The sequence below is a fragment of the Phaeobacter sp. B1627 genome, from assembly GCF_006265095.1.
In the GTDB taxonomy this organism is placed as follows: domain Bacteria; phylum Pseudomonadota; class Alphaproteobacteria; order Rhodobacterales; family Rhodobacteraceae; genus Epibacterium.
In genome coordinates this window covers 1-183,582 of sequence record NZ_VCNK01000021.1, presented here as the reverse complement: position 1 = coordinate 183,582, position 183,582 = coordinate 1, and the positions used below count along the sequence as shown (strand labels likewise).

General features: G+C 61.9%; 153 protein-coding genes, 1 tRNA gene, 2 pseudogenes and 1 riboswitch. Of the genes and pseudogenes, 81 read left to right on the top strand and 75 right to left on the bottom strand.

Annotated features, from left to right (window positions below; all coding sequences use genetic code 11):
- Positions 1-343: 343 nt before the first annotated feature.
- Entirely contained in the window at positions 344-1,189 is an 846-nt protein-coding gene (locus tag FGE21_RS12620) for an SDR family oxidoreductase (RefSeq protein WP_139663652.1), read from the bottom strand.
- Between the two features lie 90 nt (positions 1,190-1,279).
- Here FGE21_RS12620 and FGE21_RS12615 point away from each other — a divergent pair, with 90 nt between their 5' ends.
- A complete protein-coding gene (locus FGE21_RS12615; RefSeq protein WP_139663651.1) occupies positions 1,280-1,678 on the top strand; it encodes a helix-turn-helix domain-containing protein in 399 nt (132 codons plus the stop codon).
- Between the two features lie 44 nt (positions 1,679-1,722).
- Here FGE21_RS12615 and FGE21_RS12610 read toward each other — a convergent pair whose 3' ends face one another.
- Positions 1,723-2,637, bottom strand: a complete 915-nt coding sequence (locus FGE21_RS12610) for a LysR family transcriptional regulator (protein ID WP_139663650.1) — start codon at positions 2,635-2,637, stop codon at positions 1,723-1,725.
- Positions 2,638-2,732: 95 nt separating this feature from the next.
- Between FGE21_RS12610 and FGE21_RS12605 the strand changes: the two genes are divergently transcribed.
- A complete protein-coding gene (locus tag FGE21_RS12605) occupies positions 2,733-3,374 on the top strand; it encodes a DsbA family protein (RefSeq protein ID WP_139663649.1) in 642 nt (213 codons plus the stop codon).
- A gap of 66 nt (positions 3,375-3,440) precedes the next feature.
- Positions 3,441-4,331 carry an MBL fold metallo-hydrolase gene (locus FGE21_RS12600; RefSeq protein WP_139663648.1) on the top strand — a complete coding sequence of 297 codons (891 nt, stop codon included), beginning with the start codon at positions 3,441-3,443 and terminating at the stop codon, positions 4,329-4,331.
- A 120-nt stretch (positions 4,332-4,451) separates the two neighbouring features.
- Here the strand turns inward: FGE21_RS12600 and FGE21_RS12595 are convergent, their stop codons facing one another.
- From FGE21_RS12595 to FGE21_RS12580, 3 genes are all read right to left on the bottom strand, one after another.
- Entirely contained in the window at positions 4,452-7,517 is a 3,066-nt protein-coding gene (locus FGE21_RS12595) for a Hint domain-containing protein (protein WP_139663647.1), read from the bottom strand.
- Between the two features lie 339 nt (positions 7,518-7,856).
- Positions 7,857-8,861: a cytochrome d ubiquinol oxidase subunit II gene (cydB, locus tag FGE21_RS12585; RefSeq protein WP_139663645.1), complete on the bottom strand. Its 1,005-nt coding sequence runs from the start codon at positions 8,859-8,861 to the stop codon at positions 7,857-7,859.
- 11 nt (positions 8,862-8,872) lie between these two features.
- Positions 8,873-10,285 carry a cytochrome ubiquinol oxidase subunit I gene (locus tag FGE21_RS12580; RefSeq protein WP_139663644.1) on the bottom strand — a complete coding sequence of 471 codons (1,413 nt, stop codon included), beginning with the start codon at positions 10,283-10,285 and terminating at the stop codon, positions 8,873-8,875.
- Between the two features lie 357 nt (positions 10,286-10,642).
- On the opposite strand from FGE21_RS12580, the gene FGE21_RS12575 reads away from it, so the two are divergent.
- The gene (locus FGE21_RS12575) at positions 10,643-11,569 is read left to right on the top strand and encodes a carbohydrate kinase (RefSeq protein ID WP_139663643.1); all 927 of its coding nucleotides are present in this window, start codon (positions 10,643-10,645) and stop codon (positions 11,567-11,569) included.
- 24 nt (positions 11,570-11,593) lie between these two features.
- On the opposite strand, the gene FGE21_RS12570 is transcribed toward FGE21_RS12575, so the two are convergent.
- The 9 genes from FGE21_RS12570 to FGE21_RS12530 form a co-directional block, all read right to left on the bottom strand.
- Positions 11,594-12,274, bottom strand: a complete 681-nt coding sequence (locus tag FGE21_RS12570; protein WP_139663642.1) for a GntR family transcriptional regulator — start codon at positions 12,272-12,274, stop codon at positions 11,594-11,596.
- A 108-nt stretch (positions 12,275-12,382) separates the two neighbouring features.
- Positions 12,383-13,522 (bottom strand): M56 family metallopeptidase, encoded by a 1,140-nt coding sequence (locus FGE21_RS12565; protein WP_139663641.1) that lies wholly within the window; start codon positions 13,520-13,522, stop codon positions 12,383-12,385.
- A complete protein-coding gene (locus FGE21_RS12560; protein WP_139663640.1) occupies positions 13,512-13,907 on the bottom strand; it encodes a BlaI/MecI/CopY family transcriptional regulator in 396 nt (131 codons plus the stop codon). The genes FGE21_RS12565 and FGE21_RS12560 overlap by 11 nt, the downstream gene beginning before the upstream one ends.
- A gap of 235 nt (positions 13,908-14,142) precedes the next feature.
- Complete coding sequence (locus tag FGE21_RS12555) at positions 14,143-14,421, bottom strand: DUF2160 domain-containing protein (RefSeq protein WP_139663639.1); 279 nt, start codon at positions 14,419-14,421, stop codon at positions 14,143-14,145.
- An 18-nt stretch (positions 14,422-14,439) separates the two neighbouring features.
- Positions 14,440-15,237: a carbohydrate ABC transporter permease gene (locus FGE21_RS12550; RefSeq protein WP_139663638.1), complete on the bottom strand. Its 798-nt coding sequence runs from the start codon at positions 15,235-15,237 to the stop codon at positions 14,440-14,442.
- 12 nt (positions 15,238-15,249) lie between these two features.
- Positions 15,250-16,113 carry a carbohydrate ABC transporter permease gene (locus tag FGE21_RS12545; RefSeq protein WP_139663637.1) on the bottom strand — a complete coding sequence of 288 codons (864 nt, stop codon included), beginning with the start codon at positions 16,111-16,113 and terminating at the stop codon, positions 15,250-15,252.
- Positions 16,110-17,207 carry an ABC transporter ATP-binding protein gene (locus FGE21_RS12540; protein WP_139663636.1) on the bottom strand — a complete coding sequence of 366 codons (1,098 nt, stop codon included), beginning with the start codon at positions 17,205-17,207 and terminating at the stop codon, positions 16,110-16,112. Before FGE21_RS12540 ends, FGE21_RS12545 begins: the two co-directional genes overlap by 4 nt.
- 9 nt (positions 17,208-17,216) lie before the next feature.
- The gene (locus FGE21_RS12535) at positions 17,217-18,305 is read right to left on the bottom strand and encodes an ABC transporter ATP-binding protein (protein WP_139663635.1); all 1,089 of its coding nucleotides are present in this window, start codon (positions 18,303-18,305) and stop codon (positions 17,217-17,219) included.
- A 181-nt stretch (positions 18,306-18,486) separates the two neighbouring features.
- A complete protein-coding gene (locus tag FGE21_RS12530) occupies positions 18,487-20,220 on the bottom strand; it encodes an ABC transporter substrate-binding protein (protein WP_139663634.1) in 1,734 nt (577 codons plus the stop codon).
- A gap of 272 nt (positions 20,221-20,492) precedes the next feature.
- Here FGE21_RS12530 and FGE21_RS12525 point away from each other — a divergent pair, with 272 nt between their 5' ends.
- Positions 20,493-21,614, top strand: coding sequence for a class I SAM-dependent RNA methyltransferase (locus FGE21_RS12525; RefSeq protein WP_139663633.1), 1,122 nt, complete (start codon positions 20,493-20,495; stop codon positions 21,612-21,614).
- Between the two features lie 98 nt (positions 21,615-21,712).
- On the opposite strand, the gene FGE21_RS12520 is transcribed toward FGE21_RS12525, so the two are convergent.
- Positions 21,713-22,825: a hypothetical protein gene (locus tag FGE21_RS12520; RefSeq protein WP_139663632.1), complete on the bottom strand. Its 1,113-nt coding sequence runs from the start codon at positions 22,823-22,825 to the stop codon at positions 21,713-21,715.
- A gap of 310 nt (positions 22,826-23,135) precedes the next feature.
- Between FGE21_RS12520 and FGE21_RS12515 the strand changes: the two genes are divergently transcribed.
- On the top strand, positions 23,136-23,951 hold the full coding sequence (locus tag FGE21_RS12515; protein ID WP_139663631.1) for a TIGR03084 family metal-binding protein: 816 nt from the start codon (positions 23,136-23,138) through the stop codon (positions 23,949-23,951).
- On the opposite strand, the gene FGE21_RS12510 is transcribed toward FGE21_RS12515, so the two are convergent.
- Positions 23,948-24,775, bottom strand: coding sequence for a 2-dehydro-3-deoxygalactonokinase (locus FGE21_RS12510; protein WP_255731556.1), 828 nt, complete (start codon positions 24,773-24,775; stop codon positions 23,948-23,950). The genes FGE21_RS12515 and FGE21_RS12510 overlap by 4 nt on opposite strands.
- Positions 24,776-25,231: 456 nt before the next feature.
- On the opposite strand from FGE21_RS12510, the gene FGE21_RS12505 reads away from it, so the two are divergent.
- The 4 genes from FGE21_RS12505 (at position 25,232) to FGE21_RS12490 (ending at position 29,910) form a co-directional block, all read left to right on the top strand.
- Positions 25,232-26,257, top strand: a complete 1,026-nt coding sequence (locus FGE21_RS12505; RefSeq protein ID WP_139663630.1) for an AraC family transcriptional regulator — start codon at positions 25,232-25,234, stop codon at positions 26,255-26,257.
- 481 nt (positions 26,258-26,738) lie between these two features.
- Positions 26,739-27,338 (top strand): sugar transferase, encoded by a 600-nt coding sequence (locus tag FGE21_RS12500; RefSeq protein ID WP_255731555.1) that lies wholly within the window; start codon positions 26,739-26,741, stop codon positions 27,336-27,338.
- A 556-nt stretch (positions 27,339-27,894) separates the two neighbouring features.
- Entirely contained in the window at positions 27,895-28,605 is a 711-nt protein-coding gene (locus tag FGE21_RS20420) for an exopolysaccharide biosynthesis protein (protein ID WP_255731554.1), read from the top strand.
- 30 nt (positions 28,606-28,635) lie between these two features.
- Positions 28,636-29,910, top strand: coding sequence for a Wzz/FepE/Etk N-terminal domain-containing protein (locus tag FGE21_RS12490; RefSeq protein WP_139663627.1), 1,275 nt, complete (start codon positions 28,636-28,638; stop codon positions 29,908-29,910).
- 30 nt (positions 29,911-29,940) lie between these two features.
- Here the strand turns inward: FGE21_RS12490 and FGE21_RS12485 are convergent, their stop codons facing one another.
- Positions 29,941-31,293: an oligosaccharide flippase family protein gene (locus FGE21_RS12485; RefSeq protein WP_139663626.1), complete on the bottom strand. Its 1,353-nt coding sequence runs from the start codon at positions 31,291-31,293 to the stop codon at positions 29,941-29,943.
- Positions 31,294-31,497: 204 nt separating this feature from the next.
- Between FGE21_RS12485 and FGE21_RS12480 the strand changes: the two genes are divergently transcribed.
- On the top strand, positions 31,498-32,712 hold the full coding sequence (locus FGE21_RS12480) for a glycosyltransferase family 4 protein (RefSeq protein WP_139663625.1): 1,215 nt from the start codon (positions 31,498-31,500) through the stop codon (positions 32,710-32,712).
- Between the two features lie 9 nt (positions 32,713-32,721).
- Here FGE21_RS12480 and FGE21_RS12475 read toward each other — a convergent pair whose 3' ends face one another.
- The 8 genes from FGE21_RS12475 to FGE21_RS12440 all read right to left on the bottom strand — a co-directional run bounded on the left by FGE21_RS12475 (position 32,722) and on the right by FGE21_RS12440 (position 51,699).
- Positions 32,722-33,558, bottom strand: a complete 837-nt coding sequence (locus FGE21_RS12475) for a glycosyltransferase family 2 protein (RefSeq protein ID WP_139663624.1) — start codon at positions 33,556-33,558, stop codon at positions 32,722-32,724.
- Positions 33,555-36,110, bottom strand: a complete 2,556-nt coding sequence (locus FGE21_RS12470; protein WP_139663623.1) for a hypothetical protein — start codon at positions 36,108-36,110, stop codon at positions 33,555-33,557. The genes FGE21_RS12475 and FGE21_RS12470 overlap by 4 nt, the downstream gene beginning before the upstream one ends.
- Positions 36,107-36,943: a hypothetical protein gene (locus tag FGE21_RS12465; protein ID WP_370285671.1), complete on the bottom strand. Its 837-nt coding sequence runs from the start codon at positions 36,941-36,943 to the stop codon at positions 36,107-36,109. Before FGE21_RS12465 ends, FGE21_RS12470 begins: the two co-directional genes overlap by 4 nt.
- Positions 36,944-37,095: 152 nt before the next feature.
- On the bottom strand, positions 37,096-37,812 hold the full coding sequence (locus tag FGE21_RS12460) for a 4'-phosphopantetheinyl transferase (RefSeq protein ID WP_139663621.1): 717 nt from the start codon (positions 37,810-37,812) through the stop codon (positions 37,096-37,098).
- Positions 37,809-42,446, bottom strand: coding sequence for a MupA/Atu3671 family FMN-dependent luciferase-like monooxygenase (locus FGE21_RS12455; protein WP_139663620.1), 4,638 nt, complete (start codon positions 42,444-42,446; stop codon positions 37,809-37,811). Before FGE21_RS12455 ends, FGE21_RS12460 begins: the two co-directional genes overlap by 4 nt.
- Positions 42,443-43,477, bottom strand: a complete 1,035-nt coding sequence (locus FGE21_RS12450) for a glycosyltransferase family 2 protein (protein ID WP_139663619.1) — start codon at positions 43,475-43,477, stop codon at positions 42,443-42,445. The genes FGE21_RS12455 and FGE21_RS12450 overlap by 4 nt, the downstream gene beginning before the upstream one ends.
- A gap of 3 nt (positions 43,478-43,480) precedes the next feature.
- A complete protein-coding gene (locus FGE21_RS12445) occupies positions 43,481-49,960 on the bottom strand; it encodes a type I polyketide synthase (protein WP_139663618.1) in 6,480 nt (2,159 codons plus the stop codon).
- Between the two features lie 272 nt (positions 49,961-50,232).
- Positions 50,233-51,699: a hypothetical protein gene (locus tag FGE21_RS12440; RefSeq protein ID WP_139663617.1), complete on the bottom strand. Its 1,467-nt coding sequence runs from the start codon at positions 51,697-51,699 to the stop codon at positions 50,233-50,235.
- 118 nt (positions 51,700-51,817) lie between these two features.
- Here FGE21_RS12440 and FGE21_RS12435 point away from each other — a divergent pair, with 118 nt between their 5' ends.
- Positions 51,818-52,606 (top strand): WecB/TagA/CpsF family glycosyltransferase, encoded by a 789-nt coding sequence (locus FGE21_RS12435; protein ID WP_139663616.1) that lies wholly within the window; start codon positions 51,818-51,820, stop codon positions 52,604-52,606.
- 1 nt (position 52,607) lies between these two features.
- Here the strand turns inward: FGE21_RS12435 and FGE21_RS12430 are convergent, their stop codons facing one another.
- The 4 genes from FGE21_RS12430 to FGE21_RS12415 form a co-directional block, all read right to left on the bottom strand.
- On the bottom strand, positions 52,608-53,597 hold the full coding sequence (locus tag FGE21_RS12430; protein ID WP_139663615.1) for a glycosyltransferase family 2 protein: 990 nt from the start codon (positions 53,595-53,597) through the stop codon (positions 52,608-52,610).
- A 68-nt stretch (positions 53,598-53,665) separates the two neighbouring features.
- The gene (locus FGE21_RS12425; protein WP_255731550.1) at positions 53,666-57,703 is read right to left on the bottom strand and encodes a translocation/assembly module TamB domain-containing protein; all 4,038 of its coding nucleotides are present in this window, start codon (positions 57,701-57,703) and stop codon (positions 53,666-53,668) included.
- Positions 57,700-59,550 (bottom strand): autotransporter assembly complex family protein, encoded by a 1,851-nt coding sequence (locus FGE21_RS12420; RefSeq protein WP_139663614.1) that lies wholly within the window; start codon positions 59,548-59,550, stop codon positions 57,700-57,702. The genes FGE21_RS12425 and FGE21_RS12420 overlap by 4 nt, the downstream gene beginning before the upstream one ends.
- Positions 59,551-59,714: 164 nt before the next feature.
- Positions 59,715-60,704, bottom strand: coding sequence for a type I glyceraldehyde-3-phosphate dehydrogenase (locus FGE21_RS12415; protein WP_139663613.1), 990 nt, complete (start codon positions 60,702-60,704; stop codon positions 59,715-59,717).
- Positions 60,705-60,862: 158 nt separating this feature from the next.
- Positions 60,863-60,966: riboswitch (glycine riboswitch) on the top strand.
- Positions 60,967-61,153: 187 nt separating this feature from the next.
- Here FGE21_RS12415 and gcvT point away from each other — a divergent pair.
- From gcvT to yghX, 4 genes are all read left to right on the top strand, one after another.
- Entirely contained in the window at positions 61,154-62,278 is a 1,125-nt protein-coding gene (gene gcvT, locus FGE21_RS12410; protein ID WP_139663612.1) for a glycine cleavage system aminomethyltransferase GcvT, read from the top strand.
- 39 nt (positions 62,279-62,317) lie between these two features.
- On the top strand, positions 62,318-62,677 hold the full coding sequence (gene gcvH / locus FGE21_RS12405) for a glycine cleavage system protein GcvH (protein ID WP_139663611.1): 360 nt from the start codon (positions 62,318-62,320) through the stop codon (positions 62,675-62,677).
- Positions 62,678-62,802: 125 nt separating this feature from the next.
- Entirely contained in the window at positions 62,803-65,652 is a 2,850-nt protein-coding gene (gcvP, locus tag FGE21_RS12400; protein WP_139663610.1) for an aminomethyl-transferring glycine dehydrogenase, read from the top strand.
- Between the two features lie 157 nt (positions 65,653-65,809).
- Positions 65,810-66,715: a YghX family hydrolase gene (gene yghX, locus FGE21_RS12395; protein WP_139663609.1), complete on the top strand. Its 906-nt coding sequence runs from the start codon at positions 65,810-65,812 to the stop codon at positions 66,713-66,715.
- Between the two features lie 46 nt (positions 66,716-66,761).
- Here yghX and FGE21_RS12390 read toward each other — a convergent pair whose 3' ends face one another.
- Entirely contained in the window at positions 66,762-67,697 is a 936-nt protein-coding gene (locus FGE21_RS12390; RefSeq protein ID WP_139663608.1) for an NAD(P)-dependent oxidoreductase, read from the bottom strand.
- Between the two features lie 97 nt (positions 67,698-67,794).
- Here FGE21_RS12390 and FGE21_RS12385 point away from each other — a divergent pair, with 97 nt between their 5' ends.
- Together FGE21_RS12385 and FGE21_RS12380 are read left to right on the top strand one after the other, a co-directional pair.
- Positions 67,795-69,030, top strand: a complete 1,236-nt coding sequence (locus FGE21_RS12385; protein WP_139663607.1) for an acyl-CoA dehydrogenase family protein — start codon at positions 67,795-67,797, stop codon at positions 69,028-69,030.
- Positions 69,027-69,821, top strand: coding sequence for a thioesterase family protein (locus FGE21_RS12380; RefSeq protein ID WP_139663606.1), 795 nt, complete (start codon positions 69,027-69,029; stop codon positions 69,819-69,821). Before FGE21_RS12385 ends, FGE21_RS12380 begins: the two co-directional genes overlap by 4 nt.
- A 3-nt stretch (positions 69,822-69,824) precedes the next feature.
- Here the strand turns inward: FGE21_RS12380 and truA are convergent, their stop codons facing one another.
- The gene (truA, locus tag FGE21_RS12375; protein WP_139663605.1) at positions 69,825-70,604 is read right to left on the bottom strand and encodes a tRNA pseudouridine(38-40) synthase TruA; all 780 of its coding nucleotides are present in this window, start codon (positions 70,602-70,604) and stop codon (positions 69,825-69,827) included.
- A gap of 182 nt (positions 70,605-70,786) precedes the next feature.
- On the opposite strand from truA, the gene FGE21_RS12370 reads away from it, so the two are divergent.
- The 4 genes from FGE21_RS12370 to ileS all read left to right on the top strand — a co-directional run bounded on the left by FGE21_RS12370 (position 70,787) and on the right by ileS (position 76,869).
- Positions 70,787-72,205, top strand: a complete 1,419-nt coding sequence (locus FGE21_RS12370) for a YcjX family protein (protein WP_255731548.1) — start codon at positions 70,787-70,789, stop codon at positions 72,203-72,205.
- Positions 72,202-72,678 carry a GNAT family N-acetyltransferase gene (locus FGE21_RS12365; RefSeq protein ID WP_139663603.1) on the top strand — a complete coding sequence of 159 codons (477 nt, stop codon included), beginning with the start codon at positions 72,202-72,204 and terminating at the stop codon, positions 72,676-72,678. The genes FGE21_RS12370 and FGE21_RS12365 overlap by 4 nt, the downstream gene beginning before the upstream one ends.
- Positions 72,675-73,676 (top strand): YcjF family protein, encoded by a 1,002-nt coding sequence (locus FGE21_RS12360; protein ID WP_139663602.1) that lies wholly within the window; start codon positions 72,675-72,677, stop codon positions 73,674-73,676. The genes FGE21_RS12365 and FGE21_RS12360 overlap by 4 nt, the downstream gene beginning before the upstream one ends.
- Positions 73,677-73,935: 259 nt before the next feature.
- Positions 73,936-76,869, top strand: a complete 2,934-nt coding sequence (gene ileS / locus FGE21_RS12355) for an isoleucine--tRNA ligase (protein WP_139663660.1) — start codon at positions 73,936-73,938, stop codon at positions 76,867-76,869.
- 126 nt (positions 76,870-76,995) lie between these two features.
- On the opposite strand, the gene FGE21_RS12350 is transcribed toward ileS, so the two are convergent.
- The 3 genes from FGE21_RS12350 to FGE21_RS12340 all read right to left on the bottom strand — a co-directional run bounded on the left by FGE21_RS12350 (position 76,996) and on the right by FGE21_RS12340 (position 79,158).
- Positions 76,996-77,454: a hypothetical protein gene (locus FGE21_RS12350; protein ID WP_139663601.1), complete on the bottom strand. Its 459-nt coding sequence runs from the start codon at positions 77,452-77,454 to the stop codon at positions 76,996-76,998.
- A gap of 509 nt (positions 77,455-77,963) precedes the next feature.
- Positions 77,964-78,278: a hypothetical protein gene (locus FGE21_RS12345; RefSeq protein ID WP_139663600.1), complete on the bottom strand. Its 315-nt coding sequence runs from the start codon at positions 78,276-78,278 to the stop codon at positions 77,964-77,966.
- A 187-nt stretch (positions 78,279-78,465) separates the two neighbouring features.
- Complete coding sequence (locus tag FGE21_RS12340) at positions 78,466-79,158, bottom strand: phosphatidylcholine/phosphatidylserine synthase (RefSeq protein WP_139663599.1); 693 nt, start codon at positions 79,156-79,158, stop codon at positions 78,466-78,468.
- A gap of 173 nt (positions 79,159-79,331) precedes the next feature.
- Here FGE21_RS12340 and lptF point away from each other — a divergent pair, with 173 nt between their 5' ends.
- Complete coding sequence (gene lptF, locus FGE21_RS12335) at positions 79,332-80,453, top strand: LPS export ABC transporter permease LptF (protein WP_255731547.1); 1,122 nt, start codon at positions 79,332-79,334, stop codon at positions 80,451-80,453.
- Between the two features lie 125 nt (positions 80,454-80,578).
- Here the strand turns inward: lptF and FGE21_RS12330 are convergent, their stop codons facing one another.
- The 3 genes from FGE21_RS12330 to fsa all read right to left on the bottom strand — a co-directional run bounded on the left by FGE21_RS12330 (position 80,579) and on the right by fsa (position 83,097).
- The gene (locus FGE21_RS12330; RefSeq protein WP_139663658.1) at positions 80,579-81,514 is read right to left on the bottom strand and encodes a tyrosine recombinase XerC; all 936 of its coding nucleotides are present in this window, start codon (positions 81,512-81,514) and stop codon (positions 80,579-80,581) included.
- The gene (locus tag FGE21_RS12325; RefSeq protein WP_139663598.1) at positions 81,511-82,224 is read right to left on the bottom strand and encodes a DUF484 family protein; all 714 of its coding nucleotides are present in this window, start codon (positions 82,222-82,224) and stop codon (positions 81,511-81,513) included. Before FGE21_RS12325 ends, FGE21_RS12330 begins: the two co-directional genes overlap by 4 nt.
- 219 nt (positions 82,225-82,443) lie before the next feature.
- Positions 82,444-83,097 (bottom strand): fructose-6-phosphate aldolase, encoded by a 654-nt coding sequence (gene fsa / locus FGE21_RS12320; protein WP_139663597.1) that lies wholly within the window; start codon positions 83,095-83,097, stop codon positions 82,444-82,446.
- A 175-nt stretch (positions 83,098-83,272) separates the two neighbouring features.
- Here fsa and FGE21_RS12315 point away from each other — a divergent pair, with 175 nt between their 5' ends.
- The 4 genes from FGE21_RS12315 to FGE21_RS12300 all read left to right on the top strand — a co-directional run bounded on the left by FGE21_RS12315 (position 83,273) and on the right by FGE21_RS12300 (position 88,286).
- Positions 83,273-85,480 (top strand): primosomal protein N', encoded by a 2,208-nt coding sequence (locus FGE21_RS12315; protein ID WP_139663596.1) that lies wholly within the window; start codon positions 83,273-83,275, stop codon positions 85,478-85,480.
- A gap of 134 nt (positions 85,481-85,614) precedes the next feature.
- Entirely contained in the window at positions 85,615-86,850 is a 1,236-nt protein-coding gene (locus FGE21_RS12310; RefSeq protein ID WP_139663595.1) for an MFS transporter, read from the top strand.
- A 108-nt stretch (positions 86,851-86,958) separates the two neighbouring features.
- The gene (locus tag FGE21_RS12305) at positions 86,959-87,834 is read left to right on the top strand and encodes a 50S ribosomal protein L11 methyltransferase (protein WP_139663594.1); all 876 of its coding nucleotides are present in this window, start codon (positions 86,959-86,961) and stop codon (positions 87,832-87,834) included.
- A gap of 161 nt (positions 87,835-87,995) precedes the next feature.
- Positions 87,996-88,286, top strand: a complete 291-nt coding sequence (locus FGE21_RS12300; protein ID WP_255731546.1) for a hypothetical protein — start codon at positions 87,996-87,998, stop codon at positions 88,284-88,286.
- Between the two features lie 176 nt (positions 88,287-88,462).
- On the opposite strand, the gene FGE21_RS12295 is transcribed toward FGE21_RS12300, so the two are convergent.
- Positions 88,463-88,681: a DUF1127 domain-containing protein gene (locus tag FGE21_RS12295; protein ID WP_139663592.1), complete on the bottom strand. Its 219-nt coding sequence runs from the start codon at positions 88,679-88,681 to the stop codon at positions 88,463-88,465.
- Positions 88,682-89,050: 369 nt separating this feature from the next.
- On the opposite strand from FGE21_RS12295, the gene ruvC reads away from it, so the two are divergent.
- The 16 genes from ruvC to folD all read left to right on the top strand — a co-directional run bounded on the left by ruvC (position 89,051) and on the right by folD (position 105,161).
- Positions 89,051-89,548, top strand: coding sequence for a crossover junction endodeoxyribonuclease RuvC (gene ruvC / locus FGE21_RS12290; RefSeq protein WP_139663591.1), 498 nt, complete (start codon positions 89,051-89,053; stop codon positions 89,546-89,548).
- Positions 89,545-90,237 (top strand): Holliday junction branch migration protein RuvA, encoded by a 693-nt coding sequence (gene ruvA / locus FGE21_RS12285; protein WP_139663590.1) that lies wholly within the window; start codon positions 89,545-89,547, stop codon positions 90,235-90,237. Before ruvC ends, ruvA begins: the two co-directional genes overlap by 4 nt.
- 106 nt (positions 90,238-90,343) lie before the next feature.
- A complete protein-coding gene (gene ruvB / locus FGE21_RS12280) occupies positions 90,344-91,363 on the top strand; it encodes a Holliday junction branch migration DNA helicase RuvB (RefSeq protein WP_139663589.1) in 1,020 nt (339 codons plus the stop codon).
- Positions 91,364-91,693: 330 nt separating this feature from the next.
- Positions 91,694-92,353, top strand: coding sequence for a hypothetical protein (locus tag FGE21_RS12275; RefSeq protein WP_139663588.1), 660 nt, complete (start codon positions 91,694-91,696; stop codon positions 92,351-92,353).
- Positions 92,350-92,739, top strand: a complete 390-nt coding sequence (gene ybgC, locus FGE21_RS12270) for a tol-pal system-associated acyl-CoA thioesterase (RefSeq protein ID WP_139663587.1) — start codon at positions 92,350-92,352, stop codon at positions 92,737-92,739. The genes FGE21_RS12275 and ybgC overlap by 4 nt, the downstream gene beginning before the upstream one ends.
- Before the next feature lie 112 nt (positions 92,740-92,851).
- Positions 92,852-93,547, top strand: coding sequence for a protein TolQ (gene tolQ, locus FGE21_RS12265; protein ID WP_139663586.1), 696 nt, complete (start codon positions 92,852-92,854; stop codon positions 93,545-93,547).
- A gap of 3 nt (positions 93,548-93,550) precedes the next feature.
- Positions 93,551-94,036, top strand: a complete 486-nt coding sequence (gene tolR, locus FGE21_RS12260) for a protein TolR (RefSeq protein ID WP_139663585.1) — start codon at positions 93,551-93,553, stop codon at positions 94,034-94,036.
- Positions 94,037-94,049: 13 nt separating this feature from the next.
- The gene (locus tag FGE21_RS12255; protein ID WP_139663584.1) at positions 94,050-95,225 is read left to right on the top strand and encodes an energy transducer TonB; all 1,176 of its coding nucleotides are present in this window, start codon (positions 94,050-94,052) and stop codon (positions 95,223-95,225) included.
- The gene (tolB, locus tag FGE21_RS12250) at positions 95,222-96,559 is read left to right on the top strand and encodes a Tol-Pal system beta propeller repeat protein TolB (RefSeq protein WP_139663583.1); all 1,338 of its coding nucleotides are present in this window, start codon (positions 95,222-95,224) and stop codon (positions 96,557-96,559) included. The genes FGE21_RS12255 and tolB overlap by 4 nt, the downstream gene beginning before the upstream one ends.
- Before the next feature lie 101 nt (positions 96,560-96,660).
- On the top strand, positions 96,661-97,167 hold the full coding sequence (gene pal, locus FGE21_RS12245; RefSeq protein ID WP_139663582.1) for a peptidoglycan-associated lipoprotein Pal: 507 nt from the start codon (positions 96,661-96,663) through the stop codon (positions 97,165-97,167).
- A gap of 5 nt (positions 97,168-97,172) precedes the next feature.
- Positions 97,173-98,036, top strand: coding sequence for a tetratricopeptide repeat protein (locus FGE21_RS12240; protein ID WP_139663581.1), 864 nt, complete (start codon positions 97,173-97,175; stop codon positions 98,034-98,036).
- Complete coding sequence (gene tilS / locus FGE21_RS12235) at positions 98,027-99,319, top strand: tRNA lysidine(34) synthetase TilS (RefSeq protein WP_139663580.1); 1,293 nt, start codon at positions 98,027-98,029, stop codon at positions 99,317-99,319. The genes FGE21_RS12240 and tilS overlap by 10 nt, the downstream gene beginning before the upstream one ends.
- Positions 99,320-99,408: 89 nt before the next feature.
- The gene (ftsH, locus tag FGE21_RS12230) at positions 99,409-101,328 is read left to right on the top strand and encodes an ATP-dependent zinc metalloprotease FtsH (protein ID WP_139663579.1); all 1,920 of its coding nucleotides are present in this window, start codon (positions 99,409-99,411) and stop codon (positions 101,326-101,328) included.
- A gap of 267 nt (positions 101,329-101,595) precedes the next feature.
- Complete coding sequence (locus tag FGE21_RS12225; protein ID WP_139663578.1) at positions 101,596-102,177, top strand: sulfurase; 582 nt, start codon at positions 101,596-101,598, stop codon at positions 102,175-102,177.
- Between the two features lie 185 nt (positions 102,178-102,362).
- A complete protein-coding gene (locus tag FGE21_RS12220) occupies positions 102,363-104,039 on the top strand; it encodes a formate--tetrahydrofolate ligase (RefSeq protein WP_139663577.1) in 1,677 nt (558 codons plus the stop codon).
- A gap of 219 nt (positions 104,040-104,258) precedes the next feature.
- Positions 104,259-105,161, top strand: coding sequence for a bifunctional methylenetetrahydrofolate dehydrogenase/methenyltetrahydrofolate cyclohydrolase FolD (gene folD / locus FGE21_RS12215; protein WP_139663576.1), 903 nt, complete (start codon positions 104,259-104,261; stop codon positions 105,159-105,161).
- 86 nt (positions 105,162-105,247) lie between these two features.
- Here folD and pdeM read toward each other — a convergent pair whose 3' ends face one another.
- The 16 genes from pdeM to FGE21_RS20070 all read right to left on the bottom strand — a co-directional run bounded on the left by pdeM (position 105,248) and on the right by FGE21_RS20070 (position 121,087).
- On the bottom strand, positions 105,248-105,916 hold the full coding sequence (pdeM, locus tag FGE21_RS12210; RefSeq protein ID WP_139663575.1) for a ligase-associated DNA damage response endonuclease PdeM: 669 nt from the start codon (positions 105,914-105,916) through the stop codon (positions 105,248-105,250).
- A gap of 17 nt (positions 105,917-105,933) precedes the next feature.
- A complete protein-coding gene (locus FGE21_RS12205) occupies positions 105,934-108,351 on the bottom strand; it encodes a ligase-associated DNA damage response DEXH box helicase (protein WP_139663657.1) in 2,418 nt (805 codons plus the stop codon).
- Between the two features lie 75 nt (positions 108,352-108,426).
- Entirely contained in the window at positions 108,427-109,734 is a 1,308-nt protein-coding gene (locus tag FGE21_RS12200; protein ID WP_139663574.1) for an ATPase, read from the bottom strand.
- 212 nt (positions 109,735-109,946) lie between these two features.
- Entirely contained in the window at positions 109,947-110,444 is a 498-nt protein-coding gene (locus tag FGE21_RS12195) for a prepilin peptidase (protein WP_139663573.1), read from the bottom strand.
- Positions 110,445-110,459: 15 nt separating this feature from the next.
- On the bottom strand, positions 110,460-111,311 hold the full coding sequence (locus FGE21_RS12190) for a lipopolysaccharide assembly protein LapB (protein WP_139663572.1): 852 nt from the start codon (positions 111,309-111,311) through the stop codon (positions 110,460-110,462).
- A gap of 33 nt (positions 111,312-111,344) precedes the next feature.
- A complete protein-coding gene (locus FGE21_RS12185; protein WP_139663571.1) occupies positions 111,345-111,950 on the bottom strand; it encodes a tetratricopeptide repeat protein in 606 nt (201 codons plus the stop codon).
- Positions 111,951-111,961: 11 nt separating this feature from the next.
- Positions 111,962-112,933 carry a type II secretion system F family protein gene (locus FGE21_RS12180; protein ID WP_139663570.1) on the bottom strand — a complete coding sequence of 324 codons (972 nt, stop codon included), beginning with the start codon at positions 112,931-112,933 and terminating at the stop codon, positions 111,962-111,964.
- 10 nt (positions 112,934-112,943) lie between these two features.
- Entirely contained in the window at positions 112,944-113,912 is a 969-nt protein-coding gene (locus FGE21_RS12175) for a type II secretion system F family protein (RefSeq protein WP_139663569.1), read from the bottom strand.
- Entirely contained in the window at positions 113,912-115,357 is a 1,446-nt protein-coding gene (locus FGE21_RS12170; RefSeq protein WP_139663568.1) for a CpaF family protein, read from the bottom strand. Before FGE21_RS12170 ends, FGE21_RS12175 begins: the two co-directional genes overlap by 1 nt.
- Positions 115,358-115,387: 30 nt before the next feature.
- Complete coding sequence (locus FGE21_RS12165) at positions 115,388-116,632, bottom strand: AAA family ATPase (RefSeq protein WP_139663567.1); 1,245 nt, start codon at positions 116,630-116,632, stop codon at positions 115,388-115,390.
- Between the two features lie 238 nt (positions 116,633-116,870).
- The gene (locus tag FGE21_RS12160) at positions 116,871-117,491 is read right to left on the bottom strand and encodes an OmpA family protein (protein WP_139663566.1); all 621 of its coding nucleotides are present in this window, start codon (positions 117,489-117,491) and stop codon (positions 116,871-116,873) included.
- 22 nt (positions 117,492-117,513) lie between these two features.
- Positions 117,514-118,902, bottom strand: coding sequence for a type II and III secretion system protein family protein (locus FGE21_RS12155; protein WP_139663565.1), 1,389 nt, complete (start codon positions 118,900-118,902; stop codon positions 117,514-117,516).
- Between the two features lie 217 nt (positions 118,903-119,119).
- Positions 119,120-119,983, bottom strand: coding sequence for a Flp pilus assembly protein CpaB (cpaB, locus tag FGE21_RS12150; protein ID WP_139663564.1), 864 nt, complete (start codon positions 119,981-119,983; stop codon positions 119,120-119,122).
- 208 nt (positions 119,984-120,191) lie between these two features.
- Positions 120,192-120,365: a hypothetical protein gene (locus FGE21_RS20075; RefSeq protein ID WP_176695434.1), complete on the bottom strand. Its 174-nt coding sequence runs from the start codon at positions 120,363-120,365 to the stop codon at positions 120,192-120,194.
- A 113-nt stretch (positions 120,366-120,478) separates the two neighbouring features.
- Positions 120,479-120,688 carry a Flp family type IVb pilin gene (locus tag FGE21_RS12145; protein ID WP_139663563.1) on the bottom strand — a complete coding sequence of 70 codons (210 nt, stop codon included), beginning with the start codon at positions 120,686-120,688 and terminating at the stop codon, positions 120,479-120,481.
- Positions 120,689-120,850: 162 nt separating this feature from the next.
- Positions 120,851-121,087 (bottom strand): hypothetical protein, encoded by a 237-nt coding sequence (locus FGE21_RS20070; RefSeq protein ID WP_176695432.1) that lies wholly within the window; start codon positions 121,085-121,087, stop codon positions 120,851-120,853.
- On the opposite strand from FGE21_RS20070, the gene FGE21_RS12140 reads away from it, so the two are divergent.
- Positions 121,086-121,859, top strand: coding sequence for a lytic transglycosylase domain-containing protein (locus FGE21_RS12140; protein WP_255731540.1), 774 nt, complete (start codon positions 121,086-121,088; stop codon positions 121,857-121,859). The two genes, FGE21_RS20070 and FGE21_RS12140, sit on opposite strands and share 2 nt — an antisense overlap.
- 91 nt (positions 121,860-121,950) lie before the next feature.
- On the opposite strand, the gene FGE21_RS12135 is transcribed toward FGE21_RS12140, so the two are convergent.
- The 5 genes from FGE21_RS12135 to tldD form a co-directional block, all read right to left on the bottom strand.
- Positions 121,951-122,580 carry a 3-oxoacid CoA-transferase subunit B gene (locus tag FGE21_RS12135; protein WP_139663562.1) on the bottom strand — a complete coding sequence of 210 codons (630 nt, stop codon included), beginning with the start codon at positions 122,578-122,580 and terminating at the stop codon, positions 121,951-121,953.
- 3 nt (positions 122,581-122,583) lie between these two features.
- On the bottom strand, positions 122,584-123,288 hold the full coding sequence (locus tag FGE21_RS12130; RefSeq protein WP_139663561.1) for a CoA transferase subunit A: 705 nt from the start codon (positions 123,286-123,288) through the stop codon (positions 122,584-122,586).
- Between the two features lie 240 nt (positions 123,289-123,528).
- Complete coding sequence (gene topA / locus FGE21_RS12125) at positions 123,529-126,219, bottom strand: type I DNA topoisomerase (protein ID WP_139663560.1); 2,691 nt, start codon at positions 126,217-126,219, stop codon at positions 123,529-123,531.
- Positions 126,220-126,369: 150 nt separating this feature from the next.
- Positions 126,370-127,521 carry a DNA-processing protein DprA gene (gene dprA, locus FGE21_RS12120; RefSeq protein ID WP_139663559.1) on the bottom strand — a complete coding sequence of 384 codons (1,152 nt, stop codon included), beginning with the start codon at positions 127,519-127,521 and terminating at the stop codon, positions 126,370-126,372.
- Positions 127,522-127,897: 376 nt separating this feature from the next.
- Entirely contained in the window at positions 127,898-129,319 is a 1,422-nt protein-coding gene (gene tldD, locus FGE21_RS12115; protein ID WP_139663558.1) for a metalloprotease TldD, read from the bottom strand.
- 181 nt (positions 129,320-129,500) lie between these two features.
- On the opposite strand from tldD, the gene coxB reads away from it, so the two are divergent.
- The 11 genes from coxB to FGE21_RS12060 all read left to right on the top strand — a co-directional run bounded on the left by coxB (position 129,501) and on the right by FGE21_RS12060 (position 139,675).
- On the top strand, positions 129,501-130,409 hold the full coding sequence (gene coxB, locus FGE21_RS12110; protein ID WP_139663557.1) for a cytochrome c oxidase subunit II: 909 nt from the start codon (positions 129,501-129,503) through the stop codon (positions 130,407-130,409).
- Positions 130,410-130,533: 124 nt separating this feature from the next.
- Positions 130,534-131,475 carry a heme o synthase gene (gene cyoE / locus FGE21_RS12105; RefSeq protein ID WP_139663556.1) on the top strand — a complete coding sequence of 314 codons (942 nt, stop codon included), beginning with the start codon at positions 130,534-130,536 and terminating at the stop codon, positions 131,473-131,475.
- Positions 131,476-131,478: 3 nt separating this feature from the next.
- Entirely contained in the window at positions 131,479-131,646 is a 168-nt protein-coding gene (locus tag FGE21_RS12100; protein WP_139663555.1) for a cytochrome C oxidase assembly protein, read from the top strand.
- The gene (locus FGE21_RS12095) at positions 131,646-132,233 is read left to right on the top strand and encodes a cytochrome c oxidase assembly protein (RefSeq protein ID WP_139663554.1); all 588 of its coding nucleotides are present in this window, start codon (positions 131,646-131,648) and stop codon (positions 132,231-132,233) included. Before FGE21_RS12100 ends, FGE21_RS12095 begins: the two co-directional genes overlap by 1 nt.
- A 25-nt stretch (positions 132,234-132,258) precedes the next feature.
- Positions 132,259-133,071: a cytochrome c oxidase subunit 3 gene (locus FGE21_RS12090; protein WP_139663553.1), complete on the top strand. Its 813-nt coding sequence runs from the start codon at positions 132,259-132,261 to the stop codon at positions 133,069-133,071.
- A 226-nt stretch (positions 133,072-133,297) separates the two neighbouring features.
- Positions 133,298-133,969 carry an SURF1 family protein gene (locus FGE21_RS12085; protein WP_139663552.1) on the top strand — a complete coding sequence of 224 codons (672 nt, stop codon included), beginning with the start codon at positions 133,298-133,300 and terminating at the stop codon, positions 133,967-133,969.
- Between the two features lie 14 nt (positions 133,970-133,983).
- Positions 133,984-135,375 (top strand): threonine synthase, encoded by a 1,392-nt coding sequence (gene thrC / locus FGE21_RS12080; RefSeq protein WP_139663551.1) that lies wholly within the window; start codon positions 133,984-133,986, stop codon positions 135,373-135,375.
- The gene (locus FGE21_RS12075) at positions 135,372-136,634 is read left to right on the top strand and encodes a pitrilysin family protein (protein ID WP_139663550.1); all 1,263 of its coding nucleotides are present in this window, start codon (positions 135,372-135,374) and stop codon (positions 136,632-136,634) included. Before thrC ends, FGE21_RS12075 begins: the two co-directional genes overlap by 4 nt.
- A complete protein-coding gene (locus FGE21_RS12070; RefSeq protein ID WP_139663549.1) occupies positions 136,634-137,224 on the top strand; it encodes a GNAT family N-acetyltransferase in 591 nt (196 codons plus the stop codon). Before FGE21_RS12075 ends, FGE21_RS12070 begins: the two co-directional genes overlap by 1 nt.
- A gap of 140 nt (positions 137,225-137,364) precedes the next feature.
- Positions 137,365-138,156: an MBL fold metallo-hydrolase gene (locus FGE21_RS12065; RefSeq protein ID WP_370285675.1), complete on the top strand. Its 792-nt coding sequence runs from the start codon at positions 137,365-137,367 to the stop codon at positions 138,154-138,156.
- Between the two features lie 79 nt (positions 138,157-138,235).
- A complete protein-coding gene (locus tag FGE21_RS12060; protein ID WP_139663548.1) occupies positions 138,236-139,675 on the top strand; it encodes an FAD-binding oxidoreductase in 1,440 nt (479 codons plus the stop codon).
- 91 nt (positions 139,676-139,766) lie between these two features.
- Here FGE21_RS12060 and FGE21_RS12055 read toward each other — a convergent pair whose 3' ends face one another.
- Together FGE21_RS12055 and FGE21_RS12050 are read right to left on the bottom strand one after the other, a co-directional pair.
- The gene (locus FGE21_RS12055; RefSeq protein WP_139663547.1) at positions 139,767-140,306 is read right to left on the bottom strand and encodes an adenine phosphoribosyltransferase; all 540 of its coding nucleotides are present in this window, start codon (positions 140,304-140,306) and stop codon (positions 139,767-139,769) included.
- A gap of 226 nt (positions 140,307-140,532) precedes the next feature.
- A complete protein-coding gene (locus FGE21_RS12050) occupies positions 140,533-141,411 on the bottom strand; it encodes an S-methyl-5'-thioadenosine phosphorylase (protein ID WP_139663546.1) in 879 nt (292 codons plus the stop codon).
- A 462-nt stretch (positions 141,412-141,873) separates the two neighbouring features.
- Between FGE21_RS12050 and FGE21_RS12045 the strand changes: the two genes are divergently transcribed.
- Positions 141,874-143,508 (top strand): SulP family inorganic anion transporter, encoded by a 1,635-nt coding sequence (locus FGE21_RS12045; protein WP_139663545.1) that lies wholly within the window; start codon positions 141,874-141,876, stop codon positions 143,506-143,508.
- A gap of 110 nt (positions 143,509-143,618) precedes the next feature.
- Here FGE21_RS12045 and FGE21_RS12040 read toward each other — a convergent pair whose 3' ends face one another.
- Both FGE21_RS12040 and FGE21_RS12035 read right to left on the bottom strand, forming a co-directional pair.
- The gene (locus FGE21_RS12040) at positions 143,619-144,260 is read right to left on the bottom strand and encodes a CatB-related O-acetyltransferase (RefSeq protein ID WP_139663544.1); all 642 of its coding nucleotides are present in this window, start codon (positions 144,258-144,260) and stop codon (positions 143,619-143,621) included.
- A 10-nt stretch (positions 144,261-144,270) separates the two neighbouring features.
- Positions 144,271-144,876 (bottom strand): flavin reductase family protein, encoded by a 606-nt coding sequence (locus FGE21_RS12035; protein WP_139663543.1) that lies wholly within the window; start codon positions 144,874-144,876, stop codon positions 144,271-144,273.
- 123 nt (positions 144,877-144,999) lie between these two features.
- Here FGE21_RS12035 and FGE21_RS12030 point away from each other — a divergent pair, with 123 nt between their 5' ends.
- From FGE21_RS12030 to FGE21_RS12005, 6 genes and pseudogenes are all read left to right on the top strand, one after another.
- On the top strand, positions 145,000-145,518 hold the full coding sequence (locus FGE21_RS12030; RefSeq protein ID WP_139663542.1) for a GNAT family N-acetyltransferase: 519 nt from the start codon (positions 145,000-145,002) through the stop codon (positions 145,516-145,518).
- A gap of 77 nt (positions 145,519-145,595) precedes the next feature.
- Complete coding sequence (locus tag FGE21_RS12025) at positions 145,596-146,360, top strand: EcsC family protein (protein WP_139663541.1); 765 nt, start codon at positions 145,596-145,598, stop codon at positions 146,358-146,360.
- Between the two features lie 237 nt (positions 146,361-146,597).
- Positions 146,598-147,349: pseudogene (locus FGE21_RS12020) on the top strand (IS110 family transposase).
- A 517-nt stretch (positions 147,350-147,866) separates the two neighbouring features.
- Positions 147,867-148,319: an NUDIX hydrolase gene (locus FGE21_RS12015; protein WP_255731560.1), complete on the top strand. Its 453-nt coding sequence runs from the start codon at positions 147,867-147,869 to the stop codon at positions 148,317-148,319.
- Between the two features lie 133 nt (positions 148,320-148,452).
- Positions 148,453-148,980 (top strand): DUF1178 family protein, encoded by a 528-nt coding sequence (locus tag FGE21_RS12010; RefSeq protein ID WP_139663539.1) that lies wholly within the window; start codon positions 148,453-148,455, stop codon positions 148,978-148,980.
- Between the two features lie 48 nt (positions 148,981-149,028).
- Positions 149,029-149,670, top strand: coding sequence for an SDR family oxidoreductase (locus FGE21_RS12005; RefSeq protein ID WP_139663538.1), 642 nt, complete (start codon positions 149,029-149,031; stop codon positions 149,668-149,670).
- A 133-nt stretch (positions 149,671-149,803) separates the two neighbouring features.
- Here FGE21_RS12005 and FGE21_RS12000 read toward each other — a convergent pair whose 3' ends face one another.
- A complete protein-coding gene (locus FGE21_RS12000; RefSeq protein ID WP_139663537.1) occupies positions 149,804-151,603 on the bottom strand; it encodes a trypsin-like peptidase domain-containing protein in 1,800 nt (599 codons plus the stop codon).
- 279 nt (positions 151,604-151,882) lie between these two features.
- Between FGE21_RS12000 and FGE21_RS11995 the strand changes: the two genes are divergently transcribed.
- The 9 genes from FGE21_RS11995 to glmM all read left to right on the top strand — a co-directional run bounded on the left by FGE21_RS11995 (position 151,883) and on the right by glmM (position 163,427).
- Complete coding sequence (locus FGE21_RS11995; RefSeq protein WP_139663536.1) at positions 151,883-152,818, top strand: glycine--tRNA ligase subunit alpha; 936 nt, start codon at positions 151,883-151,885, stop codon at positions 152,816-152,818.
- Between the two features lie 37 nt (positions 152,819-152,855).
- On the top strand, positions 152,856-153,554 hold the full coding sequence (locus FGE21_RS11990; protein ID WP_139663535.1) for an FkbM family methyltransferase: 699 nt from the start codon (positions 152,856-152,858) through the stop codon (positions 153,552-153,554).
- Between the two features lie 2 nt (positions 153,555-153,556).
- Positions 153,557-154,087: a DUF6446 family protein gene (locus FGE21_RS11985; RefSeq protein ID WP_139663534.1), complete on the top strand. Its 531-nt coding sequence runs from the start codon at positions 153,557-153,559 to the stop codon at positions 154,085-154,087.
- A gap of 55 nt (positions 154,088-154,142) precedes the next feature.
- Positions 154,143-156,407, top strand: a complete 2,265-nt coding sequence (gene glyS, locus FGE21_RS11980) for a glycine--tRNA ligase subunit beta (RefSeq protein ID WP_139663533.1) — start codon at positions 154,143-154,145, stop codon at positions 156,405-156,407.
- A gap of 162 nt (positions 156,408-156,569) precedes the next feature.
- Positions 156,570-159,125, top strand: coding sequence for a putative PEP-binding protein (locus FGE21_RS11975; RefSeq protein ID WP_139663532.1), 2,556 nt, complete (start codon positions 156,570-156,572; stop codon positions 159,123-159,125).
- A gap of 178 nt (positions 159,126-159,303) precedes the next feature.
- On the top strand, positions 159,304-159,948 hold the full coding sequence (locus FGE21_RS11970; protein WP_139663531.1) for a cell wall hydrolase: 645 nt from the start codon (positions 159,304-159,306) through the stop codon (positions 159,946-159,948).
- 153 nt (positions 159,949-160,101) lie between these two features.
- The gene (locus FGE21_RS11965; RefSeq protein ID WP_139663530.1) at positions 160,102-161,022 is read left to right on the top strand and encodes a dihydroneopterin aldolase; all 921 of its coding nucleotides are present in this window, start codon (positions 160,102-160,104) and stop codon (positions 161,020-161,022) included.
- Entirely contained in the window at positions 161,019-162,014 is a 996-nt protein-coding gene (folP, locus tag FGE21_RS11960; protein WP_139663529.1) for a dihydropteroate synthase, read from the top strand. Before FGE21_RS11965 ends, folP begins: the two co-directional genes overlap by 4 nt.
- A 69-nt stretch (positions 162,015-162,083) precedes the next feature.
- On the top strand, positions 162,084-163,427 hold the full coding sequence (glmM, locus tag FGE21_RS11955) for a phosphoglucosamine mutase (protein WP_139663528.1): 1,344 nt from the start codon (positions 162,084-162,086) through the stop codon (positions 163,425-163,427).
- Between the two features lie 233 nt (positions 163,428-163,660).
- Here glmM and FGE21_RS11950 read toward each other — a convergent pair whose 3' ends face one another.
- Both FGE21_RS11950 and ilvC read right to left on the bottom strand, forming a co-directional pair.
- Positions 163,661-164,560, bottom strand: coding sequence for a DMT family transporter (locus FGE21_RS11950; RefSeq protein WP_139663527.1), 900 nt, complete (start codon positions 164,558-164,560; stop codon positions 163,661-163,663).
- A gap of 187 nt (positions 164,561-164,747) precedes the next feature.
- Entirely contained in the window at positions 164,748-165,770 is a 1,023-nt protein-coding gene (ilvC, locus tag FGE21_RS11945) for a ketol-acid reductoisomerase (protein ID WP_139663526.1), read from the bottom strand.
- A 133-nt stretch (positions 165,771-165,903) separates the two neighbouring features.
- Here ilvC and FGE21_RS11940 point away from each other — a divergent pair, with 133 nt between their 5' ends.
- The 3 genes from FGE21_RS11940 (at position 165,904) to FGE21_RS11930 (ending at position 168,139) form a co-directional block, all read left to right on the top strand.
- Positions 165,904-166,359, top strand: a complete 456-nt coding sequence (locus tag FGE21_RS11940) for an Lrp/AsnC family transcriptional regulator (protein WP_139663525.1) — start codon at positions 165,904-165,906, stop codon at positions 166,357-166,359.
- Complete coding sequence (locus FGE21_RS11935) at positions 166,356-166,814, top strand: Lrp/AsnC family transcriptional regulator (protein ID WP_139663524.1); 459 nt, start codon at positions 166,356-166,358, stop codon at positions 166,812-166,814. Before FGE21_RS11940 ends, FGE21_RS11935 begins: the two co-directional genes overlap by 4 nt.
- Before the next feature lie 200 nt (positions 166,815-167,014).
- On the top strand, positions 167,015-168,139 hold the full coding sequence (locus FGE21_RS11930) for an aminotransferase class V-fold PLP-dependent enzyme (RefSeq protein ID WP_139663523.1): 1,125 nt from the start codon (positions 167,015-167,017) through the stop codon (positions 168,137-168,139).
- 63 nt (positions 168,140-168,202) lie between these two features.
- On the opposite strand, the gene FGE21_RS11925 is transcribed toward FGE21_RS11930, so the two are convergent.
- On the bottom strand, positions 168,203-169,399 hold the full coding sequence (locus FGE21_RS11925) for a UbiH/UbiF family hydroxylase (protein WP_139663522.1): 1,197 nt from the start codon (positions 169,397-169,399) through the stop codon (positions 168,203-168,205).
- Positions 169,400-169,517: 118 nt separating this feature from the next.
- Complete coding sequence (locus FGE21_RS11920; protein WP_139663521.1) at positions 169,518-170,162, bottom strand: pyrimidine 5'-nucleotidase; 645 nt, start codon at positions 170,160-170,162, stop codon at positions 169,518-169,520.
- 124 nt (positions 170,163-170,286) lie between these two features.
- On the opposite strand from FGE21_RS11920, the gene FGE21_RS11915 reads away from it, so the two are divergent.
- Positions 170,287-170,937 carry a GntR family transcriptional regulator gene (locus tag FGE21_RS11915; RefSeq protein WP_139663520.1) on the top strand — a complete coding sequence of 217 codons (651 nt, stop codon included), beginning with the start codon at positions 170,287-170,289 and terminating at the stop codon, positions 170,935-170,937.
- A gap of 34 nt (positions 170,938-170,971) precedes the next feature.
- On the opposite strand, the gene FGE21_RS11910 is transcribed toward FGE21_RS11915, so the two are convergent.
- Positions 170,972-172,666 carry a glycosyltransferase gene (locus FGE21_RS11910; protein ID WP_370285660.1) on the bottom strand — a complete coding sequence of 565 codons (1,695 nt, stop codon included), beginning with the start codon at positions 172,664-172,666 and terminating at the stop codon, positions 170,972-170,974.
- A gap of 242 nt (positions 172,667-172,908) precedes the next feature.
- The gene (gene carA / locus FGE21_RS11905) at positions 172,909-174,069 is read right to left on the bottom strand and encodes a glutamine-hydrolyzing carbamoyl-phosphate synthase small subunit (RefSeq protein WP_139663518.1); all 1,161 of its coding nucleotides are present in this window, start codon (positions 174,067-174,069) and stop codon (positions 172,909-172,911) included.
- Between the two features lie 223 nt (positions 174,070-174,292).
- Between carA and FGE21_RS11900 the strand changes: the two genes are divergently transcribed.
- Complete coding sequence (locus FGE21_RS11900) at positions 174,293-174,766, top strand: GatB/YqeY domain-containing protein (RefSeq protein ID WP_139663517.1); 474 nt, start codon at positions 174,293-174,295, stop codon at positions 174,764-174,766.
- A 133-nt stretch (positions 174,767-174,899) separates the two neighbouring features.
- On the opposite strand, the gene FGE21_RS11895 is transcribed toward FGE21_RS11900, so the two are convergent.
- Together FGE21_RS11895 and FGE21_RS11890 are read right to left on the bottom strand one after the other, a co-directional pair.
- A complete protein-coding gene (locus FGE21_RS11895; protein ID WP_139663516.1) occupies positions 174,900-175,388 on the bottom strand; it encodes a DUF2244 domain-containing protein in 489 nt (162 codons plus the stop codon).
- A 140-nt stretch (positions 175,389-175,528) separates the two neighbouring features.
- Positions 175,529-177,187: a cytochrome c oxidase subunit 1 gene (locus tag FGE21_RS11890; protein ID WP_139663515.1), complete on the bottom strand. Its 1,659-nt coding sequence runs from the start codon at positions 177,185-177,187 to the stop codon at positions 175,529-175,531.
- Positions 177,188-177,462: 275 nt separating this feature from the next.
- On the opposite strand from FGE21_RS11890, the gene FGE21_RS11885 reads away from it, so the two are divergent.
- Entirely contained in the window at positions 177,463-177,879 is a 417-nt protein-coding gene (locus tag FGE21_RS11885) for an HIT family protein (RefSeq protein WP_139663514.1), read from the top strand.
- A gap of 107 nt (positions 177,880-177,986) precedes the next feature.
- Here FGE21_RS11885 and lipB read toward each other — a convergent pair whose 3' ends face one another.
- Complete coding sequence (gene lipB / locus FGE21_RS11880) at positions 177,987-178,664, bottom strand: lipoyl(octanoyl) transferase LipB (protein ID WP_139663654.1); 678 nt, start codon at positions 178,662-178,664, stop codon at positions 177,987-177,989.
- Positions 178,665-178,789: 125 nt separating this feature from the next.
- Here lipB and FGE21_RS11875 point away from each other — a divergent pair, with 125 nt between their 5' ends.
- From FGE21_RS11875 to FGE21_RS20630, 4 genes are all read left to right on the top strand, one after another.
- On the top strand, positions 178,790-180,421 hold the full coding sequence (locus FGE21_RS11875) for a caspase family protein (RefSeq protein ID WP_139663513.1): 1,632 nt from the start codon (positions 178,790-178,792) through the stop codon (positions 180,419-180,421).
- 171 nt (positions 180,422-180,592) lie between these two features.
- Positions 180,593-180,679 (top strand) — tRNA-Leu (locus FGE21_RS11870).
- A 126-nt stretch (positions 180,680-180,805) separates the two neighbouring features.
- Positions 180,806-181,966, top strand: coding sequence for a DUF6538 domain-containing protein (locus FGE21_RS11865; protein WP_139663512.1), 1,161 nt, complete (start codon positions 180,806-180,808; stop codon positions 181,964-181,966).
- Between the two features lie 44 nt (positions 181,967-182,010).
- Positions 182,011-182,232, top strand: coding sequence for a helix-turn-helix domain-containing protein (locus FGE21_RS20630; RefSeq protein ID WP_139663653.1), 222 nt, complete (start codon positions 182,011-182,013; stop codon positions 182,230-182,232).
- Between the two features lie 454 nt (positions 182,233-182,686).
- Here the strand turns inward: FGE21_RS20630 and FGE21_RS11850 are convergent, their stop codons facing one another.
- Both FGE21_RS11850 and FGE21_RS11845 read right to left on the bottom strand, forming a co-directional pair.
- Complete coding sequence (locus FGE21_RS11850; protein ID WP_139663511.1) at positions 182,687-182,920, bottom strand: hypothetical protein; 234 nt, start codon at positions 182,918-182,920, stop codon at positions 182,687-182,689.
- Positions 182,917-183,411: pseudogene (locus FGE21_RS11845) on the bottom strand (hypothetical protein); the annotation flags it as partial. The pseudogene FGE21_RS11845 and the gene FGE21_RS11850, both read right to left, overlap by 4 nt.
- Between the last annotated feature and the right edge of the window lie 171 nt (positions 183,412-183,582).

The following is a 183,582-nucleotide window of genomic DNA, read 5'->3' as shown; positions in this document are numbered from 1 at the left end:
GGGGCGGTTACATCATCAGAGCCTTCTCACGTACAAACCGGGCAAGATCCTTGCGCCCTTCCCCCTCGCCAAAAGCACCGCGCAAGAGCGGCATTTGCCTGTGGCTTGCGGTATGGTGCCATGGCGTAAGGCACGGCGAGACATTGCAATCAATTGCGACGTGGTTCCGTGCTCACAAAGCAGAGGCCTGCAGTGCCCCAAAGACCTCTGCAGACTTGGATGAAACCATGCGGCTGGCACACGAGATATTCCCCGCCGAGCGCCCGAAAGGGGCATCGGCAGGGGATGTGCGCGGCAGCCGCGGCAGGTTCTCGGGACAGTCCCGAAAACCTGCAGGCGCGGCCTATTTCAAGGCTGCTGCGACGCTGTCTCTTAGAGGCGTAGTGGGGCGGCCGATGAGATCGGACAATTCGGTTCCCTCGTGAAACAAAACACCCTTGCTGACCTCAACATCGGCCTCTGCAAGCATGGTCGCCAGCGCATCAGGCAGACCAATCGAGGTGAGAACCTTGGCAAATTCACCGGACGGGAGATTGCTGTAGGGAATGGTTTTCCCCGTCTGGCGGCTGGCTTCTGCGGCAAGGTCCGCAAGCGTGAACGCCACGTCTCCGGCAAGCTCAATCGTCGTGTTCTCAAAACCGGAGCCAGTCAGAACCGCCGCCGCGGCCGCAGCATAGTCGGCGCGGGTCGCCGAGGAAATACGCCCGTTCCCGGCCGCGCCCAGAACGGCGCCGGCCTGCACCGCGCCGGGCAGGGACCCGGTGTAATTTTCGGTGTACCACCCATTGCGCAAAATTGTGTAGGGGATGCCGCACTGCTTGAGCAACGCCTCGGTTTCGCGGTGTTCGCCCGCCAGCCCGAGTGTCGATGTGTCCGCGTGCAGCAGGCTTGTGTAGACGATATGTTTCACGCCATTGGCCTGAGCAGCCTTGATCACCGCCGCGTGCTGAGGGGTCCGCTTGCCGATCTCACTGCCTGAAATCAGCAGGAGCGTCGCGATCCCCGCAAGCGCTGCATCAAGGGTTTCGGGCGCGTCATAATCGGCGGCGCGAACCGCGACCCCCAGATCGGCGGCTTTTTCGGGCGATCGTGCCAGCGCGATAATCTTCTCCGCGCCCACCAAGGGGATGAGATCATGGATGACGAGGCGACCGAGCTGTCCAGTGGCACCGGTGATTGCGATAGTCATGGCGTGTTTCCCTAAGATTGATGTTGTGTGATGACACCTAGGTGATTTACTAACTAAAAGTTAGTACGCACAAAAAGGTTAGTTTTGAAAATGTCTGATCCCCTGACCGCACAGTCTCTGTCCGACCATCTGCGTCGAGGGGATCTGATGGCACAGGCCTGTCCCTCGCGGGAGGTTCTGAAACATGTGACCAGCAAGTGGGGGGTACTGGTTCTTATGGCGCTCCGGCTTGAGACCATGCGCTATAGCGCCCTGCGCCGTCGCGTGGGCGGCGTCAGTGAGCGGATGCTGGCACAGACCCTGCAGAACCTGGAAGAAGACGGGTTCGTCCATCGCGTTGCGTTCGACGTGGTGCCTCCACATGTCGAATACAGTCTCACAGAGCTGGGCCAGGAGGCCGCAGAGAAAGTCGCCGGCCTCGCGGATTGGATTGAGGTGAGCATGCCGCGCATCGCCAAGGTCTGGAGCGACCGGGGCAAGGCGAAGTAACTATTTGGGAATACGCAGGGGCCAACGCGGGAGGCGCCACGGCGTCAGCCACCGGCGCTGACCCGCGTTTTTTCTGCCTCACGGAGCATGTCGATAAAGGCAGACACTTTTGCGGCGCGAAACTTTGACGCGGGCAGAACCACATGGATGCCCCCATTCGGAAGGTGCCAGTCAGGCAGCACCTGGGTCAGCGCACCTGAGGCCAGATGATCGCGCACGAGGTAGTCGGGCAAAATCGCCAGACCTGCGCCCTCTCGCACCGCAGCCATGATGGCGGGGGCACTATCAACAGATAAATCGCTGTGCAGTTTCACGGAAACGATTTGGCCTGCCTGATTTTCAAACGGCCAGTTCAGCGGATCAGACAGGGCCTTGTTCGCAATGAAGGGCTCCGCAGACAGATCATGTGGATGTCGGATATGGTCGAACGGCGCGGAATTTGTGCCGCTGCCGACGAGAAGCTGCCGGAACCCGCCAATTTTGCGCGCCAACAGCGTCGAGTCGCGCAGCCACCCGACACGAATGGCCAGGTCGAGATCACCCGCCATAAGATCGCTATGGGTATCGCCCAGATACAGCTCCACCCGGCAATCCGGATATTGCCGTCTAAACGCCGCGACCACAGGGGCGACGATTGCCGCGCCGTAGTCATTCGGCGCCGTCATGCGCAAGGTTCCGACCGGGTGCTCCGAGAGCTGAGACATTTCCCGGAATGCTTCTTCCGCCTCACTCAGGATCGATGCGCAACGGGCATAAAACAGCGCTCCGGCCTCCGTGGGGCTGACTTTTCGCGTGTTGCGTACCAAAAGCGTTGCTTTGAGCTCCTGCTCCAACTGCGTCACCTGGCTGCTGACGACGGCTTTGGTCACACCAAGGCGTTCAGCCGCATTGGTGAAAGACCCCGTTTCAACCACGGCTGTGAAATAGGCCAGCCTGTTCAGGTTATGTGATTTCGACATCTCATCACTGTAAAGGAAATGCATACAGTCTGTCAAAATTGTTTGTCTTATAAAGAGCAATGGAAGCGCCTAGATTTGTGTCAAGGAGACAGAAGATGAAACCGACAGCGACACTACACTACCTATTCGACCCTCTCTGTGGCTGGTGCTACGGGGCCTCGTCAGGCATTGCCGCGCTTGCGCGACACCCCGACATCGATGTGCATCCCTGGGCCACTGGGCTGTTTGCCGGTCATGGAGCGCGTTCGATGAAAAGCTTCGCGGCACAGGCGTGGGCACATGATCAGCGCATCGCCGCGCTGAGTGGCCAGCCGTTCACAGAGACCTACCGCCGCGAGGTGCTGGGGGCGGCAGATGCGACCCTGGATTCGACCGTGGCGACGCTCGCCATCACGGCGGTGGCGGAGACCGCTCCGGATCGCGTGATCGAGGCGCTCGCGGCCATTCAGGCGGCGCGCTATGTCGATGGCAAGGATGTGACCTCACCCGAGGTTGTCGCAAATGTGCTGGCCGACCTCGGCCTGCGTGATGCAGCAGCGCGTATTCCTGAACCCGGTGCCGCGCTCTTGGATCTGGTTCGTACACGAACAGCAGAGGCCCGCAGTCTGATGGCCGCCTTCGATATGCAAGGCGTTCCCGCGCTGATTGCGGAGGTCAACGGCGCGCGCCGCGGTCTGGACGCAAGCACGCTCTATTCCGGGCCGGACGCAGTATTGGCCAGCCTTGAGCTGGCCTGACATCCCCTACATCGACCCCCTACACCGCCCCCGAACACCGACCCCGAACACCGAAAGGACAACACAATGAACCGCAGAGATATCCTGAAACTTACCGCCGCCGGGGCCAGCGCCCTGATGGTCCCCGGCATGTCCATTGCAGACGCGAACGGCCTGACCTGGACACATTTCCCTGCCGGGGAGAATGGTTTCTTCCGTGCGCCCGTCCTGATCCAGGGCCAAACCGAGGCCGTGCTGATCGATGGCGGGTTCACCCTGCCTGATGGCCGTGCATTGGCCGAGGAGATCAAGGCATCGGGCAAGACGCTGACCACGATCTACATCAGCCAAAGCGACCCTGATTTCTATTTCAGCCTGCGCCCGATCGTCGAGGCATTCCCCGAGGCCCGTGTCATCGCAGCCAGCGAGACAGTTGCGGCAATCAACGCCAATGTCGCGAAAAAAGTCGAGACCTGGGGGCCGCAGCTGGGCGAAAACGGTCCCGCATCGGTGGACGATGTGATCCTGCCCACGGCGGACGACAGCGAGACACTGACGGTGGACGGACATGTCATCGCGATCGTCCCCGCTGCGGGGTTGGCCAACCGCCGTTATCTTTGGGTCGAAGATCTGCAAGCCGTGTTTGGCGGCGTTATGGTCTTTTCCGGCACCCATGTCTGGACTGCAGACACTCCGACCAAAGCGGAGCGCGACGCCTGGGTCGCCAATCTTGACGCCATCCTCGCCCGCAATCCAGAGGTCGTGGTTCCCGGCCACCTGACCGTTGATGCGCCCATGGGGATCGAAGCGGTGGAATTCACCAAGGGCTATCTTCTGGCGATTGACGAGGAGCTGGGCAAGGCCAATGGCTCTGAAGAGCTGATTGCGGCGATGAATGCCCGCTACCCCGATCTCGGCATGAATGTCGCGTTGAACATCGGTGCCAAGGTGCTGACCGGGGAGATGAAATGGGGCTGACCGGCGGCCACTCCTAGGTGGCGACCCGCACAGCTGGCAAATGTTGGCGACGCGGATGGCCCATTTAATTTGGGCCGTTCGCTTTTTCCCGACGAGAGGGTGCCTCCCGGTGGCCAGCCATCAGTGCAGGTGGGCAACCGGGCGCTCGCGGCGCAGAGATGACTGCAGATCCCGTCGTCGCAGGTCGGGGCGGGCGAGGGTTCCGTAGGATCCCGACACCAGTTTCCGCCCGGCGGCACCATAGAAATCAACAGCGTTCTGCAACTCCGGGAACAGGCGGAAAAGCTCTTGTCTGTCGTCGGTGCTGAGGCCCCGCAGGGCATCGGGCCCGGGCCAAAAGGTCTCTGTCGCGCAGCCCTCGGCGAAGACAACCTGATGGTTTTCGGTCAGAATATGTATGTAGCAGGCAGGCGCGAGGCTGGTGTCGATCTGAACGTGCTGCGGGTCCATCTCCGTCAAGAGGCGCGCCCGTATGAAGGGATCGCGATCCGGCACAGGGTGCCTGCTTTGCCCCGGTGGTGCGATGAAGCGATGCTGCGGAGAGACCCGCAGGGGGCGGGTGTTGCCGATCACTCCGCCTGGCCGCAGGATCACCGGGCGCAGCTGCGGGTATTGTGCCAGATTGGCCGAGGACAGCAGCCGCCTGCCGATCCACACGACAGGTTGCAGCCCGTTGTCGGCGGTCTGGATCAGGTCGCCCACCCGGATCCGTTCCACAGGACGCTCCCCCGCCCCGGTGTGGATCATTGCGCCGGGGGTGAAACAGGGAATGCCTGCGGAAAAGAGCTGCGCATGGGTTGTCATCTGGCTTGGGTCAACCCCGTCCAGCACCAGCTGCTCGCCCCCGGGGAAGGTCAACACCGCATTGCCAAAACCATCGTCGCTGGTGGTCACGTCAAGGGTCCGGACCATGCCATCGGGGCCGGATCCGCCGGTCAGCTCGGAGACGTCGAGCTGATCGTTGAAATAGCCGTTGGAATCGTCGTCACTCAGGTCGAAGTCCATGATCCGGTCGCTGCCACCGGCCTCTGTCAGAACGAATTCGTCGTCGCCGTCGCCGCCGGTAAAGCGATCGTCACCGGCGCCCCCCGCCAGCGTATCGTTGCCGGCGCCAGCATCGATATCGACCCCGGCTGCGTCCGCCCGCGCGTCGATGACGTCATCCTCGTCGGTGAGGACCATTTCCTCGATCTCGGAAAAATGGATCGTGTCGGTGCCATCGGTGATGAAGCCGCTTTCGTTGCCGGTGTAGGTCACAGTGACCGGGCCGGTCATCGCGGACAGATCCACGATGTCGTGATCGTCCCCGGCCTCGCCGCCGACAATGGTGTCATTGCCAAAGTTGTCTTCCATGCGGAACGTATCGGCGTCGGCTTCGCCAAACATCAGGTCGTCGCCGGTGCCCCCCACCAGCAGATCGCCGTCGTTGCCGCCTCGCATGGTGTCATCGCCATCGCCACCTTCGAGCGTGTCATAGCCGTCGGTCGCTGTAATACTGTCGTTTCCACTGCCGCCGACCAAACTGTCGTCGCCGCTGGAGTTGTGCAGAGTATCGTTGCCCTCTCCGCCATATAGGGTGTCGTTCCCGATGCCCGTGGTCAGGACATCATTGCCGGCGCCCCCGTAGATCAGGTCGTCGCCATCGCCGCCGGAAATGGTATCGTCGTCGTCGCCGCCGAGGAGGGTGTCATTCCCCGACCCGCCCTCCATGGCGTCGGCCCCGGCACCGCCCGACATATAGTCATGGCCTGCTTCGCCGAACATGCTGTCGTCACCGCTGCCTCCGTCGAGACTGTCGTTGTCGACGCCGGCGTACAGGGTGTCGTTGCCTTCCCCGCCTTCAAGCGTGTCATTGCCTTCGGTGGCGACAATGCTGTCGTTGCCGGTGCCGCCGACCAGGCTGTCGTCGCCTGCGGAATTGTGCAGAGTGTCATTGCCCGCGCCGCCCAAGAGAGTGTCATTGCCGAGCCCTGTACTGAGGCTGTCGTCGCCGTCACCGCCGTCGATCAGGTCATTGCCGTCGCCGCCGGAGATCGTGTCGCCGCCCGTGCCGCCGGTCAGAACGTCATTTCCGGTCCCGCCATCGATGACATCGTCGCCCTCACCGCCCTCAATGGTGTCGTCCCCTTCGCCGCCATCAAGGAGGTCATTGCCGCCCTGTCCAAGGATCACGTCCGAACCCTGGCCCCCGATCAGCGTGTCGGCGCCGCCTGTGATCGGGACATATACGGCATCTTCGATCAGGTCGCCCGAGAGGGTGAAGCCGGAGTGGGTATTCCGCGCCTCCAGTGTGAACTCGATCGAGGTCCGCCCTTCGAACTGCGCGGAAAACCATGCGTCCTCGTCGGTGTCGTGGTTTAGCTCGGTCCCGGTCGCGCGCACAGTCGAGCCGTCATTGGTAACGTTCAGCGAGGTATCACTGGAGGTGCCGAAGGCGCTGTACTGGTCGCTCTCGAGGGAGACTGATTCTGCGTTGTCGTGGTGGTAACTTTGATCGAGATCGTTGAACGTTGCAGTAGAGTTGATCGCAATGGGATCGCCGGTTTGAGGATCAAAGAATTCCAGACGAAACTCGGCCGTATCGCCGTAACCGTGACCATTGAGGAGAATTTCGTGACCGCGCCCGCCGGACAGATCAACGGTCATCTGCGGGTCTGAGGTGCCGACCAACACGAGCCGCCCCCACACTGAGGTGCCATCCTCCAGAAAGGCAACATCGCGGTAAACGGCGGTATCCCCGTCGTCGGCATCCCCGCCGCAATAGCTCTGGCTGACCAGATTGTCGCTATTGAGTACAAGGGGGGTGGCATCGCTTCCGTCCGTGCCGGCTGAATCACCGATCAGCGTATCGTCGCCGTCGCCGCCAGAGACGTAATCGTCGCCGCCGCCGCCGACCAGGACGTCCGCCTTTGCAGAGCCGATGAGGTCATCGTCCGAGTTTCCACCGATGAGCAGCTTGAAGAGCCCATTGGCATTGCCGTTCCCGTTGGCAATGCCGTTCGCCAGACCGTTCAGGATGTTTGAGATGAGGCCTTCGTCTTCGTCCTCTTCGTCCTCCTCTTCTTCCTCTTCTTCGGGAATGGAGTTCGGGTCCCAGGGGTCATCAAAGCCGATTTCCCTCCAGCTCGGGGCCTGTGTCGCTCCGGGCTCTCGCAGAGGGAGGGATTGATTTTCTGTATCGGACATTCGAGTGCACTTCCGCGAAAAAAACCATCCGAGCCGTGTCACCGCGTCTCAGGGGTAAAAGGAGATTTTGTTCGCAAGCATAGGATAGCCCGGGAAATTTTCCGTTAAGTTGTCGGTCGGACATGGGGCAAAGCGGATGAGCCAGGAGAACCGCTGAAATTTGCGCGCGGTTCACGGTATCCGACCGATGATTTCTGCCACCGAAGAGATTTTCGGCTGCCCGCTGGGGGGGCATTATGGGCGCTCAGGGCATCAACACCCAGCGCAACGACATCGCAACAAGGCCAAGCAGGGCTACGCTGGCACACCATATGCCGATGAACCACAGCAAGCGGCGCATCAGTGGTAGCCCTCGGCCGGGTCCATTTTGCCGCGGAACACCCAATAGGCATAGGCGGTATAGGCAAGGATGAGCGGTATCAGACCGAGGGCTCCGACCAGGGCGAAGCTGAGGCTTTTGTCCGGTGCGGCAACATCCCAGATGCTGAGGCTGGGCGGCACCATCATCGGGTAGAAGCTGATGCCGAGGCCCGCAAAACTGGCGACAAAAATACCAAGTGACGCAAAGAAAGGCCGACGGTCGGACCCGCCGCTCAGTCCGGAGAAGAGGGCCCAGACGAGCCCGGCCATCACTGCAGGTACGCAAAACGTCCAGAGGCTTCCGGGCAGGTTGAACCAGCGCGAAAAGTAGATCGGATCAAGAAACGGCGTCCACAGGCTGACCAGTGCGATGAGGGCAAGTGTCGCGATCGCGAGCGGTCTGGCCAGCCGCCGCATATGGTCGTGAATGTCGCCTTCTGTCTTCATGATCAGCCAACAGGCCCCGAGAAGAGCGTAGCCGATCACCACGGCCAGCCCTGTCAGGATCGAGAACGGAGTGAGCCAGTCAAACCACCCTCCCGCATAGGCGCGCCCGTCGACTTTGATCCCCTGAACCAGCGCTCCGAGGGCGATGCCCTGACAGAGGGCTGCGACCAGCGATCCTGCAAAGAAGGTAAAATCCCAGACCCATTTGTGTTTTTGCGTCCGCCAGCGATATTCGAAGGAAACCCCGCGAAAGACCAGCGCCAGCAGCATCAGCATGATCGGCATATAAAGAGCGGGCATGATCACCGCATAAGCCAGCGGAAATACGGCAAACAGCCCACCTCCGCCGAGTACGAGCCACGTCTCATTGCCATCCCAGACCGGGGCGACCGAGTTCATCATCAGGTCGCGTTCGCCATGCGTTTTGGCCAGCGGAAAGAGGATCCCGAGCCCGAGATCGAACCCGTCCAGGATGACATAGGTCAGGACCGCAAAGGCGATGAGGCCGGCCCAGATGAATGCAAGATCGAATTCCATGGCTGCGGTCCTCAGTTCGGTGTTGACGTTTCGGAGGCGGTGAATTTCTTGCGCGGGACCACTCCGGCAGCCCGGACCGGCGCATCGCGCAGCCCAAGTCGCGGTGTGGACGGGCGCTTGTTCATCATCGCCAGAATATAGGCGGTTCCTGCGCCGAACACGAAGAAATAGACCACCACAAAGGCAATCAGGGAGGTCGCGACGGCGGGAGCTTCGACCGGGGCCAGACTGTCGGACGTGCGCAGGAGACCATAGACCGTGTAGGGCTGACGCCCGACTTCGGTGGTGATCCAACCGGCCAATACCGCCACAAATCCTGCAGGCCCCATGATCAGACAGGTCCGGTGCAGCCATGGGCTGTCAAACAAGCGCCCCCGGATCCGCGCCAGACCGCTCCATGCTCCGACGGCCAGCATGGCGAACCCGATGCCTATCATTATGCGAAAGCTGAAGAAGACGATGGCGACCGGCGGCTCTTCGTCATCGGGAATGGTGTCGAGCCCGGCGAGGGGGGCATTCAGGTCGTGCTTCAGGATCAGGGAAGAAAGCTTGGGCACCTCGATGGCATAATCGATGCGTTTTTCATCTGGGTTTGGGATACCAAACAGGATCAATGGGGCGCCGTCGGGGTGGCTGTCGTAGTGTCCTTCCATCGCCATGACTTTTGCAGGCTGATGTTCCAGCGTGTTCAGCCCGTGCGAATCTCCGGCAACGATCTGGATCGGGGTCACGATCAGCGCCATCCACATTGCCATGGAAAACATGCGCCGTGCCTCTTTGTCCGACTGGTTGCGCAACAGGTGCAGTGCGCCCACGGCACCGACGACAAACGCGGTGGTGAGATAGGCGGCCAGCACCATATGCACCAATCGATAGGGGAACGAGGGGTTGAAGACGATTTGCCACCAGTCTTCCGGCACGAACTGGCCGTTGGCGGCAATGGAATATCCGGCCGGTGTCTGCATCCAGCTGTTGACGCTGAGAATCCAGGTCGCGGACATCAGGGTGCCAAAGGCCACCATGGCGGTGGCAAACATATGCAGACGTTCGCCGACACGCTCGCGCCCGAACAGCATGATGCCGAGGAAACCGGCCTCCAGGAAAAAGGCAGAAAGCACCTCATAGGCCATCAGCGGCCCGATCACCGGTCCTGCCTTGTCGGAAAACACCGACCAGTTGGTGCCGAACTGGTAGGACATCACAATTCCCGAGACGACGCCCATGCCAAAGGCGACGGCAAAGATCTTTTTCCAGTAGTTGAAGAGCGCCAGGTAGGTGTGGTCTCGGGAACGGAGCCAGAGCGCGTTCAGAACAGCGAGAAAGCTTGCCAACCCGATCGAAAACGCCGGAAAGATAATGTGGAATGACACTGTAAAGGCAAATTGAATGCGGGCGAGTGTTTCAGCCGTGGTTCCATCCAGCATCTGGCGTCTCCTGGGGTTGTCTTCGCTCAAGAGCTATCCCAAGTGGTGCCAAAAGCAATGCATCGATTGCATATTGCGCGCCCGTGCCGCGCGACAAGCTGTCGCCTGTGCCAAAGCGTCGCCAGACGCGCGGTGTCGTCGCGTCAGGAGTGTCGGCGCGCTGATAAGGGCCGACGCGCTGACCGGGGCCGATCGGGCTGATTGGCCCCCGGCTACAGTCTGCGGGCCTCTGTGCAGGAATGATTTGTCAGAGAAGTTGAAAAATGTTAGCGCCCGCAGCGGCGAAGCGATAAACTAGGTTTTGCCAGCTTGGCTCGGGATATGGGCCTCATGACAGAATAAGGGCAGGACAACGCTATGATCCTATGTTGCGGCGAAGCGCTGATTGACATGATTCCCACTGAGACGAAGGGAGGTCACGAGGCTTTCGTGCCGCATTCGGGGGGGGCTGTCTTCAACACAGCCATCGCGCTCGGCCGGCTTGGTCGGGATGTCTCGCTGCTGAGTGGTGTCTCGACCGATCTGTTTGGTGTTCAGCTGCAGGCCGCGCTCGCAGACAGCAACGTCGGGCAAGGCTACCTCCTGCGATCTGGTCGTCCGACAACGCTGGCCTTTGTCAAACTTGAGAACGGCCACGCCAAATACGCCTTCTATGATGAGAACACGGCCGGCCGGATGCTGGAGGCGGAGGCGCTTCCGACCTTGGGGGATGAGGTGTCGGCCTTGTTCTTCGGCGGTATCAGTCTGGCCTGCGAGCCCTGCGCTGATACCTATGCCGCTCTGCTGGCGCGGGCGGATGGTGACAGGGCAGTGATGATGGATCCGAACATCCGTCCCGGTTTTGCCCCGGATGAGGCGCGCTATCGCGCCAGGCTGATGGCGATGCTGGCACAGGCCGATATCGTGAAGGTCTCGGACGAGGATCTGGATTGGATCATTCCGGATGGCGATGGCTTCGAAGGCAAGGCTGCAGCGTTGCAGTCGCATGGCCCCTCCGTGGTGCTGGTGACGCGCGGGGCCGAAGGGGCGACGGGCATATTGCCGGACGGCGCACAGGTCACGGTCCCCGCAGAGACCGCGACGGTCGTGGACACCGTGGGCGCGGGCGATACCTTCAACGCAGGTGTTCTTGCGCGGTTGGACGAGTTGGGGTTGTTGAGCAAATCCGCCTTGAAAACGCTGCAGGCCGCGCCGCTGGAAAAGGCTCTGGCCTATGGTGCCAAGGTCGCAGCGATCACTGTGGCGCGCGCCGGAGCCAACCCGCCCTGGGCCCGCGAACTGTAGCGCGACCGCAGCGCTGGGCCCGGATCAGCGTTTGCCGCCCTGGCTGCGGTGGTGTGCCATGTTCTCTATCAGCGCGTTGCACGACAGGGTGATATGGTCCCGTGTCAACTGGGCTGCCAGATCGGCATTTCCGTCGGCGCAGGCCTGCCATATGGCCAGATGTTCTGCATTTGACTTTTCGACATTGCCGGACCGCACAAGGGTGGCACGCAAATATCGGTCGACACGGTCCATGGCCTTGTCGATCGCGGCCTGGTGGTAGGGCAGGCCGGACGCCTGATAGAGGCGTTCGTGAAAGGCCCGGTTCAGATCCCCCCATGCGACAGGATCGCGGGTGAGGGTCTGGGCCTGGAGGATATCCCTGGCGTCCTGCAGTATCTCATTGGTCATCTCGGGCACGGCACGGCGGATCACTTCGGGTTCGATCAGAGAGCGGTAATCGAAAATCTCCCGCAGCTCATCAAGATCCAGACTGGCCACCACAGCCCCCTTGAACCGTTGCGATGTCACCAGACCTTTCTCTTCGAGACGGGAGATCGCTTCTCGAACGGGGATGCGACTGGTGTTGAACAGGCGGGCGATTTCATCCTGCCGCAGGGGGACACCCTCTGCCAGCTCGCCTTCGACAATGGCTTTGCGCAGAGCATCGAACACAACTGATGCGGCCGAGGCGTTTTTGGGAATTTCCATGGGCTGCAGGTTCATGACTTGGCTCTCCTCGCCGGGGTCATAACGGGGAAGCCGCACGGGATCAAAGCGTTTGGCGAGGGCGGGGCAGGAATTCCCGGAGACCGTTGTGCAGTCAGTCTCGGTTCAGCGCAAAGAGGTGACAAACCCGCTATTGAGGACCGACACGGTCGGCTGAGCGGTATTGCGATGGGCCATACGCTCCAGATTGACAATGGTCGCAAGCATGATGCGGTCATGACTCCAGTCTCCGGGGCGCTGGATCAGGAAGGCGGTCATGACCACGGCGCCGCCGATGGTGGCGGCAATGGCAGCCCAGAGAGAGGCCTGACGGCCCTCAGGCGCCTTTTCGGTGACCGCAATGATGCGGCGGGCCAGGATCGGAGCATTGTGGATCTCACGGCGTTCCAGCAGCGCGACAGAGGGGCTGCGCGGGCTGAGAAAAACAGGGATGCGACGTGCCCGTTCCGACGCCCGGATCAGGCATTCGCAATAGGCCCGAAGATCAAATTGGGACCGGGCGCCCAAAGCCTGATCACAGGCAAATTCCCGCATCGCGCGCATGTCACGGCGCCACAGGTAGTAGGCCGGGTTCCAGAACAGAAGGGGCCGCAGGCACTCCAGCAGAAAGGCGGTTTCCACGTCCTTCTGGCGGAAATGCTGCAGTTCATGCGCCAGGGTCAGGCGCAGATCGCGCGGGTCATCAAGCAGCGAGGTCGGCAGCACCACATAGAGCCGCCACAGACCGCGTGTCGAATAGGCCACGGCGGTGGTATCACTGAGCAACAGATCGACGCGGCCGATGCGCTTCCAGAAATAGCAGGAGGATAACGCACGGCGGAGCCGCATAATGGCATGCCCCAGCAGGACCGCAGACATCGCGGCGCCGGTGATCAGCAGGATGGTGACCGTGCGGCTCCAGATGGCATGGCCTGCGCTGAGATCGCGCACCAGATCCTCACGCAGCCCAATCATCGCCTCGAAGCGGCTTGCGGACATGTTCACATTGCCCTGCAGATACTGCGAGACCAGCATATCCGAAAGCGTCGGAGGGTTTCCCATGCCGCTGAGGTTCAAAACGACCACAAGCACCGGCGAAAAGGCCAGAAGAACGGTCATGCCATTCAGCAGTTTCAGCTGCGGGCCATAGGCGGTCGCCAGCGAGGTCCTGCGCAACCCCAAACGCGCCAGCATCCACAGAAGTGCCCCGGCAAGAACCAACAGGTTCAGATCGATATATGCATTTAGAAGTGCATCAGCTTTCATTGTCCCCCAGCCTTTCGTTGAGCAAGGCCCGCATTTCCTCGAGCATGTCATCGGTGATGTCCTCGTCATCGACCAGCCGGGCCACAAGAGCCGCAGGCGCGCCGTTGAAGAGTTTGCTCGACAGGTTCTTGAGCGACGTTTTTTGATAGTCGGACTTTGGTATTGCAGGGTGATAGACAAACGACCGGTCAACCCGTTCGCTGGTCAAAAAACCCTTCTGCTCCATAATCTTGAGCACCGTGGCAACCGACGTATAGGCGCGCTCTTGTACCTTGTTCAGCTCGGCAAGGATATCACGGACAGACCCCTGGCCCATTTCCCAGACGACGGTCATGAACTCCAGTTCGACCTCGGTGAGTAGTGAGTGGTTCTGTTTCTTGCGCATATGTCCAGGCTTTGCTGTCTAGTGCCGCGACCGGGGGAGAAGTCGCGGTGATCTTCACGTGATCTTCGGCGATGCTACGGGATTTTCAATGGTGCGAAAACTACTTTCTTGGCAGAGCCCTCAGGGCGCAGATGGTCATGCCGGGATATCCGCCTGAGGGGGGACTGCCTGCGGGCCATGAGACCAGTTTCGGCCCTATGGCCCGCAGTATGGCCCGCAGAAGGGGGAGCGGCTGTCAGACCTTCCAGAAGCAGAAGCTGGCCCAGACAAGGGCGAGGCCGAGCGGAGTCCACAGCGGCATGCCCATGAACCCCAGCCATGCGAGAAAAATATAGGCCGAGCCAAGCAAACTGATAAACAGCCGGTCGCCCCGGGTGGTGGTGAGGCCCAGCACCCCTTTGCGGGCGTCTCCGCCAGGGCTGCGCACTTCGAGCAGGATCAGCACGCCAATGGCGGAAAAGATCCCGATGAACAACAGGGCAGTGGGCCAGGTCCAGGCCATCCAGCTCAACATGTCTTGTCTCCTTTCTTTCTATACGCGGCCCATCGCGAAACCCTTCGCGATGTAGTTGCGGACAAAATAGATCACGATGGCGCCGGGAATGATGGTCAGCGTCCCTGCGGCGGCAAGCAGACCAAGCTCATAGCCCGCCGAGGACGCCGTTTTGGTCATCGTCGCGGCGATGGGTTTTGCCGCGACGGCGGTCAGTGTCTTGGCCAGCAGCAGCTCCACCCAGGAGAACATGAAGCAGAAGAAGGCCGCGACCCCCACACCTGCCTTGATTGACGGGATGAAGATCGACGCGAAGAAGCGCGGAAAGGAATAGCCATCGACATAGGCCGTCTCATCGAGTTCCTTTGGCACGCTGCCCATGAAACCTTCGAGAATCCAGACCGCCAGCGGGATGTTGAACAGGCAATGCGCCAGGGCCACGGCAAGGTGGGTATCAAACAGGCCGACGGCAGAATAGAGCTGGAAGAACGGCAGCGCAAAGACTGCGGCAGGCGCCATCCGGTTTGTCAGCAACCAGAAAAACAGCTGCTTGTCTCCGAGAAACCGGTAGCGCGAAAACGCATAGGCGGCGGGCAGGGCAACGGCGACCGAGATCACCGTATTGATCGACACGTAGAGGATCGAGTTGATATAGCCCCAATACCAGCTCGGATCGGTGAAAATCACCCGGTAGTTCTCTGTCGTGAAGCTCTGCGGAAACAGCGAGAAGCCGGACAGGATCTCGTTCGTGGTCTTGAAACTCATTGCCACCAGCCAATAGATCGGCAGCAGGAGAAAGAGGATATAGACGATGGGGACGATGGAACGTTTCTGCATCTGATCCCTCCCTTAATTCTGATCGTCTTTGGTCATCAGCGTGTAGAACAGCCAGCTGACCAGAAGCGTGATTGCGAAGTAGATGAGCGACATTGCCGCGGCGGGTCCGAGATCAAACTGACCCAGTGCGATCTTGACGAGGTCGATGGACAGAAGCGTGGTGGAGTTGCCAGGCCCCCCGCCGGTCAGCACGAAGGGCTCTGTGTAGATGTTGAAACTGTCCATGAAGCGCAGCAGGATCGCGATGGTCAGGACGGTTTTCATCTTCGGCAGCTGGATGTAGCGAAACACCGACCAGCTGGAGGCTCCGTCGATCTTGGCCGCCTGATAGTAGGCGTCGGGGATCGACACCAGGCCCGCATAGCTCAGCAGCACCACCAGCGAGGTCCAGTGCCAGACGTCCATGGTGACAATCGTCACCCATGCCGCGACCGGGTCCTGCGTCATGTCGTAGTCGATGCCGAGCGTGTGGTTCAGAAAGTAGCCCAACAGGCCGATGTCCGGCAGGGTGAAGATGTTCCACATCGCGCCGACCACGTTCCACGGGATCAGCATCGGCAGGGCCATCAGCACCAGGCAGACCGGAACCCAAAACCCCTGCCGGGGCATCGACAGGGCGATGGCTATGCCCAGCGGGACTTCGATGATCAGGATCAGAAAAGTGAACATGAACTGCCGCCCCAATGCCGCATGAAAGCGGTCCGAGCGCAGAATTTGCTGGAACCAGTCCAGGCCCTGCCAGAAGAAAACGTTGTCGCCAAATGTCTCCTGCACGGAGTAGTTGACCACGGTCATCATCGGAATGAGGGCGTTGAAAGCCACCAGCAGCAGCACGGGCAGCACAAAGAACCATGCTTTTTGGTTTTCGGTTTTCATGTCAGGTGCTCCGGTTGCGTGGCGAGCCAACCATCCACGTAGAGGCGGGTTTGATCTCTTTGGAATTCAAGGTGAACAGGCGTGCCTTTCCCGCCGGGGACTCCGCCGTCGATCACGGCATTGACCTTGTGACCGAGACAGTTGCATTCGACCACTGTATGGCGCCCCACATCCGAGACTTTGGTGATGGTTGCGGGCAGACCGCTGTCGGGGGTGTCTGTGGTCAGAGTGACAAACTCGGGCCGAATGCCGACCTCGGTCTTGCCCGCGGCGGTGCCGCTGACCGGACCCTCCAGCGCGACAGGCTGACCTTCGATTTCGGCAACGCCCCCGGTCAGGGTGCAGGGCAGGATGTTCATGCCGGGTGAGCCGATGAAATGTCCGACAAACGTATGCGCCGGGCGCTCGAACAATTCGACCGGCGTGCCGATTTGCACGACCTCGCCCAGCTGCATGACCACGACCTGATCGGCAAATGTCAGCGCCTCTGTCTGGTCGTGGGTGACATAGATCATCGTCGCCTTCACGCGTTGATGCAGCTCTTTCAGCTTCGAGCGCAGCTTCCACTTCAGGTGGGGGTCGATCACGGTGAGAGGCTCATCGAACATCACCACATTCACGTCCTCGCGCACGAGGCCGCGCCCCATGGAGATCTTCTGCTTGTTGTCCGGGCTGAGGTTCGACGCGCGCGTGGTCAGCATATCGGTGACCTCGAGCATTTCGGCGATCGCCATCACGCGCCGCTTCACGGTTTCCTCGTCGCGGCCTCGGTTGCGCAGCGGGAAGGCGAGGTTGTCGTAGACGGTCATGGTGTCGTAGATCACCGGAAACTGGAACACCTGTGCGATGTTGCGCTGGTCCGGTGGCAGCTCGGTGACATCCTGGCCATCAAAAAGGATCTGACCTTCGGACGGGACCAACAGGCCCGAAATGATGTTCAGCAGGGTGGATTTCCCACAGCCCGACGGACCCAGCAGCGCATAGGCACCGCCGTCATTCCAGTCGAGGTCGATTTCTTTCAGCGCATAGTCGCTGTCGGATTTCGGGTTTGGCATGTAGCTGTGCCGCAGCTTGGACAGGGTAATCTTGGCCATTCTTTCGCCTCACGCCACACGGGAACCGTCGGGGGCAAAGACATATGCCGCCCGGGGATCCATATAAAAATCATGCAATTCACCGACCTCATAGGGGTGCACACCATGGCTGAGGGAGACCCAAGACGTTTGCGTCCCGCCCGCTGCGGCATCGGTGCTGAGATCGAAATGCGCCGAACTTTCCGATCCGGAAAGCTCGGTCACCTGCACCCGGCCATTGAGCTTCACCAGACCTGCCGCTTTCGCCACCGGCTGCACATGGTGGGGGCGAATTGCGATGGTGTATTCACCGTCGGCCAGGTCGGCCGCCGCGCCGTGCAGAGTCCAGAAGATATCGGCACCGAGCCGGGCATCCTTGCCGCGTTTCACAATCGTGGCCGTATTGATCGGCGGGTCCGAGAACACCCGGGCGGCCTGGATGTTTTCGGGATTGCGGTAGATCTCCGCGGTGGGGCCAAACTGGGTCACATGCCCGTCGCGCATCAATGCCGTCTTGCCACCGAGCAGCAGGGCCTCTTCGGGCTCTGAGGTCGCATAGACCACCACCGCGCCCCGGCCGGCGAACAGCTCCGGCAGCTGGTCGCGCAACTCTTCGCGCAGCTTGTAATCGAGGTTCGCCAGAGGTTCGTCGAGGAATACCGCGCGGCTTTCCTTGGCGATGGCGCGCGCGAGTGCGGTCCGTTGCTGCTGGCCACCGGACAGCTCATGCGGGCGGCGCTGCAGCATCGGGGTCAGCTGCATGATCCTGGCCGCATCCTGAACGCGGTCGTCCAGTTCCGACTTCGCCATGCCTGCGACTTTGAGGGGCGAGGCGATATTGTCGTAGACCGTCATATGCGGATAGTTGATGAAAAACTGGTGCACGAGGCTGATGTTGCGCTTTTGCGTGCTGAGGCGGCTGACATCCTGGCCGTCCATGAGGACCGTGCCGGACGCAATCGGGTCGAGGCCTGCCATCATCTTTATCAGAGAGGTCTTGCCTGAGCCGGTGGCGCCCAGAAGGACGTTGAAGTGACCGGTTTCGAGGGTGAGCGAGGTTTCCTTGATATGAAGAACGCCGCCCACGCGTTTGGTCACGGATCTGAGTTCGAGTGCCATGGTGCTGTGGAACTTTCCGGCCCTGCACGCACGGGGAGCATGTGCGTCGGGCTATCGTGGTGTCTGAGGAAAAACCCCGGCCAAATGCCAGCCGCCAGGCGCTGTCATCACCTGACCGGGGAAGGTGGAGCCGGGCCCGAAATTCAGGCCCGGCACGTCAGGGAAAGAAACCCATCTGGGATCAGTTGGCGGCCCAGCGGGCAACCAGCTCGTCATAGTTCACGGTCTGGCCCTGCGGCTTCTCGTTGTCGAGCTTGGGCTTGGCGCCGCCATTGGCATACCACCATTCCGCGTCTTTCTCTTCGTTCAGCCGCGGTCCACAGCCGCCGTAGACACCCGCCTGCTCGTCTGCGCGTTGCATCCGGGCCATGGTGATATCCATTTCCTGAGCGAGCCGGTCCATGGCTTCCTGCGGAGTGAAAGCGCCCGAATTGACGTCGCCGATTTGCTGCCACCAGATCTGGGCCAGCTTCGGATAGTCAGGCACGTTCACACCGGTCGGAGACCAGGCCGTGCGGTCGGGAGAGCGATAGAACTCCACCAGTCCGCCGAGTTTCTCAGACCGTTCCGAGAAGCTCTCGTGATTGACGGAACTGTCACGAATGAAGGTCAGGCCAACATGCGATTTTTTCACGTCAACGGTCTTGGAGACGACGAACTGGGCGTAGAGCCATGCGGCCTGCGCGCGGTCCAGTGGGGTGGAGTTGAGGAACGTCCAGGAGCCCACGTCCTGATAGCCGACCTTCTGGCCTTCTTCCCAGTAGGGGCCATGCGGGGAGGGCGCCATCCGCCACAGCGGCGTGCCGCTGTCGTCAACCGTGTTGTTGCCTTCGGACTTCGGCTTCACCATGTCGGCGGTGAAGGCGGTGTACCAGAAGATCTGCTGCGCGACGTTGCCCTGCGCCAGTGCCGGCAGAGATTGATAGAAGTCGTAGGATGCAGCCCCCGGAGGCGCGTATTTGCGCAGCCATTCGTCCCATTTGCGGATTGCGTAGACCGCTGCGGGGCCGTTTGCAGCACCGCCACGGGTGACGCTTGCGCCGGCCGGGTTACAGGAGCCGGCTTCCATGCGGATGCCCCATTCATCAATCGGCACACCGTTTGGCTCGCCTTTGGACCCTGCACCCGCCATCGACAGCCAGGCATCGGTCATGCGCCAGCCCAAATCGGGCGCCCGCTTGCCATAGTCCATATGGCCGTAGATCGTGGTGCCGTCGACTTCCTTCACATCCTCCGAGAAGAACTCGGCGATGTCTTCATAGGCGGACCAGTTGACCGGAACGCCCAGATCATAGCCGTATTTTTCCTTGAAGGCGGCTTTCAGATCCTCGCGGTCGAACCAATCCTTGCGGAACCAGTAGAGGTTGGCAAACTGCTGATCGGGCAGCTGATACAAATCGCCGTCCGGACCGGTGGTGAACTGCGTGCCCATGAAGTCGGCAAGGTCGAGACCGGGGTTGGTCACATCCTTGAAATCGCCTTCCATCATGTCGCTGAGGTTATAGGCAAGCTGCAGGCGCGAGTGGGTGCCGATCAGGTCGGAATCGTTGACATAGGCGTCATAGAGATTCCGCTTGGTCTGCATCTGGGTCTGCACGGCCTGTACGACCTCGCCTTCGCCCAGGATCTGATGGTTCACCTTGATACCGGTGATTTCCTCGAACGCCTTGGTCAAAACCTCGGATTCATAGGAATGGGTCGGAATGCCTTCGGAGAGCACATTGATCTCCATACCCGCATAGGGTTCGGCCGCCTTGATGAACCATTGCATCTCGGCCAGCTGTTCGCTCTTGCTCAGAACCGAGGGCTGGAACTCCTCGTCAATCCATTTTTGGGCCGCTGCCTCATCGGCATACGAACCCGTTGCCGCAATCACAGCACCAGCTGCAACTGCGGACAAAAGATACTTACGCATCTTTCTCCTCCCTAAAGTCTGTAAGGTCGGATGGTTTGTTCATCCAACTCACCCCGAGGTTTCACTGCGGGCCTCGAATTGTCAAACTAGTTTTTTAGTATTTTGATAAGTATCTGAATTTTAGTAATAAAAAAATTTCACATAACGGCGCTGTCTGACGTTGGGTTAGGTGGAATTCATGCTGCACTGCGTCAAATGTGTCTGCATTGCTGACATAAGTACCGCGCATTTGGGGATACCGACGGCGGCTGATTCCGGCTATGAGAGCCGCTATGAACACTGAAACTCCCTTTGAAATCTTTCTCGTAGCCACGCCCGGGCTGGAGCAGGTCCTGTGTCAGGAAGCCCGAACGCTTGGTTTCCTCCAGGCGCGCCAGGTCCCCGGCGGTGTCAGCTTTGACGGAACCTGGCCCGATGTCTGGCGTGCCAATTTGCTGCTTCGGGGGGCGACCCGGGTCCTGGCCAGGATTGGATCGTTTCGTGCGTTCCACCTGGCTCAGCTGGACAAGCGGGCCCGCAAATTTCCATGGGGCGAAACATTGCTCTCTGATGTGCCGGTGAAGGTCGAAGTCGTCACCAACAAGAAGTCAAAGATCTATCACGCCGGCGCCGCAACAGAGCGGATCGAGCGGGCCATCACCGAAGAGCTCGGGGCGCCGATTTCGCCGGACGCCGAAGTGACAGTCAAGGTCCGGATCGATGACAATACCTGCATATTCAGCGTCGATACCTCGGGGGAGGGGCTGCACAAGCGCGGTCACAAGGTCGCGGTGGGAAAGGCGCCGATGCGTGAAACGCTTGCGGCATTGATGCTGGGGGCCTGCGGGTATCAGGGGCAGGAACCGGTGCTGGACCCGATGTGCGGGTCGGGGACATTTGTCATCGAGGCTGCGGAAATGGCGCGGGGTCTGGCGGCGGGCCGCAGCCGGACCTTTGCGTTTCAGTCACTGGCGACCTTTGATGCAGGCGGCTGGGAGGCCGTGCGCAGCGCCGTCGCTCCGCCGCGGGATGTGCCTTTGGTGTTTTACGGCTCGGATCGCAATGCCGGCGTGATCGAGATGGGGCGGCAAAACGCAGACCGGGCCGGCGTGTCGGAGATCTGTCAGTTTACCCACGCAGCCGTCAGTGACCTGCAGCGCCCCGACGGCCCTGTCGGCCTGGTCATCGTAAACCCGCCCTATGGCGCCAGGATTGGGAACAAGAAACAATTGTTCGCCGTCTACGGAGCGTTGGGCGAAACCCTGCGCAGCCGCTTTTCCGGGTGGCGCGTTGGGATCGTTACCAGTGATACCCAACTGGCACGGGCCACTGCCTTGCCGTTTCTACCCTTGGGTGCGCCGATTGCGCATGGCGGTTTGAAGGTCCGGCTGTTCCAGACCGGGCCACTGCCCTGAGATATCTGCGGCACGGCTCCGGCCGCAAAATGCCAGCAACGGGGAGCTATTCGTTCCCCGTTACTGGCTGCTGCGTTTCAAATCCCGAGGTGTCAGTATCAGATGATATCTTCCAGCTCGCCTTCTTCCTCCGCAGCCTCCTCGGCGTCCTCGTCGGGCACATCCTGCGACATAAGGCCGAGGATATCGTCCAGAGTTGCCGCAGCCGGATCCTCCGCGTCATCGCTCAGCCCGCCTACAATGACCTCTGGGTCATCGTCATCAAGCCCGGTGACCAGGGCGATCCGGCTCAGGTCGATATCATCAAGCGTGAGCGGCCCATTGTCGGACCAGAGCGTAAAGTTCAACGTCTGCACAAACCCGTCTGAGCTGTTCTCCACCTGACCGAATTGCAGGCCGATGTCGAAATTCTCGGACAGGGTGGTGCCATCGGACAACGAGTTGGCCCCATTGGGATTGATTTCCTGTGCGGTCAGGGGAATGGCGTTCGCATCAGGGTGGATATGAAGCCCCTCAGCGGTGCTGTCGTCGGTCAGGTTCATGAAAATCCCGTCCAGGTCGGTCTCTTCACTGTCCCAGGACGTGGGGGCGAGTTTGAAAAACAGCGTTCCTTCGGCGGTCTGGCTGACTTCCATAGTCAGCTGCTGACTGTCGCCGAGTGTGAAGTCGACTGTAATCTTGCCGTCTTCGTCTCCGCCGGGATCATCCGGGGTCTCATCGTCACAGCGGTCCGGATCCTCTACGGGCGGAGTGACGGGTTTATCGCAGTCATCGTCGCCCCGGCTGTCTCCCCTGTGATCATCGTCCTTGCGCCCGTGGCCATGGCCGTGGTCACCGCAGTCATCATCATCTCTATCCGACCAATGTTTATCGCGCCCACCACGATCGTCGTCATGGCGATCCCGGCCGCCGCGCCCGGCGTGCCCTTTATCATCACGATCATCGCAGTCTTTGCCGCGGCTGTCGTCATTTTCATCATCTGACGGGTGCTTGCCACGGCCCCATTCTGCGCCCCAGCCGCTTTTGTCATCATCCTTGTCGTCATGATCATGGGATCTGGCCTCGGATTTCTCCTCACAGCCCGACCACGGGCTGTAGGTCCAGCCGTCGTTGTTCCAGCTACTCGAATGGCCGCCAAACTGCGATTTTCCGCCAAAGCTGTAGGATTTGCCCCAGGATGATCCGCCCCAGTTAAAAGATGCCCATGTCATTGTCACTTTCCCCTCAAAATGATTGTCTCAATGGTCAGCACGCGGATCTGTGGCGCAGTTTCGTTCGGCTCCGCCGGAAAAGGACTCAGGCCACCCGCACGCGGCAAGCATAGAAATGCGAAGCCGGAGATCTCAATTATTCTCAAATTTAGCTAAAAATGGGCGGGAGTTCAGCGAATTATGTCTACAGTTTGCCCTCGGACGCCCGATTGTTTCCGATACGTCATCCTGCCGCGCATCTGTTGCAGGGATTCGCAAATATCGCGAAGCTGCAGGAGGCAGTGGTTTCTGACCCCAGGAGGATGACAGCATGAAGCAGGCGCAGGATTTTCACGAGGAACAGGAGGTTCTGGCAGCGGTACTGAACGGGCAGCCGGACACAATCTTTGACGCCCGAACGCAGTTCAAAGGCTGGACGGTGAATGACGTCCTGGGACATCTCCATTTCTTCAATGCGGTGGCAGAAGCCGCCCTGTCTGGAGCGGAGGCTTTCGATGCAATGGTGGGGCCAAAAATCATGGATCTCGCGGCGGGCGGGCAAATTCTCGAGATGCAGTACGCCTGGCTGGATGGCCTCAGTGGTCGGGCCTTGTTTGCGGAGTGGCGCGAGGGAGCCGGGCGGCTGGCTGCGGCCTGCACGACCGCCAATCCGAAGGCGCGTATAAAATGGTTCGGACCGGGGATGAGCGTATTGAGCGCAATCACCGCGAGGCAGATGGAAACCTGGGCCCATGGGCAGGAGATCTTTGACCTCCTTGGAGTGCAGCGCAAGGAAACAGACCGGATACGCAATATTGCGCATCTCGGCGTGGCGACTTTTGGCTGGAGTTATCAGGTTCGCGGTCTGGCTGTTCCCACGTCGCCGCCCTATGTGGTTCTGACGGCCCCCTCGGGCGACATCTGGCGCTGGAATGAGCCGCAAGACACCAACAGGGTTGAAGGGAGCGCGGTCGAATTCGCTCAGGTCGTGACGCAGGTGCGCAATCTTGCGGATACACAGGTGCGGACGACCCATGGCACTGCTCACGCGTGGATGCTGCAGGCGCAGTGTTTTGCAGGTCCCCCTGCGACGCCACCGGCTCCGGGCAGCCGGTTTCGCAACCCCGATGCGCTGTCACCGAGCTAGCGACATCGCGACCGGGCCTGTAGAAAACCGGCCAGCGTCATTCGGGCTTCATCCGTTTCTGTGACAGGCATGTGCTGGCTCAGCAGGGCGGCTCGATAGGGCGCAGCGAGGGCTGCAGGGGCGATCAGCGCGAGGTTCTGGCCCAGCCAATAGGGCCGGGAGGCGGCCAGTTCGGCACCGAGGGCGGCGCCCCAGATTTGCCCCCGCGCGGCGGCGTCGGACGTCGCACCGGCCTGCGTCATCGATCGGGCTTCAGCAAGGCGCAGGGCAAGGGTTTCGGGCCTGGACAACACATCCTGCAGCGCGGCAACCAGGGCCGCCTCGTCCACAGAGCTCGGGGAGCCGCCAGTCGGGCAGTCAGTCGGGCAGAACGTGCTGACCAGCGGCAGCGTCGCGAAGCTGATGAAACTCACGACTTCTTCGGCGCTGATCTGTACCCAGTGGGTATAGTGTCGGCCGGGCAGACAGATCACACCGTCCCAATCTTTGTTCAGGCTGAGAAACCCGCTGATCCGGCCAGCCGCTCCCTGCAGCCGACCGAAGGGGCGGGATTGCTGCATTGCGCCGAGGCGATAGATGCGGTGAGCCTGATCCTCTGACATGGTGACGGGAAGGTCGGTCGGTTTCGCCGGGACCGGGAGCGCGGCAGTCGCGTCCTCAGCAAAAGTCAGCAGATCGTCTTCTGGTGCCAGCGCGACAGCTGCAGCCAAATCGCGAACTTCGAGAGCGGCGCTCTGCGGCGTTGCGCCGACCATGCGCCATGCCCGCGGTGGAAAATGGTCGGCGTCGAAGGCGATCCAGGCCTCTGTTTGGTGATCCATCATCGAAGCAACCTCATCCCGATTGGTACCCGCCGATCTGATGCAGGCATTTTCACCCGAACTCAACTGCCATTCCCCTCCATTTGATCAGGGAGGCCTATCCTTTTGCGTCATTAGTTTAACCGGAAGCAAGGCTGAAACCTTTGTTGAATTGGATAGTAATACCCGCACCTCATCTCTCGGGATGTGGTCCGCTGCGTGGTTTCGGCCTTTCTGGAAGGGGTGAAAGCCGCGCATTTGCTTCAAAAGCCATTTACTTTGTCATGGGGTGGGGATGCGGCTTTTATGCTAATTTTTGAAATCTGTTAACACAGGTTAATCTGTGCTAGGTGCGGCCGCAAAAGGGCTCGGAATGCTTGAACCGAATACTGCAATCAAAGGTCCGGGGGGCTGGAGCGCCGTTTGTCGCTGTGCATTGGGCGCACCGGTCAGAGCCGGACGAAACCGGAGTGTGGCGCCATGAAGGATGTGTTCGCCCCGAACGGTGGCGCCTTCCTGTCCGGTGTCCTGGAGTATGCTTCGGCTCAGGGCCTCGATCTGCCTACAGCGCTGAAGGCTTGCACCAGTCTGGACGGCACAGCGGAAACACTCTCGGCGAGCTTGCCTGTGCACGAACATGCTGCGGTGCTGCATACGGCTGAAACCCTATGTGACGATCCTCATATCGGGATCCGTCTGGCCGAACAGACCACGCTTCGCAGGGGAGGGCTGATCGGCTACGCGATCGGGGCATCAGGGACCGTGGCAGAGGCGCTCAGGACATTGGCGCGGCTCAGTGATGTTTTCAGGATATCCTCTCCTGGCGCCCTGTCTGCGGTGACAAGCGGACCGATTGAAGTGTGCTGGGACTACGGGACACAGGGGCAATTGGATTTGCGCCACTGGAGTGAATTCACAGCCGCGATGCTGGTAAAGAGCCTGCGGGAATTGGGCGCTGAGGCCATTGTTCCGGCAGCGGTGGACTTTACCCATGGCGCTGCCCCCCCTTCTCAGGTCGCGCTCGCAGCACTTGGCGTGGTGCCGCGTTATAACGCCAGGGTCAACCGGATCAGATTCAAGGGCGCGGATGCGCTCCAGCCCTTGCGGAGCGCGGATGCCGGGTTGCTGCAGCTATTGCTGGAGCATGCCGAACTGTTGCAGCGGGTTGAAACACATGGGCAGACCCCGACTGCGGTTGCTGTTGAACGGTTGATCATGGAGCGTATGTCAGAGGGCGAGGCCAGTCTGGCAAACGTGGCCGGGTCTCTGGGGGTCAGCCAGCGCACGCTGTCGCGTAAACTCGCGTCTGAAGGGACCAGTTTCTTTTCGATCCTGGAGGGTTTGCGAAAATCTCTGGCCCTGCGCTATCTCAGGCAGAACGAGAAATCGCTTTCGGAGATTTCGTATCTTCTTGGGTATTCAAGCCTGAGCAGCTTCAACGATGCGTTTCGCCGCTGGACAGGGCAAAGTCCGGGCAGCTATCGCAGCCGTAAAATACCAACCTGACTGCACGCATTTGCCTGTTCAGATCCGGCCCCGCGTCTTCGTGGGGGCTGATTCTCCGCGCGTGACGGAACTTGCCCTGAGCGCGATGTCTCAACAATCGCATGCCCAGGGGGGCTTTTGTTGCCGTTTGGGGGCGCAGAAGGTGCGTGTGAATTGCCTTTGGTAACCAATTGGTCAGATTTACATCTATTTTTCCATAAATTCATTATCGTTATAGAAAGAAGTCGAACGCACGGTCGACGCTTTGCTATGTCGCCACGACCAGAAGCGATTTTGCGCAGGACGGCAGGGGCCGCCGATCTGCAACACGGCAGATGCGCGTAAGCGAGGCGATTGGCGAGTTGGAGTTGCCTGTTGGGGGGCTGATTTGAAGATGAAATCTGTTGATCAAATTGCCGTTTCTGGTCCGGGACCACTGGCCGGCGCAGACCTGAGAGGGAGCTTCAGATATCCCTCGTCCCGGAGGCGGTCCGGATTCTACATGCGGTACGGCAAGCGGGCGCTGGATGTGATATTGGTGCTTTTGAGTGTACCGGTTGTTGTTCCGGTTGTTGCCATCTGCGCGATCGCCCTGTTGCTCGAAGGCGGCCAGCCCTTTTTTCGCCAGGGGCGGTTGGGCCGGGGTGGGCGCGTGTTTCAGATGTGGAAGCTGCGCACGATGGTTCACAATTCGGATGAGATGCTCGACCGGCATCTGACGGCCAATCCGTGCCTGCGGGCGGAGTGGGCGCAGAAGCAAAAACTTAAAGATGATCCCCGGATTACGCCCCTCGGTGGCCTGTTGCGTGCGACGTCCCTCGATGAATTGCCGCAACTGTGGAACGTTCTGGTCGGCCAGATGAGCCTTGTGGGGGCCCGCCCGATGATGGTGAACCAACTGGAGCTCTACGGAGAGGCCGATTGGTATTTTATGCAACGTCCCGGGCTGACGGGGCCATGGCAAGTCGGGGATCGAAACGATATCGGTTTTCGTGGTCGCGCAGATATTGATGAAGCCTACTGTCGTGACATCACATTGGGCCGTGACTTGCAGATTCTGTTTGAAACAATAGCGGTTGTCCTGCGCGGCACCGGATATTGACCATGTCGGCAATGTTCCCACCCGCTGCGCCCCGGACCGGGATGCAGAGTGTTTGCGGGCGAAAAACCGGAGGTTTGGCGTGAGAGATTACATTGAATACGATAGTCAACGCATCGCCTCCACACTATGTTCAGGCCATGGTAGTACGGAACGAATGACGGATCAGGGGTTCAAGAAATTCCGGCGGCGGCGCGTGAAGGGGGGGACGCCTGATCAAAGCGTCGCGGGTCAAAGCGTCTCTGAGCAAAGCGTTGCCGGAAAAAGCATTGGCGGGGGAGAAGCCTCCCCGCAGGCGCCACATGCCGCACCGGCCCCACTCGCCCCAGAGGCCGCACCGGCGCGCTCTGTCCCTGAGAACCATCTTGTCGCGCAGTCTCCGCGTGCCGCGACAGAGCAAAACCAGCCGCGGGCGGACCAGACCGATGTATCTTCACGACCAAAGCCGACCGTGATGCCTCCCTCATCCGACCCGGGTCAGGACAGGGACCCAACACTACTCTCGTGGCCGGCCGAACCTGCGTCCGGGCTTCCGGTTCGCCTGCAGGATCCTTGGGATATGATGCGCCGTGTCGAAGTGACCGGTCTTGCGCAGAGTCGCAAGCGGCTGCCGTTGGTCGATCTGTTCCGCACCTCGCCCACGGCACGCGCCTTTGACCTGCTGCGCACGCGTTTGCTTCATACCCTGCGGGAGCGCGGCTGGAAACGCGTGGGGATCTGTGCACCGACATCAGGATGCGGTGCCAGTTTCACCGCCGCTAATCTCGCGCTGAGCCTGTCCCGGGTCGCCGGAAGCCGGACCCTTCTGATGGATCTCAATCTGCGCAATCCCGGCATTGCCCGGGCTATGGGGCTGGAGAGGACAGCTCTGTACACGGGGGATATGCAGGGTTTTCTGCGCGGCGATATACGTCTCGAAGACCACCTGCTTGCGGCCTCGGACAGTCTTGCGCTGGGCCTGAGCAGTTCGATCTGCGCGAATGCCTCTGAGATTTTGCATGAGATGCGCAGCTCTGCGACATTGGATGACATGATGCAGCGGACGCGGGCGGATGTTGCTTTGTTTGATCTCCCTGCGGTACTGGAACATGACGATGTGTCAGCCTTCCTGCCGCAAGTTGACGGTGTATTATTGGTGTCGGATGGCAGCAAGACCACGGCCAGCCATCTGAACGCCTGTGAAAACCTGCTTGCGGGACAGACGCAGCTTCTTGGGGTGGTTCTGAACCGGTCACGCCCAGGCGACGGGTTTGCTGCAGTCGGCAGCTGAGCGCATCTTTTGAGGAATGGAAGCCGCCTGATGGGGTCGATTTATTCGTTTGCAGACTTTGTTGACATGATACGTCGCCGTATCAGGTGCATCCTCATTGTTGCAGTGCTCGGCAGTCTGCTGTCGCTTTGGTATGCGTTTTACCAGCCCCGGATCTATTCGAGTTCTGAAGTGATCCAGATCACCCGGCCAAAGATCACCGGGGAATTGGCTAAATCCACCGTGGACGGATCCTCGGCCCGCCGCATGCAACTGATCCAGCAGCGCATGATGGCGCGTGGCACCATCCTGGAGGTTGTTGAAGAGCTCGGGCTTTTTCGGGATCAGCCCGGGCTGCGGGACTCTGAAATCGTGCCGATCATGCGCAATTCCGTTTCGATCACCGGCACGGCTGCCGCGCGCGAGGGCTATGCGGATGACGGATCCATTTCCGTCCTGACCATCACGGCCCGGATGCCATCTGCCGAAGAGGCGCAGGCGGTTGCCCGCGAATTTTCGCGCAGAACGATCGAGCTGAGTGTTGCAACCCGCATAGAGCAGGCGCGTGAGACACTGGTATTTTTCACCGAAAAAGAAGCCGCACTGACCAGGGATATTTCGGAGCTGGCGAAAGAGATTGCAGACTTTCGGCATGAAAACGCGGTTACATTGCCCGGCGCGGTTGAGATGAGGGGGGCGGAAATCACGGCCATCAACGAAAGCCTGCTGGCTCTGTCGGGCGAAGAAATTGAGTTGCGCACGCTGGCGGACGATGCCGCCGCCACCCAGCGTGAAGCCTATGCGCTGCGCGTGCAGCAGGAGTATGAGGTCCGGCGCGAGACCCTGTTGGCGCAACGGCAGCTTCTGGAGGACCGTCGCAGCGCGCTGGAGGCCTCGTTGGAATTGACGCCGGAGGTTGATCGCCGGTTGACCAGCTATGATCTCAAGATGGAACAGATGCAATCCGAGCTGCAGTTGATCACGGAACGGCGCGCGGATGCAGAGGTGGGGTTTCGCCTGGAAACCGCCCGTCAAGGTGAACGCCTGACTGTGTTGGAGCCGGCGCCCCTGCCGGATTTCGCAGTCGGCAGCGGACGAAAATCAACGGTGATGAAGGGCGCGCTGCTCAGCATCGCTTTGGGGATCGTGGCGGCGTTTCTGCTGGACCTGAAGACCCCGGCCCTTCGCTCTTCTGCACAGATGAAGCGGGAGACCGGCTTGACCCCGGTTGTGGCTATTCCCGTTCTGGACACCCGTCCCCCGGCAGGCAGGCGCCGGTTCTTTGCGCGGCAGGCTCGGGCAACAAAAGCCCCGGCAAAAAGCTGAGACGGACAGGTGCAACCTGTCGTCCCGTTTTCAAAACTGGGCGAGGGCGGTCAGGATCGCGTCTTTGTGGTAAAGGATCGCCCCACCGCACATCAGCAGGCTGGCACCACAGAAGAGAAAATCGTGAAGTGGGTCCTGCGCAAGATGCGGACGGGTTTGCCGCATCAATGTCGGGTAGGACAGGATGACGGCGCCTCCCATCGCGGCGATGCCACCGACAAGGCCGAACTGCGACATCCCCCACAAGAACAGCGCCGTCTGGATTGTCGCCCGCGTCGCGGTGTAGAAAAAGAACCCCTTCGTGTCACCGGCAGCAAGCGATGCCCTGTCGTATGTCAAGACGATGATGGATGGGGCAAGGCTGGACGCAAGCAATACGATAATGGGGCCTGCGTGGTTATAGCGGTGATCATACATCATATTCACCAGCCACGGACCGACCCAGGCCATCAGCCACGACATCGACAAAATGCCAAGAGTCAGCGCATACCGAAGCTGTCTCTGCCGTTTGCGGTTTCCCGGTTCGCGATGTGCGGGTTTGTCCCTGTAGACCGGGATCATCAGCCTCTGGTTCAGGGCCTGTCCGAGTTGAATGGGAAAGCTCGCCAGAAAAAAGGCGATATTGTATACGCCCATGGCTTCGAGCGTGAGGTATTTCCCGAGAATTGCGCGATCCCCCTGAGTGGTCAGGAAAAAACAGGCCGTTGACAGAAATATCCATTTGCCCATGCTGATCAGTTCGCGGGTCGCTGCGGGTTCCCAACGAAACCGATTGCTGCGGCCGGGCAGCATCTTGTGGGAGAGTATGAGTTTGACGCCCTCCTGCAGGGCGCTTCCGGCGGCGAGTGCGATTACGGACTGTGTCCAGATCGCAAGGGCGACCATGACAATTATGCCGAAACCCTGCGCGATGAGATTGACTGCGGTCACGCGTCCGACCAACAGGTGACGGTAGGCCGTTTCCACCTTGGTGGGGGTCAGACCCTGCAGCGCCAGGCCAATGCCCGCGACCGGCAGGCAATAGGCAAGTTCCGGGGCCCCGTAAAACAAGGCGGCCGGAAGCGCCAGGGCCCCGGTCAGGGCCCAGAGCAGACCACCGCGCAGGATCTGGACAGTCCAGGCTGTATCGAGAAAATCCGGGTCATCTCCGCGTGCGCTTTGTGCAATCGCGTTGGAAATGCCCATATCTGAAAACAGGGACAGCCCGATTGTGATGACGGCGACCAGCGCCATCAAACCGAAGGCCTCGGGAAAGAGAATGCGCGTCAGCACCAGATTTGAGGCAAGCCTCAGCACCTGAGCCGCTCCGAAGCCAAGTATGATCCAGGACGTCGATCTTATGACACGCGCCATCAGGCTCTGGCCGTTCAGGGCAGGTTTCATTGACATCCCGAGGTAAGGTTTGTGGTCAGCCGAACGCTAGGACCAGGCGGGACGGAGGTCAATTGCTGCGCAGCGGCGATCAGTAGCTATAGTGCTCATCGAACGCATTTTTTTCACGGCTGTCCTGGTGGCGATGCAAGTGCTGGGCAAACGTCTGATCCGGAGCTACGGTGCGCGGGAGCTGCAGTTACCGGATCCCCGCCCGTGAAAATCGCTTATGTGCTGAATACCTATCCGCAACCGTCGCAGAGTTTCATCCGGCGGGAAATCCAGGCTCTGGAACGGCGTGGGATTGAGGTTGTGCGCCTGCCGATGCGGGCTCCGGATCAGGTGTTGCGCGACCCCGGTGACCTGGCCGAAGCGTCGCACTGTCACTATGTGCTGCGAGCGGGAGCGGCGCGTCTGCTGTGGTCCTTTTTGGCAACAGCAGTGCGCGCGCCGGGCCGCACATGGGGCGCTTTCAGGCTGGCGGTGCATTTGGCCCGCGTGGGTGGGAGCTGGCTTCGTCCGGTGATCTACCTGGCTGAAGCAGCCTATGTCCTGCGCGTCGTCAGGCAGGAAGGGTGTTCCCATTTGCATGCGCATTTCGGCACCAACGCGACCGCCGTGGCAATGCTGACCGAAGCGCTTGGCGGGCCGGGCTATAGTTTCACCACCCACGGCCCGGAGGAGTTTGACGCGCCAAAGAGCCTGTCTCTGGGGCTGAAAGTGGATCGGTCTTGTTTCGCCGTCGCGGTCTCAAGTTTCGGTCGCAGTCAGTTGAGCCGCTGGGCCTCCTTCGGGGCCTGGTCGCGGATCAAGGTGGTGCATTGTGCGATTGAACCCAACCGGTTTCCCGCTCCACACGCCTTGCCGGAGGGGGCGCTGGAGGTGGTGGCAATCGGTCGTTTTGTGGAACAAAAGGGCCAGATGGTTCTGCTTCTTGCCCTTGCAGAGGCAGTCAGGACTGCCCCCGATCTGCATCTGACCCTAGTCGGAGATGGAGCGATGCGCGCCGATCTGGAGGCTGCTGTTGCCGCGCATGATTTGGCGCGCAATGTCACGTTTACCGGCTGGTTGCCGGAGGCCGGTGTTCTCGACGTCTTGGCCAGGGCGCATGCGTTGGTCATGCCCTCTTTTGCCGAAGGTCTGCCCATGGTGATCATGGAGGCGATGGCGGCGGGGCGTCCTGTCCTGGCGACATATGTGGCGGGCACGCCGGAGCTGGTGGTGCCGGAGGAGACCGGTTGGTTGGTGCCTGCAGGCGACGTCCAGTCACTTGCCGACGCTTTGGTGCGAATGTCCAAGGAGCCACGATCACGTCTGCAGGAGATGGGAGCCGCTGCGCGCAGGCGGGTTTTGCTCGGCCATGACGTAGATATCGAGGCGGAAAAACTGGCAGGCCACTTCGCCACGGCGATCAAGGGCCGCGCCGGATGAGGCCGCAGGTCAGCGGCCTCTTGCCCAATTCTCGCGCGTGCGGAAGAGGGGCGTTTTCACAGCCAAGGCAACCGCCAGATATACCAGCATCCCTGCAGGGAAGCGGAGGGCCAGCGCCAGCACCCGTGACAAGGTCAGGCGGTGGCCGTCATCATTTTCGAGCAGCGCCGGAAAGAGGTCGGCGACTTCCCTGACGCCCCGGTTCTGCCGCCTGCGCACGCGCACGAGGTTTTGAAATCCCTCGACCATGGGCCAGTGGTAGCGGGCCGGAAGCCGCAGGCGTTCCGCGGGCGTAAAATGCAGGCGTGCGAAAGTATCGTCCGAGATGATATCCGGCCACGGCCCCCAGCGCTCGCGTCCGGGGCGTGACATTGCGAACAGACCGAAACCGGGGGCGCCGCTGCGCACAAAGGGCAATTGGGACCAGACGCTGGCGTAGGACCGGGTGATTGCGCTTTGGGCTCTGGCCACGACGGGCGTCCCTGTGGCGTAACACGCCGTGGCCCGATCCAGTGCAGCAAAAAGTTGCGGCAACAGGTCAGGTTCCACCACGACGTCCGCATCGAGATAGACCAGAATGCGGCCCGTGGCCGCCGCATCCCCCTGATTGAGTGCGCCGGGTTTGCTGCCTTGGTCGCGCTCCAGCACCCGCAGATTCCAGTGTTTCGGGCATTTGGCCATCCGGGCGGTGGCGGCGGTGCTGTCGCTACAGCCATTGGCCAGAACCAGTACCTCAACCCGAACATCGGCCATGTGTGGCGCAGAGGCAAACAGCGCATGCAGGCAGCGGGTGATATAGTCCGCTTCATTGTGAGCGGGGATCAAAACAGAGAGGGCGGCGCTCATCGGGCCGCCTTCAGCACGTCCCAGCGTGGTGAGCTGTCGGACAGAAACCGGAGATGCCCCCAGCTGCCCCAGCGCCCCGGCGTTGCAACGTCGGAGTAGGCTCCGAAGAGTTGCCCCCCCAATTGCGGCCAGGCATTCAGCAGCTGTTGATACAGTTTCGCCATTTCGGGCGTGTAGTTCAGATGCGTGAAAAACGCCGTCAAAGCCTCGTCTTCGATGAGAGGACCGTGGCCCACAACATGCGTCCCGCCTTCGTACATGATCAGATCCAGACCGTGGCGGCGCGCGATTTCGGCATGATAGGGCAAAACGCGGTTGAGCAGATCATCGAGGGTTCCCTCGGCATCGCCGCCATTCAACCCGTCGCGCAGCTCGGCTGCGGCCTGTGCGACGGCCACATCATAGCGATTCTGGTCAATGTAGCTTTGCGCCGCGGCGCCCCTCAGGCCTTTGTCGGCGGCGCTTTGGCGCGCGCGGTCCAGACTGTCAGCGATCCAGGCGCGCACTATGGGTGCCCGTTCCTCCATGCCGAGGGAGGCCCCGAAATAGCCGGTCACGGCATAGGCGTCGAAACTGCGGAATGGTGGCTGACGGGTCGCATCTTCGGCAGTCCACAGCGGCGCGGTCAGGACCTGCTCCTCCAGGCCCAGCCACCCTGTCTGGGTCGACAGAACCCGGACAAGCCGGCCGGACAGGTCCGCATCGGGATTGCCCGCCGAGAACACGTCTGTCCAGATCCCGGCAATTTCAGTGGCGCGCCCGGCATAATACTGAAGCCATAGCCCGTCACTGCCCCAATCGGCCCGGGCCTGTTCATCGGACCAATGCGCCTGTTGAAACTGCCAGTTCCAAACCTCGTTGGAATATTCCACATAGGCCGTGAGATCGGGGTCCAGGCTTTCGCTGACCAGCGACGCCAAATTCCGGGCATAGGTGTCGTCCGCCATATGAGGCAGGGTGAACCAGGGATCAGCCCCGATGCGATTGGCCAGAGCCACGAGAATTTCTGCCGGTACGCCGTTGCGGGTCCAAACGTAATCGTCGCGCTGCGGCCGGTCTTCCCACCCGACTTGTGTCGAATTATTGGTGGCCATCCAATCCATGAACCGCAGCGCCGCAAAGCCCTCGATACGGTCCAGCCAGGTCGGGTTGAAGATTGCACCCTGTTCAACCGCCTGCAGGTCAGCCTCACGGAAGACAGATATGTTGCGGACGTAATTCCCGACACTCTCCGGGTCGCTGCGCTGGATACGAATATCCACGGCGCCTTCACCGGGAGTGAAATCAAAGGTCACCTCGCCTTTCCCGTAGCGTACATTGCGAGCGCGACCGCCGACTTCGACGATGCCGTCACCGTCAAACCTCAGCACATAGCGGCCCGAGAGGCTGGTGGCTGTTTCCGGCAGATCCGTCAGCAATACGGTGCCGATAGATCCGAGCTCGGGCGGGATGCTGAAGGGCCATCCGTTCTGGTCCAGGTAGCCCGCAGTGCGCAGATCGTCCTCGGTGACGCCGCCCCACTGACCGGGCAAATGCCCGATCCATCCACGGGCCGTTTTGAACTGATCCAGAAACGGGGCTTGTGGGCTCCAGTCCCGAACCGCCGCAAGGTTCATCAGGATCGGCTGTTTTGTCACCTCCAGACCAGCATGGCCTTCATGCGCCAGCGACTGTGCATCTGTGGCATTGAGCGTGGAGTTGAACAGGGGCGGGGGCGGGTCCATGGGCAGGCCGACCGGATCCTTCGGCAGAGCAGTCCGGATCACAGAGCCATTGGCGGCGTCGGCGGCGATCTCCTGTAGCCTGCCTGCCAGTTCCCGTGAGGGTGTCGCATAGGATTGCCCCCATTCGGTTTTCAGCACGCGTGGCAGCCCAACAGGAGAGCTGCCGCTCAACATCCCGAATTGCACCAGGCTGATATAGTAAAACCCAATGTCGTTGGGATGAATATCGTCCGAAAACAGATCGTTGATACTGTGGAGGCCGGGTACGGTCCCGGCGTCAATGGCATCCGCCAACCGGCCCAGAGCCTGACCGACCGGCAGGAGACGAATATCGCCGCCGGTGATCGCCTGTGCCTGATCGACAATGCCCTGCCAGCGCGGCAGGTCGTCATCCAGCCGCTTGCGCCAGGGCACGTGACCGCCTTCATCAAAGGGAATGTCCGCGTCGCCGCCGCTGAGAAGGCTGTGCCATCCTTCCTGCACGTAGACTGTGACGTTCGGGTTCGTTTCGGCCGCCAACTGGTAGAAATCCGCGACGGCGTCTTCGGTGTTGCTCCAGCGCAGATGGTTGGTCAGCGGCACGGCTTCGGTGACGACCAACACATCAACCGGCCCCCGTGCCAGCCGCGTGCGGGCATTGATGCCCTGGGCCTTGTCGGCGTGCTCCCAGTTGTAGCGCAGCGGCGCGCCGTTGATGATCTGCGCCTGGACCGTGGGCGGGGTTTCGGATCGCGTCGCAAGAAGCTGTTCCAGCATGCGCGGATTCTCGGGGCCGATCAGCGAGTGACCGACCATGACGATGGCATTCAGAACGTCGCTCAGGCTCATGTGGCCTCCTTGGTTGGCAGGTCCATCGTGCGATCCGGGCGTACCCCTGTGTACGCCAGCCCTGTGACGACCTGCCAGATAATCTCCTGCAAGGCCTGTGCCCCGGCCTCTGACAAGGTGCTGAGATCGGTTCCATCCGCAAGCGTGACACTGTGCGGCAGCCCAACCGGAGAGCGATGATAGAGAACCGAAAAATGAGTGGCAGCAATGATATAGCTGCCCAAATCGCTCAGATGAATTGGGTCCCGCTCACCGGTTGAGGTCCGTGCGAACAGATCTTCGCGCTGCGTCAGTCCGGGAATTTTTCCGGCTTCGGCCGCGCGCGTCACGGCGGCAAGCACCTGACCGCCGGGGATCAGATAGAGGGGCTGGTCCCTGGCGGCCCGAATTTCACGGCCCATCAGCGCGCCGAGCCAGAGGTCGTCCAGATCGCTGTCGATGCGGGACAGCCAGCCATCGGGATCGTCGAGCTGGTGCCAGGTCTCATAGAGATACAGGCGCGTGTTCCGGTTTCCGCTGCGGGCCAGTTCGGCCCAGCGGTGCAAATAGTCACTGGCGGCAAAATATTTGAGTGCGTCGCGCAGCTCGACCATCTCGGTCAGAATGACCGCGTCATAGGCGCCGGATCCTATGGCATCGCGCGGCGCCCGCCAGAGCGGCGGCGCGTTGACGAGATCGAAATCGACAATTGTCTCCTCCGGCTCCCAATGGGCGCGCAGCGAGGTGCCTGAGCCCAGCTGCAGATGATAGCTGTGACCGGCTCCGGCAAACTGGGCCAGCAGATGCGGAATATCAGCGCCCACCAGAGAATGGCCCAGGTGATAGACATGCATCGGCTTCTTCGGGCGGGGCAGGGCAGGCGGCGCCGGCAAGACTGCGCTGGGCCGGGGCCCAAAAGCCCGGCGGCCCCAAAGAGCGAGGCCTCCGATCAATCCGAGCGCCGTTGTGGCCAGAAGAGTGCGGCGGGAGAGGCGGGAGCGGTGGATCATGGCTCCGGCGCGTCCTTTGGGATGGTGACGGCTGTGATGATGACCCCGGCGCCGATCGCAAACCGACCATGGAGCTGGTCGCCCCCGCGATATGGGAACTGGTCGCTGGTGAATGTCGCCCGAAACGTTCCGGTCCCGGTGTCCATGCTCAGTTCCATCCCGTCGAACCCAAAATACTTCTGAGATCGGGCATATTGCGCCTTGTAGGCGGCTTCCTTGGCCGAGAACAGCAGCTTGCCCGCTCGTCCCGGATCGGCCTGGCTGGTCATCCAATCCTGTTCCCGGGCGCTCGCGATCGAGGGCCAGAGATCGGACGCCAGGGGCGTATCCTCTTCAACGTCCAGCCCCAGTCCCAGAAAGCGGTGATCCGGGGCAATTGCAGCCAGCGCGCAGCTGCGGCAATGGGTGATGCTGCCGACCACACCGCGCGGCCAAACGGGCGCGCGTTTCGGGCCGATGAGGATCGGGGCGGGCGTCAGGTTCAACGCGCGCATCGCCTGATGTGCTGCGGCGCGACCGGCGGCAAATTCCCGTCGCCGTTTCTCGACCGCTTGGGGTGAGAGGCAGGCGGCCTCTTCGGCAAAGGGTGCGGGCGGCGTGCCCTGCGGATCTTCGGCGGCACTGGCAACCGTCTCCGGCAGGAGTGGCCGCAGCAGCCCCAGCCGGACTGTGGTCTGGGTGAACTCCGGGGCGGAAGAGGGGGGCGGCATCATCCGTTGCGGACCTTTCGGTTCGCCCGCATCGCGCGCCTTTTGGACATGGTGTCGGACCTGTCGGGGCCGGAGCCGACGGATACCGAAGGAGGGCGCGCGACAGGCGCGGGCTGCCCGGACAGCTGCTCGATATGACCGGCGAGCCCTGCGAGGGTAGGGAAACGGAAGATATCGGTGATCGACAGGCGCGCTGCGGGCAGGGCCGCCCTGATGTCGCGATGCGCCTGAACGGCCAGCAACGAATGGCCACCGAGGGCGAAGAAATTATCCTGCCGCCGGACATTGGACATGCCAAGAAGGTTCTTCCAGATCATCGCGATACGCTGCTCGGCATCTGATGTCAGGGAGTTTGCGGGCGTCTCGGGTACGGTCTCGGGCATATCTGGCGCGTGACCATGACCGGGATGCGGGGCGGGCAGTGCCTTGCGGTCAATCTTTTTATTCGGCGTCAGCGGAAACTCATCCAGCGTCACAATGTGAGATGGCACCATAGCCCCCGTCAGGCTTTGCGCCAGCAGCGCTTTTACACTGGCCTCCGGTTGGGGCGTTGCAGAGATGACATATGCAACAAGACGTTCGTCGGCGCCGATCCTGCGCGGGACCACAACAGCAGCCGATATGCCGTCAAGCGCGGTCAGGGCAGCCTCGATCTCGCCCAGTTCGATCCGCTGTCCCCGGATTTTGACCTGATGATCGGTGCGCCCGAGAAACTCCAGCCGCCCGTCTGTGGTCCAGCGGACCAGATCGCCGGTGCGATACATCCGGCTCCCTGCTCGAAAGGGATCAGCCGGGAAACGCTCACCGGTCAACGCGCTGCGGTGCCAATAGCCGGCCGTGACACCGGCGCCACCAATGCAAAGCTCTCCGGCTGCGCCGATGGGGACCGGATGATCCTGCGGGTCGAGCACATAGACCGAGGTATTGGCAATCGGCCGCCCGATGGGGGCAACGCCGGTCGGACAGTTGGTGAGGGTTTCGGTTGTGGACCAGATCGTGGTTTCGGTCGGACCATACATATTGTGAATGACAGCATCGGTCCGATCCTGGAGCAGTGTCACCAGATCTCCGGGCAAGGCCTCGCCCCCGACCAGAAGATGTTGAAGCTGGCGGAGAACCGGCGCCGCGTCCGGATCTGTTGCAATCATCCGGGCCATGGAGGGTGTGCATTGCATATGGGTGACGCCGTGGCGCAGGATCTGAGCCGCGAGCGAGAAGTCATCCTCTGCCGGGGCCGTCACGCGGTTGGACGCGCGAAGCACCTCCGCCAGAGGCGCCAATCCTTCCAGCACCATCTGAGGCTCAATACCGTAGTCGATGAGGCAGGCGATTTCATCCACGCCGATGCGTTTCAACTCCTCCACGCGGGTGACGGCGTCGTCAACCGTGCCAAACAGGCCGGAGTCCGCGAAGTAGCGCTCAAAGGCGAAATCAAGGATCGCCTCAAGCTCATCAGAGGCGAGGCTGCCAAGGTCCATTTCAAAAGGCGTGTTGACGCCCTTGGGTTTTTTGAAGGCGGGAAAGGCCCAGGCGTATTGCTTGATCAGGCCGGCAGCCGATCGCAGGTAGTCCTTCATCGGGGCCCGTGCAACCTCGCGCGCGGCGGCGCGGGTCTTGGCCAGATAGGTATGCAGCATCAGCGTGACCGTGAAATCAGCGGGATTATGGCCGGCCTCTCGCAGGGCGCCATGGTAGAGTGCGATCTTCTCGCCGACCTCCGGGATGCTCTGGCCAAGCAGATGGGTCAGCACATTGGCCCCGGCAAGGCCCGCCTCGCGCCAGGTGTCGGGGTTGCCTGCAGTGGTGACCCAGACGCTCAGCTCCGGCGAGATCGGGCGCGGTTGGGTCACGACGGAATGCAGGCTGCCATCCTGACGGGGAAACGCGACGTCCTCGCCGCGCCAGAGGGCGCGGACGGTCTTGATGGCGTCGAACAGGGCCGGTTTATTGGCCGGTGGCGTGTTCTCCGGACGCAGAATGAAATCATCGGGTTGCCAGCCGGAGGCAAAGCCGATCCCGCTGCGTCCGCCGGTCAGGTTGTCGATGACGGCCCATTCCTCGGCAATTCGGGCGGGATGATGCAGAGGTGCAACGCAGGACCCGGCTCTGACGGCGATGTTTTGTGTGACGGCGGCGACAGCAGCCCCGGTGACCGATGGGTTCGGGTAGGGGCCGCCAAAGGCGTGAAAGTGGCGCTCGGGGGTCCAGACGGCGTTGAAGCCATGGGTGTCGGCAAATTTCGCCCCTTCCAGCAGCAATTCGTATTTCTTCTCGCCGGCCCCGTCGTCGTTGCCCCAGTAGTAGAGGTTGAAGTCCATCCTGCGGTCGCTGAGTGCCACCGGCCCGTTGGCCAATTGCAGGCGACTGTCATCACTGGACAGCACCAGTTTGAAGCCACGCGCCAACGTCCAGAACAGTTCCAGCACGGAGATATCAAAGGAGAGACTGGTCACCGCCAGCCAGCTGTCACCGGCCTTGTGCGGAATGCAGGCATCCATGCCGGAGAAGAAATTGACGACATTTCCGTGGCGCACCATGACACCTTTTGGCAGGCCGGTGGAACCCGAGGTGTAGATCAGATAGGCCAGATCCTGCGAAGTGGCGCCGCCATTGAGGTCCCTGTCGGGGTGCGGGCTGAGGTCGAGATCTGCCAGATTGAGCACCGTCGCGGTGCTGTCCGGCAGCTCTGTCCGCACTCCGGCGTCCGTCACGATCACCTCGGCCTGACTGTCGCGTATAAAATGCGCGATCCGGTCGGCGGGATAGGCAGGGTCGAGCGGCACATAGGCGCCGCCGGCTTTCAGAATTGCCAGGGTCGCCACCACAAGATCCATGGATCGGCGCAGATACACGCCCACATGCCGACCGGGGCCGACGCCGTTGTCTTGCAGATGCAGCGCAAGCGCATGAGCCCGGGCATCCAGCTGCGCGTAGGTCAGGCTTTGATCTTCGAACACCAGCGCCGTCGCAGCAGGAGTGCGGGCGACCTGTGCCTCGAACGCCTGGTGGATCGTCGGGGGGGCAGATACATCCACCTGGGTGGCGTTCCAGTCCTCCAGCATCAGCTGCAGTTCTGCGTCGGGCAGCACCGGAAGCGCATGGAGTGGCGTGTCGTCATGGGCCTCCGCTGCGGCCAAGAGGGTCGTCAGCCGTGCGGCAAGATATGACAGCGCCATCGCAGAGATTTCGCTCGCCCGCGCCGACAGACGCAGGCTGTTGCCCTGTTTCATCAGCGCAAGTTTGGCCGCCTGCGGGGCTGTCTCCGTATCGAGGCAGAGCGCAACCGTGGGCGGTGCGTGCGGTGGAATTTCGGGCGCGCGGGCAATCAGATCCTCGGCAAAGCCGCCATCCGTATTCGCACGATCCAGCAGCAGTGCCATTTCTGCGCTGACGTGTCCGAGGGTCTGGTTCTGCTCGGCATTGAGCGGCACCCAATCAGCTATGAACCCGTGCCGCGCTGCACTTTGGATGGACGGCAGATGCAAAGCGATCGAACCTGAGGTTTCGCCGGTACTGCGGAGCATACACGCCAGCACAACCGCCATGAGCCGGGCAGATGACAGATTGTCCGGCAGGGGGATTTCGGTTTCGCTCTGGCCACTGGCCTCGGGGCGCGGCTGCGTCGCGGGCAGCGCCATTGGAACGGGCAGGGGCTGCATCTGCGCAAGATGGCGGCGCCAGAATGGCTCTGGCTTTTGCGTGCTGCGGAGCGCCGCCTCCAGGGCGCGCATCGCCGGAGCCTCCCACCGAGGCAAAACCGTACCGGCCCGGATCTGGTCAGGAAGCGACAGGGGGGCTCCCGAAGGTGTTTTCAGATCTGACAGGGAAATCGCACCGTCCGCACAGGCCACCGTCAGGGAACGATCATCAACGGAGAGAACCTGACCAGACACCGCGTGAGGGATCTGCGCCGAAACATCCGCTTTTGCCGCGCCGACCAGCGCCACGTCTCCGCCCAGATCAAGTTTGGCCGCATAGAGAGGGGTCCAGTAGCCGCCCATGTCGAGCCCCCGCACCATCCTGACCAACTCGGCCACCGGCTGGCCAAAATTCAGCAGGCCGCCACCGGCGGGACGGTCGGCGCGGGCGTGGTAGCGGCGTTGGCTCAGGTCCTGGGGCTGGCGCCGCAGGCTGCCGCTTTCCAGCTGCTCCAGCACCTCGGTGAAGCTGTCGAGGGCTGCCCCATAACATTTCGAGTTCAGACTGAAGGCGGTATCATCCGGCGCAATGGCGAACCGGCGCTGTGCGAGAATGTCGCCTTCGTCGACACCGCCTTCGATCAGATGCCAGGCGATGCCATGCTCTTTGGCCCCGTCGAGGATGGCCCAGTTCGGCGTGTTGAGACCGGCACGTTCGGGCAGGGGACCGTCGTGAAAGTTGATCGCCCCCTTGCCTGCGCGGGCGATCACCGCATCCGGCAGCACCGCCAGGTTGGCGATGGAAAACAGCCAGTCGACGTCGGCGGGCATATCATCCGGCGCGCCACAGGTCGCAAGTCCCGCATCCTGCGCCCAGCTCAGGATGTCAGAATTGTCGCTGACGACGCCGCGAATGTGATGCCCACGGGCCATCAGCGCCTCGCAACAGCCGATCAACAGGGATTGGTTGCCGATCACAACAGTCGAGAATTCAGTCACTTGGACTCCTCCGAAAGAGAACCCGGGCCGCTGTCCGGGGGCTGGGGCGCGCCGGGGGAGGGCTGCGCCCGCCTCCGTCCCAGTAGCCGTTTCACGTGGTGACGTAGTAGATCGCCGTAGAAATGCGCATTCTCCGCCCTGGGTTTGGCCGACACGGCGCGCCGGACGCCGTAGACCGCACCACCGGCCAACCGCGCAAGCGTGGCCCCTGCGGCATAGGCCCTGCCGTGGACAGAAGTGAAGTAATGCAATCGGGACTCGAACCAGAATTCCGGTGTGCGGGGCCAGGTTTTCATCCCGGTCGAGGCCGACCCGACGTGAATGACGGAACTGTCGGGCACGTAAAATGTGTGCCATCCGGCTTGTGCGGCGCGATGGCAAAGCTCGGTTTCTTCGAAATAGAGAAAGAAGGTTTCGTCAAAGCCTCCGACACTCTCGATCACCTCGCGCCGGATCATCAGGCTTGCCCCGGCGGTCCAGTCAACGCGTTGGGCGTGGTCCGGGATCGGCAGGGGGACGATGGCGTGGGACAACACTCGGGAAATCACGCCGGTCCGCGCGGCGCCTTCGAATTCGCTGGCGATTGTCGGAAACCGGAACAATGTGCAATGCGCCACGCCGTCCTCGCCCTGAACGAAAGAGCCGGCAAGCCCTGCATCGGGGCGGTCGCGCAGAAAGTCCCGCAATGCGCGGATACAGCCCTTCTGCGGGAAGGCATCCGAGTTCAGCAGATAGTAGAAATCGGGCGCTGCTCCGGTTGCCAGTGTCGCGCCGAAGCCGATGTTCATACCCGCGCCGAAGCCACAATTGTGCGGTGCCGCTTCGATCCTGAGCCGCCCATCGGCGAGCCAGCCCCGCGTCCGTGCCCCCTCCAGGAGCTGTTCATAGGACCCATCGCCAGAACCATTGTCGATGATCAGAACCTCGCCGGGCAGTCCTGTCATATCCTCGAGCGCGGCGGCGGCCGCACGCAGCGTCATCGCGGGCGTGCGGAAATTCAGGATAATGGTGAGAACGGTTTCGCGGGTCATGACCTACTCCGCCGCCCGCGTCACAGGGAGCGGGGTGTGCCCCATTCGGGTGCTTCGGGCGAGCTGCTCGCGTATCGCTTTGCCCAGAACACTGACGTTCGGATCAAGGACCATACCATCGTGATCGCCGGGAACCTCGATCACCTCCAGTGCCGGAGCGAACCGGGTCCAGTCGTTGTCAGGATAGACATATTCGCGCTCCTGGCTGACCCACCTGCCGCCGGTGACCTTCCAGTGCCGGTCCAGCGCCGGCCGGTAGAGCGTGACGGGGCCCTCCCATTTATGCAGATCATAGGTCTGGATGGCGTCGCGAAAGGCCTGTTCGATCTTGTGGTTGTTGAACCCGGCATTGCCGCCCGTGTTACCCGTGTCGCGTGTGGTGGACCGCAGCTTGCTGATTTCCCATTTGATCCGGTTCTGACCCCATTCGGCAAGGAAGCCTGGACCTTTCTGTCGGATTTCTGCCAGCTTGATCAGCGCTTTATCCGCTGCGGTCAGGGAGGGGCGAACCGGAAGGGGGGTGTCCAGCAGGATCAACGCCTCGACTGTGTCGCCGGATGCGGTCAACTGCTGGGCCATGTCCCACGCGGAGATGCCTCCGCCTGAAAAGCCACCGATCAGATAGGGGCCTTCCGGCTGAATGCTCCGGATCTCGGCTATGTAATCACGCGCGGCGTCATCAATCCGGTTGTGGGGGGCCTCAGTACCGATCAGGCCGCGCGCCTGTATGCCGAAGACGGGCCGGTCTTCGCCCAGGATCTGCGCCAGATGACGCAGATTGAGCACATTGCCGAACATTCCGGCGACGATAAAGACGGGGCGCGCCTGCGGTGTCTTTCCCGGGTGAAGTTTAACCAGATGGGTCAATACCTGCGCTGTGGCCGGGGGCCGCGCGGGCGCTTCCCCGTCGCCGGGGGCCTCGCTCAGATTGGGGGCTTCCAGCTCGATCCGCTTGGCAAGGGCCGCGATGGTCGGGGCGTCAAACAGGACCGACATGGGCCATTCCACACCAAAGCTGCGCTTGATCTGAGCAAAGAGGCGCACGGCCACAAGCGAATGCCCGCCGAGATCGAAAAAGCTGTCTTCCACGCCCACCTGCGACAATCCCAACAGCGTGGCAAAACACTCCGCCAGGGTTTTCTCGGTAGCAGAGTGCGGGGCGATATAGTCGGTGTCGAGGTCCGGCCGATCAAAGCTCTGGGTCCCGGTGGCGGGCTGGGGCTGATCCTCCGCGGCGGCTTGAGCGATCAGGGTGGGCAGATCAAGAGAGGAGACGACGATCTGCGACAGTCCACTGCCAAGAGCACGCTCAAGAGCGGCGCCCCCTTCCTCCGGTCGGATGCCGTTGTCGATATTGGCGGCAAGGCGCTGCTCGGCGCGCGACAGGGGATGCTGCATCTCCGCTTCCGAGGTCAGTCCGAGCGCGGCGGCTGTGGTGTCGGTGCGGGCGGGCAGAAGGTCGAAGCCGCCGCCTAGCCTTTGCATGCGGAAATGGGTGATCTCCACAAGAAGCCGCCCCGAAGGATCGCTCAGGGTGATATCAAACAATGCGGTTTCGCCTGTTGCATCCGGATCGGCCAACCGCACATAGCTGACGATCTCGCGTGGCAATGGCGACAGGACCCGGATTGCCCCATAGGACACCGGCACCCAGAGTGCGGTGCCGCCATAGCCCGGGACCAGGGAAAGCGCCCAACCGGTCGCAAGATCCATCAATCCGGGATGCAGCAGGGTCGCGTCCTGATTGGCGGCCTCCGGCAGGCACAGGCGCGCCAAGCCTTCGCCCTCACCGAATGCGGTTGATTTCAACACCTGCCAGCGGGGACCAAATCGCAGGTTGGCGTCTTGTGGTGACCTCAGAGCCGCGCCGGCTTCTGCGCTTTCGCGCAGCGGGCAGCGTGCTTCGATAGCGGCGAGATCCAAAGGCGCAGCGGCGGGGGCAGGGGACAGTGCAGTGACCTGAGCTTCTGCAATGCGGGCAAACCCATCCGCCGTCGCGCCGAGGAGATCTGCGTCATAGCCCCGTTCGGTCGGGATCAACCGCATCACCGCTTCTCGCGGGTTGCCTTCATCGACGACAAAGGGCTGTAGAAAATACAGATCCTGAATTTCGAACGGCGCAGATGTGCCAAGGCAGCCGAGCCCCTCTGCGATCAATTCCAATGTGCCGGTGCCGGGCATCAGGGCTGTACCCTGCGCGGTGCGATGTTCGTTCAGCACCCAATCCCCACAGGCATCGAAGTGGCTCCGAAACACAGGGGCTCCTGATCTGTCAAAGCTCTGACTGTCCCACAGGGCCGCATCGCAGGGCGCCGGGGGCGTGGGGTTTGCGCCGCCCCGCCTTTGGGCCATCGCCTCGGCGGCCATCCCGGTCTCGGCCCATACCCCCCAGTCGATGGCAATGACGCGGGTTTTGCCGCCCCGCCGCGATTTGGCCCAGGCATTGAGGTACTCATTCGCCGCCACATAATCGACCTGACCTGCGGGTCGCGTGACGGTGGAGGAGGAGGAAAACAGGACCATCACCTCCAAGGCACCATCGGGGAACACCTGATCGAGCACACGTAGACCGCTGACTTTCGGAGCGAGCACAGCTGCGATTTCGCGCTCGGTTTTGGCCAGAAGGGGCGCATCGTCAATCCGGCCCGCAGCGTGGAACACGCCGGTCACGGGGCCAAAGGCCGCTTCGGCGGCGTCCAGGGCCGCGCGCATGTCCTGCAGATTGCAGACATCGCCGCTGAGGGTCAGGACCTCGCCGCGCCCGCTGGCTTGCAGCTGCTGCACCGCCCTGATGCGGGTGGATGTCCGGTCGTTTGGCCCGTGCTGGCGCAGGTAGCGATCCCAGTCTTCGGGCGCGGGCAGGGCCTGTCGCGACAGCAGGGTGATACGGGCATCAAAGTTCTGCATCAGGTGCTGGGCCACTGTGATGCCGATGCCGCCATAGCCGCCGGTCAGAAAATAGTGGCCACCAAGACGCAGCGGCAGATCTCCCGGCTCCGGGGACGAGAGCTTCGCGGGCCGATAGGCGAGTTCGAACCGCGCCTCACCCCGCCATGCGGCAGCGAGATCCGCGGGATCTGCCAAAAGCTCCTCCAGCAGTCGGGAGGTGATATCAGCGGCCTTGGCCCCCTGCAGGAATGCTGAAACACGGCGCGGGGCACTGGCGGGCAGCTGGATGTCGCATGTTGCAACCGTGACGCCCGGCACTTCGCGGGGCAGGATGCCTGCGGGGCCCGCGATCATCGCTTTTTCCGGATACGGCAGCGCCTCGCTCCGGATCTGCGCCGCGCCGGTGGTGAAGACGCTGATATGGACCGGCTCTGCCATCTCGGCCGCAGCCAGCGCCTGGCCGAGACCCGTGAGCGACAGCATGCCCATCTCGATGTTTCGGACAAAAAACGACGAGCCCGGACGGAAGCTCTCTTCTGCGGTGACGAGCCAGAAATGCGCGATCCGCTGCGGCAGCAGGTCGGCGCCTGCAAGGTCTGACAACAAAGCCTCATATCCCAAACGCCCCTCTTCCGGCGCGATCTGGTAGAGGTCGGGGGCGAGCTGTGCATAGGTGTCGCCGGGCCGGACCCGGACAACCTGATGTCCGGCGGCCAGAAGGCGATCCGCACAGGCGGCCGCCTGTCCCGTTGGATCTTCAAACACCAGCCAGCGAAACGAAGTCTGTGCCAGCTCCGCGTCAAGCTCGGCGCCGCAGGCCGCGCTACGCGGCAACCAAACGGGACGATAGCCCCAATCATCCATATCATCATGGCGGGCCGGTGGTTCGGGCTGGGTGTCCCTTGCCGGTCTGCCGGGTTCGATGAAATAGCGTTTGCGTTGAAAGGCATAGGTCGGCAGGGACAGGCGCTGTCGGCGGGCATCTCCCCAGATTTGTGACCAGTCGGCCTCTCGTCCGCAGGCCCAGAGCCGACCTATGATGCCGAAGAAATAGGCATCATCCGCAACATCCTGATCGGGATGGCGCAGCGAGCTGAGAACCTGTCCGGGTGACACGGCAGGCGCCATTTGCGCCAAGGCGCTGAGCGCTTTGCCGGGGCCAACCTCAAGATAGATCCGGTCGGCCGTGGCCGAGAGCGTGTCGAGACAATCGGCGAAGTTCACCGTGTTGCGCAGCTGGGCAACCCAGTAGTCGGCACTCGTGGCCTGTTCAGGGGTCAGCGGTTTGCCTGTGCGATTGGACATTACCGGCAGGCGCGGTGCCTTGAGGTGCAGGCGGCTCAGGAACTCCCGATAGGGCGCAAGGATCGGTTCCAGCATGCGGCTGTGGGCGGCGATATCGATCGGGATAGGCTGAAAATCCACCGAACGTGCGCGCAGCGTGTTTGCCAGCGCCTCCAGCCGGTCAGCGGGGCCGGATACGGCGGTCAGGTCGGGGGCGTTGACGCTTGCGATATCCAGATCATCGCCGATCAGCTGTTCGACTTCGGCGCGGGAGAGCGAAATCGACAGCATGCCGCCCGGTTCGATTGTGTCAAACAGCTGCCCGCGCAAATGGACCAGATCGATACAATCCTCGAAGGTCATGACCCCCGCAAGACAAGCGGCTGTGTTCTCACCCATGGAATGGCCGACCATGGCCACGGGCTTCACCCCCCAGCTGATCCACAGTTGCGCCAGCGCGTATTCCACGATCATGATCAGAGGCAGTTGCACCGAAGGCTGAAGCAGCGCCGCCTCGGCGGTGTCCTTCGCACTTGGTTCCGGCAGCCACAGGGACCGGATGTCAAAATCCACCTTGTTCGCAAGATGGTCCAGCCCCCGGTCCATCCAATCGGCGAAAACCGGCTCCGTTTCGTAGAGATCGCGGGCCATTCCGGTATATTGGGCGCCGCCACCGGGGAACATGAACACGACCTCCGGATCGGCCCCGAGGTGATCATGAGTGAAAACCTGCCGGGGATTGCCGGCCTCCAACAGGTCAGCCGCCTCGGTCGCGGAATGCGCCACCACGGTCCGGCGTTTGGCAAAACCGCGGCGCCCTTCCTTCAGGGTGAAGGCAACATCGGCCAGATCCGCATCGGGATTTGCGCGCAGATAGGACACGAGGTTGCCTGTGTTTTCCTCCAGCGCCGCCTTGGTCTGCCCGGACAGGCATATGATCTGAAAGGGGAAATCACTTTCTTCCGAGGGGCGGGGTTCGGGTGCCTCTTCCAGAATGGCATGGGCATTGGTGCCGCCTACGCCGAGCGCATTGATCGCGGCGCGCCGGGGCCCCTTGTAGGAGACCCAGGGAACCAGCCGGTCATTGACCCGAAAGGGGGAGGTTTCAAAATCTATGGTCGGGTTGGGGCGCTCAAAACTCAACGAAGGTGGCAGCGACGTGTTGGCGAGCGCCAGAGCGGTCTTGACGAAACCGGCCACTCCGGCGGCCGTGTCCAGATGCCCGATATTGGTTTTCACCGATCCCAGCCGGCAATAGCCCTGCGCGTCGGTGTGATCGCGGTAGGCCTCGGTCAAGGCGGCGACCTCGATCGGGTCACCGATATAGGTGCCGGTGCCGTGGCATTCGACATAATCGATGGTATCAGCGGGGATGCCAGCCGCCGTCATGGCCTTGCGCACGGCGCCGGACTGACCGTCAACAGAGGGGGCGAGATAGCCGGCCTTGGCGGCGCCATCGTTGTTGATCGCCGACCCCTTTAGTACGGCCCAAATGTGGTCCCCGTCGGCAATTGCATCGCTGAGCCTGCGCAGCGCGACCGCCCCCGCACCTGATCCAAACACAGTGCCTTGCGCCCTATGGTCAAAAGCGTGGCAATGACCGTCCGGCGACAGGATCTCGTTTTCCTTGTAGAGATAGCCACGGCCCTGCGGCAGCTCGATGGTCACGCCCCCGGCCAGGGCCATCTCACATTCGCCATTGCGAAGCGCTTCTGCTGCGTAGTGGATGGCAACAAGCGACGTGGAACACGCGGTCTGCACGTTGACCGAGGGGCCCTTCAGGTCGAAAACATGGCTGACCCGGGTGGTGAGGAAATCCTTGTCATTGCCGGTATGGCGCAGCAGGAACATGCCGACATCGTCGACCAGATCCGGGTTCGAACAAATGTTGAAATAGAAATAGCTGCCCATGCCACAGCCGGCATAGACCCCCACCTGACCCTTCAGGCTCTCCGGTGTATGTCCGGCATCCTCCATCGCAGTCCAGGCGACTTCGAGGAACTTGCGATGTTGCGGGTCAAGAATGGCCGCTTCCTTCGGTGAGAAGCCAAAAAACTCCGCATCAAACGTGTCATAGCCGGGGAGCAGGGCAGCCGCCGGAACGTAGTTGGGCGCATTGATCAGCTCCGCAGGTTCGCCCGCCTGCAACAGGCCGTCGTGGTCCAGCACGTCGATGGATTCAATGCCATCGCGCAGGTTGGTCCAGAACTCCTGAACCGACGCCGCGCCGGGCAGGGCAACGGCCATGCCGACAACCGCGATATCCTCCGGGTTGATTGCGGGGTGGCGCGTCAACGCTGGATGTCCCATGTGCGTATTGTCCTTTGGGGTGAAAACACCGCAGCCTCTTCTACCTAGTTGAGTTCCGGCCCAAAAACAGCGAGCATCTGAATACCCTCAATACAGGGACGTCAGCCCCAGATACAGGGACCATGATGCGCGTTCACCTGTACACTGAAGTTACACGGAACAGCGCGATTATATGCAGCTTTTACGAAACATCTTGGGCAGCCAAGAGGAGCTATTGTGGCCATATTGCGGTCTGAGACCCGCATCGGCGGGCGGGTTCTGGGGGCATCTGTTCACTCCGTCGGGGCCGTCAGGCGCGCACCGGCAGAGCGGGCGTCCATTTCCTGACGCCCGTTGAACAGCGATGGCCGTTGGCAAAACAGATCCGGATACAACAATCGTTCAGCATAGCCGAGGATGGCGCCGGCGCACATCCAGGTGACAGGGACCAGAGTATCATTCAGCAGCATGTCGATCATGGTCGCCCCAAGCATCAGGGCAATACAGGAGATATAGGGCGAGATATCACGTTTGGGGGCTTTGCGGGTCGCGCCGAACAGCAGCGCCAGCGATCCGGCCAGAATGCTCATCTCGGCCAGATACCCAAGCCAGCCAAAGGTTCCGAAGGCAATGATCCAATGGCCATCCGGGATTGACAGGATGCGGCCGGTTTCAGCGTCATGTATCAGGTTTCGCCCCCATCCTCCCCATCCGAACACTGGCTTTTCAGCCGCGCGCTCCAGCAGAACTTTTTCGTTGTCAAAGCGATATCCCAGTGATTGGGCGCGCTCGGGGCTGAAGTGCTCGACCTGAGCGACGATCGCCTCCACCGGGATCACACCTGTGTTGCGCAGCATCGGATAGATGCAGCCAATGATGGCGATAATCAGGGCAAGCTTTATCTGCGATCTGAATGAGGCCAGTGCCACCACAGGCGTAAAGATCAACCCATAGGAGAGGGACGCCAGACTTTTGCAGAGGAACAGCACGCAAAATAGGAAGAAGGCGGCAATGATGTATCGCATCTTGTTCCGGTCGTCTGCGGCGCGGGCAAGTGCGGTTGCGGCCAGCACGGCGCACAGCATGAACAGGGCCAACCACAATGCATGCGGCAAAAACACGATTGGACGAAAGCCGCCGCTGCGCATCATCTGCGCAAAGTCATGCTGAAAGAAGCCATAGATCCAGACGTTCGTCTGCGGGCTGAACCGGATTTCGATCAGGGACGGGACGGCGTAGATGACCCCTGCAATGCAGAAGGCCAGCAGCAGATCGCGGTGAGCGGTCGGCGACGAAAGATATCTGCGTGCGATGAAGAACGGGATGAGAACAATCACCTGGCCGATCACCACGGACCCCAGATCCCGCCAGCGCAATCCGGGTAGCTGATCGTTGAAAAAGATGATCGGGCTGGAATGCGGTATCGATTGGAACACGATGGCGTCCGTATTGGTCAACACCGTCGGCAAAGCGCAGAGCACGAACAGCACCACAACCACGCGCATGAAGCCGTGCCGAGGCAAAAAGGGAACCGGTGCTTTGGCCACAAAGAGGCAGCCGGCAAGGGCAGTGAGCGAGCTGATCGAAAACTTGTCGAGGTCGGGCACGAGCGGCAGGTCGAAGGAGGCAATCGGAGGCAGCAAAAGATAGCCGCCGATCAGACACAGCAGGATCGCCCGCTGTAGCGGCAACCTTTGAAAAAAGACCAAAGCCGCAACAGGCCATGCCAGCAGCATCATATACGCAATCGCGTTTGGCACGTATTCCCGCCCTATTTCGACCCAAATCCCGTTCTACTGCTATACGTAAGAACTGCCACGACGTTCTCTGAGCTTAGTAAGAGACTTGCAGCCCTGCATCAAAGAGATTCGAATCGATATGTATTTTTTGTTCAACACTCAACGTCTTGTCGTGAACGTGACGGATCTGTGCATGTTGAAGACAAAAATTGCCCATAGGTTCCGCGAGGGTGAGGGCTTTGCTTTGGCGACCTTGAATCTGGACCATCTTGTCAAATTATCGAAAGACGAGGCCTTTCTGTCCGCCTATCTGGATCAGGATATGGTGGTGGCCGACGGTCGCCCGATTGTCTGGTTGTCGCGACTTGCCAAACGTCCGGTGGCACTGATGCCCGGTTCTGATCTGGTGACGCCACTCAGCAAAATGGCCGCGCAGGCAGAGGTGAATGTGGCCTTGGTGGGCTCGGTCGAACCGGTTCTCAATCGCGCGGGCGCGGCGCTGATGCATTGGGTGCCGGGGCTGAATATCACTTATATCAAAGCACCGAGCCAGAACTTTGACCCCACTGGCGAGGAGGCTCAAAAAATCCTGTGCGAGATGGCGGATCAGGATATCGGTTTGTGTTTTGTGGCGCTGGGTGCCCCCAAACAAGAGCGTTTCGCGCAATTGGGACGACAATTGGCCCCACATGTCGGGTTCGCCTCGATCGGGGCAGGACTGGATTTCGTGGCCGGCCACCAGAACCGGGCGCCGCTCTGGGTGAGACATCTGGCCATGGAGTGGCTTTGGCGCATGTTGGGAAGCCCGATGCGCTTGGCGCCGCGATATGCGCGGTGTTTCGCGGTCCTGCCCGGTCAGGTTCTAAGAGCGTTTCGACTTCGGGCAACGCCGCGCCTGCCTCTTGATCCTGTTCAGGACAAGACCTGAACTATCGGTACTCCATCACCCCCCGGCTCCGGCGCAACAGGCGGTTGATGTGAAATTCGACGATGCCCTGCGTCTCGGCAAACTTCCCGACGATTGAAAACCAGGCCTGTATCGCCCCGTCGCGCCGCGCGAGGCGCAGGAACTGTATTGGGTAGGCCAGAGCCGCCACTCCCATGGACATCGGGCTGAAAAACGCCAGCCCAATGATCACCACAGGCAGCACCAGTCCCCAAAGAAGGGCCCGGCGCGTCTGCGCGACCCAATGCCGTTCTGGGGGGGCGCCGTGGAGGAATGCGCCTTCGGCAAAAGCGTGGCCGGCCCGGCGCGTGCGTTTCCACCACTGCAAAAATCGCGTCATCTGCGCGTCGTGCAGGGTCATATCCGCATCGAGCCGCCAGATGATCCAGCCGGCCTGACGCAGGCGCAGGCAGAGTTCTGGTTCTTCCCCCGCGATCAACGTGTCGCGATAGCCGCCGACGGCCTCCACCGCATTGCGCCGCATCAGCGCATCGCCGCCGCAGGCCAGCGCCTCGCCCACCGGCGTGTTCCATTCCCTGTCGCAGAGCTGATTATACACACTGGCGTCGGGGTATTGCTCTGACCGTCGTCCGCATACCACGGCGACCTTCGGGCGGGCCGCGAGAAAGGCCGCCGCGCGCGGCACCCAACCCGCATCGAGAATGCAGTCTCCATCGATGAACTGTATCAGCGGATCCTGGTCCGGCGGCGCTGTGTCGCGGATATAGGCAAGACCTGCATTGCGCGCCCGTGCGGCGGTGAAGGGCTGCGACATGTCCAGCGCGACGACCTCGGCCCCGCGGTTTTGTGCCGCCTCAACCGACCCATCTGTAGAGCCGCTGTCGACATAGATGATCCGTCTCACCTGACTGGCGAGATTGTCGAGGCAGGCCATCAGTCGGGTCCCCTCATTCCGGCCGATCACGACCGCATCGACGGGAGAGGGCACCGGAGGGGCAGGGGCATCTGTCATGGTTCACGCGATCTTTGGGATATTCGCAATCTTGTAGAGTGGTGGCGAGAAGTAAACGGGCCCGCCTGTCAGTAGTCCCGTTTATAGAAGATCCCCACCCCGGTGGTGCCCACACTGTCGGCAGAGCCGGTCACCGTCAGCGATTTCGACAAGTCTAGGTTGATGGTCACCTCGCTGTCGCCCTCGGGGGTGATGTTGAGGTCTGTGTAGATGTTGTCGGCGAGATAGCCGCCAAGGCCAAGGTTTCCGTTCCCCAGGTCGATGTTGTTCGCGCCCGTCGCCTCGCGCAGCGCTTTTTGTGCGCCGCCGCCGCGACCGCTGAGGGTGAGGGCAGATCCTGCCAGACGCGCCAGCGCCAGGGGGGAAAGATCCTGAATGTTGTCTCCAAAGAGAAGCAGCGCAAGCGCCTCCTCGCTGGGTCGTGCCGGGTCTGAGGTGACTTCGATCGTCGGGCTGTCCACCCGGCCCGAGATCTCCAGCGTGGCTGTGCCCTGTTCGGTGTTGGCGGTGGAGCTGAACTGGAGATTGGGCCGCAGATCGCCAAGCAATGTGACACGCCCTTCGTCCAGAGTGAGGCGTCGGCCCAGGATGTCGAATGTCCCGCGCACGAGGCCGATTTGTCCCGAGGGGGCCGGGTTTGATGCGGTGCCGCGCACCGTGATGGCCCCGCCGAGTTCCGCGTTCAATCCGCGGCCCCGTGCGAAAATGCGGTTGGGCGCGCTGATCAGCACATCCAGCGCGATATCGCTATTGCTGCTGTTGCCACCCGTGCTGGTCTCGACGAGGCCTGCGCGGATGCGCGTGGCGGTCTGGGCCGCGTTTTGTCCGGAATGGTGGATCGGGGGAATAGGCGCAGCCGAGACGGCGCCGCCGGCCGTATTGAGGTTGAAATTGGTCTCTCCCACATCAATGCGCCCGCTGAGCCTGCTGTTCCCGGCCAGTGGACCGGCAAGGCGCAGTTCGCCGCTCAGCGATGTGTCATATGACAGGTTGTCCGTCAGGACGACATCGACCAGCCCGATCTGTATGGTGCCATTATATGGCGCCTCCAGTGCCACCGGGCCGCTGACCTCAATACGGCCACCGTCGCGGGGGCGGGCGCTGAGGTCCAGGAGCGCAGAGCCATTGCTGAGCGCGATATGGGTCACGATATCGTCGATCGACTGTGCCGCCTGCGGCAGGACCAGCTGCGCATCCGACGTGGTGATGGTGCCGCTGACCGACTGCAACGCCGCCGGGCCGCGCAGCGCAAGGTCAAAACTGGCCAGCCCTTTCAAAAGGTTCGGTTTCAGGAACGCGTTTGCCCCTTCGAGCCGCAGGGCCCCTCTGGCGGTGATATCGGCAAGGGATGTGCCTTCATCCCAGGTGCCGGAAATCCGCGAGTCTATGCCGAGCGGGCCGTCTGCGGTCGTGTCCAGCGTCCAGAGGCCATTGGCGCGGCTGGCTTGACCCTTGGCGCTCAGGACACCATCGAGCCCCGGGACGATCTGCTGCAGCTGCTGCACGAGCGCATCAAACGTCACCTTGGCGGCCCCGTCTGCCTCGTTGAAGCTGCCGGTGATGTTCGCCGAGGTCCCGGCCGGGCCGGTCACGCTGCCGCCTGCGGTCCATGCGCCGCTGCGCCGGGTGGCGGCGATGTCCGCCGATGCCGTACCGCCGAGCGTTTGGGTGAAGGCGCGCACATCGCCGACATTCGCCGTCAGATCCAGATCCACATCGCCTGATGCTTCGGCGAAAGAGCCGTCGAACCGCGCGCTGCTGTCGCCCGGGCCGGTCAGCCTGCCCTCACCCTGCCAGGATCCGTCTGTGCGTGTCGCGGAGAGGGTTGTGGTGGCCTGACCCGACAGGTCGGGAACAAAGTGATCAAGGTGCGCAATGAGCGCGGAGAGGGAGAGTTCAACGTTGCTCGTGGCCTCGCTGTAGCCGCCGGTGACGCGCGCCGTCGCCCCGCCGGCGGCCGTCACGTCAGCCTGGCCGGACCAGTCGCCACCCCGCCGGGTGGCTATGCCCTTGGCGGTCAAAGGGGCCCCTTCCAGCTGCGCCACCAGAGCTTCGGGACTGCCGACAAAGGCCTCAAAGCCGAACTCGGCCTCGCCTGCGAGGGTCAGACCGCCATCGAGATCCATCGCAATCTCGCTTGGCCCCCGCAATTTGACGGTGCCGTCCAACCGGTCGCCGCTGCGGTCAAATTCTGCCGTCAGCCGCGCAGGTCCGGAGAGGTTTGGAAGGAAACGATCCACCCGGTCCAGTTGCGCATCCAGCCGCAGGATCCCCTCGCCACTGTTCAGCGTGCCATGGCCGGTCGCGCTGACTTCGGCCGCGTCCAGGTCGAATTTGTCTATCCGCAGGCCAGAGGTGTCCCGGGCGGCCACCAGCGCCAGGCGGCTTTCTCCGGCCAGCAGGGGGGTGAGCTGTTCAATCCCGGCCCCAAGATCCTGGCCCGTCAGCGACAGATCGACACCAAAGGCACCGCTCAGCGGTTGGATATGTCCTGTCACCTCGGCCTGGGCCGCACCGGACAGTGTTTGCCCCGCGAGGTCAGAGAACCGGTCAAGCTGTTCGGCAACCAGGGTCAGATCAGCGGCGATTTTCAGATCGTTTTCGACACCGGCAAAGCGGATTTCGCCCCGCGCCCCATAGCCGGCACCCTGAACATCGAGGTCCCTGAGCCTGAAATCTGCGCCCTCGTCGGTGGTGAGGCGCGTGCTCAGGGTGAGTTCCGTCCCCAGCGCTGTGGACAGCGCAGGATCGGACAGCACCAGCCCGCCGAGCTGCGCGTCAAGCGCACCGTCAACCGCGAAGCCCACACTCTGGTCGAGGCGACCGGCTGCGTTTATCACCGCACGGTCGAGCGTAACGTCAGGGGTGCGTAGCTGGTCTATCGCGCCGTTGATATTCCATTCGGTCCCCTCGGTCTTTTGCAATGTCAATGTGATGGCCGCGACCGTGGTATCCGCGCCCGGAACGGGCAGGATGACGGCGCTCTGGCCCTCTGGCGGAGCGATTTCTGCCGTCAGGTTGGCGGTGTCCAGAACGTTTCCATTCAGCGTCAGCGCCCCGTCAAGACGCAGAGCCCGGGTGTCGACTGCCAGTGTCTCCACCTCCAGCCCACCGCCGGCCAGGGTGCGCCCGTTCAATGTCGCCCGAATGCCCGGGCCGAAAAAGGGGCGGAAATCCGGGCGGAGCAGCGGGTCAATATTGCCGCCAAGATCAGCGGCGAAAGCGATCCCCGCCGGGGCGCCATCCGCGATATCACCGACCCCCTCAAGCGCGACGGTGCCGCTGATCCGGTCGCTGCCATCGGTCGCAAAGCCGATCTTGGCGACAAAATCGGAAAGCGGGCCATCACCCGTGATTGCAAGGCTGAGATCCGGGCGGCCGGGCAGATCCAGTGCCGAGGACACAAGCCCGCCCGCGGCTTCATTCAGCACGACATCCAGCCCCAGATGTTGCGATGCGTTGGCAAAGGAAATCTCAAGTGTCAGCACATCGCCCGCACGGTCCAGCCGGACCACACGCAGGTCGGTCTCCAGCGCGCCATCGGCCAGCGACATGGCCCCCGCGACCGAGAGCGTTGCCTGCTGACCGGTCAATCGCTCGCCGAGGATGATCTCGCCGACAGAGAGGTCAGCGATTTCCAGTGACACGGGCAATTCAGGCAGCGCGAAGGGGGTCGCTTCCGGGGTTGGCAGGTCGGGATCGGTCGGCACCGGTTTGGGGCTGCGCTCTATGGTGATCCGTTCGGCCGCCAGCCGGTTCACCGAGAAACGCCCGCGGACCAGCGCCAGGCGGTTCCAGTCCAGTTCGGCCCCCTCCACCGTCAGCCAGACTCCATCCTCATCGGAGACGGTCAGGCGGGCAATTCTGGCCTGCGAGGAAAACGCGCCTTCCAGACCCTGAACGCTGATCTGGCGGCTCTCGTCCGACAGGGTGTCCTCAAGGAAGGACACCAGCAAGCCCCCCGTTTCGGATGCATCTGGCTGTGCGAGAGCGGACTGAGCCATATCGGACTGGGCGAGGGTGGCGCGCGGGAGCAGGATGGCCGCTGCTGCGAGGCAGAGAAACAAGCGGAGGAGACGTCCGAGGGTGCGGGGTGAATAGGTCAAAATGCCTGTCCTATACCGATGTAAAACTGCAGCCCATCTTCGTCATCGCCGGAAACGGGCAGGGCAACGTCAAACCGGATCGGGCCTATTCCGGTCACGTCATAGCGAAGGCCGATCCCGGCCCCCGCATGATAGTCGCTGTCACCGCTGACAAAACTGCTCTCATCGACAAAGCCCACATCGTAGAAGCCGACCAGCGAAATGGCATCGGTAATCCGACCGCGAATTTCCCCTGACAGCGCAAGGTATCCGCGTCCGCCCGCAGATTGTCCCCCCACATCGATGCCGAGGGACTGAAATTCCTGACCGCGCACGGACCCGGCGCCACCGGAGAAATACAGCAATGTAGGCGAGACGTCGCGGCTATTCGGGCCAATCACAGAGCCGAGCTGCAGGCGTCCGGCCAGGACGATGCGCCCGGTGTCGCCGAGCGACTTGTACCCTCTGGCATCGATATTCACCTGCAGGCCGGCGTCGCGGCCATCGAGGCCGACGAATGGTACGATTTCCCCGTCCAGATAGTAGCCCCCGGTCGGGTCGGTCTTGTTGTCGCGCTTGTCCTTTTCGGCGCGCAGCCGCCCGGACAGATATTTGAACTCGCGATCGGCACCATAGGCGTCATCGGCCTTGATCAGACGCAGGCCAAGGGCGCCTTCGACAAAAGTGGTCTCGGACACGGTGCGCCGCACGCCGATTTCACCGGTCAGGCTGGTGGCGGTGTAATGTTCCTCTTTCAGCTGCTCAAGGGCGCCAAGGTAAAACAGGGTTTCGCCCGTGCCCAGGGCCGCAGGCTGGTCGAGCCGCGCCGAAACGCTGCCGTCCAGATCACTGCTGCCCAATCCACTCAGAGAGAGGTCGATTTTCAACCGTTCGGCCGCACCAAAGAGATTTCGGTGCATCCAGCTGGAGCTGATTTCCACGGCCTCAGAGGTGGAGAACTCGATGCCAAACGTGAAACGGCGCTTGGGCAAGTCCTCGACCTCGGCGACAAAATCCAGCGTGCCATCGGGGTTGGGCGTTTCCGCCTGCCGCAGGGTGACGCTGGAAAAAGCGCCGGTGCGGCGCAGGCGGGTGGCCGATTTCGATACCAGATCCGGATGATAGACCTTGCCGCTTTCAAATCCGGCGATCCGTCTGATGGCGTCCTGACGGACATCGGAGTCGCCTTTGATCTGCATCTTGCCAAGCCGCAGACGAGGGCCGGGGGCGATGTGCAATGCCGCATCGAGCCGCTGTTTCACAGCATTGGCCGTGATGTCCTGTGCGGCCAGCTCCACCTTGGGATGTCCGGCCCTGTCCCAGGCGGTCAGTGCAGCCGTTGCCGCAGCCTGTATCGTGCCCGTGCTGGCGGGTTGCCCCGGCTTGAAGTCCGCCGGGAGGGCCGCAGGCTCGCTTTGGGGCAGCGGGCTGACTTCGGCCTGACCAAAGGTGAACGCAGGCCCGGGATCGACCGTGATCGCAACGGCGTTGATCTGACGTGGCGGTGTCAGCAGGTCTATCTCGGCGGCTTCCCTTCCATCGATGCGGATATTGACCACGGGCGCAAAATACCCGCCATCGTAGAGGACCTGAACCAGCGTGCGGTAGTCCGACAGGGCTGCGGCGAGGACTTCCTGCACCTCGGCGGTTTGCCCCATCCCCAGCGCCGCACTGGCCCCTTCAAGGTTTGTGGTCAGCTCCGGAGAAGCCTTTGGCGCGGTCAGGGTCGTCTCAAGAGCCTGCGCGGCGGGAAACCCACAGAGCAAACCTGTCGCCAGCGCCGCCACGACGGCAAAGGAACGAACCCGATGCAGGGATGTGCATGTGATCGGGCGCGCGATCGGTCGCAGGGGGGGAAGGCTGGTCATTGTTGCTCCGGCAGCGAGTAATCGTATTGAGCGTTGAAAAAGGCAAACACATCCCCGAAACGCAAGCATGACGCTACACATTTGGCTGGGGGGAGAAAACCGTCTTGGGCCTTTGCTGTGCATTCCGGTTGAATTGCGTCGCCAAGGCGGCGAGATGTCGCCGACTAGCGCGGCCGCGACATCTCCCTCGCGACATCCAGCATACGGGCGGAAAATCCCCATTCATTGTCGTACCAGCCGAAAATGCGCAATTGCTGGCCTTCGATCATGCGGGTCTCCGGAGCGGCAATCACCAGCGATTCCGGTCGTCCCCGCAAATCTGAGGACACGAGCGGCTGTTCGGTCCAGCCGAGCACGGGGGAGGCCAGAGCGGCGGACCGGAGGGCGTTCATCACTTCCGTTTCGTCCCGGACGCCGCCGAGCCGAACCACCAGATCCACCGCCGAGACACTGGCCGTGGGCACCCGCACGGCTGCGCCGGAGATGCGTCCCGCCAGATGCGGCAAGACCACATCGATGAGATGCATGGCGGAGGTTGTTGTTGGCACCATCGACTGGGCGCCGCCGCGAGACCGGGCGAAATCGCCCCTTGGCGCATCCACCATCGGCTGCGAATTGGTATAGCAATGGATCGTGGTCATATGGCCGGTCTCTATCCCCGCCACCTGATCGACCAGCTGCACGAGCGCGGCAACCGCGTTGGTGGTGCAAGAGCCGTTTGAGACGATTTTCGCGCCTGCAATATCGCCGGTGTTGACGCCATAGACCACCGTGGCCTCTGCCGCTGGTGAGGGGCCGGAAATCAGCACCTTTGCCGCGCCGGCGCTCAACCCCCGCTCCGCCAGATCGGTGGAGCGCGCGATGCCTGTGCACTCCAGCAGCACATCGACACCCGACAGATCCAGTGCGGTCACATTGGCCTGTTGATGCAGGGGGATACGGTGCGTGCCCACGCAGAGCGCGCCTGCGTCCAAAGCGACCGTACCGGGGTAGGGGCCAAAGGTGCTGTCATACTGGAAAAGATAGGCGCACATCTGTGGATCTGCGATGTCATTGATGCAGGCGACGTCAATCCCCGAGCCACCGGGGGCGCTCAGGATCTGCCGCAAAATCGTACGGCCGATGCGGCCGAATCCGTTGATCGCTATCTTCATGTGCAAAGCTATGGCAGGGCGGCTGCGCGCCGGCAATCCACCCGCACAATTCTTGGGCGGCCTTGATACAATTGCCGCCAACGCAGCTTTTGCACCATTTGCGACTCTTTTGGCGCGAATTCCGTCTTGCACCGTTTCGGGGGCGCTGGTAGCTTCCGGCTCAGCACATGGGAGAACCGAGAGTGGCGCAGTGCAGCCGCCGCCGGTGCCGAAGGAGCAACCGCCCCGGAAACTCTCAGGCCACAGGGACCGTGTGCTGGTAACGACTCTGGAGAGAGCCCGGTTCCGCCGGGACGCCGAAGGGATAACGATCTCAGGCGCAAGGGACAGAGGGGGCATCAAAGCGTGCAGGCTTGGTCTGCGCAAAATCTTGGATGCCGGATGCCGATCGCTGTGTTGACATGTTGTGACTTGACCGCACCGGCTGCAAACGCAGAAAGCAGGCCGATATGTCGGATCTGAAGATCACCCCCCTGACTGAATTGCACCGGGGGCTTGGGGCAAAGATGGTGCCCTTTGCCGGTTACTTGATGCCCGTCCAATATCCGATGGGGATCATGAAAGAGCACCTCCACACCCGTCAAAAAGCAGGGCTGTTCGACGTCAGCCACATGGGACAGGTGATCCTGCGGGGCGACAGTTACAGCGCGGTGGCAGAGGCCTTTGAGCGTCTGATCCCGATGGATGTCCTGGGCTTGCCGGAGGGGCGACAGCGCTATGGGGTGTTCACCAATGATGCGGGTGGCATTGAGGATGACCTGATGTTCGCGAACCGGGGCGATCATCTTTTTGTTGTTGTGAACGCCGCCTGCAAGGACGCTGACATTGCCCGGATCAAGGCGGCACTGGAACCGGCGATCACGGTTGAACAGGTGGTCGATCGCGCCCTGATCGCGCTGCAGGGGCCGCGGGCAGAAGCCGCCCTGGAGGCCCTGGTGCCCGGCGTCGCGGCCATGCGTTTCATGGATGTCGCGACGTTTTCATACAATGGCGCAGAACTCTGGATCTCGCGGTCGGGCTACACGGGGGAAGACGGATATGAGATTTCCATTCCCGAGGCGGTGACCGCATCCTTTGCCTCCGCGCTATTGGAGCATCCCGAGGTGGAACCGATTGGCCTCGGGGCCAGGGATTCGCTGCGGCTGGAGGGCGGTCTCTGCCTTTATGGGCACGATATCGACGCGGACACCCGCCCGCTGGAAGCGGCGCTGGGCTGGGCCATCCAGAAGGTGCGTCGACCGGGCGGCGCGCGCGAAGGTGGTTTTCCGGGGGCGGCCAAGGTCTTTGCTGATCTGAATGGCGCGGCGCCCCGCAAACGTGTCGGCCTGCGCCCCGATGGCCGGGCACCGATGCGCGAAGGTGTTGAATTATTCGCCTCCGCCGAGGGCGGCGCGCCAATCGGGCGGATCACCTCTGGCGGTTTCGGTCCCACGGTCGGTGGCCCGGTCGCCATGGGCTACGTCAACCGCGACTATGCCACCCCCTACACCCAAATTTTCGGCGAGCTGCGCGGCAAGCGCATGCCCGTCACGATTGCAACGCTGCCTTTTGTGGCGGCCAACTTCAAACGCTGACCGTCGTCACCGATTTGGTCCAACACAGGAAAATACCCCATGAAATATACCGAAGAACACGAATGGCTGCTGGTTGACGGCGATATTGTGACCGTTGGCATCACGGCCCATGCCGCCGAACAACTCGGCGATGTGGTCTTTGTCGAGCTGCCTGAGGTGGGCGGCGAGGTCACCAAAGACGACGAGATTGTCGTGATCGAATCCGTGAAGGCGGCTTCCGACATTCTGGCGCCGCTCGATGGCGAGGTGGTCGAGGTCAACGACGCCATTGTCGATGAACCCTCCAAGGTCAACGACGATCCGGAGGGCGAGGCGTGGTTCTTCAAGCTCAAGGTCGCCGACATGTCCCCGATGGACGACTACATGGATGAAGCGGGTTACAAGAGCTTTATCGGTTGACGTATCGGGCCCGTCAGCTGTTGAGGGCGGGCCTCGCGTTTGCGAGCGAGACCGGACCGGGCGCGCCCGGACCCATTGTTGTGTCTCGATTATCCCAAGTCCGACAGACCTGAAGGAGGCAAAAGATGCCCTTCGAACCAACAGATTACCTGCCCTACGACTTTGCCAATCGTCGCCACATAGGACCCTCGCCGCAAGAAATGGCCGATATGCTGCAGGTTGTGGGGGCTGCGGATCTTGATGCGTTGATTGACGACACCGTGCCGCAATCGATCCGCCAGGCAGAGCCGCTCGATTTCGGTCGCCCCATGTCCGAGCGCGAGCTGCTCTTCCACATGCGCGAAGTCGCCCAAAAGAACAAGGTCATGACCTCGCTGATCGGGCAGGGATACCATGGTACGGTGACGCCGCCGGCAATCCAGCGCAACATCCTCGAAAACCCGGCGTGGTACACCGCCTATACGCCCTACCAGCCAGAGATATCTCAGGGGCGGCTGGAAGCCCTGCTGAACTTTCAGACCATGATTTCTGATCTGACCGGGCTGGAGGTTGCAAATGCGTCGTTGCTGGACGAGGCCACAGCCTGCGCCGAGGCGATGACGATGGCGCAGCGCGTGTCCAAATCAAAGGCGAAGGCGTTTTTTGTCGACCGGGATTGTCATCCGCAAAACATTGCGGTGGTGAAGACCCGCGCCGCGCCGCTGGGGATCGAGGTGATCGTCGGCAACCCGGACAAGTTGGATCCCGAGAGCGTTTTTGGCGCGCTCTTCCAATATCCGGGCACCTATGGTCACGTGCGGGACTTTACGCCGGAAATCGAAGCGTTGCATGCGCACAAAGCCATTGCCGTGGTGGCCGCGGACCCGTTGGCGCTGACTTTGCTGAAAGAGCCGGGGGAGATGGGCGCGGATATCGCTGTCGGCTCGACCCAGCGCTTTGGGGTTCCGGTCGGGGCAGGCGGGCCACATGCAGCCTATATGGCGACGCGCGATGCCTACAAACGCGCGATGCCCGGGCGGATCGTCGGCGTATCCATCGACAGCCACGGCAACAAGGCCTACCGGTTGTCGCTGCAGACCCGCGAACAGCATATTCGCCGCGAAAAAGCGACATCGAATGTGTGTACGGCGCAGGCGTTGCTGGCGGTCATGGCCTCCATGTATGCGGTTTTCCACGGACCAAAAGGGCTGCAGGCGATTGCGCAGCGCATCCACCGCAAGGCCGTGCGTCTGGCGACCGGTCTGGAGGAGGCCGGTTTCAAAGTCGACCCACAGGCGTTTTTCGACACGATCACCGTCGATGTCGGCCCGCTGCAGGCGGCGGTGATGAAATCTGCCGTCGATGAGGGAATCAACCTCCGCCGCGTGGGCGAAACGCGCGTCGGGATTTCGGTTGATGAGACCACCCGCCCCGAGACCATCGAAGCGGTCTGGCGCGCCTTTGGCATTCGCCGTCTCGACGATGATTTCTCTCCGCATTACCGGGTGCCGGACCGGATGCAGCGAACGACTGACTACCTGCGGCACCCGATTTTCCACATGAACCGCGCCGAAACCGAGATGATGCGCTACATGCGGCGTCTTGCGGACCGCGATCTGGCTCTGGATCGTGCGATGATCCCGCTCGGGTCCTGTACGATGAAACTGAATGCCGCCGCTGAAATGATGCCGCTCAGCTGGCCTGAGTTCTCAACGATCCATCCATTTGCGCCGGCGGATCAACAGGCGGGCTATGCCGAGATGGTCTCGGATCTGTCTGCAAAGCTCTGCACCATCACCGGCTATGACGCGATTTCCATGCAGCCGAATTCAGGCGCCCAGGGCGAATATGCGGGGCTGCTGACCATCGCTGCCTATCACCGCGCGCAGGGGGAGGGGCATCGGAACATCTGTCTCATACCGATGTCGGCGCATGGTACCAACCCGGCGTCTGCTCAGATGGTCGGGTGGAAAGTGGTGCCGGTGAAATCCGACGACAAGGGCGATATCGACCTTGCGGATTTCCGCGAGAAGGCCGCCAAACATGGCCCGCAGCTTGCCGGATGCATGATCACCTACCCTTCGACCCATGGGGTGTTTGAGGAAACCGTTCATGAAGTCTGCCGGATTACCCATGAGTTCGGTGGCCAGGTCTACATTGACGGGGCCAATATGAACGCGATGGTCGGCTTGAGCCGTCCCGGGGATCTGGGCGGGGATGTGAGCCATCTCAACCTTCACAAGACCTTTGCCATTCCCCATGGCGGCGGCGGCCCGGGCATGGGGCCGATCGGTGTCAAAGCCCATCTTGTTGCGCATCTGCCGGGGCACCCGGAAACGGGTGGTGCCGAGGGCCCCGTGTCGGCCGCGCCGCTGGGTTCGGCGTCGATCCTGACGATTTCCTGGGCCTATTGCCTGATGATGGGCGGGGCGGGGCTGACGCAGGCCACCAAGGTGGCAATCCTGAATGCCAATTACATCGCCAAGCGGCTCGAGGGGGCGTTCGATGTTCTGTACAAGGGGCCGACGGGGCGGGTGGCGCATGAGTGTATTCTGGATACGCGCCCCTTTGCCGACAGCGCCGATGTGAGTGTCGATGACGTTGCCAAGCGGTTGATGGATAGTGGTTTTCATGCGCCGACAATGTCTTGGCCGGTCGCCGGGACGTTGATGGTTGAGCCGACGGAGTCAGAAACCAAAGCGGAGCTGGACCGGTTCATCGAGGCGATGTTGTCGATCCGGTCCGAGATCAAATCCATTGAGACAGGTGCGATGGAGCGCGCGAATAATCCCCTGAAGAACGCGCCGCACACGATGGAGGATCTGGTGAAAGACTGGGACCGCCCCTACACGCGGGAGCAGGGGTGTTTCCCACCGGGCGCGTTTCGGGTCGATAAATACTGGCCACCGGTTAATCGCGTCGACAACGTCTATGGCGACCGTCATCTGATCTGTACCTGTCCGCCGATGGAAGACTACGCGGAAGCGGCAGAATAAGCGGTCCGACACGGCCGCGCCCCATGCGGGGCGCGACAGATATGGCAGGGGTCTCCCTTGGTGGAGACCCCTGCCGCTGTGGTGCAAGCGTGATGGCCGTTGCCTGCGGGTGGGCCCGGGCTATGTCGTGACATGTCCACAGCAGGGAGGGAGTGCCATGAGCAAGAAACCAGAGCCGCAGCGGAGAACGGCCAAGGATTTCGATCCGCGTATCCTCGAGATCTTTGACGGCTATGTGCATGGCAAAATTTCCAAGCGCGAGTTCATGACCCAGGCGGGCCGCTATGCGGCGGCGGGGGTGACCGGGGCGATGTTGCTCGATCAGTTGAAGCCGGATTATGCGCTGGCCCAGCAGGTCGCACCGGATGATGCGAGCATAGAAACCGCGATTGTCCAATATGATAGCCCGGACGGGCACGGGAGCATCACGGGGCTGATGGCACGGCCTGCGGGGGCCACCGGCCCATTGCCGGCGGTTCTGGTGGTTCATGAAAACCGAGGCCTCAACCCCTATATCGAGGATGTGGTCCGGCGTGCTGCAAAGGCAGGTTACCTGGCCTTGGGTCCCGACGGGTTGACGCCGCTTGGCGGGTACCCCGGCACCGATGAGGAGGGGCGCGAGATGCAGCGGAGGCTTGATCCGGTCAAGTTGATGAACGATTTCTTCGCCGCCTTTGAATACCTGCGCGACCATCCGGACTCTAGCGGCAAGGTCGGGGCGGTCGGTTTCTGTTATGGCGGTGGCGTCTGCAATGCTTTGGCGGTGGCTTACCCGGAGCTTGGTGCCGCGGTGCCATTTTATGGCCGCCAACCAGAGGCCGACGATGTTACGGCGATCCGCGCCCCCTTGATGATCCACTACGCTGGTCTGGACGAGCGGATCAATGCGGGGTGGCCTGCGTATTCAGAGGCGCTGCGGGCCAATCAAAAGGCGTTCTCGGTTCACTTCTACCCCGAGGTGAACCACGGCTTCCACAATGACACAACTCCCCGCTATGACGAAACCGCAGCTGCGCTCGCCTGGTCGCGCACATTGGATTTCTTCGGCCGTCATCTCGGCTAAGGCCATGGGCGCGACCGTCGGGCACGCCCCGTGGATCCGGCGCGTTTCAGTACCCGCGCGCGCGGTCGACCTCGTGCAGGAGGGCCGTGCCTTCGCTGAGACGGCGCAAATTCTCGACCACATCTCCGAGCGCATCGCCAAGGTGCCAGCCCGACACATGGGGCGTTATGGTCACGCAGGGGTGTTTCCACAGCGGGTTGGTCTGGGGCAGGGGTTCCTTGCGCAGCACGTCAAGAACCGCATGGCCCGGGCGGCGCTGATACAGGGCGGAAACCAGGGCATCTTCGTCAATCAGATCGCCGCGCCCGGCGTTGATGAGGGTCGCGCCCTCTTTCATCGCGGCCAGCCGTTCGCCATTCAGCAAATCGCGGGTGTCTGCCGTCGATGGCAGGATGGCGCAGACATAGTCGCAGGAGGACAGCAGACCGGTGAGGCCATGCTCTCCGGTCAGGCAGGTCACGCCGTCGAGGGCCTTTTGTGAGCGGCTCCAGCCGAAGGTGTCGAACCCCATGTCGCGCATGAGCTTGGCGGTGAGGCCACCGATATGGCCAAGCCCGAGGATCCCGACGGCAATATCTTCGGGGCGGCGTGGCGCAACGGGATCCCAGATCGCACGCGCCTGGGCGGCATCATGATATTTCATGTTGCGGGTCCCGCGCAAAACATAGGCAAGACAATACTGTGCAATCTCGCGCGCGGGCTCCTGCGGTTTCAGCCGGGCGACCCGCACATGCGGTGCAAGCGCGGCGTGGCCGACAATGGTTTCCACCCCGGCCCCGAGTTTTTGCACCAGTTGCAGATTGGGCAGTCGCGACGGCAGGTCAGATTTCAGCGTGGATACCGCCATCATCGTGACGTCGGTCAGATCACCGGGGTCTTTGGCCGTGCGGATGTCCGCCGCCGGGTCCAGCTTTTGCAGCTCTGCGGCCAATTCTTCTTCGCTGTACCAGCCGCCATGTCCGATCTCGATCAGCAATGCCATCTTCTGCTCCGTTTTCTTCGGGTGTTACGTGTCGTCACTGTGCTGGACATCGCGCGCGTTGCCAAGCCATGCTGCGCCGCGAAAGAGGAGGACGGGCATGGATATGAATTTGGGGCTGAGGCCGGAGGTGCGCAGGCTGCTTGACAGGGTGGCCGCGATGGTTCGGGACGAAATTATGCCAGTGGAGGAGGAGTATCATGGCGAAATCGGCAAGGGTGACCGATGGGCCTATACGCCCCGGCAGGCCGAAATTCTCGAGGGTTTGAAGGCGCGGGCCCGCTCGGAGGGGCTGTGGAACTTCTGGTTGACGGACTCGGAACGCGGGATTGGTCTGAGCACCGTTGAATACGCCTGCTTCGCCGAAGAAATGGGCAAAACGCCGCTGGGGGCAGAGGTTTTCAACTGTTCGGCGCCGGATACGGGCAACATGGAGGTCTTTGAACGCTACGGGACCGAGGCCATGAAAGAGCGGTGGCTGAAGCCGCTTCTGGCGGGAGAGATCCGCTCGGCCTATCTGATGACAGAGCCGGATGTGGCCAGTTCGGATGCAACCAATGTCGCCATGTCCTGTGTCCGTGACGGCGAGGACTATGTGCTGAACGGCGAAAAATGGTGGATCTCGGGGGCAGGGGATCCGCGGTGCCGGGTATATATCACCATGGTCCGCACCGGAGGCGACGACATGCCCAAGCATCAGCGCCACTCGATGATCGTGGTTCCCGCTGAGAGCATGGGCATCGAAATTCTACGCCCGATGCAGGTCTACGGGCATGATGATGCGCCACATGGCCATATGCATCTGCGATTTTCCGATGTGAGGGTGCCCGCCGAGAACCTGCTGCTGGGCGAAGGCCGGGGATTTGAAATCGCGCAGGGGCGGCTCGGTCCGGGACGCATTCATCACTGCATGCGTGCCATCGGGCAGGCCGAAGCGGCGCTGGAGCTGATGTGTCGCCGGTCGCTGGACCGGGAGGCCTTTGGCAAACCATTGGCGCAGCTCGGAGCGAACTACGACATTATCGCGGAATGTCGCATGGAGATCGAAATGGCCCGGCTTCTGTGCCTGAAGGCCGCCTGGTATATGGATCAGGGCGATGCCCGGGCTGCTGCGCCCTGGATCAGCCAGATCAAGGTGGTCGCCCCGCGTGTCGCCCTCAAGGTCATCGACGAGGCGGTGCAGATGCATGGTGGCGCGGGGATCAGTCAGGAGACGCCTTTGGCGCGGGCCTGGACCCATGTGCGGACACTGAGGTTGGCGGACGGACCCGATGCGGTCCACCGGCGCCAGGTCGCGCGGGCGGAACTCAGACGCTACACACAGGAGAAGGTATGAGCCCCTCGCCCCGGCCGTTTTTCCGCCAGCGGGCTGATGGCGTCTTTGTCGGCAATGATCCGGCCAGAGGCCCATGGTCTCCGGATCACTGCCACGCGGGGCCTGTCGCGGGCCTTATGGCGCGTGCCGCCGAAGTTGAGGTCGGTGCCGAAAAGATGCTGACCCGGCTGACCATGGACATCCTGCGTCCGGTCCCGATGGAGGGCATCCGTGTCGCCGCGGAAACCACCCGTCATACCCGCTCTCTCGCGGCCACGCGGGTGACCCTGCATGATCTGGCGGATGTGCTGCTGGCACAGGCGACCACGATGCACCTGGCTCAGCGTGATATCGGCCCGGTGCCAAGTCCCGAGGTGGCTGCACCAAAGCTCGAAGAGGCAACGCCCGGGCCCTTTGCGATCGGCGGCGGCCGTCATGATCTGCCGAATTTTGCCCGCTTGCTGGAAACACGCTACGCTCCGGGCTACGGCTATGGACCGGGCCCAAAGACAATATGGCTGCGGACGCCGGATCTGGTCGAGGGAGAAAAGACGTCACCGGTACAGAGCATTTGCGCGCTTGCGGATTGTGGCAACGGCATCTCCTGGAACCTGCTCTCGACCGAAATGGGGTTCATGAATACCGATCTCACCCTGCAGATCCACCGCGCGCCGGTGCCGGGATGGCATGCCTCCGAGGCAATCTCGCACTGGCATTCCACCGGCATCGGCATGTCGCAGGCGGTCTTGTTCGACACGGTTGGCACGGTGGGGACCGCGCTCCAGACGTTGTCGTTGTTTCCCGCGCGCTAGGCCTCAGGTCAGGTCGCTTGCAAAAACCGGATCCGGGTATCCCACACGGGCCAGATAGAGGCCGTGCCCGGGGCAGACCGGACCACAGGCGGCCCGATCTCTGGCGGCCAGCGCGTCCCGGACATCCTCCGGCGTCCAGGCCCCGGAGCCGACCCGCTCCAGTGTGCCGACAAAGCTGCGCACCTGATTGTGCAGAAAACTGCGGGCGCGCACATGAAAGTGGATCTCGGGGCCCGAAAGCCCTTCGACGCGCTCGATCCGCAGTTCATCCAGCGTTTTGACCGGGCTTGCGGCCTGGCAGATGGAGGAGCGGAAGGTGGTGAAGTCATGATTGCCCAGCAGGTGATTGGCGCCCTCCTGCATGGCGGCGACGTCAAGTTCGTGATTGATCTGCCAGACCTGGCCTGCGTCATGTGTCGCAGGGGCGCGGCGCATCAGGATGCGAAACAGGTATTGGCGTTCGATCGCGCTGAACCGGGCGTGCCAGTCCCCCGCGACACGCGCCGCATCGACAATGGCCACAGGCGCGGGTTTCAGATGGTAGTTCAGCGCGCCGCTCAGGCGCTGTGGGTCCCAATCCTTGACCAGGTCGCAGTGGGCCACTTGACCCAGCCCATGAACACCGGTGTCTGTGCGTCCGGCGGCGGCAATGGTATGGGGACCCGGTTCCAGCCGCGCCAGCGCGGCCTCGATCGCACCCTGAACAGAGGGTTGATCTTTTTGCCTCTGCCATCCGGCAAAGGGCTTTCCATGGTATTCGACTTTAAGAGCAATACGCGGCATGACGCGCGGGGTAGCCTGCGAAACCCGGCCTGACAAGCCCCCGCCGCAGATCTGCACCGCAGCGGCACTGGCAACGGGTCGGCAGGATGCCTATGTTGAACCGGGCAGGCCTCGGCCAATGCACTCAGACAAAAGGTACGACACAACAAGCGGCGGGGCATCGGGTGGCGCGAGGATCAGGGGTGACAGGACTGGCTGCGGATGTGGCCGAAGGTGTTTTGCGCGGCGCGGAAACGCTGGGTGGCGTGGTCGTCAGCCCCTTTGCGGAACCCACCATTCGGCTTGGGGTCACCGGGCTGGCGCGGGCGGGAAAGACGGTCTTCATTACCTCTCTTGTCGCCAACCTCATGCAACGGGGCCGCATGGCGCAACTCTCTGCCGAGCGCGATGGCCGGATTGAAGCGGCCTATCTGCAGCCGCAGCCAGATGACACCGTGCCGCGGTTCGATTTTGAAAACCACCTCGGGGCGGTGACGGGGCCGGAGCCGCACTGGCCGGAGAGCACGCGCTCGATATCGGAACTTCGGCTGAGCCTGCGCATCCGTCCTTCGGGTCTGTTTGGCGGGCTGACGGGGCCTCGGGTGCTGCATCTCGATATTATCGACTATCCCGGTGAATGGCTGCTGGATCTCGCGCTTTTGGACAGGGATTATACCAGCTGGTCCCGCGATGTTCTGGCCCGCATTGAGCCGCGGGAAGAGGCAAAAGCCTTTCGCGCCGCTCTGCAGACCGCCGAACCCGAGGCCCGCCACGATGAACCCCGGGCACAGGCTCTTGCCGCGGCCTTTGCGGCATATCTGCAGGCGGCGCGCGCGGCCGGATATTCCGATTGCACGCCCGGGCGCTTCCTCCTGCCCGGTGATTTGGCGGGGTCGCCGGTGCTGACCTTTGCGCCGTTGCCGGAAACCAGCGCACCCAGAGGCAGTCTCGCCCGTGAAATGGCACGCCGTTTCGACGCCTACAAAGCGCAGGTGGTCCGCCCCTTTTTTCGCGATCATTTCGCGCGGATTGATCGCCAGGTGGTGTTGGTGGACGCGCTCGGCGCGTTGCATGCAGGCCCCCGCGCGATGGAGGACCTGCGCCGCTCCATGGCTGATATCCTCGCAGCATTCCGCCCCGGCACAAACGGCGTCCTGAGCCAGATCCTCCGGGGGAAGCGGGTGGAAAAGATCCTGTTCGCCGCCACCAAAGCCGACCATCTGCATCATCTGCAGCACCCCCGGCTGACCGCGCTGATCGAGGCGTTGACGCAGGAGGCCCGGGACCGCGCGCGGTTCGCCGGGGCTGAAACGGCGGCCCTGTCACTGGCGTCTTTGCGGGCGACGACCGAAGAGCTGCGGATGCATGACGGGGCGGAGCTGCCCTGCGTGCGCGGCATATTGGAGGAGACGGGCCGCGCTGCCGCATTGTTCCCGGGACGTTTGCCGGAGGATCCCAGCCATGTATTGACGCCCGCCCGTCAGGGTGCAGAGCGGTGGCTCGACGGCAGCTATGCCGCCATGCGTTTTGCGCCGCAGCCGCTGACATTGAAATCCGGGGATGGGCCACCTCATATCCGGCTGGATCGGGCTGCTGAATTCTTGTTCGGAGATCGCCTTTGACCCATCGTCTGCGCCCGGCGACCCTGTTGGATGCAGGCCAGCTCGGATCGATCCTGCACCGGTTCGAGCAGGAGACACCCTGGATGCCGAAAACCCATTCCGCCGCAGAGGCCATTGCCTTTTGCGACAGGATGATCGCGCGCGGCTGGGTGACGGTCGCGGAGCGGCTGGACAGCAACCTGCGTCAGGGATTTCTCGCCCGCGATGGCGACGAGGTTTGTGCGCTATATGTCGATCCAGATGTCTGCGGTCGGGGCCTCGGCAAAGCGCTGTTGGATCAGGCCAAGGCAGAGACGGCGCACCTGCGGCTGTGGACGTTTCAGGCCAATACAGGCGCGATGCGGTTCTACCTTCGCGAGGGGTTTGTCGAGGCCGGGCGCAGTGATGGCCTGACAACCGACGAAGGCCTGCCGGACGTGGAATATCATTGGCATCGTGCAGGGATGAATGAACAGACGGAGCCCCACAGATGAGCGAGAAACCGGTTGTTTTCGAACTTGAGCCCGAGGAGCAGGCGGGGCCGAACGTCAGTGATGCGCCACCCGTACCAGAGGTCGGGGAGCAGACGGGCCTGCAGACCAGGGTCGAGGCCATGGCCGGGCGACAGAGGTCCGGATGGTCGCGCTGGGTCTGGAGCCTTTTGGCGGGTTTGGTCACCACGATTGTCTCTGTTGCGGCCTGGGATTACGCAACGAGCCTGCTTGACCGAGTGCCGGTTTTGGGGCTGATCGTCTCGATCGCCATGGTCGCGCTGGCACTGGCGGCGCTGGTCTTCTGCCTGAAGGAACTGGCAGCTCTTGGGCGGTTGCGCCGGGTGGACGGGCTGCGGCAGGCCTGTGCCGAGGCCCGCAGCGCAGAGTTGAAGCAGGCGCAAAGGCAGCTTTCGGCCCTGCACCGGTTTTATGCCGGACGCTCCGATCTGGAGTGGGCGCGCCGCACCCTGAGCGAGCGACAAGCAGATATCTTCGATGCCGACGCGCTGATCGACCTTGCGGAGGCGGAGCTGATGAAACCCCTTGATGCGCGTGCCGTGGCCGAGATCGAGGCCGCCGCACGCCAGGTGGCAGGCGTCACCGCGCTGGTGCCTCTGGCCCTGGCCGATGTGATCACCGCGCTGGTTGCAAGCCTCCGGATGATCCGCCGTATCGCCGAGATCTATGGCGGTCGCTCCGGGGTGTTCAGCTCATGGCGGCTGACACGGGCGGTGCTGTCGCATTTGGTGGCAACCGGCGCCGTTGCCGTGGGGGATGATCTGCTGGAACCCCTGCTCGGCGGGTCGATCCTGTCGAAACTGTCGCGGCGCTTTGGCGAAGGTCTGGTCAATGGGGCGCTGACCGCACGGGTGGGGCTTGCCGCGATGGAGGTCTGCCGGCCGATGGAGTTTCAGGCGCTGCAGAAACCATCGACGCGCCGGGTCGTGCAACGGGCCTTGACCGGCGTTTTCGGTCAGAAGACGGCAAGCGGAGCCTAGAACTGCGCCCGCGCCGCGCCGGGCGTTTCATCGTTCCCTGCGCGCCGCATCGGTGCTTTGTGGTGCTTTACCCTCGCAGAACATCGTTCTATAAGCGGCGGCATGACCCCGACTGCAACACGACGCGTGGCCATCATAATTCGAATTACGACCCCGGCGCTCTGACATAGAACGAGACGCCGGGCAAAGGTGCTTGAGTGATCGCACCGAACCGAATATCCCCTCTCTCGACCCGTTGATGGAAAAGGACGCCACTGATATGTGCGCCGAAACGACCCAAGACACGCCCGAATACCCCGAATACAAAGACACATTGAACCTGCCCAAAACCGATTTCCCTATGCGCGCAGGTCTTCCCAAACGCGAACCCGCATGGCTGGAACGTTGGGAGCAAATCGGTGTCTACGACCGGCTTCGCGCCAAGGAAGGACGCACGCCGTTCACCCTGCATGACGGACCGCCCTATGCCAACGGTCACCTGCACATCGGGCATGCGCTGAACAAGACGATCAAGGATATGATCGTGCGGTCGCATCAGATGATGGGCCATGATGCGCGCTATGTTCCGGGCTGGGATTGCCACGGTCTGCCGATCGAGTGGAAGATCGAAGAGCAGTACCGCAAGAAGGGCAAGAACAAGGATGATGTCCCGGTCATCGAATTCCGTCAGGAGTGTCGCAAATTCGCCGAAGGCTGGATCGACATTCAGCGCGAGGAGTTCAAACGTCTCGGGATCACAGGAAACTGGCCCGATCCCTATATCACCATGGACTATCACGCCGAGGCGGTGATCGCGGATGAGTTCATGAAGTTCCTGATGAACGGAACACTCTATCAGGGCTCCAAGCCGGTGATGTGGTCCCCGGTTGAAAAGACCGCCCTGGCTGAGGCAGAAGTTGAATACCACGACAAGGAGAGCTTCACGATCTGGGTGAAGTTCAAGGTGGTTGAACCCGCAGATGACAAGCTGGCGGGCGCATATGTTGTGATCTGGACGACCACGCCGTGGACGATTCCGTCCAACAAGGCAGTGGTTTATGGCGAGGCGATCTCTTACGGCCTCTATGAGGTCACCGGCACACCAGATGAATGCTGGGTCAGCGTTGGCGATAAATATCTGTTGGCGGATAATCTCGCGGCGGATGTGTTCAAACGTGCGCGCCTGTCCGAAGACCAGTACAGCCGCATTGCGGATGTCACGGCTGATGAGCTGGCCGGTCTCGGCCTTGCCCATCCGTTGGCCGGTGCCGAAGGTGGCAATGGCGAATGGGACGACATCCGCGACTTCCGCGCCGCTGATTTCGTGACGGACACCGAAGGCACCGGTTTCGTCCACTGTGCGCCGAGCCACGGGATGGAGGAATTCGAACTCTACCGCGACCTCGGTATGCTCGAACAGGTCATCACCTACAACGTGATGGACGATGGCGGCTTCCGCGCCGATCTGCCGTTCTTTGGTGGGAAATACATCCTCAACCGCAAGGGCGGTGAGGGCGATGCCAACGCGGCCGTTATCAACAAGCTGGTCGCGGTCGGCGGTCTTCTGGCGCGTGGCAAGATCAAACACAGCTACCCGCATTCCTGGCGCTCCAAGGCGCCGATCATCTATCGCAATACGCCGCAGTGGTTTGCGGGTGTCGACCGCAAGCTGGACGACGGGATGGGCGCATATGGCGACACCATCCGCGAACGCGCCTTGCGGTCAATCGACGAACTGGTGACATGGACGCCACAGACCGGCCGCAACCGTCTCTACTCGATGATTGAATCCCGCCCGGACTGGGTGCTGTCCCGGCAGCGGGCCTGGGGCGTGCCGCTGACCTGCTTTACCAAAAAAGGTGCGCTGCCGACGGATGCCGATTACCTGTTGCGCGACAGCGACCTCAACGCGCGTATCAAGGCCGCGTTTGAGGAAAAAGGCGCCGATGTCTGGTACGAGGATGGGTTCAAGAGCCAGATCCTTGCGGGCATCGCGGATCCTGACGACTATGAGCAGGTGTTCGATGTGCTGGACGTCTGGTTCGATTCCGGCTCCACCCATGCGTTTGTGCTGCGGGACCGGGCGGATGGCACAGAGGACGGCATCGCCGATGTCTATATGGAAGGCACCGACCAGCACCGTGGCTGGTTCCATTCCTCCCTGCTGCAGGCCTGCGGCACCAAGGGCCGCGCTCCCTATCGGAATGTGGTGACCCACGGGTTCACGCTGGACGAAAAGGGCATGAAGATGTCCAAATCGCTCGGCAATACCATCGTTCCAGACGCGGTGATCAAACAATATGGCGCCGATATTCTGCGTCTCTGGGTGGCCCAGGCCGACTACACCGCGGACCAGCGCATCGGTGCGGAAATCCTGAAGGGGACGGCCGACAGCTACCGCCGGTTGCGCAACACAATGCGGTTCATGCTGGGGTCCTTGGGGGAATTCAGCGAGGATCAGCGCGTTGCTCCGGCCGATATGCCTGAGCTGGAACAATGGGTCCTTCACCGTCTCGCCGAACTCGATCACACAGTGAGGGCAGGATATAAATCGTTCGATTTCAACGGTGTGTGGCAGGCGATCTTTAACTTCGCCACGGTGGACCTGTCGGCCTTCTATTTCGATATCCGCAAGGACGCGCTGTATTGTGATGGCGATACGCTGGAGGCCCGCGCCGCGCGGACGGTGCTGGACGTGCTGTTTCACCGCCTGACGACATGGCTGGCTCCTATCCTCGTCTTTACGATGGAAGAGGTCTGGCTGGAGCGTTTCCCGGGGGAGGACAGCTCGGTGCATTTGATTGATATGCCCGATACGCCCCGCGACTGGATCAACGAGCCGCTCGCGGCGAAATGGGCCAAAGTGCGTCAGGCGCGCCGTGTTGTTACGGCCGCATTGGAGGTTCAGCGGACCGACAAGGTCATCGGCGCCTCTCTCGAAGCCGCCCCTGTGGTCCATGTCCGCGAGGCGGAAGTCCTGAGCGCATTGAAGTCAGTGCCCTTTGCGGATGTCTGCATCACCTCTGATATACAGCTCACCGGGGACCCAAGCCCGTCCGAAGCCTATCGTCTGCCGGAAGTGGAAGGCGTGTCCGTGGTGTTTGAAAAGGCGGAGGGGGAGAAGTGCCAGCGCTGCTGGAAGATCCTGCCGGACGTCGGAACGCATGCCCATCCGGGCACCTGCGGACGGTGCAGCAGCGCATTGGATGGCTAACCCGCCGAAGCGGTGAATCGTGAAACAGCCCGGAGTTTGATCTCCGGGCTGTTTTCGCTAAATCTCTGCTCATTGCGCTTGCCTCAGGGAACGGGGCAGGGAGCGGGGGCCGCGGCCTGGTGGAGATCAGGCTGCGATACGTGACAGGACATCCTGAGTGTTGGTGTACATCTGCTGCGCATAGCTGCCTGAGGTCGCGCCTTTGAATACGATCTCCTGTCGTGCAGCCTCAGCTTGTTGCATCTGGCTGTTCAGCAGGCTTTCGGTTGGCGGCAAACTGATCGGTTCCACGTTTTCGGGCGCGGGTGCGACCGGCACATCGGAGCGCGACGCCGGTTCTCTGGTCGGGGCGTCCGGGCCTTTGTCATAAAGTCCAAGCGTGTCACCGCTCATCAGCGTGTCAAGGTCACGGTCTTTGGGCGCCGGATCGTCGCTCAGGAAATTTCCAAGTCGGCTATTGGCAAATTCCGCGCCAGTGGCGCCACTGGCCGCAGCAGATGACACAACGGTGTCGGACTGCGTGAGAACCGCCACATTCGCTATGCTGGACGGCGCATTGGCGTATGCGCGCATGGCTACAATCATATCAAACCCCTTTTCACATCTGTGTCGGGCACTGGATCGGCTTGTGATCTGCTGATCACTTGGCTGATCACTCGGCTGACACCTGAAGGATCGCTGAACGCGTGTTCAGGTAAATATAGCGTTTAGGATAGCAGAGATTGCAGTTGAAAACTGGTCTTCGATAAAATTTGAAGTTCTATGGCGGCAGTGCTCGGCGCTCAGCCTGCGGTGCACCGACGCGCGCCTCCGGTGCCGCGCGAGATCGCGGCCTGAGTGGCGATATTGATCTGGGAGGCAGACGGTATTTGCAGAGTGCCAGCAGACACTTCGGGTGAAATCAGCCGGTGCTTCAGGGTCGGAACGCCTGATGAAAAAAACTGTCGGACGATCCGGGCAGCTTCGTTCGGTCGGTCAACCGGCAGGCAGAAGCAGCGAGGCCCGTCGATTCCAAAGTCGGTCGTCTTTTCAAAAATTTTTAACGACCGCACAGAGCTTTAACGGCTGCACAGAGCAACGCCCGGTGGGCCGAATTAGATGATAGCCTTTGCACCGGCATAGCGGCGACTGGCTTCGCGCTCGGATGCGCCAAAGTGCCCGCGCCGTGTCATGACCGCAAGTTCGGCACTCTCGCGGGTCTTTGCAGCTTTGGGCAGGGACGGCTTCGGGGCCGGTTGGTCATTGGGCCTGACCTCGCGCGGAAACACAGCACCGGCAGCAGATTTTTGCAGCTGCGCCATGGCACGCGCCAGTTGCTGGGAGGAAGCTGTATTGCTGGCAGCCTTGTAGCGGGCTGCCACCGAGGGCAGATTGGCGATCTCTTCCGGGTCATTGCGTGGCGTCGACATCGATGTCACTCCTCAACATGAATACGGTATACGTATCCAGAGATATTCCGATGATTTGTTTAACGTTTTACTTAATTCGGCGAATTTTGACCGTCTCAAGCACCAAAAAACAATAAAACTGCGCGTTTTTACGGAAAATGTTAGGGAACCAGACCGAAACGCCGAAAAATTCCCAGGATCAAGAGCGTCAGGACTTGGCCGGAATGAGCTGCTGCGCCACCCCCACAAACAGCAGATAAAGGGAGGTGATCAACAGCGCCGTATGGACCACTGGGCTGGGTGAGAAATCCACCCAGGCGGTCCAGCCCGCAAGCGCGGTCCACAGCAAGGCAACCGGCAGCGATACGGTGCGCCATCTTTGTGTCCGTACGGGGTGAATGAACTTCAGCGGCACAAACATCGTCGCCGAAAGCAACGTCACCAGGACGAGGCTGAACCAATGGTTGGGTTCCAGTGCAAAAATCACCAGAACCAGCATGTTCCAGCAGCCCGGAAAGCCTGAGAACGAGTTGTCTTTGGTTTTCATCCGCGTGTCGGCAAAATACATCGCGCTGGTAAAGGTGATCACGATAATCGCGGCCCAACCGGTCCAGCCCGACATCAGGCCTGATGTGAAGAGGGCAAAGGCCGGGATGAAGACATAGGTCAGGTAGTCGATGATCAGATCCAGCAGAACCCCGTCAAACTGCGGGGCATTCCGCTTTACATCGTAGTGACGCGCAAGTGGACCATCGATACCATCGACGGCAAATGCCACGACCAGCCACAGGAACATGAGATCCCATTTGGCTTCGACGGCTGCCAGCATGGCCAGCATGGCAAACACGGCACCAGTTGCAGTCAACAGGTGTACGGACAGGGCGCGGAGTTCAATTGACATTTGACTGTGATGACGAATTTCTGCACCAGCCGCAACCCGGAAGCGCACCTGTCGGCTCTGTATTGGGTGAGTTGTCTGGTGGGTCGCTTGAGAATACACTTGCACAGCCCGTTGTGTTGGACGCCTATGGCGCCACCCGCTCCGGACAGAACTTTCTGGGATCTTGAAAGCCGATGATTGCACGATACGATGGATATGTCCTGCGCCAGCTGATTGTGATGTGGAGCTTTTTCACATTGGTACTGGCGGGCGTGTTCTGGATCTCGCGCTCGATCAGCCTGTTTTCGACACTTCTCGGCGGCGGGCATTCGCCTTGGGTGTTTTTTGAGCTGACGGCTTTGACCCTGCCGACCTTGCTGCGCACGGTGATGCCGATGGCGATCTTTGCCGCCGTCGTCTATGTCACCAACCGCCTGCGACGCGAAAGCGAGCTGGTCGTCATGCAGGCGACCGGTGCCAGCCCGTTTCGTCTGGCGCGTCCCGTTCTTCTGTTCGCGGTTCTGGCTGCGGCCATGATCGGGACCATTACCACCGTCCTGCGTCCGGCCTCCCTGCAGGCTTTTGAGGAACGCGAGGCCGAGTTGGAACAGGATCTTGCCGCCAAATTGCTCAAGGAGGGCACGTTCCTGCATCCGATGGATGGGGTTGTGGTCTATTTCGGCACGATCGAACCGAACGGGACACTGCGGGACGTGTATATATCCGACCGGCGCGCCCCGGCGCGGCCCCTGACCTATACCGCCGCCGAGGCCTATATGGTCCAGAAAGACGATGCGATCTATGTGGTGATGGTGGACGGGATGGTGGCGCGGTTTGATGCCGCGTCAGAAGAGCTGTCGGCCACGTGGTTCGATGACCTCACCGTAGATATATCCCGCTACGGCAATCTGGAGACGCAGGATCAGGACAGTCTGAGGGCCTTGCCGACCTCCACGTTGATGTCCGCCCGCGCGGAGCTGATCGCCGAGGGGCGATATTCCGAAGGCCAGCTGGTTGAGGAGCTGCACGAACGTCTGTCCTGGATCGGCATCTGTATCGCTGTGGCGATGATCGGTTTTACCGCCCTGATGACGGGCGCCCATTCCCGGTTCGGATTATGGACCCAGATCGGTCTGGCCTTCGTCCTGTTGATCGGTGTCGAAGCCGCGAGGGGCGGGGCCTCGGGCCTGGTCCTGAACAATCCGCAGATGTGGTGGATCTATCACCTTCCGACTGTTCTGGGGTGTCTGGTGGCCGGAGGGTTCCTGTCTTTGGCCGGGCGGCCACTGCGACTGTTCCGGCCGAAGACGGGCTGAAGGCGGCACAGATCTCTGCCCGACGTGGCGTTCGATGTGGCCTGGGTTCGAAACGGTCCGGCGTGCCCTTCGCCCGGCGCGCTGTAGTCCGGCGCGGTCAGCGAGGGGCGTCAAATCTCGCGCTCTCAGGCCTTGGGGTGGGCGCGATTGTAGACCTCCATCAAATGTGCACTGTCAACGGCTGTATAGGCCTGTGTCGTCGACAGGGAGGCATGCCCCAAAAGTTCCTGAATCGCACGCAGGTCCCCCCCGGCCTCAAGCAGGTGGGTGGCAAAGCTGTGGCGCATTGCATGAGGCGTGGCCGAGGCAGGCAGCCCCAGCTGACGCCGGGCATCGGCCACGACCCCCTGAATGATCCGGGCCTGCAGGCGGCCGCCACGAACGCCGCGAAACAGAGGGGCATCCGGCTCCATCGGGTGGGGGCAAAGATGGATGTAGCGATCAACCGCTTTGCGTGCGGCTTCGATGACCGGCACTACCCGGTCCTTGTCGCCCTTGCCCCGTATGCGCAATGTTGCGGGCAGCGGCACGTCGCGCCCGGTCAGGGCGAGCGCCTCTGAAATGCGCAGGCCACAGCCGTAAAGAAGCGTCACCACTGCCCCATCCCGCGCGGCAACCCAGTCTTGCTGAGATTGTAACTCGACGGTTTCGATCATCGACCGTGCGGCATCCGTATCGAGGGGGCGGGGGAGTTTCTTTTGAAATTTCGGGGCGCGGATCGACAGCACGGCGGTGGCTTCAAACCCTTCGCGCAGGGCAAGCCAGCCGTAGAATTTCTTGACCGCCGATAACTTGCGCGCCAGCGAGCGAGCGCCGGTCCCCGATGCACGAGCCCCGGCCATCCAGGCCCGCATATCGCCCGTCGTGATGTGCCGGAGCGCGCCCAATCCCTGCGGCTCTCCGAAATGCAGGCTCATGAACATCAAAAACTCGGTCACATCGCCCCGATAGGCCGTGAGGGTGTTGTCGGCGGCCCCCTCCAATGCACTGAGGCCGAGCAGCCAGGTCTGCAACGCGTCCCGCGCCGCAGGTGAAATCAGTGCCGGATCGCCCGCAGTCACGCGAGCCAGCGGCGCATGCACCGCTCGAAAACGCCGCCAAAGAAGGCCAGCAGATCGATGCCGTGCTGGGGGGTGAATTGGTCTGGATCGTCGGCGCCGAAGACCAAAAGACCGGGAAGGCGACCGGGGCCAAGGTCCAGCCTGAGGCAGGCCTCTGATCGCAGATTGGCCGCGCGCTCGCCGTAGATCCGGGGCAGCCCGGCCCCGATCTGGCGCAGAATGACCGGCCGGTCGCTGCCATAGGACCGTTTGGCGGAGACATAGCTCTCGATAAAACCGGCTTCGGTAAATTTCAGCAGATCTCCGACCCGTTCCACGGCGGCACCGGCTTCTTGCTGGGTGGTCTCCAGTATCAGCGCCATCCCGTCGACGCGCAGAATATCCTGCAGATCGCCGCGCAAGACCTCCATGAAGGTGGCAAAGCTTTCCGGATCAAGCAGGCGCAGCACGGCGCGTTGGATCTGGTTTGCGCCGGCGAGGTTTTCGTAGGCCGCCGCGATCACGGACCGATGCGTGTCCTCCAGCCGATCCAGCCGGGTTTCCAGCCGGTCCATCGCGATGCCGCGCAAATCGACGATATTGGCCCCCATGGCACGTTCATTGGCGGCCACCAACGCACGCATGACGTTGGGATCGTCCAGGACCATACCGGGCTTTTCAATAATTTTCTTACGCAGACTGTCATCCAGTCCGGCGTTCATACTGCTCATGCTCGTCACCAACCTCTGATCGGGTTTTGCGCAGTATAACATGGGAAATCACCAAGGCGCGCCTAAAATTCGAAAAATCACACCTCGGGCAAGACGTCACCCGGTGAGGCCGCTATCCTCTGAGCGAGGCATGAAAAAGGCGCCACCCTGTGGTGACGCCTCTCTCATATTGTCCGAAACCATATTGTCCGAACATTGCCCGGTTCAGTGACCTGACGATTACAGGATCTTGATGTCTGCGGCCTTGATGTCGGCCAGGAATGCATCGAGCCCCTTGTCGGTCAGCGGGTGGCTGATCATCGATTTGATAACCGCCGGAGGCGCAGTGATCACATCGGCGCCGATCCGGGCACTGTCGAGAATGTGATTCACGGTGCGAATGGAGGCCGCGAGGATCTCGGTTTCAAACCCGTAGTTGTCATAGACGGTACGGATGTCTTCGATCAGTTCCATGCCGTCCATGTTGATGTCGTCAAGGCGCCCGATGAAGGGCGAGATGAATGTCGCGCCTGCCTTTGCCGCCAGCAACGCTTGATTAGCGGAAAAACACAGCGTCACGTTGACCTTGTGCCCGTCGTCGGACAGGGTCTTGCAGGCTTTCAGCCCATCCCAGGTCAGCGGGACTTTGACGGTGATGTTCTCTGCGATTTCCAGCAGCTTGCGGCCTTCCGCAATCATTGTTTCAGCGTCAACCGCTGTCACTTCGGCGGAAACCGGCCCTTCGACCAGATCACAGATCTCCTTGGTGACTTCAATGATGTCACGGCCGGATTTCTTGATCAGGGAGGGGTTGGTGGTGACGCCGTCGACCATGCCGAGATCGTTCAGCTCGGCGATGGCGTCGATTTCAGCGGTGTCTACGAAGAATTTCATGGGCTTTGGTCCTCTGGATGGCTTGGCCTCAGTGCGCCTTGGCTTTACCTGATAGGATGTCTCGCGAAAAGTGCGAATGACAAAGAAGCGGTTCTGGGCGCGTCCGATTGCATGTTAGCGGAAACATTGCAGCGCGCTCACTCTAGGACAACCAAAGCAACGGGTCTACGCACGAATGACGGATGACAGCCCAAACCCAGAGTTTTTTCCTCCCGGCGCGCGGGTTGGGGTTCTCACTGCTCAGCCGCTGGACCGGCTTCTGGACTATCGCGCGCCGGAAGGCGGCTGTTTCCTCGGGGCCTTTGTCGAGGTGCCGCTTGGTCCGCGCAAGGTGCTGGGCGTCGTGTGGGGGCCGGGCGCTGGGGATTTTGATGCCGCCAAGCTCCGGTCGGTGATCCGGGTGCTGGATCTGGCGGCGATGCGGGGCGAAATGCGGCGTTTTCTGGAGCGCGCCGCATCCTACACGCTGACCCCATTGTCGATGATGCTGCGACTGGCGACGCGGGCGCCGGGGCTCGCGGATCCGCCGTCGATGCGCAAGGTCCTGCGTCGGGGCGACCGGGACCCGGACCGGATGACGGACGCACGTGCAAAAGTGCTGGACGTGATGGATGAATATGACGGCGCGGCCTTTACCGCTGCGGAGCTGTCCGGTCTGGCGGGGGTCACCGCCTCGGTTGTCAAAGGGCTGGTGAAACAGGGTGCCATCCGGGAGGAGGAGGCACCGCGGGACCTGCCGTTTGCGCCGATGGACCCGGAGCGGCCGGGCAAGACCCTGTCGGAGGATCAGGCGCGGGCAGCAGAGGTGCTTGAGGCGGGGGTGAACTCGGGCCAATACGGAACAACCTTGCTGAAGGGGGTTACGGGATCCGGCAAGACCGAAGTCTATCTCGAAGCAGTTGCGGCCTGCCTGCGAAAGGGCCGACAGGCGCTGGTCCTGTTGCCGGAGATTGCCCTGACGGCCGAGTTCCTGAAACGTGTGGAAGCCCGGTTCGGTGCCGTCCCTGCAGAGTGGCACTCCGGTGTCACCATGACAGAGCGCCGCCGGGTCTGGCGGATGGTGGGGCAGGGGGCGGCGCAGCTGGTGATCGGGGCCCGGTCCTCGCTCTATCTGCCGTTCCGGGATCTTGGCCTGATCATCGTCGATGAGGAACACGACACCTCCTACAAGCAAGAAGAGGGGGTGCTCTATAATGCGCGCGATCTTTCGGTCTGGCGCGCGTCTTTGTGCGATGCGCAGGTTGTGCTCGCTTCGGCGACGCCGTCGCTGGAAACCTGGGCCAATGCAGAGGCGGGGAAATACACGCGTCTCGATCTGAATTCCCGGTACGGTCCCGCGATCTTGCCGGACATGCGTGTGGTCGACATGCGAAGCGAGGAGCTTTTGCCATCCACGTGGATCTCGCCCAGCCTGAAACAGGCGATGGCCGCGCGGATCGAGCGCGCAGAGCAATCCCTGTTGTTCCTCAACCGTCGCGGGTTCGCCCCTGTGACGATCTGCCGGGCCTGCGGCGCTCAGGTGGCCTGCGACAACTGTGATGCCCGTATGGTCGAGCACCGGTTCCTGAAACGGCTGATGTGCCACCAATGCGGGGAAACCAAACCGGTGCCGACGGAATGCCCGTCCTGCAAGGTCGAGGGCAAGATGGCGCCGGTCGGACCCGGTATCGAACGGTTGGCCGAAGAGGCCGCAGCGCTGTTTCCCGAGGCCCGGATCGCGGTTCTGAGTTCGGATCTCTTTGGCACGGCCCGGGCGCTCAAGCAGCGGATCGAGGAAATCGCCAAGGGCGAGGCCGACATTATTCTGGGAACCCAATTGGTGGCCAAGGGGCATAACTTCCCATTGTTGACATTGGTTGGGGTGATTGATGCAGATCTGGGGCTGCAGGGGTCTGACCTGCGCGCGGCGGAGCGGACATTTCAGCTGATGCGGCAGGTTGCCGGGCGGGCCGGGCGGGCGGAGCGCCGTGGCGAGGCTCTGCTGCAGAGCTTTCAACCGGAACACCCCGTCATCCGTGCCATCGTGTCCGGCGATGAAGAGAGTTTCTGGCGGGCCGAAGCAGAGCAGAGACGGGCCGCAGGGGTCCCTCCCTACGGGCGGATGGCTGGGGTCATCCTGTCCGGCAGCGATCTGGCGCAGGTGTTTGACCTCGGGAATGCGCTGGCCCGCAACGACGGCCCGTTGCGACAGGCGGGCGCACAGCTGTTCGGCCCGGCTCCGGCGCCGATTGCGCGCATCCGCGGGCGGCATCGGGTCAGGTTGCTCGTCAAGGCGGACAAGGGCGTGCCGCTGCAAGAGGCCATAACCCGCTGGATCGCGCCGTTCCGCCTCAAGGGCGATTTGCGTCTGAACGTGGACATCGACCCGCAAAACTTCTTCTGACCCCAAAGAGGCCGCGGCATAGCTGACCGAGCGGAGGGGATGTGCGAGCCGGGCGCAGCTTCGATCCGCCTGAGCACCTGGTCTGGTACAATTCTCGACTGGTCATGTCGGGAAAAGCGTTCTAAAGCCACGCTATGACTTCGCCATTGACCCTTGATCAGGCCCGCAGCCTTCCGTTCTGGCGCCGCCCTGTGACGCTTCTTTTTCTCATGGCGATCGCCATGCCCATCGCCTTCAACACATGGTCGGCGCTGCTGAACAATTTTGTGATCGAGGTGGCCAACTTTGATGGCGCAGACATCGGATTGCTGCATACTGTTCGCGAAATTCCCGGCTTTCTGGCGTTTCTGGTCATCTTTCTGATCATCTTCATCCGAGAGCAGGTGCTTGGGCTGTTGTCGCTTGTGCTGCTCGGAGTGGCAACGGCACTCACAGCCTGGTTTCCGACCCTGCAGGGCATCCTGATGATCACTGTGCTCAGCTCTGTGGGCTTTCATTATTTCGAAACCGTCGCCCAATCGCTGCAATTGCAGTGGCTGACCAAGGCGCGCGCCCCCCAGATGCTGGGGTGGCTGGTGGCGGCCGGATCAGCGGCGACCCTGGTGGTCTACGGCATTATCGTGGTGCTGTGGGAGCCGCTCAATCTGTCCTACAATGTTGTGTATATGCTGGCGGGTGGTTTTACTGCCGTGGTCGGCGTGTTTTGCCTGCTGGCGATCCCGCAGTTTGACGGGCCGACACCGCAGAACAAGAAAATGGTTCTGCGCAAACGCTATTGGCTGTTTTACGCACTGCAGTTCATGTCAGGGGCCCGCCGACAGATTTTCGTGGTCTTCGCAGGCTTCATGATGGTGGAGAAATTCGGCTTCGAAGTGCACCACCTCACCAGCCTCTACCTGATCAACCTTCTGATAAACATGGTTGTGGCGCCTTTGCTGGGGCGTCTTGTCGCGCGGTTTGGCGAGCGTCGGACGCTGATTTGCGAATACGTCGGCTTGACGGTCGTCTTTGCGCTTTATGGCGGCATTTACTGGTTCGGATGGGGGGTCGTGCTCGCGGCGACGCTCTATGTCATCGATCATATCCTGTTCGCGCTTGCGCTCGCGCTCAAGACCTACTTCCAGAAAATCGCCGACCCCGCCGATATTGCCCCGACCGCAGCCGTCGCGTTTACGATCAACCACATCGCTGCCGTGTTCCTGCCGATCCTTCTGGGCTTGTTGTGGGTCCTGTCCCCGGCTGCCGTCTTTGCGCTCGCGGCTGCCATGGCGCTGGTCTCTCTCGCGTTGTCGTTGATGATCCCGCGTCATCCGGAGCCGGGAAACGAGACGATCTTCGCGCGTTTCGCCGTGACGGCACCGGCTGAATAATCCCGCTGCACGGGTCGCCCCTTGACCCTGTACCGAAGCGTCGCGTAGGCGCAGAGGTGACACCTGTCGCGCCGACGCGCGGCCCTGACCTTCTTCGGAGTTTGCCCTATGCCCACCTTTACCGCGCTGACCACGCTGACCGGAAAATCCGAGGCCGAGGCATTGGGCGAGGCGATGGAACGTCTGACGCCAGAGCCAACCGGGGTCGGGGTCTTCGAGGTCGAAGACGGGTCGGGCCTATGGGAAGTCGGCGGATATTTCACCGAAGCACCAGATCAGGCCGGGCTGGCGCTTCTGGCGACGCTGCACGGCGCGAAACCCTTCGCCGTGTCCGAGTTGCCGGAGACGGACTGGGTTGCTCATGTGCGCCGCGAATTGGCACCGGTGGAGGCGGGCCGGTTCTTCGTGTACGGCAGCCATGATGCCGACAAGCGTCCCGAAGACAAAATCCCGCTGTTGATCGAGGCGGCGATGGCATTCGGAACAGGACACCACGGAACCACCTTGGGCTGCCTGCGGGCGCTGGACCGGCTGTTGTCGGACGGCTTTGCCGCGACGAAAGTTGCGGACATTGGCTGTGGCACTGCGGTGCTTGCGATGGCCGCCGCCCGTGTGTGGCAGGGGGCTGACATTCTGGCCAGCGACATCGATCAGGTGGCCGTGGATGTGGCCGAGGCAAATATGGAGGCCAACGGCATGAAAGGGGCAGTGACCTGCCTTGAGGCCGCTGGGTTTGACGCGCCCCTTCTGCACGACGTTGCGCCCTATGATCTGATCTTTGCCAATATCCTGAAGGGGCCGCTGGTCGCCCTCAGCCCCGATATGGCCGCGCATTTGCGCGAGGGGGGATATGCGATTCTGTCCGGTATCCTGAATGAGCAGGCGGATGATGTGATCGCGGTTTATGCACAGAATGGCATCAATCTGGTCAAACGCGACGAGATTGGTGAGTGGACGACGCTGACTCTCCGTCGTGGAGCCTGAGTACCAGGCAGTTTAATCGACTTTTAAGCATCTGCCTTCCTTTCGCCATAATTCCTTCCTAACTTCGAACGATCCGCTGGTGGGGGCCAGGTCGGGGTTCCACAATGAATGAACAACACGCAGAATTTCGAAATCGACTTCGTCGGTTGGACCGAAAACACGTGAAATCTGGCCAGAGTTACGTGGCCAGAATGCGCTCCGATGGTTTGATCGTGGTTGAGCCGCGAAAGGTGGTTCAATCCCGCATCGCGCTGCGATCTCTCGTCTTGTTTGTGGCCGCTGTGCTGATGTTCAAGGGGCTCCTGATGGCCTCTATCGGGTTTGACAGCTATAATTTCAGGGTGGCCGAGCTGCGCAAGGGAACCCCATTGGAGCAGGGCGGCGCATTGATCATGCAGAGCGACCCTCTCTCTGCGTCAATCGCCGAAAAGTTGGTTCCGCTCTTTCGCTAGACCATATCCGCACCTCCGAGACGAAAAGCGCGCCGCCGGATCAGCCCAGCGACGCGCTTTGTCATTCGGATGTCAGGGGCCGACCACGCAGCCTTCCAGAATGCAACCTGCGGCCCAGATGGCACGAGATCTGCGTCTGGTCGGCGGGGCCTGTCGGGGCGGCCTGTCGGGCGGCCTCAGATCAGCGAGGAATCCGCTCCGATGGAGTCCAGATCGCCACGGGTCAGCCCGATATCGGACAGTTCCCGGTCGGTCAGCGCGGACAGGACCTTGCGGGTCATGCGCACGTCATTCCATGCAAGGATTGCCGCTATAATTGAATGTCCAAGAGCGCCGATGCGGCCGATCAGGCCGGAGGTGCCTTGGGCGGTGCGGGTGGTGTCAAATGCAGCCATATCCACGTTCTCTTTGATCAGGTTTCAGTGATGTCGCATCAGTGCGATGGGCGGCACATATTGGCCGCTGCGCCCCCTCACAAGCATGATTTTCGCATATGTCCCATGCAGGGATTGCATAACTTTTGGGCATATTGATAACGGCTTTTTCGCGAGCAGGCCAAACGCTGAAAAACTGTCGCCGCTGGTCTTCCGGGGGTCGTATTCGGTCATGGGGGTGGGGAAAGATGTCCAGATTCTGCTCATCGGATTGCCGGAGACCTGCCTCGCTCCTTTGAGTAGGCACGGGAAAGCATTTGGCTGTGTTCGCGTTTTGTGCTAGGCCGCGACCATAATAAAGAAATCTACTGGCGAAGATCGGGCGGGCGGATGCGAATACTGGGCATTGATCCGGGGCTCAGGTCCCTTGGATGGGGAGTGATCGAATCAAATGGGGCACGGCTGAGCCATGTCGCCAATGGCGTGTGCCGCTCTGACGGCGATGATCTGGGAGAGCGGCTGCTGTCCCTGCACAATCAGGTCAGCGAAATCATCATTGCCTATGCGCCGGATCAGGCCGCGATCGAACAAACCTTCGTCAACAAGGACGGAGCAGGGACATTGAAGCTCGGCCAGGCCCGCGGCGTGGCGTTGCTGACGTTGGCAAAGGCCGGGCTTCCGGTCGGCGAATATGCGCCCAATCGGGTCAAGAAAACGGTGGTGGGCGTCGGGCATGCGGAAAAGGAGCAGGTGCTGCATATGGTCAAGCTGCAACTGCCCGGCTGCGCGCCCAAAGGCCCGGACGCGGCGGATGCGCTGGCGATTGCCATCTGTCACGCCTATTACGGTGGCACGAAACAGCGACAACTGAAAGAGGTGGCCAGATGATCGGGAAGTTGAGCGGGCGGCTCGATTACAGAGCGCTTGACCATATCATGATCGATGTTCGCGGCGTCGGCTACATTGTCCATTGCTCTGACCGCACAATGGCAAGCCTGCCTGCGGTGGGAGAGGCTGTGCAGCTCTACACCGAATTGCTGGTGCGCGAAGATCTGATGCAGCTTTATGGGTTCACGTCGCTGGTCGAAAAGGAATGGCACCGTTTGCTGACGTCGGTACAGGGGGTTGGTGCAAAGGTCTCGCTCGCCATTCTCGGGACGTTGGGGCCGGACGGGGTCAGCCGCGCCATCGCATTGGGCGACTGGGCGACGGTCAAGGCTGCCAAGGGCGTGGGGCCGAAGACGGCGCAGCGCATTGTGCTCGACCTGAAGGACAAGGCGCCGGGTGTCATGGCGATGGGCGCGACCGTTGGTCAGGCGCTGGACGGACCCGAACTGGCGGAGGTCATCGAGCCAACGGAGGGGGGCGGCGCAAAAAAAGCCGCGCGCAAACCTGCACCCAAGGCGCCTTCGGGCGCGGCCGCAGCCTCGGCCGGAGCTCTTTCTGCGCTGGGCAATCTCGGATATGGGCCCTCTGACGCGGCCGCAGCGGTTGCCGAAGCGGCTGCCGGTGCGCCAGAAGCAAACGAGGCGGATTTGATCCGGGCAGCCCTGCGGCTGCTGGCGCCAAAGGGCTAGGGCATGAATATAACTGAAACCACATGCCGCACGCAGATCCGCCTGTCCGGCTGCCGCGCAGTTCTGATGTGCGCCGAGCCGTGCAGGTGCAGCCGGGTGGGTGGACATGATTGACGCGGACCCGACCCTGCGGCCTGACCCTTTGCCAGGCGACAATGACCGGGCCCTGCGCCCGCAGGGGTTGTCGGAATTCATTGGACAGGCCGAAGCGCGTGCCAATTTGCGGATCTTTATCGAAAGTGCCCGTCGCAGGAATGAGGCGATGGACCATACCCTGTTTCATGGCCCTCCGGGCTTGGGGAAAACCACGCTTGCCCAGATCATTGCCCGGGAACTGGGGGTGAATTTTCGTATGACCTCTGGTCCGGTGCTGGCAAAGGCGGGGGATCTTGCTGCGATCCTGACCAATCTCGAATCGCGGGATGTGCTGTTCATAGATGAGATACATCGCCTGAATCCCGCGGTTGAGGAGGTGCTTTATCCGGCGCTCGAAGACTTTGAACTCGATCTGGTCATTGGCGAGGGGCCGGCCGCGCGGACCGTGCGGATCGAGCTGCAGCCCTTCACGTTGGTGGGGGCGACAACGCGAATGGGGTTGCTGACAACGCCGCTGCGGGACCGGTTTGGCATTCCGACCCGGCTCCAGTTCTATACCATCGACGAGCTGTTTGAAATCGTCAGCCGCAATGCCCGGAAATTGGGCGCACCGGCGGATGATGAGGGCGCCCGGGAGATCGCGCGGCGCGCGCGCGGCACCCCCAGGATCGCCGGGCGGCTCCTGCGCCGCGTGGTGGACTTTGCGGTTGTCGAGGGCGATGGAACGATTACCCGCGAGTTGGCGGATAATGCGCTGACCCGGTTGGGGGTGGACCAATTGGGTCTGGACGGTGCCGACCGGCGGTATCTGCGTCTGGTCGCTGAAAATTACGGGGGCGGGCCAGTGGGAATTGAGACCATGTCAGCCGCCCTGAGCGAGAGCCGGGATGCGCTGGAGGAGGTGATCGAGCCGTATCTGCTGCAACAGGGTTTGATCCAGCGTACCCCCCGGGGCCGGATGCTGGCGCAGAAGGCCTGGGCTCATCTCGGACTGGCGCCGCCAAAATCCGCAAATGATCTGTTTTCCTGATCGCGGTGATGTGTTCTGAAACAACCGGCGTGATCGCAGGGCGCGACAAGGGGCAGGGCGCATCCCTCCTGTCTCTGGCCGTTGTGAGAGGCCTGTTATGAGGGGGGCATTGCGACAGGCCCTTTGTGACAGGCCCTTTGCGACAGGCCCGTGCTGGCCCTGCCGGGCTGGCCTCGTCCCAAGGCAGGCGGAATAGGCGCGCCAGACGGTACCAGGACTGAGGGTGACCAAAGGGAAGGGACCCATGCGCCGCGGAGTTCCCCTTGATCGATCTTCTCTTGCGCCATAGATCCGGGCAAGAGCACAGCGCAGAAATCCGGACCCCGTTTCATGACCGCATTGATGACACCTGAAGACATAACTCGGTTGTTCACCCGCGAAGACGGAAGCTATGTCTTCGCGCGTTGGGGACGGCCGATTGCACCGATCGTTTTCGGCGTGCAGGACGAGACACTCGCAACACTGAAAGGCGCAGTGGAGGCCGTGGTGACGCTCGCGGGCCATCAGATGGTGGAGACGGATCCTGAATTGGGGGCCAACCTCATGTTCTTCTTCTTTCGCGACTGGGAAGAGCTGCTGGATGTGCCTGACCTGGATCGGATGATACCCGAGTTGCCCACTCTGGTGCGGCGCCTCTCCGGAGAGGGGGCCAGCCAGTATCGCGCGTTTCGCTTTGACGACGGCGGCGGCATCCAGGCGGCCTTTGTCTTCCTGCGCATGCAAGGGGAAATGGCCAGGATCCCGGCGGAAACGCTTGCCTTGACGCAGGCGGTGCAAGCCGTGCTCCTCTGGGGAAATCACGCCTTTTCCGATGCGTCCCCGTTGGCGGTGCTGCCGGGCGGAGGCAACACCATTCTGCGGCCCGAGATTGCCGGGGTGATTGCCGCGGCTTATGATCGGGTGATGCCGGTCGCTGCAGATAATGCCAGTCATGCGCTGCGTCTTTATGCGCGACTGCAGGCCCTGCCGACCGAGGAGCACGCGGTGTGACACATCGGTTTGCGGTCACGGTCTACTACGAAGACACCGACATGGGCGGGATCGTCTACCACGCCAATTTCCTGCGCTATATCGAGCGGGCCAGAAGCGATTTCGTGCGCAGCATGGGCGTGGATCAGAATGCGATGCGGGACAATGGGGTCGTCTGGGTGGTGACCCGCATTGAGGCCGACTACAGATCACCGGCGCGGTTCGAGGATGAGCTGGTCGTAGAGACCGAGATCACTTCAGTCACCTCTGCGCGCCTCACGATGGCGCAGGTCGTGCACCGGGCGGAGCAAGAGCTGTTTCGCGCCGTTGTCACGGCTGTCTGCATGGATATGCACAGCGGCAAGCCCCTGCGGCTTCCGGCAGAAGTTCGCGCATCGCTCCGATAAACAGGGGCGCCTCGCGCTGTTTCCTTGGCAATGCTGCGGGTTTTCCGCTAACGTCGGCGACAATTGGGCCGCGCGCATCAAACGACGCGGCAACTGGCGATAGAGCAGGCAGATGGAAGCAGAAACTCTGGCATTGGCGCAGGAGATTGATTTCTCCATGTGGGGACTGTTTGCGCGCGCGACGCTGACGGTCAAATTCGTGATGATCCTGCTGATCGGGGCGTCGATCTGGTCCTGGTCGATTTTTCTGCAGAAGCTCTTCACCTACCGCTCCGCCAGACGCGAGGCGCAGGTGTTCGAGCGGTCCTTCTGGTCCGGCAACCCGTTGGATGAGCTGTTCGACGACATCGGGCAGGACCCTTCCGGGCATTGCCAGCGTATCTTTGCCTCGGGCATGACGGAGTGGCGTCGCAGCCATCGCACGGATGGCGCCTTGATCCCCGGCGCGCAGGCGCGGATCGACCGGTCCATGGATGTGGCGATTTCCAAGGAAAGCGAAAGCCTGCAGAGCGGGTTGCAGATCCTGGCGACCATCGGCTCCACCGCCCCGTTCATCGGGCTCTTCGGCACGGTCTGGGGCATCATGAACGCCTTTATCGAAATCGCAGAGCAGCAAAATACCAACCTTGCGGTTGTGGCGCCGGGCATCGCCGAGGCGCTGATGGCCACGGGGCTGGGCCTGCTCGCCGCTATTCCGGCGGTGATCTTCTACAACAAACTGTCCGCAGATGCCGATCGCATCATCGGCGGATACGAGGCCTTCGCCGACGAGTTTGCCACCATATTTTCACGTCAGTTGGACGGCTGAGCCATGGGGGCTGCTGTACAACAGTCTGATGCGGGGGGGCGGCGACGCGGACGGCGGCGGTCGCGCTCGCGTCCGATGGCCGAAATCAACGTCACCCCCTTTGTCGATGTGATGCTGGTTTTGTTGATCATCTTCATGGTGGCCGCGCCGCTTATGACCGTGGGCGTGCCGGTGGAGTTGCCAAAGACCGCAGCCGGGGCTTTGCCGGGTGAGGAGGAAGAGCCGCTGACCGTGACCATGACCGCCAGCGGCGAGATCCAGATCCAGACAACGCCCGTGGCGCGGGATGATCTTGTCGCGCGGTTGCGGGCGATTGCAGCGGAACGAACCTCGGAGCGGGTCTATCTGCGGGCTGACGGGGCCATTGCCTATAGTGACGTGATGCAGATCATGGGCGCGCTCAATGCCGGTGGCTTTGGCAATGTGGGGCTGGTGACGGACACCGGCGGGCCCACGCTCGACGGGCGACCTGCGCCTCAGGGCGAATAAGTCGGGGGCCGATGTGCAAACAGGCACAAAGATCTCTGTTGCGGGGCACGGGCTACTCGTTGCCTGGGCGCTTGCGGGAGGGTGGTTCCACTCTGACCCTCTGCCGTTTCAAAGTCAGGATGTCTCGATCATCTCGGCCGAGGAATTTGCCCGGCTGAGCGAACAGCGCGCCGCGCCGGTGGTGGCAGAGGTGCCGGTTGCACCGGTTGCCCCGAATGTCCCCTCGGTGGCCGAAAGTACCCCGTCGATCCCGGACCGCCCGGAGCCTGCCCCGGTTGCGCCGGCCGACCAGCCACGCCCCATTGAAACGCCGGTGGAGGAGGCCGAGCCGGAGCCGCCCGCGCCGGAGCCCACACCAGAGGTCCCAAGCCTTGTGCCGGATGCGCCTGCGGTTCCGGAGCCGGTACGCGATTTGCCGCAAACCGCAGAACCCGAAGCCGCTCGCCCGACCGACCGGGTTGCGCCGGAACCGGTGAAGCCACCGGAGCCGGACACCCAGGTGGATGAGATTGCGCGCGAAGCGATTGCCCCCGATGACGGCGGCGAGGCCCCGCAACCGGTGCAGGATGCAACCGCCCCCGAAGCGGCGAGTGACCGGATCGTGACCGAAGCGGAGGCCGAGAACGCGGAGCCGACGGCGCCTCTCGCTACGTCGCGCCCCAAAAGCCGTCCCGCCAGCGCGGCGCCGCAGCGGCCTGTGGCACCTGAGACACCTGCGGCGTCAGAGCCACAGTCGGCCCAGAGTGATGAGAAAACCGAACCGGCAGCGGAACCAACACCCGAGGTTGAGAGTTCAGCCGTGGATGAGGCGCTGGCACAGGCGCTGTCCGGCGCGGGGGAGGTTCAGGCTGACGACCCCTCCGGCCCGCCGATGACCGAAGGAGAACGGGATGCGCTGCGGATTGCAGTCTCACAGTGCTGGAACGTCGGCTCCCTGTCGAGCGAAGCGCTGCGGACAACGGTGGTCGTCGCGATGTCGCTGTCCCGCGAGGGCGTGCCCGACAGTGGTTCGATACGGATGCTGTCCAGCTCCGGCGGGTCGCAGGGGGCGGCAACGCAGGCCTATGAGGCGGCCCGGCGCGCAATTATGCGCTGCGGGGCGAAAGGTTTTGATCTTCCCACTGACAAATACGGCCAGTGGCGTGATATTGAGATGACATTCAATCCCGAAAGGATGCGGATCAAATGAGAAACGCTTTGGCGACACTATTCCTTGGCCTTTCGATGCTGTTGCCGATTGCCGGGGCTCCGGGGCAGGCACAGGCACAGGACGGGCCGTTGCGGATCGAAATCACCGATGGCGTGATCGAACCGCTGCCTTTTGCGACGCCTGATTTCATTGCGGATACCCCGGCCGCCTCGCAGTATGCGGCTGATATCGCGCGGGTCATTGCCTCGGATCTGGTGGGGTCAGGGCTGTTTCGCGAGATCCCGAAGGTCGCCTATATCTCGTCCTATTCGGATTTCGACGCGGCGGTGAATTTCACCGACTGGAAGGCCATCAACGCGCAGGCGCTGATCACCGGTGCCGTGAATGTGTCTGGCGACCGGATCAGCGTGCGGTTCCGGGCCTATGATGTGTTTGCCGGACAGGAGCTCGGTTCCGGTCTGCAATTGTCGGGCACGGCCGAAGGCTGGCGTCGGATTGCCCACAAAGTTGCGGACACGATCTATTCGCGCCTGACGGGGGAGGGCGGATATTTCGACAGCCGCGTGGTGTTCGTGTCGGAGACGGGACCGAAGAACGACCGCAAAAAGCGTTTGGCGATCATGGATTATGACGGTGCCAATGTGCAGTATCTGACCAGCTCCAACGATATCGTCCTGGCGCCCCGGTTCTCGCCGACGGGGGATCGGGTGCTCTATACCAGCTATGAAAGCGGTTTTCCGCAGATCCATGTGTTGGACGTTGGCAAGGTGCAGCGCCGGATCCTGTCCGCGGGCAACGGTATAATGAGCTTCGCCCCGCGCTTTGCGCCCGACGGTCAGACGGTCGTCTATTCGCAATCCGAAGGTGGCAATTCCGACCTCTATTCGATGAATATCAACAGCGGTGCCACCCAACGCCTGACCAGCGCCCCCTCTATCGAGACCGCGCCTTCCTTCTCGCCGGATGGCAGCCAGATCGTGTTTGAAAGCGACCGCTCCGGGGCGTCGCAGCTCTATATCATGGCCGCCACCGGCGGCGAGGCAAAGCGGATCAGCTTCGGGCAGGGGCGCTATGGCACGCCGGTCTGGTCGCCGCGAGGGGACTATATTGCCTTCACCAAGCAGAACGCGGGCCGGTTCCATATCGGTGTCATGCGCACCGATGGCAGCGAGGAGCGGCTGTTGACCGCATCGTTTCTGGACGAAGGGCCGACATGGTCGCCAAACGGTCGCGTGATCATGTTCACGCGCGAAACCCAGGGCGCGGCAGGGCAGGCGCGGCTTTATTCTGTCGACGTGTCAGGGCGAAACCTGAAACCGGTCAAGACACCGGACGGCGCGTCGGATCCATCCTGGTCCCCGCTGCAGAAGTGACAGAGCGCCTGACGGGGCCGGCGACGGATGCCCGTGGCGCAGACATGCATAATATGGTAACACACTGGCAAGAAATGTCCGATGACACGAGGCGATTTCAAATGAGCAGACTTAAAACAGCAGTTATTCTGGTTGCGGGCCTGGCCCTGGCGGCCTGTTCCGATGCCCGTTGGGACGATGCGTCCTCCGGCAGCGGTGGCGCGGGGCAGATCACGCCGGGCAGTGCGGGCGATCCGACGAGCCCTGCCTATTTCCGCGAGGCCATCGGGGACCGGGTGTTGTTCCTTGTGGATCAGTCCAGCATATCTCCGACGGCACAGACCATTCTTGCCGGGCAGGCGCGGTGGCTGAATGCAAACCCCGATTACGTTGTCACCATCGAAGGCCATGCCGACGAGCAGGGCACACGGGAATACAACCTTGCACTTGGCGCACGCCGCGCCAATTCCGCGCGCGAATATCTGATCTCCCAAGGGGTGGCCGCCGACCGCATTCAGGTCGTGTCCTTTGGCAAGGAACGCCCGATCGAAATCTGCTCTGAAGAGAGTTGTTATTCCCAGAACCGCCGGGCCGTGACGGTTCTGGCGGGTGGCGCAGTGGTGGGCTGATCGTGATGTCTGGTTTTCGGCGAATCCTTCTTTCCACGGCACTGGTTTCCACGGCTTTGCTCGCGGCCAGTGCCTTGCCGTCCTTCGCACAGGAGCGGGATCAGACATTGGCGGACATCCGCCAGGAACTAACCGTTCTGCATGTGGAAATTCAGCGTCTGAACCGGGAGCTGTCGACCACCGGAGCGCCGTCGACGTCGCTTGCGGGGTCCTCGGTGCTGGAGCGCGTTACCGCCATCGAGGAGGAGCTGCAGCGCCTGACCGCACAGACCGAACAGCTGCAGCACCGTGTGCAGCGTGTGGTGGATGATGGCACCAATCGGATCGGGGATCTGGAATTCCGCCTGGTCGAGCTGGAGGGCGGCGACCTGTCGCAATTGGGTGAGACGACCACGCTCGGCGGCGCTGAGGAAGCGGCGGGCGCGACCGGGCTCGGCCAGGCGCCGGATCCGTCCGGGCCCCAAACCGTCATCGCAGGGGAACTCGCCGTCGGAGAAGAGGCCGATTTTCAGACGGCCATGGCTGATCTGGAAGCGCAGGCCTTTCAGTCGGCCGCCGCCAAGCTTGAGGTCTTCAAATCCGCCTACCCCGGTAGCCCACTGACCGCCAAAGTGGACCTCGGACGGGGCAAGGCTCTGGACGGTCTCGGTGACACGCGGGAAGCCGCGCGCGCCTATCTGGCCGCCTTCACCGGCGACACCACCGGGGCCATCGCGCCGGAGGCTCTGTTTGAACTTGGCGCGGCGCTTGGCCGTCTCGGACAGGTGGATCAGGCCTGTATCACATTGGCGGAAGTGGCCGTTCGTTTTCCTGCTGACCCGATGGTGACCAGTGCAGAGCAGGAGCGGGCCAGACTGGCGTGTTCCTGACCCCCTCAGCAGAGGCGCTGACAACGGAAATCCTCCGGCAAATCGGCGTGCCACTGCCGCCGTCGCTGGGGGTCGCTGTTTCGGGCGGGAGTGATTCTCTGGCGCTGATGTATTTGCTCGCCGATCTGGTCGCGGGCACCGAGACACAGCTTCATGTTGCGACCGTCGATCACGGATTGCGAGCCGAATCACGCGGCGAGGCAGAGGCGGTTGCAACCCATGCCGCAGGCCTCGGGCTGTCCCACGATATTCTGACATGGCAAAATCCGGCCGATCAGGGGAACCTGCAAGGGGCCGCGCGGGCGGCGCGGTATCGTCTCCTGGGGGACTGGGCCAAATCCCGTGGCATTGCTCAGGTGGCGGTTGGCCACACTGCCGACGATCAGGCCGAAACCGTGCTGATGCGTCTCAGGCGCGCTTCGGGGGTGACCGGCCTGTCGGGCATGCCGGTTCGCCACCACCGCGACGGGGTGGAGATCCTGCGTCCGATGCTGGGGCTGCGTCGCCGGGATCTGCGTGATTTTCTTCTGTCGCGAGATATCAGCTGGAGTGACGATCCCAGCAATCAGGACAGGCGATTCGAACGGGTGCGAATCCGGGATGCCTTCCGGGCGTTGGAGCCTCTGGGCGTGACCGCCGAGGCCCTGGCGGCGGTGGCGGAGAACATGCGCATGGCAGAGGCAGCCCTGTCACAAGCAACGCAGGCCGCCGCCACGGACATCGCCTGCCTGCGCTACGGTGCTGTTATGATTGATGCCGCAGGCTTTGAGCAGCTGCCGGAAGATCTGGCGCGTCGCCTTGTGGTGCGGGCGCTGGCCTATGTTTCGGGCGCGGTATATCCGCCGCGCCGCATGGCTCTTCAGGATGCGATGCGCGCGATGCAGGCGGGGCGCAGCACAACGATTCAGGGCTGCCGGATCCTGCGCAGGGGCAGCGGATTCTGGGTCTGCCGGGAGCTTCAGGCGGTGCGCGATCTGCGGCGGGTCTTTCCCGCCTCAGGCCAGGCGGAGGTGATCTGGGACGAGACCTGGCGCATCCACGCCACCCGGCAGGCTCGGGAGGGTGCAGCGGCAATCGAGATTCGACCGGTCGGTGAAGACGGCATCCGGCAACTGACCGATTGGCGCCAGTACGGCGTCCCGCGCGAGGTCATTTTGCCGTTGCCGGGGGTGTGGTCCGGGGATGAATTGCGCTCTGTTCCGGTGCTTCAGGCCACCTCTGACTGGTCGGTTGCGGCGATCAGGTCGCCCGCGACATGGGCGTCCGGAACTTTATCGCATTGAACCTCACCAAATCATCCTTATTTTAGGTACAACTGACGGTCGTCGCGTGCTAGTGCCGTGACGTCCTTGGAATTCTTGGGAGAGCCATTTTGGGCAACGCACGTAATATCGCCTTTTGGGTTGTTCTGTTTCTGCTTGTCGTGACCCTGTTCAACTTGTTCAGCGGATCCGGCAGCACATTACAGAGCCGCGAAAGGACCTATTCGGAATTCGTATCTGCCGTCGATGACGGTCAGGTCAGCCGGGTCACACTTGACGGGGAGCAGGTCCGCTTCACCACGTCAGACGGTCAGAGCTACACCACGATCAAGCCAGGCGACGCCGAAGTCACCCAGATGCTGATCGACAACAACATCCCGGTGCGGGCGGAGAAACAGCAGCAGTCGACGTTCCAGTCCTTCCTGCTCACTCTGCTGCCCTTCCTGCTTTTGATCGGTGTCTGGATCTACTTCATGAACCGGATGCAGGGCGGCGGCAAAGGTGGCGCGATGGGCTTTGGCAAGTCCAAGGCGAAGATGCTGACCGAAAAGCACGGCCGGGTGACGTTCGACGACGTGGCGGGCATAGATGAGGCCAAGGAAGAGCTGGAAGAGATCGTGGAATTCCTGCGCAACCCGCAGAAGTTCTCGCGCCTCGGTGGCAAGATCCCGAAGGGCGCCTTGCTGGTGGGCCCTCCGGGGACCGGTAAAACCCTTCTGGCCCGTGCGATTGCGGGCGAGGCCGGGGTGCCGTTCTTCACCATCTCCGGTTCCGATTTTGTCGAGATGTTTGTCGGCGTCGGTGCCTCGCGGGTGCGCGACATGTTCGAGCAGGCAAAAAAGAACGCGCCATGTATCGTCTTTATCGACGAAATTGACGCCGTTGGCCGTCATCGTGGCGCCGGCTATGGCGGCGGCAACGATGAACGGGAACAGACGCTCAACCAGCTGTTGGTCGAAATGGATGGCTTTGAGGCCAATGAGGGCGTGATCATCCTGGCGGCGACCAACCGCAAGGACGTGCTGGACCCGGCCTTGCTGCGTCCAGGCCGCTTTGACCGCAACGTCACGGTCGGCAATCCGGACATCAAAGGCCGCGAAAAGATCCTCGGCGTCCATGCCCGCAAAACGCCGCTTGGGGCCGATGTCGATCTGCGCATCATCGCACGCGGGACGCCGGGCTTTTCCGGTGCCGATCTGGCAAACCTTGTCAATGAGGCTGCACTGATGGCCGCCCGCGTCGGTCGTCGGTTCGTCACCATGGAAGATTTTGAAAACGCCAAGGACAAGGTCATGATGGGGGCCGAGCGCCGCTCCATGGTGCTGACGGCGGATCAAAAAGAGAAAACCGCCTATCACGAGGCGGGCCACGCGGTTGTCGGTTTGCGCCTGCCGGAATGTGACCCGGTCTACAAGGCCACGATCATTCCCCGCGGCGGCGCTTTGGGCATGGTGGTTTCGCTGCCCGAAATGGATCGCCTCAACTGGCACAAGGACGAGTGTGAGCAAAAGCTGGCCATGACCATGGCGGGCAAGGCGGCCGAAATCATGAAATATGGCGAAGGCCATGTGTCCAACGGTCCCGCCGGTGATATTCAGCAGGCCAGCCAGCTTGCGCGGGCCATGGTTCTGCGCTGGGGCATGTCGGACAAGGTCGGCAATATCGACTATGCCGAGGCGCATGAGGGCTATTCGGGAAATACCGGTGGCTTCTCTGTCTCTGCGAACACCAAAGAGCTGATCGAACAGGAAGTGAAACGCTTCATCGAAGAGGGCTACCAACGCGCCTTCCAGATCCTGCAGGACAACAAGGTCGAGTGGGAAAGGCTGGCCGAGGGGCTGCTGGAATATGAAACACTGACCGGTGAAGAGATCAAGCGCGTGATGAACGGCGAGCCGCCGCAATCCGATGATGACGCGGATGATGATGCCGACACTGGCGCCACGTCGGTGACGGCGATCCCGAAGGCCAAATCCAAGAAAGCCCCACCAGAAGAGGGGATGGAGCCGGAGCCAGAGCCTACGGCCTGATCCAGACCCCAATATTTTGATACAGCAAAACTTTGATACAAGGGCATCCTGACGGGTGCCCTTGTTCGTTTCCGGCATGATTCTGATCTCAGACAGCCCCGGCGCGGCCCGCAGGGTTGCACGGCCAGCAGACATTGATCGCACAGCATTTGCAAAGCATCGCCAAAGTTTCATCGCTTTGGCAGCCTGTGCGTTTGCATCCTCGTGCATGGATACTATGGTGCCACCAGCTGGCTGATAGAGCCGCAACCATATAGGGAATGCCGCATGTCTGTTCTACGCGAGTCGCGTTTCGGCGCTGAGATCACCTGGCTGGGAATGGTGCCTGCAGGCGGCAGCATTCAGGCCGAGCGGCGCGATGCCCTCGATCTCGGGTTTCACGGAATTACGGGCGAGCGCCACGAGGGCTGCGAGCGTGCCTCCTGTGTGCGGGTCAAAAACCTCTACCAGAACGGCACGGAAATCCGAAATGTCCGGCAGCTCACGATTCTGTCGGAAGAAGAGTTGGCGTTGATTGCCGATGAGATGGGGCTGGACCATATCGATCCACGCCACCTCGGGGCATCGATTGTGATCCGTGGGATCCCCGACTTTACCTTTGTGCCGCCCTCGTCGCGGCTGCAGGGACCGGACGGGGTGACACTCACCATCGATATGGAGAACCGCCCCTGCGTGCTTCCGGGGCGTGAAATCGAGAAGGATCACAGCGGTTTCGGACCCAAGTTCAAGAGGGCTGCCGAAAACCGACGCGGCATCACGGCCTGGGTTGAATGTCCCGGCCGGATGAACCTCGGGGACAGGTTGCGGCTCTTTGTGCCCAGCCAGCGCGGCTGGCGCGAAGAGGGATAGACCGCAGGCGAATATTCTTCTCTTTGTGATGGGCGCTGCGCAGTATTGAGCATTTCTGGCGCCGTTTCGCGGCACTTTTATGTCGGAAAACAATGGCGCGCCTGCCCGATCTGCAGATATGCCTAGAACAGCCTCTGGTGACCCGTCGCCGGATCCTGCCAACCCGCCACTTAGGAGCCAGACCCATGAGCTACAAGAGTGACATTGAAATCGCCCGCGAAGCGAAGAAGCGTCCGATCCAGGAGATCGGTGCCAAATTGGGGATGACCCATGAGGACCTTCTGCCCTATGGCCACGACAAGGCCAAGGTCAGCCAGGAGTTCATCACATCCGTTCAGGGCAAAAAGGACGGTCAGCTGATCCTGGTGACCGCGATCAATCCGACGCCCGCGGGGGAAGGCAAGACCACGACGACCGTGGGCTTGGGGGACGGCCTCAACCGGATCGGCAAGAGCGCGATGATTTGTATCCGCGAAGCCTCCCTCGGGCCGAACTTCGGGATGAAAGGCGGCGCTGCAGGTGGCGGCATGGCGCAAGTGGTGCCGATGGAGGAGATGAACCTCCATTTCACCGGCGATTTCCATGCCATCACCTCGGCGCATTCCTTGTTGTCTGCGATGATCGACAACCACATCTATTGGGGCAATGAGCTGGAGATTGATACGCGGCGTGTGACATGGCGGCGTGTGGTCGATATGAATGATCGCGCCCTGCGTCAGATCACCGCCTCGCTTGGTGGGGTCTCCAATGGGTTCCCACGGGAAACGGGCTTTGACATCACCGTCGCCTCTGAGGTCATGGCGATCTTGTGTCTGGCGAACGATCTGAAAGATCTTGAGAAGCGCCTCGGCGACATAATCGTGGCCTATCGCCGCGACAAGACGGCCGTTTACTGCCGTGATCTCAAGGCCGAAGGTGCCATGACTGTGCTGCTCAAGGATGCCATGCAGCCCAATCTGGTACAGACGTTGGAAAACAATCCCGCCTTTGTGCACGGTGGCCCGTTTGCCAATATCGCCCATGGCTGCAACTCCGTGATTGCAACAAGGACCGCGTTGAAGCTTGCGGATTATGTGGTCACCGAAGCGGGCTTTGGCGCGGATCTCGGGGCCGAAAAGTTCATGAATATCAAATGCCGCAAGGCGGGTCTGGCGCCTGCGGCGGTTGTGATCGTCGCCACCGTCCGGGCGATGAAAATGAATGGGGGCGTTGCCAAGGCGGATCTCGGCGCAGAAAATGTGGCCGCGGTTCAAAGCGGATGCGCCAACCTTGGGCGCCATATTGAAAACGTCAAATCCTTCGGGGTTCCGACCATCGTGGCCATCAATCACTTCGTGACCGACACCGAGGCCGAAATCGATGCGGTCAGAGACTATGTCGCGACCCATGGGGTCGATGCGGTTCTGTCCCGCCACTGGGAACTCGGGTCGGAAGGCGCGGCGCAGCTGGCTGAAAAAGTGGTGGCACTGGTTGACGGCGGAACGGCGAATTTCGGACCGATCTATCCGGATGACATGCCGTTGTTTGAGAAGATCGAAACGATTGCCAAGCGCATTTACCGGGCGGATGAGGTTCTGGCCGACGCAAAAATCCGCAACCAGCTCAAGGAATGGGAGGCTGCCGGATATGGCCATCTGCCGGTCTGCATGGCGAAAACCCAGTATTCCTTCTCCACCGATCCCGAGCGGCGCGGCGCACCTGTCGGGCATTCCGTGCCGGTGCGCGAGGTGCGTCTTTCGGCCGGGGCGGGGTTTGTGGTGGCGGTCTGCGGTGAAATCATGACCATGCCTGGCCTGCCGCGCAGACCTGCATCGGAAACCATACATCTGAATGATGAAGGTCAGATCGAAGGCTTGTTCTAGAGCGGAAAATAGGCAATCTGCATCGCGGGCCCCGGTCTTGGATCTGGTCTTGGATCTGGTCGGGGGTCATGTCGGGGTCTTGGTCGCGGCCTTGCCGGAGCAGTTTGGCGCAAAGATCATAGCGGGGCCGATGTGCCGTGAGACCCGTAACATGCGGGATCTCCCCGAGAATTGAGTTGGTCCCCACCGGGGGCTGGCACCTTCAAAAGGAACGAAGTGATGGCAGCAGATATTATTGACGGCAAGGCCTTTGCGGCCAGGGTTCGGGGCCAGGTGGCCGAACATGTGGCGCGGCTGAAAGAGGAACATGACATCATCCCCGGCCTGGCGGTGGTTCTTGTCGGTGAGGACCCGGCCTCGCAGGTATATGTGCGTTCCAAAGGCAAACAGACTGTCGAAGTCGGGATGAACTCCATTGAGCACCGGCTGGCCGATGACACGTCAGAAGCGGATTTGCTGGCATTGATCGAGGCGCTGAACGCGGATCCTTCGGTGCACGGCATTCTGGTGCAACTGCCGTTACCCAAACACCTGGACGAGGATTTGGTGATCAACACGATCTCTCCGGCGAAAGATGTGGATGGTTTCCACATCTCCAATGTGGGCCTGTTGGGCACCGGGCAGAAGTCGATGGTGCCGTGTACGCCGCTTGGCTGCCTGATGATGCTGCGTGACTATCACGGATCCTTGTCCGGAATGGACGCTGTGGTGATCGGACGGTCGAATATTGTCGGCAAGCCGATGGCGCAATTGCTGCTGGGGGATAGCTGCACTGTGACCATCGCGCACAGTCGCACCAAGGACCTGCCGGAGGTAGTACGCCGGGCCGATATCGTGGTGGCTGCCGTCGGGCGCCCGGAGATGGTGCCGGGCGACTGGATCAAGGAGGGCGCCACTGTCATCGATGTGGGCATCAACCGGGTGGATGCACCGGAGAAGGGCGAGGGGAAGACGCGACTTGTTGGCGACGTTCACTATGAGAGCGCCGCAGCGCGTGCGGGCGCCCTTACGCCGGTTCCGGGCGGGGTTGGGCCGATGACCATTGCGTGTCTGCTGGCGAATACCGTGACGGCCTGTTGTCGTGCCAATAATCTGCCAGAGCCGGAGGGCCTGACGGCCTGACGGGAATGTGCCGCCGCGGCGGCGCGGCCTCCGGCGGAGGTATTTCGGAAAAGATGAAATAGCGGGCCCTTTGCGGGTTCCGTCCTTTATCCGTTCACAGGGCGAGGCAGCGGCACCGGTCCGGTCAGAATCGCCAGAGCGTTGTGTTCCATCACAGAGGTCAAGGCCGGATCCGTGCATCGCAGGCCGCCGGTGTAGGTGCCGAAGGCCGGCAGGATCAGGCGGTTTCGGTCCAGCAGGAAGGCCGGCCGGGACTGGCCGCGCAGGCTTGCCTTGGGGTGGTAATGGCCACTGATTTCCCCCGTCGTGCCCTGCGCCGCGACATGACGGAATGTCAGGGGCGGGGTGTTGAATTCGGCCAGCGCCTCCCCTGCGAGCGCTGGGGGGGAGGGGTCGTGATTGCCCTCGACCCATATCCATCGCCGGCCCTGCATCATGCCCTGCAGCTTCGTCCTGTCCGCCTGAGGCAGGTTTCGGGCCGCCGTATCGTCATCGAATGTGTCGCCCAGACAGATGACAGATTGCGGGTTGAGATCGTTGATCAGCGCTTGCAGGCGGTCGAGAGTGTCCCGTGTTTCGTAGGGCGGCAGGAAGACACCCGTACGGCGGGACACGCGGTCGCTTTTCCCGAGGTGCAGATCGGAGACAACGAGCGTTCGCTGAGCGGGCCACCAGAGGGCACCGGCGCCAAGCGCGCAAAGACGCGCGCCGCTGAGGGTGAAGTCAAATCCGGTGGTGGGTCCATGGGGGAGCATGTCTTGAGCTGTTGCCCTCATTGGGTCAGCGATGCAAGGCCGGACGTCTGCATCAGCTTCTCGGCTTCTCGCGCCATCAGCCTTTCGACACCGGCGCCTTTGATCGGAACTTTGCCGACTTCCAGCAGGAGAGGGGCGGCCAGGGGGGAGATCCTGGCAAGCTGGCAATGGTCCACGCGGTCGCCGACACGCGCCATCATCTCTTCAATGCGGGCAAAATCCACCAGTCCACGCTGGGCCTCTTCGCGGGTGATCCGCAGCAGGAGATGGTCGGGGTCGTATTTGCGCAAGGTGTCGTAGAGGATATCGGAGGAGAAGCTGGCTTGTCGCCCGGATTTGCGTTGCCCGGGGGTGTTGCGTTCGATCAGACCAGCAATCGTCGCGACGGTGCGAAATGTCCGTTTCATGACGGCATTTTCCGCCAGCCATCCGTCCAGCCCTCTGCGCAATGTGATGAGCGACAAAAGCGCCTTTGGGTCGGTGGTGGGCTCCATCCCCCAGATCAGCGTGGCATAATCCGTCGCCACAAAGCCGAGGGGCGCGAGGTTCAGGTCCTCCATGCGTTTGGTCAGGAGCAACCCCAGCGTTTGCTGGGCGTTTCGGCCTGCAAAGCCGTAGACGCAGGTGTGTTCCCGCCCGTCGTGGGGAAAGCTCTCCACCAGGAGCCGGCCGGGACGTGGCATTTGTGAAACCTGCGTCTGGAGGGTCAGCCAATCGGCGGTGTGTTGGGGCAGGTCAGGCCAGCCCTGTTGATTGAGGAGGGCGAGAATACGCGCCGAGAGCTGGGTGGAGGTGGCAAATTTGGTGCCGTTGAACGTGGCGACCTTTGGTTTGCGCGCAGCGTTGCGGGTGACTTCGACGGTCATCTCGCGGAGGCCTTCGAAACGCACGATCTGCCCTGCAATCAGGAAGGTGTCACCGGGGCTGAGCGTGGCGGCGAAGCCTTCTTCGATCTCGCCAAGTGGTTTGCCTCCGCGACTGCGTTTCAGGCGGACTTTCAAGGTATCCGTGTCCTGAATGGTCCCGAGATTCATGCGAATTCGCAGGGTCGCTCGGGGATCGCGCAATTGCCAGCGCCCGTCCGGTCGCTGCACCAGCCGTTGCCACTGATCATAGACCCGCAGCGCGTAGCCGCCGGTCGCACAGAACTCCAGACAGGCATCGAATTCGCACCGGGGCAGATCGGAATATGCGCCGACCGTGGTGACTTCGCCATAGAGCGCGTCGGAAGAAAACGGCCCGGCGCAGGCGGTGATCAGGATGTGCTGACACAGCACATCACGAGGGCCGGGCGGCAGGGGGGCGCCGTCCAGCTCGCCTTGCCGGGCGGCCTCTAGCGCGGCGAGGCATTCGATGACCTCGAACCTGTTCGCAGGAACCAGCAGCGCTTTGGAGGGCGCATTGTAGCGGTGGTTCGCGCGACCGATCCGCTGCACCAGGCGTTTGACGTTCTTCGGCGCGCCGATCTGTATCACCAGATCGACATCGCCCCAATCGATCCCCAGGTCGAGCGAGCCGGTACAGACCACCGCGCGCAGGTCTCCGCGCACCATCGCCGCCTCCACGCGCTCTCGTTGGGTGCGGTCGAGTGATCCGTGGTGAATGGCGATCGGCAGCGCGTCGTCATTGGCGAGCCACAGGTTGTGGAAAAAGATCTCGGCCTGGGCACGGGTGTTGTGAAAGATCAATGTCGTCCTGTGGCGGCGCAGCTGATCCAGCACAGCGGGGATCGCATAGGCTGCGCCCCCCCCGGCCCAGGGCGGAGCCGCGGATGTCTCCAGCATAGTGATGTCCGGCGCGGGACCGGGGTCCGCCTGTAGGATTTCACAGGGATCTGGGTGGCGGGCGAGACGCCGGGCCAATGCGTCCGGATCATCGACCGTCGCCGAGAGGCCGACCCGGCGCAGCCCCGGGCAGATCGCTTGCAGACGGCTCAGCGCCAGCATCAGTTGATCGCCGCGTTTGCTTTCGGCCAAGGCGTGTACCTCATCCACGATCACGCGTTGCAGGCCCCGAAAGATATGGTCCGAATTATCGTAGGAGATCAGCAGCGCGAGGCTTTCAGGTGTGGTCAGCAGGATATGCGGAGGATCCGCCCGTTGGCGGCGCTTGCGCGCGGCAGAGGTGTCCCCGGTGCGGTCCTCAATCCGGATCGGCAGTCCCATCTCGGTGACCGGTTGCGTGAGGTTGCGTTTTATGTCGGCGGCCAGCGCCTTTAGCGGCGAGATATAGAGCGTATGCAGCCCCTCATGCGTGCCCTCCGCCAGCTCCGCCAGAGTGGGCAGGAAACCGGCCATCGTTTTGCCGCCGCCTGTCGGCGCGATCAGCAGGGTTGCGGGCGCATTGCGGCGCGCCAGCATCTCCATCTGATGCGGATGAGGGGACCATCCACGGTCCGAGAACCAGCGCAGGATCTGAGGGGGCAGGCATTCCATGTTCCCCATTTAGTCCAAACTGTCGATGCGACCAAAAGAAATTCGACCCCGGTCGCCGCATCGGCCTTGTCTCGCTTACTTCACAATCGTCTCATCCCTGACGAACATGTTGGCCCAGGCCCGGTCGATCAGATCCGGAGACATTTGATAGGGCAGGCCTTCGAATTCGCAGATGGCAATCATCTGATCGATCAGAAACACCGGCTGGTAGTTGGCATAGGCGTTGTCAATCGTGGGGTATTTGGTCTTCAGCAGATGCACCAGGGCGGCCTCGTCAAGGGGGATACCCTTCTTGCGCGCGACCAAGGCAAAGATCTTGAGGAAATTCTCCTGATTGGGGCCGTCAATCTTGATCTTGAAAAAGATCCGGCGCAACGCCGCCTGGTCGAAAATCTCATTCGGGTGGAAATTGGTGGAAAAGATCACCAGCGTGTCGAAGGGGACTTCGAATTTTTCGCCCGATTGCAGCGAGAGGATATCGCGCCCCTCCTCGAGGGGAACGATCCAGCGGTTGACAAGGGCCTGGGGCGACTCCGCCTGACGGCCAAGGTCATCGACGATGAAAATCCCGCCGGTGGATTTGAGTTGCAGCGGCGCCTGATAGGTCCGGGCGGTCGGATTATAGACCAGGTCCAGCATCGACAGGGACAGCTCGCCGCCGGTGACCACAGTGGGCCGCTCGCAGCAGACGTAGCGCTCGTCAAACCGGCGGTGTTTGCGCAGCGCGTTCGGATCTGGTGCCTCCGTTGCCACCGCGCTGTGCACGACGGGATCGTATACGGTGATGACCTGACCGGCATATTCGATCGCGCGCGGCACATAGACCCGGTCGCCCAAAGCATCCCGAATGCCATTGGAGATGGAGGATTTCCCATTGCCCGGGGGCCCGTACATGAGAATGGAACGGCCGGCGCTGACAGCGGGGCCGAGATGGTCAAGCAGGCTGTCGGGCAGGATCAGGTGCCCCATGGCAGCGGTCAGTTGCTGACGGGTCACCATGATGTTTCGGATCGACTGACGTTTGACCTGCTCGCGATATACATCAAGCGGCACCGGCATGGCGCCGAAGTATTCCGATTGCGAGAGCGCATCCAGAGCGCGCGCCTTGCCCGCGTCGGTCAATTGATAGGCCATCTCGTTGCCGGAATTGGCATTGAGCGTGCCGGTGGCCTCTAGCAGTTTCTGGTCGCGGGCAATATCGACCAATTCCTGAGTGACCGAAGCGGGCAGGCAGATGGCCTCCGACAAGTCGGTGACGGTGTCCAGCGTCTTGCGGAACATGGTTTTCAACAGAATGTCCCGCATCATCACCAAGGGCAGGCGCATCTCGGCCATGCCTTTGGGAACAGGGGGCGCGATCACGGAGGTGGTCTGCATGTTCATATCTGACGGGGCCTCTTTCAGGATGGCGGGTGCGGGACGCCGTTGGTCGCCGTTTGGTCAGAGACTATGCAATACTGTGGCAAGACCGCGGCGGAGCTGTAGCATTTCCGCGAATAGCTTGGTTGATTGTCGGCTGTTTCCGGGCCATCGCGGCCGGAATGGACCCAAAGTGGAGCCTGAACATACCCGCAGGGCACGGCCAGGTTGCCGGATCAGGGGCCGTAAATGGCCGCGAGGCAAAGATAGATCGCAAGCGTCGCGCCAAGGCACAGGCCCATTGGAAACTTGCTGCCCGCGTCCCAGCTTTTCCACTGCGGCGCAAGACGGCGCAGGGGGGTGTGGCGGGCGACCCGGTGGGCGAAAACCCCGGCCAGCAAGGTCGCGGTAAAGATGATCACCACCTGCGACAGATCTGCAAAAGCGACATAAGGGGCTGCTGCTCCTGCAAATTTGGCGTCTCCGGCCCCGACGAGCCCGGCGGTGTAGAACAAGAACCCGATGGCGATGCCGATGGGCAGATGTAAAAGATGCCAGCCATAGTCGGCCCAGGTCGGCATCACCAGAGCCCCAAGCACCACATAGAGCCCGCCCAGCGTGTCGACCATCCAATTGGGAATGCGCATGGCCCGCAGGTCCGTCAGAGCCACCAGAAAACACAGGGGCAGGACCAGGGGCAGAAACCAGATTGCAGCCTGCGCAGGAAAATGCATCCCCTCCGGCCCCGCTCAGCCTTTTTCCAGCGCTTCAAGCGCCCGGGCGGCGGCATCAAAGTGCTGCGGGTGGGTGTCGATCGCGTCGCGCAACAGGCCTTCCCCGGTGCTGACATCACCCTGTTTGACCGCAGAGAGCGCCATCGTATGCAACAGCTGCGCCCGCTCGGTCTGGGTCATGGCAATGACGGGCAGGCTATAGTTGCGCTGTGCGCCTCGGGCCAGAACAAGGTTGTTCTTGGCGGTGAACAGGTTCGGGTCCTGACGGAGGGCTTCGCCAAAAAGGCGCTCGGCTTCGGTATAATCGCCCCGCGTCAGCTTGGAATAGCCCCAGTTGTTGAACACACCCGCCGGCGTGGTGGTCAGGCCAATGGCCGTCTCATAAAAGCTGTCGGCCGCTTTCCAGTTCTTCTCGGAGTCGGCAACCATCGCTTCGAGGCGGTATCGTTTGTAGGTTTCATGGGTGGGCGGCACCGAGGTCAGGACAGTCTTGGCCTGCGCCCAGTCATTGGTCCGGATCAAGGCATCCGCGAGGTCCACCCGGTCGGCGTCGCCAGACTCCGGCAGCGCGACAACACGTTGCCAGGCGGAGACGGCCTCGGTATAGCGCTTCGCCCGCACCAGAGAGCCCGCCAAACCGCGGTTGAAATCAATCCGGTCGGGGTTTTTCGCAACGCTGCGCTGAAAATAGCTGACTGCCTCATTGGGATCGGAGCTGTTGAGGATGACGTTGTTGAGATTGCTCTCATCGATGACGTTGACGTCCTGCAAGGCGCGTTCGACAGCTTCTTTGTCGATTTCCTTGCTGCAGGAGGCAAGTGTCAGTGCCCCGATCAGACCTGCGGACAAAAGAAACATTTGGCGCATAATTCTGCGTCCTTTTCTGCTCTGCCTCTGGCGTTATGGTGTCGTTTGAATGCGGTATACTCCACCGCCCCGGCGCACCAATTTATATTCACTGCCGTTGGCCTCACTATGGCCCGGATTGTCAAGATTTTCGAGGGCCAGACGCAAATTATCGCGTATTGCGTCACTTTCGCCATTGTCCAGCGCATAGGCCCGGCGCAGGATCTGCTCGGCTTCTGCGGTCTTGCCGCGCTCCAGCAGGACAATTCCCAGATTATTCAGCGCTTCCGGCCAGTCCGGTGCGCCCTTGACCGCGCGCCGCAGGAGGCTCTCTGCCTGACCCAGCCGACCGAGGCCCAGGTTGGCCGAGCCGAGACTGGACAGGATCTCGGGCGTCAGCCCTTCGTCGAGGGCGGCCCGGTTGAATGCATCGATGGCCAGCTCATATTGCCCGGCCGCCATCAACCGATGACCCACATCCAGCCCGTTGACGGCCTGCGCACGGGTATCGACGCCGGGGGCCCATGGGCCGCTGGCCTTGCCATTGAATGCCCCGTTGCCCGGCCCCATCACGCAAGCCGCCACCAACGCACATGCGCAGGCGGCGACCGCGGGTGGGACAAGGCGGAAAAGGGGGGGGCGCCTGGTCCTGAACGTCATGAGGCTCTGCTCTATTTTCCCAAGTTGGAGATGCCTTGTGCCGAGGGGCCAACCAGAATGATCAGCAGCGGAGGCACGGTCAGCCCCATTGTGGCAAGGGTCATTTTGGTTGGCAACTTGTTTGCGGCTTCTTCTGCGCGCATCACGCGTTTGTCCCGCATTTCACTGGCATAGACCCGTAGCGCCTCGGCAATGGACGTCCCAAAGGTCGCCGACTGGATCATGACGGTGACGAAGGAAGACACGTCCTGCACGCCGCACCGTGTGCCCATGTCGCGCATGACCTTGTCCTTGTCCTTGCCCGCCTTCATTTCATAGGCGACAACTTCGAATTCTTCGGCCAGTTCCGGGTAAGATGCCCTCAGCTCGCGGGCCACGCGGACGATGGCCTGATCCATCGACTGTCCCGCCTCCACACAGACCAGCATCATGTCCAGCGCGTCCGGGAAGGCGCGGGTGATCGCCTGTTTGCGTTCTTCGATCCGGCGGGTGATCCAGTACCTCGGTAGGAAATAGCAGGCGCCGCCGGGACCGATCACACGCAATGCCACATCCTGCGTGGTGTATTCCACATCCGCATTCATCACATAGACAAAGACCAGCCCGAGGCCGAGCCCCACCAGCCCCAGCGCGAATTGGGCGAAGTGGAACAGGCGCACCGCGTCCTTGGACTGGTATCCCGCCTGACGCAGCTTCAGCTCCATCGCCGAGAGCTCTTCCGCGTTCTGTGGCTCCAGGAAGTTGGCGAATTTCTGCAATTGTTCGTTGCGGTTGGCCTGACGCAGCCGTTCTTTCCTGGGCTGTGCAGATTGCGTTTCATTCAGGCTGCGCTGCAGCTTTTTCAGCGGGTCCTCGGGCTGATTGAGCATCAGGCCCACGGCAACGGCCACCAGCACGATCCCGACGAATCCCAGTGCCAGCAGCGGTCCGAACTCGCCGAATTGTGTGACCAGAACGTCTTGTACGAATGTGACCGGGTTCATGGCAGCCCCCTCAGACCTGGATATTGGTGAGCATGCGCATCACAAAAAGATTGGCCGTCAGCATGCCGCCGACGATGAAGCAGGCGGGAATGAACCAAGGGTGATCCATCACCCCGTCGTAGTAGGTCGGATCATTGATCAGCGTCGAGCCGAGGCAAAAGACGGGGAAACCGGACAGAAACTTTCCCGACCATTGCGCTTCGGCGGTGATGGCCTTCACTCTGCGGAACAGGCGGAACCGGGACCGGATGACCTTGGCGAGACCGGCGAGAACCTCGGCCAGGTTACCACCCGATTGCTGTTGGATGGTCACCGCCACCGCCAGGAACCGCAGATCCTGAATATCCAGCCGCTCCGCCATATCCTTCAGCGCCTCGCCCACATCCCGACCATAGGCGCATTCATCGGCGATGATGCCAAATTCGGTGGCCAGCGGGTCTTCGACCTCTTTTGCGACGATCTGGATGGCCGAGGTGAAGGGATGTCCGACGCGCAGGCTGCGCACCATCAGCTCAACCCCGTCCGGCAATTGCTCCTCAAGCATCGCCAGACGCTTCTTGGCCTTGGAATTGACCCAGAAGAAGACGGCGCCGACACCGATGATGACGGAGGCCAGCGCGCGCACGGGTGGTTCCGCCTGAGTGCCGACGCTGAGACCGACATAGGCGATCCCGGCAAGGCCGATCATGATCATGATCAACTGTCGCGGAGAAAAGGCAATGGCGGCTTTTTGCGCCCGTTCCGCAAGCAGCGAATAGAGCGGGATCGACCGCGAGCTCAGGTGTTGCTGCATCTCCTTGCGGAGCTGATCCAGCACCTGTTCGCGGTTGGCCCCCTTTTCCAGCATGTCGAGGCGGCGGTTGACGCGACTGTTGAGGCTGATCGATTTGCCGAAGGTCACGAGATAAATACCTTCGACCAGCACCAGAACGCCGATGAAGATCAGCCCGTAGATGACCGGTTCCATTCCGATTTGCATCAGCGGTGCTCCATCACTGTGGGTTCATAGATCGAGGGCGGCAAATCGTAGCCCCAAAGGCGGAACCGCTCTGCATAGTGGCTGCGGACACCCGTCGCGGTGAAATGCCCGATGATTTTGTTGTCAGGGGTCAATCCCATGCGCTGAAAGCGAAAGATTTCCTGCATGGAGATGACATCCCCTTCCATGCCGGTGATCTCCGAAATCGAGGTCATCCGGCGAGATCCGTCCTGCAGGCGCGAGGCCTGCACGATCAGATTGACCGCCGATGCGATCTGACTGCGCACGGCTTTGATCGGCATTTCAATGCCGGCCATGGCGATCATGTTTTCCAGTCGCGATATGCCGTCGCGGGCCGAGTTGGCGTGGATGGTGGTCATGGACCCATCGTGGCCGGTGTTCATCGCCTGCAGCATGTCGATGACCTCGCTGCCGCGGGTCTCACCGACGATGATCCTGTCGGGGCGCATCCGCAGAGCGTTCTTGAGGCAATCCCGGGGGGAGACTTCGCCCTTGCCCTCCACATTCGGCGGGCGGCTTTCCATCCGACCCACGTGGGTTTGCTGAAGCTGCAGTTCGGCGGTGTCCTCGATGGTGAGGATACGCTCGGCATTATCGATGAAGCTCGACAGGGCGTTGAGGGTGGTCGTCTTGCCGGAACCGGTGCCGCCGGACACGATCACATTCAATCTCGTGGAGACGGCGGCTTGCAGATATGCCGCCATTTCTTCTGTGAAAGCCCCGAAATTCACCAGATCGTCGATGCCCAACTTGTCTTTTTTGAACTTTCGGATCGAAACGAGGGATCCGTCCACCGCGACCGGCGGCACCATCGCGTTGAAGCGTGAACCATCGGCCAGACGGGCATCCACATAGGGGTTGGATTCATCGACGCGGCGGCCCACCGCCGACACGATCTTGTCGATGATCCGCATCAGGTGGCGTTCGTCCTTGAAGGTGATGTCGGAGACTTCGAGCTTGCCTGCGCGCTCCACAAAGATCTGATGCGGCCCGTTCACCAGAATATCCGAGACGCTATCGTCTTTCAGCAATGTCTCAAGCGGACCGAGGCCGGTCACTTCGTCATAGAGCTCCTTGTTGAGCTGCTGCCGGTCCTCACGGTTCAGCACGATGTTCTTGTCTTGCAATACCTCGCTGGAAATAGAGGCGATCTCATTGCGCAAATCGGCCTCTGTCGCCGTCTCAAGGGCCGCGAGGTTCAGATTCTCAAGCAATTCGCGATGCAGCTCGACCTTGATCTCGCTCATGCGTTCCTTGCGTTTGCGCTCCCGGTCCGGCGGCGCGGCCTCTGCGGCCTTGCGGCCTGTGGGGCGTCTCAGAACGGTTTTCACACCTTCTGCGACGGCCGGTGCCGCAGGGGGGGCATCCGGGCGCGGTTGCGCCGTTTTCGGTGCGGGAGATGCTTTTTTGTATCTAGAAAACATTGTTTGAACCCCAGGGTGTCACGCCGTCCTTCAAGCCGCCTCTGCATCCGAATTTCCCAGCTCATGCAGGCTTCGCGCCAGTTTGGCGATTTCCTTGCGCAGGGGATTTTTGGGTGCAGACAGGGCCAGCGGCTGTCCGTGATCGCAACTTTGCAGAACGCTTTTCCCACCGTCCGGCAGCTGGACGTCGAGGGAAATACCAAGGCTTTCTGCCAATCGCTTGACCCGGGCTTTGCCATTCAGGTCGGTGAACTTCGGTGCCCGGTTCAGGATGAACCGCAGCTTGTCAAAGGGAAGATCCTCGGCCTGCAGCGCCCGTTTGACCCGCAAGGCGTTCTGAGCCGAGCGCATGTCCAGCTCGATCAGGGCAAAATACACATGGGCAAGGGTCATCACCGTCTCGGTCCATTGAACCAACGTATGTGGCATGTCTATGACGACGAAATCGAAATGGCTGCGTGCCATCTCCACCACCCGCAGGATGTCCTCGGGGGTGATGAATTCCAGCGGCACCATATCCGCAGGCGAGGTCAGCACCTGCAGCTTGTCACGATATGAAATCAGGGATTGGCCAAAGATGTCCTCGTCCATGGCCTCGGTCTCGCTCAGCATCTCCATCACGGCGTCGCGTCGCGGCATGTCGAGGTAGGTGGAAACCGAGCCGGTCTGAAGATCGAGGTCCAGCAGGCAGACGCTGGGGCGGTCGGACGCGGTCAATTCGGCCAGTTCCCAGGCCAGATTGACGGCAAATGTCGACGACCCGGTGCCTCCGGCAAGCCCCTGTGCCACGATAACAGCCCCTTCGCGCTGGCTGTCGGCATGGAGTTTGTGGGCGCGGGCGGGGGCTGCGGCTGGGGCCACGGGCTCAGCAGGTCGGCGCAGGCGTTCGACGGCTGCGGCAAGCTCCTGCTCGGGCAGGGGGTAGGGGATGAATTCATCAGCCCCCTGACGCAGCAGTTTGTGAAGCGCCGCCGGGGTGACGTCTTCTGCCACCAGAATGACCTTGATGCCCCGGGATTTCGCCTGGGTGATGATCTCCCCCATCAGCGGCAGATGCTCTTCGTCCTGAGAATCAATGGCAATGGCGACGAATTCGACGGTTTCAGCTTCAGGCTGGTAAAAGAACGCAAGCGCCTCGGTAAAGCCAAGGTCGCCCCAGGCTTCTCCCATGACCGTTTCCATGTCCTCGATCAGAAGATCAAAGTTTTGCACATCGCGACTGATGGTACAGGCCGCGATAGGCGCTGCATCCGGTTGCGAATTCCCGCTCGTCATCGCCAGTATCCCCACATTGTTCGGTCCCGGCCATAGCCGTTGGCAGACCTGTGCCCCGTCAAACGACAGAGGGCACCCTTCAGGACAAGTGTCGTCCTCAATATGGGCAAGAGTAGGGCTAAAAAAAACCGAATGTGGGAAAAATCAATCGTCCCTAACAAGTCGTATCATCAGCAGGCGACTGCCGGGCTGCGAGTTTGCTGGCCTCATTGGGGACGCGGGAGAGCTCGGGACGCGCCTATTCGCCGAGGGATCCTTCGTTCGTCAGGGTCGTTTGCACGACTGCGCTCTGGACGTAGTCGCGGTAGATCACTGCGGCGTATTTGCCGTCCAGTTCATTGACGCGCGCGGCCACAAAGCCGCTGACCTCGGTGACGGTGCGGCGGTTTCTGCGTTCGGGCGCATCGGTCAGCACCAGAGGCTGGGTTTCGCCAAAAGACGCAACCGCTTCCAGCCGTTGACGGCTGATGCCTTGCGAAACAAGGTAATTGACGGCCGCGCGCGCCCGTCTCAACCCCAGCGACTTGTTGTATCCCTGGCTGCCCACGGCATCGGTATGGCCGTAGACCCGAAACCGGACCTCGGGAAACTGGCGGATCCAATTCGCCTGCGTGCTCAGGACCTGACGGGCGGCACCATCAAGGCGGGCGCTGTCAAAGTCAAAGTTGATGGTGGTCGGCACGTCATTCGCAAACCGGTTTGCCAGTTGCACCCGATAGCTGCGATCCCCTGACAAAACGGCTGTGTTATTTGTTGTCGCCGCGCCAAAGTATCTGCCGTCCAGCGGTTCTCCGGCCTCTTTGTAGGCGCAGGCTCCCGTGGTCAGGATCAGTCCGAAAATTGCTGTGAATTTCAACATCTGCGCCGCCATTCTTGATCCGTTAGTCGAGGAGATAGCCGTAAGAGCCGTCAAAGTCCTGTCGCGCGACTTCGCCTGCTGCACCTTGCTGGACGCGTTCTGTCCGGCCAAAGAGAAAGAGGTTCTTTTCGCTCGGCGGCCTGATGCGGTCGGTTGGGAGGGAGAACGCCTCGCCCCGGGTCGGTGTCACCAGATGCGCCGAAACGATGATCACCAACTCGCTCTGGTTGCGCTCAAAATCGGCGCTGCGAAACAGGGCGCCCAGAACCGGAACATCGCCCAGCCATGGAACCTGTGCCGCGTTATCAAGGAATTGGTCTTCGATCAGACCGGCAATGGCAAAGCTCTCTCCGTCGCGCAATTCGACCGTGGTGGAGGTTTCACGGCGCGAGAACGCGTTGATTGAAAAGCCGTTGAGCGTGACGGAATTGGTGGTGTCGATGGCCGAGACTGCCGCCTTCAGTTCGAGATTGATCAGATCGCCGTCCACCACCCGCGGGATAAAGTTCAGCTCGATCCCGAACGGTTTGAACTCGATCGAGATGGCCCCTTCTTCCTGCGCAACCGGGATCGGGTATTCCCCCCCGGCGAGAAAGTTTGCCTCTTGTCCGGAGAGCGCCGAAAGGTTCGGCTCCGCGAGGGTCCGCACCAGCCCCTTCTGCTCCAGCGCTTCCAGCAGCACCCCGAATTCGACAGATCCGATATCAAAGCCGAAGAACAACGCGCCGATGGTATCTTCCTGCGTCTGAATTGCATTGCCCAGACCATTGTCGCCCAGCAGCCAGGTGCCGGTTTCCGCCGCCACATCGGAGCCGCCCAAGGCGACCGAAGAGCCGAGGGACTTGCTGACCGAGCGCTGCATTTCGGCAAAGCGGACCTTCAGCATCACCTGCTGCACGCCGCCCACCGTCATCAGGTTGCTGACCCGGTCCGGTGCATAGCGTTCGGCCAGGTCCAATGCACGCTGCAGACGTTGGGAACTCGAGACGTTGCCGGACAGCACAATGCCGTCATTGGCCGTGCGCACTTCGATTTTTTCGTTCGGCAGGATTTGTTGCAGGCGCTGCTTGAACTCTGTGACATCGGCCGCAACGCGGACATCCACGTTGGTGATCAGCCGCCCCGACGCATCCAGCAGGGTCAATGTGGTCATCCCCGGAGATTTGCCGAGCACGTAGATCGTCCTGTCCGACAGCGAAGAGATATCCGCGATGCCGGGGTTGGCGATGCTCAATTCCGCAAAGGGCACATCGGCCTCCACCACAACGGCCCGGTTCATCGGCACGTCGAGAATGGAGTTGGTTCCCTTTTTCACCACTTTGATCCCCTGCGCCATGGCCGCATCAGGGGGGAATGCACCTAAAAGGGTCAGCCCGGTGAGGGCTGCCGCAAAAAAACGTCCAATTGACATGTGACCTGCCTTTCCGATCACGCCTCGATATGCGGGGTCTTGGTGCCCCAATTTTGTAGCCAATCTGCGCTACTTCGCCTTTCATTGCAAGAATCAATGGCTTCGAGGGTGAAGCTGATAGGGTCTTGGCTGTGAACTGTGCTGAAACGGCCAAGCTCCGCATGCCCTATCCGAGCTGCGGAGCTTGCTGTAAACGATTGAATTATCTTGACGTCTGTCAGTTGCTGCAGGGAATGGGAATGTTCACAACCTCGGCGCCGCGGCGGGTCCGGATGGTGCAGACTTTTTCTTCCACCACCCGCTGAGGCGCTTCTATTTCTCCGAGGCCGAGCAATTTGCGTTGATCGACTTCGACCATGGCCGCCACGGTATCGTCCTCTGCGCCGACAAGGGACAGCGACAGGCGACCGGTGACCTGCGCCTGGGCGAGGGCCGCGACCTGCTCGGGGCGGACGGTGACGGTGACGGTCCGCGCGATCATGGCGCCACTCAGGTCTGCGGCGGCGATCTGGTCAACGGCGATCAGTTCGATATTGGACTGGATCAGGCGGGTGACATCACCACGCCGGTCTTCTCCGCGAGCGGACGGCGGGCGGCCGCTCCAATAGACGTCCACGTGATCGCCGGGACGCAGGAAACCAGACACGCCGCTTGCCACGTCGACGCGAATTGCAAAGGCCCGCATGCCGCGCTCCAGGCGGGAGGTGATGCCCGCGTCCTGTCCGGGTTCGGTGATCTTGACGGCCATCAGCGGCTCGCCTTTTTCCATCGTACGAAGAACGTATCTTGCGTCATTCGGGTGCTGGGACGGAAACAGCTCATCCGTGGACGTGAAAATTCCGTCTGGCACCGCATTTTTCGGCCATTTGACGGCGCGGACGTCCTCTTTGGTCAATCGGCGACCGTAGTTCAATTGCTTGGTCGTCACATAGACATCGATCGTCGGCATGGTCTGCTGACCCTTGGCGCGTTCCCGGGCGAGGGCGGCCTGATGCGCTTCGATGTAGTTTTTTGCCATCATCACAGCCCCCCCCGCAAGGGCGACGCCAACGATGAGGACAAGTCCAAAAACGGCTCTCATGGGGGTCCCTTTCTGTGATGGGCGAAACTGTGATCTGCGATATTTGGCGGAATGGATGGGCTCCATTCACTATGCCAGGGTTAACTGTGCCAAGACGCTGCCGAGGGCGGATCGGTCGCTCGTATGTGCCCGATAATGCGAAGGACTTTAGAGGCGCGCACAGCGGCCTCGTATGGGCTATCCGGTGCTGACCGTGGCCGAGGAGCGTTCAGAACGTCCAATTCGACATAAATCCCGCCAATGCGTTGGCCAGACCCAGGGCCCCATCCTGCATTGCGGATGAAATCAGGGCCGCGAGAACAACAGCAGCGGCCGCCAATACAACCCAGTCGACGGAAATCGCCCCGTCATCAGAGGCTAGAAATGTCTTGAGTGTCTTCACGAGTACACCTCACCGTCGATGCCTCCGGGATGATTTCGGGCTACAATCAAATTGCAGCCCGAAATGCTCATGCCAGGATCACACGATCCTCGAACCTGACTTGTCCGCGGGGCTTATGCCGGGGGTGTTTCTGCTGCTTCTTCTGCACCTGGATCCAGGTCGGACAGGAAGTTGCCGGTGCTTTCGGTCAGGTCAGACGCACCGTTTTCGATGGAGGTGTAAACAATACCTGCCAGAACGGCGACGGCGGCGGTCAGAACAACCCAGTCAACGGTTACGGCACCGGAGTCGTCTTTGCGGAAGTTTTTGAAGAATTTGATCATGGAACGTCCCTCCTGAGGATCGATAGAATGTTGGTATCCGCGCCGGAACTTTTGTGTCATCCGCTCTCTCACCTGCCTGATGACGTTCCGCTTTGGATGTCCCTGTTATCCGGGAGCAGCATGGCAGCAATTGGGCCGAAACCCGGACGTCTGCCTTTGAGATTAAAAAAATATTAGTGAATTCTGTAAGGTGTTGAGCAGGAATGAAAATATTGCAAGAGGCGCTGATTTTGCCGCCTTTTGCAGAGCTGAATAAGGAGCAAATGTGGCGAAACCGTCCAATTTCTGGCGCTCCGGCTGGATTTCCGCGACGATTTCCCCCAGGATTCCGGATAAATCAGATTCCGGGATGAGCAGCGAGACGATGAAACCGGCGGCGGTCGCATTTTTAGGCCTCATGATGGTCGGTCCCGGCTTCGCGCAGGACGCAGCCGGGCCTGCGGTGTTTCCCGAGTTCGAGGCCAAGCGAATCCGGCCGCCGGATCCCGGTACGAAACGGAGGATCACGGTCCAGATCGACCCGGCCGCGCCTGAGCCGGCAGATCGTGTCGGGGCGCCGGACGGCTCACCTGTGCCGTCAGCTGCGGTTGCCCGGTATGACTGGTTCTGGGAGGCAGTCGGCGGAGACCTCGCAGGGGCATCGCCCGGGCGTCTGGCGGAGGGGCTGGCGGTGCTGGACCAGCGTGCGGAGGTGCCAGTGCCGCGGCTTCAGGATCTGCAGGATATGATCGGTGCGCATGGGGTGGCCTTGTTGACCTCCACGATCGGAACCGAAGTGTCCCCGGCTTTGGCTCTGGCGGTGATGGCCGTGGAGTCGGGCGGGCGGGCGCATGCAATGAGCGGAGCAGGGGCCAAGGGGCTGATGCAGCTGATGCCTGCGACAGCGGATCGGTTTGGTGTTGTCGATGCATTTGACCCGCAGCAGAATATCCTCGGGGGCGTTCGGTTCCTCGACTGGTTGATGAGTGAGTTTTCAGGGGACCCCATGCTGGTGCTGGCCGGATATAACGCCGGGGCCGGAGCGGTACGGGACCATGCAGGCGTGCCGCCCTTCGCGGAGACCCGCGATTACGTCCCCAAGGTCCTTGCAGCCTACAGCCTTGCCCGTAACCTGTGTGCCACGCCGCCGATCATGATATCGGACGGCTGCGTCTTTCAGCTGATGAAGTGACGGGGAAGGCGGAATGGAACCGGAGTGGGACAAGACTTCGTCTCGCCCGCCGCGCCCCCGCCCACCTCCTTCGAAAATCGAAGGAGGCCGTTTAGTCCACAATGGTCGCTTCAGTCGCGGCGCGCAGCTCGTCTTGGGTGACGCCCTCGGCGGTCTCAACGATCCTCAGGCCTCCCTCAACGACGTCAAGCACGCCGAGGTTGGTGATGATGCGATCCACCACACCGGTCCCGGTCAGGGGCAAAGTGCATTCTTTCAGGACTTTGGACTGGCCGTGTTTGTTGGCGTGATCCATGACGACAACCACGCGACCAACACCGGCCACCAGATCCATGGCACCGCCCATCCCCTTGACCAGCTTGCCCGGGATCATCCAGTTTGCCAGGTCGCCATTCTCAGCAACTTCCATCGCGCCCAGGATGGCCATGGCGATCTTGCCACCCCGGATCATGGCAAAGGACGTCGCGCTGTCGAAATAGGCCGTATGCGGCAGCTCGGTGATCGTCTGTTTGCCCGCATTGATCAGGTCCGGATCCTCCTCGCCCTCGAACGGGAAAGGCCCCATGCCCAGCATGCCGTTCTCTGACTGCAGCGTGACCGTCATCCCCTCGGGAATATAGTTCGACACCAGCGTCGGAATGCCGATGCCGAGGTTCACGTACCAGCCGTCCTGCAGTTCCTGTGCGGCGCGTGCCGCCATTTGATTGCGGTCCCAAGCCATGGATCAGGCCTCCTCTTTCTGGCGTACGGTGCGCTGTTCGATGCGCTTCTCATGCTCGCCCTGGATCAGGCGATGCACGTATATGCCGGGCAGGTGAATGCCGTCGGGGTCAAGGCTCCCTGCGGGCACGATCTCCTCCACCTCGGCGACACAGATCTTGCCACAGGTTGCGGCGGGCGCGTTGAAATTGCGTGCGGTCTTGCGGAAGATCAGGTTGCCGGTCTCGTCGGCTTTCCAGGCCTTGACGATGGCAAGATCGGCAAAAATACCTTCCTCAAGGATATAGGTCTGACCGTTGAAGTCCTTGTGTTCCTTGCCCTCGGCGATCTGGGTTCCGACGCCGGTCCGGGTGTAGAACCCGGGGATGCCCGCGCCACCGGCCCGCATGCGCTCGGCCAATGTGCCCTGTGGGTTGAACTCCAGCTCCAGCTCCCCCGACAGATACTGGCGCATGAACTCTGCGTTTTCACCAACATACGAAGACATCATCTTCTTGACCTGTTTGGTCTGAAGCAGGATGCCGATGCCGAAATCATCGACGCCTGCATTGTTGGATGCAAACGTTAGGTTCTGCGTGCCGGCCTGTTTGATCGCCTCCAGCAAAATCTCGGGAATGCCACAGAGGCCAAAGCCCCCCGCAGCGATTGTCATGCCATCGAACAGCACACCATCCAGTGCCTCCGCGGCAGAGCCGTAAACTTTTTTCATGGAACTCTCCCTTCCATTTCCTCTGCCTCAAGCTAATCGCCTCAGCAGCGGTGTCGAGTCAACGAATACGGAACGGGATAGGTATTTCTACCGAGGCCGACCACACATCCCGCGCGCCAGATCGCCGGATGTGTGTCTGCGGGGCCGCATTGCCAGCCTTGGGACCAGCCAGAAGAAGTGCGCGGATGGCGCGCCGTGATCGCGCCCACCCGGTCGTCCTCAGTTGCAGACCGGAGGTCGTTACTCCCCGGTTGCGGCCTTCTTCGCGGTTTTCTTTGGCGCGGTCGTCTTTGGGGCGGTCTTCTTGGCCGCAGCTTTCTTTGGAGCGGCCTTCTTCTTGGCGGGCGCCTTCTTCTTGCTGGTCTTGCCGGTCTTTTCCGTGATCAGAGCCACGGCCATTTCCATGGTCACATCCTTGGCGTCCACGTCCTTGGGCAAGGTGGCATTGACCTTGCCCCATTTGACATAAGGTCCGTAGCGCCCGTCGAGCACATTCACCGGGCCCCCTTCGGAGGGGTGCTCGCCCAGCTCTTTCAGGGGCGTCGCCGCCGCAGAGGAGCGGCCTCTGCCGGGATTGGCGCGTTTCTGCGCCAGCATTTCGACCGCACGGTTCATGCCGATTTCAAACACGTCCAGCGTTTCCTTGAGGTTGGCATAGACCGGTTTTTCCTCATCGGGGCGCTGGTGCATGATGTAGGGGCCGAAACGGCCGAGGTTCGCGGCCACCATGCCCCCGTCCGGGTGCTGTCCGATTTCGCGCGGCAGGGTCAGAAGGGTGACGGCCTGCTCCAGCGTGATATCATTGGGTCCCCAGCCGGGCAGGTAGTCCTTGTTTTGCTTCGGCAGCGAGGACCGCGGCGGCTTCTTGTTCTCGGGTGTCGCTTCGCCGCGCTGCACATAGGGGCCGAACCGTCCGGACTTCAGGTGGATTTCGTCGCCGTCGTCCTCGCCCAGTATCCGCTCATAGCCCTCGGCGCCCTCGCCTGAAATCGGGCGGGTATAGTTGCATTCGGGATAGTTGCCGCAGCCGACAAAGCCGCCTGTGCGGGAGGACTTCAGGTGCAGCTGGCCCGCGCCGCATTTCGGACAGAGGCGCGGGTCGCCGCCGTCTTCGCGTGGTGGATAGAGCTGCGGAGCCAATGCATCATCCAGCACATCCAGAACTTCGGAAATCCGCAGGTCCGAAGTCTCGGAGATCGCGGCGGAAAAATCGCGCCAGAAACTGTCGAGCAGTTCCTTGTAATCCTTGCCGCCCGCGCTCACGTCATCAAGCTGGTTTTCCAGGGCGGCGGTGAAATCATATTCAACGTAGCGCTTGAAAAAATTCAGCAGGAAGATGGTCACGATCCGGCCCTTGTCCTCGGGGAACAGGCGGTTCTTGTCTTTGCGAACGTATTCGCGATCCTGGATGGTGGTTATGACGCTGGCATAGGTCGATGGCCGCCCGATCCCCAACTCTTCCATCCGTTTGACCAGCGTCGCCTCGGTGTAGCGCGGCGGTGGCTGCGTGTGGTGCTGCAGCGCCAGTGTCGCGCCGTCGTCGGACAGCCGTGCGCCCTCGCGCCCGGATTTTTCGGCCTGTGCCGCGAGGCTCCCTGCAAATTTCAGGGCCTCGCCCTGCATGATCTGCGGCAGGCGCTTGTCGTCCTCGTCAACAACATCGTCGCGGCCCTCTTCGTAGACCCGCATGAAGCCATCGAACAGTACAACCTGACCGGTTGCCCGCAGCACCACCTGCTGGTCGGCAGAGCCGATGTCGACCGTCGTGCGCTCCAGTCGGGCGCCGGCCATCTGGCACGAGAGGGTCCGCTTCCAGATCAGATCATACAGTTTGCGCTGATCGTCTTCCGTGACCTTCAGGCTCCGGGCGTCGCGGCTCATATCCGTCGGGCGGATACATTCGTGCGCTTCCTGCGCGTTCTTGGCCTTGTTCTTGTAGATGCGCGGCTGGGCCGGCACATAATCCTTGCCGTAGCGGGTCTCGATCTCGGCGCGGGCGGCCTGCACGGCCTCGGGCGCCATGTCGATGCCATCGGTCCGCATATAGGTGATCAGCCCGGCCTCGTAGAGGCGCTGCGCGGTATTCATACATTGCCGTGCGCCCATGCCGAACTTCCGGCTGGCCTCTTGCTGCAGGGTCGAGGTCATGAAGGGCGCCGATGGGTTGCGCGCTGCCGGTTTCGCTTCCACCGACAGGACCGACAGCTTGCGGCTGGTGACGGCCTGGACCGCCAGCTCGGCCGATGTGGCGTTGCCGAGGCTGAATTTCTCCAGCTTCTCGCCGCCCAGAACGGTCAAACGGGCCTCGAACGACTGGCCGCGGGGGGTCGCCACATTGGCACGCACGGACCAGTATTCCTGCGGGTTGAAGGCTTCGATCTCCATCTCGCGCTCGACGATGAGCCGCAGGCAGACGGATTGAACACGGCCGGCCGAGCGGGCGCCGGGCAGTTTGCGCCACAGCACGGGCGACAGGTTGAACCCGACGAGATAGTCGAGTGCACGCCGCGCCAGATAGGCTTCGACCAGCGGCATATCGACCTGGCGCGGATTTTTCATCGCCTCGGTCACCGCATCTTTGGTGATCGCGTTGAAGGTCACGCGCTTGACCTCGGTGTCCTTCTTGATCGAACGGCGCTTGGTCAGCGCTTCCTGCAAGTGCCAGGAAATGGCCTCTCCCTCGCGATCGGGGTCGGTCGCGAGGATCAGGGAATTGTCGTCTTTCAGCGCGTCCGCGATGGCCCGAACATGTTTCTTGCTGTCGTTGCCGATTTCCCAGGTCATTGCGAAATCGTCATCCGGGGCGACAGATCCGTTCTTGGCCGGCAGGTCGCGAACGTGACCATAGGAAGCCAGCACTACGTAGTCGGAGCCCAGGTATTTGTTGATCGTTTTAGCTTTGGCCGGTGATTCAACGACGACGACTGGCATAAATTGGGGCACCTTTCGATACGGGTCGATACGGGTTCAATCGGCTCTATGGCCGGGCAAAATGTGTCGCGCAAGGGGAGAATGTCAATCCATACGAAGAAAACACTGTCCGGTCAGGCGTGTTTGGCATCTGTTTCGCACAAAATGAAATCAGCGTTTTTTCAGGATGACTCCACCCGGACCCCGGTCAATTTCGCCAGATAATTCAAGGTCCATCAGCACGGTCCGCACGTTGCGTGCCGGGGTATTGAGGTCTTCGATCAGCTGGGGTTCAGGCGTCGGAGCGGCCGCCAGCCGGTCGAGGATCTGCTGGTGAAGGGCGGCCGTCTGTCGCAGGCTGCGCCGTTCCGGTGGAGGGGGGGGCAGGTCTTGCAGGCGCCGTGGCGGTCGCGGCGCCGGGGGGGGCATGAGGTCCGGCAGAGCTTCGATCACATCCTGCGCGTTTCGGACCAACACCGCGCCATCGCGGATCAGCACATTTCCTCCGCTGGCGCGGGCGTCGAACGGGTGGCCGGGCACAGCCATGACATCGCGCCCCAGATCGAGCGCATCGCGGGCGGTAATCAGGCTGCCGGATTTGACGGCGGCCTCAACGACAATCGTGGCCATGCCGATGCCCGCGATGATGCGGTTGCGGGGCGGAAAATGGCGGGCCTGGGGTTGCAGACCCATGGGTTGTTCCGACAGGCGCAGGCCCTGAGCGGCGATGGCCTCTGCCAGGCGGGTATTCTCGGTCGGATAGATCACGTCGACGCCGCCGCCCTGCACCGCGATGGTGCCGCTGGCAAGAGAGCCGTCATGAGCGCTCGCGTCGATCCCGCGCGCCAGTCCCGAGACGACGGAGAATCCGGCCGCACCAAGGTCGCGGGCAAGGGAGTAGGCCATGCGCCGCCCAAGCGAGGATGCATTGCGCGCCCCGACAATGGCGACGGCCGGCCGGGTCGCCAGAGTTGGATCGCCAATCGCCCAAAGCGCCGGCGGTGGGTTTGGGATGTTGCTCAGATAGTCCGGGTACTCGGGATCCCCAAAACACAAAAGCCGCGCATTGGCGGCTTTTGCAGTTGAGAACTCGGTGTCTATTCTGTTGGTCGGGCATATTTCATACCCTTTGACACCTGCAGCCGCCGCCACTTCGGGCAGCATGTCCAGCACATTCTGTGCTGATCCGTACTCGGACAGAAGCCGATAGAAGGTCACTGTCCCGATACCACGGGAGCGCAACAGGCGAAGCCAGGAAAACCGCTGATCTTCCGTGGTGGGTGGGAGTGGGGGGTGAGTGGAAGAATGTGCTTCTTCGGTCATGCCCTAGCCTCGCCTTGTTGCAAGACAAGGTTTACGACTTCAGGGGTTAACAGGTGGTGAATATCGGAACAGTTTATCGAGATTTTTCACTATTTTTTCTTAGGGCATTGATTTTAAATCAAATAACGGGCCGTAGCTGCCGTGGTCCCAGTCGGCGGCCTATGAGGGACATGGTAAATTCGGGACATTCTCACCCCATTTTCAGCCGCAAATCGTCATCTTCGTAAAGCGATCGTAAATCGGCATGCGCGCAAAACGATGCGGAGGCCACAGATCATGTCGCCTCCGCAAATTCGTCTGACAGCACGGCTGACCGCTCGAGGGGCAAGCCAGTGCATATTCCTGGCCGAGGGGCGGCCTGGCGGCGGCTGACGTGTCAGGTCGCAGATCCGCCCACGGTCAGGCCGCCCATCAGGACGCTGGGCTGGCCGACACCGACCGGCACCCATTGCCCCTGTTTGCCGCAGTTCCCCATGCCGGGATCAAGCGCCATATCATTGCCGAGGCCGCGAATCTTCTGCAAGGCGGTGGCACCATCCCCGATCAGAGTGGCGCCTTTGACCGGTGCACCGACCTTGCCGTTCTTCACCCTGTAGGCCTCGGTGCAGGAGAAGACGAATTTGCCGTTGGTGATATCCACCTGGCCACCGCCGAACCCGACGGCCCAAATGCCGTCCTTTATATCCTTGATCAGATCCTCGGGCGCGGACTGCCCGGCCAACATATATGTATTGGTCATGCGAGGCATCGGCGCATGGGCAAAGCTCTGCCGTCGCCCGTTGCCGGTGGGCTCCACTCCCATCAGGCGGGCGTTCTGGCGATCCTGCATGAAGCCTACGAGAATACCGTCTTCGATCAATGTGGTCTTCTGGCTCGCGGTGCCCTCATCGTCGACAGAGATCGACCCGCGCCGGTCCGGGATGGTGCCGTCGTCCAGCACAGTGACACCGGGCGCGGCAATGCGCTGCCCCATGAGACCGGCAAAGGCAGAGGAGCCCTTGCGGTTGAAGTCGCCTTCGAGCCCGTGACCGATCGCCTCATGCAGCAGGATGCCGGGCCAGCCGGGGCCGAGAACCACGTCCAGCTCTCCGGCCGGGGCCGGCTCGGCCTCCAGGTTCACCAGCGCAATGCGCAGCGCTTCGCGCGCTTTGGCCTGCCAGTCCTGTGGCGCAATCAGACCGTCGAGACCCACACGGCCGCCGCCGCCGGCGCTGCCGCTTTCACGGCGTCCGCCATCTTCGACAATGACGGAGACATTGACGCGGGTCATCGGGCGCACGTCGCGGACGCGCACGCCATCGGCGCGCAGGATTTCAACTTCCTGAATGGAGGCCGCCAGGGAGGCCGAAACCTGCACCACACGAGAATCAAGGCCCCGGGCAAAGGCGTCAATCTCGCGCAGGGTGTCGACCTTGACCGGAAAAGCCTGTGCCGCAATCGGATCAGTGTCACTATAAAGTCGCTGGTTGGTGGCCTGCGGGGCAGGGGCCATTGTGCCGCCTCCGTGGCCGACCGCGAGCCGCGCAGTCTCGGCGGCACGCTTCAAGGCCGAGACCGACATGGTGGTCGAATGGGCATATCCGGCCACCTCGCCGCGCACCGCACGCAGGCCAAATCCTTCGGCGGCGTCATAGCTGGCCGTGCGCAGACGTCCGTCATCAAAGACCAGAGCCTCGGATTTTGTCCGTTCCGCAAAAATCTCTCCGTCGTCGGCGCCTTGCAGGGCCGCACGCAGTACCGGCAGGGCTTCATCCTCCGGAAGGGTGGTCTCAAAGGGTCGAAACGCGGTGGTATCCATCAAATGGGCCTCGATTTTTTTGTTCTATCTCAAGAAAGCGACGCTATGACGCGAGCAACCCTCTTTATAACCTCTCAAGAATATGATTTTTAACGGCACCAAAGACAACGGCTACGGTACGATTATTCACAATCGATTCCGGACACCGACACATGCAACGATCAAGCGATCAGGAAACGACATGAAGAATGCTTTGACGCTTTCGGGCTTTTTCGCCGCTCTCACGAGCCTTCCAGCAATGGCGCAAGAAGGACTGGAAACCATTGGGAAGCCGACCGACGGCCACCTCGGGTTCCAGCCGGCGGGCTCCGAACTGGCCGAAGGTATTCACAAACTTGACCACATGCTGTTGATCATCATCACGGTGATCTGCGTGTTTGTTGCGGGGCTGTTGCTGTATGCCATCCTCCGCTTCAACCGTCGCGCCAACCCGGAGGCGTCGAGCTTCACCCACCACACGCCGATTGAAATCGCCTGGACCGTGGTGCCGATCATCATCCTGATCTTCATCGGATCGTTCTCCCTGCCGGAACTGTTCCGTCAGCAGGAAATCCCCGAGGCGGATGTGACCATCAAGGTGACCGGCTACCAGTGGTACTGGGGCTACGAATATGTCGATCACGACTTTGCCTTCGACAGCTATGCCATCGGCCACAGCGCGACGATTACCGACGAAGAGGAGGCCGCCGGCGCCATCCCCTTCGTGCGCAGCGATATCATGGTCGCGAAACTGGCCGAAGCGGGCTACGCACCTGACGAATTCCTGCTCGCCACCGACACCTCCGTGGTTGTGCCCGTCAACAAGACCATCGTGATGCAGGTCACCGGTGCGGATGTGATCCACTCCTGGGCGCTGCCTGCATTCGGCGTCAAACAGGACGCCGTGCCGGGTCGTCTGGCCGAACTCTGGTTCAAACCCACCCAGGAAGGCGTCTACTTCGGCCAGTGCTCCGAACTCTGTGGCCAGGACCACGCCTATATGCCGATCACGGTCAAAGTGGTGAGCGAAGAGGCCTATGAGGCCTGGCTGAACGGTGCGATCGAAGAATACGCAGGCACGCCGCGCCCCTTCAAGGTTGCCTCCAACTGAGACAGCCGTGGCCCTGTTGCCTGACCCCGAGGGGGAGGGCCGGGGCCGATCCGATCCTGACTGCCCCTTTGAGACTGGCCGCGCGGCATGCGCGGCCGTCCCTGACGAAAGAAGAGCCTGAAACATGAGCGACGCCAGCCTCAACGCAAGCATGATCCGCGAAGACGACGCCTCGTTTGGCGACTACTTCGCGTTGCTGAAACCGCGGGTGATGTCGCTTGTGGTCTTTACCGCATTTGTCGGCTTGCTCGCGGCCCCCGTGGCCGTGCATCCGGTCATCGGTTTCTCGGCCATCCTGTTCATCGCAATCGGTGGCGGTGCCTCCGGCGCGCTGAACATGTGGTGGGATGCCGACATCGATCAGGTGATGAAACGTACCAAGGCGCGGCCGATTCCCGCCGGCAAGGTCGACAAGGGCGAGGCGCTGAGCCTCGGTCTGGCGCTGTCGGGCCTGTCCGTCATCATGCTGGCGCTGGCGACCAATATCTTCGCCGGAGCCTTCCTCGCCTTCACCATCTTCTTCTACGTGGTGATCTACACCATGTGGCTCAAGCGGGCGACGCCGCAGAACATCGTGATCGGTGGTGCGGCGGGGGCCTTCCCGCCGGTGATCGGCTGGATCGCCGCCACCGGGTCGATGTCCATCGAGCCCTGGCTGATGTTCGCCCTGACCTTCCTGTGGACACCGCCGCATTTCTGGGCCCTGGCTCTGTTCATGCGCAACGACTATGACATGGCGGATGTGCCGATGCTGACGGTGACCCATGGGCGCCGCTCTACCCGCAAGCACATCCTGGCCTATACGGTGATCCTGGCGATTTTCGCGATCGCGACGGCGTTCACCGGCGTCGGCGGGCCGATCTATCTGGCAGTGGCCCTGGTGCTGAACCTGCTGTTCCTGAAAGGCGCCGTGCAGATCTGGCGCCGCAACGAGGACCACTGCGAAGCCGACAACTTCAGGGTGGAGCGGTCTTTCTTCAAGCTTTCTCTGCTCTATCTCTTTCTGCACTTTGGCGCGATTCTCGCCGAGGCGCTGTTGAAACCCTATGGCCTGGGAGGCTGGTAACTGATGAGCCTGCGCAAGGAACATGAACTCCATTCACGCCGCAAAGGGCGCAACCTCGGTGTTGGCCTGCTGCTGGGGGCGTTTGTTGTCCTCGTGCTGTCGCTGACGATGGTCAAGGTCACATCCAGCAATTTCGCCTGGCCCGAAATAGACAGCGGAGAGCAAAACTGATGGCCATGAGCGGGCCCCAGAAAACGGTGGTTCAACTGGTGAGCGTCGTCGTGGTCATGGGCGCGCTCGCCTGGGCCTCGGTGCCGTTTTACAACTGGTTTTGCCGCGTCACCGGGTTTGGCGGGGTCACTCAGGTTGCCGAAGGTGCTTCTGACACGGTGCTGGGCCAGACCATCAAGGTCCGGTTTGACGCCTCCAAGGATCGCGGCATGCCATGGGAGTTCAAACCTGTTGAACGGATCATGGAACTGAAGATCGGCGAAACCGGTCTCGCCTTCTACGAGGCATATAACCCGACGGACCGGGCCATTGCGGGGCAGGCCTCCTATAATGTTGCGCCCTATTCGGCGGGTTATTACTTTGAAAAGATACAGTGTTTCTGCTTTAACGAGCAGGTGCTGCAACCGGGGGAGCGGGTGATGATGCCCGTGACCTTCTTCGTGGACCCCGAGATCGTCGAGGACCCGGAGGCAAAATATGTGCATACGATCACGTTGTCGTACACATTTCACGAGATCGATCTGCCAGAGGGCTTGGCCGCCCTCGACACCGGACAGACGTCCGGGGCAGAAACAGAACTGAACTAAGGCCGCTTTGGTGAGGGACACTTAAATGGCGCATGCTAAAAATCACGACTTTCACATTCTGCCGCCGTCGATCTGGCCGCTGCTAAGCGCTGTCGGCGCCTTTGTCATGCTCTTCGGCGCGGTGCGCTGGATGCATGAGATGAGCTCCTGGATCTTCTGGGCCGGGCTGGTTGCCGTTCTCTACTCCGCCTTCTGCTGGTGGTCCGAGACCGTGGCCGAGAACAAGGCGGGCGACCATACACCGGTCGTTCTGATCGGCCTGCGCTACGGGTTCATCCTGTTCGTCATGTCCGAGGTGATGTTCTTTTTCGCCTGGTTCTGGTCCTTCTTCAAACACGCCATCTATCCGATGGAGGCCTATGTCGGCACCGAATACGTGGCGCCGACGATTCACGCGGTGGATCCGTTCCACCTGCCGCTGATCAACACGCTGGTGCTTTTGCTGTCGGGCTGCGCCGTGACCTGGGCCCACCATGCCCTGGTGCATGACAACGACCGCAAGGGGCTGATCAATGGTCTTGCCATCGGGATCGTGCTGGGGGTCTTCTTCACCATTCTGCAGGGCTATGAATATGCCGAGCTGATCCTGCACGAGGGCTGGGAGTTCGGCGGCGACGAGTTCTACTCCAACTTCTTCATGGCGACGGGCTTCCACGGCTTCCATGTGGTTCTCGGCACCATCTTCCTGACGGTCTGTCTGATCCGGGCGATGAAGGGCGACTTCACCCCGAAACAGCACGCCGGTTTCGAGATGGCAGCCTGGTACTGGCACTTCGTGGACGTGGTTTGGCTGTTCCTGTTTGTGGCCGTCTACATCTGGGGCACCTCCGGCCTGTAAACCAGGGGCTCTGTCTGGTCAGGCTCTGCCGGGGCGGGCTCTGTGCCTCACGGACTTGAATGGCGGATGACAGTGTACCGGGTACATGATTGCGGTTTTCCTTTCCGCACTCAGGACGTATTTAACGAGGCGCGCGGGGATGACCCTGCGCGCCTTTGTTCATGACCTGCCTCGATCCAGCCCGTGACGGGCAGGGCAGGCGGGGCAAGCGGATCAGGAGCGACCAATGGGACGGGTGATCTTTCTCTGCCTGATAGGGGGGCTGGGGGCGGCGATACTGCTGTCTCTTGGCGTCTGGCAGTTGCAGCGCCTGGCGTGGAAACGCGACATCCTCGCGACCATTGAGCACCGCATCGCGGCCGACCCGCGCCCGCTGCCCCTGACCCCGGATCCGGTGGCGGACAAATATATGCCGGTTCTTGTGGACGGAGAGTATGACCCGGCGGAAATCCATGTGCTGACCTCGGTCAAGGACCTGGGAGCCGGATATCGGATCATCGCCGCCTTTGTCACGCAGACGGGCCGACGCATCATGGTTGACCGGGGCTTTGTCAAAAGTCGCGACCGGGATGCACCTCGGCCTCTGGGGCGGGCTGACCTTATCGGCAACCTGCACTGGCCGGATGAAGTCGACGGCTACACGCCCGCGCCGGAGCTGGATACCAATATCTGGTACGCCCGTGACGTTCCCCACATGGCAGAGGTTCTGAACACCGAACCGCTGCTGGTCGTCCTGCGCCGGGCACCCGGGGAGGAGGCCGCGCCGCGGGTGCTGCCGGTCTCGACCCAGGGCATTCCGAATGATCACCTGCAATATGCCATCACCTGGTTCTCTCTGGCCCTGATCTGGGTCACCATGACGGCCACTTTTCTTTTGCGTACGCGCGCCAAAACCTGACAGGATCTGACGCCATGAAATATATCTCCACCCGCGGCCAAGCGCCGGAACTCTCCTTCGAGGAAGCCATGCTGACCGGGCTTGCCCGCGATGGCGGCCTCTATGTGCCATCCGAGATCCCGACGCTGAGCCATGACGAGATCGCCGGTTTCGCCGGTCTGCCCTATGAAGAGGTCGCGTTTCGGGTGATGTGGCCCTATGTGTCGGGCTCGTTCTCGCAAGAGGAATTCAAAGGCATCATCGCCCGCGCCTATGCCGATTTCGGCCATGCCGCCCTGGCGCCGCTCAAGCAGCTGGACAGCAACCACTTCCTGCTGGAGCTGTTCCACGGTCCGACCCTGGCGTTCAAGGATTTCGCAATGCAGCTGATCGGCCAGCTGTTTCAAACTGCACTGAAGCGGCGCGGCGACAGTGTGACCATCGTCGGCGCCACCTCCGGCGATACCGGGTCGGCCGCCATCGAGGCCTTTCGGGGGCTGGATGCGGTCAATGTCTTCATCATGTATCCGCACGGCCGGGTCTCCGAGGTGCAGCGGCGCCAGATGACCACCCCGGTCGAGGCCAATGTGCACGCGCTCGCGGTCGACGGGGATTTTGACGATTGTCAGGCCGCCGTAAAAGACATGTTCAACGATTTCGACTTTCGTGATTCGGTGCATCTGGCCGGGGTGAATTCGATCAACTTTGCGCGGGTCCTGGCTCAGGTGGTCTATTATTTCACCGCTGCCGTGGCGCTTGGCGGGCCGCATCGCGAGGTCTCCTTCACCGTGCCGACCGGCAACTTCGGTGACATCTTCGCAGGCTTCATCGCGCGCCGGATGGGCCTGCCGATCCGGCAGCTGGTGGTGGCCACCAACCAGAACGACATTCTCCACCGCTGTCTCTCGGGCGAGGGGTATTTCAAGGGCGAGACCATCCCGTCGATCTCTCCGTCGATGGATATTCAGGTCTCGTCCAATTTTGAACGGGCGCTGTTTTATGCCTACGATCAGGACGGTAGCGCCGTTGCGCAGCTGATGGAGGACCTGAAGACCGGCGGCGGCTTCAATATCAGCCAGGGGGCCATGCAGGCGCTGAACGAAATCTACACCTCCGGCCGCGCCTCCGAGGCAGAGACATCCGCGACCATCAAATCAGAACTCGCCGCCTCAGGAGAGCTGCTCTGCCCGCATGGCGCCGTGGGGGTGAAGGTGGCGCAGGAGCATCTGCAGGGGGCGGTGCCGATGGTCACCCTGGCGACAGCGCATCCGGCCAAGTTCCCGGCCGCGGTGGAAGATGCCTGTGGTGTGCATCCGCCTCTTCCCCCCCGCATGGCAGATCTGTATGAAAGGCCGGAACGGGTGACCCGGATCGCCAATGATCTGGGCGCAATCGAAGATCATATCAGAAAGCACAGCGTCCATTGACCGTCAAACAAGACCGCCTGCCAAACGGGTTCCGCATCGTCACTGAACATATGCCGGGGCTGCAGTCTGCCTCTCTCGGTATCTGGGTTTCGGCCGGCGGGCGCCACGAGCGGCTGGAACAGAATGGCATCGCCCATTTCCTCGAACACATGGCCTTCAAGGGGACCAGGACGCGCAGCGCGCTGCAAATCGCCGAGGCGATCGAGGATGTGGGCGGCTATATCAACGCCTACACCAGCCGCGAGGTCACGGCCTATTATGCTCGGGTGCTGAAGGATGACGTGGATCTGGCGCTCGACGTCATGTCCGACATCGTGCTGAACTCGGTCTTTGACGAGCGCGAGATCGAGATCGAGCGCGGTGTCATCCTGCAGGAAATCGGCCAGTCGCTCGACACGCCCGATGACATCATCTTTGACTGGCTGCAGGAAGAGAGCTACCGCGATCAGGCCATCGGCCGCACCATCCTCGGCCCCGCCGAGAAGGTGCGCAGCTTTTCCAAGGAAGACCTGCGCCGCTTTGTCAGCGAACATTACGGCCCCGGCCAGATGATCCTCTCGGCTGCGGGCGCGGTTGACCACGACCGGTTGGTGAAGGCCGCCGAGGCCCTGTTTGGGGACCTGGAGCCGCAGAAACAGAACCTTTTGGAGACCGCCCGCTTCGTCGGCGGCGAGGTGCGGCGCGACAAGGCGCTGGAGCAGGCGCATGTGGCGCTGGCCTTCGAAAGCCCCAGCTACCGCGCCGATGACATCTACACGGCGCAGATCTACGCCGCCGCATTGGGCGGGGGCATGTCGTCGCGGCTGTTTCAGGAAGTGCGCGAGAAACGCGGGTTGTGCTACACGATTTTCTCGCAGGCCGGCGCCTATGAGGATACCGGCATGATGACCGTCTACGCGGGCACCTCCGGGGACCAGGTCGGCGATCTGCTCGGGATCACGGTGGATGAGCTGAAGCGGGCTGCGCAGGACATGTCCGACGCCGAGGTCGAACGCGCAAGGGCGCAGATGAAGGCGGGCATGCTTATGGGGCTGGAAAGCCCCTCCAACCGCGCCGAACGTCTGGCCCGGCTGGTGCAGATCTGGGACGAGGTTCCCAGCCTCGAAGCAACGGTCGCCAAGATCGACGCGGTGACCACCGCAGACGTGCGCGCCATGGCGGGGCGGATCGGCTGCGAGGCGCCGGCTGCGCTGGCGCTCTACGGTCCGGTGGCTGCGGCCCCCGGTCTGGAGGAGATCGCCCGGAGGCGCGCTGCCTGATGTTGTTGTCCCGCCGGACGCTGAAGCTGGAAACAGAGCGGCTGACGCTGCGTCCGCCGGTGCATTCGGATTTCCGGCATTGGGCGTCCCTGCGCCAAAAGAGCCTGCAGCATCTTGTCCCCTGGGAGCCTGCGTGGTCACCGGATCATCTCACCCGCAAGTCCTTCACCAACCGCGTCTATTGGGCCAAACGATCGATCAGCCAGGGCTCGGCCCTGCCGCTGTTCCTGATCCGGCGCGCGGACGAGCAACTGATCGGGGCCATCACGCTGGACAACATCCGGCGCGGGCCTGCCATGGCGGGCACCATCGGCTACTGGACGGGGACGCCCTTTTCCCGGCAGGGCTATATGCGCGAGGCCATCGGCGCCGTGGTGCATCACGCCTTCACCCGGCTTGACCTCAGCCGGATCGAGGCCGCCTGCCTGCCCGAAAACGCCGCCTCGCGCGGATTGCTGGAACGGTCCGGGTTCAAATACGAAGGGGTCGCCCAGTCCTATCTGCAGATCAACGGCCGCTGGCGCACGCATGTGCTCTATTCGTCGCTGCGCAATGACCGCCGGGGCAAGACATTGGCGGGCCAGGCCTGAACCACCGCTGCGCGGCTGCACTGCAGTACTCCAGAAATTTTTCGTGACCTTCGTCCCATGCGGTCTATCCTCAGATCATGGGCATTATTTCACGATTCATTTCCGCGGTTGTCATGGGGGGCTTTGCAGTTGCGGCCTCGATGGGGGCCTCTGTCGCTGTCGCGCAGGAACGCCGACCGAGCCATTGCATCGCCGTCGCCGAGACCGCCCCGGGGCTGCAGTATCTGCACAGGGCCAGCTGGCGCGAGCCACTGCCCGATGCCTATTCCGTCCGGCTGCACTACATCGCCCATGCGTCTTTTCTGATCCAGACCGCAGGGGGGCTGAATGCGGTCACCGACTTCACGGGGTTCATCGGATCGGCGCCGATCATACCGGATGTGGTCACCATGAACCACGCCCATGCCACCCACTGGACCGAGTTTCCCGATCCCGCCATTCCCCACGTGCTGGAGGGCTGGGGCGCGTTTGGCGAAGGCATCGCGCATCACCTCGATCTGGACGAAATGCTGATCCGGAACGTGTCCACCGATATCCGCTCCGGCGGCGGGGTGGAGACCTTTGGCAATTCCATATTCGTATTCGAAGTGGCGGGGCTGTGTATCGGTCATCTCGGCCATCTGCATCATGTGCCCACACCCGAACAATTCGCAGCCCTCGGGCGGCTCGACGTGGTGATGGCGGCGGTGGACGGCGGCTCAACCCTGCCACTGCCGGACATGCTGCAGGTCCTGTCCCGACTGCGCTCCTCGGTGGTGATCCCGATGCATTGGTTCGGCGACTACACGCTGGATCGGTTTCTGTCCCAAATCGGCGAAACCTTCGCCGTCGAACGCCCGGGCACATCAGAGCTGGTGGTCTCTTTGCGCAGCCTGCCGGACCGGCCGACGGTCTATGTGCTGGAGCCGGCCTATCTGCGGGCGGGTGAATAGCGCCGACACAGAGGCCGACACTGACAAAGGGGCGAATTGTAGGCTTGCCATCGCCCCGCAGATTGGGGATGCAGGGGCTATGACCCTCAATGCCGCTGACCTCGCCTTTCTCGACATGCTGTCCGCTCGCTTGCCTGCGGATACCCTGCGCAGACCGGATCCCCGCTATCTCGAGGAGCCGCGCGGACGCTATCACGGCCAGGCTGCGGCCGTCGCCTTGCCCCGGTCCCTGGACGAAGTGGCCGCAGTGATCCAGGCCGCGCACTCGGCCCGCGTCGGCGTGGTGCCCTATGGCGGCGGCACGGGGCTGGTGGGCGGTCAGGTGATGCCGGAGGGGCCTGCGCCGATCCTGTTGTCGCTGGAGCGGATGCGGGCCATCCGCGCCGTCTACGCCGAAGAAAACGTCATCGTGGCCGAGGCGGGCGCGGTTCTCGCAGAGGTCCAGAGCGCCGCGCAGCAGGCGGGGCGGCTGTTTCCGCTCTCGCTCGCCGCCGAGGGCTCTGCCCGGATCGGTGGCAACCTCTCGACCAACGCCGGCGGTGTGAACGTGCTGCGCTACGGCAATGCCCGTGACCTGTGTCTCGGACTGGAGGCGGTGCTGCCGACGGGCCAGATCTGGAACGGGCTGACGCGCCTGCGCAAGGACAACACCGGCTATGATCTGCGCAACCTTTTGGTGGGGGCCGAGGGGACGCTCGGCGTGATCACCGCAGCGGCGCTCAAACTGTCGCCGGTCCCGGCCAGCCCCGGCACCGCAGTGTTCACGGTCACCGATCCCCGCGCCGCGATACGGCTGTTGTCCATGGCGCGCGATGCTGTGGCCGAAGGGGTCAGCGCCTTCGAGCTCATTCATCGGCAGGGGCTGGAGTTTCTGGCCGAAACCCTGCCCGAGCTGCGCCAGCCCTTTGAGACCCGCCCCGAATGGTGCGTGCTGATCGACCTTGGCCTCGGCCGGGGACAAAACGCCGAGGACGCATTGGCGGATCTTTTTGCCGAAGCGCTGGAGGCCGGTCTGTCCGATGATGGTGTGATTGCCCAATCCGAGGCGCAACGGGGCGCGCTCTGGTCGCTGCGCGAGCATATTCCCGAAGCCAACCGCCGCATCGGCTCGGTCTCCAGCCATGATATCTCGGTGCCGATTTCCCGCATTCCCGACTTCATCCCGGCGGGCCGTGCCGCGATTGCGCAGCTGGACCCAGACCTGCGGATCAACTGCTTTGGCCATCTCGGCGATGGCAACCTCCATTACAACGTCTTCCCCGGCCCGGGGAAAAACCGCACCGACTATGATCCGCTGCGGGGCGAGGTGAAACGGATCATCCATGATCTGGTGGCCGAGTATGACGGTTCGATCAGCGCCGAACACGGCATCGGCCGGATGAAGGTCGAAGATCTGCGGCACTACGGCGATCCGGCGAAAGTCGCGGCCATGCAGGCGATCAAACAGGCGCTCGATCCGCATGGGATCATGAACCCCGGTGCGGTCGTGCCTGCTCTGGCTCTGACCTCTGGGAGCTGACCTCTGCGGGCTATCCTGCGTGCGAGCGAAACAGCCGCGCCATAGGATCCTGCGTCACGACAGGTCCGCGCCCCACGACAGTCAGGCGAGCTCAGAGCCCGTCGAACTCGCACAGGACGTGCACGTCCATGCCCATATCTTCGAGATGTTTGCGCCCGCCCAGTTCCGGCAGGTCGATGATGAAGGCACAGGAGATGATCTCGCCGCCGAGTTTCTCGATCAGTGTGATACCCGCACCGGCGGTGCCGCCGGTGGCCAGCAGGTCATCCACCACGAGGATCTTCTCGCCGGGCTGAATTGCGTCCTTGTGCAACTCGACCACCGCCTCTCCGTATTCGAGCTTGTACGACTGGCTGATGGTGGCCCCGGGCAGTTTGCCCTTCTTGCGGACCGGCACAAACCCGGTGCCGAGCTGATGCGCAATGGCCCCGCCCAGAATAAAGCCGCGGGCCTCGAGACCCACGACCTTGTCAATCCGCTCGCCTGCATAGGGATGCAGCATCTGGTCCACGGCCATGCGGAAGCCGCGTGGATCGGCAAACAGGGTGGTGACATCGCGGAACATGATCCCTTCGTGGGGGAAATCGACGATGGTGCGGATGTAATCCTTGACGGTTTTCGATTTGCTCATGGGGGTGCGGTCCCTGACTTGGCTTCCGTGATCACTGCGCGTCCGAATACTTGACGGTCCCAAGCGTTTCAGACCATCGCGGTTTGACCCAAGCACAGCCGTCATGCAAGCGGCAACGCCGTTTGAGGTTACCAAATTGGCCGGATTTACGGCGATTTCGTCTATTTGCGCAGTGCCGGATCGCTGCGAGGCAGATTCTGCGGCAGCCAGGCGTCACGGCGCTGCGTCAGCCCAGAACCCGGCCCGCAACGGCATCAAGCTTTGCCAGAAGCTCCGGGTCGCGCTTGTCGGGGGCGGTCATGATCGCATTGTCCAGCGCCCGGTCGCAGCCATGCGGGCAGGCTGTCCGCTCCGCCCCGAGACGCGCAGGCAGGCCCTTGACCAGGCTGCGCGCCTTGTCGGAATTGCCGTGCAGGGTTGCGATGATCTCAGCGATGTCGACGGCCCCATGGTCGGGATGCCAGCTGTCGTAGTCGGTGACCATGGCAATGGAGGCGTAGCACAGCTCGGCCTCGCGGGCGAGCTTGGCCTCGGGCATATTGGTCATGCCGATCACATCGCAGCCCCAGACCTCACGGTAGATCTTCGACTCCGCCACAGAGGAGAACTGCGGCCCTTCCATCGCCAGATAGGTGCCGCCGCGATGGACGTTGATGCCTGCCGCTCTGGCCGCCGCCTCGCATGCATCGCCCAGTCGCGGGCAGGTGGGATGGGCGACGGAGACATGCGCCACACAGCCCGATGAAAAGAAGCTCTTGTCGCGTGCGAATGTCCGGTCAATGAACTGATCGACGATCACAAAATCGCCTGGCGCCATAGCTTCGCGGAATGACCCGCAGGCGGAGACCGAGATAACATCGGTCGCCCCGAGGCGTTTCAGTGCATCGATATTGGCGCGGTAGGGCACGTCGGTGGGGCTGTGCACATGGCCGCGTCCGTGGCGGGGCAGAAACGCCATCTTCACCCCGTTCAGACGCCCGGTGAGGATCTGATCGGACGGAGCCCCCCAGGGGCTGGTGACGCTGGTCCAGCTGGCGTCGTCCAGTCCGTCGATATCATAGATGCCGGATCCGCCGATAACGGCGATCAATGTGTCTTGTGTCATGGGATCTCTCCTGCCGCTGTTTCTTGAGCTATGACCGGTGGCAGGGCCGTTTGGCAAGCGGCAGCTGCACAGGGCGCGGGCATTTGTGGGCTGGCCCTTCAGGCCAGGCGTCGGCCAGGCGTCGATCCGGGTGGCGATTTGGGGGGGATCTGTGCGGTGGCCAGGCGGCGATCTGAGCGGCGATCTGGGCGGTGACAGGGGCGGTGAAAAGTTAACAAACGGTTCGTGGCAGACAGCACTTCTGACCTATTGTTTCGCACGCGAAACATTGGGTCAGCACTATTGACATATAAGCCATTGCCCCTGACCGGGGGCTGGGGCTGGGGCGGGGGCTGGCCGACAGGGCCTGCGGTCTCGCTTCGTGTCTGCGTTGCCTCTATCTGCCTTCCCTTGTATCGCAGGCGCTTTGGCGCTAACAGGCGCTCAACACCTCCCCTTTCCGACGATCACAGGTTTGATTTCATGACACGCGGCGTAATGGGCCTATTGGCCAAGAATATATCTCCTCCGAACCTCTCCATCATGCAGGATGAAGGCTTCACCGTTGGCCGTGTCAGGACAGAGTTGCTGTCTGGTCTGACTGTGGCTCTGGCGCTGGTGCCGGAGGCGGTGGCCTTTGCCTTTGTCGCCGGGGTGCATCCGCTGGTGGGGCTCTATGCGGCGTTTCTGGTCGGGTTGATCACGGCCCTGATCGGCGGGCGGCCGGGGATGATTTCCGGCGCAACCGGCGCATTGGCCGTCGTCATGGTGGCCTTGGTGGCGCAGCACGGGGTGGAATATCTGTTTGCCACCGTCGTGCTGATGGGGATCCTGCAGCTGATTGCGGGGGCGATGCACTGGGGCAAGTTCATCCGTCTGGTGCCGCATCCGGTGATGCTGGGCTTTGTGAACGGGTTGGCCATCGTGATCTTTCTCGCCCAGTTGACCCAGTTCAAAGTGCCCGGCACCGTCGAGAGCACGGGCCACGGCGCAGGCGGCGGTGAGTGGCTTTCGGGGCTGCAGCTTGCGACCATGTTGGGGCTGGTTGGATTGACCATGGCGATCATCTGGGTGATGCCGCGCCTGACCAAGATCGTACCGGCACCGCTGGCGGGCATCGGCATCACGGCGGCCATTGTGATCATCTTCGGACTGGATGTGCCCCGGGTCGGTGATCTGGCCTCCATCGAGGGGGGATTGCCGCTTTTTCATATTCCGATGGTGCCGCTCAACTGGGCGACGTTTGAAATCATTCTGCCCTATGCGGTGATCCTTGCGGCCATCGGCCTGATCGAAAGCCTGCTGACCCTGAACCTGGTGGGCGAGATCACCGGCAAGCGCGGCGGTGCCAGCCAGGAGTGCATTGCGCAGGGGGTCTCCAATGTGGTGACCGGTTTCTTTGGCGGCATGGGCGGTTGTGCGATGATCGGCCAGTCGATGATCAATGTGAATTCCGGGGGCCGGACCCGGATCGCGGGCATCGCGGCGGCGCTGTTTCTGCTGTTCTTCATCGTCGCCGCTTCGCCACTGATCGAGCAGATCCCGCTGGCGGCCCTGGTCGGGGTGATGTTCATGGTGGTGATCGGCACATTCGCGTGGAACAGCTTCAAGATCATGACTAAAGTGCCGCTGACGGATGCCTTTGTCATTGTCCTGGTGACCGTGGTCACGGTGATGAGCGATCTGGCCGTGGCTGTTGTTGTCGGGGTGATCGTCTCGGCGCTGGCCTATGCCTGGAACAACGCCCGCCGTATCCACGCCATCACCCGCGATAGCATCAGCGAAGAAGGCGCCAAGGTCTATGAGATCCAGGGGCCGCTGTTCTTCGGCTCGACCGACGGGTTCATCGAGCTGTTCGATGTGGACGGAGACCCCAGCGTGGTCATCGTCGATTTCGCGGCATCCCGGGTGGTGGACCAGTCCGCGTTGCAGGCGATCGAGACCGTGGCGGTGAAATACCAGGCGGCAGGCAAGACCCTGCAGCTGCGTCATCTGAGCCGCGATTGCCACCAGCTCCTGTCGAAGGCGGGCCATCTGGTGGTGGATAGTGACGATGATCCGGAATACGGGCTGGCGGTGGACTATTCGGTCAGAACCGGAATTCTCGGCGGGCACTGACGGGTCGGTCCTGACGGGCCAGTCCTGAGGGGCGCCCTCTCGTCCCGGCTGTTATCAAACGGTCGCGGTCCCTGGTCGGGACCGCGGCTTTTTTCTTGAAAAGAGGCCGCTCAGTCCGGCGCGAGCGCTTCCAGCATATCGAGATCGCCAGAGGTGATGGCAGGTTCGGCGCGGATGATCAGCTCGGTCGGCCAATCCCACCATTTGAGCGCCAGAAGGCGGGCGATCTGCGGTTTCGGGAATCGGTGCCGGGCCACCATGGCGGGGTTTCCGGTCATGATCGCATAGGGCGGCACCGTGCCGCGCACCACGGCGCCTGCGCCGATGATGGCCCCGTCGCCGATCCGCGCGCCGGGCAGGATCAGTGCGCCATAGCCGATCCAGACGTCATGGCCGATGACCGTGTCACGGGTGTCAGGTTGAAACCCGGCCATCTGTGTGGGGTCGAACACCGGGAAAGGATAGCAGCTCAGCCCGTCCTGAGCGTGGTTGGCCGAGGCGGTGATGAATTTCACACCATGGGCGATCTGGCAGAACCGGCCGATCGTCAGCCTCTCGCGGGCGCCGGCAAAGAGATAGGGTGCCAGATGGCTGCCCCAGTCGCGAGGGGGATCGAAGTCGCTTGCATAGGTGAAGTCACCGACGGTGAAGTTCGGGTTTTCGACCACGCGCGACAGCAGGACGGTTCCCCTGTGGGGCGTGCCGTCCGGCAGGGTGATCGGGTGGCGCAGGCGAGGGTCTGGCAGGGGCATCGGAACCGCTTCAGTCGTCGGGACGGGAGAGGGAGAACAGGTCGCTGACCTTGGCATAATCACGATAGCCGAGGCGCGACAATGGCTGATAGCGGGTCACGTCGAAGATGCCGTCGACCAGGCAATCGTCCCGCAGATGCACGCCGACCACCTCGCCAAAGGCGACCTTGTTGGCCTCGCCCGGCAGGTCGACAATCTGCGTCAGCCGGCATTCCAGCGCCGCCGGAACGCCTGCGACGCGGGCGCAGTCAATCGTCTCGCATGGGACGGCCTGCAGACCTGCGTGGGCGAACTCATCCACGTCCTTGTCGAGAGCGGCAGAGGATTTGTTCATCGCATCGCGCATGGCGTATTCCACGATATTGACGCAGAAGACGCCGGTCTCGCGGATATTGGCCATGGAATCCTTGGTGCCGTCCTGGTCGGCCTTGGCCGAGGTCGAGGCAAACATCACCTGCGGCGGCACATAGGCGACCGCGTTGAAAAACGAGTAGGGCGCGAGGTTGTTGACCCCCTCTGGCGAACGGGTGGAGATCCAGCCGATCGGGCGCGGGGTGACGACTGCGTTGAACGGGTTGTGCGGCAGGCCGTGGCCATCCTCTGGGCGGTAGAACATCACATGACTCCTAATGTTTGCCCCAGACTTACGCGCGTGCTAGGGCGAAATCCACCCCCGCGTTATCCTTGCCTTGTGGCGTGGCGGCGCAAATGACGGCGCAAGAAACGGAGCCTGTACCACGTGATCACCATCGCGCCCGAGATGCCTGAGGACTCCTGGGAGGTCGAAGCCCTCTACGACCTGTGTTTTGCGCCGGGGCGGACGGCCTTGTCCTCCTACCGGTTGCGCGATGATGTGCCGCCGGTGCGGGCCCTCAGCCAGGTGGCGCGGGATGGCGATCATATTCTGGCCGGGGCGATCCGGTTCTGGCCGGTGCATGTGGGCGAGGCCGACGCGCTTCTGCTTGGCCCGGTGGCGGTGCACCCGACGCGGCAGGGCGAAGGCATCGGGGCCTCATTGATCCGCGACAGCCTGTGGCGGGCGGAGCATAGCCATTGGGACCGGGTGATCCTGGTGGGCGATGCGCCATACTATCGCCGGTTCGGGTTTTCCCGGCTCGAGGGCGTCGAGATGCCGCCGCCGACCAACCCTGACCGGGTGTTGGGGCTGGAGCTGCGTCCCGGGGCCTGGGCGCAGGTGCAGGGCCAGGTCCGCCGGTGGACCGGTGCGGCACAGGGGGAACAGGCGGAAGGCTTCTGACCGGTCTGACCTTGAATTTCACGGGGCGGCTGCTGATCTCGGTAGGAACCGCGGAGACAGGAGAGGGGAGCCAGGACATGGGCGAGCTACTGGATCAGAGAGCCCGCAGCCTGAGCGCTGCGGAGATAGAGGCGGAGCTGGATGCGATCGCCGCGCGCTACCGGGCGGCCGGGCATTTCGGTATGCGGATGCTCAACGCGCTGGGCGGGCGGACCGATGATCTGATGCGCAGCCTGCCTGACCCAGTGCGCAGCGGCGTCGAGGCTACGGTGCAGCGGGCGCTGCATCTGGCGGTGCGCGGGGCTGCGCAGAGCCGCCGGGTGGTGCAGGATCAGCCGCCCCGGACCAACCGCCTGATCAGTACGACCATGGGGATGGTCGGCGGGGCGGCTGGTTTGCCGGGCGCGTTGATCGAACTGCCGGCGACCACCACGTTTCTGCTGCGCAGCATTCAGGGGGTGGCCGTGGGCTACGGGTTCAACCCCTCGACGCAGAGCGTCCGCTTCGACGCGGTCGAGGTTTTTGCCGCCGCAGGTCCGATGGCCCATGACGATGGCGCGGACACCGGGTTCCTGACCCTGCGGCTGGGGCTGTCGGGGGCCGGGGTCTCGCATCTGATCGCCGCTGTCGCGCCGCGCCTCGCGGCGGCGCTGGGCCCGAAACTGGCGGCGCAGATGGTGCCGGTTCTGGGTGCCGTCGCCGGAGGCGGGATCAATTACATCTATTCCGGCTATTATCAGGAGATGGCGCATGTGCATTTTGCGCTGCGCCGACTGGCACTGGAGGCCGATACACCGCATGAACAGTTGGTGGAGCGGTTGCACCATCGCCTGCTGAGCTGAGCGAAACCACCCACGCTGTCGCGATCCAGCCCGGCCAGCAAGGCGCCGGGTCCCGAATATTCGGGGATTGGCCAATCGAAGGCCTGTACGACAACTGATGGGGTGGATGGCTCCTGCTCCAACTGGCGTCGCAATGCGCCATACTGCAGGTGTCAAAATCTGCTTATGGGAGGAGCCACTTCATGCAAGTTACCACAATCGGCGTTGATCCACTGACCGGCAGTTGATTGCAAAGCAATCAATGAGAGGTTGGCCAAGAACGTTTTCCGAGTTCATGGGATCCCAGCCACCGAGGAAGTCGTTTTCGACACGCCCTTGCGGAGGGCGCAGTTTCTGTCTTTTTTTCCAAGTTGGAGCCCTGCTTGATCGGCATGGAAACCTGCAGCAGTGCACATCATTGGGCCCGTGAATTGACTGCTCTTGGTCACGAGGTTCGGCTGATCCCCCCGATGTATGTGAAGCCATACGTCAAACGCGGCAAGTCAGACGCAATTGATGCTGAGGCTATCTGCAAAGCCGTGACCCGTCCGACCATGCGCTTTGTTGCGATCAAGACAGTCGAGCAGCAGTCCCTGCTGTCGCTGCATCGGGCGCGCGTTCGTCTTCTGCGTACGATCCCTGGCGTTGGCGCGGTGACGGCCTCTGCGATCATCGCCAGCATCGGTGATGGGCATCAGTTCCGCAATGGTCGGGAGTTCGCTGCCTGGCTGGGCCTGACGCCGGCGAACAAGTCCAGCGGCGGCACGGAGAAGTTAGGACGGATAACCAAGATGGGCGACCAGTATTTACGATCGTTGCTCGTCGTCGGCATGACTTCATTGGTCCGGCAAACGAGGTCACACCCCGAACGTGCCCGTAAATGGCTGACGTCTTTGCTCGAACGCAAACCTGCGCGCGTCGCCCCTGTTGCCATGGCCAACACGACGGCCCGGATCGTCTGGGCGGTGCTCACCCGCAACGAACCCTACGGCCCACGCGCTTTAGCCTGAGGCGAAAGGAACATCGAGTTAGCAAGACCCGCGAGTTGAGGGTGCATGAGTCTGGCGCCAAGGCCAAGAAACTCCGCCGAATGGCGCGGGCATAATAGCCCGTAAAGCTGATAGGAACTTGGTTTGCGGAACCCATCCACTGCCCGGCAGGCGATGCTTGCATCGGTGAGAGGGAGGGCCAGCGGTCAACGCCGCGCAAACAGACCGGACACATGACTGATTCTGACAAATGCACAAATCAGATCAAAAAGGACTTGCTATGCAGGAGCTATCCACACATGCCTTTCGCGCGAAGATGGTAAAAGAATTGTTTACCGTTTCGGAACACACTCGGTTGTGTGATGTCCGCGATGCCGAGATGTACTGGGTCCGAGGGGGGCTTGAATGCGAGAGGTCTGGTGTGTTTGGCGGGTTTGGGATGCAGGCAAGGCGACAGGACAGTATGGAGCACTCTGACAGAGCCGCGCCCCCCGCGTGCCCGGTTCCGCCGCCAGCGGGCCAGGGACCTTTGACCAATGTGGTGGACGGCTGCGGTCAGGGGAAAGACGCGGTCCGGCTCTATCATCAAGTGGGCGCGCTTTGTTTCCGGCTGTCGCGAAAGGGCCGGATCAAGGTGCTGTTGGTGACGTCCCGGCGGACGGGGCGCTGGGTCATCCCGAAAGGCTGGCCAATGGTCGGCAAGACCGACGCGGAGGCGGCCGCGCAGGAGGCCTGGGAAGAGGCGGGCGCGCAGGGGCGGGTCTCGGACAGCAGTATCGGTCATTTCAGCTACCATAAGATCCGGCCGGGCGAGAAATCGCTGATGTGCCGCGTGGAGGTCTTTCCGTTGCGGGTCCGCACCCTTGCCGACCGCTATCCGGAAAGAAGAATGCGGGAGCGGGAATGGATGTCGCCTGGCCAGGCGTCCAAACATGTCGCCGAGCCGGAGCTTGCGGCGCTGCTGAAGGTTTTTCGGCCGCAGGACCTGTAGCGATGCGCGCCAGGCGGGCGGGATGGGCCACAAATCGGGTCCGGATGTGGGAAGGGGGCGGGCGCCAGGCTGCCGGCCCTTGCAAACACGGCCCGGGCGTATTTAATGATCCGCTCTGAAGACGGGATACGACATGATACGCTATTCTCTGAAATGTGCCGAAGGCCACGGGTTCGAGAGCTGGTTTCAGTCCGCCGATGCCTATGACAAGCTGTTGGGCGCGGGGATGGTGGTCTGTACGCAATGCGGCTCCTCCGAGGTGGCAAAGGCGCTGATGGCCCCCCGGGTGCGACCGGCGCGGACCGCAGCCCGGATCGAGGCCGGGGCTGCGGACGGAACTGCAGACGAGGCTGCGCCCACCGAGACGGGGGAGACGGCCGCAACCCTGGCGGATGCCGCAACGCCGAAAGAGACCACGACAGCGCTGAGCGCGCCTGCCTCTGAACTGGAGAGGGCAATCGCGGCCTTGAAAAAACAGGTGGAGGCCAATTCGGATTACGTCGGTACGGATTTCGCGAAACAGGCGCGGGACATGTATCTGGGCGATGCTCCGGCGCGGTCGATCCACGGCGAGGCCAAGCTTGAGGACGCAAAGGCGCTGATTGAGGACGGGGTGCCGGTCCTGCCGCTGCCCTTTGCGCCGAACCGAAAGATGAACTGAGTACTGAGAAGACGGGCAGAGCAAGACATAACAAAAAGGAGACCGCCGATGCATGTGGTGGTGACAGGCAGCAGCCGCGGCATTGGGCGCGAGCTGAAGACACGGCTGGCGGCGCGCGGAGACCGGGTGACCGGGACCTCGCGTGATCATTCCTCGGGCACGCGGCTGGATGTCAGCGATCCTGGCCAGCAGGCGCGGTTTGCGGCACAGATCAAGGGCGATGCGGTGGATCTTTTGATCTGCAACGCCGGGGTCTATCTGGATAAATCCATGGGTCTGGAGGAATATTCGGCCGAGGTCTGGACGAAGACGCTGTCGGTGAATGTCTCTGGTGTCTTTCTGACGGTGCAGGCGATGTTGCCGAACCTGCGCCTGTCTGCCGCGCCAAAGATCGCGATCATTTCCTCTCAGATGGCCAGCCATGCGCGGGCGCCGGGCGGGTCCTATGCCTATCGGGCCTCCAAGGCGGCGGTGCTCAATCTCGGGCGCAACCTTGCCGCCGACCTGCAGCCCGAGGGCATAGCGGTGGGCATCTATCATCCGGGCTGGGTGCGCACCGACATGGGCGGTGAGGCGGGCGAGATTTCGGTCGAAGAAAGCGCGGCGGGGCTGATGCAGGAATTCGACAGCCTGTCGATCGAGACGACCGGGTGTTTTCACAGCTGGAACGGGCAGGTGCTGCCCTACTGAAGGCTGCAGGCCGGCGGTGCCTCTGATCCTGACCGCGCCGAAGACGCGACGATCCATGACGAAGACGATCCATGACGAAAAAGCCGGGCAACTTGCCCGGCTTTTGTCATATCCGCATTGGCCTCTGTGCGGGTCACTCCCAGCAGCTGACCAATGTAGTGAGGCCCGTGGCCTCTTTCTGCAGAACCGAAATCGGCAAGTCGCCAGAGGTGGCGGTTCCGGTCGTGGGCAGGCCGACACCGGCCTTGTCCAGCGCCATGCGGATCAATTCGCCCTTCAGCGCGAAGCGCACGCCCTCGGGCAGGACCGGACCCGAGGACTGCAGCGGCAGCAGCATGCCGTGCACGGTGCCCTGCTTGTCCAGAAGAGGCCCGCCCGCGTCGCCCGGCTGTGCCGTGAGCTCCAACCGCGCGAGATGGGCCTCTCCCTGCAGGCCCTTGAGGTCATCGAGGCTGCCCCAGGTCAGGCTCGGCGCGCCGAGCACGCCGCCGTAGGAATAGCCCGACACAGCCAAAGCACTGCGCAGACGCGGGGCGGTGGCCGCCAGCGGCGCCGTTGCCATGGGCGAGAGCGCAACCGAGGGCTTCAGGACCGCAATCCCGGCGGCCTCATCCGCGAGCAGAACCTCCGCTGTCACGTCGCGGTCGATTGTCACCTGCCCGCAGTCCAGCACCGCATCCGCGGTGGTCACCACCACACCGGTGCTGGTGACGAAAAAGCCCGAACGCGACAGGCGCGGTTTGCGGATCTCAAGGCCGGACACCAGATCGATGGATTGTGCCTCATCGCCTCCGGCGGTCGGATCCAGCACCCCGTCCAGACGGGCAAAGCTCGCCTGCATCGCCGCCAGCACCCGGCTGCGGCGCGCCTCGTCGCCGGCGGGCCAGATCAGGCTGAAGCCCTTGATTTCGCCATTGTCGAGCCGCGCCTCGGTATAGGAAACGATCCGGCTGTTGCGGCCTTCGAGGGTGAAGCGGTCGCCACTGCGCTCGCGGTCGCCGTCGAGGGGCACAATCTCCAGCGTCTGCATGATGTCATAGAGACCATAGAGCGTCCGGCGGTCCCCGGGCTGCGAGATCAGCAGCACCTGCACGCCGAGATCGCCAGTGGCGTCAAAATGCGCAAACGGCGGCTCGTAGCGGCTGAAGGCGACCTCCTTTTGGGGCAGATCGACACTGATGCCCGCCCGCGTGTCGGTATAGGTTGCCATGCCGACCGAGATCAGCGGCGCATTGTATTCATCCATCAGGGCCTGACGCTGCAGCGTGGTCAGAACGCCGGTCGCTTCATAGCCACGTGCGGTTTGCCAATCGGCCATGGAGCCGCGGGTGCCGCGCCCAAAGGCGCCGTCGATGGCGGAGGTATAGAACCCCGCAGCCTTCAGTGCTACCTGCAGGTCCATGCGCGCGTCTCGGGACAGGGCCTGCTCGCTGCGGCGGGCCTCGGCGGGGGTCTCGTCGGGCAGGGTGGACACCGGAGCGGTTTCGGTCTGGGCGCCGGCGGTTGCCCCTGCGGCTGCCGCTGCGGTTTGCGCGGTGGTGTCGGATTGCACCGGCACGGGCGGCGCGCTGGGGGAGGCTGCCTCGGGGCCGACCGGGTAGAACCGGGTGTTCAGATTGCTGGAAAAGGTGATGAAGCTGTCGCGCGGGATCTGACCTTCCGCCCGGTAGACGCGCAGCACCTGTTCCGCGTCGGGGCGGGTATAGGGCCCGATGACAATGCCGTACCAGCCGCCCCCCAGCGCATAGCCTGCGACATCAGGCAGCCGGGCGGACAGGGCGCGGGCTTCGTCTTGCGCCTCAAGCAGGGAGGGGCGTGCCGCAACCTGGATCCAGACACCGGCAGGGTCGGATTGTTGCGCCCGGGACAGACCCGGCAGCGCCGCGAAAAAAACAGTCAATGCCAGAAACACCGAGGTAATTAGGTTCTTCATTTCTAAACCTCTGTACGAAGAAACGGATTTTGTTCGCCGCGCAGGTAACCACTCTGTGACCGCAAAGGGAACGGTGCTGAACTGCACAATGGCGTGTGCAGTGTAAATGCTTCTCTTGTCTCAGGGGGTGCTTCGGGCCTCGTCCGTGTCACTTGGGTCACGGGGGCGTTGACCCCGCCGGGGGGCTTGCATAGGAAGGCGGTCGTACATTCCACCGCCCGAACCGGCTGACGATGGCCGGGACAGGCGGGTGATCCGTGGCTCCCGAAGGGATTTGAGATGACCGAGACCACCGCCCCGCGTTCGTTCCAGGAGATCATCCTGCGTTTGCAGACCTATTGGTCCTCAAGGGGCTGCGCTGTGCTGCAGCCCTACGATATGGAAGTGGGCGCCGGCACGTTCCATCCCGCAACCACCCTCAGGTCGCTGGGAACGCGGGCCTGGGCGGCGGCCTATGTACAGCCCTCGCGCCGTCCCACCGACGGGCGATATGGCGAGAACCCGAACCGGCTGCAGCATTACTACCAGTTTCAGGTGGTGATCAAACCCAGCCCGCCGGACCTGCAGGAGCTGTATCTGGGGTCGCTGCAGGCGATCGGCGTGGATATGGAGCTGCATGACATCCGCTTTGTCGAAGACGACTGGGAAAGCCCGACGCTGGGGGCCTGGGGCCTTGGTTGGGAAGTCTGGTGCGACGGGATGGAAGTCAGCCAGTTCACCTATTTCCAACAGGTCGGCGGCCATGACTGTCACCCGGTCTCGGGCGAGCTGACCTATGGTCTGGAGCGTCTGGCGATGTATGTGCTGGGAGTCGACCATGTCATGGACATGCCGTTCAACGATCCGCAGTCGCCCAGCCCGCTGACCTATGGCGATATCTTTCGCCAGACCGAAGAAGAATATGCGCGTTGGAACTTTGATGTGGCCAATACGGAGGTCCTGTTGCGCCATTTCGAGGAAGCCGAGGCCGAATGCGCCGCGATTCTCGCGCAGGAGCCTTTGGACCCGAAAACGGGCAAGCGGATCATTATGGCGCATCCCGCCTATGATCAGTGCATCAAGGCCAGCCACATCTTCAACCTGCTGGATGCGCGCGGGGTGATTTCCGTCACCGAGCGACAGGCCTATATCGGCCGGGTGCGGGCGCTGGCCAAGCAATGCGCCGATGCCTTTGTGCTGACGGATGCAGGTGGCCACGTGGCCGAACCCGCCTGAGCGCGGGATTGCCAGCCGATAGGAAACGGAACCGGGCATGGACGAAGACGACCACAGCGCAGAAGCCACCATTACGCGGTTGCGGAACCGTCTGCAGCGGGTACGGGGGCGGCTGGAGAAGGAAACGCGGCGGGCGGAGTCCGTGGGCTTTCTGCAGGGCGTCGTGGCGACCCTGCGGCCCGGGGATCTGGTGCTGGACTGTGGCGCGAACGTGGGCCGTGTGACGACGCTGCTTGCCGAAAGCGGTGCCGATGTGGTGGCGTTTGAACCGGATCCCTGGGCCTTTGAACGTCTGGTCGAGGCCACCGCGCATTTTGACAATGTGACCTGTGTCAATGCGGCCGTCGGGGCCGAGGCCGCGACCCTCACGCTCTATCGTACGGCGCGTTTCGCGCAGGATCCCGCCAAGCAATCCGAGAGCAGCTCGATCATGCCGGATGCGCGCACGGTCGATGCCGAAGGTGAGGGTATCGAGGTCGAGGTGATCGATTTTCCGGCCTGGCTGCAGGCGCGGCTGGACGAGGGGCGGCGTGTGGCGCTGGTGAAAATGGATATTGAAGGGGCGGAGCTGGATCTGATGGAGGTCCTGCTGGACCGGCGCATTCCGGACCGGACTGGCCCTTTTCTTGTGGAAACCCACCCAGGCCTGTTTCCGGGAAAGCGCTCCCGGTTTGAGGCCCTGGCACAGCGCGCGGCGGAGTATCCGGCCAAGCGCGTAAATCTGGACTGGATCTGAATATGACCGGAAAAATCCTCTCCGTCATCCTGGTGCTGTCGGGCCTGGTGGCCGGTATTGCGATGTATTACCTGCAGGTCTACGGCTATTATGACGAGGTCGTCGCCAGACCGGGACAGGATGTGGTGCTGCTGCCGATCGGGTCGGATGTGCCCGTGCCCATCGCCTATGACGACTTTCAGGCGATTGACGCGGCCAGCTCGCCGATCCGCTACCGGGCCTGTTTCACCACGCCGCTGACGCCGGAGGCCGTGGCGCAGCTCTATCAGCTGTCCGACGCGCAGGACCCGCGCAATGCGCCGGGCTGGTTCGGATGTTTTGATGCCACCGCGATCGGCCAGGCGTTGCAGGACGGGCAGGCCACGGCCTTCATCTCGGAAAAGAACATCGACTTTGGCGTCGACCGGATCGTGGCCATCACCCGCGACGGTCATGGCTACGTGTGGCACGAATTGAACAACTGTGGCGAAAAGGCCTATGACGGCACCATCGTCGGCGAGGAATGCCCGCAACGCCCGGAGGTCAGCCAATGATCTCTGCCCTGTATTCGGCCGCTGTGCGGCAAAACCGAACCCTTGAGGACAACTGATGGCTGATCTTCTGATCGAACTTTTCTCCGAGGAAATCCCGGCCCGCATGCAGGCGCGTGCTGCCGAGGATCTGAAGACGCGGATGACCAACGGTCTCGTCGACGCAGGCCTGACCTATGCAGGCGCCCACGCATTGTCGACGCCGCGCCGCCTGACGCTGGCCATCGAAGGTCTGCTGGACCACTCTCCGACCCTGCGCGAAGAGCGCAAGGGCCCGAAGGTCGGCGCGCCGGACAAGGCCATCGAGGGGTTCCTGCGGGGCGCGGGGTTGAGCCGGGACCAGCTGGAAGAGCGGGAGACGCCGAAAGGTGCGGTCTATTTCGCCTTGATCGAAAAACCGGGACGCCCGGCGGCCGAGATCATCGCCGAGGTGCTGGATGACCTCATCCGCAATTTCCCCTGGCCCAAATCGATGCGCTGGGGGGCGGGTGCCCTGCGCTGGGTGCGGCCCCTGCAGTCGATCCTCTGTGTGATCACGCGGGAGGATGGCAGCGAGGTGGTACCGCTGGATATCGACGGTATCCCGGCAGGTGACAGCACCGCAGGGCATCGGTTCATGGCGCCCGCGCGGTTCACGGTGAGCGGCTTTGAGGACTATACCACCAAGCTGAAGCGCGCCTTCGTGGTGCTTGATCCCACCGAGCGGCAGGCCGCGATCTGGCAGGATGCCACCAATCAGGCCTTTGCCTCGGGGCTGGAGGTCGTGGAGGACAAGGGGCTTCTGGCGGAGGTCGCCGGTCTGGTGGAATGGCCGGTGGTGCTGATGGGATCGATCGATGAGGAATTCCTCGATCTGCCGCCGGAGGTGCTGCAGACCTCGATGAAAGAGCATCAGAAGTTCTTTTCGGTGAGAAACCCGCGTTCGGGCCGGATTGAGAAATTCATCACTGTCGCCAATCGCGAGACGGCCGACAGCGGCGCCACCATTCTGGCAGGCAATCAGAAAGTCCTGTCGGCGCGTCTGGCGGATGCGAAGTTCTTTTGGGAGAATGACTTGCGCATTGCCAGGTCCGAGGTGGGCATGGAGGGCTGGCTGCAGAGCCTCGGCAATGTGACCTTCCACAACAAGCTGGGCACGCAGGCGGCGCGGATCGACCGGATCGCGGTGCTCGCACGTGAAATCGCGCCGGCTGTGGGCGCCGATGCGGATCTGGCCGCGCAGGCCGCACGGGTCGCCAAGGCGGATCTGTCGTCGGAAATGGTCTATGAGTTCCCGGAACTCCAGGGGTTGATGGGGCGCTACTATGCCACGGCGGCGGGCCTGCCCGAAGAGGTCGCAGAGGCCTGTGAGGCGCATTACTCGCCGCTGGGTCCCTCGGATGATGTTCCCACAGACCCGGTGTCTGTGGCGGTGGCGCTGGCAGACAAGATCGACACACTCACCGGGTTTTGGGCCATTGACGAAAAGCCGACGGGATCGAAGGATCCCTATGCGCTGCGTCGGGCTGCGCTCGGGGTGATCCGGCTGGTGCTGGAAAACCGTATTGCTTACTCGCTCATGGGGCTATTGGAAAAATCATATGTTGCTTTGATGGAGAGCAACGTTCGGCGCAATCGCGTAGCAGTCGTACTTGGAGACACCCTAGCCGAGGTTGCCTTGGACAAGACTGCTGAAGAACGTTTGTTCATTTATGATTTACAGGATATTGAAAGAAGCTTAGGCCTTACCTCTGAGTTCGTCATGCTTAACGAAGAAGGTGGCGTGGAGCTCAGGATTTCGAAAAGCGATATTGTATTACCAAGTCTCCTGTCTTTCTTTCATGACCGGCTGAAGGTCTTCCTGCGGGATCAGGGTATTCGCCATGACGTGATTGATGCCTGTATCGCCATGGCGGGAAGTGATGATCTGACGTTGTTGGTGAAACGGGCGCGGGCGTTGCAGGATTTCATGACGTCAGAGGACGGCGGCAACCTGCTGCAGGGCTTTCGGCGGGCCAACAACATCCTGTCTCAGGCAGAGGAGAAGGATGGTGTCGAATATTCCTATGGTGCGGACAGGAAATTTATCGAGGATGAGGCGGAGCTGGCGCTGTTCGAGGCGCTTGCAGCGGGCGAGGGGGCGATCTCTTCGGCCATCGAGGCCGAAGATTTCGCGGCCGCAATGAGCGGCATGGCGGCGCTGCGGGCACCGGTTGATGCGTTTTTCGAAGCGGTGCAGGTCAATTCTGACAATCAGGTGGTGCGGCGCAACCGGTTGAACCTGCTGAGCCAGATCCGAAAAGTCTGTGGCCAGGTCGCGGATCTGAGCCGGATCGAGGGCTGATTTCAGCCTCTCTGCGAGAGATGACCCGGGGCCTCCGCCATCCTAGGCGGGGGCCTTTTGTCTGCCCGTGGGACATCATGCCCCTTGCGGGGGCGGTTGCCATGCTTATGCTCATGACGGCCACAATATGCTGCGGCGCAGAAATGAACGGGGATCGAGGGTATGAACGACACGCCAAAGGCAGTGCTGATCACGCCGGTTGCGCCAGTCGCGACTCATACGCATGGCGGGCGGGCAAAGTGCCTGCAACGGCTGGTGCGGCTGGATCTGCCGGTGCCGCAGACCGTTGCGCTGTCTTTTGATGCGGTTCACGAGATTGCCGAAGGCTATATGGTGGATGTCCGGGCGATCCTGGCGGACCTGAAACCGGAGGCGCTTTTGTGCGTGCGTCCCTCCTCTGAGGATCCCGACTGGGGCGGCCCTGGCGCGGTTTTGAACATCGGCATGAACGACGCCCGTTACGTCGATCTGAGCCAGTCGCTGGGCCGGGAGGCGGCGACGGCGCTCTATCTGCGGTTCGTGAAATCCTATGCGGTGCATGTGGCGCGGTTGGATCCGGACGTGTTCGAGGATGTCGAGGACGGTGGCCCCAATGCCCTGAGCGAGATGCTGCAGGCCTATGAGGCCGAGGCGGAAGAGCCCTTTCCGCAGGATCCGGGAGAGCAGCTTGCGGCGGTTCTGCGATCCATGGCACGGGCCTGGGAAGGTACATCGGCGCGGTTGTTGCGGGCGGCCAAAGGGGCGCCGGAGGATGCCGGTCTTGGCCTTGTGGTTCAGGAGATGGTGCCGGGTCTGGGGCAGGGGGAATGCGGTTCGGGCGTGCTGCAACTGGTGAGTTCGCAGACCGGAATGCCGCAGGTGACCGGTCGCTACCTGAGCCAGAGCCAGGGCCGCGACGCGCTGGGCAATGATGCGGCGGCGCTCTACCTGGAGCAGGACGACCGCGGCCCCTCGTTGGAAGATCTGGCACCGGAGGCGTTTCAGGAACTGAAGGCCCATGCGGCATTGATGCGCCTGCGCCTGCGGGAGGAAATGCAGGCTGAATTCGTCATCGAGAGCGGTCAGGTGCATATCCTTGATGGGGTGCCGGTTGCGCGGTCGGCGCGGGCTGCGCTGCGGATTGCGGTGCGACTGGCGCAGGACGGGATCATCAGCATCGACGAGGCGGTGATGCGGGTCGATGCGCATTCAATGAATGAACTGCTGCACCGTCAGGTGGAGCCGGGTGCCCGCCGGGATGTGATCGGCACCGGGATTGCAGCCAGCCCCGGGGCCGCAACCGGCCGGTTGGTTTTTACCGCCGCCGATGCGCAGGCCAGCAAATCGCGGGGCGAACCCTGCATTCTTGCGCGGCGCGAGACCTCGCCCGAGGATGTGCGGGGCATGCATGCGGCGGCGGCGGTGCTGACGGAAAAGGGCGGAATGACCAGCCATGCGGCGGTCATCGGGCGCGGGCTTGGCCTGCCGTGCATTGTCGGAGCGTCTTCGCTGCGGTTTGACAGCCGGCGCAACCAGCTGACTGCGCGGGACGGGCGGGTGTTCAGAAGCGGCGACACGGTGACCATCGACGGCACCTCGGGGCAGATCCTCGCAGGCGAGCCCGCCATGATGGAAGCGGCGCAGGATGATGCGTTCCAGACGTTGATGGGATGGGCCGATGAAGCGCGCGACATCGGAATTCGCGCCAATGCGGATACGCCGGCAGATGCGCAGACGGCCCGGAACTTCAATGCCCAGGGTATCGGGCTCTGCCGGACGGAACATATGTTCTTTGATCCCGGACGTCTGACCGTCATGCGGGAGATGATCTTTGCGGAGACCTCCTCTGGCCGGGCGGCGGTTCTGGCGCGGCTGTTGCCGATGCAGCGCGATGACTTTCGCGAGCTGTTTCGGATCATGGAAGGCCTGCCGGTCTGTATCCGGCTGTTCGATCCGCCGCTGCATGAGTTTCTTCCGACGACGACGACAGGCCAGCGGGAATTGTCCGAAGCCCTCGGTCTGCCGGTCCGCGATGTGACCCGGCGGGTGGAGGAAATGGGCGAATACAACCCGATGCTGGGGCTGCGTGGGGTGCGGCTCGGGGTGACGGTTCCGGAAATTTACGACATGCAGGCCCGTGCGATCTTCGAGGCCACGCTGGAAGCCTCGCAGGATGGCGATCCGGTGGTGCCGGAGATCATGATCCCGCTGGTGTCGGCGAAACGCGAGGTGGAGCTGGTCAAGACACGTGTCGATGCGGTCGCCGCAGCGGTGAAGGCCGAGCAGGGGCGTGATTTCACCTACCGCCTCGGGGTGATGGTGGAAACGCCGCGGGCGGCGCTGCGCGCCGATGAGATCGCGGTCCACACGGCCTTCATGAGCTTTGGCACCAATGATCTGACGCAGATGACCTACGGCCTGTCCCGCGATGATGCGGGGCGTTTCATGTCGGATTATGTGCAGCAGGGCGTGTTCCCCGAAGACCCGTTTCACGTGCTGGATGTTGACGGAGTCGGCGAGCTGTTGCAGCTCGGGGCGCAGCGCGGACGCAAGACACGCCCGGGAATTACGCTTTCGATCTGTGGTGAACACGGCGGCAACCCCGAATCGATTGCATTTTGTCGCGCGGCAGGGTTCGATTATGTTTCGTGTTCGCCATATCGTGTGCCCGTCGCACGGCTGGCTGCGGCACAACTCGCCATCGCGGATAAGACTGGCCGAATTGCGCCGAAGTCCTAAAAGTTTAAGGATTTCAGTCTTCTTCCGGTAAAACAACGGTATGACCCCCGCGCGGTGAACGATCGGGCATAGCTGCTATACGTTCGGTTGGCTGGACGTGCTGATACAATTCCGTTACCTCGGGCCGTCGCTTGCGCATGGAATGCCATCGCGAGCTGTTGGACCGGGGGTGACCTGAATGAAACGAATTCTTTTGTGCGCCGCATTTGTTGCGGCAACACTTGGTGGTGGCGCAGCCTTTGCCGACGTCGGGCTGGATGCGCTGTTCAAGCAAGAGCAGTCGACGCTTCAGGCCGCACCAAAGGAGCGCATGCAGCGTTTCCTTGGCGGCAAACGCAACAGCCGGACCAAGGCTGTGACCAAAGTGAAATTTACCCGTGCGTTTCTTGACAGCCGTCCCGAAGCAAGCGGCGGCAGCGAGTTTGAGTGCCTGGCCGAAGCGCTGTATTTCGAGGCGCGCGGCGAGACGGTCAAAGGCCAGTTCGCGGTGGCCGAAGTGATCCTGAACCGGGTCAAGAGCGCGCAGTTTCCCGATACCGTCTGCGGCGTGATCAATCAGGGCACCGGCCGACGCTATCAGTGTCAGTTCACCTATACCTGCGATGGCCACGAAGAGGTCATCCGTGAGCCGAACGCCTTTGAGCGGGTCGCCAAAGTGGCGCGGCTGATCCTTGACGGTGTGAACCCGAAGCTGACGCAGGGCGCGACATATTATCACACAACCGCCGTGAAACCGCGCTGGTCGCGCAGCTTTACAAACACCGCGCGCATTGGTGTGCATCTGTTTTATCGGGACGAACGCTACCGCACTGCGTCGAACTGAAACGTCCCGAATGGTGGCTCAGCGACAGGCGCGCGCCGCTTTCTGTCGCTGGCACGGCGGCTCTGAGCCTGATAGTTGGGTCCAAAGGGCATATTGCTGTGGCTTCTGACACAGTGTCGCCCTGCGATCCCAAGCCAGCCAAAGGCCACGCTCATGAGTTCCGATATCCATCTCGCGTTTGCGCATCCGTCTGAACGGTCCGCTGCGACTGCGCGCCCCGGTCCGCTGGACCGGATCTCCCTGCGCGATCATATCGTCGACGTTGAAATCGGCGCATTCCAGCAGGAACGGGGCCATACGCAGCGGGTCTGCTTCAACGTGGTCGTGGAGATCGCACCGCTTCCGGTGGATCTGGACGATGATGTCGACCGCATTCTCTCCTATGACAAAGTCACCGAGGCAATCGCCCATGAGCTGGCGCGCGAGCGGCTGGCCTTGCTGGAGACGCTTGCGGACCGGGTGGCGGAGCGTATCTTGCTGGAACCACAGGCGGTGCGGGCGTTTGTCCGGATTGAAAAGCTGGATCGGGGGCCGGGGGCGCTCGGGGTTGAGATCGTGCGATCGGCCAGCGACATCAGCCCTGAGGTGGGCGAGGATCACAAACCGCATCCGCGTCTGATGTTTCTGTCCAACACCGCCATCGACAGTGCCCATCTGTCGGGCTGGATCGACCAGATGGCAGGCGGCGAGCGGCCGTTGATCCTCTGTGTCGGGGCGCATGAGCTGGCGGTGCCATGCACGGGTCATAAATGGACCCAGCGCCGGATCGACATGCTGGCAATTGAACAAAATGCCTGGCGTTTGGCGGCCAAAGATGACCGCTGCGTCGTGGTTTCCACCCGGACAGAGCTGGACTGGGCGATGAAGAACGGGCAGATTTGTGTCTGGGCTCCGTCCAAGATCGTGCTGGACGCCGTGGAGGGCCCGACCGAACCGCCGTCGAATGCGGTGGCGCTTGCCGCTTGGTTTGCCTCGACGTTCGAAGCGGATGAGATGATCGTGATTGGGGCCGAACTGCCGGAGGATCCCGGGGTTCCCTTGCGTGCCCATGCTGAGGAGCATCAGACCCTGTGAGTTATTTCCGCCCGTTGGTTCGTCACGGAGATGCGCGCCCTGAAGGTGCCATTCATCTGGCAGGCAGTGCGCTTTGGTTTACCGAGGTTGAAATTCTGGATCGCGGCGCGCCGCCACGCATCGCCCCGGCCGGGCTGGTGCCGGATGATATTCGGCTGCGTCTGATGAGCCGCCGCGCTGCGATTGCGGGTCTCGACATGACCCAGCCGCAGATCATGGGGATCCTGAACGTCACGCCGGACAGCTTTTCCGACGGGGGGCGCCATGATGACCTGGCAGTGGCACAGGCGGCGGCCCTGCGGATGTTGGAAGACGGCGCGTCGATCATCGACGTGGGCGGCGAGAGCACCCGCCCCGGTGCGGATGAAGTCGAGGAAATGGAAGAGATCGCCCGAACGGCGCCCGTGATTGCCGCGATACGCGAAGTCAGCGCCGCGCCGATTTCCATCGATACCCGCAAGGCGACCGTGGCGATGGAGGCGCTGGATGCGGGGGCATCGCTGGTCAATGACGTCTCCGGATTTACCTTTGATGCCGCTCTGGCGCCGCTGGCAGCGCAGGCCGCTGTGCCTGTCTGTGTGATGCATGCACAGGGCGATCCAAAGACCATGCAGAACAGCCCCAGTTATGAAAATGTTGTGCTGGATGTCTATGACGCGCTGTCGGCCCAGGTTGATCAGCTGGAGGCCACCGGGGTTCTGCGTGAGCAGATCATGATTGATCCGGGGATCGGATTTGGCAAGAGCCAGGCGCATAACATCGCGCTCCTGCGGAACCTCAGCCTGTTTCACGGCATCGGTTGCCCGATCTTGCTGGGCGTGTCGCGCAAGGGGTTTATCGGATCCATCGGCAAGGAGCCGCAGGCAGATCGACGTGCGCCGGGCTCTATTGCGGTGGGGCTTGCGGGGTTTGCCCAAGGTGTGCAAATGCTACGCGTACATGATGTGGCGGAAACGGCGCAGGCGCTGCGTCTGTGGCAGGCTACGCGATAACAAGACATCGGCAAGATCGCGGCACGCTTCGGGGCGCCTGGCGAACCGGCCGGGCAGAGGAGCAGTGGCATGCGCAAACTCTTTGGAACTGATGGTGTACGGGGCAAGGCAAACCTGCATCCGATGACCGCTGATATGGCCCTGCGCATTGGCGCGGCTGTCGGGCGCTATTTTCGGCGGGAAACCAATACGGCGCATCGGGTGGTGATCGGCAAGGATACACGGCTGTCCGGCTATATGTTCGAGAGCGCGCTGACGGCCGGGTTGACCTCGACCGGTATGAATGTGCTGCTGCTGGGGCCAGTGCCGACGCCGGCCGTCGGGTTGATGACCCGCTCGATGCGGGCAGATCTGGGAGTGATGATTTCCGCCAGCCACAATCCCGCCGAAGACAATGGTATCAAGTTCTTCGGCCCGGATGGTTTCAAGCTGTCGGATGAGGCCGAGCTGGAGCTGGAAGCGCTGATCGAGAGCGGCGTGGAGCCGGCGCAGGCGGATAACATCGGGCGCGCCAAACGGATTGACGATGCCCGGTTTCGCTATGGGGAGCGGGTGAAGGGCTCCCTGCCGAGAGATATGCGTCTGGATGGGCTGAAGGTGGTCATCGATTGCGCCAACGGCGCCGCTCACCGGGCCGCGCCCGAGATCCTTTGGGAGCTTGGCGCCGAAGTGATCCCGGTGGGTGTGTCGCCGGATGGCAAGAATATCAACCGGGGCTGCGGATCTACACAGCCCGCAGTGGCCGCCGAGACCGTGGTGGCGCATGGGGCCCATGTGGGGATCTGTCTGGACGGAGATGCGGACCGGGTCATCGTGATCGATGAGACGGGCACCGTGGCGGATGGGGATCAACTGATGGCGCTGCTGGCCTCGACCTGGTCGGAGGATGGCCGCCTGACGGGAGGCGCCTTGGTTGCGACGGTCATGTCCAACCTCGGGCTGGAGCGGTTCTTGCAGAGCAGGGGCCTGACGTTGGAGCGGACTGCGGTCGGCGACCGGTATGTGGTGGAGCGTATGCGGGAGGGTGGCTTCAATCTCGGCGGTGAGCAGTCCGGCCATATCGTGATGAGCGACTATGCCACCACCGGCGACGGTTTGATGGCGGGGCTGCATTTTCTGGCAGAAATGGTGCGTCGCGGCAAAAAGGCCTCGGAGTTGGCGCGCCAGTTCGAGCCCGTGCCGCAGTTGTTGCAGAATGTCCGTTTCGAGGCCGGGCAGGCTCCTCTGGAGGATGCGATGGTACAGCGCGCGATTTCCCGGGCAGAGGCCGATCTTGAGGGCCGGGGGAGGTTGCTGATCCGTAAATCGGGAACCGAGCCGTTGATCCGTGTCATGGCAGAGAGTGAAGACCCAGATGTATTGGCGCGGGCGGTCGCCGATGTGGTTGCGGCAGTGAAGGGCGCGACGGCCTGAACACCTGTGGCTGCGTTTCTGATGGAAGCGCGCCCGGTCCTGCGGTCCGGGCGAGCCGGGGGCGCCGCCCCCTCGGTGCTTTGCACCTCACCCCCGAGGTATTTTGAAAAGGTGAATGGGCGGACGGTGCCGCGCCGCGTCAGCGGCGCCCGGCCCAACGGGGGAGGGTGCATGTTTCATGCAGCCGAGACGGGCGGGAGCCCCACCGACGTTGCTTGTTCTGTTGGGCCAGTTCAGGTCAGTCCGAACAGACGGCGCAATGCGCCATACTGACTGAGTGCGACACCGGTGAGAATCAATCCCAGTGACCAAAGTAGCGCCCCGGGGAGGGGTTCGTTGAGGATCAGGGCCCCCAGCAGCACGGCGCAAACAGGCACTAGGTAATTCGTCAGGCTCATGAAGGTCGGGCCTGCGCCCCTGATCACAAGGACCCGCAGGAGGTTCGCGCCGGCTGTGGGTATCAGGCCTAGTATCGCAAGCCAGAGCCAGGTCACAGAGGAGATTTCGGGCGGTGGACCCTCGACCAGCCAGGCGGCCGGGATGATCCCGAGCGACCCGATCAACAGGAGCACCGTGGCAAGCCCGACCGGGTCAACATCCGGCAGACGCCGTACGGAAATCGAGGAGATCGCGTAGCAGGCTGCGGCGCCGAGGCAGGCGAGGCGTCCGGCCCATTCCTGCGCCGCGTTCACGGTCTGAAATGCCTGCCCGCCGATCAGCAGAGCGACGCCGGCAAAACCGACGATCACGCCGATCAACCGCCGCAGCGTCAAAGGCTCCGCGGCAAAAAAATGCGCCAGCGGCAGCACCATCAGAGGGATTGCGGCCATGCTGACACCGGCGAAACCGGAATTCACATGTTGGAGGCCCCAGCTGATCAGGATGAACGGCAGGGTGGAGCTCAGGATCCCTACAAAGATGACAACGGGCCAATTGGATCTGTCTGCAAACAGGCGAAAGCCGCGCCCGGCCCAGACTGCCGTCAGCAATAGCGCGGCAAACCCGATGCGACCGGCCGCGAGCCAGAACGGGGTGATCCCTTGCAGGGCCAGTTCGACCATCATGAAAGTGCCGCCCCAGGTGATCCCGAGGGCCGCAACCATGACCCAGTAGCGCGCTGAAATATCTGGCATTTTATAGTCCTTTGGCGCGGCGGGCGCGGTTGAGGCCGAATGCGTGTAAAAGGCCGTGGTTGCCGCGAAAGGTCAATGCAATCCGGTTCAGTGCAGGAAGAAATTTCTCTTCAAAACGAAAAAAGCGCCCCGGAAATTCCGGGGCGCCCAGTAGAAGGTCCGGTCTGGAGATGTCCCCCAGCGGCCTTTAGTTCTTTGACTTGTCGACCATTTTGCCGGCAGAGATCCAAGGCATCATTTCGCGCAGTTTGGCGCCGGTGGCTTCGATCATGTGCTCGTCATTGGCACGGCGGGACGCCTTGATGGTGGGCTGGCCGACGGCGTTTTCCAGCATGAAGTCACGCACGAATTTACCTTGCTGGATGTCCGCCAGGACCTCCTTCATGCGCGCTTTGGTTTCTTCATACTTGAGGATGCGCGGGCCGGTGACATACTGACCGTATTCGGCTGTGTTGGAGATCGAGTAGTCCATGTTGGCGATGCCGCCTTCATAGATCAGGTCCACGATCAGCTTCACTTCGTGGAGGCACTCGAAATAGGCCATTTCCGGCGCATAGCCGGCCTCGACCAGGGTTTCAAAGCCACAGCGGATCAGCTCGACAAGGCCACCACACAGAACCGCCTGCTCACCGAAGAGATCGGTTTCGCATTCTTCGCGGAAGTTGGTCTCGATCACACCGGAGCGGCCGCCACCGATGGCCGAGCAATAGGACAGCGCGGTTTCCAGCGCCGAGCCGGATGCGTCGTTGTGGACCGCGACCAGGCAGGGCACGCCGCCGCCTTTGGTGTATTCGCCGCGCACGGTGTGGCCGGGGCCTTTGGGGGCCATCATGATGACATCGACGCCTTCTTTCGGCTCGATCAGGCCGAAATGCACGTTCAGACCGTGGGCAAATGCAATCGCCGCACCGGGTTTGATGTTGTCGTGGACGTATTTCTTGTAGGTATCTGCCTGCAGCTCGTCGGGCATGGTGAACATGATCACGTCACACCAGGCTGCGGCTTCGGCGATGCCCATGACCTGGAGGCCTTCGGCTTCGGCTTTCTTGGCGGAGGCGGAGCCTTCGCGCAGGGCGACCACAAGGTTCTTGGCGCCCGAATCGCGCAGGTTCAGCGCATGCGCGTGGCCCTGAGAGCCGTAGCCCAGAATGGCTACTTTCTTTTCCTTGATGAGGTTAACGTCGCAGTCCCGGTCATAGTACACACGCATCGCAGTACATCCTTTTGATGAAGATCTGAGGCTGATCATAGCTACGTCTGCGATGGAGGCGAGAGCTTCCCGGATGGAATATTTCGGAAAATCGCGATAGCTATTCGTGAATTTGGTGAATATGATGAAATTCATGCTTGATGATGTTGACAGGCGCATATTGCGCAACCTGCAGGACGACCCGGGCCAATCGCTGCCCGATCTGGCGGATCGCCTTGGGCTGACGGCCTCGCGTCTGTCGCGGCGGCTGGAGAAGCTGCGTGAGACCTCTGTGCTGAAGGGAACCCGTGCGGTGATCGACTGGGCTGCTCTGGGCTACGGGGTGGAAGTGTCGCTTCGGGTGACGCTGGACAAGACCAACCCGCGCGCCTTTGACGAGTTTATTCCGGCGGCGCGCAAGATTCCGGAAGTTCTCGAAATCCAGACCTTTCTGGGCCAGGTGGATGTGCGTCTGAGCGTGATTGCGCGGGACATGCCGCATTATCAGGCGATCTACCGCGAGCGTATCCTGCAATTGCCGAATATTGCCGACATCGAGGCGCTGATGCATGTGGCGCGGATCAAGACCAGCACCGGGTTGCCGCTGTGACCGGGCTGGACCAGATCGACCTTGCGCTGCTGCGGGCGCTGTCCGAAGACGCCACGCGCTCGGCCGGTGCATTGGGCCGGGAATTGGGATTGTCGCAGCCCGCGACCTGGCGCCGGATCCGGCGGCTGGAGGAGGCGGGTATCCTCTCTCATCGGGTGCTGGATCTCGATACGGAAAAGCTCGGATTTGCTGTGACGGTTTTTCTCGGGGTCAAGCTGGCCACCAAAGGGCGGGTCAGCCTCGATGATTTCGAACGGGCCGTGTCCGCCATTCCCGAGGTGCAGACGGTGGAACATGTGTTGGGGCTCTATGATTATCGCCTGCGGGTGGTGGCCCGGGACATCGCCGATTTTGAGCGGGTGCTGCGGCGGCGTATCATGACCCTGCCGGGCGTCGGAAATGTGGATGCCAATGTGTTGTTGTCCGAAGAGCGTCGACCGGGGCCACTGGGCTAGGGCGTGATCCCGGCGCGACGGGGCAGGAGAGCGGGCCGTGACGTGCGCCTGAGGCCCGCCCTGAGGCCCGTGCTGGCGCTGCCCCGATGCTGCCCCGATGCTGCCATGACGCTTGAGCCGGGCTGCGGCCTCTGCCATGACTGACATAGTTTCGGGGCGCTGCGCCCCGGCCCGATAGCGAACACAGCGAGGAGAGAACCATGGCCCTGTTGGATACAGTCGACCCCGAGGGATTGGACGAATTTTCGGTGGTTTTCACCGACCGGTCGCTGAACCATATGTCCAAAGCCTTCCAGCAGGTGATGACCGACATCAATGCGATCCTCAAAGAGGTCTACCAGGCCGACGCGGTCGCGATCGTGCCGGGGGGCGGGACCTTCGCGATGGAGGCCGTCGCGCGCCAGTTCGCGCGGGGCCAGGATGTGCTGGTGGTCCGCAATGGGTGGTTTTCCTACCGGTGGAGCCAGATCTTTGAGGCGGGCGAGTTCACCCGCTCTGCCACGGTGATGAAGGCACGCCAGACCGGCAACGCCAGCACATCACCGTTTGCGCCTGCGCCGATCGCAGAGGTGGTTGCCGCAATCCGCGAGCAAAAGCCCGGCATCGTTTTTGCGCCGCATGTGGAAACATCGGCCGGGGTCATCCTGCCGGATGACTATGTGGCCGCGATGGCAGAGGCCGCGCATGAGGTCGGCGCCTTGATGGTTCTGGATTGCATCGCGTCAGGCTGTGCCTGGGTGGACATGAAGGCCACCGGTGTCGATCTTCTGATCTCGGCGCCGCAAAAGGGCTGGAGCGCGGCCCCTTCGGCCGGGTTGGTGATGTTTTCACCCCGCGCGCTGGCGCGGCTGGAGGAAACGACTTCGGACAGTTTTGCCATTGATCTGAAGAAATGGCGCGCGATCATGCTGGCCTATGAGGACGGCGGCCATGCATATCACGCGACCATGCCGACGGATGCATTGCGCGCGTTCCGCGACACCATGGTCGAGACGCGCGACTATGGCCTCAACCGGCTGCGGGAGGCGCAATGGAAACTCGGCAATGGCGTGCGCGACATGCTGGCGAAAAAGGGCGTGACCTCGGTTGCCGCCGAAGGGTTTGGCGCCCCCGGCGTCGTGGTCAGCTACACGACGGTTCCCGAGATCCAGAACGGCAAGGCCTTCGCGGCCCATGGCATGCAGATCGCGGCCGGGGTGCCCCTTGCGGTGGATGAGCCTGCAGGCTTCATGACCTTCCGCCTCGGTCTGTTCGGGCTGGACAAGCTCTATGATGTGGATGCGACCCTGTCGCGACTGAAGACTGTCGTCGATCAGGTGCTCTGACGCGGACGGGCCTGTCGCTCGGTGGACCTGCGGGCTTGTCTGTCGCGGCAAGCCTATTTGGCCTCAGCGCACGCCAAGGCCCATCTGCATCAACATCCGCCGCACCTGCGGCAGGGAATAGAGCGCATTCAGGCCCGTGGCCCGCAGGTCGCGCAGGGGGCGCGCCTCGATCATCGAGGCCCGGTTGAGCAGATCAATACCACTGACGCGCAGCTTGATGTCATTGTGGCGTGCTTTGTCATAGGCGTCGAGCATCGACTGATCGCCCAGGCTGTCCGGGCTGTCCAGCGCCAGATCCAGAAGCGTCCGCAGATCCGCCAGCGACATGTTCAGCCCCTGCGCCCCGATCGGGGGCACCACATGCGCGGCTTCCGCCATCAGGGCAATGCGCTCTCCGGTCAGCCGGTCGGCGCGCTGACTGATGATCGGCCAGAGACTGCGACGGGAGGCCAACCGCAGCCCGCCGAGAACGCCGCAGGAGCGGATGTTCATCTCCGTTTCAAATGCAGCCTCGTCCAATGCGGCCAGCCGATCTGTATTGGCGCCGGTTTCCATCCAGACAATCGCGGAAGAGGGCCGGCCGTCATGATCGGGCAGGGGCACAAGGGTGAATGGCCCCCCGGAGCGGTGAATCTCAGTCGATACGTTTTCGTGCGGGTGATCATGCGTGACGGAGAAGGCCAGCGCCTTTTGCCCGTAGCCTGTGGTGCGGACGTTGATCCCGGCCGCCTGCCGCATCGGTGAATTGCGCCCGTCGCAGGCCAGCACCAGTTTGCACCGCACCCGGGCGCCGTCGCTGAGCGTCACCCTGGCCTCGCCGGTGCGGGTGAACAGCGAGGTGGTGCCAACGCCGGGCCGGAAATCTGCATTGGCCAATGCGTCGATCCGCGCCAGCATTTCGCGCCGCAGGAGCCAGTTCGGCAGGTTCCAGCCGAACGGCAGCTCCGAGATCTCGGTCGCGTTGAATTCCCGCACGACGCGCGGCTCCGGGAGCTCTCCGCCCGCATCGATGATCCGCATGATCTGTAGCGGTGCCGCATGAGGCGCAAGCCGGGTCCAGAGGCCCGCATCCTCCAGAAGCGATTTTGCAGGCTGCAGAAAAGCCGTGCTGCGCAGGTCGGCGCCGGTGTCGTCGCGGGTGGTGACGGGGGCGGCAGGATCGACGCAGATGACCGAAAACCCACTCGCCGCAAATGTCGCGGCCGCCGTCAGCCCGGCGATGCCGCCGCCCGAAATCAGGATGTCACAGGTTTCGTTCATCGCCCGGGCCTCATCTGCTGTTTGTATCTGAGACATAGGGCGGGGGATGGGGGTATGACAAGCGGTGCCATGGGGATGACAGGGGCAGGGACCTGCCGCCAATCGTCGCGGCGGCGGGCTACCGCAACTGACCGAGGAAGCCCGTCAGATCCACGGTATGGTGATGGATGTGGTCCCCGGCAACGGGCTCGGGCGCCACATGCACCGTGCGCATACCCATCTCATGCGGCGCGTTCAGATTGCGCGGGTCATCTTCGAACATTGCGGCCCGCGCGGTGTCCACTTCGGCCTGCGCAAAGACACGTTCAAAGGCGCCGCGTTCCGGTTTCGGGCGATAGCCTGCGTGTTCCACCCCGAAAATCCCGTCGAACAGACCCGAGAGCCCACGAGCCGCCAGAACCCGCTCCGCATAGGGGGCGGAGCCATTGGTATAGACAATCTTGCGCCCCGGAAGCGCTCCGATGTGGGCGGCCAGGGCCTGATCCGGCTCAAGATGCGTCAGGGAGATGTCGTGAACGGCAACCAGGAATGGATCGGGATCTATGTCGTGATCGGCCATCAGTCCCGCCAGCGTGGTTCCGTGGTTGCGCCAGTAATCGCCGCGCAGCTGGTCGGCGGCACCGCGGTCCAGTCCCAGGGACTGCACCATATAGGTGATCATCTTCTCTTCGATCTGATCGAAGAGGCGCGCCGCCGGGGGGTAGAGCGTGTTGTCGAGATCGAACACCCAGTGTTCGACATGAGAGAATGACTGTTTGACCATGCTGCGAGACCTAGGCGGCGGCGGGGGAATTTGCAATGGTCGAAAGCGGCTGCGGTGGCGCCAGGCTTGATCGGGGCCGGGGCAGGGCGTAGACAGATGCGAGGCAAGGGAGAGCACTGCACCGATGCGCCAGATGAAGAGCAGCACACAAACAGATGCCTACGGGCTGATCCTGGATGCCATCGACGTCGGCGTCTTCCGGCCGGGGGACCGTCTGGTCGAAAGCGATCTGGCAGAGCGGTTCGGGGTGTCCCGCACCCCCATTCGCGAAGCGCTTCAGCGCCTGGAAACCCAGAGCCTGCTGGAACGCGATGGCCGGTCGTTGATCGTGGCCTCGCTGGATCACAATCAGATGGCCGAGCTCTATATGGTGCGGCGCGAGCTGGAGGGGCTGGCGGCGGCGCTGGCGGCCCGGCACGCGACCAAAGAGGAAATACAGGTCCTGCGCGATATGGTCGCGGCGGATGACGCGCTGGTGGATCAGCCGGTCGAGTTGGCAAAGGCAAACCGCCGGTTCCATCAGCAAATTCACCTGGCCTCCCACAATCGCTATCTGGTGCAGCAACTCGACCTTGTGCATCGCTCGATGGCGCTGATGGCGACCACCTCGCTGGCGGCAGAGGGGCGGGGGCGCATTGCACAGGCCGAGCACAAGGCCATCGTGTCAGCCATTGCCCGGCGCGATGAGGAGGCGGCAGGCCAGGCGCTGAAGGATCATATCTCGGTCGCCTTCACCACGCGTCTGAAGCAGGATGCGGGTGCCCGCAGCACGTGATCTGCCCGCATAGATGATCTGATTGCAAGGGCCCTCAGCCATGCGAGGTGCCGCCGTGGTCGCCGTGTGAGGTCTTGTCCCAGAAGAAGGGCGCGGCAAAGACCTCCCACAGGGCTTTGTAGGCGGCGAGGCAGCCCATCAGGAAATACAGCGGCATCAGCGGCGCCCAGAGTGCGAGCAGCGGCCTGCCCGAGGCGCGGGCGCCGCAGATCCAGATGCAGATGTTGAGGATTTCAAAGACAACAAGGCTTGCGGCCGCTGCAACCAGGAACGCCTGCGGGAGCACCGTACTGCTTGGATGCGGCAATCCCAGCGTGATGAGCCAGAAGCTCCACAGAACGGGGGCGAGCAGGAACTGACCGAGAGTGCCCACGAAAAACGCCTGAAACCCGAGAAACCGGCGCCACCCGAGGTCCCTGAGCAAGCGCCGTGGCGCGCGCATGTGAACCAGATAGGTCATCATGAACCCCTTGAGCCAGCGCGAGCGTTGCTTGATCCAGGGCAGGACGTGGCTGTTGGCTTCTTCGTAGGTGGCTGTCGGCAGCATCTCGGTGCGATAGCCTGCCCGCGCCAGGCGGACCCCCAGATCCGCATCTTCGGTGACGTTGTGGGCGTCCCAGGCGCCCAGATATTCCAGAGCGCTGCGACGGATGAACACTGTGGTGCCGCCGAGGGGCACCACCAGCCGCAGGCCCGCTATCCCCTGCAGCACGACCCGGAACCAGCCTGCGTACTCCAGCGTGAAGCAGCGGGAAATCCAGTTGCGGGAGGGATTATAAAAATCGAGGATCCCCTGCAGGCAGGCAACCTCCGGCGGGGCCGCCTCAAAGGTGCTGGCGACAATATCAAGCTGATTGGCCTCCGGCGCATCCTCGGCATCCCAAATCCCGATGATATCGCCATGGCAGAAGTTCAGCGCATAGTTCATGGCGCGGGGCTTTGTGGTCAGGGGGCCATCTCTGGGGACTTCGACAACGCGGAACCACTCCGGAAGATCGGCGCATTTGACCGCGGCCCGGGTCACATCGTCATCCGCTTCGAGCACCAGCAGGACTTCCATCCGGTCGCGGGGGTAGGTCAGTCGACAGAGGCGGCGCAGCAGGTGGCGCCCGATTTCCGCCTCCCGGTAGAGGGGCACCATCACCGAAATCAGCGGCGTATCGTGGTGCAGGCTGTCCCGGGGCGGACTGACGGGTCCGGCGCGCAGGGACGCCGTCAGCCCGGTCATACGCAGGCCGGTGAACAGCAGGAGCGAGAGCAGCGCCAGCGCCGCAAATACAGAAAGGGTCAGACCCGGTGCGAGCACTGTGCAGAGAAAAATGAGCGCTGCCGCACATATCGCAGGGGCCCGCGCGCGCTGCGCGTCAAAGCTGCGGCAGCTCAGCGCGGTTGGCACGCTCTGTGCGGCGGCCTGCGTCAGGGGGGCGCTGAAATGTTGTGTCAGGCTGCGCTCGATCGCGGCTGCGGGCGTGGGAACCGGGATGGCATCGTCAAAGCGTCCTGACAGATCCCGCAGCAGCGATGGCGCCTTGGAGGGATCGGCCATCAGCAGCAGGACCGTCCGGCCCAGTTTGTCCAGTGGCACGGCTTGATGGCGCAGCCAAAAGCTGGCCGGGCGCAGGGCCAGAAGCTCCGGATCCGGCGTGTGGGCGGCGGCGATGCGTGTCGGGGCCGGGCGCAGCGCTTTGAGGCGGGCGACGTTGTTCAGGTGGTCGTGATTGAGGTCCACGACAGCAGCCGAATCGCGCGGAATGCGCCCCGGCGGCGCATGGGCGGGGCGGCGAAAAAGGACACGACTGCGTCTGTGAAGATCTACCGGGTCTCTGCGCATCCGACATGGCTATCAGGCCGGGAAAAAAGAGCAAAGTTAAAGCAGCGTGATTGGGTCGATTCCGGCGTGGTTTCACGCGCGGCTTCAATCGCGGTAGCAACGCATGAGGCGCCCGGCGCGAGGGGCGCCGGGCAGGGATATCAGGCTTTGCGGGCGGCCATGGCTTCGGCAAAACGCTCGAACAGATAAAAGCTGTCCTGAGGGCCGGGGCTGGCTTCGGGGTGATGCTGTACGGAATAGACCGGACGCCCCACCATGCGGATGCCGCAGTTGGACCCGTCAAAGAGCGAGACATGGGTCTCCTCTACACCCTCGGGCAGGGATTGCGCATCCACCGCGAAACCGTGGTTCATCGAAGTGATCTCCACCTTACCGGTGCCGTTTTCCTTGACCGGATGGTTGGCGCCATGGTGGCCGTGATTCATTTTGATGGTCTTTGCGCCGAGGGCCAGCGCCAGAATCTGGTGGCCAAGGCAGATCCCGAAGACCGGCAGGTCGGTCTGGTCGAGAATTTCCTTGATCATGGGCACGGCATAGGTGCCTGTCGCGGCCGGGTCACCGGGTCCGTTTGACAGGAAGATCCCGTCGGGAGCATGGGCCAGCACCTCCTCGGCAGAGGCGGAGGCAGGCAGAACGGTGACGTCGCAACCCGCGGATGCCAGACAGCGCAGGATGTTGCGTTTTGCGCCATAGTCGATGGCGACGACCTTGTGCTTGGCCGCGTTCTGCCGGGTATAGCCGTCGGGCCAGGCCCACCGCATTTCATCCCAGCGATAGCTTTGGGCACAGGTCACGTCCTTTGCCAGGTCCATGCCTTCGAGGCCCGGCCAGGCGCGGGCTTCTGCCACCAGGGCCTCCACATCAAAGATCCCGTCGGGATTGTGCTGCAGTGCGACATGCGGTGCGCCCTGCTGCCGGATCGCGCGGGTCAGACGCCGGGTGTCGATGCCACCGATGGCAATCCGCCCGGTGCGGGTGAGCCAGGATTGCAACTCTTCGGTGGCCCGCCAGTTGGAGGCCAGCGTCGGGTCCCATTTCACGACCATGCCGGCCGCGACCGGGTCTGCGGTCTCGTCATCCTCGGGGGTGACGCCGGTGTTGCCGATATGCGGGAAGGTGAACGTGACGATCTGACCGGCATATGACGGGTCGGTCATGATTTCCTGATAGCCGGTCATGGCGGTGTTGAAGCACAGCTCGGCCACGCATCGGCCGGTCGCTCCAAATCCATGTCCGTAGAACACTGTGCCATCCGCGAGGGCCAGGCAGGCGGTTGGCTTCGGCGAAACGGTATCGACCATGACTCGGATCTCCATGCGGGCAAAATTCGCGCATCAATAGGGGCCGCACCGTCCGGGGTCAAGCACAGAACGGGCCAGCTGGGGGAACGGTTGCGGTCACCCGCCGGAGCGTCTGTGTGGGAGCCGAGCGCCGGAAGCTGGGGGCGGCGAGAGGGGCGCTTGAAAACCAGCTTGGATTTGATTAATACTGCACCTTCTTGTTCCAAACGAACGAAGAGAGCACATGGATACGCGAGACCGGGTCAATCAGGCCCTCAAGCAGGCAATGAAGGACAAGGCGACTGCGCGCCTCTGTACACTGCGCCTGATCAATGCGGCCATCAAGGATCGCGAAATCGCGGCCCGGGGTGAAGGCGAAGAGGCTGGCATCACAGATGACGATATCCTGGCCATCCTGAGCAAGATGACCAAGCAACGTCAGGAAAGCGCGCGGGCCTATGAAGAGGGCGGGCGGCTGGATCTGGCAGAGCGGGAAATGGCGGAAATCGGTATAATCGAGGAGTTTTTGCCCAAGCAGTTGTCTGAGGATGAGGTCACCAATGCGGTCAAGGTCGCCGTGGATGAGACCGGTGCCGAGTCGATACGGGACATGGGCAAGGTGATGGGGGCCTTGAAAGCAAAATACACCGGCCAAATGGATTTCGGCAAAGTCGGACCGATGGTCAAGGATCAGCTTTGTGCCGCCGGAGGCTGCTGATCTCTGCGGGACCGGACGGCTTTTGCCGGCAGTATGATCGGGGCGCAGAAGCGCCCGGCCTGCGGCGCAGGTATTTATTAAAAGATGAAATGCACCCCGGGCTCGTCATGAGGTCGGGGTGTTTTGATTCGAATCAGCTGGACTGGGGGAGGGCGCGCAGCAGATCCTTGTAGAGGGCCTTGCGTTCGTCTTCTGAGAGGAATGCGCCGATTTCGACCTCCCGCCCGGTGCCGCGAAGCGTGACGTAATTCGGCACCGGACCTGTCTCGGCGTGCAGGGTGACCTTTGCCCAATGGCGGTTGCAGCGCCAATGCAGTTCCTGGCCGCGGCCGTCGCGGCGGGTGAGTTCCGCGTTTTCGGGCGTCAGTTTCAGAATTTCCAGCAACTGAGCGTTGCGGCGGTTCTGATCCAGCGCGAATTTGAGCCCGAAGAGGGCCAGGGTGAGGAAGGGGATCAACCCCCAGAACAGCGGGCTTCCGATCAGCGGCAGCAGCGGCAGCGTGATCAACACGGCGGTTGCCGCCAGAAAGCGCACATAGCCTGTGGGCGGGAGCGACTGATGGGGCCAGAGATGCAGTTCGCCGTCGCAGTCACTGGGGGGGCGGGTCCAATCGTAGGGCATGGGTGGAGTTTAGTCTTTGCCTGCGGGATGTCGAGGCAGGACAGTGCGCGAAGTCAGATGCCCGAAACCCACGTCGCGACACATAAAAACGCCCCGGAGCGACAGGGCTCCGGGGCGTTTTCAGCGTGGTCAGGCCGTGCTTAGTGTGCGTGGCCTTTGTCCCAGTCTTCCTGCTTGGGCAGGATTTCAAAGGTGTGCTCTGGTGGTGGAGAGGGCAGGGTCCACTCCAGCGTATCGGCGTATTCGTTCCAGTAGTTGTTCTGGGTGATACGCGCGCCGCGCAGCATCGAATAGATCACCACACCGAAGAAGAACACGAAGGATGCAAAGGACAGGAACGCGCCGTAGGACGAGATCTTGTTCCAATAGGCAAAACCCTCGGGGTAGTCGATGTAGCGGCGCGGCATGCCCTGACGACCGAGGAAGTGCTGCGGGAAGAAGGTGATGTTTGCGCCGATGAAGAACATCCAGAAATGGATCTGGGCGCCCAGCTCGGAGTACTGACGGCCGGTCATTTTCCCGAAGTAGAAGTAGACGCCGGAGAAGATGGCAAATACGGCGCCGAGCGACATCACATAGTGGAAGTGCGCAACCACGTAGTAGGTGTCGTGATAGGCCCGGTCGACGGCAGCCTGCGACAGCACCACACCTGTGACACCGCCGACGGTGAACAGGAACAGGAAGCCGAAGGCGAACATCATCGGAGCTTTGAACTCGATGGAGCCGCCCCACATGGTGGCAATCCATGAGAAGACCTTGACCCCTGTGGGGACCGCAATGACCATGGTGGCCAGCATGAAGTAGGCCTGTTGGTTCAGGGACATGCCGACGGTATACATGTGGTGCGCCCAGACGACGAAGCCCAGGACGCCGATGGCGATGATCGCCCAGACCATCGGCAGGTAGCCGAACACGGGTTTGCGTGAAAAGGTTGCGATCACATGGGAGATGATCCCAAAGCCAGGCAGGATCACGATGTAGACTTCGGGGTGCCCGAAGAACCACAGGATATGCTGGTAGAGGATCGGATCGCCGCCGCCTGCGGGGTCAAAGAAGGTGAAACCGAAGTTGCGGTCCATCAGCAGCATGGTGATGGCGCCAGCCAGAACCGGCAGCGACAGCAGGATCAGCCAGGATGTCACGAAGATGGACCAGCTGAACAGCGGCACCTTGAACAGGGTCATGCCCGGGGCGCGCATGTTCAGGAAGGTGGTGATCATGTTGATGGCGCCGAGGATCGAGGATGCGCCGGAAACGTGGACGGCAAAGATCGCCAGATCCATCGAGTATCCGCCTTCCTTGACCGAGAGTGGCGGGTACAGAACCCACCCCACGCCGGAGCCGAGCTGACCGTTGCCCCCAGGAGAGAACACGGAGCAGACCGCAAGGGCCGTGCCTGCAACATACATCCAGAACGACAGGTTGTTCATCCGCGGGAACGCCATGTCCGGCGCGCCGATCTGCAGCGGCATGAAGTAGTTGCCGAAACCACCGAACAGCGCCGGGATGACGACGAAGAACATCATCAGGATACCGTGTCCGGTGATCAGGACGTTCCAGAGATGGCCGTTCGGGGTGCAGGGGTCGGCCATGAAGCCTTCCTGACACATGTATTGAACGCCGGGATCCATCAGCTCCAGTCGCATGTAGACGGTGAATGCGACGGAAATGAAGCCCGTGAGCGCCGAAACGATCAGGTAAAGGATACCGATATCCTTGTGGTTCGTGCTCATGAACCAGCGGGTAAAGAAACTCCGCTCGTCTTCGTGGCCGTGACCTTGAATGGCTGCGTCTGCCATTTGGGTGCCTCCTGTTATACTCTTCAGTGGCCGCACGGGGGATTCCCGGCGGTCCTGATCTCGGTTCGGTTTTAGAGTGGCAATCCTTACCCTTCAATGGTCGAGTTCGATATGGATAAAGAATAATTGTCGCGGGTACTTGGGTTTTTCGCCAGATTTACGTGTGCAGCGGCTTCGGGCGGGCTGGACACGGGGGGAGGCGGTCGTGGCTTGACCGGGGGTGGCGGGCCTGCAAAAGCTCGGGCAGGAAACCGAAAAAACGGAGAACCGCGACAATGCAGGCCTATGATCCCGACAATGTATTTGCCAAGATCCTGCGCGGAGAAATCCCCGCGACGCGCGTATATGAAGACAGCGACACGCTGGCGTTCATGGACATTATGCCGCGGTCGGACGGGCATCTTCTGGTGATCCCCACGACCCCGTGCCGCAATGTGCTGGACGCCTCGCCGGCTCAGCTTGAGGCGGTGATCCGCACGGTGAAAAAGCTGTCCGTGGCTGCGAAAGCGGCCTTTGCAGCGGACGGTCTCACCATTCAGCAGTTCAATGAAGCCGCCGGGGGGCAGGAGGTGTTTCATCTACACTTCCATATTCTGCCCCGCCACGATGGTGTCGCGCTGCGTGCGCCGGGTCAGATGGGGGATATGGCTGCGATTGCCGCCCACGCGGATAAAATCCGCGCGGCTCTGTAAAGAACGCTCAAGGCCGGATCTGCGCGCAATCGCTGCGGGCCCGGCATGCCAAGCGCAACATCAGGCGTCACATACGGGCTCACTGTCCTGCATCCCCGCAGGACAGGCTACTTCGCCGTGCAGGTCGGCGATGCCTCTGACGCAAAGGCGACATCGAAGGTGCGTTTCAGGGCGACATCCACGTCGGCCAGGGTCACCGGAAGGCCCAGATCAACGAGACTTGTCACCCCGTGTTCGGTGATGCCGCAGGGAACGATGCCGCCGAAATGGCTCAGGTCGGGTTCGACGTTGATCGAAATGCCATGAAAGCTCACCCATTTTCGCAGGCGAATGCCAATCGCGGCGATCTTGTCCTCGGAGAGCGCGCCCCCCGCGGTGCGCGGCTTGTCCGGCCGTTCGACCCAGACACCGACGCGGCCATCGCGGATATGGCCGGTGACGTTGAATTCTTCAAGCGCGAGGATCACCCAGCGTTCCAGCTGACGGACAAAACAGCGTACGTCCTTGCCGCGTCGGGCGACATCAAGCATCACATAGACCACCCGCTGGCCGGGGCCGTGATAGGTATATTGCCCGCCGCGTTTGGTCGTATGCACCGGAAAGCGATCCGGGTCTGTCAGATCAGCAATCCGCGCCGACGTGCCGGCCGTATAAAGCGGCGGATGCTCAAGCAACCAGATGCATTCGCTGGCATCACCACGGGCGATGGCTTCGGCGCGGGCCTCCATGAAAGCGGTGGCTTCGGCATAGGGCACCGGGGCGTCTGAGGTGATCCATTCCACCATAGGGCTACTTTCTGTCATGATTTATGCTATTTTTCCGAATGGATGACTCGCGATTTTACGGCTGTCCATCATACTATTTCTTGATTCCCAATTATTCACATAGTTGCAGTGCGGGGTTTAATTCAATGGCATCAAATTTCATCAAGGCGGCTTTGGTCGCATCGGTTTTCACCAGCTCGGCCGGAGCCGCAGTTGCAGGGGACCTCGGCGCGGCGCTTGTCGGCGGCATAATCGGCGGCGTCTTCATGAATGAAGTCAACAAGAACAAGCAGCGCACCCGCCCGCGACTGCCATCGACCGATCAGGGTCGGCAGATCCAGAGTTCTCTGAATTACTTTGGATTTAATGCGGGCACCGTGGATGGCCAGTTGGGCCGCAAGTCGAAAACCGCAATCTCGCAGTATCAGGCCTACATCGGCTATCCATCGACCGGCGCGCTGAATGACCTCGAATTCGACTTTCTGACGTCATCCTACCAGCGCGCCATCGCCAGCGGGCCGCTCGCCACACAGCAGGCGATGGGGCACCCGGACGGCACCCGTGGCCTGCTGCGGATCTACATGCAAGAGCGCCTCGCGGTGCAGCAACAGCAATTGCAACAGCAGCAACAGGTTCAGCAACAGCAGATGTTGCAATACGCCGGACAGCAACCGCTCGGCGGTGCGACCCAATATGGGGTCCCGAATGGTGTGGTCGCAGTGCCGACGCAGCAGGGCTTCGTCCCTCAGCAAGGCATTGTCTACGCTCAGACCGGACAGCCGCAGGCCTATGTGCCGCAGGGCCAGCAACAGGTGGTTCAGCAGGGCCAGCAACAGATGGCCTATGCCGCGCCACAAATGGCGCCGCAGGCCTATCGACCTCAAGCGGCAGCGGGCGCGACCGCTGGCATGGTTCCTCAGCAGCTTCCACAACAGGGGCAGGTCGTTGCCTTGCAACAGCCCGCGGCAACAACGCAGAGCCAGGCCGGTGTCTTCGCCGCTCCTGCGCCGGCGCAGCCGCAGAGCGCACTTCTGCCCACGGTGCGCCGTCGTGCGTTGATTGTCGGTGTCGACAGTTATGACAATCTCGACAACCTGCACAAAGCCCGAAATGACGCGCAGGCAGTCAGTAATACTCTCATGGGAATCGGCTTCGAGGTGACCACGCTCTATGATTCTGACCGGCGCGAGATCAACAGCGCCGTGTCGAGTTTTGCGAACCAGATCGAACCGGGTGAGGAGGTCATCTTTTATTTCGCGGGCCACGGAGTGGAGGTGGATGGCCGAAACTACCTGCTGCCTTCGGATGTTCCGGTCGTGAATTTTGGCGATGAGAGTTTTCTGACAGGAGAGAGCATTGCCGCCGATCGCGTGTTGCAGATCTTTCAGCGCCAGGGGGCACGGTCGACAGTGATGATTCTGGATGCCTGCCGCAACAACCCGTTTCCACGGGACGGGCAGCGATCCGTCGGGGGGACCCGGGGGCTGGTACGGATGGAGCCGCCGGAAGGGTCGTTTATCCTTTATTCTGCGGGTGCAGGCCAAACGGCGCTGGATCGGTTGTCCGATGCTGATCAGGATCCGAATTCGGTATTTACCCGTGCCCTGATCCCGCTTCTCCAGCGCCCTGATATGACCCTTCATACCTTGGCAAAAGAGGTGCGCCGGGATGTGCAAACGCTGGCGTCCAAGGTCAACCACGATCAGTTTCCGGCCTATTACGATCAGATGTCCGGAGAGTTCCGTCTCACCAATGTCGCTGCTGCTCCGCTCGAGTAGCCCCTCCTGGGTCAGGGCAATAATGTCGCTCTTCCAATGGCTTGGGCACTCCATCGAAACCTGTTGGGCTGCCTGATTGCCTTTGGTCGGAAAACATCAAGTTTGTGCGTTTTGCCTCTTCACATCGTTGGTGGGCTGGTCTATACGCCCCCTCACCAAGTCATAGACAGTGCGGTCGTGGCGGAATTGGTAGACGCGCAGCGTTGAGGTCGCTGTGGGGTAACACCCGTGGAAGTTCGAGTCTTCTCGACCGCACCAAGAACTTGCCTTTGGCATCCCCTTGAATTACAAGAAAATCTTGAAAATCAGGTCTTTTCGAAGGTCTGGAGTTCGGGGGCTTTTGCACAGACTTTGCACAAAGTTTGCACAAAAGGGGTTTGGCCAGTGGAGAAAATTGAAGGCGCAAGGCTTATTGGGAAGACGTGGCACTACTATAAGCGCGTCCCCAAGCGACTCGTTGAGGCCTACGGCCTGCCCGAATTCAAGCGCGGGTCGATGCACACGAAAGACCCTGACAAGGCGAAGCAACTGGCGCGCGCGATGCTCACTGAGCTAGACGACTTGGCGGCGAAGCTGGACTCGGTTTCTGAGCGTGCCAAGGTTTTCGGTGACCTCTCTCCGAAAGAACAAGTTCGGCTCGAAAGTGATCTTGCTCGGAATGTAAGAGCGCTTCCGGCAGACCAGAAACAGCTTATCCAAAAGGCCGGAGGTGTCTGGGAAGCTGGTGTGGCCATGCGCGAGCACGAAACCCGCGCCGCGTTCCAAAGGGCGGGCCTTGGGGCTGATTATGCGCTCAAGGACGACATGGGTGAAGAGTACGACCCTGACGACCGAGAGTTTGAAGAGGCTCAAGAAGCCGCGCGCATCGGGCTACATGAAAAGAAGGGTAAGGCTCTGCGCGGCACGTTGACCGCCGTCGAAGTGATCGAACCAACGGCTGACGCCGTCACGGGCCTGCGTGGCCTTCTGGACAAGTTCTGTGAGGCCAAGGGTTATGTCCACACATTGAAGATCAAGAACAAGACCCGAGGGCAGTACGAATACGCCGTACGCCGTTTCATTGAATATCACGGCGATGTGCCCCTTGCCGATCTGACCAAGAAACACCTGACCAGTTTTGCCCGCGACTTCGTGAAATTGCCGGTATCGTCTCGGAAGGACATTCGCCCGTTGGCTTTCTGGGATGCGGTCAAGATCGCGGACCGGGAAGACCTCCCCCGCGCGTCAGCGCGGACCCGTAACCAAAATCTGACTTTGCTAAAATCGCTGATGGCCTATGCGGTGAACGAAGGCGACCGTGCGGACGATGCTGGGTGGTCTAAGTACACTGTGACCGAGAAAAAGGGCAAGTTCAGCGCGAACCGTGAGAAGCGCAGGCATGTATTTTGCCGTGACGAAGTGAAAAAAATCGTGGCGCACACCACCAAGACCCGTGACTCGAACACGGTAGATTTTTGGGGACCACTGTTTGGGGCGTTTCACGGGCTGCGGCTTGAAGAGGTTTCGCAACTGCGGGTTGATGACGTTGTTACCGCCGAGGGCTAGCGGAAGCTGACGCCACGGCCAAGAAGGAAGCACGTCGGGCAGGTATCGCCCACGCCAAGGCGTCAGCCGATGCGCCCCGGAAATATAGAGGCAAGAAACCCAGCTTTGATCGACAGACCTTCAACGTGGTCCAATCCATGTTGGTTAAGAAGGCTCATACAGTCAGTGCCATCGCTCGTGAGACCAATCTATCCCGCCAAGCGGTCCTACGCATCCGGGACGAACCAGAGGCCGCAGACGCCGCTTTAAAACGTTGGGGGATGTAAGCGCATGCGGTTCGATCCAGTCGCCTTTTTGTTCGCAACATTGCTGCTGTGCCTATTTTGGCAATTTTGATCAATATGATGTGACGCTTGGCCTCTCTCCACCTGCACCGAACCATGGATCAAAGGGTGTATCGCCACCCCTTGAAACCAACTCGCAGGGAGATGTCGCTCTCCCCGCACCCATCGATCAAAGGGCGTTCCTGCCCTTGTGAAATCCTGACCATTTCATGGAGACCAACCCTGCGCGGATTGGATGCCGTCAGCGTATCGACGCTGAACCAGAATAATGGGATAGCGCGCCCCTTATGACCCACTCACTCGCTCTAGCTACGTCTTTACTCCAGTTGCTGAGGGTCGATGTCTTGGCCTTGGCGCGGATGGTTGGGCATACCGATCTGAGGCAACTGCGCGTCTATTACAATGAAAGTGCGGAGGAATTGGCCAAGCGCCTGGGTTAAACATCTGGATTGCGGACAAGTTTCCTGTTCCGCTCCAATTGGCCTTGCCTTACCCAACGGCGCACCGTTGCCTCTGATCGACCAACCTTTTCCGCATATGCCTTGACGGTTATCCACTTTGCGGGCGGTGTGACGTGAGACGCTTGTAGAATGCGCTTGATCTCCCGCAATTCAGCTTGCAAAGATTCAAGAGCGGCTGCGTCTACGGCAATGAATTGTGTTGCGGTCATGCCGCTGTCTCCTGCTTTTGCGCCCATCCGCCCCACTGATCTGCCCAGGCTTCGGCCATTCCGGCGAAGGTTTTGCTGCGAATCTTCCAGCGATCGGGGCCGGGCGTTGCGCGGTGGATGGCGGACCAGCGCTTGTGCGCCTCTGTCTTGGGGCGTGGCGGGGTGAGTTTGTTTGTAGCTGTAAGCGTCGGCAGATTACGCAGGTAAAGGCCTGTGGCCTTAAATGCCGGATCTCCGAACCACCACGGCTGCACGATCTGCGGCTTGATCCAGTTCCTGATCCGAACGCGAGCATGTTTGTGCATCACCGGGTTTTCGACCGCGACATGCGGGACCGGCGCATTCAGGCAGCTGGAGAACAGATCTGCGCCCGCGTCCAGATCCGCCCACATCTCGGCAAGCGTGCGCCCGTTTGGTGGCTTCGACAGCCAGCGCACGCCCGAGTTGCAAAGGCGGGTGCAAGGCGGGTTTGAGACCAAAAGCAGATCCCAGCGCTGCAGTCGCTGTGCAAGGCCTGCCACGTCATCAGGAAACAGCGGATCGAGCGGCGCGCAAAAGGGGTGGGGGGGCTTTGAGAGTCTCGGGCCTCCGGGACTGCAACCGGCGGGGATAATCAGATTTATGCGCACGCAAATTTATGGGGGGGGTATGCACCACTGCGG

What these genes read in the sequence shown, in the direction of transcription:
- FGE21_RS12620 (WP_139663652.1), bottom strand. Translation starts at nt 1,189, where the DNA reads ATGACTATCGCAATCACCGGTGCCACTGGACAGCTCGGTCGCCTCGTC.
- FGE21_RS12615 (WP_139663651.1), top strand. Translation starts at nt 1,280, where the DNA reads ATGTCTGATCCCCTGACCGCACAGTCTCTGTCCGACCATCTGCGTCGA.
- FGE21_RS12610 (WP_139663650.1), bottom strand. Translation starts at nt 2,637, where the DNA reads ATGTCGAAATCACATAACCTGAACAGGCTGGCCTATTTCACAGCCGTG.
- FGE21_RS12605 (WP_139663649.1), top strand. Translation starts at nt 2,733, where the DNA reads ATGAAACCGACAGCGACACTACACTACCTATTCGACCCTCTCTGTGGC.
- FGE21_RS12600 (WP_139663648.1), top strand. Translation starts at nt 3,441, where the DNA reads ATGAACCGCAGAGATATCCTGAAACTTACCGCCGCCGGGGCCAGCGCC.
- FGE21_RS12595 (WP_139663647.1), bottom strand. Translation starts at nt 7,517, where the DNA reads ATGTCCGATACAGAAAATCAATCCCTCCCTCTGCGAGAGCCCGGAGCG.
- cydB (WP_139663645.1), bottom strand. Translation starts at nt 8,861, where the DNA reads ATGGAATTCGATCTTGCATTCATCTGGGCCGGCCTCATCGCCTTTGCG.
- FGE21_RS12580 (WP_139663644.1), bottom strand. Translation starts at nt 10,285, where the DNA reads ATGCTGGATGGAACCACGGCTGAAACACTCGCCCGCATTCAATTTGCC.
- FGE21_RS12575 (WP_139663643.1), top strand. Translation starts at nt 10,643, where the DNA reads ATGATCCTATGTTGCGGCGAAGCGCTGATTGACATGATTCCCACTGAG.
- FGE21_RS12570 (WP_139663642.1), bottom strand. Translation starts at nt 12,274, where the DNA reads ATGAACCTGCAGCCCATGGAAATTCCCAAAAACGCCTCGGCCGCATCA.
- FGE21_RS12565 (WP_139663641.1), bottom strand. Translation starts at nt 13,522, where the DNA reads ATGAAAGCTGATGCACTTCTAAATGCATATATCGATCTGAACCTGTTG.
- FGE21_RS12560 (WP_139663640.1), bottom strand. Translation starts at nt 13,907, where the DNA reads ATGCGCAAGAAACAGAACCACTCACTACTCACCGAGGTCGAACTGGAG.
- FGE21_RS12555 (WP_139663639.1), bottom strand. Translation starts at nt 14,421, where the DNA reads ATGTTGAGCTGGATGGCCTGGACCTGGCCCACTGCCCTGTTGTTCATC.
- FGE21_RS12550 (WP_139663638.1), bottom strand. Translation starts at nt 15,237, where the DNA reads ATGCAGAAACGTTCCATCGTCCCCATCGTCTATATCCTCTTTCTCCTG.
- FGE21_RS12545 (WP_139663637.1), bottom strand. Translation starts at nt 16,113, where the DNA reads ATGAAAACCGAAAACCAAAAAGCATGGTTCTTTGTGCTGCCCGTGCTG.
- FGE21_RS12540 (WP_139663636.1), bottom strand. Translation starts at nt 17,207, where the DNA reads ATGGCCAAGATTACCCTGTCCAAGCTGCGGCACAGCTACATGCCAAAC.
- FGE21_RS12535 (WP_139663635.1), bottom strand. Translation starts at nt 18,305, where the DNA reads ATGGCACTCGAACTCAGATCCGTGACCAAACGCGTGGGCGGCGTTCTT.
- FGE21_RS12530 (WP_139663634.1), bottom strand. Translation starts at nt 20,220, where the DNA reads ATGCGTAAGTATCTTTTGTCCGCAGTTGCAGCTGGTGCTGTGATTGCG.
- FGE21_RS12525 (WP_139663633.1), top strand. Translation starts at nt 20,493, where the DNA reads ATGAACACTGAAACTCCCTTTGAAATCTTTCTCGTAGCCACGCCCGGG.
- FGE21_RS12520 (WP_139663632.1), bottom strand. Translation starts at nt 22,825, where the DNA reads ATGACATGGGCATCTTTTAACTGGGGCGGATCATCCTGGGGCAAATCC.
- FGE21_RS12515 (WP_139663631.1), top strand. Translation starts at nt 23,136, where the DNA reads ATGAAGCAGGCGCAGGATTTTCACGAGGAACAGGAGGTTCTGGCAGCG.
- FGE21_RS12510 (WP_255731556.1), bottom strand. Translation starts at nt 24,775, where the DNA reads ATGATGGATCACCAAACAGAGGCCTGGATCGCCTTCGACGCCGACCAT.
- FGE21_RS12505 (WP_139663630.1), top strand. Translation starts at nt 25,232, where the DNA reads ATGAAGGATGTGTTCGCCCCGAACGGTGGCGCCTTCCTGTCCGGTGTC.
- FGE21_RS12500 (WP_255731555.1), top strand. Translation starts at nt 26,739, where the DNA reads ATGCGGTACGGCAAGCGGGCGCTGGATGTGATATTGGTGCTTTTGAGT.
- FGE21_RS20420 (WP_255731554.1), top strand. Translation starts at nt 27,895, where the DNA reads ATGATGCGCCGTGTCGAAGTGACCGGTCTTGCGCAGAGTCGCAAGCGG.
- FGE21_RS12490 (WP_139663627.1), top strand. Translation starts at nt 28,636, where the DNA reads ATGGGGTCGATTTATTCGTTTGCAGACTTTGTTGACATGATACGTCGC.
- FGE21_RS12485 (WP_139663626.1), bottom strand. Translation starts at nt 31,293, where the DNA reads ATGAAACCTGCCCTGAACGGCCAGAGCCTGATGGCGCGTGTCATAAGA.
- FGE21_RS12475 (WP_139663624.1), bottom strand. Translation starts at nt 33,558, where the DNA reads ATGAGCGCCGCCCTCTCTGTTTTGATCCCCGCTCACAATGAAGCGGAC.
- FGE21_RS12470 (WP_139663623.1), bottom strand. Translation starts at nt 36,110, where the DNA reads ATGAGCCTGAGCGACGTTCTGAATGCCATCGTCATGGTCGGTCACTCG.
- FGE21_RS12465 (WP_370285671.1), bottom strand. Translation starts at nt 36,943, where the DNA reads ATGCATGTCTATCACCTGGGCCATTCTCTGGTGGGCGCTGATATTCCG.
- FGE21_RS12460 (WP_139663621.1), bottom strand. Translation starts at nt 37,812, where the DNA reads ATGATGCCGCCCCCCTCTTCCGCCCCGGAGTTCACCCAGACCACAGTC.
- FGE21_RS12450 (WP_139663619.1), bottom strand. Translation starts at nt 43,477, where the DNA reads ATGACCCGCGAAACCGTTCTCACCATTATCCTGAATTTCCGCACGCCC.
- FGE21_RS12445 (WP_139663618.1), bottom strand. Translation starts at nt 49,960, where the DNA reads ATGGGACATCCAGCGTTGACGCGCCACCCCGCAATCAACCCGGAGGAT.
- FGE21_RS12435 (WP_139663616.1), top strand. Translation starts at nt 51,818, where the DNA reads ATGTATTTTTTGTTCAACACTCAACGTCTTGTCGTGAACGTGACGGAT.
- FGE21_RS12430 (WP_139663615.1), bottom strand. Translation starts at nt 53,597, where the DNA reads ATGACAGATGCCCCTGCCCCTCCGGTGCCCTCTCCCGTCGATGCGGTC.
- FGE21_RS12420 (WP_139663614.1), bottom strand. Translation starts at nt 59,550, where the DNA reads ATGACCAGCCTTCCCCCCCTGCGACCGATCGCGCGCCCGATCACATGC.
- FGE21_RS12415 (WP_139663613.1), bottom strand. Translation starts at nt 60,704, where the DNA reads ATGAAGATAGCGATCAACGGATTCGGCCGCATCGGCCGTACGATTTTG.
- gcvT (WP_139663612.1), top strand. Translation starts at nt 61,154, where the DNA reads ATGTCGGATCTGAAGATCACCCCCCTGACTGAATTGCACCGGGGGCTT.
- gcvH (WP_139663611.1), top strand. Translation starts at nt 62,318, where the DNA reads ATGAAATATACCGAAGAACACGAATGGCTGCTGGTTGACGGCGATATT.
- gcvP (WP_139663610.1), top strand. Translation starts at nt 62,803, where the DNA reads ATGCCCTTCGAACCAACAGATTACCTGCCCTACGACTTTGCCAATCGT.
- yghX (WP_139663609.1), top strand. Translation starts at nt 65,810, where the DNA reads ATGAGCAAGAAACCAGAGCCGCAGCGGAGAACGGCCAAGGATTTCGAT.
- FGE21_RS12390 (WP_139663608.1), bottom strand. Translation starts at nt 67,697, where the DNA reads ATGGCATTGCTGATCGAGATCGGACATGGCGGCTGGTACAGCGAAGAA.
- FGE21_RS12385 (WP_139663607.1), top strand. Translation starts at nt 67,795, where the DNA reads ATGGATATGAATTTGGGGCTGAGGCCGGAGGTGCGCAGGCTGCTTGAC.
- FGE21_RS12380 (WP_139663606.1), top strand. Translation starts at nt 69,027, where the DNA reads ATGAGCCCCTCGCCCCGGCCGTTTTTCCGCCAGCGGGCTGATGGCGTC.
- truA (WP_139663605.1), bottom strand. Translation starts at nt 70,604, where the DNA reads ATGCCGCGTATTGCTCTTAAAGTCGAATACCATGGAAAGCCCTTTGCC.
- FGE21_RS12360 (WP_139663602.1), top strand. Translation starts at nt 72,675, where the DNA reads ATGAGCGAGAAACCGGTTGTTTTCGAACTTGAGCCCGAGGAGCAGGCG.
- ileS (WP_139663660.1), top strand. Translation starts at nt 73,936, where the DNA reads ATGTGCGCCGAAACGACCCAAGACACGCCCGAATACCCCGAATACAAA.
- FGE21_RS12350 (WP_139663601.1), bottom strand. Translation starts at nt 77,454, where the DNA reads ATGATTGTAGCCATGCGCGCATACGCCAATGCGCCGTCCAGCATAGCG.
- FGE21_RS12345 (WP_139663600.1), bottom strand. Translation starts at nt 78,278, where the DNA reads ATGTCGACGCCACGCAATGACCCGGAAGAGATCGCCAATCTGCCCTCG.
- FGE21_RS12340 (WP_139663599.1), bottom strand. Translation starts at nt 79,158, where the DNA reads ATGTCAATTGAACTCCGCGCCCTGTCCGTACACCTGTTGACTGCAACT.
- lptF (WP_255731547.1), top strand. Translation starts at nt 79,332, where the DNA reads ATGATTGCACGATACGATGGATATGTCCTGCGCCAGCTGATTGTGATG.
- FGE21_RS12325 (WP_139663598.1), bottom strand. Translation starts at nt 82,224, where the DNA reads ATGAGCAGTATGAACGCCGGACTGGATGACAGTCTGCGTAAGAAAATT.
- fsa (WP_139663597.1), bottom strand. Translation starts at nt 83,097, where the DNA reads ATGAAATTCTTCGTAGACACCGCTGAAATCGACGCCATCGCCGAGCTG.
- FGE21_RS12315 (WP_139663596.1), top strand. Translation starts at nt 83,273, where the DNA reads ATGACGGATGACAGCCCAAACCCAGAGTTTTTTCCTCCCGGCGCGCGG.
- FGE21_RS12310 (WP_139663595.1), top strand. Translation starts at nt 85,615, where the DNA reads ATGACTTCGCCATTGACCCTTGATCAGGCCCGCAGCCTTCCGTTCTGG.
- FGE21_RS12305 (WP_139663594.1), top strand. Translation starts at nt 86,959, where the DNA reads ATGCCCACCTTTACCGCGCTGACCACGCTGACCGGAAAATCCGAGGCC.
- FGE21_RS12295 (WP_139663592.1), bottom strand. Translation starts at nt 88,681, where the DNA reads ATGGCTGCATTTGACACCACCCGCACCGCCCAAGGCACCTCCGGCCTG.
- ruvC (WP_139663591.1), top strand. Translation starts at nt 89,051, where the DNA reads ATGCGAATACTGGGCATTGATCCGGGGCTCAGGTCCCTTGGATGGGGA.
- ruvA (WP_139663590.1), top strand. Translation starts at nt 89,545, where the DNA reads ATGATCGGGAAGTTGAGCGGGCGGCTCGATTACAGAGCGCTTGACCAT.
- ruvB (WP_139663589.1), top strand. Translation starts at nt 90,344, where the DNA reads ATGATTGACGCGGACCCGACCCTGCGGCCTGACCCTTTGCCAGGCGAC.
- FGE21_RS12275 (WP_139663588.1), top strand. Translation starts at nt 91,694, where the DNA reads ATGACCGCATTGATGACACCTGAAGACATAACTCGGTTGTTCACCCGC.
- tolQ (WP_139663586.1), top strand. Translation starts at nt 92,852, where the DNA reads ATGGAAGCAGAAACTCTGGCATTGGCGCAGGAGATTGATTTCTCCATG.
- tolR (WP_139663585.1), top strand. Translation starts at nt 93,551, where the DNA reads ATGGGGGCTGCTGTACAACAGTCTGATGCGGGGGGGCGGCGACGCGGA.
- tolB (WP_139663583.1), top strand. Translation starts at nt 95,222, where the DNA reads ATGAGAAACGCTTTGGCGACACTATTCCTTGGCCTTTCGATGCTGTTG.
- pal (WP_139663582.1), top strand. Translation starts at nt 96,661, where the DNA reads ATGAGCAGACTTAAAACAGCAGTTATTCTGGTTGCGGGCCTGGCCCTG.
- FGE21_RS12240 (WP_139663581.1), top strand. Translation starts at nt 97,173, where the DNA reads ATGTCTGGTTTTCGGCGAATCCTTCTTTCCACGGCACTGGTTTCCACG.
- FGE21_RS12225 (WP_139663578.1), top strand. Translation starts at nt 101,596, where the DNA reads ATGTCTGTTCTACGCGAGTCGCGTTTCGGCGCTGAGATCACCTGGCTG.
- FGE21_RS12220 (WP_139663577.1), top strand. Translation starts at nt 102,363, where the DNA reads ATGAGCTACAAGAGTGACATTGAAATCGCCCGCGAAGCGAAGAAGCGT.
- folD (WP_139663576.1), top strand. Translation starts at nt 104,259, where the DNA reads ATGGCAGCAGATATTATTGACGGCAAGGCCTTTGCGGCCAGGGTTCGG.
- pdeM (WP_139663575.1), bottom strand. Translation starts at nt 105,916, where the DNA reads ATGCTCCCCCATGGACCCACCACCGGATTTGACTTCACCCTCAGCGGC.
- FGE21_RS12205 (WP_139663657.1), bottom strand. Translation starts at nt 108,351, where the DNA reads ATGGAATGCCTGCCCCCTCAGATCCTGCGCTGGTTCTCGGACCGTGGA.
- FGE21_RS12200 (WP_139663574.1), bottom strand. Translation starts at nt 109,734, where the DNA reads ATGAACATGCAGACCACCTCCGTGATCGCGCCCCCTGTTCCCAAAGGC.
- FGE21_RS12195 (WP_139663573.1), bottom strand. Translation starts at nt 110,444, where the DNA reads ATGCATTTTCCTGCGCAGGCTGCAATCTGGTTTCTGCCCCTGGTCCTG.
- FGE21_RS12190 (WP_139663572.1), bottom strand. Translation starts at nt 111,311, where the DNA reads ATGCGCCAAATGTTTCTTTTGTCCGCAGGTCTGATCGGGGCACTGACA.
- FGE21_RS12185 (WP_139663571.1), bottom strand. Translation starts at nt 111,950, where the DNA reads ATGACGTTCAGGACCAGGCGCCCCCCCCTTTTCCGCCTTGTCCCACCC.
- FGE21_RS12180 (WP_139663570.1), bottom strand. Translation starts at nt 112,933, where the DNA reads ATGAACCCGGTCACATTCGTACAAGACGTTCTGGTCACACAATTCGGC.
- FGE21_RS12175 (WP_139663569.1), bottom strand. Translation starts at nt 113,912, where the DNA reads ATGCAAATCGGAATGGAACCGGTCATCTACGGGCTGATCTTCATCGGC.
- FGE21_RS12170 (WP_139663568.1), bottom strand. Translation starts at nt 115,357, where the DNA reads ATGTTTTCTAGATACAAAAAAGCATCTCCCGCACCGAAAACGGCGCAA.
- FGE21_RS12165 (WP_139663567.1), bottom strand. Translation starts at nt 116,632, where the DNA reads ATGACGAGCGGGAATTCGCAACCGGATGCAGCGCCTATCGCGGCCTGT.
- FGE21_RS12160 (WP_139663566.1), bottom strand. Translation starts at nt 117,491, where the DNA reads ATGTTGAAATTCACAGCAATTTTCGGACTGATCCTGACCACGGGAGCC.
- FGE21_RS12155 (WP_139663565.1), bottom strand. Translation starts at nt 118,902, where the DNA reads ATGTCAATTGGACGTTTTTTTGCGGCAGCCCTCACCGGGCTGACCCTT.
- cpaB (WP_139663564.1), bottom strand. Translation starts at nt 119,983, where the DNA reads ATGAGAGCCGTTTTTGGACTTGTCCTCATCGTTGGCGTCGCCCTTGCG.
- FGE21_RS12145 (WP_139663563.1), bottom strand. Translation starts at nt 120,688, where the DNA reads ATGATCAAATTCTTCAAAAACTTCCGCAAAGACGACTCCGGTGCCGTA.
- FGE21_RS12140 (WP_255731540.1), top strand. Translation starts at nt 121,086, where the DNA reads ATGATGGTCGGTCCCGGCTTCGCGCAGGACGCAGCCGGGCCTGCGGTG.
- FGE21_RS20070 (WP_176695432.1), bottom strand. Translation starts at nt 121,087, where the DNA reads ATGAGGCCTAAAAATGCGACCGCCGCCGGTTTCATCGTCTCGCTGCTC.
- FGE21_RS12135 (WP_139663562.1), bottom strand. Translation starts at nt 122,580, where the DNA reads ATGGCTTGGGACCGCAATCAAATGGCGGCACGCGCCGCACAGGAACTG.
- FGE21_RS12130 (WP_139663561.1), bottom strand. Translation starts at nt 123,288, where the DNA reads ATGAAAAAAGTTTACGGCTCTGCCGCGGAGGCACTGGATGGTGTGCTG.
- topA (WP_139663560.1), bottom strand. Translation starts at nt 126,219, where the DNA reads ATGCCAGTCGTCGTCGTTGAATCACCGGCCAAAGCTAAAACGATCAAC.
- dprA (WP_139663559.1), bottom strand. Translation starts at nt 127,521, where the DNA reads ATGACCGAAGAAGCACATTCTTCCACTCACCCCCCACTCCCACCCACC.
- tldD (WP_139663558.1), bottom strand. Translation starts at nt 129,319, where the DNA reads ATGGATACCACCGCGTTTCGACCCTTTGAGACCACCCTTCCGGAGGAT.
- coxB (WP_139663557.1), top strand. Translation starts at nt 129,501, where the DNA reads ATGAAGAATGCTTTGACGCTTTCGGGCTTTTTCGCCGCTCTCACGAGC.
- cyoE (WP_139663556.1), top strand. Translation starts at nt 130,534, where the DNA reads ATGAGCGACGCCAGCCTCAACGCAAGCATGATCCGCGAAGACGACGCC.
- FGE21_RS12100 (WP_139663555.1), top strand. Translation starts at nt 131,479, where the DNA reads ATGAGCCTGCGCAAGGAACATGAACTCCATTCACGCCGCAAAGGGCGC.
- FGE21_RS12095 (WP_139663554.1), top strand. Translation starts at nt 131,646, where the DNA reads ATGGCCATGAGCGGGCCCCAGAAAACGGTGGTTCAACTGGTGAGCGTC.
- FGE21_RS12090 (WP_139663553.1), top strand. Translation starts at nt 132,259, where the DNA reads ATGGCGCATGCTAAAAATCACGACTTTCACATTCTGCCGCCGTCGATC.
- FGE21_RS12085 (WP_139663552.1), top strand. Translation starts at nt 133,298, where the DNA reads ATGGGACGGGTGATCTTTCTCTGCCTGATAGGGGGGCTGGGGGCGGCG.
- thrC (WP_139663551.1), top strand. Translation starts at nt 133,984, where the DNA reads ATGAAATATATCTCCACCCGCGGCCAAGCGCCGGAACTCTCCTTCGAG.
- FGE21_RS12070 (WP_139663549.1), top strand. Translation starts at nt 136,634, where the DNA reads ATGTTGTTGTCCCGCCGGACGCTGAAGCTGGAAACAGAGCGGCTGACG.
- FGE21_RS12065 (WP_370285675.1), top strand. Translation starts at nt 137,365, where the DNA reads ATGGGGGCCTCTGTCGCTGTCGCGCAGGAACGCCGACCGAGCCATTGC.
- FGE21_RS12060 (WP_139663548.1), top strand. Translation starts at nt 138,236, where the DNA reads ATGACCCTCAATGCCGCTGACCTCGCCTTTCTCGACATGCTGTCCGCT.
- FGE21_RS12055 (WP_139663547.1), bottom strand. Translation starts at nt 140,306, where the DNA reads ATGAGCAAATCGAAAACCGTCAAGGATTACATCCGCACCATCGTCGAT.
- FGE21_RS12050 (WP_139663546.1), bottom strand. Translation starts at nt 141,411, where the DNA reads ATGACACAAGACACATTGATCGCCGTTATCGGCGGATCCGGCATCTAT.
- FGE21_RS12045 (WP_139663545.1), top strand. Translation starts at nt 141,874, where the DNA reads ATGACACGCGGCGTAATGGGCCTATTGGCCAAGAATATATCTCCTCCG.
- FGE21_RS12040 (WP_139663544.1), bottom strand. Translation starts at nt 144,260, where the DNA reads ATGCCCCTGCCAGACCCTCGCCTGCGCCACCCGATCACCCTGCCGGAC.
- FGE21_RS12035 (WP_139663543.1), bottom strand. Translation starts at nt 144,876, where the DNA reads ATGTTCTACCGCCCAGAGGATGGCCACGGCCTGCCGCACAACCCGTTC.
- FGE21_RS12025 (WP_139663541.1), top strand. Translation starts at nt 145,596, where the DNA reads ATGGGCGAGCTACTGGATCAGAGAGCCCGCAGCCTGAGCGCTGCGGAG.
- FGE21_RS12010 (WP_139663539.1), top strand. Translation starts at nt 148,453, where the DNA reads ATGATACGCTATTCTCTGAAATGTGCCGAAGGCCACGGGTTCGAGAGC.
- FGE21_RS12005 (WP_139663538.1), top strand. Translation starts at nt 149,029, where the DNA reads ATGCATGTGGTGGTGACAGGCAGCAGCCGCGGCATTGGGCGCGAGCTG.
- FGE21_RS12000 (WP_139663537.1), bottom strand. Translation starts at nt 151,603, where the DNA reads ATGAAGAACCTAATTACCTCGGTGTTTCTGGCATTGACTGTTTTTTTC.
- FGE21_RS11995 (WP_139663536.1), top strand. Translation starts at nt 151,883, where the DNA reads ATGACCGAGACCACCGCCCCGCGTTCGTTCCAGGAGATCATCCTGCGT.
- FGE21_RS11990 (WP_139663535.1), top strand. Translation starts at nt 152,856, where the DNA reads ATGGACGAAGACGACCACAGCGCAGAAGCCACCATTACGCGGTTGCGG.
- FGE21_RS11985 (WP_139663534.1), top strand. Translation starts at nt 153,557, where the DNA reads ATGACCGGAAAAATCCTCTCCGTCATCCTGGTGCTGTCGGGCCTGGTG.
- glyS (WP_139663533.1), top strand. Translation starts at nt 154,143, where the DNA reads ATGGCTGATCTTCTGATCGAACTTTTCTCCGAGGAAATCCCGGCCCGC.
- FGE21_RS11975 (WP_139663532.1), top strand. Translation starts at nt 156,570, where the DNA reads ATGAACGACACGCCAAAGGCAGTGCTGATCACGCCGGTTGCGCCAGTC.
- FGE21_RS11970 (WP_139663531.1), top strand. Translation starts at nt 159,304, where the DNA reads ATGAAACGAATTCTTTTGTGCGCCGCATTTGTTGCGGCAACACTTGGT.
- FGE21_RS11965 (WP_139663530.1), top strand. Translation starts at nt 160,102, where the DNA reads ATGAGTTCCGATATCCATCTCGCGTTTGCGCATCCGTCTGAACGGTCC.
- glmM (WP_139663528.1), top strand. Translation starts at nt 162,084, where the DNA reads ATGCGCAAACTCTTTGGAACTGATGGTGTACGGGGCAAGGCAAACCTG.
- FGE21_RS11950 (WP_139663527.1), bottom strand. Translation starts at nt 164,560, where the DNA reads ATGCCAGATATTTCAGCGCGCTACTGGGTCATGGTTGCGGCCCTCGGG.
- ilvC (WP_139663526.1), bottom strand. Translation starts at nt 165,770, where the DNA reads ATGCGTGTGTACTATGACCGGGACTGCGACGTTAACCTCATCAAGGAA.
- FGE21_RS11940 (WP_139663525.1), top strand. Translation starts at nt 165,904, where the DNA reads ATGCTTGATGATGTTGACAGGCGCATATTGCGCAACCTGCAGGACGAC.
- FGE21_RS11930 (WP_139663523.1), top strand. Translation starts at nt 167,015, where the DNA reads ATGGCCCTGTTGGATACAGTCGACCCCGAGGGATTGGACGAATTTTCG.
- FGE21_RS11925 (WP_139663522.1), bottom strand. Translation starts at nt 169,399, where the DNA reads ATGAACGAAACCTGTGACATCCTGATTTCGGGCGGCGGCATCGCCGGG.
- FGE21_RS11920 (WP_139663521.1), bottom strand. Translation starts at nt 170,162, where the DNA reads ATGGTCAAACAGTCATTCTCTCATGTCGAACACTGGGTGTTCGATCTC.
- FGE21_RS11915 (WP_139663520.1), top strand. Translation starts at nt 170,287, where the DNA reads ATGCGCCAGATGAAGAGCAGCACACAAACAGATGCCTACGGGCTGATC.
- carA (WP_139663518.1), bottom strand. Translation starts at nt 174,069, where the DNA reads ATGGTCGATACCGTTTCGCCGAAGCCAACCGCCTGCCTGGCCCTCGCG.
- FGE21_RS11900 (WP_139663517.1), top strand. Translation starts at nt 174,293, where the DNA reads ATGGATACGCGAGACCGGGTCAATCAGGCCCTCAAGCAGGCAATGAAG.
- FGE21_RS11895 (WP_139663516.1), bottom strand. Translation starts at nt 175,388, where the DNA reads ATGCCCTACGATTGGACCCGCCCCCCCAGTGACTGCGACGGCGAACTG.
- FGE21_RS11890 (WP_139663515.1), bottom strand. Translation starts at nt 177,187, where the DNA reads ATGGCAGACGCAGCCATTCAAGGTCACGGCCACGAAGACGAGCGGAGT.
- FGE21_RS11885 (WP_139663514.1), top strand. Translation starts at nt 177,463, where the DNA reads ATGCAGGCCTATGATCCCGACAATGTATTTGCCAAGATCCTGCGCGGA.
- lipB (WP_139663654.1), bottom strand. Translation starts at nt 178,664, where the DNA reads ATGGTGGAATGGATCACCTCAGACGCCCCGGTGCCCTATGCCGAAGCC.
- FGE21_RS11875 (WP_139663513.1), top strand. Translation starts at nt 178,790, where the DNA reads ATGGCATCAAATTTCATCAAGGCGGCTTTGGTCGCATCGGTTTTCACC.
- FGE21_RS11850 (WP_139663511.1), bottom strand. Translation starts at nt 182,920, where the DNA reads ATGACCGCAACACAATTCATTGCCGTAGACGCAGCCGCTCTTGAATCT.